The organism is Streptomyces rishiriensis, assembly GCF_030815485.1.
In the GTDB taxonomy this organism is placed as follows: Bacteria; Actinomycetota; Actinomycetes; order Streptomycetales; family Streptomycetaceae; genus Streptomyces; species Streptomyces rishiriensis_A.
This window is the reverse complement of record NZ_JAUSWV010000002.1, coordinates 1,887,270-2,114,772: the sequence shown is the minus strand read 5'-3', so window position 1 is coordinate 2,114,772 and position 227,503 is coordinate 1,887,270. Positions and strand designations below refer to the sequence as shown.

Genomic DNA, 227,503 nt, shown 5'->3' with positions numbered 1-227,503 from the left:
AGGCGTCGACATTCGTCTATCCCTGGGACGTCGTGGGCGATCCCGGGGCGGCGGCCCGGATCGCCGCGCTCGGCGTGGAACAGGTGACGCTCGCCGCCGCCTACCACTCCACCCGCGCCCTCACGCCGCGCCACCCCCGCCACCGCATCGTCACCGCCGAGCACGCGGCCGTGCTGTACCCGACGGATCCGGCCGGCGGCCGCTGGAAGGGCCGCGCCCTGCGCCCCTACCCGGCCGGTGACTGGGCCCCGGGCGACGCCTACGGCGAGGCCGCCGAAGCGCTCGCCGCGGCCGGGCTCGCCGTGCACACCTGGGTGGTCCTCGCGCACAACTCCCGCCTCGGCGCCGAGCACCCGGACACCTCGGTGGTCAACGCCTACGGCGACCGCTACCCGTGGGCCCCCTGCATCGCCCAGCCCGCCACGCGCGCGTACCTCGTCGACCTCGCCGCCGAGGCCGCCGTACGCCCCGGTGCGGACGGCACCGAACTGGAGTCCCTCGGCTGGTACGGGCTCCAGCACCTGCACGCCCACGACAAGACCGGCGGCGTCACCCTCGGGGACGCCGGCCAGTACCTGATGTCGCTCTGCTTCTGTCCCGCCTGCCGGGCCGGCTACGGCGAACGGGGCCTGGACGCCGACGTGCTCGCCGTCGCCGTACGGGAGGCGCTGGAGCCGCTGTGGCAGGGGGCGCCGGACGGCGGGGGAGGCTGGGCGGAGATCGAGAAGCTGCTCGGGGAGGAGACGGCGGCGGCCACGCGCGCGTGGCGCGACGGGACCGCCCGCACGCTCCAGGAGACGGCGGTGCGGGCGGTACGGGACGCCGCGTCCGACGGCTTCCAGGTCCTGCTGCACGCCGACCCCGTGGCGTACCACGTCGGCGCCAACCCGGGCGTCGATCCCGCGCACATCCTGTCCGTCGCGGACGGGGTGGTCGTGCCCTGCGCGGGCGGGCCCGGTCTGCTGGCCCCCTTCGCCGCACAGCGCCGCGAGGGCACGGTCGTCGCCGCCAACTTCGGCGTCGTCTCCGGCATGGGCGGCAGCCCGGGGACGCTCACCGCCGACCTGGCGCGGGCGCGCGAACTCGGGGCGACCGAACTCCGCCTCTATCACGCGGGATTGGCGTCGGACGAGGACCTGGCGGCGGTACGGGAGGCGCTGGCCGCCCGCTGAGCGCCGCGCAGCACCGGCAGGATCGCCAGCCGGGCCAGGGCCAGCAGCACCAGGAGCGGCTGGTACGGCACGAGTGCGACCAGGCCGGCGCCCGCCGCGAGACCGACGGCGGTCGGCGCGTACATCAGGGTGCCGGCCGTCGCGGTGACCCGGCCGAGCAGCGCGTCCGGCGTCTCACGCTGTACGGCGGTCAGCGCGGCGATCAGCGCACAGGGCAGCCCCACCCCGATCGCCGCGCTGCACACCAGGGCGACGGCGTCCGAGGCGACGGCCTGCGCGGCGACCGCGACGGCCGTCAGGACGATCCCGTACCCGGCGAACCGGCGTTCCCCCAGCCGCCGCAGCGCGGGCCCCGAGGCCAGCCCCACCAGGACCGAACCGGCGCCCTGGACGGCGTAGAGCGTGCCCGTGAAGGCGGGGGAGTGGCCGAGGCCCTCGACGACGGCGTAGACCAGCGGGCCGCCGAGGCCCGAGAGCAGCAGCGCCGCACCGCCCGCCACCACCAGCGGGCGCAGCCCGGGGTGGCCCCACAGGAAGCGGGCGCCCTCGGCGGTCCGCGCACGCCAGTGGGCGGTGGCCGGCTCCGGCCGCTCCTCGCGGACCCGCAAGCACGCGTACAGCCCCGCCGCGCACACGAAGGTGGCCGCGTCCAGGAGTGCCACGGCGGGGCCGCCGTAGGCCGCGTAGACGCCCGCGCCGGCCGGCGGGGCGACCAGTTTCATGCCCTCGGTGGCCGTCATGCGCAGCCCGTTGAAGTCGCCCAGCAACTCCGGGGCGACCGCGGCGGCGACGAGCGCGGACTCCGCCGCGTCGGCCACCACCGCGGCGGTGCCGTACAGGAACAGCACCGCCCACAGCAGCCACACCCGGTCGGGGGAGTCGACGGCGAGGACGGTGAGCAGCAGGGCCGCCGGGCCCAGGTTGAGCGCCACCAGCAGGCGGCGTCGGCGGGTGCGGTCGGCGAGGGAGCCCAGCGGCGGACCGAGCAGCGTGGGCACCCACAGGGCGAGCACGCACAGCGCCGCGAGCCCGTTCGAGCCGGTGAGGTCCTTGACCCACACACCGGACGCCAGCCAGAGCGCCGAGGTGCCGAAACCGGAGACCGACGACGCGGCCAGACAGAGCGCCGCGTCACGGTCCCGCAGGATCCGCGCCACGGACCAGTTCTTCGTCATACCTGGTCATCCTGGGTCTGAGGCGGCCGCCCGGGCATCGGGCAATCGCCCTAGGCGAGGCCTCCTGCCCGCGAGGGTCCACCGGAATCCCTGAGCGGCAGCCGCCGCCGGACCCGGCACCGATGAGTTCGCGGGCCGCCGCCGGTCCACCCCGTATGACCGACACGACAAGCACCTTCGACCTCGGCCCGCAGACCCTGATCGTGGCGCGCCTCGCGGAGGGCGTCCGCGACGAGCAGCTCGCGGACGGGACACCCTGCCCGGGGTGCGCCGTCCGCAACATGCTCGGACACCTCACCGGCCTGTCCGTCGCCTTCCGGGACGCCGCCCGCAAGGAGCTGGGCCCCACCACCGACACCGCTCCGGACGCCGCCGCACCGGACATCGGCCCCGGCTGGCGCGAGGAACTCGTCAAGGCGCTCGACGAGCTCGCCGACGCCTGGCGGGAGCCGGCCGCCTGGACCGGCCTGACCCGCGCGGGCGGCGTGGACCTGCCCGGCGCGGTCGCGGGGGCCGTCGTCGCCGACGAGCTGGTGATCCACGGCTGGGACCTGGCCCGCGCCACCGGGCAGGAGTACACGCCCGACCCGGCCGCGCTGTCGGCCGCGCACGCGTTCCTCGCCGCCGCGGCGGCCCAGGGGGAGCCCGGGAGCGGTGTGTTCGGACCCGTGGTCCCCGTCCCGGACGACGCCCCGCTGCTCGACCGGGCGGTCGGACTGAGCGGACGTGACCCGGGGTGGACACGCTAGCCGTCCCGGCGGCCGGGGCGTGACGGCCGCCACGGGGCGCCGTGGACGAACGTCGTCACGGCGCGTCCCGGGGGCCCGGGACGTACGCTCCCCACCATGCCCCTGAGCCTCACCGTCCTCGGCACCGCCTCTCCGCACCCGCGGCCGGGCCGCCCCTGCTCCGGCTATCTGCTGCGCGGCGCGGGGGCGGAGGTGTGGGTGGACGCGGGCCCCGGAACGTTCGCCGAGTTGCAACGGCACACGGATCCCGACCGGCTCACGGCGATCTGGATCTCCCACCTCCACGCCGACCACAGCGCGGACCTCCTCGCCGCCGCCTACGCCCTCGCCTACGGCGGGATGACCCCGCCGGCCCCGATCCCGGTCTACGCGCCGCTCGACTGCGCCCGGCGTCTCGCGGGCTTCTTCGGTCGGCCCGACGTCCGGTTCCTGAGCGGGGTCTTCGACTTCAGGGCGCTGTTCGACGGACACACCGTGCGGCACTGGAACCTGCGCCTCAGCTCGCGCGCGGTGGCGCACGACACCGAGGCGTACGGGCTGCGCGCCGAGTGCCAGGGAAGCGTCCTCGCGTACTCGGGCGACACCGGGCCGTGCGAGGCGCTCACCGAACTCGCCTCCGGCGCCGACCTGTTCCTGTGCGAGGCGGACATCGACAGTCATCGCGAAGGCGAACGGGAGCCACAGGTACATCTCACGCCCGAGGACGCCGGCGAGGCCGCCCGCAGGGCAGGGGTGCGCGAGCTGTACATCACGCACGTCGGGCCCACGCTGACCCGGGAGGCCGCGACCGCCCGGGCCGCCGTCGCCTTCGGGGGTCCCGCCCGCACCGCTCGCGAGGGCGAGACCCTCCCCTTCTGACCTCCTCGGGCCCTGTGGCCCCGGTGGCCTCGTTTCGGCAACCTCAACTTCCTTTGTCAGAAGCATTGACGAAACACGAGGGCGCTCCTACCTTCAACGCGTCGTACTTCGTACGTCATATATGAGACGCGATACGCGATCCGAGATCGGATACGCGACACCCGAGAGGCGCGCATGACCTCTGTGCCCACGCCGATCCCGTCCCGCACGCAGTACGTGCTGGAAGAGATCAAACGCCGCATCCTCACCGGCCGGCTGACGCCCGGCCAGGCTCTGGTCGAAACCGAGCTCGCCGCGCAGTTCGGGGTCTCCAAGACCCCGGTGCGCGAGGCGCTCAAGACCCTGGCCGGCACCGGACTGGTCGTCATGAGCCAGTACAAGGGCGTCACGGTGCGCATGGTGGACGCGGACATGGCGCGCGAGGTCTACGACGTACGCCTGCTCCTCGAGCCCGAGGCGCTCAGGCGGGCCGTGCGCCGGGGCGCCTCCCTGGACGCCGCCCGCGAGGCGCTGACCAGGGCCGACCAGGCGGCCGACACCGCCGAACGGTCGCTGGCCAACCGCGAGTTCCACCGGGCCCTGTACCTGCCGTGCGGCAACCCGCTGCTCGGCCGGATGCTGGACGAGGTGCGCGACCAGGCCGCCCTGGTCTCCGCCGTCGCCTGGGCCGCCTCGCCCTCCTGGGAAAGGGAGGCCGGCGAGCACCGCGAGATCCTGCGGCTCGCGCTGGCCGGTGACTGCGACGGAGCGGCCCGCGCCCTGCACGCCCACATCGCGTCGTTCGTGCACCGGGCGTTCCCCGAGACCGCCCAGGAGGCCCGTGAAGGGCACCGGTCAGAGAAAGGTCAGGAATGAGCAGCGTGGCGTTCGAGACCCAGCGTGCGGCCCTGGCCGACGTGGTGGCCATCCCGGTGACCCCGTTCGCCGAGGACGGCTCCGTCGACGGCGATGCCCACCGGGCCCTGCTGCGCCGGTTGCTCGACGGCGGGATCACCACCCTCACCCCGAACGGCAACACCGGCGAGTTCTACGCCCTGACCCCCGAAGAGCGCCGCCTGGTCACGGAGTCGACCATCGAGGTGGCCGGAGAGCGGGCGGTGATCCTGGTCGGCGTCGGACACGACGTACCGACCGCCGTCGCCTCCGCCCGGCACGCCCGCGCCCTGGGCGCGCAGATGGTGATGGTCCACCAGCCCGTCCACCCGTACGTGTCGCAGAGCGGCTGGGTCGACTACCACCGGGAGATCGCGGAGGCGGTGCCCGAGCTGGGCGTCGTCCCGTACATCCGCAACGCGCAGCTGCGCGGTGAACGGCTCGCCGAACTCGCCGACGCCTGCCCGAACGTCATCGGCGTCAAGTACGCCGTCCCGGACGCGTCCCGGTTCGCCGCCTTCGCGCGCGACGCCGGCCTGGAACGCTTCGTCTGGGTGGCCGGCCTGGCCGAGCCGTACGCCCCCTCCTACTTCTCCGCGGGTGCCACCGGATTCACCTCCGGGCTGGTGAACGTCGCCCCGGCCGTTTCGCTGAACATGATCGAAGCGCTTCGATCCGGGGACTATCCGGCCGCGATGAAGGTGTGGGAACAGATCAGGCGCTTCGAGGAGCTCCGCGCCGCCAACGGCTCCGCGAACAACGTCACCGTCGTCAAGGAAGCCCTCGCCTCCCTCGGACTGTGCCGCCGCGAGGTCCGCCCGCCGAGTCGGTCGCTGCCCGAGGACGAGCGCGCCGAAGTCGCCGCGATAGCCGCCGGATGGTCCATATGAAGCGCTTCGACGATCAAGCCCGCAAACGCCCGGAGGACCTCCGCAGCCACCAGTGGTACGGCGCCGAGGGCCTGCGCTCCTTCAGTCACCGCGCCCGCACCCGCCAGCTGGGCTACCTCCCCGAGGAGCACCTCGGCAAGCCGGTCATCGCGATCCTCAACACCTGGTCGGACATCAACCCCTGCCACGTCCACCTGCGCGAGCGCGCGCAGGCCGTGAAGCGGGGCGTGTGGCAGGCCGGCGGATTCCCGCTGGAGTTCCCGGTCTCCACACTCAGCGAGACCTTCCAGAAGCCGACCCCGATGCTCTACCGCAACCTGCTCGCGATGGAGACCGAGGAGCTGCTGCGCTCCTATCCCGTCGACGGGGCCGTGCTGATGGGCGGCTGCGACAAGACGACGCCCGCGCTGCTCATGGGCGCGGCCAGCGTCGACCTGCCGACGGTCTTCGTCCCGGCCGGGCCCATGCTGCCGGGGCACTGGCGCAACGAGGTCCTCGGCTCGGGCACCGACATGTGGAAGTACTGGGACGACAAGCGGGCCGGCCTCATCGGCGACTGCGAGCTGGCCGAACTGGAGAGCGGTCTCGCGCGCTCGCCCGGCCACTGCATGACGATGGGTACGGCCTCCACGCTGACGGCCGCCGCGGAGGCGCTGGGCGTGACGGTTCCGGGCGCGTCGAGCATCCCGGCCGTGGACTCCGGGCACGACCGGATGGCGGCCGCCGCGGGGCTGCGCATCGTCGAACTGGTCCACCGGGACCGCAGGCTGAGCGAGATCCTCACCGCGGACGCGTTCGAGGACGCCGTGACGACCGTGCTCGGCCTCGGTGGTTCGACGAACGCCGTGATCCACCTCATCGCCATGGCCGGCCGCGCGGGCGTCAAGCTGACCCTCGACGACTTCGACCGCGTGGCCCGGACCGTGCCCGTGCTCGCCAACGTGCGGCCGGGCGGCGAGAAGTACCTCATGGAGGACTTCCACTTCGCGGGCGGACTCCCCGGCTTCCTCTCCCGGATCCCGGACCTGCTCCATCTGGACCGCCCGACCGTCTCGTACGACACGCTGCGCGAGCAACTCGCCGACGCCCGGGTGCACGACGACGACGTGATCCGCCGCCGTGACGACCCGGTCGCGAGCGAGGGCGGGGTCGCCGTCCTGCGCGGCAACCTCTGCCCGGACGGCGCCGTCATCAAGCACATCTCCGCCGAGCGTCACCTGCTCCGGCACACCGGTCCCGCGGTCGTCTTCGACGACTACCGGACGATGCAGCGCACCATCAACGACCCCGGACTCGGAATCACCGCCGACACCGTCCTGGTGCTGCGGGGCTCCGGTCCCAAGGGCGGTCCGGGCATGCCCGAGTACGGCATGCTGCCCATCCCCGACCACCTGCTCAAGCAGGGGGTGCGGGACATGGTGCGGATCTCCGACGCCCGGATGAGCGGGACGAGTTACGGCGCGTGCGTTCTCCATGTGGCGCCCGAGTCGCACGTCGGAGGGCCGCTCGCCCTGGTGCGCACCGGGGACTCGATCACTCTCGACGTCGAGGCCCGCTCCCTCCGGCTCAACGTGGACGACGAGGAGCTGGAGCGGCGCCGGGCGCAGTGGACGCCGCCGCCCGTCCGGTACGAGCGCGGCTACGGCGCGCTCTACAACGAGCAGATCACCCAGGCCGACACCGGCTGCGACTTCGAGTTCCTGGCCCGCCCGGGCAAGGTCGCGGACCCGTACGCGGGCTGAACCACAGCAGCACGACCGGGCCCACCCCTGCGCAGGGAGAAAGCGCTTAACCCGGACGAAGCGCACGAAGTGCGACGCACGCGAAGCGCACGGAGCGCGACGCACACGAAACACACGAACGCACGACGCACCGAGAGACGTACTGAGAACGGAGAACAGTCATGGCCCAAGCCGCAGCCGTGGCGAAGCCGCCCGCGCCACCCCGGCGGCGCCGTGCCTCCGCCACGCCCCGCAGACTGCCGTACCTGCTGATCGCGCCGGCGGCCCTGCTGATGCTGGGCTTCATCGCCTACCCGGTCATCAGCGTCTTCTACTACAGCCTTCAGAACTACAACCCCACCAAACCGTGGCGCAACGGCTACGCGGGCTTCGACAACTTCGTCCACGCCTTCACGGACGACCCGCAGTTCTGGGACACGCTGACCTTCAGCGCCCAGTGGGTCTTCGTCGAGGTCGGACTCCAGCTGCTGTTCGGTCTGGCGCTCGCGCTGATCGTCAACCAGACCTTCGTCGGGCGCTCGCTCGGCCGGGCGCTGGTCTTCTCCCCGTGGGCCGTCTCCGGAGTGCTGACCTCCGCGATCTGGGTGCTGCTCTACAACTCCCAGACCGGCATCACCCGTTACCTCGCGGACATGGGGGTCGGCGAGTACGGCACCAGCTGGCTGTCGGACACCTCCACCGTCTTCCCGGCGGCGATCGTCGCCGACCTGTGGCGCGGTGTCCCCTTCTTCGCCATCCTCATCCTCGCCGACCTCCAGTCCGTCTCCAAGGACCTCTACGAGGCCGCCGAGGTCGACGGCGCGAGCCGGATCAAGCAGTTCTGGCACATCACCCTGCCCCACCTGAAGGACGCCATCGTCCTGTCCACGCTGCTGCGCGCGGTGTGGGAGTTCAACAACGTCGACCTGCTCTACACGCTCACCGGCGGCGGCCCGGCGGGGGAGACCACCACGCTCCCGCTCTACATCGCCAACACCAGTGTCGACGCACACAACTTCGGCTACGCGTCCGCCCTCACCACGGTCGCGTTCGTGATTCTGCTCTTCTGCTCGATGGTCTATCTGCGGCTGAGCAAGTTCGGAGGAGGCGACAAGTGATCACCAAGGAGGCCACCGAGGTCACACCCGTCCCCGTGCCCGTGCCCGGCGCGCCCGACCGCCGCCCGTCCCGGCAGAAGCGTGCCTGGGACGAGGCCCCCCGCTGGCAGATCTACCTCCCGCTGGGGATCTACCTGGTCTTCACCCTGGTCCCCTTCTACTGGATCCTCCTCTTCGCGCTGCGCCCGGCCGGCTCGACCTCGCTCGTGCCCTGGCCGATGACCTTCGAGCACTTCGAGAAGGTCTGGAACGAGCGGGACTTCGCCGTCTACTTCCAGAACAGCGTGCTCACCGGCGTGGCGACCCTGCTGCTCACCACCGGCGTCGCGCTGGCCGGCGGCTACGCCCTCGCCCGCTTCGACTTCAGGATCAAACGCGGCTTCATGCTCGCCCTGCTGTGCACCCAGTTCGTGCCGGGCGCGCTGCTCCTCGTGCCGCTCTTCCAGATCTTCGCCGAGCTCAAGATGATCAACTCGCTCGGCAGTGTCATCATCGCGGAGACGGTCTTCCAGCTGCCCCTGTCGATGATCCTGATCAGCGGCTTCATCCGGAACGTGCCGTACTCCCTGGAGGAGGCCGCCTGGGTCGACGGGTGCAACCGGCTGACCGCCTTCCGGATCGTCGTCCTTCCCCTGCTGCGGCCCGGGCTGATCGCGGTGGGTTCCTTCGCCTTCGTGCACGCCTGGAACCACTTCCTGTTCGCCCTGATGTTCCTGTCCGACCAGACCAAGCAGACGATTCCCGTCGGCCTCAACACCCTGATGAGCGCCGACAGCGTCGACCTGGGCGCGCTGGCCGCGGGCGGCATCATCGCCGCCGTCCCCGTGGTGCTCGTCTTCGCCTTCATCCAGAAGTGGCTGATCACCGGCTTCAGCGCGGGGGCGGTGAAGGGATGAGGCTCCGTCGGATCACCGTGATGACGGCCGCGTTCGGGCTGCTGTGCGTGCCCGCGCGGGCCGAGGCCCGGGACATCTCCCGTGACACCGTCGCCGCCGACGACGGCTGGGCGGCCTACGGCGCCGGCACCACCGGAGGCGCCGCCGCCGACGACGCCCACGTCTTCACGGTCACCGACCGCGCCGGGCTCGTCCGCGCCCTCGACGGCGGCAGCGACACCCCGAAGATCATCAGGATCGCCGGGACGATCGACGCCGACACCGACGACGACGGCGACCACCTGGACTGCGCCGACTACGCCACCGACGGCTACCGCCTGAAGAAGTACCTGGCCGCGTACGACCCGCGCACCTGGGGTCCGGCCAGGCCGAGCGGCGCCCAGGAGGAGGCCCGGCAGGCGTCGGCGGCCCGCCAGGCCGAGCGGATCGTGCTGCCCGTCGGCTCGAACACCACCATCGTCGGCCTGGACCGGGCGGTCCTCAAGGGCGCGAGCCTTCAGGTCAGGAACGCGGACAACGTCATCGTCCGCAACCTCGACCTGCGCGACGCCTACGACTGCTTCCCCGTCTGGCAGCCCAACACCGGCGGCCTCGGCGACTGGAAGACGGCGTACGACAACATCTGGCTGACCGGCGCGACCCACGTCTGGGTCGACCACGTCACCGCCTCCGACGAGGGCCACCCCGACTCCGCCGAGCCCACCTGTTTCGGCCGCAACTACCTCCGCCACGACGGGCTGCTGGACATCACCAACGGCTCCGACCTGGTCACCGTCTCCTGGAGCCGGTTCGCAGGCCACGACAAGGCGATGCTCATCGGCAGCGGCGACACGGCCACCGGCGACCGCGGAAAGCTCCGGGTCACCCTGCACCACAACCAGTTCGAGTCCGTCGTCCAGCGCGCGCCGCGCGTCCGCTTCGGACAGGTGCACGTCTACGACAACCGGTACGTCGTCCCCGAGGGCGCCGCAGTACCGCTACTCGCTCGGCGTGTCGACCGAGTCGGCCGTCCACGCCGAGAACAACGCCTTCCACACCCCCGGCCACGTCGAGGTCGCCGACCTCGTCAAGAGCTGGAACGGCACCGCCCTGCACCAGAGCGGCACCCTCTTCAACGGCTGGCCCGTGGACCTCCTCGCCGTCTACAACGCCTACAACAGCGGCAGCGAGCGCGATCTCACGGCGGACGTGGGCTGGACGCCTACCCTGCACGGAAAGATCGACAGCGCCGCGGTGGCCGACCGCGAGGTGGCACGCGGCGCGGGCGCAGGGAGGATCCCATGAGCACCGCCGAACCGATGAGCAGCCCGGTCCCGATCGTCCTCGCGGGTGCGCGCGGTCACGGCCGCTGGCACCTGGACAACATCCGCCGGCTCCAGGACAAGGGCATCGTCCGCCTGGCGGGCGTCTGCGAGCTGACCCCGCTGACCGCGGCGGAGATCCCCGAGGGCCTCGGCACGCCCGAGCAGTCCGCCGACTTCGGCGCGCTGCTGGACACGACCGGCGCCCGGATCGCCGTCATCTGCACCCCGATCCCCACCCACACCGACCTGGCCCTGATCGCGGCGCGCAACGGCGTGCACCTCCTGCTGGAGAAGCCGCCCGCGCCGTCCTACGCCGAGTTCCGCCGGATGGCGGACGGGGTCGCCGAGGCGGGCGTGGTCTGCCAGATCGGCTTCCAGTCGCTCGGCTCGCACGCCGTGCCCGCGATCCGCGCGATGATCGGCGACGGGGTGATCGGCGAGGTCGCCGGGGTCGGCGGCGCCGGGGCCTGGGCCCGGCCCGAGGCCTACTACCGGCGGGCGCCGTGGGCGGGCAGGCGACGGCTGAACGGCGTCGACGTGATCGACGGGGCCCTCACCAACCCGCTGGCGCACGCCGTCGCCACCGCCCTCGCACTGGCCGGCGCCCCCCGTGCCACCGACGTCACCGGCATCGAGACGGAGCTGGCGCACGCCAACGCCATCGAGTCCGACGACACCTCCTGCGTCCGCGTCCGCACGGCCGACGGCCGCGAGATCGTCGTCGCGGCCACGCTGTGCGCCGAGGACCCCGACGACCCGTACGTCGTCGTGCACGGCAGCCGCGGCCGGATCACGTACTGGTACAAGCAGGACCGCGTCCTGCTCCAGCGGGCCGGCCACGGCCCCGAGGAGTTCGAGTACGGCCGCACCGACCTGCTGGAGAACCTCGTCGAGCACCTCGCCGACGGAAGCGCGCTGCTGGTCCCGCCCGCCGTGACCGAGTCGTTCATGCGGGTCGTCGAGGCGATCAGGGTCGCCCCCGACCCGGTGCGGGTGCCCGACGACGCCTGGCGCCTGCTGCCCGACGAGGAGCGGCGGGTCGTCCCCGGCATCGACGGCCTCGTCGCGGCCGCCGCCGACACCCTCTCCCTCTACTCCGAACTGGGCGCCTCCTGGGCGTTCACGACCGCGCATCCGAAAGAGGTGAGCCCCTGATGACCGCCACCGCACCCGACGCACCGGTCGTCCTGCGTGTCGCCGGCCGCCCGGTCGCCCGCTACGTGACCCGCCCCGAGCTGTCCGCCCGGCTCTCCCCGCGCCCCTTCCTGCACCCCGTCACCACCCTGGCCGGCACGGCGGTCACCGAACTGAGCCCGGCCGACCACGCACACCACCTCGGCGTCGGTGTAGCCGTACCCGACGTCGAGGGGCACAACTTCTGGGGCGGACGCACCTACGTCCGTGACCAGGGCCCGACCGAGCTCGACAACCACGGCGCCCAGCGGCACGGTTCCTTCCAGCTGCGTGACCCGGACGGCTTCGTGGAGGAGTTGCGCTGGGTCGCCTCGGGAACGGAGCTGCTGCGCGAGCGCCGTACGGTCGCGGCGACCGGACTCACCGACACCGCGTGGGCGCTGGACTTCACGTTCTCCCTGACCAACGTCACCTCAGGGCCGCTGTCGATCGGCAGCCCGGCGACGAACGGGCGCCCCGGAGCGGCCTACGGCGGCTTCTTCTGGCGGGCCCGGAAGGAGGAGGCGGCCCCCGAGGTCTTCACCGCCGGCACGGAGGGCGAAGCATCCGTCCACGGCGCCCGCGCCGACTGGCTCGCCCTGGCCGGCGCCCACTGGACCCTGGTCTTCGCCGGTGCCACCGGCGCCACCCGCCGCGATCCCTGGTTCGTCCGCACCGCCGAGTACCCGGGCGTCGGCTCCTCGCTGGCCGCTCAGGAGAGGCTGCCGGTTCCGCCCGGCGAGACGGCCGTACGCCGGATCGTCACGGTCGTCGCCGACGGCCGCCTGGACCGGGACCAGGCGGCGGCCCTGGTGCGGAAGGCGGTCAGCCAGTGACGCACGAGACGTACACCAACCCCGTCCTGAACGCCGACTGGTCCGACCCGGACGTCGTGCGGGTCGGCGACGACTTCTACCTGACCGCCTCCAGCTTCGGCCGCGCCCCCGGCCTGCCCCTGCTGCACTCGCGCGACCTGGTCAGCTGGACGCTGATCGGCCACGCCCTCGAACGCCTGGAGCCGGCGGACGAGTTCAGGTCCCCGCGGCACGACTGCGGGGTGTGGGCACCGTCCCTGAGACACCACGACGACCGCTTCTGGATCTTCTGGGGCGACCCGGACCAGGGCATCTTCCAGGTCAACGCGCCCGAGATCAGGGGGCCCTGGTCCCGCCCGCACCTGGTGAAGGAGGGCCGGGGACTCATCGACCCCTGTCCCCTCTGGGACGACGAGACGGGCGAGGCCTATCTGGTCCACGCCTGGGCCAAGTCCCGGGCGGGCGTCAAGAACCGGCTCACGGGTCACCGGATGCATCCGGAGGGCACGGCCGTCCTCGACGAGGGCAAGGTGATCGTGGACGGGGACCGGATCCCCGGCTGGTTCACGCTCGAAGGGCCGAAGCTCTACCGGCACGACGGCTGGTACTGGATCCTCGCGCCCGCCGGGGGAGTGGAGACGGGCTGGCAGGGCGCCTTCCGGTCCCGGGACTTCTTCGGTCCGTACGAGGAGCGGATCGTCCTGGAGCAGAAGGACACCCAGGTCAACGGCCCCCACCAGGGCGGCTGGGTGCGCACCAGGTCCGGCGAGGACTGGTTCCTGCACTTCCAGCAGCGCGGCGCGTACGGCCGGGTCCTCCACCTCCAGCCGATGCGCTGGGGGCACGGGGGAAGCTGGCCGGTGATCGGCGACGAGGGCGCCCCCGTGCGCGAGCACCGGCGGCCCGACCTGCCCGCCGGACCGCCGGCCGCACCCGCCACCGACGACGACTTCCCCGGCGGACGCTTCGGCCGCCAGTGGTCGTGGACGGCCAACCCGCAGGACGGTTTCGCCACCCGGCACTCGGCCGACGGACTGCGGCTGACCTGCGTGCGGACGTCCGACGCGCACGATCTGCGCACCCTGCCCAACGTCCTCACCCAACGGCTGCCCGGCCTCCCGTCCGCCGTCGAGGTGGAGCTGGAGCTGCACAGCGAGGAGCCGGGCGCCCGCGCCGGACTCACGGTCCTCGGGGACGCCTTCGGCTGGATCGGGCTCCAGCGGGGTGCCGACGGGGCCGTCCACCTCGTGCACCGGTTCGCCGAACCGGTCGCCGAAAGGGAACGGGACGCCGCCCACCCGCGGCTCGCCCCCGGGGGACGGGCGCGCCTGCGCATCGAGATCGGCACCGGAGCGCGCTGCCGTTTCGCCTACGACGTCGGCGACGGCCTGCGCCCTTCCGGCCCCGTTTTCGCCGCCACCCCGTGGCGCTGGGTCGGTGCCCTGCTCGGCCTCTTCGCCCTCGCGCCGGCCGGGACGGGCCACGCGGGGGCGGCCACGTTCAGCCAGTTCCGGATCAGCCCGCTCTGACCCTCTTGTTCCGTACGCCTCTTGGGAGCCGCAATGACGCACTTCCCTAGCAAGCGCTTGCCGAGACCGGCCGCGGTCCTGGCGGCCGTCGCCCCGGCCACTTCGGCGGGCCCGTGGACCGACCGGGCCCACGGCTTCGCCTCGCTCGCGGGCGGCACCGTCGCAGGCGCAGGCGCAGGCGCAGGCGACCAGGTCGTGACCGTCGCCGACCGGGCTTCGCTCGCGAGGTACGCGGCGGCCGAGGAGCCGTACGTCATCCGGGTCGAGGGCGCGGTGGCGGTCGAGCCCTTCGGCTCCGGCATCGTCGTGACCTCGAACAGGACGATCGTCGGCGTCGGCGACAGCGGCGAGATCGGGCACGGGGAGCCGCACCTGAACCCCGGTACGCACAACGTGATCATCCGCAATCCGACGATCCGGGACGCGTACGTCGAGGGCGACCGGGACGGCAGGAAGACCGATGTCGACGCGATCCGGAGCGGGCGGACCGACGCGTGGGGCACGGCCTCCGAGCCGCGGGAGTTCTACGCCTACCGGCTGGATCCCGCGGCCGCCGTCCCCGCGCCGGCCACCCGGTTCTCCGGGCCGCAGAAGCGGCTCGGCGCCCCGCCGCGCCTCCGCACCATCCACTGACCCCCCACAACTTCATACCTCTGTTGGGATCCAGAAGAAGAGAGCCGACCACATGAAGAGCAGCATCCGCAGAAGCAGGCGTGCCGCCCTGGCCGTCGCCCTGGGCTCCGTGCTCGCGCTGACCGCCACCGCCTGCGGCGACGACGGCAGCGGCGGTGCGGGGGACAAGGGAGGCGAGGGCTCCGGCAAGGGGGAGATCACCTTCTGGGACAACAACGGCGGTGTGCGCACCGACGTCTGGAAGGAGATCATCGCCGACTTCGAGAAGGCGAACCCCGACATCAAGGTCAACTACGTCGGCGTGCCGGCCGACAGCGTCCAGTCCAAGTACGACACGGCCATCCAGGGCGGCGGTCTGCCCGACGTCGGCGGTGTGGGCACCGCGATGCTCGCCGAGGTCGCGGCGCAGGGCGCCCTCGAACCGCTGGACAGCCGCATCTCCGGGAGCGCGCTGAACGGCAAGCTCAACCAGAAGTTCCTGGACGGCGTCAAGGCGGCGGGCATCGACGGCAAGACGTACTCGGTGCCGACCTCCGCGAACAACGGCACGCTCTGGTACCGGACCGACCTGTTCCAGCAGGCCGGCCTCGACGCGCCGACGACCTGGACGAAGTTCTACGAGGCCGCCGACAAGCTCACGAACAAGGACAAGAACGCCTTCGGGTACACCATCCGCGGCGGCGCGGGGTCCATCGCCCAGGCGCTGGACGCCACCTACGGGCAGAGCGGCATCACCGAGTTCTGGAACGGCGACAAGACCACGGTCAACGACCCGAAGAACGTGGCCGCGCTGGAGAAGTACGTCGGCCTGTTCAAGAAGAACACTCCGTCCGCCGACGTCAACAACGACTTCACCAAGATGGTCGCCCAGTGGGACTCCGGCACCATCGGCATGCTGAGCCACAATCTGGGCTCGTACGGCGACCACCAGAAGGCGCTGGCCGGCAAGTTCAAGGGCATCCCGGCGCCCACGCAGGACGACGGCACACGGGTGCAGGTGTCCAACCCCGTCGACGGGCTCGGGCTGTTCAAGGCGAGCAAGAACAAGACCGCCGCCTGGAAGTTCATCGAGTTCGCCGCGTCGCACGAGTCCAACAGCAAGTGGAACGAGACGGCGGGCCAGGTGCCGGCGAACTCCGAGGCCGCGCAGGACGACTGGGTGCAGTCGTCGGAGCCGACGAAGCTGGCGGCCGAGGCGCTGGCGGGCAGCAGCACCAAGATCGTGCAGCTGCCCTACTACCTGCCCGACTGGAACACCATCTCCAAGGCCGACAACGAGCCGAACTTCCAGAAGGTGCTGCTCGGGAAGATGAGCCCGAAGGACTTCCTGAACACGCTGGCCGAGCAGTTGAACACGGCGCAGGCCGACTGGAAGCAGAACCACGGATAACCGGGGCGGATGCGTTCCGTGGGGAACTGCGGGCCCGCCCGTGGCCGGTCGCGCAGTTCCCCGCGCCCCCGAAAGACATTCACTCGCCCCTGTTGAGAGGTGCACCTCGTGTCCCTTACCCGCAGACAGGTCACTTCGGCGGCGCTCGCCGCCGTTCCGCTCGGCGCGGTGGCGGCCGGACCGGCTCAGGCCGGGACCCGCCGGCCCCGCACGCTCTTCATCGCCGGTGATTCCACCGCCGCCCAGAAGTACTCCGACGCCGCTCCCGAGACCGGGTGGGGAATGGCGCTCCCCTTCTTCCTGCACAAGGACCGGCCGGTCGCCAACCACGCGGTGAACGGCCGCAGTTCGAAGAGCTTCGTGGACGAGGGCCGGCTCGACGCCGTCCTCGCCGCGATCCGGCCGGGGGACCTGCTCCTCGTCCAGTTCGCGCACAACGACGAGAAGACCACCGATCCGGCCCGCTACACCGAACCCTGGACCACCTACCAGGACCACCTGCGGATGTACGTGGACGGCGCCCGCGCGAAGGGCGCGCGGCCGGTGTTGGCCACGCCCGTCGAGCGCCGCAGGTTCGACGCCGAGGGGAACGCCCTGCCGACGCACGGCGAGTACCCGGCCGCCATGCGGGCGCTCGCGGAGGCGGAGCGGGTGGCGCTGCTCGACGTCCAGGCGCTGTCGCTCGCGCTGTGGCAGCGGCTCGGCGTCGAGGAGACGAAGACGTACTTCAACTGGACCGCGTCCGAGCAGGACAACACGCACTTCAATCCGCCGGGGGCGATCGCCGTGGCGCGGCTCGTGGTGCGGGAACTGCTGCGCACGCGGGTGCTCGGGCCGCGTGACGTGGTCCGGCTGCACGACGAGATCCCGACGTCCTGGATCACCTGGCCCGCACCGCTCGCGTAGGACCCGCACCGCCCTCGCAGGACCCGCACGCCTTTCGTCACCAGAGGAGACCTGTACAGTGCGTACACAGACATGTCATGGACGCGTCATAGCTGCCCTGGTGGGGTGCACCGCGCTGGTGCTCTCCGTCACCGGTACGGCGTCCGCCCAGGCCGATGCCCACGCCCGCTCCTCGTCGCGCGACCTCGGCCGGCAGGTCCTGGGCGCGAACGACGGCTGGGCCTCGTACGGGACGGGGACCACCGGCGGGTCCGCCGCCGACGCCGCCCATGTGTACACCGTCACCGACTGGGCGCAGTTCAAGGCCGCCCTCGCGGCCGGCGGCAGCGCGCCGAAGATCATCAAGGTGAAGGGCGTCATCGACGCCGTCGCCGAGGGATGTGACGCCTTCGCCGCGCCCGGCTACGACTTCGACGCCTATCTCGCCGCCTACGCGCCCGAGACCTGGGGGCTGGACACCGACCTGAGCGCCGAGCCCGACGACAGCCCGGAGGGGTTGCGACGCGCCTCCGCCGCCGCCCAGGACACGGCCATCAAGGCCAACGTCCCCGCCAACACCACCATCGTCGGCATCGGGAAGAACGCCGGCCTCAAGGGCGTCAGCCTGCAGATCAAGGCCGTCGACAACGTGATCATCCGGAACCTGTCCTTCGAGTCGCCCATCGACTGCTTCCCGCAGTGGGACCCGACCGACGGCACGAAGGGCAACTGGAACTCCGAGTACGACACGGCCGTCGTCTACGGCTCGACGCACGTGTGGCTGGACCACAACACGTTCACCGACGGCTCGCACCCGGACAGCGCCGCGCCGACCTACTTCGGCATGCTGTACCAGCAGCACGACGGCGAGCTGGACATCGTCCGGGGGGCGGACTACGTCACCGCCTCCTGGAACGTCTTCACCGACCACGACAAGACGATCCTCATCGGCAACAGCGACAGCGAGTCGACGGCCGTCGGCGACCGGGGCCACCTGAAGGTGACCTTCCACCACAACCGGTTCTCGAACCTGGTCGAGCGCGCCCCCCGGGTCCGCTTCGGGCAGGTCGACTCCTACAACAACCACTTCGTCGCCGACGACTCCTTCGCCTACAGCTTCGGGATCGGCAAGGAGTCCCGGCTCGTCGCCCAGCACAACGCGTTCACGCTGCCGGAGGGGGTCAGCGCGGCCAAGGTGCTGAAGCGCTGGAACGTCTCACCGCTCACCGCCGACGACAACTACGTCAACGGCAGGCTCACGGACCTGATCGCCGTGCACAACGCGGAGATCCCGGCCGAGGTCCTGGCATCCGGCGCAGGCTGGACGCCGACCCTGCGCACCAAGGTCGACCCCGCGAAGGCGGTCCCGCGGATCGTCGACTGCGGCGCGGGCGCCGGACGCCTGGGCTGACCCCTCCTCCGACGGCCGGGGCGGCGCCCGTCGTCGCCCCGGCCCCCTCAGCAGAGCCGCACTGCCAAGGAGCACCCGCATGTCCTCGCCCCGACACCCCCGTCGTCACAACGGACTCCCGCTCTCCCGACTTCCGCTCTCCCGACGAGGATTCCTGACGGCGACCGCCGGTACGGTCGCCGCCCTCGGCCTCGCCGCCGCACCCGCGCGGGCCGCCGCCGCGCGACGCGCCCCGTTCGGCCGGCACGGCTCCCCGGCCGCCCGCCTCACCCCGCGCACCCTGTACGTCGACCCGCGGGGCCGGGGCGACTTCACCGGCGTCCGGGACGCCGTCGCCGCCACCACCGGCAGCGGCTGGACCCTGGTCCTCGCCCCCGGCACCTACCGGGAGACCGTCGCCCTCGACGTCACCCGCACCGAGGCCACCTGGATCGGCGCCTCCGAGGACCCCCGTGACGTCGTGATCGTCTACGACAACGCGGCCGGGACCGCCAAGCCCGGCGGCGGCACCTACGGCACCACCGGGTCGGCCACCACCACCGTGCAGGCCGACGGCTTCACCGCCCGCTGGATCACCTTCGCCAACGACTGGCTGCGCGCCGACCACCCCGGCATCACCGGAACGCAGGCCGTCGCCATCAAGGTCCAGGGCGACCGCTCCGCCTTCCACCACTGCCGGTTCCTCGGCCACCAGGACACCCTGTACGCCGACTCCCTCGCGCTCGGCACCTTCGCCCGGCAGTACTACGCGCACTGCTACGTCGAGGGAGACGTGGACTTCGTCTTCGGCCGGGCGACGGCCGTCTACGAGCAGTGCCACTTCCGCACCCTGACCCGCACCGACCTGGCCTCCGCCCCCTACGGCTTCGTCTTCGCCCCCTCGACGGCGGGCGCCAACCCGCTCGGCTACCTGGTCGTCCGGGGCCGGATCAGCAGCGAGGCGCCGGACGCGTTCTACAAGCTGGCCCGCCCCTGGGTGCCCAGCTCGGACACCACCGCCCGCCCGAGCCTCACCGTCCGCGACACCCGGCTGGACGCCGGGATCGACGCGGTCGCGCCCTACACCGACATGTCCGCCTCCTTCCCCTGGCAGAACCAGCGGTTCGCCGAGTACCGCAACACCGGGCCGGGAGCACGGATCACCGTCCCCGAGAACCGCCCCCAACTCACCGCCGAGCAGGCGCGGTCCGCGACCCGTGCGGCCTACCTGGGCGACTGGGAGCCCTGGAAGGGGGAGTGCTGAGATGCTGCGCCGACGCACCCTCCTCGCGGGCATCACGGGGACCGCCCTGATCACCGCGACCCCGGCCCGGGCACGGTCCCGCCGCATCCTGCACGTCCGCCCCGGCGACTCCGTCCAGGCCGCCGTGGACGCCGTCGACGGACCCGGCGCGACGATCGTCGTACACCCGGGGACCTACCGGGAAGTCGTCGACGTGCCCGCCGAAAAGGGCGAGTTGACCATCCGCGGCCTCTCCCGCGACCCGCGTGCCGCCGTCCTCGTCTTCGACAACGCCAACGGCACGCAGAAGCCCGACGGATCCGGTACCCACGGCACCGCGGGCTCCGCCACCTTCACCTCCGCCGCCCCCGGCCTCACCGTCCGCGACCTCACCCTCGCCAACGACTGGTTGCGCGCCGACCACCCGGAGATCACCGGCACCCAGGCGGTGGCCGCCTACGTCACCGGCGACCGCACGCACTTCGACAACGTGCGCCTCCTGGCCCACCAGGACACCCTGTTCGCCGACACCACCGCGCTGGACGCCTTCGACCGGCAGTACTTCCACCGCTGCTACATCGAGGGCGACGTCGACTTCGTCTTCGGGCGGGGCCGGGCCGTCTTCGACGCCTGCCACTTCCACACCCTCCAGCGGGACGTGGCCTTCACCCCCAAGGGCATGGTCTTCGCCCCCGCCACCGCCCGGGCCAACCCCTACGGCTTCCTGGCCCTGCGCGGCCGGATCACCTCCGGCGCCGAGGACGCGGCGTACAAGATCGCCCGGCCCTGGGTGCCGTCGTACGAGACGACCGCCTGGCCCTCGCTGGTCGTACGGGACACCTGGATCGGCCCCGGCATCGACGCGGTGACCCCGTACACCAACATGCGCGACGCCTACCCCTGGCAGACCATGCGCTTCCGCGAACACCACAACTCCGGCCCGGGCGCGGCGATCGCGGCGCCGGAGAACCGGCCGCAGCTGACCGACGAGGAGGCGGCCATCCACACCCGGCGGACGTACCTCGGGGACTGGAGGCCGTATGGGCGCCCATGACCCGGCGGTGGGACGACGGGCGTTCGTGGCCGGCACCGGGGCCGCGCTCCTGACCGGGGCATCCGCCACCACCGACGCACAGGCAGCCGCTGCCGACGCACAGGCGGCCGTCGCCGACGGACAGGCGGCCGTCGCCGACGGACAGGCGGCCGTCGCCGACGGACCGGCGGTCACCGTCGACGGACCGGCGGCCGTCGTGGAGGGGCCGCTGCCCGGCTTCCACCCCGCTCTCAAAGCCGAGCTGACCTTCCCGCTCGCCTGGGGAAGGTCCCCGATCCGCGACTTCCGCGCCTGGCGCCGGGCCGCCCGCGCCAAGGTCGAGGAGCTGCTGCTCGTCGGACCGCAGGACCGCACCCCCTACGCCCCCGAGTTCACCGACCGGAGCCCGGAACGCGGTTACACCCGCGAACTGGTGACGCTCTCCCTCACCCGCCACGAACGCGTCCGCGCCGCGCTCCTCACCCCGGACGGTCCCGGCCCCTTCCCGGCGGTGCTCCTCCTGCACGACCACGGGGCGAAGTTCGACATCGGGAAGGAGAAACTGGTCCGGCCCTGGTACGACGACACCCGGCTCGCCTCCGCGCAGAGCTGGTCCGAGCGGTACTTCAGCGGACGGTTCGTCGGCGACGAGCTGGCCCGGCGGGGGTATGTCGTGCTGTGCGCGGACGCCCTCGGCTGGGGCGACCGCGGACCACTCGCCTACGACCAGCAGCAGGCCCTCGCCTCCAACTTCTACCACCTCGGCTCCTCGCTCGCCGGACTCACGGCCCGCGAGGACGCCCGGGCCGCCGGGTTCCTGGCCTGTCTGGACCGGGTCGACCGGGGCCGCGTGGCGGCCGTCGGGTTCTCCATGGGCGCCTTCCGCGCCTGGCAGGCGGCCGCGCTCAGCGACGACCTCGCCGCCGCGGCGGCCGTCTGCTGGATGACCGGCCTCAAGGAAATGATGGTGCCCGGCAACAACACCCTGCGCGGGCAATCGTCGTACTACATGCTCCACCCCGGGCTTCCCCGGTTCCTCGACTTCCCCGACGTGGCGAGCATCGCCGCACCCAGGCCGATGCTGTTCTTCGACGGCGGGCTCGACCCGCTCTTCCCCGCCGACGGCGTCCGCGCGGCCCACGACCGGCTGCGCACCGTCTGGCGCTCCCGTCACGCCGAGGAACGGTTGCGTCTGAAGAGCTGGCCCGACCTGGGCCATGTCTTCGTCGACCGCATGCAGGACGAGGTCTTCGACTGGCTCGACACCGTCCTGTGAACCGCTCTCCCCGACCCGCTCCCTCCCTTCGACCCCTCCACCTGCCCCGTCCCCCCATCCCCCTGCCCCCTCCCCGCAACGACGGAAAGGACCCGCACTCCATGTCTCGTCGTACCGCTCTCACGGCCGTCGCCGCCCTCACCCTGGGCGCCGGACTCGCCGTCCTCCCCACCCAGGCGCAGGCCGCCACGGTGGTGGTCAGCAACTCCACGGACCTGTCCAACGCCATCAAGAACGCCACCGCCGGCACGGTCATCCAGGTCCGCGCCGGCACCTACTACCCGACGGCCACCCTCCAGTCCACGGCCAACGGCACCTCCTCGTCGCCCGTCACCCTCACCGCGTACGGTTCGGAGACCGTGAAGATCGACGGCTCGTCGCTGCCCGACGGGGACTGGATCTTCAAGCTGACCGCCGACTACTGGAACGTCTCCGACATCACCTTCCAGAACTCCCCGGACAGCGCGGTCGTCTGCCAGTCCTGCACCGGCACCAACTGGAACAACATCAAGACCATCAACGGCGGTGACTCCGGTTTCACCCTCACCGGGGACGGGACCGTCAACAACACGGTCAAGAACATCGACTCCTACGGTCACTACGACGCCGCCAACCACGGCGAGAACGCCGACGGGGTCGCCGTCAAGTTCGGCTCCGGCACCGGCAACCTCATCACCGGCGCGCGCCTCTACAACAACTCGGACGACGGCATCGACTTCTGGTCCTTCTCCTCGCCCGTCACCATCGAGCACACCTGGTCCTTCGGCAACGGCGTCAACCGCTGGTCAGACTCGGCCTTCGCGGGCGACGGCAACGGCTACAAGCTGGGCGGGGACGGCGAGGTGGTCGCGCACGTCGTCAACAACTCGGCCGCCTGGGGCAACGCCGGAAACGGTTTCACCGAGAACTCCAACAAGGGTGCGATCGTCATCAACCGCACCACCGCCTACGCCAACAGCAAGTGGGGCTACTACTTCGCCACCGGCGCCGCCAAGCTCGGCAAGAACCTGGCCGTGAGCAACGGCGGTGGCGCGGTCAGCAAGGGCTCGTCGGTCACCTCGTCCGGCAACAACTGGGACTCGGGCGTCTCCACACCCGCCTTCCGGTCCACCGACGCGAGCTCCGCGTACAACGCCCGCGGCTCGAGCGGCACCCTGCCCACGACCACGTTCCTGACGACGGGTTCGACGACCGTCGGAGCGACCATGGACTGACCGGCCGGGCACCCGGTGCACCGCCCGGGCGCCCGACCGGTCGTCGTCCCCGATCGCTTGACCCGATTTTTGCCCGTGAACGGGTATCGATCGGGCAACGGGCCTCGCGTTCGGCCGCGTGACGCGCGTAGAAAACGTGTCATGCATAAGCCACTGCGCATCGCGGCCGTCGCCGCGGCCTGCGCCGTCGCCGGCGCCGCTCTCTACGGCGCCGGCGCGGCCACGGCCGGCCAGTCCACGGCCAACTCCACCCACGAGCCCTACAACATCGGGCTCCTGGTGAAGGACATCGACACCTACTACGGCACCGCGCCGGACGCGAACGGCGTGTACCAGGCGTCGCCGTCCGGCCCGTACGCCAAGGACCTCGCGAGCATCGACAAGGCCGCGAGGAAGTACATCGACCAGGCCGCCCGCAAGGCGGTCCGCAAGGGCGAGAAGCCCGCGGTCGTCTTCGACATCGACGACACGCTGCTGCTCAGCCTCGACTACGAGAAGCGGTACAATTACACGTACAACAGCGCCACTTGGGCGGCGTACGTGAACAAGGCGGACCGTCCGGCGGTGTTCGGCAGCCCCGAACTCGTGCAGTACGCCGAGCAGAAGGGCGTCGAGGTCTTCTACAACTCGGGCCTCGCCGAGGCGCAGCGCTCCGCCGCCGTGGAGAACCTGAAGAAGGTCGGCGCCGACGTCAACCTCGACGCCGACCACGTGTTCCTCAAGAACGCCGCCGCGCCGCCGTCCTACCTGAGCGGCTGCGCCACCCGGGGCACCTGGACCTGCACGACCGTGCAGTACAAGTCCGGCACCCGCAGGCACATCGAACGCGACCTCGGTTACGAGATCATCGCGAACTTCGGCGACCAGTACTCCGACCTCGAGGGCGGCTACGCCGACCGGACGTACAAGCTGCCGAACCCGACGTACTACGTCGGCTGACGCGACTTCCTCGATCCCTTTCGAAGGAGAGCCGAACCGGGTGAGGCCCCTGGGCGCGCTGTCCGGGGCCCTGCGGTCAGGAGTCGCCTTCGCCGTCCTCGGCGGAGGCGAAGTCGCCGCCCACCGCGCCTCGTCGCCCGTCCGACCGGCCGGTGACCGCGTAGGTGTCGTCCTTGGCGTCACGGCCGCCGCGGTCGTGGTCGTACTGCCCGGCGAACACCCATTCGCCCTTGGCGACCGTACGGCCCTCCTTGAGCACCCAGGTGTAGACCAGGAAGCCGTCCCGCTCGCTCACCGAGAACGTGAAGTCGTCCTCGGGCAGTGAGCGCCAGGCGCCCGCCGACGACACCCCGCCGGTCTGCGCGACCTTCAGCTGCACGGTCAGTTCGGTGAGTGCCTCGGACGTCTTGACCGTGACGTTGCTCTGCGCCCAGAAGTCGTTGCTGTGCGGGTCGACCGAACCGTCCGACCACAGCGGGCCGTCCTCGTCGTCGGTCGTGGCGGGCAGCAGCGTGGCAGCGGGCGCGGAGGGCGTGGCCGCGGAGTTCCCCGACGGGCCGGCGCTCGGCTTCGCCGGGTCCTTCGCGCCGCCGCCGGAACTCGGCGTGGGCGAGACCGGCGGCCGGCTCGTCGCGTCCGGGGACTCGACCGGCGGCGGGGAGACGGAGACGGTCTGCTGCGCGGGGGGGTCGTCCTTCACGGCGGACGCCACCGCGTAGCCGCCGACCGCGAGCATGCCCGCGACCGCCGCCGTGGCGCCCACGATCCGCGCCCAGCCCCACAGGACCGGGCGGCTCGCCCGGTGATCGGAGCGCCGTGGTCCCTGGGCCTGTCCCGCCATGCCGCGCTCGACGCGGGCCAGGATGTACGCCCGGTCGGGTTCGTGTGCCTCGGCCGCCCCCTGCAGCCGGGCGCGCAGTTCGTCGTGCACGTCCCGCCGCATCGTCATCGGTCCCTTCCTGAGGCCGAGGCCTCACCGGTGCGCACCATGGCGGGCACCTTGAGCGGAGCTCCGTCGCCGCCGAGCAGCTTCTGGAGCTCGGCCATCCCCTTGGAGGTCTGGCTCTTCACCGTACCCACCGAGACCCCCAGGGCGAGCGCCGTGTCCTTCTCCGAGAGGTCGAAGGCGTGACGCAGCACCACACAGGCCCGTTTGCGGAACGGGAGTCTACGCAGCGCCGACCGGACGTCCACCACGCCCGCGATGTCGGGGTTCTCCGTCTTCTCCTCGCGCTGCGACCAGAAGAGCGCGATCCTGCGTCGCTCCCGGACGGCGCTGCGGATGCGGGTGCGGGCGAGGTTGGCGACGACACCGCGGGCGTACGCCACCGGGTGGTCGGCCGCGCGCACCCGGTCCCAGCGGTTCCACAGCGCGAGCAGCGCGTCCGCCGCGAGATCGTCGGCGGCGTCCGCCTCACCGGTCAGCAGGTGGGCCAGACGCGACAGTTCGGCGTAGTGGCGGTCGAAGAAGGCATGGAACTCCACCGAGGCGGCGTCGTCGACGACTGTGCCCACGGGTGACCTCTTCTCGGAACGACTGCTGTGCCTGTGTGTGTCATGTGTATGACATGGGGAGGCCCCGAGGAGGCGGCCGGGGCGAGACCGGGAAGCGTAGCAGTGGCCGACCACCCGGTCCGGTACGGGGGTTCGAACACCGGGTGGCCGGCCGAACGGCTCCGGAGTCCGATTCCGTAACACGACGAAAACCTGAAGACGGTTCAACGAGGGAACAATCCAGCCAGCATCCGCACCCAGTTCGTTCAGGCACCTAGGAGCACCAGCCATGTCCGAGACGCAGCAGACGGCCGCCCGGCCAGGTACCGCGCCACCCGCGGCGAACAGCGTCGACCGGTACTTCAGGATCTCCGAACGGGGGTCCACCTTCGGCCGGGAGATACGCGGCGGCTTCGCCACGTTCTTCACCATGGCCTACATCCTTGTCCTGAATCCCATCATCCTGGGCAGCGCCGAGGACAAGTTCGGGCACCATCTCGACGCCGTCCAACTCACCACCGCCACCGCCCTGGTGGCCGCGGTGATGACCATCGTGATGGGCGTCGGCGGCAACCTCCCCCTGGCCCTGGCCGCGGGCCTCGGCCTGAACGCGGTCGTCGCCTTCCAGATCGCCCCGCTGATGAGCTGGGACGACGCGATGGGCCTCATCGTGCTCGAAGGCCTGCTCATCTGCGTGCTGGTGGTGACCGGTCTGCGCGAGGCCGTCATGCACGCCGTCCCGCAGCCGCTGAAGCAGGCGATCAGTGTCGGCATCGGCCTGTTCATCGCCTTCATCGGCTTCGTGGACGCCGGCTTCGTCAGCCGCATTCCCGACGCCGCGAACACGACCGTCCCCGTACAGCTCGGCGCCACCGGCACCCTCGGCGGCTGGCCGGTGCTCGTCTTCTGCCTCGGCGTGCTGCTGACGATCGGTCTGCTGGCCCGCAGGGTCAAGGGCGCGATCCTGATCAGCATCGTGACGATGACCGCCCTCGCGATCGTCATCAACTCGCTCGCGGACGTCAAGTCCTGGGGTCTGACCACGCCCTCGTGGCCCGACCGGATCGTCGACACCCCCGACTTCGGGCTGATCGGTCACTTCAGCCTGTTCGGCGCCTTCGGCCAGACCGGCGTCATCACGGTCGTCCTGCTGGTCTTCACCCTGGTCCTGTCCGACTTCTTCGACACCATGGGCACCGTCGTCGGCATCAGCGCGGAGGCCGGGCTGCTGGACGACAAGGGCGATGTGCCGGGCCTCGGCCGGGTGCTGCTCATCGACGGGGCGGCGGCGGTCGCGGGCGGTGCGGCCTCGTCGTCCTCCGCGACCTCCTACATCGAGTCGGCCGCCGGCGTCGGCGAGGGATCACGCACCGGCTTCTCCAACCTGGTCACCGGCGGACTGTTCGCGCTCGCGCTGTTCCTGACGCCGCTCCTCACCATCGTCCCGCTCCAGGCCGCCGCCCCCGCTCTCGTGGCCGTCGGCTTCCTGATGATGACCCAGGTCAAGACCATCGACTGGGACAAGTACGAGATCGCGATCCCGGCGTTCCTCACCATCGCCGTGATGCCGTTCACCTACTCGATCACCAACGGCATCGGCGCGGGCTTCGTCGCGTACGTCGTCATCAAGACGGTGCTCGGCAAGGCGAAGGAGGTCCACTGGCTGCTGTGGGGGGCCTCGGCGCTGTTCGTGGTGTACTTCGCGATCGACCCCCTCGAGCAGCTCCTGGGTGTGAAGTAGCCGCCTTGCAGGGGCGCGGTGAACCGCGCGGCCGGCCACAGCGGATGCGCGGGCCGGTCGCGCGGCCACCTCAGTTCTTCAGCGCCGCCTGCATCATCGCCTTCGCGACCGGGGCTGCCAGCCCGTTACCGCTGACCTCGGAGCGCGCGGCGTCGGACTGCTCGACCACGACGGCCACGGCGACCTCCTTGCCGGAGGAGTCGGACGTGCCGTACGACGTGAACCAGGCGTACGGCGCCTTGCTGTTGTTCTCGCCGTTCTGGGCCGTACCCGTCTTGCCGCCGACGGTGACGCCGTCGATGAGCGCGTTGGTGCCGGTGCCCTTCTCGACGACCGTCTGCATCGCCGACCGCAACTGCTCGGCCGTGGAGGAGCTGACGATCTGCGTGGTCGACGCCTCGTCGTCGTAGTCCTCGAGAACGTCGCCGCCGCCGTCGGTGATCTGCGAGACCATGTGCGGAGAGACGAGCTTGCCGCCGTTGGCCAGGGCGGCCGACACCATGGCCATCTGCAACGGCGTCGCGGTCACGTCGAACTGGCCGATGCCGGTCAGGGCGGTGGACGACTCGTCCATGTCGGACGGGTACACACTCGGGTACGCCCGCACCGGCACGTCCTGGCTCTCGTCGTCGAAACCGAACTTCTCGGCCGTCGCCCTCAGCTTGTCCTGCCCGAGCTCGACGGCCATGTGCGCGAAGACGTTGTTGCAGGAGTACTGCAACGCGACCCGGATCGTGGCGTTCTCGCAGGGGGCGGACGTGTTCTCGTTCTTCAGGACCGTGCGCGTGCCCGGCAGGGTGTACGGGTCCTCGCTGTCGGTCTTCTCGTCCACCGACGAGTACAGCCCGTCCTCCAGCGCGGCCGCCGCCACGACCAGCTTGAACGTCGAGCCCGGTGCCAGCGGCTGCCGCAACGCCCGGTTGGTGAGCGGCTTGTCGGAGTCCGCGTTGAGCGTCTTCCAGGCCGTCCCGGCGGTGTTGGCGTCGGTCAGCGTCGACGGGTCGTACGACGGGGTCGACACCACCGCGAGGATCTGGCCGGTCGTCGGGTCGAGCGCGACGGCCGCGCCCTTCTTGTCGCCGAGCGCGTCGTACGCCGCCTTCTGCACGGCCGGGTCGATCGTGGTGATCACGTTGCCCGGCTCCGCCCGTTCGTCCGTGACCGTGTCCAGCGCGGTCTTCAGGCGGGTGTCCGTGCCGTTGAGCAGGTCGGCGTAGATGCCCTCCAGCTGTGTGGGGGCGTAGCTCTGCGAGGCGTAGCCCGTCACCGCCGCGTACAGCTCGCCGTCCGTGTACGTGCGCTTGTATCTGAGGTCGCCCCCCGTGGTGACGGCCGAGCCGGTGATCGCCTTTCCGGCCACGATGATGTTCCCGAGCGGCTCCGCGTACGTCTCGATCGCGTTGCGCCGGTTGTCCTTGTCGTCCGCGAGTGCCCGGCCCTCGTAGAACTGCACCCAGGTCGCCCGGAGCAGCAGGGCGAACACCAGCAGCAGCGCGAAGACCGAGGCGCGCCTGATCGTCTTGTTCATTGCGAACAGAGAGACGAACGGAACGGCGCGGATCGTTCCCTTGCGCCCGGTTTCTCATCGACCGTTCATCTGAGGCCGGTTCGGGTCAGGCCTCCAGCCGCAGCACGATCTCCTCGATCTCCCCGCCCCGCGCGTTCGCGAAGCCGGTGGCCCGGGCGGTGGGCCGGAAGCCGCACTTCTCCAGGACGCGCAGGGAACCGGCGTTGTCGGCCGCCGCCCGCGCGAACAGCGGACGCTCCCGCACCTCGGACAGCAGCGCCCGCAACGCCTGCGTGGCGATGCCCCGGCCCCAGTGGGTGCGATCCACCCAGTACGTCACCTCGCGCTCGCCCGGCTCCCCGTACACCGCCGCGCTGCCGACCACGTCCCCGTCGGCCAGGATCGTGCGCGGCACGGCGGACGAGGCGCGGATCCTCGACCAGTGGGCGTCGAACGCGTCCCGGTCGGCCGGATCCTTCGCGGTGAACGCGGCCATCCGCACCGACTCCGGATCGTTCTGCTGCCGGAAGAACACCGGCAGATCGCTGTCGTGGACCTGGCGCAGGGAGATCAGCATGTCTCAGAGCCTACGGGTGGCCAGCGTGAGCCGGTCGCGTGCGTCGAACAGCGCGTCCTTCACCAGCTGCTCGTGCGCGGGGGTGAGTCTCGCCACCGGCACCGAGCAGCTGATCGCGTCCCGGGCGGGCGTGCGGTACGGGATCGCCACGCCGAAGCAGCGCAGGCCCAGCGTGTTCTCCTCGCGGTCCACCGAGAAGCCCTGCTCGCGGATCTGGTGCAGCTCCTCGATGAGCTTCTCGCGGTCCGTGATCGTGTGCTCGGTCAGCGCCGGCAGCGTCTCCGGCAGCAGCTTGCGGACCTGCTCGTCGGTGTAGGTGCTGAGCAGCGCCTTGCCCAGGGAGGTGGAGTGGGCCGGGAGCCGGCGCCCGACCCGGGTGAAGGGGCGCAGGTAGTGCTGCGACTGTCGGGTGGCGAGATACACGACGTTCGTGCCGTCGAGCCGGGCCAGGTGGATGGTCTCGGTGGTGTCGTCCGAGAGCCGGTCCAGGGTGGGGCGGGCGGCCGCGACCACCTCGTCGCCGTCGATGTAGGACGTGCCGACGAGCAGCGCCCGTACCCCGATGCCGTACCGCGTGCCCGTCGCGTCGGTCTCCACCCAGCCCAGCTCCACGAGCGTGCGCAACAACATGTAGAGACTGGACTTGGGATATCCGACGGCCTCCTGGACCGACGCCAGGGAGTGCATTCCGGGGCGCCCGGCGAAGTATTCCAGCAGCTCAACCGTCCGCACCGCGGACTTGACCTGCGCCCCGCCCCCCGTCTCGCCAGCCGACATCGCCCTTGACCCCTTCGTTCGACGGGAAATACGCTCCGACAGCATATTCATCATCAGAGACAGCGTTCAGTATATCGAACGACCCTGGTGAACGAGCCAGTACCAAACGTGGTCAGAACCAAGCGTGGAGGGACCCGCGGTGGCAGCAGCACCAGTCTGGAGTGTCGACCCCCGAACCGGGAAGCAGCGTGAACAGGTTGCGGTGGAGGCCACGGCCCAGGAGGTCGACGCCGTCGTCCGCGCCGCGCACGAGGCGCGCGGCTTCCTCGCCGACCGTACCGTCCGCGCCGCCTTCCTGCGTTCCGCCGCCGACCGGCTCCAGGCGGCCAAGGACACACTCGTGGAGGTGGCCGACGCGGAGACCGCGCTCGGCCCGGTCCGGCTGACCGGCGAGCTCGCCCGCACCTGCTACCAGTTGCGCGCGTTCGCCGACATCGTCGACGAGGGCGCCTTCCTCGACGTCGTCATCAGCCACCCCGACGACACCGCCACCCCGCCCATTCCCGACCTGCGCCGCTACAAGGTGCCGCTCGGGGTGGTGGCCGTGTACTCGGCGTCCAACTTCCCCTTCGCGTTCTCCGTCGCCGGTGGTGACACCGCGAGCGCGCTCGCGGCGGGCAACCCGGTCGTCGTCAAGTCCCACCCCGACCACCCCGGCCTGTCCGAGCTGGTCGCCAAGGTGGTGCGCAACGCCGCCGCCGACCACGGCATCCCGGCGGGCGTACTGGGCCTGGTGCACGGCTTCGAGGCCGGCGTCGAGCTGATCAAGCACCCGCTGGTCGCCGCGGCCGGTTTCACCGGGTCGATCCGGGGCGGGCGCGCGCTGTTCGACGCGGCGGCGGCCCGTCCGGTACCGATCCCGTTCCACGGCGAGCTGGGATCGCTGAACCCGGTCGTGGTGACCGAGGCCGCCGCCGTCGAGCGGGCCGAGGCCATCGGTCTCGGTCTCGCCGGGTCCATGACGATGGGGGTCGGTCAGTTCTGTGTGAAGCCGGGGCTGGTGCTGGTGCCGTCCGGCGCGGCCGGCGACGGGCTGGTCAAGTCGCTCACGGACGCGGTGAGCGACACCGACGCGGGCGTGCTGCTCGACCACCGGATGCGCGACAACTTCATCGCCGGGGTCGCCGAGCGGGCCGAGCTGCCCGACGTGGAGTCCCCGGTGACGCCCGGCGCGGGCGGGGAGCACACCGTCAGCCCGGGCTTCCTGACCGTGCCGGCCTCCCGGCTGGCCGCCGAGGGCGCGCACGACCTGCTGCTCGAGGAGTGCTTCGGACCGGTCACCGTCGTGGTCCGCTACGACGACGAGGACGAGGTCAAGGGGGTGCTGTCGCGCCTGCCCGGAAACCTGACGGCGACCGTCCAGCTGTCGGAGGGGGAGGCCGCGGGCGAGGGCCGGGGCGGGGAGATCCTCGCCGAGCTGACCCCGCTGGCCGGACGCGTGCTGGTGAACGGCTGGCCCACGGGTGTCGCCGTCGCGCCGGCCCAGCATCACGGCGGGCCGTACCCGGCCACCACCTCCACCTCCACCTCGGTCGGCGGGACCGCCATCGAGCGGTGGCTGCGGCCGGTCGCCTACCAGAACGCTCCCGCGGCGCTGCTGCCCGTGGAACTGCGGGACGAGAACGAGCTGGGGCTGCCGCGCCGGTTCAACGGGCGTCTGGAGCGGTAGCGCGCGGCGCTCCGCGGTGTTCGTCGCCGAGGGGTGCGTCGTCGAGGGGCGCGGTGGACCGCCGCGTGCGGGTCCGTCGTGACCTGTCGCGCGGTTCCCCGCGCCCCTGCGTTTCCCTGCTCCCCTGAGATGATGAGGCCATGGACGTCTCCCTCCCCGAACTGCCCTTTCCGCTGCGTACCTACGGGCCCGACGGGCACTGGTCCCACGAGCACGGGGTGCTCACCGGGTGGGCCGGGGCCCGGCAGGACCGGTTCGTGCCGCCCACCGGGGACGGGGTGGAACCCGCCGCCGACGCGCCCCGGCTGCTGGGAGCGCCGGAAGGGGACTTCCAGCTCGTCGCACGCGTCACCGTCGGGTTCAACTGGGCCTTCGACGCGGGGGCGTTGTACGTCCAGGTCGGCGAGCGGGCCTGGGCCAAACTGTGTCTGGAGTACTCCCCGGACGTGGCCACCGTCTGCACGGTGGTCACCCGGGGACACTCCGACGACGCCAACTCCTTCACCGTGGAGGGGAGTACGGTCTGGCTGAGGGTGAGCCGGACCGGGCGCGCCTTCGCCTTCCACGCCTCCCGGGACGGCAGACGGTGGACGTTCGTCCGCCTGTTCACGCTCGGCGAGGAGAAGGAGACCGGCGCGGCCCTGGTCGGCTTCATGACGCAGTCGCCGATGGGCGAGGGGTGCGTCGTGACGTACGACCATCTCGAGTTCAGGACCGAGTGGCCGCGCGACCTGCGGGACGGAAGCTAGGACCTGCCCGGCCGGAACCGGGAGGAGGGCCTTCTCGTCCTCTCCTGCATGATCGGACATCGCGTCATGGGACACCGGGTGATCCGCACCGCCGTCCCCGCCGAGGCGGAGAGCGTCGTCGCGCTGCACGCCCGCGCCCGGGCCACGTACTACCCCGACGGGGCCCCGCGGGACGGTACCGACTGGCTCGCCGCCTGGCGCACCGCCATCGGGCGGCCCGACGGCCATGTGCTGTGCGTCGTCGAGCAGGGGCGGCTCGTCGGCCTCGCCTCCTTCCGTACGCCGGAGGGCGCGCCCGTGCACACGGTGAAGCTGTTCCAGTTCCATGTCGACCCCGACCACTGGCGTTCGGGGATCGGTACGGCCCTGCACACGGCCTGTGTCGAGCAGTGGCGGGCGGACGGGCGGCGCACGGCCGTGCTCGACGTGCACGTCGACAACCGGCGGGCCCAGGCCTTCTACGCCCGGCAGGGCTGGCGCCCCGACCCGGAGAACCCGCCCGGCGAGGGCGAGCACCACCTGTGGCTGAGGTACGCGGTGAGCGGGGAACGACCGGGGATCGACCAGGAATGAAACGCCCTGCTTGAACGTTCATGCACTCGGCGGAGGGAACCTCCGTGCGGACCTCCCCCGGGGAGCGCCGTACACCGCACGACCTGGAGAGAGCCGAGACATGCGCGTCGAGATCTGGAGCGACATCGCCTGCCCCTGGTGCTACGTGGGCAAGGCCCGCTTCGAGAAGGCGCTCGAGGCCTTCCCGCACCGTGACCAGGTCGAGGTGGTGCACCGTTCCTTCGAGCTGGACCCGGGCCGCCCCAAGGGGGACGTCCAGCCGGTGCTGGCCATGCTCACCAAGAAGTACGGGATGAGCGAGGCACAGGCGCGGACCGGCGAGGAGAACCTGGGCGCGCAGGCCGCCGCCGAGGGCCTCGACTACCGCACCCGGGACCGCGACCACGGCAACACCTTCGACATGCACCGCCTGCTGCACTTCGCCAAGGAGCACGGCCGGCAGGACGAGCTGATCCAGCTCCTCTACCGGGCGAACTTCGCCGAGGAGCGGTCCGTCTTCTCCGAGGGCGACGAACGGCTCGTGGAACTGGCCGCCGAGGCCGGTCTCGACGCCGAGGCCGCCCGCGAGGTCCTCGCCGACCCCGCCCGCTACGCCGACGAGGTCCGCGCCGACGAGCGCGAGGCCGCACAGCTCGGTGCGAACGGCGTGCCCTTCTTCGTCCTCGACCGCGCCTACGGCGTCTCCGGGGCCCAGCCCGCCGAGGTCTTCACCCAGGCCCTCACCCAGGCCTGGCAGGCCCGCTCGCCGCTGAAGCTGATCGACGACGGCGGTGCGCAGGCCTGCGGCCCGGACGGATGCGCGGTGCCGCAGCACTGAAACCCGCAGGTGAGAGCCCATCCATAAGCTGTCCTTAGCGGAATCACGTAAAAATCGGCAATGGACGAGGGGTTGCCGGGGTCCCACAGTGGACCCATGGAGACCTTCGAGAGCCTCGTCCGCGCCGAGTTCACCCCGAAGACCACTTACCTGAACACGGCGAGCAACGGCCTGCTGCCTGCCCGGACCGTCGCCGCCCTGCACGAGGCGGCGGTGCTGCGCGCCGAGGGCAGGCCGCTGACCCCGCTGCACGAGGACGTGGAGGCCTGCCGGGCCGCGTACGCCCGGCTGGCCGGCGTCCCGGTCACCCGGGTGGCGCTGGGCGCCTCGGTCGCCGCGCACACCGGTGTGATCGCCGCCTCGCTCCCCGCGGGCGCCGAAGTGCTCACCGCCGAGGACGACTTCACCTCCGTCCTCAACCCGTTCCACGTCCGCGGGGACCTCAAGGTCCGCGCCGTCCCGCTGGAGCGGATCGCTGAGTCCGTCCGCCCCGGCACGGCACTGGTCGCCGTGAGCGCCGCCCAGTCGGCCGACGGCCGGATCGCGGACCTGCCCGCCTTGCGCGAGGCGGCCCGGACGCACGGCGCACGCACCTATGTCGACTTCTCGCAGTCCGCCGGCTGGCTCCCGACGGACGCCGACGCCCACGACTTCTCCGCCGCCGTCTCCTTCAAGTGGCTGCTCGGCCCGCACGGTGCGGCCTTCCTGGTGGTCCCGGAGGACTTCGGCGGACTGTCGCCGGTCCTCGCGGGATGGGTGGCCGGCGAGGAACCCTGGGACAGCTGTTACGGTCCGGTGGCCGAACTCGCGCACTCCGCACGGCGGTTCGACCTGACCCATGCCCTGTTCACCTACGCCGGGCTGCGCCGCTCCCTCGAACTGGTGGAGGAACTCGGCGTGGCGGCGATCGGCGCCCACGACCTCTCGCTCGCCGACCGCTTCCGCGCCGGACTCGCCGGGCTCGGTCACCGCCCCGTCGCCGCGCCCGGCTCCGCGATCGTCTCGGTGCCCGGACTCGGCTTCCGGCAGCCCGCGTTGGCCGCCGACGGCATCCAGGTCTCCGACCGTTCCGGCAACCTGCGCACCTCCTTCCACCTGTTCAACACGCCCGCCGACGTCGACCGGCTGCTCGACGCCCTGTCGGCCTGAGGCCCCGGCGTCCGGCCACCGGGCCGGGCCCGACAGGCCAGGACGCCCTCGCCCGGACCGGGGGAGGACGTCCTGGCCCGTCGCCACGGGCAACGGGAGGAAAGGCGGTTCAGCGCACCGGCGTGAAGTCCCGCGCGCCGATGTACTCCGGCCTGCGGACCGGCGCCGCGAACGGCTCCACGGCCGTGTTCTCCACGCTGTTGAACACGATGAACACGTTGCTGCGCGGGAACGGCGTGATGTTGTCGCCGGAGCCGTGCATGCAGTTGCAGTCGAACCAGGTCGCCGAACCGGCCCTGCCGGTGAACAGCTTGATGCCGTAGTCCCCGGCCATCGCGGTCAGCGCCTCGTCCGACGGTGTGCCCGCGTCCTGCATCTGGAGCGACTTCTTGTAGTTGTCCTCGGGCGTCGCCCCGGCACAGCCGAGGAACGTGCGGTGCGAGCCCGGCATGATCATGAGCCCGCCGTTGGTGTCGAGGTTCTCGGTCAGCGCGATCGACACGGACACCGTCCGCATGTTCGGCAGACCGTCCTCGGCGTGCCATGTCTCGAAGTCGGAGTGCCAGTAGAAGCCCCCGGCCCCGAAGCCCGGCTTGACGTTGATCCGCGACTGGTGGACGTACACGTCCGAACCCAGGATCTGCCGGGCCCGCCCGACGACCCGCTCGTCGCGGACGAGCGCGGCGAACACGGGACTGAGCTTGTGCACCTCGAAGACGGAGCGGATCGCCTTGGACTTCGGCTCGACGATCGACCGTGCGTCGGCCCGGATCTCCGGGTCGGCGACCAGCCGCTCCAGCTCCCGCCGGTAGACGGCGACCTCGTCGTCGCCGATCAGCCGGTCGACGGCGAGGAAGCCGTCACGTTCGTACTCCTGGAGGCCGGCCGCCGGGATCGGCCCCGGCGCGTCGGGGGAGCCCCAGACGACGGGGTCCTGGCGGGGTACGGACACCTCGGTGGTGCCACGGGTGGGGTAGAGATCGGTGACGGTGGTCACGATGTTCACACCTCCTCGGGCTCGGTCAGCAGGGGGTAGACGCCGTTCTCGTCGTGGTCCTCCCGCCCCGTGACGGGCGGGTTGAACACGCAGATGCAGCGGAAGTCCTCCTTGACGCGCAGCGTGTGCCGCTCGTGCCCGTCGAGGAGGTACATGGTGCCGGGCGTGATGCTGTGCGTCCGCCCGGTCTCGTGGTCGGTCAGCTCGGCCGCGCCCTCGACGCAGACGACGGCCTCGATGTGGTTCGCGTACCACATCGACGTCTCGGTACCCGCGTACAGAATCGTTTCGTGCAGCGAGAACCCGACGCGTTCCTGGGCGAGCACGATGCGCTTGCTCTCCCAGGTGCCGGACGCCGCCCGCACATGCCGGTCGGTGCCTTCGATGTCCTTGAACGAACGGACGATCACGGTGGAGCGATGCCTCCTGGATAGGGGATGGCGGACAGCGGGGTGAGGGCGTCAGACGGTTTCCCGTACGGCACGGGCGATGACGCTGAGGCCCTCGTCCAGTTCCTCGGGGGTGATGGTCAGGGCCGGCAGCAGTTTGACGACCTCGCTCTCGGGGCCGGACGTCTCGATGAGCAGACCGAGTTCGAAGGCCCGCGCGGCGACCCGCCCGGCCCGCGCCTTCTCGTGGAACTCCAGGCCCCACACCAGACCGCGGCCCCGGTACTCCTTGACGTCGGCGAGGTTCTCCTCGGTGATCGAGATGAGCCCCTGCTCGATCTGCTCGCCACGGGCCCGGGTCTGCTTCTCCATCGCGGCCCCGTCCGCCCAGTACGTCTCCAGGGCGGCGGTGGCGGTGACGAAGGCCGGGTTGTTGCCGCGGAAGGTGCCGTTGTGCTCACCCGGCTCCCACACGTCCAGCTCGGGCCTGAACAGGCAGAGCGACATGGGCAGTCCGTAACCGCTGATCGACTTGGACACGGTCACGATGTCCGGGACGATCCCGGCCTCCTCGAAGGAGAAGAAGGCCCCGGTGCGCCCGCATCCCATCTGGATGTCGTCGACGATCAGCAGCATGTCCTGCCGCTCGCACAGGGCCTTGAGCGCCCGCAGCCACTCCGGACGCGCGACGTTGATGCCGCCCTCGCCCTGCACGGTCTCGACGATCACGGCGGCGGGCTTGTTGAGGCCGGACCCCTGGTCCTCGAGCAGCCGCTCGAACCACAGGAAGTCGGGGATCTGGCCCTCGAAGTAGTTGTCGAACGGCATGGGCGTGCCGTGCACCAGCGGGATCCCGGCCCCGGCCCGCTTGAAGGCGTTGCCGGTCACGGCGAGCGACCCGAGGGACATCCCGTGGAAGGCGTTGGTGAACGACACGATGGCCTCGCGTCCCTTCACCTTGCGCGCCAGCTTCAGGGCCGCCTCCACGGCGTTGGTGCCGGTCGGGCCCGGGAACATCACCTTGTAGGGCAGGTCACGCGGCCGCAGCACCAGGTCCTGGAAGGTCTGGAGGAAGGTCCGCTTGGCCACGGTGGACATGTCGAGGCCGTGCGTGACGCCGTCCCGCATCAGGTAGTCGACCAACGCCCGTTTCAGCACGGGGTTGTTGTGACCGTAGTTGAGGGACCCTGCGCCGGCGAAGAAGTCCAGGTAGCGGTGCCCGTCCTCGTCGTACATACGGCTGCCCTGCGCGCGGTCGAAGACGGCGGGCCAGCCGCGGCAGTAACTGCGCACCTCGGACTCGAGAGTCTCGAACACGCTGAGGTCGGGCTGGGTGATGGTCACGACGAAAACGCTCCTCGGGGTGGGGGTCGTCAGGAGAGGCGGGCAGAGGCGGGGCGGGGCGGTCAGAAGACGAGCGGGCCGATGCGGTACAGGACCTCGGGGTCGTGCGGGCCGTCGGGGAACAGCCCGGCATCGAACAGCACCTCACGGGTGACGGTCGCCCCGTGCCGGTCGGCGTACGAGGTGAACAACCGCTCGGAGGCGGTGTTGCCCGGGGTGATCGTGGTCTCCACGGCGGTCAGCGGGCGTTCGGCCGCGATCCGTGCGGTCAGCCCGTCCAGCAGTGCGGCGGCGAGGCCGCGACCACGGTGCGCGGCGTCGACGGCCACCTGCCAGACCAGCAGGGTGTGCGGGTCCTCCGGCCGTACGTATCCGGTGACGAACCCGACCGGCTCACCGCTCTCCGCGCGGGCCACCGCCGAGGTGGCGGCGAAGTCGCGACACCAGAGCAGATAGGAGTAGGAGGAGTTCAGGTCGAGCGTTCCCGATTCCTTCGCGAGACGCCAGAGCGCTGCGCCGTCCTCCACCGACGGGCGGTCGATACGTAGGTCTGCTTGTGCGGCAGTCATGCGGATTGAACTTACCCAGGGAAATTCAAAAACGCATGGAGAGGCCGTGGTGATTCCGTGATGCCGACGAGACGCGTTACCGTTTCATCCCTTTTTGCACCGCGCAAAAGGGGCGTATCGCCCCGCTTGTGCAATGCGTCACGCATTCGGAACCTGCCCGGGATTCTCGACGTTTGGAAGCGGGGAATCCGGGCAGAAGAACCCAGGAACGCTAGCGCGCGGAAATAGGTGGAGAAGTAAGCCGAGAAAAGAGTCGCGGGGAATTCGGGAATGGCCTGGAATTCAGGTTCCGGTCACCCCGTCGATACGCTCCCGCAGAATGTCCGCGTGGCCGTTGTGCCGGGCGTACTCCTCGATCATGTGGATCAGCACCCAGCGCAGAGCGACCTCGAGCCCGGCCATCGGCCCGTCGGCGATCCGGCCGGTGGCGTCGAGCGGGCGCCCGGCGATCAGCTCGCGCCCACGCGCGATCTCCCGCCGCCAGACGGCCAGCGCCGCGTCGAGGCCCCGCCCGGCGTCGAGGGCGTACCCGGTGCCTTCCTCGAAGACGGGCGGCACGTCGAGCCCGGCGAACACCCGCTGGAACCAGTTGCGCTCGACCTCGGCGAGATGCTGGACGAGACCGAGCAGGGTCAACTCGGACGGTTCGGCCGCCGGTTGCCGCACCTGCTGGTCGTCCAGCCCCGCGCACTTCAGCTCGAGCGTAGCCCGATGGAACGCCAACCAGCTCTCCAGCATGGGAAGTTCGTCACCGGTCAGCAGAGGAACGGGGCGGCCGTCGGGGAGGGTGAGGGGAGCGTCGATGGTCATGCGAGGCAGCATGACAGGCGACACCGACAGGGGGACTCGGTCAGTCCGACCGACCGCGAACCGGCCGTCCGTCCGGCAGTGACCGAATCCGGTCCTGAACCGTCGTGAACCGGTCGTCAATCGGCCGTCCGTCTGGCGCCGAACGGGCCGCGGACCGGGCGAACGGGCCCCGAGCCGACCCCGAGCCGACCCCGAGCGGGCCGTGTTGCTGCGGTGTGCCGGCCGGGATCGGCAACCCCTACCGCCAGGCGTTCTCGACGGCTCGCCGGGCCCCTTCCAGATCCACGGCGAGCCCCTTCTCCGCCAGTGCGGCGCCCAGTGCCGCCAGACACGCCTGCACCACGCCGACGGTCGCGTCGCCCCCGTAGTGGTTGACCCGGATCATCCTCCCGGCCAGCGCGCCCCCGCCCGCGGCCAGCGGCAGGGTGGCATCGCTCGCCAGCGCCCGGGCGACCAGCTCGGACGCCAGCACGCCCGGCGGCGTCCGCAGCGTCGTGGCGACAGGGGCCGCCTCCGCCGCGTCACGCACGTACGGCTCCAGCCCGCCGCCCAACGCGACCGCACCCGCGCGCGTCGCGGCGGCGGCGGACGCGTGCCGGGCCATGACCGTCTCCGCTCCCGCCGCCTCGATCCGCTCGACGCACGCCTCCAGCGCGAGCATCTCCAGCTGCGCCGGCGCGTGCAGCAGCGCCTTGCGACCGCCGTCGACCCAGCGCTCCTTCCAGTCCAGCAGGGACAGGTACGACCGGCGCGGCGCCTTCGGGTTCGCGGCCATCCGCGCCCACGCCCGCTCGCTCACCGACACCGCCGACACCCCCGCCGGACCGCCCATCGCCTTCTGCGCGCCGATCACACACAGGTCCACGCCCCACGCGTCCGGCAGCACCGGCTCCGCGCCGATCGAGGCCACCGCGTCCAGGTAGAACAGCGCGCCGTGTTCCCGCACCACCTCGCCGATCTCCGCGACCGGGTTGGTGTTGCCGGTCGCCGCCTCCGCGTGCACCAGCGACACGAAGTCGATCCCGGGGTGCTCGGCGAACGCCTCCCGGATCTGCGCGGCCGTCACCGCCGTGTGGAAGGGCACCGCCAGATCGATCACCGTGGCACCGCAGTCCCGCAGCCAGTCGCCGAAGGTCTGCCCGTACGGACCGGTGATCACGTTCAGCGCGGTCGTGCCCGGACCGGCCGTACCGCGGATCGCGCCCTCCAGCGGCAGCAGCGCCTCGCCCTGCATGATCACGACGTCCTGCCGGGTGTCCAGCAGCCGCGCTACCCGGTCCTCGATCGAGGCGAAGCGTGCGGCACTCAGCGGGGCGAGGTCCAGGAACGGGTGTGTCACGGCGGTGCTCTCTTCACTGACGGGGTAGAGGTGACGAAAGACTAACCGGCACGCATCCCACCTTTCCCGCCCGTCCCATCGTTGACTTCGTAGGTCGCACGGCCCTGTAACCATCAGTTTGATTTGAGAGCCTCAAACTTCTCCTTATAATCAGAACTCATAGTTCCCTTACAGGAAGGCCCGCCGTGAACACCCACCCCGGCCGACGGACCCGCGTTCTGGCCGCCACCACCATGACGGCCGGGCTGATGCTCGTCGCCGCCTGCACCTCCACCGATGACGGCGGCAGCGGCTCCAAGACCGCCGCCGGCGGGGTCGAGCTCGTCAAGGCGGGCCAGCTCACCACCTGCACCCACCTGCCCTACCCGCCCTTCCAGTCGGAGATCGACGGCAAGGTCCAGGGCTTCGACGTGTCCCTGATCGACCTGGTCGCCGACGACCTGGGAGTGAAGCAGGTGATCAACGACACGCCCTTCGAGAACTTCAAGACCGGCGCCTTCCTGAACTCCGACCAGTGCGACCTGGCCGCGGCCGGCATGACCATCACCGACGAGCGCAAGAAGAACGTCGACTTCTCCGACCCCTACTTCGAGGCCACCCAGGCCGTCCTGGTCGACAAGGGGGCGGGCGTCACCTCGCTCGCCGACGTGAAGTCCAAGAACGTCAAGCTCGGCGCCCAGGCGCAGACCACCGGCGAGGACTACGCCAAGAAGGAGGGCTTCGACCCGGTCTCCTTCGAGTCCTCCGACGCCGTCCTCAACGGTCTGCGCACCGGCCAGGTCAAGGCCGTCGTCATCGACTACCCGGTGGTCCAGGGCTGGCTGAAGGACAAGGCCAACGCCGACGCCTTCAAGGTCGTCGACAATCTCAACACCGGTGAGCAGTACGGCTTCACGGTGAAGAAGGGCAACGCGAAGCTGGTCGCCGCGATCAACAAGGCACTGGCGGACGCGAAGGCCGACGGCACCTACAAGAAGCTGTACGAGAAGTGGATCGGCCCGTACGACGAGTCGGCCGCCTCCCCGTCGGCCGCCGCCTCGGCCTCCTGACCCATGGCCGATACCGACGTACGACTCCAACCGAAGAAGAAGGGCCTGACCCGCCGGCAGAAGCGCAGCCTCTCGCGCGGCGCGCAGTACGTCGTCTTCGTCGCCGCCGTGATCGTCTTCGCGGTCACGGCGGACTGGGGCCGGCTGAAGAACCAGTTCGCCCAGTGGGACATCGCGAAGCAGATGTTCCCTGAGGTCATCACGCTGGCGCTGAAGAACACCGTGCTCTACACGGTGTCCGGGTTCGTCCTCGGCCTGGTGCTCGGTCTGGTCGTCGCCCTGATGCGGCTGTCCTCCGTGGGCCCGTACCGCTGGCTGGCCGGTGTCTACATCGAGATCTTCCGCGGTCTGCCCGCCCTGCTGATCTTCGTCTTCATCGGCGTCGCCGTGCCGCTGGCCTTCCCCGGCACGGAGATCGTCGGCGGCACCTACGGCAAGGCGGCCCTCGGGCTCGGCCTCATCGGGGCCGCGTACATGGCGGAGACGTTCCGCGCGGGCATCCAGGCCGTGCCCAAGGGGCAGCTGGAGGCGGCCCGGTCGCTGGGCTTCTCGCCCGCCCGCGCGATGGTCTCGGTCATCATCCCGCAGGCGTTCCGGATCATCCTCCCGCCGCTCACCAACGAACTGATCATGCTCTTCAAGGACTCCTCCCTCGTGCTGCTCCTCGGGGTGACGCTGGAGGAGCGCGAACTGTCCAAGTACGGCCGTGACCTGGCCAGCACGACCGCCAACTCCACGCCGATCCTGGTCGCCGGTCTGTGCTACCTGCTGGTGACCATCCCGCTCGGCTTCGTCGTGCGGCGCATGGAGGCGAAGGCCCAGGAGGCCGTGAAATGAGCCGACCGGAGATCGACGTCCGCGACCTGCACAAGTCGTTCGGGACCAACGAGGTGCTGCGCGGCATCGACCTGGAGATCGGCCAGGGTGAGGTCGTCTGTGTGATCGGCCCTTCCGGCTCCGGCAAGTCGACGCTGCTGCGCTGTGTGAACCTGCTCGAGGAGCCCACCAAGGGCCAGGTCTTCGTGGGCGGCACCGAACTCACCGACCCCGACGTCGACATCGATGCCGTACGCCGCCGGATCGGGATGGTCTTCCAGCAGTTCAACCTCTTCCCGCACCTGTCGGTGACCGAGAACCTCACACTGCCGCAGCGCCGGGTGCTCGGACGGGGCAAGGCGGAGGCGGCGAGGGTGGCCGCCGAGAACCTGGAGCGGGTGGGCCTGTCGGAGAAGGCGGCCGCCTACCCCGCCTCCCTGTCCGGCGGTCAGCAGCAGCGCGTCGCCATCGCCCGCGCGCTGGCCATGGGCCCCGAGGTGATGCTGTTCGACGAGCCGACCTCGGCGCTCGACCCGGAGCTGGTCGGGGATGTCCTCGCGGTCATGCGGATGCTCGCCGACGAGGGCATGACGATGATGGTCGTCACCCACGAGATGACCTTCGCCCGCGAGGTCGCCGACCGGGTGGTCTTCATGGACGGCGGCGTGATCGTGGAGGACGGCGCCCCGGCCGAGGTCATCGGGAACCCCAGCCACGAGCGCACCCGGCACTTCCTCTCCCGCCTCCTCGACCCCGCGATGGCCCAGGTCGAGGAGGAGACCTCCGACCGGCTGGGCAAGGGCGACTAGGCGGTCACTAAGGTGCGGTGCATGAGCGATCGCGCGGTGCTGCACGTGAAGGGGCGGATCCTGACCGGATCCGACGAGGTCCGCGACGGGCTGTGGGTCGTCGACGGCCGGATCTCCTACGACCGCCCCGCCGGCGCGCGCGATGTGCGGACCGTCGAGGGCTGGGCGCTGCCCGGCCTGGTCGACGCCCACTGCCATGTGGGCCTGGGCGCGCACGGTCCCGTCGGGGCCGACGTCGCCGAGAAGCAGGCGCTGACCGACCGCGAGGCGGGCACCCTGCTGCTCCGCGACGCCGGCTCGCCCTCGGACACCCGCTGGGTCGACGACCGCGAAGACCTCCCGAAGATCATCCGGGCGGGCCGGCACATCGCCCGCACCCGCCGCTACATCCGCGGCTACGCGCACGAGATCGAGCCCGGGGACCTCGTCGCGTACGTCGCGCGGGAGGCCGGGCGCGGCGACGGCTGGGTCAAGCTGGTCGGCGACTGGATCGACCGCGAGGTGGGCGACCTCGCCCCCAGCTGGCCGCGGGAGGCGGCCGAGGCGGCCATCGCCGAGGCCCACCGCCTGGGCGCGCGGGTCACGGCGCACTGCTTCGCCGAGAACTCGCTCCGCGACCTCGTCGAGTCGGGCATCGACTGCGTCGAACACGCGACGGGCCTCACCGACGAGCTGATCCCGTTGTTCGCGTCGCGCGGCGTGGCGATCGTGCCGACCCTCGTCAACATCGCCACCTTCCCCGACCTGGCCGCCGGCGGCGAGTCCAAGTTCCCGCGATGGTCGGCCCATATGCGCCGGCTCCACGAACGCCGCTACGACACCGTGCGCTCCGCCTACGACGCAGGCATCCCGGTCTTCGTCGGCACGGACGCCGGCGGCACGCTGCCGCACGGTCTGGTGGCCGCGGAGGTCGCGGAACTGGTGACGGCGGGCATCCCGCCGCTCGCGGCGCTCTCGGCGACCACCTGGGGCGCACGCGAATGGCTCGGCCGCCCCGGTCTGGTCGAGGGCGCTCCCGCGGACCTCGTGGTCTACGAGAGCGACCCGCGCGCCGACGTACGGGTGCTGGCGGCTCCGCGCCGGGTGGTACTGAACGGCGCGGTGGTGAGCTGAGAGCGCGGCGCCGCGGGCGGTGGGGGGGAACGCGCGTGCCGATGGAATCGAAGGCATGCGCGAAAAACTCACGTTGGAGTGAATCCACGGCACCCTGCTGACCGTTCACCCCTCGTACGCAATTCTTGCGGGGTCCCGAGGCATTCCTCTTCTGGGGGTCCCACCCTTGAACGGCAACCACTTTCCGCTGCCCGCGCGCGCCCGTCGCGCCGCCACCGTCGTCGCGGTCACGGTCCTGGCCGCTGGTCCCGCGGCCCTGGCCGGCGCGGGCACCGCCCACGCGACCTCCGGCCAGGGCCGGGCGAGCGCGTCCGTCCTGCGCACCGGCCTCGACGTGTCCCTGCTCGACAAGACCGTCGACGTCCCGCTCGCCGTGTCCCTCAACGAGGTGCAGGCCCCGCACAGCGCCGAGAAGAGCGCGCTGTCCGCCGAGTTGGACGGCGTCGCCGGCGGCAAGCCCTTCAGTGTCCTGCGCGCGGACGTCGCCGAGGCGAAGGCGGCCGTCGACGGCACCGGAGCCGAGGCCTCCACCCGTCTCGCCCACGCGAAGCTGCATGTCCCCGGCCTTCCCCTGCTCTCCCTCATCGAGGTCGGCACGGTCACCTCCAGGGCGACCTGCGAGGCCGGCAGCACGCCGGTCGCCGTCTCCAGCGTGCTCGGCTCGGTGACGGTCCTGGGCAAGAAGGTGTCGGTCAGCGCCGGCGGCCCGACGCACGTGAAGGTGCCGGGCGTGGGCGAAGTCCGCCTGGACCTGTCGAAGCGCGAGACCACCACCCGCACGGCCGCCGCCACCGCCCTCGAACTCACCGTCTCCGTCAACCCGTTGAGCCTCAACGTGGCCGAGGTGACGGGCACCGTGACCCTCGCGAAGGCCACCTGCGAAGCCCCGGCCGAGCAAGAGCGGGGCGAGGAGCAGGACGGGGACCAGGGACAGGGCGAGGCCCAGGACCGGGCCGAGGGCCAGGAGCAGGCCGCCGGGCCGAGCGCCGCCCCGGCCGGTGACGTCAGGGCGCAGGGCGGGCCCGCCCGGGCGGACCTGGCCCGGACCGGCGGCAGCTCGACGACCCCGTACCTCGCGGGCGGCGCGGTGGCGCTGCTGGCGGCGGGCGGGGGAGCGGTGGCCCTGGCCCGACGTCGCGGCTGACCGGACGGAACGCTGGAGCACGGTGCACGGGGGGTACGGATCCGGGGCGTCCCGCCCGGGTCCGTACCCCCCGTACCCACCCCCCCGTACCCCGCCGTCATCCCCGGGTCAGGGCCAGTGCCTGGTCCAGCGCCTGGAGGAAACGGTTCACCGTCGCCCGGTCCCGTACCGCCAGCCGCAGCCACTCCTCGTCCAGCCCCGGGAAGGTGTCACCGCGCCGGACCGCGAACCCCAGGGTGCGCAGCTGTCGGCGGACGGCGTCGGCCCCGGGCAGCCGCATCAGGACGAACGGCCCCTCCGCGGGCCCCACCACCCGCACCCCGTCGACGCCGAACTCCTCGAGACCGGCCACCAGATGGGCCCGGTCCGCGGCGACGCGACGGGCGGCGTGGGCGGCCTCCGCCAGCGCCTCGGCACCCATGCACGCCTCCGCCGCCGCCAGCGCCGGCGTGGACACCGGCCACAGCGGCTGTGCCCGCTCCAGGTCGGCGACGGTCTCCGGCGCGGCGAGCACATAGCCGATCCGCAGCCCCGCCAGCCCCCAGGTCTTGGTCAGACTGCGCAGCACCACCAGACCGGGCACGTCCGTGATCCCGGCGAGGGCCTCCCGCTCGCCCGGCACCGCGTCCATGAACGCCTCGTCGACCACCAGCGTCCGTCCGGGCCGGGCCAGCCGCCGGATCGTCAGCGCCGGGTGCAGCACCGACGTGGGGTTCGTCGGGTTGCCGACGACCACCAGGTCGGCCGTCTCCGGAACGGCCGCCGGATCCAGCCGGAAGCCGTCCTCGGCGCGCAGCACCACCCGGTCCACGCTGTGCCCGGCGTCCCGCAGCGCCGCCTCGGGCTCCGTGAACTGCGGGTGCACGACGACGGGCCGCCGGACCTTCAGGGCGCGCGCCAGCAGCACGAACGCCTCCGCCGCGCCCGACGTCAGCAGCACCCGTTCGACGGGCAGCCCGTGCCGCGCCGCGACAGCCGCCCGCGCTGCCCGCCCGTCCGGGTAGGCCGCCAGGCCGTTCAGGGACGCGGCGACCCGCTCCCGCAGCCAGCGCGGAGGGGTGTCCGCGCGGACGTTCACCGCGAGGTCGACGAGCGTCGAGCCGTCGTCGCGCACCTCGGCGTCCCCGTGGTGGCGCAGGTCGTGGCCGTCGGAGTGCCCCGCGGCGGGTCCCTCAGTGGGCATGGGAGTGCGCGGGCCCGTGATGGTGGTGGCCGTCGTGATGGTGGCCCTCGTCGTCCGGGTGGAAGTGCGGCTGCTGCGGCGCCCCCACCTTGTCCTCGAAGCCCGGCAGCGCGATCCGGTACACGCACGAGTCGCAGTTCATCCGCAGATCGCCCTTGACCGCCTCCTCGTACCGCTCCATCACCAGGTCCAGCAGCTCCGGCTCGGGACCGATGACGTCCGCCGAGCGCACCTCGGCCTCCGGGTGAGCGGCCGCCCAGTCCTCGGTCTGCTGCCGTACCCGCTCCGGCAGGATGCCGGTGAACAGGAAGTAGGGGAGCACGACGATCCGCTTCGCCCCGAGCTTCACGCACCGGTCGAGCCCGCTCGGCACGTCCGGCGCGGCGAGCGACACGAACGCGGTCTCCACGCCCGCGTACCCGCGTCCCTCCCACAGCAGCCGCGCCGCCTTGTACACCTCGGCGTTGGCGTCCGGGTCCGTCGACCCGCGTCCGACCAGCAGCACGGTCACGTCGGCCAGGTCATCGGCAGCGCGCCCCACGGTGCCCAGCGCCTCGTCGAGGCGTCGCTCCAGCACGTTCAGCAGCGCCGGGTGCGGGCCCAGCGGACGCCCGTACGTGTAGGAGATCCCCGGATGCCGCTCCTTCTCGCGGGACAGGGCCGCCGGGATGTCGCCCTTGGCGTGCCCGGCGGACACCAGCATCAGCGGAACGGCGGCGAACCGTCGTACGCCACGCTCCACCAGCTCCGTCACCGCGTCGCCCAGCGGCGGCGGGGACAGCTCGATGAAGCCGCCGGCGACGGGCAGTTCGGGGTGGCGGCGGCCCAGCTCCCGTACGAAGTCACGGAAGGCCTCGGCTCCGGCCTCGTCCCGGGTGCCATGGCCGGCGATGAGCAGAGCGGGCGGCGGGGTGATCACTTTTTCTCCTCGGAGGGCGAAAGGGGGGTGTACAGCAGGGCGTTGAGCGCGGCGGCGGCGACCGCCGACCCGCCCTTCTCGGACACGTTGCTCACTGCGGGCAGCCCGCTCTCGCGGAGCGCGGCCTTCGACTCGGCCGCACCGACGAACCCGACGGGCAGTCCGATGACCAGCGCGGGGGAGGCGTCGAGCGTCAGCAGTTCCTCCAGGGCGGTCGGCGCGCAGCCGATCACCCAGAGGGCGCCGGGCCCGACCTCCTCGTACGCCAGCCGGATCGCGTGGGCGGACCGGGTCAGCCCGGGTCCGGAGCGGGCGTCCCTGAGACGGCAGACGGTCTCCCGCCGGGTGATCCCCGCGGCCACCATCTCCACGTCGACGACGACGGGCGCCCCGGCGTGCAGCGCGACGTGCGCCTTCGCCAACTCGCCCTCGTCCAGCACGAGATCGCTCGCGTACTCCAGGTCGGCGGCGGAGTGGATGACCCGCTCCACCACCGCCCGGCTCAGCGGCGCGAAGCGCGAGGTGTCCAGGCGGGCCCGCAGCCGCCGGAAGGACTCCTGCTCGATCGGATGGACCACACGGTTCACAGGGCGCCCTCCCGGGAGCTCTCCGGGCTTTCCGGGGAGTTCTCCTGCCAGCGGTAGCCGCGGGGCGTCACCATGCGCCCCGCGATGTTCCGGGTCGCCGTGTTGCCCACGGTCACGACCGTCATCATGTCGACCCACGCCGGGTCGAGTTCCGTCAGCGTCGTCAGCCGTGCCGTGCCGTCCGGGCGCGAGGCGTTGCGCACGACACCCACCGGCGTCGTCGGCTCCCGGTGCTCCGCGAGGATCGAGAGCGCCTTCGGGAGCTGCCAGTCGCGGCCCCGGGAACGGGGGTTGTAGAAGGTGACGACGATGTCCGCCTCGGCCGCCGCCCGCACCCGCCGCTCGATGACCTCCCACGGCGTGTGCAGATCGGACAGGCTGATCGACACGTGGTCGTGGCCCAGCGGCGCACCGAGGATCGCACCGGCCGCGAGCGCGGCGGTCACCCCCGGCACCCCGACCACGTCGATGTCGTCGGACGCCTCGGCGAGCGCCGGGGAGGCCATCGCGTACACGCCCGCGTCCCCGCTGCCGATCAGCGCGACGGCCTGCCCGCGCCGGGCCTCCGCCACGGCGGTCCGGGCCCGCTCCTCCTCGGCGCCGAGCCCCGACTCCAGGATCCGGGTGCCGGGCCGCAGCAGGTCGCGGATCTGATCGACGTACTGGTCGAGTCCGACGAGTACCGAGGCCCGCTCCAGCTCCGCCCGGGCGCGCGGCGTCAGCAGGTCCCGCGCGCCGGGCCCGAGCCCGACGACCGCGAGCCGTCCGCGCCCCGGCCGCCGTACGACCGCGCAGGTCGCCGTCGCGGGGACCCCCGCCGACTTCCGCTTGGGGACCAGCAGTTCGCCGCCGCCGATCAGCGCCGCCGCCTCCGCCACGGACGGCGTGCCGACGGCGGCGAGCGGGGCGTCGGACGGGTTCGGCACCTCGACGCCCGCCAGCTCCTCGGCGGAGTACGTCACCACGGGCACACCGAGCCGTCGGGCGGCCTCGACGATGCCCGGCTCGTCGGCCTTGGCGTCCACGGTGGCGAGCTCGGCGAGACTCCGCACGGACAGTCCCGCCTCCCGCAGCACGCCCTCGACCAGGCCGAGCACCTCGTCGACCGGGGCGCCCCTGGACGCGCCGACCCCGACGACGAGGGACGGCGGACGCAACAGCACCTCCCCGGACGACGGCTCGACCGCACGGTCCGTCAGCCGCACGGTGTACGACCCCCGCCCGGCGAACGGCACCGGCGGCAGCGGCCACGCCACCTCGGCGGCCAGCGCGACCGGCTCACCGTCCAGCAGGGCCCGCGTCACGCCGGCCACATCGCCTTCCACGGGAAGACCGAGCGTGTCGAGGCCGGGGATGCCGACGGCGTCCGTGGCCGTGGTCAGCACGGGCTGCGCGCCCAGCAACCCGCCCACGGCCAGAGCGAGTTCGTTGGCCCCGCCGGCGTGCCCGCCGACCACCGGGACGGCGAACCGGCCGGCCTCGTCGACGCACACCACACCCGGGTCGGACGTCTTGTCGGACAGCAGGGGCGCGACCAGCCGGACGACCGCCCCGGTCGCCAGGAAGCACACGAGCTGCTCGCACTCCGCGAACGCCCGCCGGACGGCGTCCCCGACCGGGCCGTCGTACACGCGCGTGCGGTCCGGCCAGGCCGCGGCCAGCCGGTCGCGCGCCGCCGCCCCCGCCGCGGTGGCGGAAATGAGGCCGATCACAGGGCTACTCCTTCTCGATGGACAGGGTGCGCGCCGACGGCGTCTCTGACACCCCACAGCAGGAAAACGGGATTGGTCGCGGCCAGCCGGGTCACGTCACCCGGCAGCGGCGCGAGCCGTGAGGAGTGCAGCAGCACACCGTCGCAGTCGAACCCGGCGTCGCCGAGCGCGCCGCGCACCGCCGGCACCCGGTCCAGCGCGGCCATCGCGACGACCACCGTCCGCCGGGCCCGCCGCGCGCACGCGCCGACGATGCCGGGCAGCTCGCGCCCGCCACCGCCGACGAACACGGCGTCGGGATCGTCGAGTCCGGCCAGAGCGTCGGGGGCGCTGCCGTGCACGACGTGCACGTCGACACCGTGCGCCCCGGCGTTGGCACGGATCCGGGCGACCCCGTCCGCCGCCTTCTCGACGGCGCTGACCGCGGCGCCGAGGCGCGCGCACTCCACGGCCACGGACCCCGACCCCGAGCCCACGTCCCAGACCAGGTCGCCGGAGCGCGGCCCCAGCCGGGCCAGGGCCAGCGCCCGGACCTCGAACTTGGTGATCATCGAATCGCGGTGGGCGAAGTCGCCCTCGTCCAGCGCCCACCCGGCGGCCCGGACCGCGGGTCCGGCGAGCGTGCGTACCGGACCGGGCGTCCGCGCCTCGTCCAGGCACAGCACGACACTCACCGCCGTGCCCCAGTCCCGTCCGGCGGCCTCGCCGGGGGAGACGCGCTCCACCCGTTCGCCCGCGGGGTCGCCCAGCGCCGAGGCCACGACGAGCACCCGCCCGGGCGCGCTGCGCGCGAGCGCGGCACCCAGCTCGGCGGGCCCGGCGCCCGGCCCGGTCAGGACCGCCACCTTCGGGTGCGCCCGGCAGACGTTGACGGCCGTCCGCGGATCACGCCCGTGCGCGCTCACGACGACGGCGTCGTCCCAGGTCAGTCCGAGCCGGGCGAAGGCGGTGGCCACGGAGGAGACACCGGGCCGGACGTCCAGGCGGTGCGACCCGAACCGTTCGGCCAGCGCCCGCACGATCCCGAAGAACCCGGGGTCGCCGGAGGCCAGCACGACCACACGCCGGTCCTCGCCGACGTACTCGGCGATGGCGTCCAGGGCCGGCGCGAGCGGACCGAGGACGATCCGCTCGACGGACGCGGGCAGTCCCGCGGCGTCCAGGTGGCGCCGCCCGCCCACGACGAGCCGGGCGCCGGCGAAGACCTCCCCGCCGGGCGCCGTGCCCGTCCCCGTACCGACGACGGTGATCAGGCCTCTCACGTACTGGCACCCCGTGTCCGCAGCGCCCGGCGGGCCTCCGGGTCGGCCTTGCGATAGCCGTGGAAGTGACCGGGGTGGTACAGGTGCGAGCGGGTGCCGTGCGCGTCGAGGGCCGGACCGACCAGGAAGAGGGTGTGCTTCCAGAGCTTGTGCTCCTTGACGGTCTCCTCCAGCGTCTCGATGGTGCATTTCACGACCAGCTCCTCCGGCCAGGTCGCCTGGTAGGCGATGACCACCGGGGTGGCGGTCGGGTAGCCCCCCTCCAGCAGCTCCCGCACCAGCTGACCGCTGCGCGCGGCCGACAGGAAGATCGCCATGGTCGTGCCGTGCTTCGCGAACTCCCGCACCTCCTCGCCGGGCGGCATCGGCGTCTTGCCGCCGCCGAGCCGGGTGAGGACCACCGACTGCGCCACCTCGGGGATCGTCAGCTCGCGCCGGGCGAGCGCGGCGACGGCCGAGAAGGAGGACACCCCGGGCACGATCTCGGTCTCGACGCCGATCTCCTCGCACCGGTCGAGCTGCTCCTGCGTACCGCCCCAGAGCGCGGGGTCGCCGGAGTGGATGCGGGCCACCTTCAGCCCCTCCCGGCGGGCCCGCTCGTACACGGCGACGACGTCCTCCAGGGACATGGTCGCCGAGTCGAGAATCTCCGCGCCCTCGCGCGCGTGCTCGAGAACCTCCGCCTGGACCAGGCTCGCGGCCCAGATCACGACGTCGGCGTCGGCGATCGCACGCGCGGCACGGAACGTCAGCAGGTCGGCGGCGCCGGGGCCGGCACCGACGAAGGTCACCTTGCCGGCGGGGGCATCGGCCATGGGTTCTGGTCCTCTCATAACGGGCTTTGTCCGTGTTTTCCGGCGTCAGCGATCGGCGCGGATGTGCGCGACCTGGGGTTGATCGGATAGCAAGGGCCTATGGCGGTCTTCGTCGCGCTCGGCGCGTTCCTCATGACGCTGGCCGGCGGCTGGACGGCACAGCGTGTGACCGACCGCCGCCACCTGGTGCTGGGCCTGGCCGGCGGCCTGATGCTGGGCGTCGTCGGCCTGGATCTGCTGCCGGAGGCCCTGGAGGCGGCCGGCACGGAGGTCTTCGGCGTCCCGGCCGCGCTGCTGCTCTTCGTGGCGGGCTTCCTGCTGGCCCATCTGGTGGAACGGCTGCTGGCGGTGCGGCAGGCCGCGCACGGAGCCGAGGAGCACGACGGCCGGGCTCCCGAGGTCGGACTGACGGCGGCCGCGGCGATGGTGGGCCACAGCGCCATGGACGGCGTGGCGATCGGCGCGGCCTTCCAGGTGGGCGGCGGCATGGGGATCGCCGTCGCCCTCGCGGTCATCGCCCACGACTTCGCGGACGGCTTCAACACCTACACGATCACGAGCCTGTACGGGAACGACCGCCGCAAGGCCCTGGCCATGCTGTTCGCGGACGCGGCGGCGCCTGTCGTCGGCGCGGCCTCCACGTCCTTCGTCACCATCCCCGAGCAGCTCCTGGGCGCCTACCTGGGCTTCTTCGGCGGCGCGCTGCTCTACCTGGCGGCAGCCGAGATCCTCCCCGAGGCGCACCACGAACACCCCGCCCGCTCGACCGTGCTGTGCACGATCGCGGGCGCGGCCTTCATCTGGCTGGTGGTGGGCCTGGCCTCCTGACCCGGCGGCGGACGGACTCACAGCTTGCCGCCCCGGCCGCCCGCGCGCCGCGCGGGCGCGATGAGCGTGGACAGGTAGGGAAGCGGTTCGCCGTCCAGCTCCTCGGCGCTGCGGATGGACTCCTCGGCCAGACCCAGCGCCGACCCCCATACGGCGTCCCCGAGCCGCCCGGTCTCCCGCAGCGCCTCGGCGACCTCGGCGGCCTGCCGTCCGAACTTGTAGGCCACGACGGTCCCCGGCCCGGCGAGCGCGTCCTTCAGCACGGCCGAACCCGCGGTGACCGGCACCAGCGTCAACGGCTCGGTGCCCTCGGTCAGCACGGCGCCCGACCGCGCCGCGAGATCCTGCATGGCGGTGATCCCCGGGACGGTCTCGATCACCACGCCCGGCACCGACGCCACGACGGTCTGCGCGAGATAGGTGAAGGTGGAGTACACGTTGGGATCGCCGATGGTCGCGAAGGCGACGGCGCCGTGCTGCCGCAGCAACGCGGCGACCCGCTCGCCGGCGACGTCCCAGGCGGCCTCCCGGCGCGCCCGGTCGGTCCGCTCGTTCAGCGCGAAGACGACCCGGACGACCTTCTCCGCCGGCACGTAGTGCAGCACGGTGGCCTCGGCCCGCCCGCGTTCCCCGCTGTCCATCACGGGCACGACGACGACCTCGGCGGCCCGCAGCGCGTTGACCCCCTTGACGGTCACCAGCTCCGGATCCCCGGGACCCACCCCGACCCCGACCAGCCTGCTGCTCATGACGTCCGGCACCTCTCCACGAACCGACGGGCCACACCGGGCTCGGACGCCCAGTGCGTGTGCAGATAACTCGCGTGCACACCGCGCTCCACAAAACCCTCGACCCGCCGTGGGGCCAGTACTCCCCAGGCGGGGGCCGCCCCCGAGCCGGGCTCGACGACGGTCCGGTGGAACTCGTGTCCCCGCATCCGCGTCCCGGCCACGGCCAGCACGCTGTCGCTCACGGCCACGGCGTCCCGATACCCGAGCGTGAGCCGCTCGCTCATCCGCGCGGTGGCGTCGAGCACCCCGCACATGGGCTGCCCGTCCAGCTCCCGGCACAGGTACAGCAGCCCGGCACACTCCGCGGCGACCGGGGCACCGGACTCGGCGAGCGCGGCGACCTCCTTGCGCAGCGCCTCGTTCCCGGACAGCTCGGCGGCGTACACCTCGGGAAACCCGCCCCCGACGACCAGCCCCCGGGTCCCTTCCGGAAGCCCCTCGTCCCGAAGCGGATCGAAGACGACGACCTCGGCCCCGGCGGCGCTGAGCAACTCCGTGTGCTCGGCATAGGAGAAGGTGAACGCGGGCCCACCCGCGACGGCGACCCGCACTCGCCCGTTCAGGCCGTCCGGCGTTCCGGGACGAGACCGTTCAGGCCGGGAGCGGGGGTCCGGGGTCGGTACGGGAAGGGGCGGCGGGGGCGAGGAGGCCAGCGCCGCGGCCGCATCCCAGGCCGGACCCGGCAACACTCCCGCACCACGCGCCAGCGCGACCAGCGCCTCGAGATCGCACCCCTGCGAAACCTGCGCGGCCATGGCCGCCACCGCGTCCACCGCGGCAGCCCGGCGCTCGGCGACCGGCACCAACCCGAGATGCCGCGACGGCGTATCCACCTGAGCCACCCGCCGCAGCACCCCCAGCACCGGTACCCCGGCCGACTCGAGCGCTTCCCGCAGCAACTCCTCATGCCGGTCGGAGGCGACCTTGTTGAGGATCACGCCCCCGATCCGGACCTCCGGATCCCAGGAGGCGAACCCGTGCACGAGCGCGGCCACCGACCGCGACTGCGACGACGCGTCGACGACGAGCACGACCGGCGCCCGCAGCAGCTTCGCCACCTGGGCGGTGGACGCCAGCTCACCCTCCCCGGCGGCGCCGTCGAACATCCCCATGACCCCCTCGACCACGGCGATGTCGCATCCGTTCGCACCGTGCGCGAACAGCGGCCCCACCAGGTCGGGCCCGCACAGATAGGCGTCGAGGTTGCGTCCCGTCCGCCCGGTCGCGAGCGAGTGGTACCCGGGGTCGATGTAGTCCGGCCCGACCTTGTGCGGGGACACGGCGAGCCCCCGCGCGGTGAGCGCGGCCATCAGCCCGGTGGCGACGGTGGTCTTGCCGCTGCCCGAGGAGGGCGCGGCGACGACCAGCCGGGGGACGGAGGACGGGGAGGTCAGCACGGCGTCACCACTCGATACCCCGCTGACCCTTCTGACCCGCGTCCATCGGGTGCTTCACCTTGGACATGTCGGTGACGAGGTCGGCGAAGCCGACGAGCTTCTTCGGCGCGTTCCGCCCGGTGATCACGACATGCTGGGTGCCCGGCCGATGGCGCAGCACGTCGACGACCTCGTCCGTGTCGACCCATCCCCAGTGCATCGGATACGCGAACTCGTCGAGCACGTACAGCTTGTACGTCTCGGCGGCGAGGTCCCGCTTGACCTGCTCCCAGCCCTCGCGGGCCTTCTCCTCGTTGTCCATCTGGGAGTCCCGCTGGACCCAGGACCACCCCTCGCCCATCTTGTGCCAGTCGACGGAACCGCCCTCCCCGGACGCCCCGAGCACCCGCAGCGCGTTCTCCTCGCCGACCTTCCACTTCGCCGACTTGACGAACTGGAACACCCCGATGGGCCACCCCTGGTTCCAGGCCCGCAGCGCGAGCCCGAAGGCGGCGGTGGACTTGCCCTTGCCGACTCCCGTGTGCACGACGACCAGCGGCCGGTTGCGTCGCTGACGTGTGGTCAGCCCGTCGTCCGGCACCACACTCGGCTGTCCCTGAGGCATTACGCGGCCCTCCTCGAAGTCCCCTGCACGTCCCTGACCAGCCCGGCGATGGAGTCCGCCCGCAACTCGTCCAGCGTCACGGCGCTGCCGCCCAGCTCACCGGCGAGCTGCCCCGCGAGCCCGAGCCGCACGGGCCCCGACTCGCAGTCGACGACCACGGACGCGGTCCCCTCGGCGGCGAACAACCGCGCAGCCCGCCCGGCGAGGGCGACCGGCTCGGGTCCACCGGTGGCCCGGCCGTCCGTCACGACGACGACCAGCGCCCGCCGTGCCGGATCCCGCAGCCGCTCGACCCGCAGCACGTCGTGCGCCTTGAGCAGCCCGGCGGCGAGCGGGGTCCGCCCACCGGTGGGCAACGACTCCAGGCGTACGGCGGCGGCGTCCACCGACGAGGTGGGCGGCAGCGCGACGTCCGCGGTCGTCCCCCGGAAGCTGACGAGCCCCACCTTGTCGCGCCGCTGATAGGCGTCGAGCAGCAGCGACAGCACGGCGCCCTTCACCGCGCTCATCCGCTGCCGGGCCGCCATCGACCCGGACGCGTCCACGACGAACAGCACGAGGTTGCCCTCACGCCCCTCCCGGGTCGCCTGCCGCAGATCGTCCCGGCGCACGACGAGCCCGCGCCCGGACCGCCCGCGCTCGCGCTGGTGCGGGGCGGCGGCCATCACCGTGGCGGCCAGGTGCAGCTTGGTCAGCGTGCCCCGGGGCCGTCGCGCCCCCGTCGTCCGCCCGTGCTCGGTCCGCGCCCGTGAGCGCCGTCCGGCGGCGCCCTCACCGATCCCGGGCACGCTCAGCACCTTCGTGCGGAACGGCTCGGCGGCCCGCACGGCGGACTGCTCCCCGGCCCCGGCACCGGCGGGCTGCGGTTCCCCGCCCTCGCCGCTCTGCGGGCTCGCCGTGCTGTCGTCTGCCTCGGGCCGGGCGGCGGTGTCGTCGTCCGCCGGGCCCTCACCGTCGGACTGCGGCGGCTCGCCGCCGTCCCCGCCGCCGTCCCCGCCGCCCGGCCCGTCGGGGTCGGGCTCGGGGTCCTCGTCGTCCGAGCCGCCGAACTCCTCCAGCGTCTCGTCGAGCTTGTCCTCGTCGATCCCCGGCGCGTCGAAGGGGTTGCGGCGCCGGCGGTGCGGCAGCGCCAGCAGCGCGGCCTGCCGGACGTCCTCCGCGAGCACGTCCGTGCGCCCGGCCCAGGCGGCCAGGGCGGTGGCCGTCCGCGCCATCACGATGTCGGCCCGCATGCCGTCCACCTCGAAGGCGGCGCAGGTCGCCGCGATCTGCCGCAGCGCCCCGTCGCCCAGCCGCACCGACGGCAGCAGCTTGCGCGCCGCCACGATCCGCCCGCGTACGGCGCTCTCCTCGTCCGCCCACCGCTCGGCGAAACCCGCGGGATCGTCGTCGTACGCGAGCCTGCGCCGTACGACCTCCACCCGCTGGTCGGGCTCGCGCGAGGCGGCGACCTCCACCGTCAGCCCGAACCGGTCGAGCAGCTGCGGCCGCAGCTCGCCCTCCTCGGGGTTCATCGTCCCGACGAGCAGGAACCGTGCGGCGTGGCGCACGGAGACGCCCTCGCGCTCCACGTACGAGGCGCCCATCGCGGCCGCGTCGAGCAGCAGGTCGACCAGGTGGTCGTGCAGGAGGTTGACCTCGTCGACGTACAGGATCCCGCGGTGCGCGTCCGCGAGGAGCCCCGGCTCGAAGGCCTTGACGCCCTCGGCGAGCGCCCGCTCGATGTCGAGGGCGCCGACCAGCCGGTCCTCGGAGGCGCCGACGGGCAGTTCGACCATCCGGGCCGGCCGGGTCTCGAACGCCCCCGGCTCGTGCGGTCCGTCCGGGCAGGCGGGGTCGGGGGAGTCGGGGTCACAGGAGAACCGGCAGCCGGAGACCACGTCCAGGGCGGGCATGAGCGCCGCGAGGGCGCGCACCGCCGTGGACTTGGCGGTGCCCTTCTCACCACGGACCAGCACCCCGCCCACCGCGGGCGAGACGGCGTTCAGCAGCAGCGCGAGCCGCAGGTCGTCCTGGCCGACGACGGCCGTGAACGGGAAAGGAGTACTCACTTCTCGTCGCCCTCCAGGTCGCCTTCGAGCTCCAGGTAGGTGGCGCGCAGCCGCTCGATCGTGTCGGCGTCCGGCTCGGCCCACAGCCCGCGGTCGGCGGCTTCGAGGAGCCGCTCGGTGATGCCCCGCAGGGCCCACGGGTTGGACTTCTTCATGAAGTCCCGGTTCTCCGCGTCGAAGACGTACTCGGCGCTGAGTTTCTCGTACATCCAGTCGTCGACGACCCCGGCGGTGGCGTCGTAGCCGAAGAGGTAGTCGACGGTCGCCGCCATCTCGAAGGCGCCCTTGTAGCCGTGCCGGCGCATCGCCGCCATCCAACGCGGATTGACCACCCGGGCCCGGAACACGCGGTGCGTCTCCTCGCCGAGGGTCCGGGTCCTCACCTGGTCCGGGACGGCCGAATCACCCACGTACGCCTCGGGGTTGGCGCCCGTCAGATGCCGCACCATGGCGACCATGCCGCCGTGGTACTGGAAGTAGTCGTCGGCGTCGACGAGGTCGTGCTCGCGCGTGTCCACGTTCTTGGCCGCCACGGCGATCCGCTTGAACGCCGTCTCCATGTCCCCGCGCGCCGCCCGCCCGTCGAGCCCGCGCCCGTAGGCGTAACCGCCCCAGACGGCGTACACCTCGGCGAGATCCGCGTCCGAACGCCAGTTGCGGGCGTCGATCAGCGGCAGCAGCCCCGCCCCGTAGGCCCCCGGCTTGGAGCCGAAGATACGGGCCGTCGCCCGCCGCCGGTCGCCGTGCCCGGCGGCGTCCTCGTCCACGTGGGCCCGCACGAAGTTGGACTCCGCGGGCTCGGCCAGCTCGGCCACCGCCCGCACCGCGTCGTCGATCAGCCCCACCACGTGGGGGAACGCGTCCCGGAAGAACCCGGAGATGCGCACGGTCACGTCGATGCGCGGCCGGCCCAGCTCGTCCAGGGGCACGACCTCGAAGCCCGTCACCCGGCGCGAGGCGTCGTCCCACACCGGACGGCAGCCGAGCAGCGCCAGGATCTCGGCGATGTCGTCGCCCTGGGTGCGCATCGCGGAGGTGCCCCAGACCGTGAGGCCGACCGACTTCGGGTACTCGCCCGTGTCCTGGAGGTACCGCTGCACGAGGGAGTCGGCGAGCGACTGCCCGACCTCCCAGCTCAGCCTGGAGGGAATGGCCTTGGGGTCGACCGAGTAGAAGTTGCGGCCGGTCGGCAGGACGTTGACCAGCCCCCGCGTCGGCGAGCCGGACGGCCCGGCCGGGACGTAACCGCCGTCCAGCGCCTTGAGGATGTGCCCGATCTCGTCGGTGGTCCTCGCGAGCCGCGGTACGACCTCGGCGCACGCGAACTCCAGCACCGCCACGGCCTCCGGGAGTTCGGTGCCGAGCACCTCACGCACCAGGGCACGGCTCTCGGAGACCGCCCACGCGCGCTCCTCCGCGCCCTCCGCGATCCGCCGGCACAGCTGCTCCAGCAGGTCGACGGCGTCGGCGCCGGTACGGGCGGGGCCCTCGACGAGGTCCGTCAGCTCGACCGGCACCTTCACCGGCGCACCCGGCTCGGCGAGCAACTCCTTCTCGACCAGCCCGAAATGGGCGGCCAGCGCGGCCCGCAGACCCGGCAGCGCGTTCGCCTGCCCGCCCCACACCTGCGAGGCGCGCAGCACGGCCAGCACCAGGTTCACCCGCGCCTCGCCGACCGGACCGCCGCCGAGGATGTGCAGCCCGTCCCTGATCTGCACGTCCTTGATCTCGCACAGATAGCCGTCGATGTGCATGACGAACGAGTCGAAGTCGTCGTCGCCCGGCTGCTCGTCCACGTGCAGGTCGTTGTGCAGCTCCGCCGCCTTGACCAGCGTCCAGATCTGCGCCCGCACGGCCGGCGCCTTCGTCGGGTCCAGGTCGGAGACGAGCGCGTACTCGTCGAGGAGCTGTTCCAGCTTGGCCAGGTCGCCGTAGGTGTCGGCACGCGCCATCGGCGGCACGAGATGGTCGACGACGGTGGCGTGTCCGCGCCGCTTGGCCTGGGTCCCCTCACCGGGGTCGTTGACGATGAAGGGGTAGACGAGCGGCAGGTCGCCCAGGACGGCGTCCGGGGCACAGCCCCCGCTCAGCCCGAGCCCCTTGCCCGGCAGCCACTCCATCGTGCCGTGCTTGCCCATGTGGACGATCGCGTCGGCGCCGAAACTGTTCTCCAGCCACCGGTAGGCCGCCATGTAGTGGTGCGAAGGCGGCATGTCGGGGTCGTGGTAGATCGCGATCGGGTTCTCGCCGAAGCCGCGCGGCGGCTGGATCATCACGACGACGTTCCCGAACTCGAGGGAGGCCAGCACGATGTCGTCCCCGTCGACGTACAGCGAGCCCGGCGGCTCGCCCCACGCCTCCAGCATGGCGTCGCGCAACTTGCGGTCGAGCTTGTCGAACCATGCCCGGTAGTCGGCCAGCGGGACCCGGGCCGGCGCGGCGGCCAGCTGCTCCTCGGTGAGCCATTCGACGTCGTGGCCACCGGCGTTGATGAGCCGGTGGATCAGCTCGTCGCCGTTGTCCGGATGTCCCTGGACGCCGTACCCGGCGTCCCGCAGCGCGTCGAGGACGCGGACGGCCGAGGCGGGGGTGTCGAGACCGACCGCGTTGCCGACCCGCGAGTGCTTGGTCGGGTAGGCGGTGAAGACGAGCGCGAGCTTCTTCTCGCTGTTCGGCTTGTGCCGCAACCGGGCGTGCCGCACGGCGATTCCGGCGACGCGTCCGGCCCGCTCGGGGTCGGCGATGTACACGGGCACGTCGTCCGGGCCCTGCTCCTTGAAGGAGAAGGGGACGGTGATGATCCGCCCGTCGAACTCCGGGATGGCGACCTGCATCGCCGCGTCCATGGGGGAGAGCGCGGCGTCGGACTCCTCCCAGGCGCTCTTCGACGAGGTGAGGCAGAGTCCTTGCAGCACGGGGACGTCGAGGTCGGCGAGCGCGCCGATGTCCCAGGCCTCCTCGTCCCCGCCCGCCGAGGCCTCGGAGGCGTGCGTACCGCCGGCGGCGAGGACGGTGGCGACGAGGGTGTCGGCCCGGCCGAGGATCTCGTACAGCCCCGGGTCCGCCCCGCGCAGCGAACCGCAGTACACGGGCAGGGCGTTGGCGCCGCGTGCCTCGACGGCGTCGCACAGCGTGTCCACGAAGGCGGTGTTCCCGCTCAGTTCGTGCGCCCGGTAGAAGAGCACCCCGACGGTCGGCCGCCCCTCGACGAGGGCGCGCTCGCCGTGGACGCCGAACTCGGGCATCTTCTGCGGCTCCACGAACCCCTCACCGGTCAGCAGCACCGTGTCGGAGAGGAACCGGGCCAGCTCGGTCAGGTTGGCCGGCCCGCCCTCGACGAGGTAGCGCAGCGCCTCCGCCACCACACCGGCGGGCGCCGACGACTCGGCCATCAGCTCCGCGTCGGGCACGGCCTCGCCGCCCAGCAGCACGGTCGGCACCCCCGACGCCGCGAGCGCGGCGAGCCCGTCCTCCCAGGCCCGCTTGCCGCCGAGCAGGCGTACGACGGCGATGTCCGCGCCGTCCAGCAGCCCGGGAAGCTCCTGCTCGACATCCACCCGGGTCGGGTTGCCGATCCGGTACGAGACGCCGGCGGCGGCCCGGGCCGCCAGCAGATCGGTGTCGGCGGTCGACAACAACAACACTGTGCTCATGCGGGCGCTCCCGGTGGAATGAAAGGCAGTCCTTGCGGCGCGCCCGACTCGATGAGCCGCCAGAGCGCGTCGGTGTCCGCGTGCTGTTCGATCAGGTCGCCGAGCCGGTCGAGCTGCTCCTCGCGCAGCCCGGCGAACGAGGTGTCGGCGGCGGGCACGAAGCGACGGCCCGCGGCGGCCGCCACCTCGCGCAGGAAGGCCCGCCGGAATCCGTCCGACTCCAGCGAGCCGTGCCAGTGGGTGCCCCAGACGCCGCCGACCCGGCATCCGTCCAGAAAGGCCTCCCCGCCCAGGACTTCGGCGACCCCGTGATGGATCTCGTACCCCTCGACCCGCTCGCCGAGGGCTTCGCCGACGGGCCGGGTGAGGGTCTTCTCGCGGGCGAACCGCACCCGCACGGGCAGGATCCCGAGCCCTTCGACCCGCCCGCGCCGGCTCTCGACCTTGTCCTCGATGTGCTCGCCGAGGATCTGGAAGCCGCCGCAGATGCCGAGGACGGGCCGCTGTTCGGCGGCCCTGCGCAGGATCGCCTCGGCCAGCCCCCGCTCGCGGAGCCACTCCAGGGCGCGCACGGTCCCCCGGGTCCCGGGGATCACCACCAGGTCGGCGTCGGCCAGTTCCTCGGGGCGGTCCACGAACCGCACGACGACTCCGGGTTCGGCGGCCAGCGCGTCCACGTCCGTGAAGTTGGACATGAGCGGGATCGCGCAGACGGCGACGCGCAGCACGTCCTCGCCGACGGGCGGGGCGGTGTTCGACTCCCGCACGGTCCCGCGCAGCGAGACCCTCAGCCCGTCCTCCTCGTCGATCCCCAGCCCGTGCCGGAACGGCAGCACGCCGTAACTCCGCCGCCCGGTGAGCCCGTGCAGCATCTCCAGGCCCGGCTCCAGCAGGGAGACGTCCCCCCGGAACTTGTTGACCAGGAACCCGGCGACCAGTTCCTGGTCCTCGGGCGAGAGCAGGGCGACGGTGCCGAAGAAGGAGGCGAAGACGCCCCCGCGGTCGATGTCGCCGACGACGAGCACGGGCAGCCGCGCGCCCCGCGCGATCCCCATGTTCACGATGTCGGTCCGCCGCAGATTGATCTCGGCCGGACTGCCCGCCCCCTCACAGATCACCGCGTCATACGTGCCCCGCAACTCGGCGAGGCAGTCGAGAACGGTTCCGAGGAGTTTCTGCTGCCGCCCCCCGTGATAGCCACGGGCGGTCATCTCGCCCACCGGCTTGCCGAGCAGCACGACCTGGCTGCTCTGCTCGCCGCCCGGCTTGAGCAGCACCGGATTCATCAGCGCGGTCGGCTCCACCCGGCAGGCCTGGGCCTGCATGGCCTGCGCCCGCCCGATCTCGGCGCCCTCGGTCGTCACGAACGAGTTGAGGGACATGTTCTGCGCCTTGAAGGGCGCGACCTTCACCCCCTGGCGCACCAGCCACCGGCAGATCCCGGCGGTGACGACGCTCTTGCCGGCGTCGGAGGTGGTGCCGGCGACGAGGAGACCCCCGCTCATGTCGTACGCCCCTTCGGCTGGTTCCTCGCGACGACGCGCGTGGCGGCGATGCGCGCGGCGACGGTCACGCCGAGCGCGAGCAGACCGACGCGGCGGGAGAGCCGCGCGGCACGTTCGATGTCCCGGACGGCGACGGGCCGCCCGGCCGCGCCGTTCAGCACGGGGCGGTGCTCGACCCGTCCGCCGTACGACAGGGTCCCGCCCAGCCGCACCCCGAGCGCGCCCGCGAAAGAGGCTTCCACCGGACCGGCGTTGGGGCTCGGATGGCGGCGGGCGTCGGCCCGCCAGGCGCGCACGGCGCCCCGCGGATCGTCCCCCGCGACGGCGGCGAGCACGGCGGTCAGCCGGGCTCCCGGCCATCCGGCGACGTCGTCGAGGCGGGCGGCGGCCCAGCCGTAGCGCAGATACCTCGGCGACCGGTGACCGACCATGGCGTCCAGGGTGTTGACGGCCCGGAACCCGACCAGGCCCGGCACCCCGCCCACCGCCCCCCACACCAGCGCGCCCACGACGGCGTCGGAGGTGTTCTCGGCGACCGACTCCACGACGGCCCGGGCGATCCCGTCGGCGTCCAGCGCCTGCGGGTCCCGCCCGCACAGATGCGGCAGCCGCTCCCGGGCGGCCTCGACGTCCCCCGCTTCGAGGGCCCGCCCGACGGCCCGGGCCTCCCGGACCAGCGAACTGCCCCCGACAACGGCCCAGGTGGCGGCGGAGACCAACGCGACGGTGGCCGCGGGTGAACGGCGTACGGCCTGTTCGGCGGCGGCTCCCAGGGCCACGGCCCCGCCGGCGCACACGACGGCGTGGAGGGCGCCGCGTCCCCGGTGGTCCCGCCACAGCAGCCGCTCGACGGCACCGGCGGCGCGTCCGAACGCGGCGACCGGATGCCCTCGGCGCGGATCGCCGAGCAGCAGGTCGCCCAGAAGGCCGGTGGCGGCGCCGTACGCGTAGAGGCGATCGGCACGCATCGGCTCAGCCGGCCGTGGGGCCGGGCAGTGAACCGGTGCGGTACCTCAACGGCCGAGCGAGCATGGCGATATGTCCTCACTCAGGGTGTCCACGCCCTGGTTCGACGAGACCGGCGGCGAGAGTTCCTGGCTCCCGGGGGTTACTACCCCGGTGACAGTGGCGGGACCGCGCCGGATTCACACCGGCTTCCTCTTCTGCCGTCGTACATGGCTCGGGCAGTCCACCACGACCCGCTGGAGCCGTCAACTTGCTGTTGACCTGCGAGGCTGGAGTGTGCAGAACCCCACACAGGGACCGACGGCGGAGCCACCGACACCCCTGGGGTGCGGGACGGCGATCCGTCCCGCACCCCAGGGGCGTTCGGGTGGTGCGTGTGTGGATGGTGCGTCAGGCGACGATCAGTGAGATGCCGTACGCCACCGCTGCCGCGCAGGCCGCGAAGCACGCGTACGCGCCGGTCACCGCGAGGGTGGCCGAGCCGCCCTGCGCCGACGCGCGCTCCTGCCGCGACAGGCCCATGATGCCGAGGGTGAACAGGGCGACGAGGCCCACGGTGACCACGAGGCTGACGCCGAAGACGGAACCCAGGGCTGCCCAGTCGATCTTCATGCTGCTTCTCTTCCTTCGTACCGGGTGCGCGGGCTCAGACGGCCGCGGCCGGAGGAGCGGCGGGGGTCGCGGGCTCCGCGGCCGGGGCGGGGATCGTGGCCGTCAGGTCCGTGGTGAGACCGGCGGTGAGGTTGTCGGCCAGGGCGACCGTGGGCGGCGGGGTGACCGCGGCGATCGCCGTCGTGACGACGCCCGCGGGCTCCTCGGACGCGTTGACGTTCGAGGCGTCGACGACCTCGCGCCGGGAGACCTTCCAGATGGCCGCGCTGGAGGCGATCAGGAAGACCGCGACGAGGGCCGTACCCCAGTCGCCCAGGCCGGTGACCGACTCGGCGAGCGCGCCCACCAGGGCCGCGGCCGGGAGCGTCAGGCCCCATGCGACGAACATCCGGGTCGCCGTCGACCAGCGGACCACACCGCCCTTGCGGCCCAGTCCGGCGCCCATCACCGCACCCGAGACCGAGTGGGTGGTGGAGAGGGAGAAGCCGAGGTGCGAGGAGGCCAGGATGACCGTGGCCGCGCTGGTCTGGGCGGCGAAGCCCTGCTGCGGCTGGAGGTCGGTCAGGCCCTTGCCCATGGTGCGGATGATGCGCCAGCCGCCGAGGTAGGTGCCGAGCGCGATGGCCAGGCCGGCGGAGAGGATGACCCAGGTGGGCGGGTCGGAGTCGGGGGCCACGGCACCGCCGGCCACCAGGGCCAGGGTGATGATGCCCATCGTCTTCTGCGCGTCGTTGGTGCCGTGGGCGAGGGAGACCAGGCCGGCCGAGGCGATCTGGCCCGCGCGGTAGCCCTTGGCCGCAGCCTTGCCGTCGGCCTTCTTGCCGAGGGTGTAGGAGAGGCGGGTCGCGAGCATCGCCGCGACGCCGGCGACGATCGGCGCGGCGATCGCCGGGATCAGCACCTTGGTCACCAGGGCGTCACCGTGCACCGCGCCCATGCCGGCCGAGGCGATGGTGGCGCCGATCAGGCCGCCCATCAGGGCGTGCGAGGAACTGGACGGCAGGCCCACCAGCCAGGTCAGGAGGTTCCAGAGGATCGCGCCGACCAGGGCGGCGAAGATGACCTCGGGACGGATGCCGGTCTCGTCGACGAGACCCTTGGAGATCGTGTTGGCGACCTCCACCGAGAGGAAAGCGCCCACAAGGTTGAGCGCGGCGGACATGGCCACCGCGACCTTGGGCTTGAGCGCACCGGTCGAGATGGTGGTGGCCATCGCGTTGGCGGTGTCGTGAAAACCGTTCGTGAAATCGAACGCGAGTGCGGTTACTACCACAATCGCGAGGATCAGCGAGAAGTTTTCCATTTACCCAGGCAATCGTTCGAAGTCATTGGCGCGTTGACCGTAAGCAATCCGGGTGAACGGAAGATGAACTGAGAAGGGCTTCCGGGTGTCTGTCCACGCGAGTCGGGGCGGTGACCCGTCGAGGCGTCGGGGCGGGGGGCGGGCGCCGTACGGCCGCCCGTCCTCGGCGGGCCCCGGCAACCGCGTCCCGGAGCCGTGAAAGAGATCTTCGTCACCCGGCGGGCCGCCGCGGGCCGCGCCCTGCCGGAGGGCTCCGGTGGGCCGTCCGGACCGCAGTCGCCGACGCTCCACGGCCGGTAGCGGGCAGTCCACGGGGCGTGACCGGCGGCGCAATCCGGCCGCCGCCGCGACGGCCGATGAGGTGGGTGCCCCGCGTCGCCGAAGCCCTGCTTCAGCGACGCGTCCGGATCCCCATCGGGCCTGAGCACCGAGGCCCCGGTCGTGGGAGTCGTACGCGACGTCGAGGGCGGGCGGCACGGTCCGGCCGTCGGCGCCCGGCCGCCGCGATCGTGTACGAAACACGCGGCCCGCCCGGGCCGCGCTCCCTGTTCCCGTCGACGACGGCGGGCGCGAAGCCGTCCGGAGGTCAGCCGTCCGCAGGCCGGGGGAGGCGCGGCTTCCGGCCACAGTGCCCGCGCCCGGCGGCGGCCCGCGATGCCTGCTGGCAGGATCGCGGCATGGCTGAGCAGCGACGCGAGCAGGGAGACGCCCGGGGGCGCCGGAGCGGCGTGCGGGACGTGACACAGGGGCGGGGGAGGCACGCGGTCCTCGAGGAGGCGCGGGCCTGGGAGGCGCTCGTGACGGCGGCCCGCCGCACCGTGACCGACGGACTGGTCGTCGGCACCTCCGGCAACGTCTCCGTACGCGTCGGCGACACCGTGCTCGTCACACCGTCGGGCGTACCCTACGAGCGGCTCACCCCGGACGACGTGACGGGCGTCGACCTCACCGGCCGGCAGGTGCTCGGCACCCTGCGCCCGACGAGCGAGCTGCCCATGCACCTCGCCGTCTACCGCACCACGGACGCCGGGGCGGTCGTCCACACCCACGCCGTGCACGCGACCGCCGTCTCGACCCTCGTCACCGAGCTTCCCCACGTCCACTACATGGCGGGCGCGCTCGGCGGACCCGTCCGGGTCGCCCCCTACGCGACGTACGGCACCGAGGAGTTGGCCGAGAACATGCTCCGCGCCCTCGTAGACCGCAGTGGCTGCCTCCTCGGGAACCACGGCACCCTCACCTACGGCGCCACCCTCGACCAGGCCTACGACCGTACGGCCCAACTGGAGTGGATGTGCCGCCTGTGGCTGACCGCCTCGTCCGTACCCGGCCTGGAACCCACGCTCCTGACGGAGGAACAGGTCACGGAGGCGGGCGAGCGGCTGCGCGGATACGGCCAGCGGGACTGACCCGCCGTCCCCTCCTCCGCCGCACGGCCGGTGAGCGGCCCTCACCTCGCCGCGCCCGCCCCGGGTTTCCTCCCGGCCGGCTCCACCACTGGCCGGGAGGGGGGCGGGAAAGGACACTGGACGGGTGCGCACTGTCAAAGCGACGGCCGCCGCCGTCACCGCAGCCCTGGCCGCCGGCGCCGCCAGTGTCGTCGCAGGCCGACTGGCCAGCGACGCCGCGCTGAAGGCGCCGCCCGGCCGGCCCCTGCCCACCGAACCCCGGCTCACCGTGCACGGCACGGCCCCCGGCCGGATCACCCTGACCCGTGACCTGGCCGCCCTGCGCCCCGGCACCTACGGCCTCTCCGGCAACGGCTCCCACGCGGTCGTGGGCCCCGTCCTGGCCACCGCCCCGCACTCCGCCGACACCGTCGTGCGCAGCCTGGAGCGGGTCACCCACGGCACCCTGAGCGCCGGCGACGCGGTCTGGCTCACCCCCAACCTCCATGTCGGCAACCCCGGCAGCGCCCTCGGTCTCGACCACGCCGACATCGACGTCCCCGGCGAACTGGGCAACCTGCCCGCCTGGTTCGTGCCCGGCGCGCGCCGCACCTGGGTGATCGCCGCGCACGGCCTGGGCACCACCCGGGAGCACGCCCTGAACGTCATGGGCTTCCTGCACCGCCGCCGCTTCCCCGTCCTCGCCCTCGCCCATCGCGGTGACCTCGGCGCGCCCCGCTCCCCGGACGGTCTGAACCACCTCGGCGAGACCGAGTGGCGCGACCTGGACGCGGCGATGCGGTACGCCGTGCGCTACGGCGCCGAACGCGTCGTCCTGTTCGGCTGGTCCACCGGCGCGACCATGGCCCTGCGGGCCGCCGCCGACTCGGGGCTGCGGGACCTCGTCTCCGGGCTGGTGCTGGACTCCCCGGTCCTGGACTGGCGGACGACCGTGCGCGCGCTCGCCGCCGCCCGGCGCACCCCGGGCGTGCTGCTGCCGCTCGCCGTCCGCGCCGCCGAGGGCCGCACCGGCCTGCACGCCGGCCCCGGCCGCCGAGCGGACGCGGTCGCCGATCCTGACCGGCTGCGGGTCCCGACCCTCGTGCTGCACGGCCCCGACGACACCGTCGCCCCCTGGAGCGCCTCCCGCCGCCTCGCCGGCCTCCGCCCCGAGCTGGTCACCCTGCACACGGTCCCGCACGCCCCGCACGGCGCCATGTGGAACGCCGACCCCGAGGCCTACGAGGAGGCCCTGCGCCGCTTCCTGACCCCGCTGATGTGACCGACCCCTGCGGCCGACCCCTGTGACCGACGGACACGGCCGACCCCTGCGGCCGACGGACGCGGCCGACCCCTGCGGCCGACCCCTGCGGCCGACGGACGCGGCCGACGGACGCGGCCGACCCCTGCGGCCGACCTCTGTGGTCGACGGATGCGGCCGACAGTTGTGGCCCATGGCTGTGGGCCGCTGCGGCGACGCACGGGAGGAGCGCTGCCGCGAGCCGCCCGGGTGGGCCCCGGCAGGGCGGCCGGACCGGTGCCGCTGGTTCCGTTTAAGCCCGTACCACTGGCCTGAAGACGTCTCCCCGCCCCTCACGGACCCGTGCGCCTTGGCCAGTCCCGTAGCCCGCCGTGACATTCCGTTTGGGTTTTCGGACCGTCAACCGGAAGACTGCACCCGTGACGTCCCGTATCCCGCGCGACTCCAGGCTTCGACTCGTCCGCCCGCGACCCCTGGCCGCCGCCCCCTCAGCTGTGAACGAGCGGCGCCCGCGCCGCCCCGCACCCCGCCCGCCGGAGGGCACTCCGGCGCCCGCGGAGCTGGCCAGAATGGCGCGCTCCGGGCTGGCCGCGGCGGCCCGGGTCGCCCGCTGGGCGGACAACGCCCTCGGGCCCGGCCGAGACGCCGCCACCACCGACGGCAAGGCCACCCTCTCCGACGCCACCGCCGAACGGGCCGCCAGTGATCTGGGCCTGACCACGGACCGGATCCGCGCCGACTGGGACACCGCCCGCCTCGCCGGTCTCGTCGAGGTGCACGGCGACAGCGCCCGTCCCGGCTGGCGGCTGCGTGCCTGGAACCGTGACGACAGCGCAGTGCTGCGCGGCTGGGTCGCCCTGTTCGACGCCTGGTCGCTCGCCTCGCCGGAACCCGCGGACCAGGAGCCCGGCGCCGTCGCCGAGGTCGTCTCGGCCATGCCCCAGGTGCTGTCCTTCCTCCAGCTCTCCGCCGGGCCCGTCCCCGTGGAGCAGCTCCTGGACCTGCTGCGCCAGCGGGTCACCGAACTGCGCACCGAGCGCTGCGAGGTGCCCTACGGCGCCGGCTCGGAACCCGCGACCCCCCTCGCCCCGGTCCTCTCCGCCGACGCCGACCCGGCGGAGCCGGCCCAGGACGCCGAACTCGCCCCCCTCCTCGACTGGGCCCTGCACGCCCTCGCCGCGGTGGGCGCCCTGACCTACGGCGCCGGACAGGCCACGCTCACGCCGCTGGGCAGCTGGGCGGTCTGGGTCAAGCTGGAGCAGATCTGCGTCGCCGCGCAGAGCCCCGCCGGCAACATCGAGCAGTCGGCCGAGGCCATGCTCCGAGGCTGCGCCCAGCTGCGCCCGAACGCGGCCCGCGCCGAGTACCGCGCCTGGCTCGCCGCCCGGACCGTCGGCAGCGCCGTCGCCGAGCTGCTGCTGGCCGCCCGCGGCGACGACGCGCTGCTGCGCGGGCTCGCCTTCGAGGCGCTGCGCGTCGTCGGCGCCCCGGCCGAGCCCGACGTCCGCGCGGTCGTCGACGAGCCCGCGCTGCGGCCCTATGCGCTGCTGTGGCTCGCCGAGCACGACGGCGTCGACCCCGAGGACGCCCACGAGGTGCTCACCCGGCAGGAAGCGACGTGGCTGTGGGTCGACACCGCCGCGGCCGTCGCCGACCACGGGGAGGCGCCGATGCTCGTACGCCACCTGGAGTCCGCGCTGCAGCCGACCGTCCCCGCCCTGCTGACCGAGGTGCGGGCCGTCGGACATCCGCGCACCGTGCAGGTGCTGGTGGCGCTCGCCGCCGCGCACCCCGACCCGGCGCTGGCCAAGGCCGTCCGCCGGGCGGCCTTCCAGGTGCACACCGGAGGCAGCTGAACGGGCCTCGTGGCGGGCCTCGCAACGGGCTCCGCACGGACGGCGCGGTCCCGCACGGGCTCCGCGTACGCCCCGGCGCGGCTCTCAGCCCTGTATGTCGGGCGCGTAGGTCCCGAAGCTCCAGAGGTTGCCCTCGAGGTCGCGGGCCATGTAGTCCCGGGAGCCGTAGTCCTGGTCCGTCGGGGGCATCAGGATCTCCGCGCCGTGCTCCACGGCCCGCCGGTGGTGTGCGTCGACGTCGTCCACCGCGACGTACACGCCGGCCGGGCCCGCGTCCTTCATCGCCGTGTCGAAGACCCCGCCGCGGCCCTTCGAGCCGAGCATCACCGCGCCGTTGCCCTGCACCAGCTCGGCGTGCACGACCGAGCCGTCCTCGCCCTCGTAGACCGACAACTCCGTGAACCCCAGGGCCTCGGTGAGCTGCCGGATCGCCGCCTTCGCGTCGGTGTACAGCACCGTCGGAAAGACGCTGGGCCGCCCGCTGTTCGTGCCTGCCATGCCGATCACTCCCTTGTGATCCACGCCGGATTCCTCATCCGCCGCCCAGTCTGGCACCCGCCACCGACAGCGCCCCCGGCGCGGAGGATCCGGCGCGAGCGCGGAAGATCGAACACCCGGACGCAGAAAAAGTGCTTGCACGGTCCCGTTAGACTGGCCCCCATGGCCATTCTCCTCGCGCATTAGACGGCGGGAACGTCCTCGGCCGTCCATCCCGCCAACGACCCCCGCTCTGGAGTCTGTCCGTGATCTCCGCCTCCGGCATCGAGCTGCGCGCCGGTGCCCGCATCCTCATCGAGAACGCCTCCTTCCGTGTGGCCAAGGGCGACCGCATCGGCCTGGTCGGGCGCAACGGCGCCGGCAAGACCACGCTGACCAAGGTCCTGGCCGGCGAGGGCATCCCGGCCGCCGGCCAGGTCACCCGCTCCGGCGAGGTCGGTTACCTTCCGCAGGACCCCCGCACCGGCGACCTCGACGTCCTCGCCCGGGACCGCATCCTCTCCGCGCGCGGCCTGGACGTCCTGATCCGCAAGATGCGCGAGAACGAACAGCGGATCGCGAACGGCTCGGGCGCCACCCGCGACAAGGCGATGCGCCAGTACGAGCGCCAGGAGACGGAGTTCCTCACCAAGGGCGGATACTCCGCCGAGGCCGAGGCCGCCACCATCGCCGCCGCGCTCAACCTGCCCGACCGGGTGCTCGGCCAGCCCCTGCACACCCTCTCCGGCGGTCAGCGGCGCCGGGTCGAGCTGGCCCGGATCCTGTTCTCCGACGCGGACACGCTGCTGCTCGACGAGCCGACGAACCACCTCGACGCCGACTCCATCGTCTGGCTGCGTGACTACCTCAAGACCTATCGCGGCGGCTTCATCGTCATCAGCCACGACGTCGACCTGGTCGAGACGGTCGTCAACAAGGTCTTCTACCTGGACGCCAACCGCTCCCAGATCGACGTCTACAACATGGGCTGGCGGCTCTACCAGCAGCAGCGCGAGTCCGACGAGAAGCGCCGCAAGCGCGAGCGCCAGAACGCCGAGAAGAAGGCCGCCGCGCTGCATTCGCAGGCCGACAAGATGCGCGCCAAGGCCACCAAGACGGTCGCCGCGCAGAACATGGCCCGCCGCGCCGACAAGCTGCTCTCCGGCCTGGAGGCGGTCCGCCAGTCCGACAAGGTGGCCAAGCTCCGCTTCCCCGAGCCCGCGCCCTGCGGCAAGACGCCCCTGATGGCCGAGGGCCTGTCGAAGTCCTACGGCTCGCTGGAGATCTTCACCGACGTCGACCTGGCCATCGACAAGGGCTCGCGCGTCGTCATCCTCGGTCTGAACGGCGCAGGCAAGACGACCCTGCTGCGTCTGCTCGGCGGGGCGGAGAAGCCCGACACCGGCGAGGTCGTCGCGGGCCACGGCCTCAAGCTGGGCTACTACGCCCAGGAGCACGAGACCCTCGACCCGGAGCGCACGGTCCTGGAGAACATGCGCTCCGCCGCCCCCGACCTGGATCTGGTCGAGGTCCGCAAGACGCTCGGCTCGTTCCTGTTCTCCGGCGACGACGTCGACAAGCCCGCCGGGGTCCTCTCCGGCGGCGAGAAGACCCGGCTGGCCCTCGCCACCCTCGTGGTCTCCTCGGCCAACGTGCTGCTGCTCGACGAGCCCACCAACAACCTCGACCCGGCCAGCCGCCAGGAGATCCTCGGCGCGCTGCGTACCTACAAGGGCGCGGTCGTCCTCGTCACCCACGACGAGGGCGCGGTGGAGGCGCTCCAGCCCGAGCGGATCATCCTGCTGCCCGACGGCGTCGAGGACCTGTGGGGTGCCGACTACGCGGATCTGGTCGCGCTGGCCTGATCGAGCGTGCGCTCCACGGCCTGATCGACGGTGTGGTCGACGAGGTGATCCACGGTGTGATCCACGACTTGGATCATTCGTCTGGATCATTCGGCCTACCGGTGATCCATCATCTGTGTGAGATCTCCTCGTATCGAGGTGTGTCCTACATCGATTTCACGGCCGATCCCTTTGTCGACAAGGGATCGGCCGTCGCGCGTCTCTGACCTGCCACTTCACACGGCAACCCGTTCGGCCCCACGAACGCCATCGGGTGGAATCACATATTCCACTTGTGGGGACGCGCTCCTGTCGTCAAAACCCTGTCGCACGGACCTTGCCGAATGGGTGGCCATCGCGCGCCGGAGGGGTGATCATGATGATGACCAGAGCGCACTTCCCATGAGGAGGCACGGGTGGCCGAGACTCTGAAGAAGGGCAGCCGGGTGACCGGCGCCGCGCGCGACAAGCTCGCGGCAGACCTGAAGAAGAAGTACGACTCCGGTGCGAGCATCCGGGCGCTGGCCGAGGAAACCGGTCGCTCGTATGGCTTTGTCCACCGGATGCTCAGCGAGTCGGGCGTCACGCTCCGTGGGCGTGGCGGGGCGACCCGAGGCAAGAAGGCCGCCTCGTCCTGACCCCGGGCGGCCCACCGCTTTCGATGGTGGCCACCCGGTCGATTTTTCCCGCGGGTCCTTGAGGGGCCCGGGGGATCCCCAGATCGGCCGGGTGGTTACTGTGCAGTCACTTAGCTGACCGCTAGCTGACCGCACTCATCGGAGGCGCCTCATGGCCACACCCGACCAGGAACTCGTTCCCCTGCTCGACAAGGACGGCGTACGGCTCACCGTCGACGACGCGCTCGCCACGGTGACGCTGGCCAACCCGGCCAAGCGCAATGCGCAGAGCCCCGCGATGTGGCGGGCGCTCGCCGAGGCCGGGCGGCTGGTGCCGGGCTCCGTCCGTGTGGTCGTGCTGCGTGGCGAGGGCAAGTCCTTCTCCGCGGGGCTCGACCGGCAGATGTTCACGCCCGAGGGGATCGAGGGCGAGCCGTCCTTCATCGATCTCGCGCGCAGTGGTGACGCCGAACTCGACGCCGCCATCGCCGGGTTCCAGGAGGGCTTCACCTGGTGGCGGCGCAACGACCTCGTGTCCATCGCCGCTGTCCAGGGCCACGCCATCGGTGCGGGCTTCCAGCTGGCTCTCGCCTGTGACCTGCGCGTCGTCGCCGACGACGTGCAGTTCGCCATGCGGGAGACCGGCCTCGGCCTCGTTCCGGACCTGACGGGCACCCACCCGCTGGTGTCGCTCGTCGGTTACGGCCGCGCGGCCGAGATCTGCCTCACCGGCCGGTTCGTGCACGCCGAGGAGGCCGTGAGCTGCGGGCTGGCCAACATCGCCGTCCCCGCGCAGGACCTCGACACCGCGGCGCGTGAGCTGGCCGCGGCGATCCTGGCCGCGCCCCGGGAGGCCGTCATCGAGACCAAGGCGCTGCTGCGGGGCGCCGGAGACCGTACGTACGACGAGCAGCGCGCCGCCGAGCGCGCCGCCCAGGGCCGCCGTCTGCGGGACCTGGCCGGCATGGGCGAATGAGCCGGGTGCCGGTCCCCGCGGGTCGGGTCCCGGTCACTCCACCGCCGTGACCAGGACGCTCACCGTCGGGTGATCCCGTAGCGCTTCCGACACCACCCCACGCACCCGTGCGGCCACCTCCAGGGCCTGGTGACTCGCCTTCACCGCGATCTCCACACGTGCGTGGCGGTTCGGCAGAGCGGTCGTGTGCTGCCGTTCCTCGATGCGTACCGCCCTGTCGACGACGTCGGTCAGGCGGGTCACCCCCGGTACGGACAGGGCGGCGACCGTGGCGCGTGCCTCGTCGCCGTGCTGTGCCGCCCCGACGTGCTGCGGTCCGGGAACGGGCCGTACCGGCTCCGGTTCCGGGTCCTCGTCCAGCAAGGCCGTCACCCGCACGTCCACCTCCGCGACCACCAGGCCGAGGCGGTCCGTCGCGGCCGCCGCCAGCGCCGTGCGCAGGCGGGACGCGGCCGTCGGCAGCGGTTCGGACGAGGACGCGGCGATGTCCGCCGTCACGCGCAGCGGACCCGGTGGCAAGGCGCTCGGCGGAGGGGGTACCGCGGGCTCGTGAACCCCCGCCGGATCGGCCAACGCGATCCGCAGCGCGCCCATGCGCAGGCCCGTCAGATCCCGTACGGCCTCCCGCAGCACCGCTTCTGCCGCCGCCTCCGTGATCCACGCGCCGTCCCGCGGCCCGCCCAGCGGCAGCAGCCTGCCGAGGCCCAGTTGGTGCCGTACCGCGCTCGTCCATCCGTCCGCAGTCATTGCTCCAGCCTGCCGCATCCCCGGCGCGCTACCGGGCAACCGCGCTTACCGTGGTGGAAGGGGACGAGGAACGAACCGGACGTAAGGACGTACGGCGATGACCGAGGCAGCAGCGGAGCAGCACCGGACGCAGGTCCCCGACGGCGGCAACGAGCCCCTGGGGACCCGCAGGACGACCAGGCGCGGCGGCGGTGATCCGGGCACCCGAGGGCGGACCACCATCGCCGACGGGGTCGTGGAGAAGATCGCAGGCCTCGCGGCACGGGACGTCCTGGGCGTCCACGCGATGGGCAGCGGACTCAGCCGCACCTTCGGTGCCGTACGGGACCGGGTGCCCGGCGGCTCGAAGTCGGTGACCAGAGGTGTGAAGGCCGAGGTCGGCGAGGTGCAGACCGCGCTCGACCTGGAGATCGTCGTCGACTACGGCGTGGCCATCGCCGACGTGGCGCAGGCCGTGCGGGAGAACGTGATCGCGGCCGTGGAGCGGATGACCGGACTGGAGGTCGTCGAGGTCAACATCGCGGTGAGCGACGTCAAGCTGCCCGACGAAGAGGACGAGGAACCGGAGCCCCGGATCCAGTGACACACGGACGAGCGGGTGACCGCACCCCCGAGGGGAGAGCACGTTGAACATGGCCGTGGTCGGCATGATCGCCGGCATGGCGCTGGGCTTCGCCGGATACTTCGGCGGGTTCGGGGCCTTCGTCCTGGTGGCGGCACTGGGCGCCATCGGGTTCGTCGTCGGCCGGTTCCTCGAGGGGGACCTGGACCTCGGCGACTTCTTCCGCACCCGCGACGACCGGCGCCGGTGACCCCCGCGGACGACCGGGGCGCCGCCGTCGGCGGGGGGCGCCCGTCCGTCGTGCCCCCGGCCGCGCGCGGCGCGACCCGCATCGCCGACCGGGTGGTGGCGAAGATCGCCGCCCGGGCCGCGCGGGAGGCGGTCGGCCCCCTGCCGCCCGACGCCGCCGGTCCGCACGCGACCGTCGTCGTCCACCACGAGGCCGCGCACGTACGGGTCCATCTCGAACTCGACTACCCGACCGATATCGGCGGACGCTGTCACCGTGTGCGTCGGCATGTCACCGAGCGGGTAGGCGCGTTGGTGGGAATGGACGTTCCGGAGGTCGCCGTCCAGGTGGAACGGCTGCACCTGACAACGACCCCCGGTGTGGCGCACGGGAGGACGCGATGAGCGAGCCCGGAGGCTTGCAGGGCAGCACGCTGCCCGTTCTGGAGAAACCCACGCAAGAAACCGGCCCCGGCCCGGCCGGACCCGCCGACCACCGCTTCTGGTCGGCGCGCCGTGTCCCGGCCGGGGTCGTCGCGGCGCTGCTGCTGGTCGTCTCGGCAGCCTTCCTCTACGACGTGGCCGCCGTCCGGACCCACCGGTCCGCCATGGCCTGGCGGCGCGGACTCGCCCGGCAGCTCGCCGAGCGTCCGCTCGACGACATCTGGGTGCTGGTCGGCGCCGGGGTCGCGGCGGCCCTCGGCCTGTGGCTGATCGTCCTGGCCGTCACCCCGGGCCTCAGGGCCGTCCTGCCGATGAGCCGCACCCATCCGGACGTCCGGGCGGGGCTCCACCGGGACGCGGCCGCGCTGGTGCTGCGCGACCGGGCCATGGAGGTCGCCGGCGTGCAGTCGGTACGGGTGCGCACGAGCCGCCGGAAGGCCGACGTCCGCGCGCTGTCCCACTTCCGCGACCTGGACGACGTACACGCCGACCTGGACGCCGTCCTCACCGACGCCATCCGTGGCCTCGGCCTGGTCCGGCCGCTCGGCCTGTCACTCCATGTGCGGCGACCCGGGAAGAAGGGGTGAGGACGATGCCCGCCACCGTCAACCGCGTGCTCATCGCCGTCGTCGGACTGGTGCTCCTCGCCGTCGGCGGCGCGGTGCTGGCCGTGGGCCTGGGCGCCTCCGCACCCTCGTGGTGGCTCCACGACGGCCCGCACGACGTCCTTCTCACCACCGCCGAGCGCACCCGCTGGCGCGGCGACGGCTGGTGGTGGCCGGCGGTGATCGCGGTCCTCGCGCTTCTCGTCCTGCTGACCCTGTGGTGGCTGACGGCGGTCCTGCGCCGCCGCCGGCTCGGCGAACTCCTCGTCGACACGGGCGACGGCGCGGGAGCGCTGCTGCGGGGCCGCGCGCTGGAGGCCGTGCTCGCCGGCGAGGCGGAGCGGCTGGACGGCGTCGCCCACGCCCATGTGGCGCTGAAGGGCAGGAGGGAGGCGCCCGAGGCACGGGTCCGCCTGGTGCTGGAGCCCCATGTGGACCCGGCGACGGCGCTGGACCACCTGACGGCGCAGGCCCTGGCGCACGCGCGGGATTCGGCGGCGCTCGAGGCGCTGCCCGCCGAGGTGCGGATGAAAGGCCTCAAACACAAGGCGGAAAGGGTGGGTTGAGCTGCCCGGGAGGCCGGGGGCGGTGACGGTCCGCGGCGGTGCCGCGTGGCCGTGACCGGTCCCCGCGCCCGGCGCCGGACCGGTCAGAACCCGTGCCGCATCCCGCCGTCGACCGGCACCATGACACCCGTCAGATAAGAGGCCGCCGGCGACAGCAGGAACGCGGCCGTCCGGCCGAACTCCGCCGGCGTCCCGTACCGCCGCAGCGGGATCCGGGACTCGTTCGCGGCCCGGGTGGCCTCGGGGTCGGCCGACAGCCCGTCGAGCTCCCGCACCCGATCGGTGTCGATACGAGCCGGCAGCAGTCCCACGACCCGGATCCCCCGGGGCCCCAACTCGTCGGAGAGGGACTTCGCGAACCCGGCCAGTCCCGGCCGCAGGCCGTTGGAGATGGTCAGCCCGGGAATCGGCTCGTGCACCGACCCCGACAGAACGAATCCGATGACGCCGCCCGCCTCCAGCTCGGCGGCGGCCGCCCGCGCCAGCCGGACCGCGCCCAGGAACACCGACTCGAAGGCGGTCTGCCACTGCTCGTCCGTGTTGTCCGCGACGAACCCGGGCGGCGGACCGCCCACGCTCACCAGCACCCCGTCGAACCCGCCGAAGGCCTCGCGTGCCGCCGCGATCAGCCGCGCCGCGGCCCCGGGGTCGGCGTTGTCCACGGCGAGTCCGACGGCGTTCGGGCCCAGCTCGGCCGCGGCGTCGGCGACGCGCTTCTCGTCCCGCCCGGTGAGCACCACCTTCGCGCCGTCCGCGACGAGCTCGCGCGCGGTGGCGTTGCCGAGGCCGCGCGTCGCCCCGGTGACCACGTACACCCGGTCCTTCAGTCCAAGATCCATGACCCCTATCCTGCCTCCTGCGTGCCGAACAGGGCGAGGGCGGTGTTGACCAGGCCGATGTGACTGAAGGCCTGCGGGAAGTTGCCGAGGTGCCGGCCGGTCGACGGGTCGTACTCCTCCGCGAGCAGCCCCACGTCGTTGGCCAGGCCCACGAGCCGCTCGAACAGCTCCCGCGCCTCCTCCGCGCGGCCCGTCATGTGCAGTGCGTCCGCGAGCCAGAACGAGCAGGCCAGGAAGGTGCCCTCGTCGCCCGGCAGGCCGTCGACGCTCCTGCCGTCCGTGCTGTAGCGGCGCAGCAGACCGCCGTGCCCGAGTTCCTCGCGGACCGCGTCCACGGTCCCGACCACGCGCGGGTCGTCCGGCGGCAGGAAACCGACGCGGGGAATGAGCAGCAGGGAGGCGTCCAGGTCGCGCGAGCCGTAGGACTGGGTGAACGTGTTCCGCTCCGGGTCGTACCCCTTCTCGCACACCTCGCGGTGCACCTCGTCGCGCAGCGCCCGCCAGCCCGCCAGGTCACCGCTCAGACCGGGGTGATCCTCCAGCGTGCGCACGGCCCGGTCGGCGGCCACCCACACCATCACCTTGGAGTGCACGAACTGCCGCCGGCCGCCGCGCACCTCCCACAGCCCCTCGTCCGGCCGCCGCCAGTTCTCGCCGAGCCACTTCATCAGCGCGCACTGCAACGACCATACGTGCGGCCGGGGAGACATACCGGAGGACCGGGCCAGCGACAGCGAGTCCATGACCTCGCCGTAGACGTCCAGTTGCAGCTGGTCCACGGCCCCGTTGCCGATGCGCACCGGCGTGGAGTCCTCGTAGCCGGACAGCCAGGGCAGCTCGCACTCGGGCAGCCGGCGCTCGCCCGCCAGCCCGTACATGATCTGGAGGTCCGCCGGATCGCCCGCGACGGCGCGCAGCAGCCAGTTGCGCCAGGCCTCGGCCTCGTCCTGGTAGCCGGCCGCCAGCAGGGCGCCGAGGGTGAGCGTCGAGTCGCGCAGCCAGCAGTAGCGGTAGTCCCAGTTGCGGATCCCGCCCACCTCCTCGGGCAGGGAGGTGGTGAGCGCGGCGACGATACCGCCGGTGGGGACGTACGTGAGGGCCTTGAGGGTGATCAGGGAGCGGACGACGGCGTCCCGGTGGGGACCGTCGTAGCGGCAGCGGGCGGCCCACGCCCGCCAGTCGTCGACGCTGACCCGCAGCGCCTCCCACGGGTCGACGAGCGGCGGGCGCGACTCGTGCGAGGGGTGCCAGGTCAGCACGAAGGCCACCGACTCGCCCTCCCCGACGGAGAACTCCGAGTAGGTGGTGAAGTCCTCGCCCCAGGTGCGCACCTCCGGCTCGCTGCGGAACCAGACCGCGTCGGGACCGCCGACCGCCACCCGATGGCCGTCGGCCCGGCGCATCCACGGGACGACCCAGCCGTAGTCGAAGCGCAGCCGCAGCGCGCTGCGGACGGTGACCCGGCCGCGCAGTCCCTGGACGATGCGGACGACGTCGGGGGCCCTGTCGCGTTGGGGCATCAGGTCGGTGACCCGGATCGCCCCCTCGTCCGTTTCCCACTCGGTGTCCAGGACGAGGGTGTCGGGCCGGTAGGCGCGCCGCGTGCAGGCTCCCCGCGCGCCCTGCGGGGCGATGCGCCAGTGGCCGTTCTCCTCCTCGCCGAGAAGGCGCGCGAAGCAGGCTCCGGAGTCGAAGCGGGGCAGACAGAGCCAGTCGACGGAACCGTCCGTGCCGACCAGGGCGGCGGTCTGTTCGTCGCCGATGAGTGCGTAGTCCTCGATGCGGGGGTGCACGCAGGTGCGGGTTCCCGGTGGGCCCCCGGGGCAATCAGGGCTGCGGCCGGGCGAGTGACGACGGGACCGTCGGGGCCGGCGTCCCCGAGGACGACTCCCGGTCCCGTCCGCGGCCGACCCGACGCCCGCGGGCCGGTCGGCGTGACCGGGGCGAAGACGACGGCGATCAGGCCACCGCCTGCGATCACGCCGCCACCTGCGGTCCGTGCCCGCGTGCGCCTGTGCGTCCGTGCCCGCGTCCGTGCCGTGTGCGGGTGCGTGCCGTGCCCGCGTCCGCGCGTGCCCGCGTCCGTCAGACCGTCGCCGGCTCGGTCCGCTCCGCCTCTCGCGCGGCGGCCTGGGCCCGGTCGCGGGTCTCGCGGCGGACCAGGATGACCCAGCCGACGGGGACGCCCACGGAGAACAGCCACCACTGGATCGCGTACGCGTAGTTCAGGGCCGCGTCCTCACTGCCGGGCCGCCCGACCAGCTGCGGGCTGTCACCCTTCGGCTCGGGCGCCGTCTGCGCGATGTAGCCGCCGAGCACCTGCGTGCCGAGCCGCCGGGCCTCCTGCTCGCTGTTGATCAGCATGACCTGCCGGTCCGGCAGTCCCTTGAGGTCCTTGATGCCGCTCGCGGCGGTCGTCTCGTCGGGCATCAGCCGCCCGGTGACGGTGATCCGGCCGGCGGGCGGCGCGGGGACCTCGGGGAACGAGGTCTGACTCGGGGCGTCCGCGGGGATCCAGCCCCGGTCGACCAGCAGCACCTTCCCGTCCGTCAGGACGAACGGCGTGAGGACGTGGAAGCCGACCGTCTCGTCGGCGTTGACGCGGCGCCTGACGACGACCTCGCGCGCGGGGTCGAAGGAACCGGTGGCGGTGACGCTTCGGTACCGCTCGCTGCGGGTGACGGCGTGTCCCGGGGTGGTCAGCTTCTCCACGGGCACCGCCTCGGCCGTCAGCGCGTCGGAGACCAGCTGGTTGCGCGCGGTGCGCTCGTCGTAGCGATGCATCTGCCAGAAGCCCAGCCTGATCATCGTGGGGATGAGGAGGAGGGAGACCAGCGTGAGGATCACCCACTGCCGGGACAACAGGAAGCGGTACACCCCACGACCGTACAACTCGGTCGCGGGGTGCATTCGGGCGGGTACCGCAAGAAGATGTCGTCACCTCACGTGCCCCCGCGGCCGGCGGGTCGGCTCACACCTTGTCGACGATGCCCGCCCTGCCCTCCGCGCGGGCGCAGTGCGCGCCGCAGTACCAGTGGCCCTCCACCTCGACGCCCTGGCCGATGATCTGCACCCGGCAGTGCTCGCAGATGGGGGCCATGCGATGGATCGCACAGGAGAAGCAGTCGAAGACATGGATCGCGCCCTGCGCGTGCACTTCGAAGGTCATTCCGTAGTCATTGCCGCAAACTTCGCATCTCGCCATGCGCCACAGGGTGAGCCGTCGTCCTCGCTCGGGCGAGCGGACGGCGGGCGAGTCGCGTGGCAATCACCCGTACGTACGGGTCACCCGTCGGCGGGCTCCACATCCCGCAGGAGTTGCCCGAAGGCGGCCTCGTCGACGACGGGCGTCCCGAACTGCCGCGCCTTCACCACCTTCGAGGTGCCCGAGTCGGGGTCGTTGGTGACGAGCAGGCTGGTCAGCCGGGACAGGCTCGTGGCGACGTGCAGTCCCGCTTCGGCGGCGCGGTCCTCCAGCAGGTCCCGCTCGACCGAGGTGTCGCCCGAGAAGGCGACCCGCATGCCCTGCTTGAGTCTTTTGCCGTCTTCGTACCGACCGGGATTGGGATGGGGGCATGCGGGCCTTTTGCGGGACGGCCGCCAAGTGCCGGGCCGGTAGCCGCCGTAGCCGCCACCGCCCGGACCGCTCGCCTGCCGGCCGATGAGGGGCGCGGGCCGGTCGGCCCACTCGGTGAGCGGCCGGCACTCGAGCAGCGGGAGCCGGACACCGCCCGCCGCCGCGGCCCGCAGACTCGGCCGGAACGCCTCGGCGAGCACGCGCGCGTCGTCCAGCGCGTGGTGCGCGCGCTGCTGCACCACCCCGAAGTGGGCCGCGAGCGACTCCAGCTTGTGGTTGGGCAGCGGCAGAGCCAGCTCCTTGGAGAGCGCGATGGTGCACAGCCGCTGTCGTACCGGCGCCTCGCACTCCGCGCGCGCGTACTCCCGCGCGATCATCTGCCAGTCGAAGACCGCGTTGTGCGCGACGAGCACCCGCCCGTCGAGCCGGGCGGCGAACTCCGCGGCCACTTCCCGGAAGAGGGGCGCACCCTCGAGTACGTCGCTCGTCAGACCGTGGATCCACACGGGCCCCGGGTCGCGCTCCGGATTGACCAGCGTGTACCAGTGGTCCTCCACCTCGCCGCGCGCGTCCAGCCGGTAGACGGCGGCGGAGATGATCCGGTCGTCCCGGGCCAGGCCGGTGGTCTCCACGTCAACGACCGCGTACCCCTGGGGATACGCGGTCGGCCACTCCGTGGGGGAGGACGCTGTCGTCGTGTGGTCTTCGAGCATGGTCACTGAGGATACGGGCCCCCACTGACACCTCGGCGCACCCGCCCCGAAGAGGGCCGACCGAAGCCCTCCGGACCGTACGGGAGTTCGCGCGACGCACGCACGCGTGCCCGCGCCCGACGGCTGACGCCCGGCCAACTCCCCTCATCGGAACCACGCTTCACGCCCGTCCGCCCCCGTCCGCCCCGGTCCGCCCGTTCCCGTCCGTCCGCCCGCCCCCGTCCGCCGGCCGCGTCCGCACCCGGACCAGCCACCGGGCCCGTCCGCACCCGGACCGGCCGGTCCGCACCCGGCCTGCCCGCCCGGCCGCCCGGCCGGTCTGCGTCCTGCCTGCCCGACAGTCCGTCCGGCCGGCCGGTCCGCATGTGGCCCTGCCCGTCCGCATCGGGCGTGCCTGCCCGTCCGCCCTGCCCGTCCGCACCCGCCCTGCCCGCCCGGCCGCCCGGCCGGCGAGCAGCGTCGGTACGGGGCACGCGCCTCACGGGGTGCCATCCTCCGTGCTGTGACGGAACCCACCCACGCCGAGGCCCACCGAGGCTCGCTCGGATCCCGGCTGAACTGGCTGCGCGCCGCGGTCCTCGGCGCCAACGACGGCATCGTCTCCATTGCCGGTCTCGTCGTCGGCGTGGCCGGCGCGACGGACGACCGCTCGGCTCTGCTGACGGCGGGTCTCGCCGGTCTGCTCGCCGGGTCGATGTCCATGGCGGCGGGGGAGTACGTCTCCGTGTCGACCCAACGGGACTCCGAGAAGGCGGCGCTCGCGCTGGAGCGCCGGGAACTGCGCGAGCAGCCGGAGGCCGAGCTGGCGGAGCTGGCCGAACTGCTGGCCGAACGGGGGCTGTCCCAGGAGGTGGCCCGGGAGGCCGCCGTCCAGCTCACGGAACGGGACGCCCTGAGGGCCCACGCGCGCGTGGAGCTCGGTATCGACCCCGACGACCTCACCAATCCCTGGCACGCGGCCTGGGCCAGCTTCCTCGCCTTCACGGCCGGGGCCCTGCTCCCCCTCCTGGCCATCGTGCTGCCCCCGGCGGACTGGCGTCTCCCCGTGACCGTCGCATCGGTCCTGGCCGCCCTTGCGGGCACAGGCTGGAGCAGCGCCCGCCTGGGAGCAGCGGCACCGGGACGCGCGGTACTGCGCAATGTGGGGGGCGGTGCGCTGGCGATGGGCGTGACGTATCTCGTCGGATCACTGCTGGGGGCGGCGGGGGTGTGAGGGGCAGGGCCGGCCGAGACAGCACCGGATACCAGGAGGGTCTGACGGCGTATCGGCCTGCCGGGGAGGCCGCCCTCCCCGGCCCGACTGCCGAACGATCCTTCGGTGTGGCCGTGCCCGCCGAGGGCGGCGCGAGGGCCGCCGGCGAACATCAGGGCGCGAAGTAGCGCCCGGCCTCGCCGATTGGCGGAGATCGCCAACAAGCAAGCGCGTACCGTCGGTAATACTTGTCGGTAACAACGTCTAGCCGCAGCCCATCAGGCGTTCTACGGTGCCCCCATGCCGAACCTGCCCGATGTCGTGCTGTGGTCGATACCCGCCTTCGTGCTGCTCACCGTGGTCGAGGTGATCAGCGTCCGGCTCCATCCCGACGAGGATGCGGCCGGATACGAGACGAAGGACGCCGCGACGAGCGTCGGCATGGGGCTCGGGAGTCTCGTGTTCGACTTCGTCTGGAAGATCCCGATCGTCGCGCTCTACACGGCGATCTACGAGCTGACCCCGCTCCGTGTCCCGGTCCTGTGGTGGACGCTCCCCCTGATGCTGCTCGCGCAGGACTTCTTCTACTACTGGTCCCACCGTGGCCACCACGTCATCCGCGTGCTGTGGGCCTGTCACGTGGTCCATCACTCCAGCGAGAAGTTCAACCTCACCACCGCCCTGCGCCAGCCGTGGACCACGCTGACCGTCTGGCCGTTCTACGTCCCGCTCATCGCCCTCGGTGTCCACCCGGCCGCGCTCGCGTTCTGCTCCTCGGCCAACCTCGTCTACCAGTTCTGGATCCACACCGAGCGGATCGACAGGATGCCCCGGTGGTTCGAGTTCGTGTTCAACACGCCGTCCCACCACCGCGTCCACCACGCCTCCCAGGGCGGCTACCTGGACCGCAACTTCGGCGGCATCCTCATCGTCTGGGACCGGCTCTTCGGGTCGTTCGTGCCCGAGGTCGACCGGCCCGTCTACGGGTTGACCAAGAACATCAACACGTTCAACCCGATCAAGGTGGCCACCCACGAGTACGTGGCGATCGTCAAGGACGTCAAGGCGGCGAGCAGTTGGCGCGAGCGGACGGGACGCGTGTTCCGTGGACCGGGCTGGCAGCCCGCGCCCGCGCCGACACCCTCGACCCCCGCCAACACGGTCGGGGAGACCACGGCCGCGTGACCCGCTCCCGCGTCCTCCTCGGCCTGTTCGCCCTCTTCGCGGTCATCGACCTGCTCAGTCTCGCGGTCGACGCCGACGCCGGGCACGTGGTGGCGAAACCCCTCCTGATGCCCCTCCTGGCGGCCTGGGCGGCCCTGCGCGGCGCACCCCGGCTCCTGGTCGCCGCCCTCCTGTGCGGCTGGGGCGGCGATACCCTGCTGCTGTTCGACGCCGACGCCGCCTTCCTCGCCGGCATGGCGTCCTTCGCCGCCGGCCACGTCTGCTACCTGGTGCTGTTCGCGCGCGTCGGCCGACCCCACGCCCGTGGCGCCCTTCTCGCCCCCTGCTACGCCATCGCCCTGATCGCCACCGTCGCCCTGCTGTGGCCGGATCTCCCGGCGGACCTGCGCCTTCCCGTGGCCGTCTACAGCACCCTGCTCACGGCCATGGCGTTCTCGGCGACCACCCGGCTCGGCCCGGTCGCTGGCGCGGGCGGCGCGCTGTTCCTGCTCTCCGACACCCTCATCGCCACCGGTGTGGCCGACTGGGCCCAGCCCCCGCGTCCCGATCTGTGGATCATGCTCACCTACATCGCCGCACAGGTCCTGCTGGTCCTCGGCGCGACGAGCCGCCGTCAACCGACAGCCGACCCCCGGTCCTTGATCCTCAACCCTTGATCCCCGACCCTCGTTCCTCGCTCCCTCGCTCCACCATTGATCGTCACGTCGTGGTCCTCAACCCTTGATCGGCAGCGGCAACGCCGTCAACAGCCCCGACACCGCGACCACCACCCCCAGTGCGACGATCTCCACGCGCGCGGGGGAGCAGGCGGCCAGCGGGTCGGGAGCCCGGCGCAGCCGGGTCCGCGCCCACAGGGCGAGCAGCGCGACCGCGCCCACGATCAGCACCTTGGCGAGGAGCACGCGTCCGTACGCCGACGTCGTCAACTGGTCGAGCACCGTCTCCGAGGGCATCCGGCGCAGTGAGCTGCACAGCCCGGTCATGGTGACCCCGGCGAACAGGACGGCCGCCACGCGCGCGTAGAGCCCGAGCAGCGCGGCGCACGCCTCGGCCCCCTCCCAACCCCGCAGCGTACGGAGCACGTTCAGCAGCCCGCCGGCCCACAGCGCCGAGCACGTCAGATGCAGCACCGTCAGTCCGGAGCCGATCAGCGGCGTGGACTCGGTGGGCGGATGGGCGCGCAGGGCCTCCGCCAGGATCACCGCCGCGAGGGGCCACACCTGGCGGTTGGGCCGACGGGTGAGCGCGCACAGCCCCGCCACGGCGAACGCGATCGCCTCCAGCAGCGCGAGAACGCCGCTGCGCGAGCCATGGCCGTGCGGCGCCAGTTCGCCGACGGTCGCGGCGGCCGCGAACCCCACGACCGCCGCGTACGGCGCCCAGCTGACCGGTCGGCCGGGCGGGGTGTCGGGCACCCATCGGGTGAGGCCGGCCGTGAACAGCTCGCCCACCTGCACGCACAGCGCCGCGAACAGCAGCGTCCGCAGCAGCGCGACCATGCCGGAGTCCGTGGGTGTGGCCTCCCCGGTGCCGTGCGCGGCGACGGAGGGCCCGAGCAGCGGGATCAGGGCCGCGAGCCCCACCAGGACGAGCAGTGCCACCGCCCGGCCCGAGCCGGTTCGGCGCAGGGATCGGGTTGCTTCGGTCGGTCGTATGAGGGCCATGCCAGGATCTTCACCATCACTGACAAATCAGGGCAACTCATTCCGAGTCGGTCGGCTGGGTGAGATGGCGGTACGGCGGTGGGGCGTCCGTGGACCGGAGCCAGCGCGCCGGATCGGCTCCCCAGGGCCCCGGCGGCCGCGACCAGTCGCCCGGCCCGCCCTCGAACGACACCGGTGAAAGGGCATGGCGCAGCCGCCCGAGAGGACTGTCGGTCTCCGCGAGCCAGGAGCCGGAGTCGACGCTCCCGCCCCCGCTCACCTGGCGGTCCTGCGCCTTGGTCATCCCTTTGCCCTCCCCTTCGTCCATCCGGACGCCCGCGACGGAGCCGTCCTCGCTCCGGCCGCGCTCACTCCGGCCGTCCCCGCGCCGGACTCTCGCGTCCCGGTCGTCCCCGCTCCGGCCGTCCCCGCCCTCGCCCGCCCGGGTTCCCTCGGTGAGCCACGCCGCGGTGCGGGCCAGGGCCAGCCGTACGAACCGGCTGCCACCGTCGTACGACTGCTCGGTCAGCGCCCGCAGCACGGCCGCCGCCAGCAGATAGCCGGTGCCGTGGTCGAGGGCCTGTGCGGGGAGCGCGCCCGGCCGCCCGGTGGAGCCCTCGACGGTGGCGATGCCGGTGGCCACCTGGACCAGGCTGTCGAAGCCGCGGCGCCCGCCCCACGGCCCGTACGCGCCCCACGCCGACACCTGGGCCACGACCAGCCCGGGCCGCCGTTCGGCCAGCGCCTCGGGGGAGAGGCCGAACCGGTCCAGCGCGCCCGGCCGGTAGCCGGTGACCACGACGTCGGCCGTCGCGAGCAGGTCCTCGAAGGTGCGCCGGTCGGATGCCAGGTCCAGCAGCGCCGAGCGCTTGCCGAAGCCCGTGTCGGCGTGCTGGTCGGGCAGCTCGGGCAGACGCGGCGCGTCGACCCGCAGGACGTCCGCGCCCAGCAGGGCCAGGGTGCGGGTGGCCACCGGGCCGGCCAGGACCCGGGTGAGGTCCAGGACGCGCACGCCGGACGCGGGCAGCAGCGGGCCCTCCTCCAGTGGTGCGAACGTCCGCGCGCGTGCCTCGTCCGACCGGTCCCGCTCCACCAGGGGGCGAGCGGCGATCAGGGCCGCCTGCTCCTGTGCCGCCCACTCCTCGGGCGTGCGCGACGCGACGGCCAGGCCCCCGGCCGCGTACACCGCGTCCTCGACGTCCAGGGCGCGGCGCTCCGCGAGCGACGCCTCGACATCGGCCGGGTCGGCGCTCTCCGGCAGGGCCAGCGCCCTGAGCAACCGCTCGCGGTGGTGCGGGTAGTTGGCGTGGGTGCGCACCCATCCGTCGGCCGTGCGCCAGAACCGTGACAGCGGGGCGAAGGAGACCGGCGCCCGTCCGTCGACGAGCAGCCGGCGCTCGCTGACGAACGCGGTGGCCACCGCCGCGTCGTGCACCCGCACCGCGGGCGCCTCCGGGAGACCGGCCCGTCGTGCTCCCAGTTCGGCGCCGGCCAGCGCGCACGCGCCCACACAGGCGCGCGCCAGTTCCCGTACGGGAAGGCGTGCCGGCAGGACGTCCTCGCGGACGACGGTCGACACGCGCGTGAGGAGGCCGGGATCGCCGCCCAGCTCCGACCAGGCGAACTTGATTTCAGGCATGACTGCACTATGCATCATTGATTCAATCAATATGAACGCGCCCGCCGACGGGCCCCGGTACGTATGACCCTGCTCATCGCGTGACCGTCACGGCAGTCATCACCGGACGCGCCGAGGACCGCACGCACGAAGGGCCGGGCGGATGTCCGCCCGGCCCTCGTACCGCCCTTCGGGCGGCTACTTCACGGCACGCAGCGCGTTCACGACGCCGAAGCCGAAGAAGCCGTTGAGGCGCTTGCCGCCCACGCAGGTCGCGTCCACGACCCCGTTGCCGTCGCCGTCGTACGGCTCGGTCGGGCACGCCGTGCTGTCGGCCTGGAGCTTGAGCAGCGCCTGGAGCTGGGCCGGGCTCGCGTGCGGGTGGGTCGACTTGAGCAGCGCGGCCACGCCGGCGACGTGCGGGGACGCCATCGAGGTGCCCTGCAGGAAGCCGTACGTGTTGTTCGGCAGCGTGGACAGGATGCGGCCGTTGGCCGACGGGGTGTCCGGGATCTGGTACTTGTCGCCACCCGGAGCCGCGACGTCGATGGCGCCCAGACCGTAGGTGGAGTAGTACGACTTGGTGCCCTTGACGCCGGTCGCGCTCACGGTGACGACACCCGGCAGCTGGGTCGGCACGTCGAAGCACTCGTGCGGGTCGACGGTCCGCTCGACCGGCGTGGAGTCGTCCGGGCTGGAGGCGTCGACCAGGGAGTCGGAGTCCAGGTCGTGGTTGGAGTTGCCCGCCGAGGCGACGTTGATCGTGCCCTTCTTCTGGGCGTACAGCTGGGCCCTGTTGACCGCGTCGACGATCGCCTTCTGGTCGGGGTCGTCCATGCAGTTGTACAGCCACGGGTCGACGTAGTAGCTGTTGTTCGTGACCTCGACGCCGTGGTCGGCGGCGAACACGAAGGCGCAGACGACGTTCTCCGGGTAGAAGAGGCCGTCCTTGGGGTCGCTCACCTTGATGCCGGCGACCTTCACGCCGGGCGCTACGCCCGCCACGCCGATGCCGTTGCGGGCCGCTGCGATCTCACCGGCGACATGGGTGCCGTGGTAGTCGTCCGCGGTGTACGGGCGCCAGGCGCCCTCACTGGTGTCCGCGACGCCGCCGACGCAGTTCGCCGACTGGGAGGCGGAGAAGTTCGGCGCGAGGTCCGGGTGGGTGTCGTCGACGCCGGTGTCGATCACGGCGACCGTCACCTTCTTGCTGCCCGGGTCGATCTCGGCGGCCTTGTCGGCGCCGATCGCGCGCAGGTCCCACTGGTCGGCCTCGAGCGGCTCGCTCTGGCCCGCCGCGTCGGACGCCTTCTCGATCTTCGCGGCCTCCGCCTTGGAGAGGACCTGCGCCGCCCCCTCGTCGGTGGTCCCCGCGGCGCTCAGCGGCGCGGTACGGGTCGCACCCGCCGACTGCACGCCGCGCACCGCGCGTATCTGTGGGCCGAAGTCGGGGTTCGCCGAATGGACGACGAGCACGCCGATCTTCTCGTACGCCGCGACGACGGTGCCGCCGGCCGCGGCGATCGCCTTCTTCACCGACCCGATCGTGCGGTGGTCCACCTTCGTGTTGACGACGTACGCCAGGGTTCCGGCATCGGCCGCCTGGGTGGCGGAAGTCGTGACGGGCGCCGCGGAGGCCGCCGTCGGCAGGAAGCCGAGGGAGGCGGTCAGCGACAGCACGACGGGCACCGCGAGCGCGAGGCGGCGTCTGGAAGGCAGATGAGCCATGGGGTCTCCACATCATCCGGAAACGGGACCTGTCCCAAGCGCAGGTGCTGCTTGAACAGGTACATGACGGGTGGTGCTCGCCCGAAGCTATCTCCCGGACTCACCGCCCAGCAATGACTTCCAGACGGCGAGTTTGCCGACCCATGACCTGACGCCGCTCACGCTCGTTGGGCATGACCTGCCGAAGGCCACTTCGACAAACCCGCCCGACGCGTTGAACCCGTCCTTGTGCGGCGCCGTGACCTTGGGCAGGGAGCGAGAGGACACTCGCCTCCTTTCGCCGTCCGACCAGCACCCGCAACGAGGAGACTTCGTGGCCACCGAGACACCGCCCCCCTCGAAATCCCCATCCCGGCTCCCCTCCAGCGAGGAGTTCGTCGCGGTGCACGAGAGCGCGGAGTTCGGTGAACTGCGCAGCTCCTACCGCGGTTTCGCCTTCCCGCTGACGGTCGCCTTCATCGCCTGGTACCTGCTGTACGTCCTGCTGTCCAACTACGCGGGCGACTTCATGGGCACCAAGCTCTTCGGCAACTTCAACGTGGCCATGGCCCTCGGCCTCGCCCAGTTCCTCACCACCTTCCTCATCGCCTGGTGGTACGCACGGACCGCCGCAGCGCGGTTCGACCCCAAGGCCGAGGCCATCAAGTCCCGGATGGAGGGCGGAGCATGAGCCCCGCACAGCACACCCTGCTCGCCGCGGGCGAGGCCAGCGAGCACCGCACGCTGATCATCATCCTGTTCTCGGTGTTCGTCGCCGCGACCCTGGTCATCACCGTCTGGGCCGGCCGCCAGACCAAGGACGCCGCCGACTTCTACGCCGGCGGCCGCCAGTTCACCGGCTTCCAGAACGGTCTCGCCGTCTCCGGCGACTACATGTCCGCCGCGTCCTTCCTCGGCATCGCGGGCGCCATCGCCCTCTTCGGCTACGACGGTTTCCTGTACTCCATCGGCTTCCTGGTCGCCTGGCTGGTCGCCCTGCTCCTGGTCGCCGAGCCGCTGCGCAACTCCGGCCGTTACACGATGGGCGACGTCCTGGCGTACCGCATGCGCCAGCGGCCCGTCCGCACGGCCGCCGGTACCTCCACCATCGTGGTGTCGATCTTCTACCTGCTGGCCCAGATGGCGGGCGCGGGCGTCCTGGTCTCCCTGCTGCTGGGCATCACCAGTGACAGCGGCAAGATCGGCATCGTCGCGCTGGTCGGCGTACTGATGATCGTCTACGTGACGATCGGCGGCATGAAGGGCACCACCTGGGTGCAGATGGTCAAGGCGGTCCTGCTCATCGCCGGCGCCCTTCTGCTCACCTTCCTGGTCCTGCTGAAGTTCGACTTCAACCTCTCCGACCTGCTGGGCTCGGCCGCCGACAACAGCGGAAAGGGCGCGGCCTTCCTGGAGCCCGGCCTGAAGTACGGCGCCACGGGCACCACCAAGCTGGACTTCATCTCGCTCGGCATCGCCCTGGTCCTGGGCACCGCGGGCCTGCCGCACATCCTGATCCGCTTCTACACCGTGCCCACCGCGAAGGCCGCCCGTAAGTCGGTCCTCTGGGCCATCGGCCTCATCGGCGCCTTCTATCTGATGACCCTCGCCCTCGGCTTCGGCGCCGCCGCGCTGATCGAACCGGACGAGATCACCGCCTCCAACAAGGCAGGCAACACCGCGGCGCCCCTGCTCGCCCTCCATCTCGGCGGCGTCGACTCCAACTGGGGCGCGATCCTGCTGGCCACCATCTCGGCGGTCGCCTTCGCCACCATCCTCGCGGTCGTCGCGGGACTGACCCTGGCGTCCTCGTCGTCCTTCGCCCACGACATCTACGCCAACGTCATCAAGAAGGGCACCGCCACCGAGAAGCAGGAGATCAACGCGGCCCGCTACGCCACCGTGGGCATCGGCGCCGTCTCCATCCTGCTGGGCGCCCTCGCACGGGACCTGAACGTCGCGGGCCTGGTCGCCCTCGCCTTCGCGGTCGCCGCCTCGGCCAACCTCCCGACGATCCTCTACAGCCTCTTCTGGAAGCGGTTCACCACCTCCGGAGCGCTGTGGTCGATCTACGGCGGCCTGGTCACCGCGGTCGGCCTGGTGCTGTTCTCGCCGGTCGTCTCGGGCAAGCCCAGCTCGATGTTCCCGGACGTGGACTTCCACTGGTTCCCGCTGGAGAACCCCGGCATCATCTCGATCCCGGTCGGATTCCTGCTGGGCGTCGTAGGGACCCTGCTGTCCAAGGAAGAGCCGGACAAGGAGAAGTACGCCGAGCTGGAGGTCCGCTCCCTGACCGGCACCGGAGCCCACTGAACAACCGCTGACCACGCCCCCCTCCCGCGGCCGCGTCGTAGATCCCTACGACGCGGCCGCCTCCTGTCGCCCGGGATCTGGTGTGATCGGGCTCTGTTCTTGTCACCGCTGTCACGTAGGCTCGCAAGTGACGGAGAAGAACACGCGATCGCTACGAGGGAGGGGGCCCACGTGCTCATCGACACCTACGGCCGCGTGGCCACCGACCTGAGGGTCTCGCTGACCGACCGCTGCAACCTGCGCTGTACGTACTGCATGCCCGAGGAGGGCTTGCAGTGGCTGGCCAAGCCCGACCTGCTCGACGACGACGAGATCGTCCGCCTGATCGGCATAGCGGTCTCCACGCTCGGCATCGAGGAGGTCCGCTTCACCGGCGGTGAGCCCCTGCTGCGCCCGGGCCTGGTCGGCATCGTCGAGCGGGTCGCAGCGCTGGAGCCGCGCCCCCAGATGTCGTTGACGACGAACGGCATCGGCCTGCGCCGCACCGCCACCGCCCTCAAGGCGGCGGGCCTGGACCGGGTCAACGTCTCCCTCGACACCCTGCGGCCCGACGTGTTCAAGACCCTCACCCGCCGGGACCGTCACAAGGACGTCCTCGAGGGCCTCGAAGCCGCCCGCGAGGCCGGCCTGACGCCGGTGAAGGTCAACTCGGTCCTGATGCCCGGCCTGAACGAGGACGAGGCCCCGGACCTCCTGGCCTGGGCCGTCGAGCACGACTACGAGCTGCGCTTCATCGAGCAGATGCCCCTGGACGCCCAGCACGGCTGGAAGCGCGAGGGCATGGTCACGGCCGGCGACATCCTGGCCTCCCTGCGCACCCGGTTCGACCTCACCGCCGAGGGAGAGGGAGAGCGCGGCTCCGCCCCCGCCGAACGCTGGCTGGTGAACGGCGGTCCGCATCGGGTGGGCGTCATCGCCTCCGTCACCCGCCCGTTCTGCGCCGCCTGCGACCGCACCCGCCTCACGGCCGACGGCCAGGTCCGCACCTGCCTCTTCGCCCGCGAGGAGACGGACCTGCGAGCGGCCCTGCGCTCCGGCGCCCCCGACGAGGAGATAGCCCGTATCTGGCGGCTGGCGATGTGGGGCAAGAAGGCGGGCTCGGGCCTGGACGACCCGACCTTCCTCCAGCCGGACCGGCCGATGTCGGCGATCGGCGGCTAGGTCCGGTTCTGCGCGGTCTCCGGGGACTCCCACTCGGTCAGCGGCACGACGTCCTTGAGGAAGCCCCGGAGTCCGAGGAACTGCGACAGATGCTCCCGGTGCTCCTCGCACGCGAGCCATGTCTTGCGGCGCTCGGGCGTATGCAGCTTCGGGTTGTTCCATGCCAGTACCCAGACCGCGTCGACACGGCAGCCCTTGGCAGAACAGATCGGGGTCTCGTCACTCACAGGCTTGTCTCACCACACGCACACAAAGGCGACGCCGAGCAGCCACGGGGGGAGCTGCCCGGCGTCGGTCCGTCGCTCCGACGGGGGATGCGGAGCGCGTACGAAGTATGTCACGGCTCACGGTCGCCACGGCACTGGAACAACATGATTGATCTGAGCTTTTCCTGAGCTTGGAGCACAGCCTGCTCATGGCCTGTTCACGGCTGACGCTCAGCCGGATCGGGCGCCGGCTCCTTCCGGAGGCGTTCCGCGAAGCCCTCCTCTTCCGGGACGGAACCCACGGATTCATCCTCGGCGCGCGGCGGAGCGATCATGGTGCGCACCGGCGCCGTCAGGAAGGTGGACGGAAGGGAAGGCACGTTCTCCCGCCCCGCGTTGGCGATCACCACCGAGATGTAGGGGAGCACCACCCCCAGGACCAACGCCACGAGAGCCACGTGCCGTTCCACGTTCCACAGCGTCGCCGCGAGGATCACCGACACCGTACGGATGGACATCGAGATGATGTACCGACGCTGCCGGCCCCGCACGTCGTCCTGGAGTCCCTGGCGCGCACCGGTGATCCGGAACACCTGGACGTTGCCGCCGCCACCTTGCTTCCGCATCACATTCCACCGTCCGCCCGCATCGGCCTCGTCCCGGACCCTGTCTCCGGCCCGCACCCGATCGGGGAGCCGGGCCCGGACACCATCCACGGTACGCCGCGACTGCGCCGCCTTCGAGACCGGGTCGCCTGCCGTCCGGGCGAAGGTTCTGCGCCGTGCCGCGTATGGCCCTACCCGACATGCGCCGTACGGCGGGCGGACCGAGACTTGGGTCCAACGCTCACGCAGAGCCGTACAAGGAGGCAGACATGGGCTGGTTGTGGGCCATCATCGTGGGATTCGTGCTGGGTCTGATCGCGAAGGCGATCATCCCGGGCAAGCAGCACAGCCCGCTCTGGCTGACCACCATTTTCGGCATGCTGGGCGCCATCGTGGGGAACTCGATCGCCCGCGCGGCAGGGGTCGAGTCCACCCCCGGCATCGACTGGAGCCGCCACGCGTTCCAGCTGATCGCCGCGATCATCATCGTCGCCCTGGGCGACATGCTCTACATGGCGACGCTGGGCAAGCGCAGGCAGAGGACGTGATCCCCGCGCTCCACAGGGGCGCGGGGAACTGCGCGACACGCCACGGCGAACGCCGCGGACGGCAGCGCACCCGCACCCCTCGGCGCACGCCTCACGGCACGGCCCGCGGAGCGTCCCTCAGCCTTCGGTGACCTCGACGGCGGCCAGGTTCTTCTTCCCGCGCCGCAGCACCAGCCACCGCCCGTGGATGAGTTCCTCCTGCGCCGGGACGGCGTCCTCCGCGGTGACCTTGACGTTGTTCACGTAGGCCCCGCCCTCCTTCACGGTCCGGCGCGCGGCGGACTTGCTGGCCACCAGACCGACCTCGGCGAACAGGTCCACGACCGGTCCCAGCTCGGCGACCCGGATGTGCGGCACCTCGGAGAGGGCCGCTGCCAGCGTCCGGTCGTCGAGCTCGCCGAGCTCGCCCTGGCCGAAGAGGGCCTTGGACGCGGCGACCACGGCGGCCGTCTGGTCGGCGCCGTGCACCAGCGTCGTCAGCTCCTCGGCCAGCGCGCGCTGAGCGGCCCGGGCCTGCGGACGCTCCTCGGTCTGCCGCTCCAGCTCCTCGATCTCGGCGTGGGTCCTGAAGCTGAAGATGCGCAGGAACTTCGACACGTCCCGGTCGTCCGCGTTCAGCCAGAACTGGTAGAAGGCGTACGGCGTGGTCATCTCGGGGTCGAGCCAGACCGTGCCGGACTCCGTCTTGCCGAACTTGGTGCCGTCCGCCTTGGTGATCAGCGGGGTGGCCAGCGCGTGCACGACGGCGTCGGGCTCCACCTTGTGGATGAGGTCGGTGCCCGAGGTGAGGTTGCCCCACTGGTCGCTGCCGCCGGTCTGGAGCGTGCAGCCGTGCCGCCGGTACAGCTCCAGGAAGTCCATGCCCTGCAGGATCTGGTAGCTGAACTCGGTGTAGCCGATCCCCGCGTCGGAGTTGAGCCGCCGCGAGACGGCCTCCTTGGCGATCATCTTGTTGACGCGGAAGTGCTTGCCGACGTCCCGCAGGAACTCGATGGCCGACATGCCCTGCGTCCAGTCAAGGTTGTTGACCATGACCGCCGCGTTCGGGCCCTCGAAGTCGAGCAGCGGCGCGATCTGCGCGCGCAGCCGCTCGACCCACTGGGCGACGACCTCGGGCGAGTTCAGCGTCCGCTCCGCGGTGGGCTTCGGGTCGCCGATCAGCCCGGTGGCCCCTCCGACCAGACCCAGCGGACGGTTGCCCGCCTGCTGGATCCTGCGCATCGTCAGGATCTGCACCAGGTTGCCGAGGTGCAGACTGGGCGCGGTCGGGTCGAAGCCGCAATAGAACGTGACGGGACCGTCCGCGAACGCCTTGCGCAATGCGTCCTCGTCAGTGGAGAGGGCGATCAGCCCGCGCCACTGCAGTTCGTCGACGATGTCCGTCACGGTTCTCGTATCTCCTTGATGATCTTCGAGCAGCCGAGCGACTACCGGCTACGAGGTTATACGCCCTGACTGACAGAGCTCATATTGAAGTCCGGCACCCGCAGCGCGGGCATCGCAGCCCTAGTGAACCAGTCGCTCCACTCCCGGGGCAGCGTCTTTTCCGTGCGCCCCGCCTCCGTCGCCCGGCCCAGCAGCCCGACCGGCGACTCGTTGAACCGGAAGTTGTTCACCTCGCCGACGACCTCGCCGTTCTCCACCAGGTAGACGCCGTCCCGGGTCAGGCCGGTGAGGAGCAGGGTGGCCGGGTCGACCTCGCGGATGTACCACAGGCAGGTCAGCAGCAGTCCGCGTCCGGTGTTCGCGACCATCTCCTCCAGGGAGCGGTCCTCGCCGCCGTCCAGGATCAGGTTGTCGGCCCCGGGCGCCACCGGCAGGCCGGTCAGGGCCGCGCTGTGCCGGGTGGTCGTCAGATGCTTCAGTTCGCCCGCCGCGACCCATTCGGTGGGCCGCACCGGCAGGCCGTTGTCGAAGACCGACTGGTCGCCGCCGGAGGAGTGCGCGATGACGAACGGGGACGACTCCAGGCCCGGCTCGTTCGGGTCGCTGCGCAGGGTCAGCGGCAGCTCGGAGAGCTTCTCCCCGAGCCGGGTGCCGCCGCCGGGCTGGGAGAACACCGTCCGGCCCTCGGTCGCGTCACGGCCGGAGGCCGACCACAGCTGGTAGATCATCAGGTCCGCCACCGCGGTCGGCGGCAGCAGCGTCTCGTACCGCCCGGCGGGCAGCTCGATCCGCCGCTCCGCCCAGCCCAGCCGCACGGCCAGCTCGGCGTCGAGCGCCGCCGGATCGACGTCCTTGAAGTCCCGGGTCGAGCGCCCGGCCCACGCCGAGCGCGTCCGGTCCGGGGACTTGGCGTTGAGCTCCAGCGTCCCGTTCGGCTGGTCGTGCCGCAGCCGCAGCCCGGTCGACGTGCCCAGGTACGTGGAGACGAGCTCGTGGTTGGCGAACCCGTAGAGCTCGCGACCGCCCCCGCGCGCGCGTGCGAACGCCTCGCCCAGGGCGGGCGCGAAGTCCGCGAACACCGCCGACGAGGTCTCCGCGGGCGCCTCGGTGAACTCCGGGGACCGGGCCACGCCGCCGACCAGCGGCTGCGCGTCCTCGGCGGGACCGGCGCCACGCGCGGCGGCCTCGGCGGCCCGTACGAGGGACTCCAGCTCGTCCGCGGTGACGGCGGCCCGCGAGACGACGCCGGAGGCGGTGCCCTCTTTGCCGTCGACCGTGGCGATCACCGTGAGCGTGCGCCCGCGCGTGACGCCGTTGGTCGTCAGCGCGTTGCCGGCCCAGCGCAGGTTCGCCGTCGACTGTTCGTCGGCGATCACGACACAGCCGTCGGCCCGCGACAGCTCGAGGGCTCGCTCGACGATCTCGTGCGGCTGCTGCGCCTTGTTGGTGCCCGCGCTCATCGACCGGCCTCCTGCGTGGTGTTCAGAATGTTGACGCCCTTGAAGAGGGCCGACGGGCAGCCGTGCGACACCGCCGCGACCTGGCCCGGCTGGGCCTTGCCGCAGTTGAAGGCGCCGCCGAGGACGTACGTCTGCGGCCCGCCGACCGCCGCCATCGACCCCCAGAAGTCGGTGGTCGTCGCCTGGTAGGCCACGTCCCGCAGCTGTCCGGTGATCCGCCCGTTCTCGATCCGGAAGAACCGCTGCCCGGTGAACTGGAAGTTGTAGCGCTGCATGTCGATGGACCAGGACCGGTCGCCGACGACGTAGATGCCGCGGTCGACGCTGCCGATCAGACCCTCGGTCGGCATCCCGGCCGGATCCGGCCGCAACGACACGTTCGCCATGCGCTGCACCGGGACATGGCCGGGAGAATCGGCGAAGGCGCACCCGTTGGACCGCTCGAACCCGGTCAGCTTCGCGATCCGCCGGTCCAACTGGTAGCCGACGAGCGTGCCGTCCTTCACGAGGTCCCAGGACTGGCCCTCGACGCCCTCGTCGTCGTAGCCGACCGTCGCCAGCCCGTGCTCGGCGGTGCGGTCACCCGTGACGTTCATCAGGTCCGAGCCGTAGCGCAACGTGTTGAGCTGGTCGAAGGTGGCGAAGGAGGTACCGGCGTAGGCGGCCTCGTAGCCCAGGGCCCGGTCCAGCTCGGTGGCGTGTCCGATGGACTCGTGGATGGTCAGCCACAGGTTCGACGGGTCGACGACCAGGTCGTACAGCCCCGGCTCGACGCTCGGCGCCCGCATCTTCTCGGCGAGCAGCTCCGGCATCCGGTCGAGCTCCTCGTCCCAGTCCCAGCCGGTGCCCGTGAGGTACTCCCAGCCGCGTCCGACGGGCGGCGCGATCGTACGCATCGAGTCGAACTCGCCGCTCGACTCGTCGACCGAGACCGCGGTGAGCGCCGGGTGCAGCCGCACCCGCTGCTGAGTGGTCACGGTGCCGGCCGTGTCGGCGTAGAACTTGTTCTCGTGGACGGTGAGCAGCGACGCGTCCACGTGGTTGATCCCGTTAGCCGCCAGCAGCCGCGCGCTCCAGTCCGCGAGCAGGGCCGCCTTCTCCTCGTCCGCGACGGTGAACGGGTCGATCTCGTAGGACGAGATCCACGTCCTGTCGGCGTGCACCGGCTCATCGGCGAGTTCCACCCGCTCGTCCGAACCGGCGGCCTTGATCACCTGAGCGGACAGCTTGGCCATCGCCACGGCCTGCGAGGCGACCCTGGCCGCGGCGTCCATCGTGAGATCCACGCCGGACGCGAATCCCCACGTGCCGCCGTGCACCACCCGCACCGCGTACCCGAGGTCGGTCGTGTCGGACGACCCGGAGGGCTTGGCGTCCCGCAACCGCCAGGACGCGCTGCGCACCCGCTCGAACCGGAAGTCCGCGTGCTCCGCCCCCAGGGCACGCGCGCGTGCGAGAGCGGCGTCGGCGAGGGCGCGTAGGGGTAGGGCCGTGAAACTTTCATCGATGCTGTGGGGCACCTACGTCTCTCCCTGGTGTCGTCACGTATGAGGGCTCGATCATGTCGCGCCCGGCAGCCCCGGACCACACCTTTCCGCCCCGCTTCCGCAAACTTTCTGTAGAGACCCCACAGCCAGCCCGGTGAGCCACTGTCGGTGCCCGAATGCCCGTCGGACGAGGCAGACCGATAGATTTCGAGGGAAGCCACCTGCCCCCCAGCGTTCGGGCGGGTGCGTCAGATCCCTATCGAAAGGGTGATCCGTTGAGCCGCTCGGTTCTCGTCACCGGAGGAAACCGGGGCATCGGCCTCGCCATCGCCCGCGCGTTCGCCGATGCCGGCGACAAGGTCGCCATCACCTACCGCTCCGGCGAGCCACCGGCCGCCCTGGCGGAACTGGGTTGCCTGGCGGTCAAGTGCGACATCACCGACTCCGAGCAGGTGGAGCAGGCCTACAAGGAGATCGAGGCCGAGCACGGCCCCGTGGAGATTCTGATCGCCAACGCCGGCGTCACCAAGGACCAGCTGCTGATGCGCATGTCCGAGGAGGATTTCACCTCGGTCGTCGACACCAACCTCACCGGCACCTTCCGCGTGGTCAAGCGCGCCAACCGCGCCATGCTGCGGGCCAAGAAGGGCCGTGTCGTCCTGATCTCGTCGGTCGTGGGACTGCTCGGCTCCGCCGGCCAGTCGAACTACGCCGCCTCCAAGGCCGCCCTGGTCGGCTTCGCGCGTTCCCTCGCCCGTGAGCTGGGGTCGCGCAACATCACCTTCAACGTCGTCGCGCCCGGCTTCGTCGACACCGACATGACCAAGGTGCTCACCGACGAGCAGCGCGCGGGCATCGTCTCGCAGGTCCCGCTCGGCCGGTACGCGCAGCCGGAGGAGATCGCCGCGACGGTGCGGTTCCTCGCCTCGGACGACGCCTCGTACATCACTGGAGCCGTCATTCCCGTTGACGGCGGACTGGGAATGGGTCACTGATCACCATGAGCGGAATTCTCGAGGGCAAGCGCGTCCTGATCACCGGCGTGCTGCTGGAGTCCTCCATCGCCTTCCACACCGCCAAGCTGGCCCAGGAGCAGGGCGCCGAGATCATCCTGACCGCGTTCCCGCGGCCCACGCTGACCGAGCGCATCGCCAAGAAGCTGCCGAAGCCCACCAAGGTCATCGAGCTCGACGTGACGAACGACGAGCACCTCGGCCGGCTGGCCGACATCGTCGGCGAGGAGCTCGGCGGTCTCGACGGCGTCGTGCACTCCATCGGCTTCGCGCCGCAGGACGCCATGGGCGGCAACTTCCTCAACACGCCGTTCGAGTCGGTCGCCACGGCGATGCACGTCTCGGCGTTCTCCCTGAAGTCGCTCACGATGGCCTGTCTGCCGCTGATGCAGAACGGCGGCTCGGTCGTCGGCCTCACCTTCGACGCCTCGTTCGCCTGGCCGCAGTACGACTGGATGGGCCCCGCCAAGGCGGCGCTGGAGGCCACCAGCCGCTACATGGCGCGTGACCTGGGCAAGCAGAACATCCGCTGCAACCTGGTCTCCGCCGGCCCCATCGGTTCCATGGCGGCCAAGTCCATCCCGGGCTTCTCCGAGCTGGCCTCCGTGTGGGACGACCGTGCCCCGCTGGAGTGGGACCTCAACGACCCCGGTCCGGCCGGCCGCGGTGTGGTCGCCCTGCTGAGCGACTGGTTCCCGAAGACGACGGGCGAGATCGTCCACGTCGACGGCGGCCTGCACGCCATCGGAGCCTGATCACCGACCCGCTGCCGACGCCCCGTTCCCCCGCCCGCGCGGGGGAACGGGGCGTCACCCGTTCGGCTCACCCGGCCAGGCGGGGGAGTGCCCCGGCAAGGCACTCTGAAGTGCGGGTTCCTTACCGCGCTTTCCTCCCCAGCACGGCCGAGGAGGTCCCCTTGTGCGCCTGTCTCGCAGCCTGGCCCCAGTGACCGTCGCCGTCTGTCTCGTCCTGTCGCTGCCGTACGACGCGATGCCGCACGCACGCGTGACCGACCGGCAGGACACCGCCGCACCCGAGGAACCGTTCGGCGCGGAGTGCCGCACCGAGGTCCGCGGCTCCCGCGTCGTCGCCCACTGCCACAACCCCTACGCCGACACCGACCGTGTCCGTCTGCACATCGAGTGCGACCGCTGGTGGGATCTCGACACCGACGGCACCCCCGCCGACGTGGGCCCCGCCCGGACCGTGCGGCTCACCGGCCGCTGCTGGAAGGAGGTCCGCTCGGCCTGGGTCAGCCACCAGAAGCGGTGAACCGTCCGGGCCGGCACAGCAAGGGATAGCCGGCCGCCTCGACGGCGGCGGCCTCCGCGTCGCCCGCGCGGATCGCGTCCACCAGCCGTGCGTGGTCCATGTACGTCTCCGGCGTCAGCTCCTCGCCGACGTCCTCGCGCAGCCAGTCCCGCAGCACCTCGCCGAGGTCCGCGTACATCGCGGTCATGACGTCGTTGTGGGAGGCCGCCACCACCGCCAGGTGGAAGGTCGCGTCCGCCGCCACGAACGTCTCCTTGTCGCCCGACTCCCAGGCCTCCTCGCGCCGCAGGATGAGCGTGTCCAACTGCTTGAGGTCCTTCTCCGTGCGCCGTCCGGCCGCCAGCCTCGCCGCGCTCGACTCCAGCGTGGCGCGCAGCTCGGCGATGTGGCCGGGGTCGGCGTCGGCGAAGCGGCGGTGCATCACGCCCGCGAGCTCGCTGGTCGCCACGACGTACGTGCCCGACCCCTGCCGGATGTCCAGCAGTCCGTTGTGCGCGAGCGCCCGGACGGCCTCTCGGACCGTGTTGCGGGCGACGCCCAGCTGTTCGACCAGCTCGGGCTCGGTGGGGATGCGTGCGCCGACCGGCCACTCGCCCGAGGTGATCTGGGTGCGCAGCGCGGCGATGACCTGCTCGGACAGCGCCGAGCGGCGGGGATGGCTCAGGGGCATGGCACACCTTCGCACGGCCGGGGCGGTCGAGGGGAGCCCGGGCATGGACAACCAATCATCCCATGATTCTATGATGGTCGGCATGGCTGGCGAACAGACCCGGACGACGACACCCCCACCCGTGAGCGCCTCGGCGGAGGGCGAGCCCCCGCGCACGGCCACCCGCGCGTGGGACTGGAGCACACGGCTGCTCGTCGTCGGCATCGTGCTGGCCGCCCTCAACCTCAGGCCCGCCATCACCAGCCTCGGCTCCCTCCTCGAAGAGGTGCGCGACGGGCTCGGCATGAGCGGCAGCGTGGCCGGGCTCCTCACCTCCGTGCCCCCGCTCTGCTTCGCCGTCTTCGGCGTCATGGCACCCCGTCTCGCCCGCCGCTTCGGACCGGGCGCGGTGGTGTGCGCCGGCATGGCAGCCATCACCGCGGGACTGCTCCTGCGCCCCTACGCGGGCGGCACGGCGGGGTTCCTCGCCGCCAGTGCCCTCGCTCTCATGGGCATCGCCGTCAGCAACGTCCTGATGCCGGTCATCGTCAAGCGCCACTTCCCCGACCGCGTCGGCACCATGACCGGTCTGTACTCGATGGCCCTCGCCCTCGGCACCTCCACCGCCGCCGCGGTCACCGTGCCCATGACCGAGGCGCTGGGCGGCAGTTGGCAGACCGGCCTCGCGCTGTGGGCGGGCCTGGCGGCGGCGGCCGTCCTGCCCTGGCTGCCGCTCGCACGGAACGGCGGGACGGCACCGCGCGGCGCCCTTCCGGCGGGGGAGCGGCAGGAGGGAAGCCCGGAGGCCGCCCCCCGGGTCCACGCGCGCGTGCCGCGACCGCCGGCCGCCCCGCTGCGCATCACCCGCAGCCGTACCGCCTGGGCGCTCGCCGTCTTCTTCGGCCTCCAGGCCACCGCCGCGTACATCACCATGGGCTGGATGCCGCAGATCTTCCGGGACGCCGGGGTGCCCGCGGGCACGGCCGGACTGCTGCTCGCCGTGACGATGGCGATGGGCGTGCCGTTGGCCTTCGTCATCCCGCGCGTGGCCACCCGGCTGCCCCACCAGGGGCCGATCGTGCTCGCGCTCGGCGGCTGCGGCCTCGTCGGCTACGCCGGCCTGTACCTCGCGCCGGCCGGCGGTGCCTGGGCCTGGGCCCTGCTGCTCGGCATCGCCAACTGCGCCTTCCCGCTCGCCCTCACCATGGTCGGGATGCGTGCCAGGACCGGCGCGGGTGTGGCGCAGCTGTCGGCGTTCGCGCAGAGCACCGGCTATCTGATCTCCATCCCCGGCCCGCTCCTGGTGGGCGTGCTCTACCAGCACAGCGGCGGCTGGGGCCTGCCCCTCGCGCTGATGGCGGGCCTGATGGTCCCGCAGACGGTCGTGGGCGTCCTGGCCGGCCGGGACCGCACGGTGGAGGAGGAAGCCGCCCGCTGACCCACCGGCCGACCCGTCCCCTGACCGACCGGCCGACCCGCCCGCTGACCCACCGGCCGACCCGTCCCCTGGCCCGTCCCCTGGCCCGCCCGCCGGCCCGCCCGCCGACCCGTCCCCAGGCCCTCGGCCGACCCACTCCCTGGCCCGCCCGCGGACCCCGCCCGCCGACCCCGGGGACATCGCCGGGGGCGGGAGGTGCGAGACTTGCCGTATGCCAGTGCTCGACCCGAACCCCCAGAACGGTCAGAAGAAGATGCTGATCGTCTTCGGCTCGTTCCTCGCCATCTTCGTCGTCATCGCCGTCATCGCGACCATCGCCTCGCCCTGACGGCCCGGCCGAACCTCGCCCTGCCGCGATCCCGTCCGAGTGACCGGGGTGGGGTTAACCCCCCTTTCCCCTAGGGGGTGAGGGTCAGGGTCAAGTGGGTGGGTCACCGGATGGGTCGAGGGCCGCCGATTCCGTAACTTCGAGATGTGACCGCGGGACGCGGATCACCTGCCGAGGTCCCCGGACCACTCGAAGACAGCGGAGGCACCCATGTCGGCCCCTACGCACACCCGGCCCCACCCGGCCGCCTCGGGCGGCGTCGGCACCTGGCTGCCCTGGTGGGCCCTCGCCCTCCCGACGCTCGCCTTCTTCACCCTGCTGGTGCTGATACTGAATCCCGCCGACGCTCAGGCGGCCACCGGCGACCCGGCGATCACCCACCTCGTCGAGCGTGTGCAACAGCTGATCACCCGCTAGGGCGGAGCTCGGCACCGCTGGTGAACCCGCATGTCAACTCCCTGCGCCCCATGGCCTGTTTCATGCGAAGCTGGGACTCATGAGCGTCGCAGAACCCCGCAGGATCGTCCTCTTCCGCCATGCGAAAGCCGACTGGCCGCAGGTGACCGACCATGAGCGTCCGCTCGCTGAGCGGGGCCGAAAGGACGCCGCCGTCGCCGGACGCAAGCTGGTCGACACCGGCATCCCCATCGACCTGGCCGTCTGCTCCACCGCGGTCCGCACCCGCGAGACGTGGAAGCTCGCCGTTCACGAGTTCCCGCATCGGCCGAAAACCGTCTACGAGGAGCGGATCTACGAGGCCTCACCGGGTGAGCTGATCGCCCTGCTCAACGAGACACCCGACGATGTGCGTGACGTCGTCCTGATCGGCCACAACCCCGGCATCCAGGGCCTCGCCGACATCCTGGCCGCCCGGGCCGACGGGGACGCGGGCGAGCGGATGCGCAGCCGTGGCTTCCCGGCCGCCGCCTTCGCCGTCGTCTCCTTCGACGGCCCCTGGAAGTCCCTGGAACCGGGCGCGGCCACACTGCTCGACTACTGGGCGCCCTCCGAGTGACCCACCCGGCACGCGCGAGGGCCCGGCACCGTGACGGCGCCGGGCCCTTTCCGTCCACCGGGCGCCGCGTGCACCGGTGCCCCGCTACCGCCGCCGTGCCCTCGCGGGGCTACTGCTCGTCGTGCGTCTCCGCGGCCTCGACCTCTTCACGGGTGATCCCGAGCAGATAGAGGACCGTGTCCAGGAACGGCACGTTCACCGCCGTGTGCGCCGCCTCGCGCACCACCGGCTTGGCGTTGAAGGCGACCCCGAGACCGGCCGCGTTGAGCATGTCGAGGTCGTTGGCGCCGTCGCCGATCGCCACGGTCTGGGAGAGCGGCACACCGGCCTCGGCGGCGAACCGGCGCAGCAGCCGCGCCTTGCCCGCACGGTCCACGATCTCGCCGGTGACCCGGCCCGTCAGCCTGCCGTCGACGATCTCCAGCGTGTTGGCCTGGGCGAAATCCAGCCCGAGCCGGTCCTGGAGATCGTCGGTGACCTGGGTGAAGCCGCCGGAGACGACCCCCACCTGATAGCCGAGCCGCTTCAGCGTCCGGATCAAGGTGCGCGCGCCCGGCGTCAGCCGGACCTCGGCGCGCACCTTGTCCACGACCGAGGCGTCCAGTCCCGCCAGCAGCGCCACGCGCGCGTGCAGTGACTGCTCGAAGTCGAGCTCACCGCGCATCGCGGCCGCCGTCACCTCGGCGACCTCGTCCTCGCAGCCGGCGTGCGCGGCGAAGAGCTCGATCACCTCGTCCTGGATCAGGGTGGAGTCGACGTCCATGACGACGAGCCGCTGGGCCCGCCGGTACAGGCCCGCGCCCACCACCGCGACGTCCACCCCCAGCGCTGCCGCGTCCATGACCAGGGCGGTGCGCAGGGACGCGGTCTCCACACCGGAGACGGCGAACTCGACGGCGGTGACGGGGTACTTGGCGAGCCGGAAGATACGGTCGATGTTGCCGCCGGCCTTGGTGATCTTCGCGGCCACCGCCGCCGTGGCCTCCGCGGTGAGCGGATGTCCGAGCACGGTGACCAGCGACCGGCCGACGCCGCGCGGCCGGTTGTCACCGATGCCGGAGATGATCTCGGCCTGCATCTTCATCGACTCGGCCCAGCTGTGGACCGTCGACCGCAGTTCGCCCTCGTGGCCGGCCGGCGGCTCGGTCACGAGCGCGCACAGCACCATCCGGCCTCGCGTGACGACCTGCTCGATGTCGACCACGTCGACGGAGAAGGCGGCCAGGGTGTCGAAAAGGCCGGCCGTGATGCCCGGCCTGTCCTTGCCGAAGATCTTGACAAGGAGCGTGGGGACGTCGGAGGACGAAGTCTGCAGAGCGCTCATGGTGTACCCACCGTATCCGGCACCCAGTGCCGCGCGCCGCCAAGGTCCGCCTGACGGACGGGTAACCCTGGATGTCGGCGAGATGGCGCACTCCTCGACAGCCGACTGCGGGCGTTTCGGGGCGCCGGGGCCCTCCGGCCCTCACCGAGGTCCGTCAGGCGCCCTGGGCCCCCTGGGAGGGCCGGGAGGAGGCGGTGGCGGAGGCGGCGGGCCCTCCTCCCGCCCGGGCGGCGGCCGCTCACCGGGCCGTGGACCGGCAGGCCGACGCGGTGTGCGGGTCCACGGCGGCCCCATCGGCCGGACCACCGTCGGAGCGCCGTAGACGTCGTCCGCCCCCGGGGGCGCGGCAGGCGGCCGCCCGTCGCCCGAGGGAGGCTCGGAACGCCGGGAACTCTCGTACGCCCTCGGCCACCCGCTCCGGTCCGCCCCGTCCGGTCCGGACCGCTCGGGCCGAGCCCGCTCCGGCTCCGCGTCCCGCGGCCCCCGCACCTCCTCCGGAACCCTCAGGTAGGGGTTGGTCGCCGGATTCGGCGGCCGGTACGACGGCGCACCCGGCGCGTACGGCCCGGCCCGGTCGCCCGGGTACCCCGAAGGCCCACGGCCCTCGCCGGAGCCCGCCGCGCCGCTCGGGTCACTCCGTGCCAGTGGCGCGGCCCGCCGTCCCGCGGCGCCCGCGGCCCACGCCAGCAGCGCACCGGCGGCCCCCGCCCCCGCGCCCCACCCGGCACCCAGCAGCGACGCCGCCCCGAGGTGCCCGTGCAACTCGATCCCGGCCCCGAAGGCGTCGAACCCCAGCACGGACAGCGAGGCGTCCACCGACACGTTCGTCAACCAGGCGATCAACGGCAACGCCACGGCGGTCGCCACCCCCAGCCGCACGGCACAGCGCCCGGCGAACCCGACCGCACCGGCCCCGCGCCCGCCCCGGCTCCCGGACCCCGCCCCGGAACCCCACCCGGCCTTCTGGTCCGGTGGGAGATCCGCCGGCCCCACAGGGGTCCGCACCGCCGCCAGCACCCCCGCCAGCAGCATCATCAGCGCCGCCGCCGCGCCCAGCAGCCACACCCGTCCGTCCAGCTCCGCGAGGCGGCCCAGCGTCACCGACTGCTCCGTGCCGGCGCCCAGGAGATCGTCCAGCGGGTCCGGGAGGACGCTGGTCAGCACGCCCGTCGCCCGTCCGTCCCAGGGGACGAACAGGCCGATCGGGATGCCCAGCCAGACGCCGTTCGGCGCACCGAGCAGCGCCGCCCCCGCGATCCGCTGGGGGTGGTCGTCGCCGATCGCCGCGTAGGCCGCCGCGGCGAATCCGGCCGCCACGGCCACCAGCAGCACCGACACCACGGCGGACACCGCCGGCCGCACCACACGGTGCACCGCCTCCCAGCCACCCGGCAGCGGCGTACGGCGCGAGGCCAGCAGGGCGATCAGCAGGATGCCGAGGGACCAGCCGAGGCCGCCGAGCAGCGTGGGCGCCGTGTCGACGGTGAAGCCGACCGCGGCCTTCGCGTCGACGAGATCGCCGAGCCGGTCGGGCAGCAGTCCGCCGATGTCCCCGAGCCCGGGGATCTCCAGGCCGCCGCCACCGCCCCCTCCGCCTCCGCCTCCGCCGGGCAGGTCGTCAAGGCCCAGCGCGCCCCCGTCGAGCGTGATGACGTCGTGCCCCGCCCAGACCAGTCCGCCGAGCATCGCCACGTACAGCGCCACCACCGCGCCGACGCGGGCGAGGAGTTCGGCCGGGGCGACCACAACTCCCGCCGTCCGCAGGGATCGCAGGAAGAACCACGACAGCAGCAGCGCGCCCACCAGGCTCACCCCCAATGGCGTGATCTCGATGGCGGTGTTCGCCTCCGCGCCCGTCAGGCCGAAAGCGGACACATCACCCGACGGAGTCACCGATCCGCCGGCGGCCAGGGCCACCACCGCGGCCGTCATCGGGCCCAAGGAGCCCGCGGAGTCCGCCTCCAGGAGATGCAGCCCCAGCGCCGCCGTCCCCGCCATCCCGATCAACGCCCAGCTCACGGCCGCGACGGCGGCCAGCAGCACGTCGATCCACGGCACGCACCTTCCGCGCGCCCCGCTCCCACTGCCTCCGACATCCGTACCGGCACTCATGCAGACCCCCCGATCCGCGGCGCGCGGCGGCGAAGATCGCCGCTTCCGTCCCCCTCGCGTGCCTTTACCACTCTCCGGGCCGGTTTCAACCCCGTCAACGGGAACGGCCGATACGCTCGCGCACGCTCTTCACAAGGCCCGACTTTCGGTCAGGGGGCCGCTACTGAAATAGTTCCCCCCGATGTTCGACATCCCTAGACTCCCCGTTGATGGGGCTAACTCGGGGGACAACTCAGTGGGGCTGGAGTGCCGGAACTCGTACTGGAATTGAACGGACGCACCTGGACGTTGGATCCGTCCAGGCCATACACCCTCGGACGTGATCCGCAGGGCGACATCGTCCTCGACGACGCCAGGGTCTCCTGGCGTCACGCCACGGTCAGCTTCAACGGGCGCGGTTGGGTCGTCGAGGACCACGGGAGCACCAACGGCACGTTCGCGCAGGGGCACCGGATCCATCAGCTGGAGATCGGTCCCGGCTCGGTGCTGCACCTGGGCAACGCGACCGACGGGCCGCGCGTGAACCTTTCGGGAGCGCAGGCGCCCGCCGCGCAGCCCCAGCAGCCGTACGCCGCGCAGGCCGCCAACCCGGGCTGGGCCCAGCAGGCCCCGCCGCAGCAGGCGCCGCAGGCGGGATGGCAGCAGCCGCAGCAGGGCGCGCCGCACGTCCCGCAGCAACAGGGGCCGAACCAGCCGTATGTGCAGCAGGTGCCCGGTGGAGGCGCGGGGGCGCCGCCGGTCTACGGCGATCGCAGCCCGACCACGTTCCACCAGTTCTCGCTCGGCCGTGTGATGCGCATCGGCCGTGCCCTGGAGAACGAGCTGGTCGTCTCCGACCTCCAGGTCTCGCGGAACCACGCCGAGTTCCACTCGACGCCCGACGGCCGTATGGAGATCCGCGACCTCGGCTCGCACAACGGCACGTACGTCAACGGCCAGCCGATCCCCAAGGGCGGCTCGGTCCAGCTCGGCCCGACGGACATCGTCGGCGTCGGCCACTCGACGTTCCGGATCGTCGGCGACCGGCTCGAGGAGTTCGTCGACACCGGTGAGGTCTCGTTCTCGGCCCGCCACCTGACCGTCACGGTCGACGGCGGCAAGCAGATCCTCAAGGACGTCTCCTTCGGCGTCCCGGAGAAGTCCCTGATCGCGGTCATCGGACCGTCCGGTTCCGGCAAGTCGACGCTGCTCAAGGCGCTGACGGGCTACCGACCGGCCAACCAGGGCGACGTCCTCTACGACAACCGGAACCTGTACAAGCAGTTCGCCGAGCTGCGCCAGCGCATCGGTCTGGTCCCGCAGGACGACATCCTGCACAAGGAACTGACCGTCAAGAGGGCCCTGAAGTACGCGGCCAAGCTCCGCTTCCCCGCCGACACCACGGGCGCCGAGCGTGACGCCCGCATCGACGAGGTGCTGCGCGAGCTCAAGCTGGACATCCACAAAGAGAAGAAGATCACCTCCCTCTCCGGCGGCCAGCGCAAGCGCGTCTCGGTCGCACTGGAGCTGCTCACCAAGCCGTCGCTGATCTTCCTGGACGAGCCGACCTCCGGCCTCGACCCGGGCATGGACCGCGACGTCATGCAGCTGCTGCGCGGCCTCGCCGACGACGGCCGCACGGTCCTGGTCGTCACGCACTCGGTGGCCGAGCTCGCGATCTGCGACAAGCTGCTCGTGATGGCGCCGGGCGGTGCCGTCGCGTACTTCGGTCCGCCCGAGGAGGCGCTGAACTTCTTCGGCTACGACACCTGGGCCGATGTCTTCTCCGCCTTCGAGAACTACCGCGACTACGACTGGGCGGGCCGCTGGAGGGGCTCGCAGCACTACCAGATGTACGCCGCGGACATCGACGCCATCGCACCGCAGTCCGTACAGATGCCGCCGATGCAGGCGATGAAGCCGCCCAAGCCGCAGGGCTGGATGTCCCAGTTCGTCACCCTGGTGCGCCGCTATGCCTCGGTGATCGCCTCCGACAAGGGCTTCCTGGCCCTGACGGTGATCCTGCCGGCCGTCCTCGGCGCGGTGAGTCTGCTCATCGACTCCGGCAACAGCCTGCTGCCCAACCCGGTCAATCCGAAGACCGGCCGGATCATCCCGAACGGCACGGCCACCACCGTTCTGCTGATCCTCGCGGTCGGGGCCTGCTTCGCGGGCGCGGCCAACTCGGTCCGCGAGCTCATCAAGGAACGGGTCATCTACGAGCGGGAACGCGCCACCGGCCTGTCCCGCTCCGCGTACCTGATGTCGAAGGTGTTCGTGCTCGGCGTGGTCACCCTGCTCCAGGGGCTGATGGTGGGTGTGATCGGCTTCGCCAGCCGTGAGATCCCCAAGGAGGGTTTGATTCTCGGCACCGCCACCATGTTCGAGCTCTCCATCCCGATCATGGCGCTGGGCTTCACCTCGATGATGTTCGGCCTCGTCATCTCGTCGCTGGTGAAGACGGCCGAGAAGACCATGCCGCTGCTGGTCATGTTCGCGATCATCCAGGTCGTCTTCACCGGCTGCCTGTTCACTCTGAACGGCGCGGTCGGCGTCAACGAGTTCTCGTACCTGATGCCCTCGCGCTGGGCGGTCGCCGCCGCGGGCGCCACGCTGGACTTCAACAAGATCAGCCCGCCCAAGGACGGCGGCGAGACGGATCCGCTGTGGGAGCACACCGTCGGCGCCTGGGGTCTCGACATGGCCGCGCTGATCGTCCTCGGGGTGATCTGCGGCTTCTTCGTGGCGCGCTTCCTGCGCCGCCACGAGCCCGAGGTCATGCGCAAGTAGTCGCTGCCGTGAGACGCCGATGGGCGGCACCCCGTAGCGGGGGTGCCGCCCATCGGGCGTGCTGCGGTCGCTCAGTACGCGCTGTCGACGTTGTCGATCGTGCCGTACTTGTCGGCCGCGTAGTTCGCGGCGGCGGTGATGTTGGCGACCGGGTCGTAGATGTTCCAGGACGTTCCGGCGACGTGGTACGCGGTGAACGTCGGCGGGATCACCTGGAGCAGACCCTTGGACGGGATGCCGTTGATGGCGTTGATGTCCCAGTTGTTGATCGCGTTCGGGTTGCCCGAGGACTCCCGGATGATGTTGCGGTGCAGACCGCTGTAGGAGCCCGGGATGCCCTTGGACTTCATGATGTCCAGGGAGTGCCTGATCCAGCCGTCGAGGTTGTTCGCGTAGCTCTTGGTGGCGACCTTCTTGACCGCGACACGCTTGGCGGACCGGCTCGCGGCCTCCTTGGCCTTGCGAGCGGCGGCGGCCTTCTTGGCGGCGGCCGCGGCGGCCGCCTTCTTCTTCGCGGCGGCTGCCTTCGCGGCGGCGTCGGCGGCCGCCTTCTTCTTCGCCGCGGCGGCCGCGGCCGCCTTCTTCTTGGCCTCGATCGCGTCGACCTTCACGCTCGTCGTGGCCAGCTGGTCGGTCACGCTGGCCTTGACGTTCTGCATCGGCGTCGAGCTGTAGGCGACCCGGGCCGAGGAGACGGCGTCCGTCGTGGTCGTCTGCGCGTCGGCCGGCACCACGGAGAAGGCGAGGGCGGCGGCGCCGAGCGTGGCGGCACCGGCGATCGCGATCTTGCGAGTGTTCTTGGGCATGCGGAAGGACCTCTTCGAATAGCGCGGAGGTCGCTCTCTTCGTCCGACGGCGGACAGCGGGTGCTTTCGGCACGGGCGCCGCCGGGGGAGAACCCACGGCGCTGAGCGACGAGAGCCATTGTTAGCGGCCGCAAAAAGGGCAGGCAAAGGTGTGACGTACGATCCCCGATAGTGGATCAGGGAGGGGCAAATCGGGACAGATAGAAGCATCTGCCCCGTTCACCGCGTCCCCTTTGACTCCTATTGCCCGTAGTACGTGATCCGCGCCCTATGCGCGGGCTCACACGGGCCCCGCCCCGTTCTCACTGCCGGTCGCCCGAGCGATGCTCTGCGTCAGTGCTCCGGGTGGCGAGGACGAGGTGCACGTCGCCGAACTCGTGCCACAGGTAGCGCCCGTCCAGCGCCGCGTCGTAACCACGGCTGATCGCCGCCCGCCCCGCCACCGCCTCCAGCATCAGCAGATGCGACGCCTCCGGCTCGTGCAGCCCGGTCAGCAGCCCGTCCACCACCCGCACCCCGCGCGCGGGGGTGACGACCAGGTCCGTCCAACCCGCACGCGCGCGTACGACCCCGTCCGCCCCGGCCGCCGACTCCACGGCCCGCACGGCGGTCGTCCCGACGGCGATCACCCGCCCGTTCCCGGCCCGCGCGGCGTTGATCAGCCGCGCCGACGCCTCGGGCACCGCGAACCGCTCCGGGTACGGCGGCTCGTGCGCCTCCGCCGAGGCGACCCCGGTGTGCAGGGTGACCGGCGCGAACTGCACCCCCCGGCTCACCAGCTCCGCCACCAGCCCGACGGTGAAGGGCCGCGCCGCACTCGGCATCTCCGCGCTGCCCGACCCGTCGGCGGACGGCAGTGCGAACACCGTCTGGTAGACGGACAGCGGCTGATCCCGCTCCGTATAGGAGTAACGGATGGGCCGCCCGTGCTCCCGCAGCAGCCCGGGCACCGCCTCGCCGGGGGACACCCGGGCCCACCACAGCCGCCCGCTCCCCGGGCTCAGCGGCTCCTCCAGCGTCAGCCGCACACCCCCGGCCAGCCGCACCCCGGTCCCCGCCGGCCCGCCCGTACGCGCGCGGGTGGTGCCCCTTCCCGTCCGGGTGACGCAGCTCGACGGCCCACCGTCCGTCGTCACCGCGCGTGGAGAAATGCACCACCACGCGTGCGTGCCCGACCCGTCCGTCCACGGCCGCCGCCAGCGTCGGCGAGGTGTTCACCACCAGCAGGTCCCCGGCTCGCAGCAGACCCGGCAGCTCCCGGAACGCGTGATGCGCCACCTCCGTCCCCCGCGACACCAGCAGCCGTACGTCGTCCCGGTCCCCTCCCGGCCGACGCTGTTCGGCGGGCGCCCGCGCCGACAGCTCCTCCGGCACCTTCCCGAAACCGAAGCCCCGACCGCGCTCGTGCGGAACTCCCGGCGCCAGTGTCATCGCCGTCCCTCCAGCAGAGCCGGGGCCCCGTACCGCCCGCTCGCCGGGCGCTCGTCCAGCAGCCGCAGGAAGGCCGGCGCGACACCCGCGGGATCCGGCCGCGGATCGCCGTCGTCCGGCACGGCCGCCGCGTACAGGTCCGTGGCCATGTCCCCGGGGTCGACCGCCCACACCCGCAGCCCCGGCTCCTCCGCGCCGAGCACCGCCGCGAGATGGTCCAAGGCCGCCTTGGACGCCCCGTAGCCGCCCCAGGTCTCGTAGGCCTCGGCTGCCGCGTCCGAGCTGACGGTGATCACCGCGCCCGCCCGCGCGGCGTGCAGCAGCGGCAGCGCCTCCTGGACCAGCCCCAGCGCCGCCACGACGTTCACCTCCAGCGCCCGCCGCAGCCCGTCCAGGGGCAGCTCGGACAACCGCACCAGCGGCTCGGCGCCCAGCGCGCTCGCGTTGTTCACCAGCAGGTCGCAGCCCCCGAGCCGCCAGGCGGCGGCCACCAGCTCGGCCCGGTGCGCCGCATCCGTGACGTCCCCCGCACGGGCCTCGACCCGGGTCCCGTGCACCGCCACGGCCGCCGCCGTCCGCTCCAGCACCTCCGGCGTTCTGGCGTCGAGCACCAGATCCCAGCCCCGAGCGGCCAGCGCCTCCGCCAGCGCCCGCCCCAGCCCCTTCGACGCACCCGTGACCATCGCAACCGGCATGACAATCCGTCCCCTCGTCCGACCGCCTCCGTCCGGCGGTGATCCCAACGTAGGAACCGGCCCCCCGCCGCCGCCTCGGACGCGGGACGCAGGCCGAGGGGGCCCTTCGTCGTACGCCCGCGCACCCGGTCCCCGCGCCCTGGGCCGCGGTACCCGGGACCTCGGGCCTAGGGCCTGTTGCGAAAGTGGATCTTGTTCGTCGATGATCAGCTGTCGTGGGACGTGGGGATCTGACGAACGGCCAGTGGGCCCGGCTTGAGCCGCTGCTGCCGCAGGGCATTAAGCCAGGCCGTCCGCAGGTGTGGACGCGGCGGCAGCTGGTAGACGGCATACGGTGGCGGACCCGGACAGGTGCCCCCTGGCGTGACGTGCCGGAACGTTACGGGCCGTGGGACCGGGTCTACGACCTGTTCCGGCGCTGGCAGCGGGACGGCACCTGGGCGAGGATCCTCACCCAACTCCAGGCCGAGGCCGATGCCAAAGGCCTGATCACCTGGGACGTCAACGTCGACTCCACCATCTGCCGGGCCCATCAGCACGCCGCCGGAGCGGCGAAAAGGGGGACCTGCAGAAGGAACCGCCCGGCGGCGTCTTCGTCGAGCCGGCCGACCACGGCCTCGGACGCTCCCGCGGCGGACTGACCAGCAAGATCCACCTCGCGGTCGAGCAAGGCCAGAAGCCCTTGTCCGTCGTGATCACGGCCGGGCAGCGGGGCGATTCCCCGCAGTTCGAAGCGGTCCTGGAAGCCATCCGGGTGCCGAGGTTGGGCCTTGGCAGGCCGCGCAGACGCCCGGAACGGGTGCGCGCCGACAAGGCGTACGACTCTCGCAGTAACCGCTCTTACCTGCGCAGACGCGGGATCAAGGCCACGATCCCAGTCCCGGCAGACCGTGTCCGCAACCGGCTCAAGCGCGGATCGCGTGGCGGGCGACCGCCGACGTTCGACAAGGACGACTACAAGCAGCGGCACGCGGTCGAGTGCGGGATCAATCGCCTCAAGCGCCACCGGGCCGTCGCCACGCGGTACGACAAACTTGCCGTCCGCTACGAGGCAACCGTGCTGGTCGCAGCCATCAACGAGTGGCTGTGACCAGCACTTTCACAACACGCCCTAGGTCCTCCGCCCCAGCCCGAGGCCGTCACAGGTCCGATCCGCGCTGTCACACCCCGCCGGTACCGTGAAGGCATGAGTCAAGGCCCCCGGTCCGGCCTCGCCGCGGTGAGCTCCGCGCTGCTGGCCATGAGCAGGCACCTCGAGGTCCGTGACGTCCTCAAGACGATCGTCGCCTCCGCCCGCGAACTGCTGGACGCGCAGTACGCCGCCCTCGGCGTCCCCGACGACCACGGCGGCTTCGCCCAGTTCGTCGTCGACGGCGTCGGGGAGGAGCAGTGGAAGGCCATCGGCCCGCTGCCCCGGCAGCACGGCATCCTGGCGGCGATGCTCCAGGAGGCCCGGCCCGAGCGCCTCGCCGACGTCCGCGAGGACCCCCGCTTCGAGGGCTGGCCGTCCGCCCACCCCGAGATGTCCGACTTCCTGGGCCTGCCCGTCCGGGACGGCGACGAGGTCCTCGGCGCGCTGTTCCTGGCCAACAAGAACTGCGGCAGGCCCCAGGGCGGCTGCGGCTTCACCGAGGACGACGAGGAACTGCTCTCGATCCTCGCCCAGCACGCCGCGATAGCCCTCACCAACGCCCGCCTGTACGAACGCAGCCGTGAACTGACGATCGCCGAGGAACGCTCCCGGCTGGCCCACGAGCTGCACGACGCGGTCAGCCAGAAGCTCTTCTCCCTGCGCCTGACGGCCCAGGCCGCCACCGCCCTCGTCGACCGCGACCCCGCGCGGGCCAAGGGCGAACTCCAGCAGGTCGCCGCGCTCGCCGCGGAAGCCGCCGACGAACTGCGCGCCGCAGTCGTGGAGTTGCGCCCCGCCGCTCTCGACGAGGACGGCCTCGTCGCCACCCTCCGCACCCACATCCAGGTCCTCGACCGCGCCCACACCGCGCGCGTGACCTTCACCAGTCAGGGTGTCCGCGCGCTGCCCGCCGCGCAGGAGGAGGCCCTGCTGCGGGTCGCCCAGGAGGCCCTGCACAACGCGCTGCGCCACTCCGGGGCACAGCGCGTCGAGGTGAGCCTCGTCAAGCGGGGCCCGGGCACGGTCCTGCGCGTCACGGACGACGGCGGCGGCTTCGACCCGACGACGGTCCGCCGGGCCGGCCGCCACCTCGGACTGGTGTCGATGCGGGACCGGGCGGGCGGGGTCGGTGGCAGGCTCACGGTGGAATCGGCGCCCGGCAAGGGCACCACGATCGAGATGGAGGCTCCCGGTGGCTGACGCAATCAAGGTGCTGCTCGTCGACGACCACCAGGTCGTCCGCCGGGGCCTGCGCACCTTCCTGGAGGTGCAGGACGACATCGAGGTCGTCGGCGAGGCCGCCGACGGCGCCGAAGGGGTCGCCCTCGCCGAGGAGCTGAAGCCCGACGTCGTCCTGATGGACGTCAAGATGCCCGGCATGGACGGCGTCGAGGCCCTCCGCAGACTCCGCGACCTGGCCAACCCCGCGCGCGTGCTGATCGTCACCAGCTTCACCGAACAGCGCACGGTGGTGCCGGCCCTGCGCGCGGGCGCCGCCGGGTACGTGTACAAGGACGTGGACCCCGACGCCCTGGCCGGCGCCATCCGCTCGGTCCACGCCGGCCACATCCTGCTCCAGCCGGAGGTCGCCGGCGCGCTCCTCTCCCAGGACGAGGGCGGATCGGGCCAGGGCAGAGGGGGCGCGCTCACGGAACGCGAGCGGGAGGTGCTCGGCCTGATAGCGGACGGCCGCTCCAACCGCGAGATCGCCCGGGCCCTGGTCCTCTCCGAGAAGACCGTCAAGACGCACGTCTCGAACATCCTGATGAAGCTCGACCTCGCGGACCGCACCCAGGCGGCGCTGTGGGCGGTACGCCATGGCGTGACCCGCTGAGACACGCTCCGGCGCACCACCCGGAGCGTCCCCCAGCGCTCCGGTGAGGCGCCCCGGAAGGTTAACTTCCGATCCGAGATTCATACCGTCGTGGGAATGTCCCCCGGATGGCGCATCCTTCGTGGCGCACGGCCGTTCTCCAGTGCGTGCCGCGGCGACTGCCGCGGCAATCGCTAGGAGGGGTCAGAAGTGAAGAACCTGAAGAAGGCAGCGGCCGTGACGATGGTGGCCGGCGGGCTGATGGCCGCGGGTGCCGGCATGGCCTCCGCCGCCGACGGCGCCACGGCCCTCGGCGAGGCCAAGGGCTCGCCGGGCGTCGTCTCGGGCAACCTCGTCCAGGCCCCGGTGCACGTCCCGGTCAACGTGGTCGGCAACAGCGTGAACGTCATCGGCGTGCTGAACCCGGCCTTCGGCAACCTGGGTCTCAACCACTGAGGTCCCACCCGCACCCGCGGTGACCTCCGGCCTCCCCCCGCCCCCACCGGGGGAGGCCGGTCCGGTTGTAGCTCCAGTGATCTTGTCGCATCAATGATCCGAACGAGGTGTCTTCCCGGCGGACCCCGCATCGTCGCCCGACACCGACGCGTTGGGCAGCTCACGACCCGCGGCCGGGTCGGACACGCAAACGCAGGAGGAACACTTCTCATGAACATCGCCAAGAAGGCTGCCGTGGCCCTCACCGTCGCGGGCATCGCCGCGGGCGCCTCGGCCGGTGCCGCCGTCGCCGACGCGGGTGCCGAAGGCGCGGCCGTGAAGTCGCCGGGCGTCATCTCGGGCAACCTCGTCCAGGTGCCCGTGCACATCCCCGTCAACGTCTGCGGCAACACGATCAACGTGATCGGCGTGCTGAACCCCGCGTTCGGCAACACCTGCTTGAACGACTGAGTCCATACCGCACCACGGAGGGGCCCACGCGTCAGCGACGACGCGTGGGCCCCTCCGCATGCAACGACTGTCCGGGCCAGGGCCGGGTCCAGGTCCGGGCCAGGGCCGGGTCCAGGTCCGGGCCAGGGCCGGGTCCAGGTCCCGTGCCTCGACCCATGCAACGACCCATGCCGTGACCTTGCAACACCGTCCGAAGACCCCGCGCGTCCGGCGCTCGATATCGCAAGACCCTTGAGGGCCGACAGAGGCCTGGGCGTGCGGCCGCCAGAGGTTCGCGCCGGCCCGGGGCGCCGGATCAGCCGACGCTCATCGAGCCCCCCGCTCCCGCTCCTCCACGACGGAGTTGTACGCGGCGACCTGAGCCCGTCGCCCCGTCCGCTCCACCGGCCGCAACGCCTCCGCGCGCACCGCCATCTCCGCGGAGCTGACCGCGCCCCCGGGTCCGTTCTCGTAGGCGAGGGACACCAGCAGCCCCACCCGCTGCGCCAGCTCCAGTACTCGCACCGCCCGGGGCGGATACCCCGGGGCCAGGACCTCCCGGCCCTGTTCGGCCCGAGCCCGGTACGCGTCGATCGCCGCCTCCGCCACCGGACCCGATCCCGCCAGGTCCAGCCGCGCCAGCACCGCCGTGGCGTCCCGCAAGGCCTCCGCCAGCTCCCGCTCCGCCTCGCCCAGCGACGGCACATCGGCCGGCGGGGCCTCCCGCACCGGCAGACAGTGCCACACGACCTCGACATGCCGGTCACCGTCGGGCCCGGCCTCGTACACCTCCGGCACCAGTCCGTACCCGGCGCCGTGACAGACCACCGCCTCCTCCGCCTCGAGCGCCCGCGTGTTGAACTCCGGCGGTCCGCTCAGCCCCAGCGGATGCCCCGGCGCGGGCAGCGCCACCCGCAGACCGCTCACCCCGAGCGCCCGCAGCCGCCCCAGCGCGAGCGTGAGTCCGACGGGCGCCGACTCACCAGGCAGCCCCTCCACCCGGTGCACGGCGTCCTCGCCGACGATGGCGAGTACGGCGTCGTCCGGTGAGACAATTCCGGCCAACAGGGCATTTCCCCAAGCGGCAAGGCGACCAGAGCGCGGTTCCGAGAGCATGCCCCCACCCTAAGGACCGGACCGATGGAACGGGCCGCCCGACCGGTGGCGTAGATTTTCCCGCAGAGGCCGCGCCCACCCATGCGCGGTCGTCCGAGGCACAGGCGCCCGCGACAACCGACCGGTCACACTGCAAGGGGAGACAACGCGCTCATGAGCGATGTTCTGGAGCTTCAGGACGTATCCGTGGTCCGTGAGGGCCGGGCTCTGGTGGACCAGGTCTCCTGGTCGGTCAAGGAAGGCGAGCGCTGGGTCATCCTCGGTCCCAACGGGGCCGGCAAGACGACCCTCCTGAACATCGCCTCCACCTACCTCTTCCCGAGCGCCGGCACCGTCTCGATCCTCGGCGAGACCCTCGGCAGCCCCGGCACCGACGTCTTCGAGCTGCGCCCCCGCGTCGGCATGGCCGGCATCGCCCTCGCCGACAAGCTCCCCAAGCGCCAGACCGTCCTCCAGACGGTGCTGACCGCCGCGTACGGCATGACCGCCGGCTGGCAGGAGGAGTACGAGGACGTCGACGAGCAGCGCGCCCGCGCCTTCCTGGACCGCCTCGGCATGAGCGACTACCTGGACCGCAAGTTCGGCACGCTCTCCGAGGGCGAGCGCAAGCGCACCCTCATCGCCCGCGCCCTGATGACCGACCCCGAGCTGCTGCTTCTCGACGAGCCCGCCGCCGGCCTGGACCTCGGCGGCCGCGAGGACCTCGTACGCCGCCTCGGCCGCCTCGCGCGCGACCCCATCGCCCCCTCGATGATCATGGTCACCCACCACGTCGAGGAGATCGCCCCCGGCTTCACCCACGTCCTCATGATCCGCCAGGGCAAGGTCCTCGCCGCGGGCCCGGTCGAGCTGGAACTCACCTCCCGCAACCTCTCCCTCTGCTTCGGCCTCCCGCTCGTCGTGGAACAGGTCGGCGACCGCTGGACGGCACAGGGCCTGCCGATGTCCTGACCGCTCCCCGTGCGCCCTGTCCCCGGCGGGACACGCGGCCCTACCATGACGGTGTGAACGACATCGACGCGTGGGTGTGGTGGCTCGTCGGCGCGGCAGCGCTCGGAATCCCTCTCGTGGTGACCGCCATGCCCGAGTTCGGCATGCTCGCGGTCGGAGCGGTGGCCGCCGCCGTCGTGGCAGGCCTCGGCCTCGGAGCCGTCGCCCAGGTGCTCGTCTTCATCGTCGTCTCCGTCGCCCTGATCGCCGTCGTACGCCCGATCGCGACCCGGCACGCCAGACAGCGTCCTCATCTCGCCACCGGCATCGACGCGTTGAAGGGCAAACAGGCCGTCGTGCTGGAGCGCGTCGACGGCTCGGGCGGCCGCGTCAAACTCGCCGGAGAGATCTGGTCGGCACGCGCCCTCGACACCGGTCGCGCCTACGAGGTGGGGCAGGAGGTCGACGTCGTGGACATCGAGGGGGCCACGGCGATCGTCCTCTGAGCGTGCGCAACTCCCGTACGACGTAAGTGAACAGAACACCTCACGAGCCGTACGACGGTCTGTCACACTCGTCCAGCAAGATCTTCAACAGGCATAAGATCTTCCGAAAGCGCCGAGGCGGAGAAAGGTACGGGGAGCCGCGATGGAACCGGTCATCATCGTCCTGGTCATTCTGGTGGTGTTGGTCTTCATCGCCCTGATCAAGACGATCCAGGTCATCCCGCAGGCGAGTGCCGCCATCGTGGAGCGGTTCGGCCGCTACACGCGGACACTCAACGCGGGCCTCAACATCGTCGTCCCGTTCATAGACACCATCCGCAACCGCATCGACCTGCGCGAACAGGTCGTGCCGTTCCCGCCGCAGCCGGTGATCACCCAGGACAACCTGGTCGTGAACATCGACACCGTCATCTACTACCAGGTGACCGACGCCCGGGCGGCGACCTACGAAGTCGCCAGCTACATCCAGGCGATCGAGCAGCTCACCGTCACCACGCTCCGCAACATCATCGGTGGCATGGACCTCGAGCGGACCCTGACCTCCCGCGAGGAGATCAACGCGGCGCTGCGCGGAGTCCTCGACGAGGCGACCGGCAAGTGGGGCATCCGCGTCAACCGTGTGGAACTGAAGGCCATCGAGCCCCCGACCTCCATCCAGGACTCGATGGAGAAGCAGATGCGCGCCGACCGTGACAAGCGCGCCGCGATCCTCACCGCCGAAGGCACGCGCCAGGCCGCGATCCTCACCGCCGAGGGCGAGAAGCAGTCGCAGATCCTGCGCGCCGAGGGTGAGGCCAAGGCCGCCGCCCTGCGCGCCGAGGGCGAGGCCCAGGCGGTGCGCACGGTCTTCGAGGCCATCCACGCCGGTGACCCGGACCAGAAGCTCCTGTCCTACCAGTACCTCCAGATGCTCCCGAAGCTCGCCGAAGGCGACGCCAACAAGCTCTGGATCGTCCCCAGTGAAATCGGCGACGCCCTCAAGGGGTTGTCCGGCGCCATGGGCAACTTCGGTAACTTCGGCGGCAGTTCGGGCGGCAACAACTCCGGCAACGGCGGTGGCTCGGAACGCCGCGAGAAGCCGTCGATCGACTGACCCGCGGACACGACGCGCAGACACGACCGGGGCCCGCCTTCCGAGCGAAGGCGGGCCCCGGTCACCTCCGCATACGTGCTCCGCCCACGGGCGCTAAGCCGCGTCCACGTTCAGCCACTCCGGCAGCGCGGCCAGGTCGTCCTGCCCCAGTGCCAGCAGCATCGCGTCCGCCGGCGTCGGCTCGAACGGCTGCCGCAGCAACGGCATGTCCGCCTGCTCCGGGGTACGGTTCGCTTTGCGGTGATTGTCCTCCGCGCACGAGGCGACGGTGTTCAGCCACCCGTCCTGTCCCCCCTGCGCCCGCGGCACCACGTGGTCCACGGTCGTCGCCCGGCGACCGCAGTACGCGCACCGGTGCCGGTCCCTTATCAGCACACCGCGCCTCGACCACGGAGCTTGTCTTCGGAACGGCACCCGTACATACCTGCACAGCCTGATCACCCGAGGCGCCGGGATGTCGACCTCGGCCCCTCGCATCCGCAGTTCGGGGTGGGCCTGCTCGACGACGGCCTTGTCCTGAAGCACCAGAACGACGGCTCGGTTCAACGTCACCGTCGACAGCGGCTCGAAGCTCGCGTTCAGTACCAGCGTGTCACGCATACCAGCCCACCTCCTGTGTGCACCGGCCCACCCCCTGGCGGGCTGGAACCAACTCTGGCCGGGCACGCCGAGATGGACAACGCAATATCTGCTGCTCCACGGGAGGTGACCCCCGCGACCCCCGGCAACAAAAATGCCCGCCTCTGATCACTTCCAAGACCAGAGGCGGGCAAACGTTCAATGAACGATGAGCTGACTCATCCCACCGGGGGAACCTCGTACTCACCGATCAGCTGAGCGCGGGCGATCGCGTGGAACCGCAGATTGAACCCCACGACGGCGGGCGAGGCGTCGGCATCCGCACCGAGCTTCTCCTGATCCACCGCGTACACCGTGAAGACATACCGGTGCGGCCCGTCCCCCGGCGGCGGAGCGGCTCCGCCGAACTCCTTGCCGCCGTAGTCGTTGCGCGCGTGCACGGCGCCCTCGGGCAGCCCCTCGAACTTGCCGCCGCCCGCACCCGCAGGCAGCTCGGTCACCGAGGCCGGGATGTCGAACAGGACCCAGTGCCAGAACCCGCTGCCCGTCGGAGCGTCGGGGTCGTAGCAGGTCACGGCGAAACTCTTGGTCTCGGACGGGAAGCCCTCCCAGCGCAGCTGGGGCGAGGTGTTCCCGGCCGCCTGGACCTGGGCGTCCTTGAGCGTCGCCCCCTCCCGAACATCCTCGCTCGTGACCGTGAACGACGGAACCGGCGGATGGAAATCGTGGGGCAGTGGCCGCCTCTTCGGCTCGGTCACTTCGACACACCTCCTGATCGATCGGCAAGGCACTCCCTTCGGAGCCTACGACCTCCGCGTCCCGCGCGAGACGCACGGAGGGCCCGGAACGCCGTACGGCACTCCGGGCCCTCCCGGTGTCTCAGAACCAGTTGCGCTTGCTGCCTACCTCGGACAGCCACTGGTTGAGGTACGCCGCCCAGTCGGTTGCCTGGTAGTCGTGCAGCCCCACCTGGAAGGAGCGGAAGGTGTCGCTGCCCTCGCTGAACAGCCCCGGCTTCTTGTCCATCTCGAGCACGACGTCCATCGTGTGCTCGTCGGCCACGAAGCTCAGCTCGACCTGGTTCAGACCCCGGTACTGCGACGGCGGGAAGAACTCGATCTCCTGGTAGAACGGCAGCTTCTGCCGCGTACCGCGGATGTGCCCGCGCTCCAGGTCCGCGTTCTTGAACCGGAAGCCCAGCTGGAGGAAGGCGTCCAGGATCGCCTTCTGCGCCGGCAGCGGGTGCACGTTGATCGGGTCCAGGTCGCCGGAGTCCACGGCGCGGGCGATCTCCAGCTCGGTGGTGACCCCGATGTTCATGCCGCGCAGCGTCTGGCCGTCGATCGTCGTGACCGGCGTCTCCCACGGGATCTCGAGCCCGAAGGGCACCGCGTGCACGGCACCGGCCTGGAGCTCGAAGGCACCCCCGAGCCGCAGCTTCGTGAACTCGATGTCCTGCTTGTACTCCTGGTCGCCGCTCTCGACCTCGACCTTGGCCTGAAGCCCGACGGAGAGCCCCTCGATCCGCTGGTTGACGGACCCGCCCTGGATCCGCACCTCGCCCTGCACGACACCGCCCGGAACGACGTTGACCTCGGTCAGCACCGTCTCGACCGAAGCCCCACCGGCCCCCAGACTCGCGAGCAGCTTCTTGAACGCCATGTCTCTCCCTCTACACCATCTTCTTACGGGATCCCTCGACCCCTACATACGCGATCCCGGCGCGGCCGGTTCCGTGCCCCACACCCTGGCAAGACGGATGCCCGCTGACCACCCCGACGCACCCACGGGTCTGCACTACGCTCGGAGGGCATGATCGCGACCTCCGACCGTACGCCCCTCCCCAGGACCTTCTTCGACCGCCCTGTCCTGGAGGTGGCCCAGGATCTGCTCGGCCGTCTCCTCGTCCGCACGACCCCCGACGGTCCGATCACCCTGCGCATCACGGAGGTCGAGGCCTACGACGGTCCCAACGACCCAGGCTCCCACGCCTATCGCGGCCCCACGGCCCGCAACGGCGTGATGTTCGGTCCGCCCGGACATGTGTACGTCTACTTCACCTACGGCATGTGGCACTGCATGAACCTGGTCTGCGGCCCGGACGGTACGGCGAGCGCCGTCCTCCTCCGCGCCGGCGAGATCGTCGAGGGCGCCGAGTCGGCCCGCAAACGTCGGCTCTCGGCCCGAAGTGACAAGGAACTGGCCAAAGGCCCCGCCCGACTGGCCACCGCACTGGGCGTGGACCGAGCCCTCGACGGCACCGACGCCTGCGCGACGGGCGACACCCCCCTGAGGGTCCTGTCCGGCACCCCGGTCCCCTCCGACCAGGTACGCAACGGCCCGCGCACCGGAGTCTCCGGCGACGGAGCGGTCCACCCCTGGCGCTACTGGGTCGCCGACGACCCGACGGTGAGCCCCTACCGGGCCCATGTCCCCAGGCGCCGCCGAAGTTGACTCGCTGTCCGCCGGCGCGTAACGTAGCCCGAGCCGCTTGAACCGGGTACGGCATTCGCCGGCAGTCCGAAGCGGCCAACCCACTCACTACAACGCCCCTCAGCGGGAGTGAATCAGGCATGCCCGCATGTCTAATTCAAACCGCGCGGAACTCGATTATGAGTTGCGGAGGGAATCGGCTAACGTAGTGAATGTCGAAAGGACGACAGGCGAAAGCCCAAAGCCCACGACAATCCCGCCGACAGGGAATCGGATCAGGAAAAGGATCTGATAGAGTCGGAAACGCAAGACCGAAGGGAAGCGCCCGGAGGAAAGCCTGAGAGAGTCTCTCGGGTGAGTACAAAGGAAGCGTCCGTTCCTTGAGAACTCAACAGCGTGCCAAAAATCAACGCCAGATATGTTGATACCCCGTCCCCGGCAGTGATAGCCGAGGATGAGGTTCCTTTGAAACAAAACACAGCGAGGACGCTGTGAACGGCCGGGCTTATTCCGCCTGGCTGTTCCGCTCTCGTGGTGTCGACCGGATTACCGGTAAACATTCACGGAGAGTTTGATCCTGGCTCAGGACGAACGCTGGCGGCGTGCTTAACACATGCAAGTCGAACGATGAACCACTTCGGTGGGGATTAGTGGCGAACGGGTGAGTAACACGTGGGCAATCTGCCCTTCACTCTGGGACAAGCCCTGGAAACGGGGTCTAATACCGGATAACACTTCCACTCGCATGGGTGGAGGTTAAAAGCTCCGGCGGTGAAGGATGAGCCCGCGGCCTATCAGCTTGTTGGTGAGGTAATGGCTCACCAAGGCGACGACGGGTAGCCGGCCTGAGAGGGCGACCGGCCACACTGGGACTGAGACACGGCCCAGACTCCTACGGGAGGCAGCAGTGGGGAATATTGCACAATGGGCGAAAGCCTGATGCAGCGACGCCGCGTGAGGGATGACGGCCTTCGGGTTGTAAACCTCTTTCAGCAGGGAAGAAGCGAAAGTGACGGTACCTGCAGAAGAAGCGCCGGCTAACTACGTGCCAGCAGCCGCGGTAATACGTAGGGCGCAAGCGTTGTCCGGAATTATTGGGCGTAAAGAGCTCGTAGGCGGTCTGTCACGTCGGATGTGAAAGCCCGGGGCTTAACCCCGGGTCTGCATTCGATACGGGCAGACTAGAGTGTGGTAGGGGAGATCGGAATTCCTGGTGTAGCGGTGAAATGCGCAGATATCAGGAGGAACACCGGTGGCGAAGGCGGATCTCTGGGCCATTACTGACGCTGAGGAGCGAAAGCGTGGGGAGCGAACAGGATTAGATACCCTGGTAGTCCACGCCGTAAACGGTGGGAACTAGGTGTTGGCGACATTCCACGTCGTCGGTGCCGCAGCTAACGCATTAAGTTCCCCGCCTGGGGAGTACGGCCGCAAGGCTAAAACTCAAAGGAATTGACGGGGGCCCGCACAAGCAGCGGAGCATGTGGCTTAATTCGACGCAACGCGAAGAACCTTACCAAGGCTTGACATACACCGGAAAGCATTAGAGATAGTGCCCCCCCTGTGGTCGGTGTACAGGTGGTGCATGGCTGTCGTCAGCTCGTGTCGTGAGATGTTGGGTTAAGTCCCGCAACGAGCGCAACCCTTGTTCTGTGTTGCCAGCATGCCCTTCGGGGTGATGGGGACTCACAGGAGACTGCCGGGGTCAACTCGGAGGAAGGTGGGGACGACGTCAAGTCATCATGCCCCTTATGTCTTGGGCTGCACACGTGCTACAATGGCCGGTACAAAGAGCTGCGAAACCGTGAGGTGGAGCGAATCTCAAAAAGCCGGTCTCAGTTCGGATTGGGGTCTGCAACTCGACCCCATGAAGTCGGAGTTGCTAGTAATCGCAGATCAGCATTGCTGCGGTGAATACGTTCCCGGGCCTTGTACACACCGCCCGTCACGTCACGAAAGTCGGTAACACCCGAAGCCGGTGGCCCAACCCCTTGTGGGAGGGAGCTGTCGAAGGTGGGACTGGCGATTGGGACGAAGTCGTAACAAGGTAGCCGTACCGGAAGGTGCGGCTGGATCACCTCCTTTCTAAGGAGCACTTCTTACCGAGTTCGCTCGGTCAGAGGCCAGTACATCGGCGTACGTCCGGTGCTGGTTGCTCATGGGTGGAACGTTGATTATTCGGCATTCTCAGTCATCTCGGGCTGCAAGTACTGCTCTTCGGAGCGTGGAAAGCTGATCACGAGTGGCTGGGGTGCCGGGCACGCTGTTGGGTATCTGAGGGTGCGAGCGTTGCTCGTCCTTCTGATGCCGGCCCCAGTGAACTCCAGCTCAGGTTGGGGGTGATGGGTGGCTGGTCGTTGTTTGAGAACTGCACAGTGGACGCGAGCATCTGTGGCCAAGTTTTTAAGGGCGCACGGTGGATGCCTTGGCACCAGGAACCGATGAAGGACGTGGGAGGCCACGATAGTCCCCGGGGAGCCGTCAACCAGGCTTTGATCCGGGGGTTTCCGAATGGGGAAACCCGGCAGTCGTCATGGGCTGTCACCCATACCTGAACACATAGGGTATGTGGAGGGAACGCGGGGAAGTGAAACATCTCAGTACCCGCAGGAAGAGAAAACAACCGTGATTCCGGGAGTAGTGGCGAGCGAAACCGGATGAGGCCAAACCGTATACGTGTGAGACCCGGCAGGGGTTGCGTGTACGGGGTTGTGGGATCTCTCTTTCACAGTCTGCCGGCTGTGAGACGAGTCAGAAACCGTTGATGTAGGCGAAGGACATGCGAAAGGTCCGGCGTAGAGGGTAAGACCCCCGTAGTCGAAACATCAACGGCTCGTTTGAGAGACACCCAAGTAGCACGGGGCCCGAGAAATCCCGTGTGAATCTGGCGGGACCACCCGCTAAGCCTAAATATTCCCTGGTGACCGATAGCGGATAGTACCGTGAGGGAATGGTGAAAAGTACCGCGGGAGCGGAGTGAAATAGTACCTGAAACCGTGTGCCTACAAGCCGTGGGAGCGTCGCGCATCGAGTTTACTCGGTGCGTCGTGACTGCGTGCCTTTTGAAGAATGAGCCTGCGAGTTTGCGGTGTGTTGCGAGGTTAACCCGAGTGGGGCAGCCGTAGCGAAAGCGAGTCCGAATAGGGCGTTTCAGTAGCACGCTCAAGACCCGAAGCGGAGTGATCTAGCCATGGGCAGGTTGAAGCGGAGGTAAGACTTCGTGGAGGACCGAACCCACCAGGGTTGAAAACCTGGGGGATGACCTGTGGTTAGGGGTGAAAGGCCAATCAAACTCCGTGATAGCTGGTTCTCCCCGAAATGCATTTAGGTGCAGCGTCGTGTGTTTCTTGCCGGAGGTAGAGCACTGGATAGGCGATGGGCCCTACCGGGTTACTGACCTTAGCCAAACTCCGAATGCCGGTAAGTGAGAGCGCGGCAGTGAGACTGTGGGGGATAAGCTCCATGGTCGAGAGGGAAACAGCCCAGAGCATCGACTAAGGCCCCTAAGCGTACGCTAAGTGGGAAAGGATGTGGAGTCGCACAGACAACCAGGAGGTTGGCTTAGAAGCAGCCACCCTTGAAAGAGTGCGTAATAGCTCACTGGTCTAGTGATTCCGCGCCGACAATGTAGCGGGGCTCAAGCGTACCGCCGAAGTCGTGTCATTGCAGCAATAGGGCCAACGCCCGCTGTGATGGGTAGGGGAGCGTCGTGTGCCGGGTGAAGCAGCACCGGAAGGTAGTTGTGGACGGTTCACGAGTGAGAATGCAGGCATGAGTAGCGATACACACGTGAGAAACGTGTGCGCCGATTGACTAAGGGTTCCTGGGTCAAGCTGATCTGCCCAGGGTAAGTCGGGACCTAAGGCGAGGCCGACAGGCGTAGTCGATGGATAACCGGTTGATATTCCGGTACCCGCTGTGAAGCGTCAAACATTGAACCAGGCGATGCTAAGTCCGTGAAGCCGTTCCGGACCCTTCGGGGAATGGAAAGTGGTGGAGCCGACGGACCAGACTTGCAGTAGGTGAGTGATGGGGTGACGCAGGAAGGTAGTCCATCCCGGGCGGTGGTTGTCCCGGGGTAAGGGTGTAGGACGAACGGTAGGCAAATCCGCCGTTCACATAGTCTGAGACCTGATGCCGAGCCGATTGTGGCGAAGTGGATGATCCTATGCTGTCGAGAAAAGCCTCTAGCGAGTTTCATGGCGGCCCGTACCCTAAACCGACTCAGGTGGTCAGGTAGAGAATACCGAGGCGTTCGGGTGAACTATGGTTAAGGAACTCGGCAAAATGCCCCCGTAACTTCGGGAGAAGGGGGGCCATCACTGGTGAGAGGACTTGCTCCTCGAGCTGGGGGTGGCCGCAGAGACCAGCGAGAAGCGACTGTTTACTAAAAACACAGGTCCGTGCGAAGCCGTAAGGCGATGTATACGGACTGACGCCTGCCCGGTGCTGGAACGTTAAGGGGACCGGTTAGTCACTCTTCGGGGTGGCGAAGCTGAGAACTTAAGCGCCAGTAAACGGCGGTGGTAACTATAACCATCCTAAGGTAGCGAAATTCCTTGTCGGGTAAGTTCCGACCTGCACGAATGGCGTAACGACTTCTCGACTGTCTCAACCATAGGCCCGGTGAAATTGCACTACGAGTAAAGATGCTCGTTTCGCGCAGCAGGACGGAAAGACCCCGGGACCTTTACTACAGTTTGATATTGGTGTTCGGTTCGGCTTGTGTAGGATAGGTGGGAGACTTTGAAACGTGGACGCCAGTTCACGGTGAGTCGCCGTTGAAATACCACTCTGGTCGTGCTGGATGTCTAACCTGGGTCCGTGATCCGGATCAGGGACAGTGTCTGATGGGTAGTTTAACTGGGGCGGTTGCCTCCTAAAGAGTAACGGAGGCGCCCAAAGGTTCCCTCAGCCTGGTTGGCAATCAGGTGTTGAGTGTAAGTGCACAAGGGAGCTTGACTGTGAGACCGACGGGTCGAGCAGGGACGAAAGTCGGGACTAGTGATCCGGCGGTGGCTTGTGGAAGCGCCGTCGCTCAACGGATAAAAGGTACCCCGGGGATAACAGGCTGATCTTCCCCAAGAGTCCATATCGACGGGATGGTTTGGCACCTCGATGTCGGCTCGTCGCATCCTGGGGCTGGAGTCGGTCCCAAGGGTTGGGCTGTTCGCCCATTAAAGCGGTACGCGAGCTGGGTTTAGAACGTCGTGAGACAGTTCGGTCCCTATCCGCTGCGCGCGCAGGAATATTGAGAAGGGCTGTCCCTAGTACGAGAGGACCGGGACGGACGAACCTCTGGTGTGCCAGTTGTCCTGCCAAGGGCATGGCTGGTTGGCTACGTTCGGGAGGGATAACCGCTGAAAGCATCTAAGCGGGAAGCCTGCTTCGAGATGAGTATTCCCACCCCCTTGAGGGGTTAAGGCTCCCAGTAGACGACTGGGTTGATAGGCCGGATGTGGAAGCCCAGTAATGGGTGAAGCTGACTGGTACTAATAGGCCGAGGGCTTGTCCTCAGTTGCTCGCGTCCACTGTGTTAGTTCTGAGGCAACGACTGTTGCCGGCTAGAGCTGAAAACAAGTAAAAAGTGTGCTTGTTCGCTCGAAACCATTAGGGTTTCGGTGGTCATAGCGTAAGGGAAACGCCCGGTTACATTTCGAACCCGGAAGCTAAGCCTTACAGCGCCGATGGTACTGCAGGGGGGACCCTGTGGGAGAGTAGGACACCGCCGAACAATCTTTGGAAGGACCCCTGGTCCCAGCGTTCAGCTGGGACCAGGGGTCCTTTTTGTTTTTCTGGAGCGCGCCGGGTACCCGGGTGCGCGAGAATGTTTGCGGTACCGAAGACAGGAGTCACCGATGTCCACCAACTCTCCCGACGATCGACCGGAGCGCGACCAGCGGCGACGGGACAGTAGTGGGGACCGTGACAATCGTGACGGTAACCGCGGGGACCGTGGCGGCTTCCGGCGTGATGACAACCGCGGTGGGTCCGGCCGGCGCGATGACCGTCGCGACGACCGGGGCCGTGATGACCGTGCTGATCGCGGTGGTTTCCGTGGTCCCCGTGACGACCGGCGTGATGACCGGCGTGATGACAACCGTGGTGGCTTCCGTCGTGATGACAACCGCGGTGGGTCCGGTGGGTCCGGTGGGTCCGGTGGGGACCGTGGTGGCTTCGGCCGCCGTGATGACCGTCGTGAGGGTGACCGCGGTTCTCGTCCGGCGTTCCAGCGCGACGACCGGGGCGACCGTGGGCCGCGCCGTGACGACCGGGGCGAGCGTCCTCCCTTCCGCCGTGACGACCGGGGCGAGCGTCCCGCGTTCCGCCGTGACGACCGCCGTGATGACCGGCGTGACGACCGCGGTGAGCGTCCCGCGTTCCGCCGTGATGACCGGCGTGACGACCGCGGTGAGCGTCCCCCCTTCCGGCGGGACGACAACCGGGGTGGAGGGTTTGTTCGTCGAGACGACCGGCGTGATGACAACCGCAGTGGGTCCGGTGGGGACCGTGGTGGCTTCGGCCGCCGTGACGATCGTCGTGAGGGTGACCGCGGTTCTCGTCCGGCGTTCCAGCGCGACGACCGGGGCGACCGTGGGCCGCGCCGTGACGACCGGGGCGAGCGTCCTCCCTTCCGCCGTGACGATCGCGGTGAGCGTCCCGCGTTCCGTCGCGATGACCGCCGTGATGACCGGCGTGACGACCGCGGTGAGCGTCCCGCGTTCCGTCGCGATGACCGTCGCGATGACCGGCGTGACGACCGGGGCGAGCGTCCCGCGTTCCGTCGTGATGATCGCCGTGACGACCGCCGTGACGACCGGGGCGAGCGTCCCCCGTTCCGTCGTGATGATCGCCGTGACGATCGGCGTGACGACCGCGGTGAGCGTCCCCCGTTCCGCCGTGACGACCGTCGCGATGACCGCCGTGACGACCGGGGCGAGCGTCCCCCCTTCCGGCGGGATGATCGCCGCGATGACCGTCGGGGGGACGACCGTGGTGGTTTCGGCCGGCGTGATGACAGCCGGGGTGAGCGCGGTGGCTTCGGTGGTCCCCGGGACGACCGGGGCGCCCGTGGCCCCCGTCGGGACGACCGTGGTGGACGGCCTGGTGGGTCCGGTGGGTTCCGCGGCCGTGACGGGCGTGACGACCGTCGGGACGACCGACGTGGTGGCGGGCCTCGTTTCCGCGATGAGCGGGACCGTGACCGGGAGCCGATCAAGCGGCTGCCGATCCCGGAGGACGTCACCGGTGACGAGATCGACAAGGACGTACGGCAGGAGCTCCAGAGCCTGCCCAAGACGCTCGCCGAGGACGTCGCCAAGAACCTGGTGATGGTCGCCCGGCTGATCGACGAGGACCCCGAGGGCGCCTACGCGTACTCCAAGATCGCTCTGCGGCTCGCCTCGCGTGTCGCCGCCGTGCGGGAGGCGGGCGGGTTCGCCGCGTACGCCACCCAGCGGTACAGCGAGGCGCTCGCCGAGTTCCGGGCCGCGCGGCGGATGACCGGCGGTGTCGAGCTGTGGCCCGTCATGGCCGACTGCGAGCGTGGGCTCGGGAGGCCGGAGAAGGCGCTCGACATGGCCGGCGCCCCCGAGGTCAACAAGCTCGACAAGGCCGGCCAGGTGGAGATGCGGCTCGTCGCGGCGGGTGCCCGGCGCGACATGGGGCAACTGGACGCGGCCATCGTGACGCTGCAGAGCCCCGAGCTCGCTGCCGGCTCCGTCCAGCCGTGGACCGCGCGGCTGAGGTACGCGTACGCCGACGCGCTGCTCGCCGCCGGTCGTGAGGGCGAGGCACGGGAGTGGTTCGCGAAGGCCATCGAGGCCGACCGGGACGGCAGCACGGACGCCTCCGACCGGCTCGCCGAGCTGGACGGGGTGGACTTCGTCGACGCCCTGGACGAGAACGAGAACGACATCGAGGGCGAGAGCGAAGGCGAGAGCGAGTCCGGCGGGGCCGTCGTCGAGAACGCGACGGAAACGGAAGCGGTCGAGGACTCGGCCGAGCGCGGTGTGGTCGACCGTGACGAGGACTGACGTGCGCCGGTGACAGCGGCGAGGGGCGGGACCCGGTGTCGAACCGGGTCCCGCCCCTTCGTGCGTCCGGGCGGGCGGGGGTTCAGAGGTCGAGGGCGCGCAGGACCAGGCCCGATGCCGGCTTCGGGCCGAACGACGTCGACTTGCGGGGCATCGTGACGCCCTGCCGGGCGAGATCGCGCACGACCTCCTCGCGGACGGGGTGCAGGAGGACCGCCGTTCCGCCGTCGCGTTCCGCCTTGCGCACCGTCGCGGCGGTGTCGTGGATGTAGGCGATGCGGGCGGGGTCGTCCTCGGGGATGTGCCAGATGTGGTCGAGGAGCGTGGCGTGCAGGACGGTCGCGTCCAGGGTGCGCCAGGCCTCGGGGAAGTCGGCGGGGATCGTGCGGTCGAGAAGCGCCGGGTCCGGTCGGTCGACGAGGTGGAAGGCGCCGTCGCCGGCGAGGAGGAAGCCGTTGCCGGCGCAGGCGGCGTTCGAGAGGGCGTCGAGGGCCTCCGCGAGGGGGACGTCCAGGCGCCGGACGCGGAACCGGCCGTCGAGCGCGGCGAGGGCGTCGGCGACCGGGAAGCCGTGCAGCAGGCGGTGGATGGCGCGGACGCGCAGGGGATAGCGGGCGGTGTCGACCAGGAGGACCAGGCCGTGCTCCCACGGGCTGGGGGAGGGGTGCTCCGCGCGCAGCCGCAGGTAGGTCGCCCAGCGATGATGACCGTCGGCGATCAGGGCCTGGTGGCGGGCGAGGTCCGTGCGGACGCGGGCCGTCTCGGCGGGGTCGGTGATCGCCCAGAGGCGGTGGCTGTAGCCGTCCTCGGTGGTGGTGGACAGGAGCGGGGGGCGCTCTGCCGCGCTGTCCACGATCTCGGCCGCGGTGCCGTTGCCGCGATAGGTGAGGAGGAGGGGTTCGAGGTTCGCGTGGGTGGCCCGCATCAGGGCGGCGCGGTCCTCCACGATGTGCGGCATGACGTCCTCGTGGGGCAGGACGATTCCCTCCGACGGCTCCGAGACGCGCAGGGTGCCGATCAGGCCGCGCTGGAGCATGCCGTCCGCGTGCCGCTGCTCGTAGACGTACAGGGCGGGCTCGGGGTCGGCGGTCAGCACGCCCTCGGACAGCCAGCCGCGCAGGGTGGCGGCGGCCTGTTCGTTGCGGGCGGCGGGAGTGGTGGCCTGGGGCAGGATCAGGCGGACGATGTTGTACGGGTCCGCGTCCTGGAGGTGGTGCAGGCCGTCGGGGCGGACCACGACGTCGTAGGGCGGCGAGGTGACGGCGGCGAGACTGCCGACCCGGTCGGGGTCGTAGCGCAGGCCTCGGAACGGGGTGAGTTCCAGGCCTCGGGGCGCCGTTGCTTCCGAGTGACCTGCTGAGTTCATCCCGGCATCGTACGTCTGTCGGTGGCATGCGGGATGATCGGGGGAAAGCGGAGCGAACGAGGAGCGATGTGGAATGAGCCGGAGCGTCAGGACGAGGCCCGAGGGCAGTGGGCAGGCCCTGAGCGAGGCGTACGACACGGCGCTGCTCGACCTGGACGGGGTGGTGTACGCGGGGGGTGACGCGATCGCGTACGCCGTCGAGTCGCTGGCCACCGCGCGTGCGGGCGGGATGCGTCTCGCGTACGTCACCAACAACGCGCTGCGGACGCCGGACGCGGTGGCCGGGCATCTGACGGAGCTGGGGATACCGACGGGCGCCGACGAGGTCATCACCTCGGCGCAGGCGGTCGCGCGGCTGATCAGTGAGCAGGTTCCGGCGGGGGCGCGGGTGCTGGTGATCGGCGGGGAGGGGCTGCGGGTCGCGCTGCGCGAGCGCGGGCTCGAGCCGGTGGAGTCGGCGGACGACGAACCGGCGGCCGTCGTGCAGGGATTCGGCGGGCCCGACCTGCCGTGGGGGCGGTTCGCGGAGGCCTCGTACGCCGTCGCGCGCGGGGTGCCGTGGTTCGCGTCCAACACGGACCTGACGATTCCGAGCGGGCGGGGCATCGCGCCGGGCAACGGCGCGGCGGTGGAGGTCGTGCGGATCGCGACCGGTGCCGAACCGCAGGTCGCGGGCAAGCCGTTGCCTCCCATGCACCGGGAGACGATCCTGCGGACCGGCGCCGAGCGGCCGTTGGTCGTCGGGGACCGGCTGGACACCGACATCGAGGGGGCGTTCAACGGCGAGGTCGACTCGCTGCTCGTCCTCACGGGCGTCACCGACGGGGCGCAGTTGCTGGCCGCGCCGCCGCAGCACCGGCCGACGTATGTCGACGGCGATCTGCGGGGGATGCTCACCGGCCAGCCCGAGGTCGTCGTGGACGGTGGTGGCTTCCGGTGCGGTGGCTGGACGGCGAGCGCGGGCGCCGGAAGCCTGGAGCTGGCCGGGGAGGGCGAAGCCCTGGACGGGCTGCGGGCGTTGTGCGCGGCGGCCTGGACGGCGGCCGGTGAGGGGACGTGCGAGCTGGACGGCGGGAAGGCGCTGGCGCGGTTGGGGTGGTGAACCGACGGGCCCGGGGAGCGGCGGGCGGTGAGACCGCGGAGCGGTGATGTGGTGAACGCCGGCAGGGGACATGACCAAGGATCGAAGCTTGTTCGCAGGGTAGGCTAACCTAACTGCGTGTTGGTCGACAGTGTTCCCGAACAGCGCGCGGAGATCGCCCCCGCGCCTCCAAAACGCCGCGCGATACGTGCCGTCGGGCTGCTCGCCGCCGTGGCGGTACTGCTGCTGGTGGCGGCGGCGAGCATCGCCGTCGGCGCCAAGGAGCTGTCCGTCGCTCAGGTCCTGCACGGGTTGTTCGAGGACTCGGGGACCTACGCGGACGTCGTGGTCGCCGAGCGCTTGTCGCGGACCGTGCTGGGGCTGCTCGTCGGGGCCGCGCTCGGGCTGTCCGGCGCCGTGCTCCAGGCGCTGACGCGCAATCCGCTCGCCGACCCCGGGCTGCTCGGTATCAACGCGGGCGCCTCGGCCGCCGTCGTCACCGCCATCACCTACTTCGGTGTCACGAGCCTGACCGGCTATGTGTGGTTCGCCTTCTTCGGGGCGGCCGCCGTCGGCGCGCTGGTCTGGTTCCTCGGCGGGAGCCGGGGAGCCACGCCGGTGCGGCTCGCGCTCGCCGGCACGGCGATCAGTGCCGCGCTCTACGGCTATCTGCAGGCCGTGATGATCATGGATGACGCGGCGCTCGCCAGAATGCGGTTCTGGACGGTCGGTTCGCTGTCCACGGCGACCGACGAGACCATCCGGCAGGTGCTGCCCTTCCTGGTCGTCGGCACCCTCCTCGCTTTCGTCCTGGCCCGGCCGCTGAACGCCGTGGCCATGGGCGACGACACCGCCAAGGCGCTCGGCGCCGACCTGAACCGCACCCGGGCGCTGTCGATGCTCGCCGCGACCGTACTGAGCGGTGCCGCGACCGCGGCCTGCGGGCCCATCGTGTTCGTCGGGCTGATGGTCCCGCACATCGTCCGCTCGTTCACCGGCCCCGACCTGCGCTGGATCATGCCCTACGCGGCCGTTCTGTCGCCGGTGCTGCTGCTGGGTTCCGATGTCGTCGGCCGCGTCGTCGCCCGGCCTTCGGAGGTCCAGGTCGGCGTCATCACCGCGATCATCGGCGGCCCGGTCTTCATCTTTCTCGTACGACGGCGGAGGACGGCCCAGCTGTGAAGACCGCGCAGAAGATCCCCCACGGCCGCCCTCGGGCGCTGCGCACCCCGGGCGGGTTCTCCGTCCGGCTGGAGCCGCGGGCGCTGATCGTCGTCGCCGCGCTGGTGGTGGCCGCGCTCGCCGCGAGCGTGGTGCTGATCGGCACCGGCGACTTCCCGATCCCGGCCCGGGACGTCGTGAAGACACTGCTCGGCGAGGGCGACGCCGGCCAGGAGTTCATCGTCAACGAGCTGCGGCTGCCGCGGGTCCTCGTGGGCCTGCTCGTCGGGGCCTCGCTGGGGATCGGCGGCGCGCTCTTCCAGGCCGTGTCGCGCAACCCGCTGGGCAGCCCGGACGTGCTGGGGCTCGGACAGGGCGCGACGGCCGGCGCGCTCGTGATGATCGTGCTGTACTCCGGGAGCGCCGCCCAGGTGACCCTCGGCGCGCTGGTGGGCGGCCTGGTGACCGGGGCCCTCATCTACGTGCTGGCGTGGAAGCGGGGCGTCCACGGGTATCGGCTGGTGCTCGTCGGCATCGGCATCTCGGCGATCGCGACGGCGGTCAACGGTTATCTGATGACCAAGGCCGACTTCGTCGACGCGGCCCGAGCGGTCGTGTGGATGACCGGCACCCTCGACGGCCGTGACTGGAAGCAGGTCTGGCCGCTGCTCGCGCTGGTCTGTGTGCTCGTGCCGCTGGTGCTCGCCAACGCGCGCGGGCTGCGGATGATGGAGATGGGCGACGACGTCTCCCACGCGCTGGGGGTGCGTGTGGAGCGCGTCCGTCTGGTGCTGATGGTCTCCGCCGTGCTGCTCACCGCGGCCGCCACCGCCGCCGCGGGGCCCGTCAGCTTCGTGGCGCTGACCGCGCCGCAGCTCGCCCGGCGCCTGACCCGCTCGCCCGGGCCCAACCTCGTGCCGTCCCTGTGCATGGGCGCCGCCCTGCTGGTCACCGCCGACTGGGCCTCGCAGCGGCTCTTCGGCGACGGACAGCTGCCCGTGGGGGTGGTCACCGCCGTGCTGGGCGGGGTCTACCTGCTGTGGCTTCTCGTCACCGAGCGCAAAGCGGGCCGGATATGACCGGCGCAGACGGCGACACCGGCCGCTCGGCCGACCGGAACAACCGAAGGAGCACCGTGAACCGCCTGTCCGCCGAGAACGTCACCCTCGCCTATGACCAGCGGGTCATCGCCGAACAGCTGTCGGTGGAGATACCTGACAACTCCTTCACGGTGATCGTCGGCCCGAACGCCTGCGGCAAGTCGACGCTGCTGCGCGCGCTGTCGCGGATGCTGAAGCCGAGTCGGGGCCGGGTGCTGCTCGACGGGCAGGTCATCCAGTCCATGCCCGCCAAGAAGGTCGCGCGGACGCTGGGGCTGCTGCCGCAGTCGTCGATCGCGCCCGACGGAATCACCGTCGCCGACCTCGTGGGCCGCGGCCGCTACCCGCACCAGGGCATCCTGCGCCAGTGGTCGGCCGAGGACGAGCGGGTCGTACGGGAGTCCATGGCGCAGACCGGGGTCGCCGAACTCGCCGACCGCTTTGTCGACGAGCTGTCCGGCGGTCAGCGCCAGCGCGTGTGGATCGCGATGGCCCTCGCCCAGCAGACACCGCTGCTGCTGCTGGACGAGCCGACGACCTATCTCGACATCCAGCACCAGATCGACGTCCTGGACCTGTGCGCGGAGCTGCACGAGGAGCAGGGGCGCACGCTCGTCGCCGTGCTGCACGATCTCAACCACGCGGCCCGGTACGCCACCCACCTGATCGCGCTGAAGGGCGGCGAGGTCATCGCGCAGGGCGCGCCGAACGACATCGTCACGGCCGGGCTGGTGGAGGAGGTCTTCGGGCTGCGCTGCCAGGTCATCGACGACCCGGAGACGGGGACCCCGCTGGTGGTTCCGGCGGCCCGGAAGGCACGGGTGCGGGTCGAGCAGGCGGTCGCTACAGAAGTTTCCTGAGCTGGAACAGGTCGCGCAGGCCCGCCTCCAGCTTCACCCGCCCCGAGGCCCACGCCTTCGCGAAGTTCAGCTCGCCGGCGACGAGTGCGACGAGATCGTCGCCGGTCATGGTCAGCCTGATCTCGGCCTTCTCCACAGGAGGCCCCTGAAGTGTGTCCTGCACGACGATCCGGCCGTCCGTCATCCGGCCGACGAACGTCACGTCCAGGTCGGTGATCCGGCAGCTCACCGAACGGTCCAGGGCGGCGGCCGTCCGGACGTCCCCTTCGGCGCCGCGCATGCTGTCGGAGAGCTTCTCGAGTGCGGCGTGGCACTCCTCGATCGTGGCCATCGCGATCGACCGTACCCCAGGCGTTCGAGGTAGCGTCTTCGCATGAGCGACACAGCGCCGGAGCCGGGGAAGCGGACCGCCCCGGGGACCGTGCCCGAGGAGCAGGAGCAGGAGCAGGAGCGGCAGCGGGACCGGGAGCAGGACCCCGCGGCTCCCGCTCCGCTGGGCGTCCCGCGGGCCCCCACCGGCAACGTGGAGGTGGACGCCCTGCTGGACCGGCTGGCCGACGCCGACCACCTCGCCACCGACGGACACGTCGAGGTGTACGAGGATGTACACCGGGGGCTGCGTGACGCGCTCACCGCGCTCGACGCGCGCCCGGGACCTCCGGGTCACCCCGCTCGACCGTCACCTCAACACAGGAGCTGAACCGAACGTGGCAGGAGTCGCACGACGCCGTCTGGACGCGGAGCTGGTCCGCCGCAAGCTCGCGCGCTCGCGTGAGCATGCCGGCCAGCTGATCGCCGCCGGGCGGGTCACCGTCGGCAGGACCGTCGCGACCAAGTCCGCCACCCAGGTCGAGACGGCGGCCGCGATCGTCGTCTCCGTCGACGGCGACGACCCCGACTACGTGTCCCGGGGCGGCCACAAGCTCGCCGGCGCGCTGGCCGCGTTCGTGCCGCGCGGGCTCGTGGTGGAGGGGCGCCGGGCGCTGGACGCCGGCGCGTCGACCGGCGGATTCACCGATGTGCTGCTGCGGGCGGGGGCCGCGCACGTGGTCGCCGTCGACGTCGGATACGGACAACTCGCGTGGTCTCTTCGCAGCGATGAACGCGTCACCGTCAAGGACCGTACGAACGTACGCGAGTTGACGCTCGAAGCGATCGATGGGGAGCCTGTGGATCTTGTCGTGGGGGACTTGTCCTTCATCCCGCTGGGGCTGGTGCTGCCCGCCCTGGCCCGGTGCACCGGGCCGGACGCGGACCTGGTGATGATGGTCAAGCCGCAGTTCGAGGTGGGGAAGGAACGGCTCGGCAGCGGGGGTGTCGTACGCAGTCCGCAGCTGCGGGCGGAAGCGGTGCGGGGCGTGGCCGGGAAGGCGTGGGACCTGGGGCTCGGGGTGAACGGTGTCACCGCCAGCCCGCTGCCCGGGCCTTCGGGCAATGTCGAGTACTTTCTGTGGCTCAGGGCCGGGGCGCCTGCCCTCGACCCGGCCGACGTTGACCGTGCAGTTGCGGAGGGGCCGCGTTGACTCAGAACCGAGCTCGTACTGTTTTCCTGCTCGCCCACACCGGGCGGCCCGCGGCCATCCGCAGCGCCGAGCTGGTAGTCAAGGGTTTGCTGCGTGAGGGCATCGGGGTGCGCGTCCTGGAGTACGAGGCCGCCGATCTCCCCCTTCCGGAGGAGGTGGAGCTGGTCTCCGAGGCCACCCCGCAGTGCCTGGAGGGGTGTGAGCTGCTCATCGTCCTCGGCGGTGACGGCACGCTGCTGCGCGGCGCGGAGTTCGCCCGGGCGTCCGGGGTGCCGATGCTCGGCGTCAACCTCGGCAGCGTCGGCTTCCTCGCCGAGGCCGAACGCGACGACCTCGACAAGGTCGTCGACCGGGTGGTGACGAAGGCGTACGAGGTCGAGGAGCGGATGACCGTCGATGTCGTCGTGCACCGCAACGGGGACATCGTGCACACCGACTGGGCGCTGAACGAGGCGGCCGTGCAGAAGGCCGGCGCGGAGAAGCTGCTCGAGGTCGTGCTGGAGATCGACGGGCGGCCGGTCACCGGGTTCGGGTGCGACGGGATCGTGCTGTCCACGCCGACCGGGTCGACCGCCTACGCGTTCTCGGCGGGCGGCCCCGTGGTGTGGCCCGAGGTCGAGGCGCTGCTGATGGTGCCGATCAGTGCGCACGCGCTGTTCGCCAAGCCGTTGGTGACCTCGCCCGACTCCGTGCTCGCGGTGGAGGTGCTGCCGCACATTCCGCCGGGCGTGCTGTGGTGCGACGGGCGGCGTACCGTCGAGCTGCCCCCGGGGGCCCGGGTCGAGGTGCGGCGGGGGGCGGTGCCGGTTCGGCTCGCCCGGCTGCACCACGCTTCGTTCACGGACCGGCTGGTGGCGAAGTTCGCGCTCCCCGTCTCCGGGTGGCGAGGGGCCCGGCAGTAGCGGTCCGTACGTTCCCGCGCCCAGGTGCGACTGCACTCACCCGGGTGACATGGCGTCGTCGATACACATTCTTCACCTGCGGGTTCCCCTTCCGGGGCCGGGGGGCGTCGCACTTCCCTCCTCCGACCTCGTAAGGTCTTGTCCGTGTTGGAGGAGATGCGGATACGGTCGCTCGGAGTCATCGACGACGCGGTCGTCGAGCTGTCGCCAGGCTTCACCGCTGTCACGGGTGAGACGGGCGCGGGCAAGACGATGGTGGTGACGAGCCTCGGGCTGCTGCTGGGCGGGCGTGCGGATCCGGCGCTCGTGCGGATCGGCGCCGAGAAGGCGGTCGTGGAGGGGCGGATCGCCCTGCCCCGGGACGCCGCGGTGGTGGTGCGGGCGGAGGAGGCGGGAGCTGAGCTCGACGACGGGGCGTTGCTCATCAGCCGTACCGTTTCCGCCGAGGGGGCGGTCGCGGGCGCACGTGGGCGGGCGGAGCGTGCCCATGGGCGTGCTCGCCGAGCTCGCCGACGAGCTGGTCGCCGTCCACGGGCAGACCGACCAGCAGGGGCTCCTGAAGCTGTCCCGGCAACGGCAGGCGCTCGACCGGTACGCGGGCGACGCGGTCACCGTGCCGCTCGCCAAGTACACCGAGGCCTACCGGCGGCTGCGGGCCGTCGCCGTCGAGCTGGAGGAGATCGTCACGCGCGCGCGTGAGCGGGCTCAGGAGGCCGACATGCTGCGCTTCGGGCTCGACGAGATCGCCGGCGTCGAACCGCGCGCCGGGGAGGACGTGGAGCTGGCGGAGGAGGCCGAGCGGCTCGGACACGCGGAGGCGCTGGCGTCCGCCGCCACGGTCGCCCACGCCGCCCTCGCCGGCAATCCGGAGGACCCCGAGGGCATCGAGGCCACCACGCTCGTCGCGGGCGCGCAGCGCGCCCTGGAGGCCGTCAGGTCGCACGATCCGGCGCTGGCCGCGCTCGCCGACCGGATCGGGGAGATCGGGATCCTGCTGGGCGACGTGGCGGGCGAGCTCGCGGGGTACGCCGACGACCTCGACGCCGATCCGCTGCGGCTGTCGGCCGTCGAGGAGCGGCGGGCCGCGCTCACCGCGCTCACCCGCAAGTACGGGCAGGACGTCGACTCCGTGCTCGCCTGGGCCGAGCGGAGCGCCGCCCGGCTCACCGAACTGGACGGTGACGACGAGCGCATCGGCGAGCTGACCGCCGAACGGGACGCCCTGCGCGCCGAACTCGGCGGGCTGGCGCAGGCGCTGACGGACGCGCGCACGGAGGCCGCCGAGCGGTTCGCCGCCGCCGTGACGGCCGAGCTGGCCTCCCTCGCCATGCCGCACGCGCGCGTGTCGTTCGACATCCGGCAGACCGAGGACGCGGAGGGCGTCGAGGTCGACGGGCGTCCGGTCGCCTACGGGCCGGCCGGTGCGGACGAGGTGGAACTGCTGCTCGCCCCGCACCCGGGCGCGCCGGCGCGGCCCATCGCCAAGGGCGCGTCCGGCGGTGAGCTCTCGCGCGTGATGCTGGCCGTCGAGGTCGTGTTCGCGGGCACGGATCCGGTGCCGACGTATCTCTTCGACGAGGTCGACGCGGGTGTGGGCGGCAAGGCGGCGGTCGAGATCGGGCGGCGCCTCGCGCGGCTCGCCAAGACCGCTCAGGTCGTGGTGGTCACCCACCTTCCGCAGGTCGCGGCCTTCGCCGACCGGCAGCTGCTGGTCGAGAAGACCAACGACGGGTCGGTGACCCGGTCCGGCGTGAAGGTCCTGGAGGGCGAGGACCGCATCCGGGAACTGTCCCGCATGCTGGCCGGCCAGGAGGACTCCGAGACGGCCCGGGCGCACGCCGAGGAACTGCTGGCCACGGCCCGCGCGGACGGCTAGCCACGGTCGGCGGCAGCCGGGGACGGCCGCGCGGGACACGGACGGGGCGGGCGGTGGGAGGTGTCTCGCAGGGCCCGCCCCGTCGGTTTGCCGCGTCGGTCCGCCCGGACCGCGCGTCGGGTGGCGCCGGGGGTTCCCCAGGGGGAGGGCATGTTCACACTGAGGGGACGGGGCCCGGCGTTCGCGGCGGCGGCCGGGCTGACCTGGGGGACGGCGGCGGCTCTGCGCGCCGCGGCCCCCGGCGGGCGGGCGCGCTGGGAGCGAGAGAACCACGCGGGTCGGACGGTCGGGCTGTACTCCGGGCCCGCCGCCGCCCTGGCCGGCGCGCTCGCGGCAGGGCGGACGGCGCCGGCCGCCGCGCTCGCCGTGGCCGCGGCCGGCGCCTGCGGGGCGTACGACGATGTCGTGGGTGCCGATGACCCGCGGCGGGGATTCCGGGCCCACCTGGGAGCGTTGCGGGAGGGCGAGGTGACGAGCGGGGCCGTGAAACTGTTCGGCGTCTCGGCGGCCGGGCTGGTGGCGGGGGCGCTGCTGAAGGAACGGCCCCTGGACAAGGTGCTGGCGGGGATCGTGATCGCCGGGGCCGCGCACTTCGTCAACCTCGTGGACGTGCGGCCCGGCCGGGCCGCCGGTGTCGTGCTCGCCCTGGGCGCGCCGGGGTTGCTGCGCGCGGGGGAGGCGGCCGAGCTGTCCGCCGTGGCGGTCGGAGCCGCCGCGGCCGTTCTGCCCGACGATCTGGGCGGGCGGGAGATGCTCGGCGACAGCGGGGCGCACGCGCTCGGCGCGCTGATCGGGGCGGCGGTGGTGGCCGGCAACGGCCGTGCGGGCCTGATCGCGCACGCCGGCGCCGTGGTGGCCGCGGCGGTGTTCGGGGAGCAGGTGAGCGAGGCGGCGAGATCGACCCTCGGGTAATCGAACGGAACCCCGACTTCTCTCACTCGTGTGGGTGATGCGGGGGACCTTGTGGCCGGATGTCAGGGCGGTCGACGGCACGGAACACCCGTACGTGCTGGCATCCTTGGGGCGTAGTACGTGGAGGAACGCCAGCGGTCCACCCCTCCGCCCGGTCCTTCTGTACGTTTCTTCGTGACCGTCCGACGCCGAACCAGGAGCCCCGGCCACGTGAGCAGCCACTCACCGCACGGCCACTCGTCGCTGCGCACCGTGCAGGTGCTGGGCGGCGGCAACGCCGGCAGCAGCGCGCACGTGCGTTCCCTGGCCGCGGGGCTCGTCGCGCGGGGCGTGCGGGTGACGGTGTGCGCCCCCGGCGAGGCGGATGACACCTACGACTTCACCGGCGTGGGCGCCGAACACGTGCACGTGCCGCGCAGCAGCGATCCGGGGTCCGTGGCGACGCTCAGGGCGGCCTGCACGGACGCCGACCTCGTCCACGCGCACGGACTGCACGCCTCGTTCCGGGCCGTCCTCGCGCTCAGCGGCCGACGCACCCCGCTCATCGTCACCTGGCACGACCGCGCCCACGCCGAGGGAGCCCGCGCCCATCTGCTGCGGCTGCTGGAACGCCGGGTCGCGCGGACCGCCACCGTGGTCCTCGGCACCACCTCCGACCTCGTCGACCGGGCCCGCAGGACGGGCGCGCGCGACGCGCGGCTCGCCGCCGTGGCGCTGCCCCGGCGGAGCCGGACCGGGGAGAACGAGGAGTGCGAGCCGCCGCCCTCGAAGCTGCGGGCCGAGCTCGGCGCCATGGGGCGCCCGCTGTTCATGACCGCCGGTCCCCTGGACGGCCGCCGCGGTCACGACCTGCTGCTGGACGCCGCGCGGGCCTGGCGCGGTCTGGACCCGGTGCCGCTGGTCGTGGTGGCGGGGGAGGGGCCGCGGCGGGCCGAGCTCCAGCGCCGCATCGAGGACGAGGAGCTGCCGGTCCGGCTGCTCGGTGGACGCGACGACGTGGGCGAACTGCTCGCCGCCGCCGACCTCGCGCTGCTGCCCGGCGGCGGGGAGTCCCGGTCGGTCCTGGCGCAGCAGGCCCTGCACGCGCGCGTACCGCTCGTCGCCGCGCTGACCGGGGGTGTCCGCGAACTCGTGGGCGACGCGGCCGAACTGGTGCCGCCGCACGACCCGGAGGCCTTCGCCGCCGCTGTCGTACGGCTGCTCGACGATCCCGAACGGGCCGCCCTCCTGCGGGATCTGGGCACGCGGCAGGCGGCCGACTGGCCCAGCGAGGACGAGACCGTCGCCCAGGTCCTCAGCGTCTACGACGAGCTGACGCGGCTCCGGCCGATGATCTGAGCCCGGCCCAAGCCCTACGCCACGTGCCGCCGTGCGCGCAGCGCCAGGCTCAACGCCAGGACCGTCTGCGGGTCGTCGAGGTCGGTGCCGAGCAACTCGCCGATGCGGGCGAGGCGGTTGTACAGCGTCTGGCGGTTCAGATGCAGCTCGCGGGCCGTTTCCGCCTTGCGGCCGGCGTGCGCCAGGTAGGTCTCCAGAGTGGGCAGCAGGGGCGGCTTGGAGCGGTGGTCGTGGTCGCGGACCGGGCCGATCGCACGGTCCACGAAGGCCGCCAGGTCGGGATGGTCGCGCAGCCGCCACAGCAGGAGGTCGATGTCCAGACGGCGTGCGTCGTACCAGGGGCGGTCCGGCAGGCCCTGCGCGGCGGTCGCCGTCTCCGCCGCGTGCCGCAGACCCGCCGAGGCGGCCGCCCAGCCGCCCGCCACCCCGACCACCACCACCGGCGGCTGGGCCCCCGGCCGCTGCATCCCGGCCCGCTCCACGCCGGCCCGCAGCGCCGCCGCCACCCGGTCCGCGACCGCGGACCGCTCCGACTCCGACCGCAGGCCCAGCAGCAGCGGCACCCGGCCCTCCACCGGCCGCACCCCCAGCAGCACGGGCACGCCCACCGACGCCAGTTCCTCGGCGACCGCGCGCGCCAGCACCGCCCAGCCCCCGCCGGGGGAGAGGCCGTCGCCGAGCCGCATCACGACCGGGAGCAGAGGACTGCCGCCGGGCTTGAAACCGAGGACGCGCGCCTGCGCCGGGGCGTCCTCGGCGGCGATCCGGCCCTCGGCGAGGTCGGTGAGGAAGTCGCCCCGGCCGCGTGCCGCGAGCTCCTCCTCCTGACGGGCCTGCATCAGCACCACGGCCAGGATCCCGGCCGCCCGTTCGGCGGCGATCCGGTGCACCGGTGCGAGGGGGGCGCGCACGGGCAGCAGTACGAGCCGGGCGCGCACCGAACCCGCCCCCGGCCCGCCCCCGGGCACGTCCACCAGCACCGAACCGGCGGGCGGCGGCGCGTCCTTGTGCGGCCCGCGCAGGCCCTCCCACACCTGGAGCGGATCGGCGCCCTCGGGGCCGGCTCCGGCGGCGTACAGGAGCTGACCCTCGGTCGTCTCCAGGAAGACCGGGTTGCCGCTGAAGTCCGCCAGGATGCCCAGGACCTGCGGTATCCCGCCCCCGCCGAGCAGGGCTTGCGTGCAGCGCCGGTGTACTTCCTCGGCCTGCTGGAGCAGTGCGTAGTGTCCGTTGACGATCTCGGTGTGGATCTCCTCCGTGACCGCCACGAACGGCACCTCGCGGTGCAGTTGGACCAGGGGGAGCCCGGTCGCGCGCGCCGTCTCGACCAGGGCCGCCGGCAGCCGGGTGAAGCGCGGGCCCAGCTCGATCACCAGGGCCGCGATGCCCCGCTCGGCCAGGGTGCGCACGAACGCCCGCTGCTCCGCCGGACGGGTGCCGAGGCCGTAGCCCGTGGTCAGCAGCAGCTCGCCGCCCTTGAGCAGCGAGGCGATGTTCGGGACCTCGCCCGCGTGCACCCAGCGCACCGTGCGGCCCAGCCGCTCGGCGCCCGCGAGGATCTCGGGGAGGCCGCTGCGCAGGCCGGGCAGCTCCAGCGCGCGCCGCACGGTGATGCCGGCGCTCTGGCTGTCGAATCGGGGGTCCGTGCGGCTGTCCATGCAGCGGACGCTACCTGCGCGGACCTTCCGGTGACAGCTCCGTCCGGTATGGGAGGCGGCGGCAGCCGCGGCCACCGTCGGTCCGGTCGGCGGCCTCGAAACCGTGCGTGCCCGGATCGACGCCTGTGCCGAGGCGGGGCTCGACGAGATCGCGCTCGTCCCGGCGACGGCGGCCGATCCGGCGGGTGAGCGGACGCGGACGGCGCCGGCGGCGCTCGGACAGGGCTGACGGCGCTCAGGCCGGCTCGATGTTGTGGTTGAAGCGGAAGACGTTGTCCGGGTCGTAGCGCCGTTTCACGTCCGCGAGCCGCCGCGCGTTCGCCTCGCCGACGCCCGCCACGACCCGGTCGGCACCCTCGTCGCCGATGAAGTTGAGGTAGACCGCGCCCGTGCTCCACGGCTGCACGGCGGCCCGGACGTCGCGGACCCACTGGACGCACCGCTCGTCGTCCGCCGGGTCCGCCCACAGCCCGAACGGATGCACGCCCCAGGGCGCGTCGCGGTACGGCACGGGGTACTCGTGCGGGCCGGCGGCGATCGCGCCGCCCTGCGGGAACAGGGCGTGCATGGTGCCCGTCGGCACGGGCACGGCCCGGCCACGGGCGCAGAACACGTCCACGAAGTCGTCCGGGGCGCCGGTCAGGTACTCCGCCGACCAGTAGTTCCGCATCCCGGGCGGATCGTCGATCATGCACTGGACGTCGGCGTACGGCATCGCCCCGACGACTTCGCTCTCGTGCGGCATCGCCAGCAGCGGTTCGGCGAGCTTGCGCAGGTCCTCCTCGGAGCCGGCGTACGTCAGCAGCACCCCGCAGAGCAGCGTGCCGACCAGGTGCGGCGGGACGAACTCCTCGGGCGGGCCGGTGAGGTAGATGACCGCGCCGGACGCCTCGTCCGGGCCGGCCGTGATCAGGTCCCGGTAGGTGCGGGTGACCTCGGCGCCGAACTCGGGCAGGTAGAGCAGCAGCGCGATGGAGAACTGGGGCAGCTCGTGCAGCTTCAGGGTGAGCGCGGTGGCGATGCCGAAGTTGCCGCCGCCGCCGTGCAGGGCCCAGAACAGCTCCGGGTTCTCGTCGGCGCTCGCGTGGACCTGCCGGCCCTCGGCGGTGACCAGCTCGACGCCGAGCAGGTTGTCCACGGCCAGCCCGCACGAGCGGTCCAGCCAGCCGGTGCCGCCGCCGAGGACGAAGCCGCCGACGCCGGTGGTGGAGGCACGTCCGCCGGTCGTGGCCAGCCCGTGGGGCAGGCAGGCGCGGTCCAGGTCGCTCATCGTGGCCCCGCCCGCGATCCGTACCGCCTCGGCGGCGGGGTCGACGGTGACCGCGCGCATGTGACGCAGGTCCACCACCAGGGCCCCGTCGCCCAGTGCCATGCCCGCGACGCTGTGCCCGCCGCCGCGTACCGCGATGTGCAGGTCCAGGTCACGGGCGAAGCGCACCGACCGTACGACGTCGGACTCGTCCACGCACTGGGCGATCACCGCCGGACGGCGGTCGATCATCGCGTTGAAGACCGTCCGGGTCTCGTCGTAACCCGGGTCCTCCGGGGCGAACACGTCGCCGACCAGTTCCTCGCGCAGCGCGGACAGCGCCGCGCCCGCCTTCGATGGGGAGGCCATGGGGCGCCCCCTTCCGGAAAGGGGCTGTGGGCTCCCAGCTTAGGCGGGCGGGCCGTGCCGGTCCTGTTCAGCCGCCGTAGGCTCCCGACGCCGTCAGACGCAGGGCCGTGTCGATCAGCGGGACGTGGCTGAAGGCCTGCGGGAAGTTGCCGACCTGGCGCTGGAGACGGGGGTCCCACTCCTCGGCGAGCAGACCGAGGTCGTTGCGCAGGGAGAGCAGCTTCTCGAACAGCTTGCGGGCCTCGTCCACCCGGCCGATCATCGCGAGGTCGTCCGCCATCCAGAACGAGCAGGCCAGGAAGGCGCCTTCGTCACCGGGCAGGCCGTCGACGCCCTCGTCGCCGCCCGAGGTGGGGTAGCGCAGGATGAAGCCGTCCGGGGTGGACAGCTCGCGCTGGATCGCCTCGATGGTGCCGATCACGCGCTTGTCGTCCGGGGGCAGGAAGCCCATCTGCGGGATGAGCAGCAGGGACGCGTCCAGCTCCTTGGAGCCGTACGACTGCGTGAAGGTGTTGCGTTCCTTGTCGTAACCCTTCTCGCACACGTCCCGGTGGATGTCGTCGCGCAGCTCGCGCCACTTCTCCAGCGGGCCGTCGGCGTCGCCCGACTCGATCAGCTTGATCGTGCGGTCGACGGCGACCCAGGCCATGACCTTGGAGTGCACGAAGTGCCGGCGCGGACCGCGCACCTCCCAGATGCCCTCGTCCGGCTCGTCCCAGTGCTGCTCCAGGTAGCGGATGAGCTTGAGCTGGAGCAGCGAGGCGTAGTCGTTGCGGGCCAGGCCCGTCATGTGGCCCAGGTGCAGGGCCTCGGTGACCTCGCCGTAGACGTCCAGCTGGAGCTGGTGCGCGGCGCCGTTGCCGACCCGGACCGGGCCGGAGTTCTCGTAGCCGGGCAGCCAGTCCAGCTCGGCCTCGCCCAGCTCGCGCTCGCCCGCGATGCCGTACATGATCTGCAGGTTCTCGGGGTCGCCCGCGACGGCCCGCAGCAGCCACTCGCGCCAGGCGCGGGCCTCCTCGCGGTAGCCGGTGCGCAGCAGCGAGGACAGCGTGATGGCCGCGTCGCGCAGCCAGGTGTAGCGGTAGTCCCAGTTGCGGACGCCGCCGATGTCCTCGGGCAGGGAGGTGGTGGGCGCGGCCACGATGCCGCCGGTCGGGCCGTAGGTCAGCGCCTTGAGCGTGATCAGCGAGCGGATCACGGCCTCCCGGTAGGGGCCGTGGTACGTGCAGTGCTCGACCCACTCGCGCCAGAAGTCCTCGGTCGCCTGGAGCGACTGCTCGGGCTCGGGCAGCGGGGGTGGCTGTTTGTGCGAGGGCTCCCACGAGATCGTGAACGCGATCCGGTCACCCGGCGCGACCGTGAAGTCGGCGTACGTGGTCAGTGATTTTCCGTAGGTCTCGCACTCGGTGTCGAACCAGACGGAGTCCGGGCCCGCGACGGCCACCGTGCGGCCCTCGTGCTTGTGCACCCACGGCACGACCCGGCCGTAGGAGAACCGCATCCGCAGCGCGGAACGCATCGGCACGCGGCCCGAGACGCCCTCGACGATGCGGATCAGCTGGGGCGCGCCGTCCCGGGGAGGCATGAAATCGGTCACCCGGACCGTGCCGCGCGGGGTGTCCCACTCGGACTCCAGGATGAGCGAGTCGCCCCGGTAGGTGCGCCGGGCCGCGCGCGGTGGCGCCGCGTCGGAGGCATGCGCGGGCCCGAGGCGCCAGAACCCGTGTTCCTCGGTGCCGAGCAGACCTGCGAAGATCGCGTGCGAGTCGAAGCGGGGCAGGCACAGCCAGTCGACTGTGCCGTCCCGGCAGACCAGTGCGGCGGTCTGCATGTCTCCGATGAGTGCGTAGTCTTCGATGCGCCCGGCCACGTGCAACTCCAGTCGAACGGCCACGTCACCCCCATCTGGAACGGGGGCTGTCGCTAGTGCGGTCAAGGGGTCGTTTGTAATGCGTCGTTGAGCGCTGAAGCAAAGCAGCCGCTCAGCCATATAGGCAAAACGCCGATTCCTGCTCAACGAACTGACGAGCTCTCGTTGTTCCGGCGGGGATACGGACTGGGGTGTGCCGTCTTGCCGACCGGGCTCGGCAGTGAGTGTCCGAGCAGGATACGACGCACGTAGATGATCTGCGTGCCGCTCCCGACAACGCGGGTGGGCCGAACGGGTGAGCAGCGGGTGAGAAACCGGTGCTCGGGGGCGCCCTGTGCCGACCTGTGCGCGGAGCGTGGCCGGAAGTCATCTCTCTGAGGCGCTGATACCCTGGTAGCCCGTGGACCGGTGGTCTCGAAGCCCCCGAACCGCACCTCCGAATCGCGACCACGGGAGCCCCCTCTTGGCCATGACGCCCAAATCCACGACGACCAAGCACATCTTCGTCACCGGGGGTGTCGCCTCCTCGCTCGGCAAGGGTCTGACCGCCTCCAGCCTCGGCATGCTGCTGAAGGCGCGGGGTCTGCGCGTCGTGATGCAGAAGCTCGACCCATACCTGAATGTCGACCCGGGCACGATGAACCCCTTCCAGCACGGTGAGGTGTTCGTCACCAACGACGGCGCGGAAACCGACCTGGACATCGGACACTACGAGCGCTTCCTCGATCGTGACTTGGACGGCTCCGCCAATGTCACTACAGGCCAGATCTACTCGACGGTGATCGCCAAGGAGCGGCGCGGCGAGTACCTGGGCGACACCGTGCAGGTCATCCCGCACATCACCAACGAGATCAAGCACCGCATCCGCCGTATGGCGACGGACGAGGTCGACGTCGTGATCACCGAGGTCGGCGGCACGGTCGGCGACATCGAGTCGCTGCCGTTCCTGGAGACGGTCCGCCAGGTCCGTCACGAGGTCGGCCGGGACAACGTCTTCGTGGTGCACATCTCGCTCCTGCCCTACATCGGTCCCTCGGGTGAGCTGAAGACCAAGCCGACCCAGCACTCGGTCGCGGCGCTCCGGAACATCGGCATCCAGCCCGACGCGATCGTGCTGCGCTGCGACCGCGAGGTGCCGACCGCGATCAAGCGCAAGATCTCGCTGATGTGCGACGTCGACGAGGACGCGGTGGTGGCCTGCCCGGACGCCCGCTCGATCTACGACATCCCGAAGACCGTGCACGGCGAGGGCCTGGACGCCTACGTCGTCCGCAAGCTGGACCTGCCGTTCCGCGATGTGGACTGGACGACCTGGGACGACCTGCTCGACCGCGTCCACAACCCCGACCACGAGATCACCCTCGCCCTGGTCGGGAAGTACATCGACCTGCCCGACGCCTATCTCTCGGTCACCGAGGCGCTGCGCGCCGGCGGCTTCGCCAACAAGGCCCGCGTGAAGATCAAGTGGGTCACGTCGGACGACTGCAAGACCCCGGCGGGCGCCAAGGCGCAGCTCGAGGACGTCGACGGCATCTGCATCCCGGGCGGCTTCGGCGACCGCGGGGTGCTCGGCAAGGTCGGCGCGATCCGCTACGCCCGCGAGAACCGGATCCCGCTGCTCGGTCTGTGCCTGGGCCTCCAGTGCATCGTGATCGAGGCCGCGCGCAACCTCGCCGACATCGGCGACGCCAACTCCACCGAGTTCGACCCGGCCACCGGCCACCCTGTCATCTCCACCATGGCCGAGCAGCTCGACATCGTGGCCGGCGAGGGCGACATGGGCGGAACGATGCGTCTGGGCATGTACCCGGCCAAGCTGGCCGAGGGCTCCATCGTCCGTGAGGTGTACGACGGCAAGGAGTACGTCGAGGAGCGGCACCGGCACCGCTACGAGGTGAACAACGCCTACCGCGCCGAGCTCGAGAAGAAGGCGGGCATCCTGTTCTCCGGCACCTCGCCGGACGGCAAGCTCGTCGAGTACGTGGAGTACCCGCGCGACGTCCACCCGTACCTGGTCGCCACGCAGGCCCACCCCGAGCTGCGCTCGCGGCCCACGCGTCCGCACCCGCTGTTCGCCGGCCTCGTGAAGGCCGCGGTCCAGCGGACCGTCGAGGCGGAGAAGGCTTCGAAGTAACACACCGGTTGTACGGTGGCCGGGGTGCAAACCTTCAAGGGTGGGCACCCCGGTTTTCGTTTGCGCACGTGGCACGTGGAAGGACGCATGGCATGACGATCAAGGACACCCCCGAGGCGTGGGAGGTCCGGTCGAGCGAGACCCCCTTCGTCGGCAACAAGACCTCCGTCCGCACGGACGAGGTGGTCATGCCCGACGGTTCGGTGGTCCGCCGGGACTTCCAGGTCCACCCGGGTTCCGTGGCCGTCCTCGCCCTCGACGAGGAGGACCGTGTCCTGCTCATCAAGCAGTACCGCCACCCCGTGGGTCAGAAGCTGTGGGAGGTCCCGGCCGGTCTGCTCGACGTGCCCGGTGAGAACCCGCTGCACGCCGCCCAGCGCGAGCTGTACGAGGAGGCGCACGTCAAGGCCGAGGACTGGCGGGTACTGACGGACGTCTACCCCACCGCGGGCGGCTGTGACGAGTCGGTGCGCATCTTCCTGGCCCGCGACCTGTCCGAGGCCGACGGGGAGCGCTTCGCGGTGGAGGACGAGGAGGCCGACATGGAGCACGCGCGGGTGCCGGTCGACGAGCTCGTCCGCGGCGTGCTCGCGGGCGACCTGCACAGCAACTGCCTCGTCGTGGGCGTCCTCTCCCTGGTCGCCGCACGCACCGGCGACGGGCTCGACGCGCTGCGTCCGGCCGAGGCGCCCTGGCCGGCCCGCCCGTTCGAGGCGTGACGCCCTCCGTCGCCCACTTGCCCCTCCCGGTCCTCCCCGGTTCGTCCGCGGCCGTCCCGCCCGAGGCGGCCGCACCCCCGTCCGGTGTGACGATCGGCTGATCCGATCGGGGGACGTCTCGGCGGTGCCCGCCGTACTCCACCCGGAACGTCGCAGAGCGTGAACTAGGCTCGGGAATCGCCCGGTCCGGAGTCCCGGCGGGCTTGCGCGTGCGGTGGGACGGGAGTGTGGCCCGTGACGGATCAGGCAGTGGACACAGGCGGCGTGCAGCTGTCGGGACACGCTGCGACAGAGGGCCATTTCCTGGGCAGAGTCCGGGAGTTGAAGGAACTGCGCGCCGACATCGAGCGCACGGGGCTGGACACCATCTCCGGGAAGAAGGCACCACGCGCGCGCGTGCTCCTGATCGCCGGGCGGCCCGGCTCCGGGCGTACGGCGCTCGCCGAGGAGCTCGTCCGGCAGGTCGCCGACCGCTACCCGGACGGCGTCCTGCGCGCCCGCCTCGCCGAACCCGACGGCACGCCCGTGCCGGTCGAGCGGGCCGCCCGTGAACTGCTCACCGCGCTGCACGTGCCGACCCCGCCGGGCGCCGACGAGGACGATCTCGCGGCCCTCCTGCGCGAGGCCCTGGCGAAGCGCCGCGTGCTGCTCCTGCTCGACGACGCGGCCGGCGCCGAACAGGTCGACGCGCTGCTCCCGGACACCCCTCAGTGCCTGCTCGTCGCCGTCTCCGCCGGACCGCTCACCGGCATCGCGGACGTCCGCCCCTGCACCCTGGGCGGCCTCGACACCAAGTCCGCCCTCGAACTGCTGAGCCGGTACACCGGCTCGGTCCGCATCACCGTCGACCCGCGCTCCGCCGAGAGCCTCGTGGAGGCCTGCCAGGGCCAGCCGGCCGCACTGACCCTGGCGGGCGGCTGGCTCGCCGCCCGCCCCCAGGCGGCCGTCGCCGACCTCGCCAAGCAACTCCACGCGGAGGGCGACGAGGGCTCCCCGCTCAGCCGGGTCTTCCGGCTCGTGCACGCCGCGCTGCCCGCCCCCGCCGCCCGGATACTGCGACTGCTCTGCCTGGCCCCGGCCGGCCTGGCGGACCCGCACACCGCCTCCGCGCTGGCCGGCTGCTCGGTGGGCGCCGCCCGCACCACCCTGGACGATCTCGCCGTCCTGGGGCTGCTGCGGCCCGTGGACTCCCCGCTGCCCCAGTACGAGGTGCCCGCCTGTCTGTACCCCCTGCTGCGCGCCGCCGCCGAGAGCCACGACCGCCCGGCCGAGCTCCAGCTGGCCCGCGCCCGCATGCTGGAGCGCACGGTGCGGCTGCTCCAGTCCTGCCGGGCCATCACCGAGACCGACAACCCCCAGGCCCGCGAGAAGCTCCAGGGCCTGCCCGGCGCCCTGCGCTTCCCCAGCCCGCGCGCGGCCTCCGACTGGCTGCGGGGCCGGCGACCCGCCCTGCTCGCCTCGGCCCGCCTCGCGGTCGCCGACGGCGAGCTGGACACCCTGGCCCGCCGGCTGATGTCCCAGCTGGTCAGGGCGATGGTCGCGCACTTCGGCACCCAGGCGGCGGCGCCCGATCTGTACGGCGTCCACCAGCTCGTCCTGGACGTGGCCGAGCGCCGCGGCCTGCCCCGTGAGAAGGCCGCCGCCCTGCTGAACCTCGCCGACGTCGACGCCAGGACCGGCCGCACGGCGGAGGCCCTCGGACGCTACCGGGCCGCTCTGGACGCCGGACGCGAGGCGAACGACCCGTATGCGATCGGTCGCGCGATGGAATCCGTAGGCGGCGCGCATCTCGAGCTCGGGGACTACGACCGGGCCGCCGACTGGTTCGGACGGGCCCTCGCCCAGCGGCTGGCCCGCGACGAGCGGGCGGACGCCGCCCGGCTCTACGGCCGTATCGCCACCGCGCACACCTACGCGGGCCGCTACGGCGAGGCGCAGCGGGCCTGGCGGGCAGCCGCCGCCAACCACCGCAAGAACGGCGACGTCGGCGCGCACGCGCGGGCCCTGAGCGAACTGGCCCGGGTCCAGGAGTACGCGGGGCGCCCCGAGGAGTCGCTGCGCACCTGCCAGGAGGCGGTGGAGTGGGCCCGAAGCGCCGAGGACACGCGTCTCCAGGCCGCCGTGCAGCTGCGGCTGGCTGACACCCTGGAGCGCCTCGGCGACCCGGTGGCGGCCGCCCTGCACCGGAGCGCTGCCGAGCGCATCCTGGGAGAGGAGCTCCCGGACCCCGAGCCGGAGCCGCAGCCGTCGGAGCCGGCATCGCCGGCCGGATCGCCGTCGGAAGCGGAACCGGAACCGGAAGCGGAACCGAAGGCAGAACCCCGAGCGGAGTCGGAACCCGGTCCAGGGCCGGAGCCGGAGCCGGGACCCGGATCGGGGCCCGAGTCGGGGCCGGAACGGCCCGATCTCCTGGAACACCGCGCTAACACCTACGAAATCCGCAGTGCACCCGCTGAAGATTGATGCAATGAAAGGCTAGACAGCGGGAACGCCTTCATTAGACTGGCTCTGCCGCACGTTCTCCTGCGGTGCATCCCGGTGTGCCCTGTATCTCCGGGTATGTCTTCGCTGTGCCCCCACATCTACTGAGCCAAGGACCGTGATCCACGTGAAGGTCGGCATCCCCCGCGAGGTCAAGAACAACGAGTTCCGGGTGGCCATCACCCCCGCCGGTGTGCACGAACTGGTGCGCCACGGCCACCAGGTGGTCGTCGAACGCAACGCCGGTGTCGGCTCGTCCATCACGGACGAGGAGTACGTGGCCGCCGGCGCGCGCATCCTCGAGACCGCCGACGAGGTGTGGGCCACGGCCGACCTGCTGCTGAAGGTCAAGGAGCCCGTCGCCGAGGAGTACCACCGCCTGCGCAAGGACCAGACGCTCTTCACCTACCTGCACCTGGCCGCGTCCAAGGAGTGCACGGACGCCCTCGTCGCGTCCGGCACCACGGCGATCGCCTACGAGACCGTCGAACTGCCGAGCCGCGCGCTGCCGCTGCTCGCCCCGATGTCCGAGGTCGCGGGCCGGCTGGCCCCCCAGGTCGGCGCCTACCACCTGATGCGGGCCAACGGCGGCCGCGGTGTGCTGCCCGGCGGCGTCCCGGGCGTGCTGGCCGCCAAGGCGGTCGTCATCGGCGGCGGTGTCTCCGGCTGGAACGCGGCGCAGATCGCCATCGGCATGGGCTTCCACGTGACGCTGCTCGACCGCGACATCAACAAGCTCAAGGAGGCCGACAAGATCTTCGGCACGAAGATCCAGACGGTCGTCTCCAACGCCTTCGAACTCGAGAAGGCCTGCCTCGAGGCCGACCTCGTCATCGGCGCCGTCCTCATCCCGGGCGCCAAGGCCCCCAAGCTGGTCACCAACGAGCTCGTGTCCCGGATGAAGCCGGGAAGTGTCCTTGTCGACATCGCGATCGATCAGGGCGGCTGCTTCGAGGACTCCCGTCCGACCACCCACGCCGAGCCGACCTTCCCGGTCCACGAGTCGGTCTTCTACTGCGTCGCCAACATGCCCGGCGCGGTCCCCAACACCTCCACCTACGCGCTCACCAACGCCACGCTGCCGTACATCGTCGAACTCGCCGACAAGGGCTGGGTGGAGGCGCTGCGCCGCGATGCCGCGCTGGCCAAGGGCCTCAACACCCATGACGGCAAGGTCGTTTACCGCGAGGTCGCGGAGGCGCACGGCCTGGAGCACGTGGAGCTCGACCAGCTGCTCGGCTGAGCCCCCGCGCCGAGCCGATCGGCCAAGTCGCCCCGGGGAAAAAGGCGATACGTCAACACAGGTCGTCAACCCCGCACACCCGGCCGGACCTTGCCCGACAAGGTCCGGCCGGATGTGTGTATGGTCACTTTGCGCCTCTCGGTCAACTCGCCTCGAACGTAACGCTTCGACCGATTCGTACACCGGCGAAACCTGCCGTGCGACGGCCGTACGCCCTTGACAGCGGGATGTTTCATTGCCGACACATCGGGCCGGGTACGGCGGATTGTGTTGCTGCGAACACCCGACACGCCATAGAGTCGCCGACTGTCGGCATGGTGCCACGCTGACCTTGTCTAGAAGTTTCCTGGTCACCAAGGAGGTAAGACGACTTGTGAATGAGTCGACATTTGCTCCCGGGGGTGGTCAACCAGGAATGCCGACGCGGGCCGAGGTCTCCGCGGGGCTCGAGGCTGTCGGCTCCGTCGCTGTCCGAACCTTCGCAGCCCACCAGAGCCAGCGCAGCCCCCATGTGGCTCTGTCAGCACACCAGAGCATGGATGGCCATTACGTGAACGCCATGGCCGGCGACGGAAGTGGCGCGCCCCGCAACCACTTCGCCGACTACGACGAACTGCCCGACGGGCATTTCTACGACCCCGATGCCGAGTACGAGCCGGATCCGGAGTACGCGGCCACGCTCGCGCCCGACGCGGCCCGACAGCGCCGTGAGCGCGTCGGTCCGACCGGACGCCCGCTGCCGTACTTCCCGATCCCGGGCCCGCTGACCCAGCACGGCCCCGCGACGATCATCGCGATGTGCAACCAGAAGGGCGGCGTGGGCAAGACGACGTCGACCATCAACCTGGGTGCCGCGCTCGCGGAGTACGGCCGGCGCGTGCTGCTCGTGGACTTCGACCCGCAGGGCGCGCTGTCGGTCGGTCTCGGCGTCAACCCGATGGAGCTCGACCTCACCGTCTACAACCTGCTCATGGAGCGGGGCATGGCGGCGGACGAGGTGCTCCTGAAGACGGCGGTCCCCAACATGGACCTGCTGCCCAGCAACATCGACCTGTCGGCCGCCGAGGTCCAGCTGGTCTCCGAGGTCGCGCGCGAGTCCACGCTCCAGCGTGCGCTCAAGCCGCTGATGGACGACTACGACTACATCGTCATCGACTGTCAGCCCTCGCTCGGTCTGCTCACCGTCAACGCCCTGACGGCCGCTCACAAGGTGATCGTGCCGCTGGAGTGCGAGTTCTTCGCCCTCCGGGGTGTGGCGCTGCTGACCGAGACCATCGAGAAGGTCCAGGAACGGCTCAACCCGGACCTGGAACTCGACGGGATCCTCGCCACGATGTACGACTCGCGCACCGTGCACAGCCGTGAGGTGCTGGCGCGGGTCGTCGAGGCCTTCGACGACCACGTCTACCACACGGTCATCGGGCGCACGGTCCGCTTCCCGGAGACCACGGTCGCCGGTGAGCCGATCACCACGTACGCCTCCAACTCCGTCGGCGCCGCCGCCTACCGTCAGCTCGCCAGGGAGGTGCTCGCCCGGTGTCACGCCGAGTGAGTCTGCCGGGGGCCGACGAACTCTTCCGTACGACAGGGGGAATGGCGCTTCAGCCGTCCGCGCCCCGGCGCCCCGCCAACGGCGAGGCCCGGGTGCCCGCGCCGGCCGGCGAGAGCGACGGGGTGGCGGCCGGCGGCGCGGAGGACGGGCCGCAGGCCGTACCCGCGCAGGGCGGTGACGGCGAGGGCGCCGAGCACGCGGCGGCCGACGCCGGACAGGGCGACGCCGGGGAGTCCCGCATCCGGGGCGTCTCCGGGGAGCGCTCCGAGCGGCGCCCGGGCCCGCAGGAAGGTTCTGCCTCCGCCGACAGCCAGTCGCGCAAGCGCGCCCGGCAGGCGGCCCGCAGGCCCAGCGGCCGGGAGCGGCACGACGAGAAGATCACCGTCTACGTCTCCGCCGAGGAGCTCATGGACCTGGAGCACGCCCGGCTGGTGCTCCGCGGTGAGCACGGGCTGGCCGTGGACCGGGGGCGCATCGTCCGCGAGGCGGTCGCCGTGGTCCTCGCCGACCTGGAGAGCCGCGGGGACGCCAGCATCCTCGTACGACGACTTCGCGGGCGGTAGCGGTAGCCTGCGGGGGCCATGACCTCGAACGACGTTCCCGTCCCCGGCCCCGGCGCAGCAGCCGGCCGTCGCCGTGCGCTGGGGCGGGGCCCAGGGACGGCACCGGAACCCCCCCTGCCCGAGGCGGCGCCGGAACCCGTCGTGCCGGAGCCGGATCCGGCACGCGTCGCGCCGGAGCCCGGGGCGGCCGTACCGGAACCGGAACCGGAGCCCGATCCTGACGTGCGGGAGCCGGCGGAAGCGGAATCCGTCGGGCCGGAATCGGAGGCTCCGGAACCCTCCGTGCCCGAGGCGGCGCCGGAACCCGTCGTGCCGGAGCCGGTCGTAACGGACAGCGTGCCGGAATCCGTCGTACCGGACACCGTTCAGCCGGGATCCGTGGCCCCCGAACCGGTTCCCGAGGCCCGGGATGCTCCCGACGGGGTGTTCAAGGTCCGTCTCGCCAACTTCGAGGGGCCCTTCGATCTGCTGCTCCAGTTGATCTCCAAGCACAAGCTGGACGTCACCGAGGTCGCGCTGTCGAAGGTCACCGACGAGTTCATGGCGCACATCCGGGCGATGGGTCCCGACTGGGACCTGGACCAGACGACCGAGTTCCTGGTCGTGGCCGCCACGCTGCTCGATCTCAAGGCCGCCCGGCTGCTGCCCGCCGCGGAGGTCGAGGACGAGGCCGACCTGGCCCTGCTGGAGGCCCGGGACCTGCTGTTCGCCCGGCTGCTCCAGTACCGGGCCTACAAGCGGGTCGCCGACATCTTCACGCACCGGCTGGAGCGCGAGGCCCGGCGCTATCCCCGTACCGTCGGCCTCGAGCCGCACCACGCGGAGCTGCTGCCCGAGGTCGTCATCAGCATCGGCCCCGAGGGGTTCGCGAGGCTCGCGGTCAAGGCGATGCAGCCCCGGGCGAAGCCGCAGGTGTACGTCGACCACATCCATGCGCCGCTGGTGAGCGTGCAGGAGCAGGCCGGGATCGTCGTCGCACGGCTCCGGGAGCTCGGCGAGGCCAGCTTCCGCACGCTGGTGGCGGACACCGAGGACACCCTCACCGTCGTGGCCCGCTTCCTGGCGCTGCTCGAGCTGTACCGGGAGAAGGCGGTCGCGCTCGACCAGGAGACCGCCCTCGGTGAGCTGCTGGTGCGCTGGACCGGCGGGGACGGCAACGCGCGGCCGATGGTCACGGACGAGTTCGACCGGCCGCCCGAGGAACCCGAGAAGGAGACGAGGACGTGACCGAGGAGACCGTCGCCGTACTCGACCTCAAGCCGGCCCTGGAGGCCGTGCTGATGGTCGTCGACGAGCCCGCCACCGAGGAACACCTCGCGAAGATCCTGCAGCGGCCCCGGCGCCTGATCGCGGACGCGCTGCGCGAGCTGGCCGACGAGTACACCGTGCAGGGGCGCGGCTTCGAGCTCCGGCTCATCGCGGGCGGCTGGCGGTTCTACACCCGCCCCGAGTACGCGGCGGCCGTCGAGGGGTTCGTGCTGGACGGCCAGCAGGCCCGCCTCACCCAGGCGGCGCTGGAGACCCTGGCGGTCGTCGCGTACCGCCAGCCGGTCAGCCGCAGCAGGGTCTCCGCGGTGCGCGGAGTGAACTGCGACGGCGTGATGCGCACCCTCCTCCAGCGCGGTCTGGTCGAGGAGGCGGGCGCGGAACCCGAAACAGGTGCGATCCTGTACGTGACGACGAACTACTTTCTGGAGCGGATGGGCCTGCGCGGTCTGGACGAGCTCCCGGAGCTCGCGCCCTTTCTCCCCGAGGCGGAGGCGATCGAGGCCGAGATGCTGGAAGGGGTCCCGTCGTTCGATCCGGACGCACCGGACGCAGATGCAGACGACACGACGACGACGGAACTTTGATGCGAAGCAGTGGCAGCGGCAGTGGCAGGAACAACGGGCGCGGCAAGCCCCGGGGGACCGGCGGGGGCGGTTCCCAGCCGAGGGGCGGCTCGGGAGGCCGTGACGAGCGGTCGCGAGGCGGCTCGGGAGGCCGTGACGAGCGGTCGCGAGGCGGCTCGGGAGGCCGTGACGAGCGGTCGCGAGGCGGCTCGGCAGGCCGTGACGAGCGGTCGCGAGGCGGCTCGGCAGGCCGTGACGAGCGGTCGAGGGGCGGCGCCGGAGGCCGTGACGACAGGACGACGGGCGCGGGCCGCGACGACAGGCCGAAGCGTCCGGGCAATCCCCGTCCCGAGGAGCGCCGCTATGACGTAGGCCCCGGCGCCACCCACGAGGGCCCGAAGGCCGGACGCGGCGGCGCGGCCCGCGGCGGCGCCAAGGGCGGCCCCAGGCAGGGCCAGCAGCGCGGCGGACGCACCGAGCCGGCGCGCTCCCGCGAGTACGAGACGCGGGCCGAGGAGCGCAACCGGGACCGGTACGCCGGCAAGGAGGACGTCAAGCTGCCCAAGACCTTCCCGGGCGCCGAGCAGGAGGGCGAGCGGCTCCAGAAGGTCCTCGCACGGGCGGGCTACGGCTCCCGGCGTGCCTGCGAGGAGCTGATCGAGCAGGCGCGGGTCGAGGTCAACGGCGAGATCGTCCTGGAGCAGGGCAAGCGGGTCGACCCGGAGAACGACGAGGTCAAGGTCGACGGCCTCACGGTCGCCACCCAGTCCTACCAGTTCTTCTCGCTGAACAAGCCGGCCGGCGTCGTCTCCACGATGGAGGACACCGAGGGCCGCCAGTGCCTCGGCGACTACGTGACCAACCGCGAGACGCGGCTGTTCCACGTGGGGCGGCTCGACACCGAGACCGAGGGCGTCATCCTGCTCACCAACCACGGTGAGCTGGCGCACCGGCTGACCCACCCCAAGTACGGCGTGAAGAAGGTCTACCTCGCGCACATCGTGGGCCCCATCCCGCGTGACCTGGGCAAGCGTCTGAAGGACGGCATCCAGCTGGAGGACGGGTACGCGAAGGCGGACCACTTCCGGGTCGTCGAGCAGACCGGCAAGAACTACCTGGTCGAGGTGACTCTGCACGAGGGCCGCAAGCACATCGTGCGCCGGATGCTGGCGGAGGCCGGCTTCCCGGTCGACAAGCTGGTCCGCGTCGCCTTCGGCCCGATCACCCTGGGCGACCAGAAGTCCGGCTGGCTGCGTCGGCTGTCCAACACCGAGGTGGGCATGCTGATGAAGGAAGTCGAGCTCTAGGCATTCCTGGGGCTCCCAGGGCTTGTGTGCGACCGCACCCCCTTTTTATAGTCGTGGTGACTATTAAAAGGGGGTGTTCGTCGTGCGGGGTTACGACAAGTACGCCCACGAACCCTTCGCCGTCACCGTCGATCTCGCCGTTCTCACGCTGCGCGGGGGCGGCCTGCACGTCCTGCTCGTGGAGCGCGGCCAGGAGCCGTACGCCGGACGGTGGGCACTGCCGGGGGGCTTCGTACTGCCGGACGAGTCCGCGGAGACGGCCGCCCGGCGCGAACTCGCCGAGGAGACCGGCCTGAAGGACGTCTCCGGGCTGCACCTCGAGCAGCTGCGCACCTACAGCGAACCCGGCCGCGACCCCCGTATGCGGGTGGTGTCCGTCGCCTTCGCCGCGCTGCTGCCCGACGCCCCCGAGCCGACGGGCGGCGGCGACGCGGCCCAGGCGCGCTGGCTGCCGTACGACGCCGTGGAGCCGCTCGCCTTCGATCACGACCGGATCCTCGCCGACGCCCACGACCGGGTCGGCGCCGACCTCGAGTCCACCTGCCTCGCCACGGCCTTCTGCCCGCCCGAGTTCACCCTCGGCGAGCTCCAGCAGGTCTACGAGACGGTGTGGGGGACCGGCCTCGACCGGCCCAACTTCCGTCGCAAGGTGCTCGCCACCCCGGGCTTCGTCGAGCCCGTGCCCGGCGGCGCGCGCCTCACCGGCGGCCGTGGCAAGCCTGCCGCCCTCTACCGTGCGGGCGCCGCCACCGCGCTCCGTCCGCCGCTGCTGCGACCGCCCCGGGAAGGACGATCCGCATGACCATCTCGACCACCGTCAGGAAGCACGCCACCGGGTCCCTGCTGGGACTCGCACTGGGGGACGCGCTCGGTTTTCCGACCGAGTTCAACGACGTTCCCTCGATCGTCGCCAAGTGCGGGCCCTGGCGGGGGATGGAGCTGCCGAAGCGCGCGTTCGTCTCCGACGACACCCAGATGACCCTCGCCGTGGGACGAGCCCTGCGGACCGCCATGGACCGGGGGCTGCTCGTGCCGACGTCCCTGGCGCGCCCGCTGCGCGAGGAGTTCGTGGACTGGTACCAGTCGCCGGACAACAACCGCGCCCCCGGGCGGACCTGCCTCATCGCGTGCAATCTCCTCAAGGACGAGAAGCGCGGCTGGCGGGACGCGAGTCAGATCGGTTCCAAGGGCTGTGGGGCCAACATGCGGGTGGCCCCGGTCGGCCTCGTTCCCGGGCTCAGCGAAGAGCAGCGGGCCGGGGCCGCCCAGCTCCAGTCCGCCCTCACCCACGGGCACCCCACCGCGCTCGCCGCCTCCGACCTCACCGCCCACGCCGTACGGCTGCTCACCCAGGGCGCCGAACCGACGGCACTGGTCGGGCTGCTGAGGGCCTACGCCGTCGACAACCGCTCCCGCTATCACCACCGCTGGCTCGGCGACCTGTGGACCCGTAGCCAGGACCCCACGCCGGAGCACTTCATCGAGCGCGGTTGGGACGAGTGCCTCGGGGCGCTGGAGCGTCTCCGGGAGGCGCTGCGCGACCCCGCGCCCGAGACCGACCCGTGCCTGGCCACCGGGGAGGGATGGATCGCCGAGGAAGCGATGGCGACCGGTCTGCTGTGCTTCCTGCTCTTCCCGGACGAGCCGGTGACCGCGCTGCGCCGGGCGGCCTGCTCCTCCGGGGACTCCGACTCCATCGCCTGTCTGACGGGCGCGTTCGCGGGCGCGTACGCCGGGGCCGACGCCTGGCCGACGGCGTGGGCGGACCGGATCGAGTACCAGAGTGAGCTCGTGACGCTCGGTGCGCTCTGGGACCAGTGACCCGCGCTCGGGCCCAGTGACCCGCCCCGGGGTCAGGTCAGCTTGATCGAGCCGCCCTCGACCGTGATCTGCTCCGCGGGCAGCGGCTGCGTCGCCGGGCCGCCGGCCACCGAGCCGTCGGCGACGCGGAACTCGCTTCTGTGACAGGGGCAGTGGATGATGCCGTCGGCGACGCTGCCGACGGTGCAGCCCTGATGCGTGCAGATCGCCGAGAAGGCCTTGAAGGCCCCCTTCGTCGGCTGGGTGACGACGACCTTCTCCTCCGCGAAGATCTTGCCGCCGCCGACGGGGATGTCGGTGGTCTTCGCCAGCTCCTGGCCGGCGGAGGCGTTCGGGGACTGCTCGGACGAGGAGTCGTCCTCGCCGCCGTACTCTCCGCAGCCCGTGGCCAGCGCGGCTGCCGCGCCGCCCGTCGCCAGGAGGACCGTGCGTCGTGTCGCGGGGAGGGTCATGTCGTCACTCCGAAAGTGCGGAAGAACCAGAGGGCCGAGGTCAGCCAGATGATCGTCAGTACGGCGAGGACGAGCCCGCCGACGATCGGCAGCAGCCATCCCGGGAGTCGCTCCGAACGGAGCAGCAGCATCTTGGCACTGAATGCGCCGAAGAAGAAGCAACCCAGGAGGGAGTGCCACACCACGCGCGTTTCGTATGTCTGATACCCCAGCGCGTACAGGCAGTGCACCGCCACCGGGACCGCGGTCAGAAAGGCCGCGCGGCCCGACCAGCGGTGCAGCGTGCCGGACCAGGCGGGCCCCGGCAGCCTGCCGTAGAGCATCGCCGCCGAGACGAGCTGGACCAGCGCGAAGAGCATCGCGGCCGTCGCCAGCCAGGACTTGACCGCGCCCGTGCTGCTGAAGCCGGCCAGGTTGAAGGCCGTCCCGGCCGGGTCGTGGACCTTGCCGTACGCGCCCAGGGCGACCGCCACGGCGGCGGCGACCAGCGCCGGGACCAGATAGCGGGCCGGGCCAGGGCCGTGCCGGACGGGCTCCGGGCCGGGGAAGTTCTGTGTCGCGGCGTTCGGGTCGACGGTCATGGTGGCTCCCTGCTCGGAGGGGTCAGGGGGTGGCGGGGCGGGCCGTGAGCTGCTGTCCGTCGACCGTCACCGTGCCGGTCGACGGGTCGATGCGGGGCGCGGGGGAGGCCTTGCCGTCGCGGGTGAGGATGCCGACCTGGGTGCCGTCCCGGAGCACGATCCAGCCGCCGTCGATCTTCGCGGAGCGCACGGTGGCGGTGGCCCGCCACAGCCCGGACGGCTTCTTCGCCCGGTCCGCCGAGAAGGCGTGCCGCCCGCCGCCCACGGTGACCGTGCCTTCGACCCGCCTGCCGTCGTCGAGCGTGCCGTCCAGCCGCGCGCCGTGCTCGCCGGTGAGCCGCAGCGTGCCGTCGTCCTCGACGTCGCCCTTGAGCCAGGACTCCTCGGTGCGGCCGTCGCAGTAGTACGCGACGGCCCTGCCGTCCTGGACGGAGACGGCGATCGCCGCCGCGTCGTCGTCCGTGCGGCCGGCGTAGTCGGCGTCGGCGGCCGGGACAGGGGAGGGGGAGGCGGAACGGGAGGGTGCGGCCTCCGAGGCGGTGCTCCGGACGGGGGCCGGGCTCGGTGACTCCTCGTACGAGGACGACGCGGTCCTCGTCCCCGTGGTCGCGTTGAGCGTCAGCAGGAACAGGCCGAGCACCAGTCCCGCGAGAAGGGTGAGCAGGGGTCCTGGACGCTTCATGTCGGGCCTTCCCCGATGTGGGTGTCCTGCCGTCAGAGTGTCATGAGAGCGCAGGCCGCACCCGGCGTAAAGGGCGTACGGAGGCGTTCCCGTCTCGGCACGCGGGCGGCGCGCACCCGACCGGCGCGGGCTGACTAGGCTGGCTGCGTCAGGAGCCGTAGTCGGCAGTCGGTACGTCAGCAAGGAGCAGCGCCGTGGCGGTACGAGCGGTCCGGGGAGCCGTCCAACTCGAGCGGGACGAGGCCGGCCACATGGACGAGCAGGTCGGAGCCCTGCTCACCGCCGTTCTGGAGCGGAACTCGCTCGGCGCCGACGACCTGATCAGCATCTGGTTCACGGCCACACCCGACCTGCACAGCGACTTCCCGGCCGCCGCGGCCCGCAAGCTCGGCATCGTCGACGTGCCGCTGATCTGCGCCCAGGAACTCGACATCGCGGGCGCCATGCCGCGGGTCGTGCGCATCCTCGCGCACGTCGAGTCCGACAAGGCGCGCGCCGACATCAACCACGTCTACCTCGGGGCCGCGGCCGCCCTGCGCAGGGACATCGCCCAGTGAGGACCGCGCTCGTCATCGGAACCGGGCTGATCGGCACGTCCGCCGCGCTGGCCCTCGCCCAGCGGGGCGTCGTCGTCCACCTCGCCGACCACGACCCGGAACAGGCGCGTACGGCGGCGGCGCTCGGCGCCGGCTCCGACACGGAACCCGACGGCCGGGTCGACCTCGCGATCGTCGCCGCTCCGCCCGCGCACGTGGCCACGGTGCTCGCCGACGCGATGCGCCGCGGGGTGGCCCGCGGCTACCTCGACGTGGCCAGTGTGAAGGGCGGGCCGCGCCGTGAGCTTCAGGCCCTCGGTCTCGACCTGTCGGCGTACATCGGTACGCACCCCATGTCCGGCCGGGAGAAGTCGGGCCCGCTGGCGGCGACCGGCGACCTCTTCGAGGGGCGTCCCTGGGTGCTGACGCCGACCCGGGACACCGACACCGAGGTGCTGAACCTCGCCCTGGAACTGGTCTCGCACTGCCGTGCCGTCCCGGTGGTCATGGACGCGGACGCCCACGACCGCGCGGTGGCGCTGGTCTCCCACATGCCGCACCTGCTCTCCAGCATGGTCGCGGCGCGTCTGGAGCACGCCGAGGAGGCCGCCGTACGGCTGTGCGGGCAGGGCATCCGGGACGTCACCCGGATCGCCGCCTCCGACCCCGGCATGTGGATCGACATCCTGTCCGCGAACCCGGGGCCGGTCGCCGACCTGCTCACCGACGTCGCCGCCGACCTGGAGGGGACAGTCCGCTCCCTGCGCGCCCTGCAGTCCTCCGACGACGCCAAGCGCCGTGAGGGCGCCGACGGCGTCCAGGACGTGCTGCGTCGCGGCAACGCGGGCCGGGTCCGCGTCCCCGGCAAGCACGGGGCCGCTCCGCGGGCGTACGAGGTGGTGGCGGTGCTCATCGACGACCAGCCGGGTCAGCTGGCCCGCATCTTCGCCGACGCCGGACAGGCGGGCGTCAACATCGAGGACGTACGCATCGAGCACGCGACCGGACAGCAGGCGGGTCTGGTGCAGCTGATGGTCGAGCCGAAGTCCGCGGTGGTGCTCTCCTCGGCGCTGCGCGAGAGGGGCTGGGCGATCCGGCAGTAGGGCGTCCCACGGGCCCGGGCGCCCGGTGCGGACCGGGTACCGGCCGGACGAGTGACGCGCGGCCGGTAACCTTGTGCGGGGCGCGGTCGCGTCCCGCACCCACCGCCTCGTACCAGGAAGGTGTCCCCCCGTGGAAAACGGCGCCGCCCAGCCCGTGATTGTCGCCATCGACGGCCCCTCGGGCACCGGCAAGTCGAGCACGTCCAGGGCCGTGGCCGCCCAGCTGGGACTGAGCTACCTGGACACCGGCGCCCAGTACCGGGCGATCACGTGGTGGATGGTGACCAACGGGATCGACATCGAGGACCCCACGGCGATCGCCGCCGTCGCCGGCAAGCCGGAGATCCTCTCCGGCACCGACCCGGCCGCCCCGACGATCACCGTCGACGGCACCGACGTGGCCGGTCCGATCCGCACCCAGGAGGTCACCGCCAAGGTCAGCGCGGTGAGCGCGGTGCCCGAGGTGCGGGCCCGGATCACCGAGCTCCAGCGCACGCTGGCGGCCTCCACGGAGCAGGGGATCGTCGTCGAGGGCCGGGACATCGGTACGACCGTGCTGCCCGACGCCGACCTGAAGATCTTCCTCACCGCCTCTCCGGAGGCCCGTGCCGCCCGGCGCAGCGGCGAGCTCAAGGGCGCCGACGTCCGGAGCACCCGTGAGGCGCTGATCAAGCGGGACGCGGCAGACTCCTCCCGCAAGACCTCCCCGCTCGCCAAGGCGGACGACGCCGTCGAGGTGGACACCACCGAGCTGACGCTGGCCCAGGTCATCGAGTGTGTCGTCACCCTCGTCGAGGAGAAGCGGGCCGCGAAGTGACGGCCGCTTCCCTGCCTTCGGAGAAGGGCGCCGAGGTCGGGCGGCGCATCGGCGTCGGCCTGATGTACGGGCTGTTCAGGCCGCGGGTGCTGGGCGCCTGGAAGGTGCCGGCGAGCGGCCCGCTGATCTTCGCGATCAACCACTCGCACAACGTCGACGGCCCGATGGTGATGGGCGTGGCGCCCCGGCCGACGCACTTCCTGATCAAGAAGGAAGCGTTCATCGGCCCGCTCGACCCGTTCCTGACCGCCATCGGCCAGCTCAAGGTCGACCGTGACACCACCGACCGGACGGCGATCACCCGCGCGCTGGGCGTGCTGGAGAGCGGCGGGGTCCTCGGGATCTTCCCGGAGGGCACCCGGGGCGAGGGCGACTTCGCCGCCCTGCGTGCCGGGCTCGCCTACTTCGCGGTGCGCGGCGGGGCCCCGATCGTGCCCGTCGCTGTACTGGGAAGTTCCGAACGGCGCGGACGGTTGATAAAGGCACTGCCGCCGCTGCGCTCCCGTGTCGACGTCGTCTTCGGCGAGCCGTTCGACGCGGGCGACGGCAGCGGACTGCGGACCCGCAAGGCGCTGGACGCGGCCACCGAGCGCATCCAGAAACAACTGGCCGCACACCTGGAAAACGCCAGGCGCCTGACCGGGCGCTGAGCGACACTGAATACCGAGTAGTGGATCAACCCGAACAAAACGGCTGCTCCACCGATCACCACGAATGAACGACGAGGTACGGACTTCATGAACGACCACATCCAGCCCGACGGCTCGGACGCCTTCGAGCACGATCACGGGGCGCTCGGCGACGCCGAGTACGCGGAGTTCATGGAGCTCGCCGCCGTCGAGGGCTTCGACGTCGACGACGTCGAGGGGGCGATCGAGGCCGCCGGTCACGGGCCGCTGCCCGTACTCGCCGTCATCGGGCGCCCGAACGTCGGCAAGTCGACGCTCGTGAACCGGATCATCGGCCGCCGCGAGGCCGTCGTCGAGGACAAGCCGGGCGTCACCCGCGACCGCGTCACCTACGAGGCCGAGTGGGCGGGCCGCCGCTTCAAGCTCGTCGACACCGGCGGCTGGGAGCAGGACGTCCTCGGCATCGACGCCTCCGTGGCCGCGCAGGCCGAGTACGCGATCGAGGCGGCCGACGCCGTCGTCTTCGTCGTCGACGCCAAGGTCGGCGCCACCGACACCGACGAGGCGGTCGTACGGCTGCTGCGCAAGGCGGGCAAGCCCGTCGTGCTGGCCGCCAACAAGGTCGACGGTCTGAGCGGCGAGGCCGACGCGGCCGCCCTGTGGTCCCTGGGCCTCGGCGAGCCGCACCCGATCTCCGCTCTGCACGGCCGCGGCACCGGCGACATGCTGGACGCCGTCCTGGAGGCGCTGCCGGAGGCCCCCGCGCAGACCTTCGGCACCGCGGTCGGCGGCCCGCGCCGCATCGCGCTCATCGGCCGCCCGAACGTCGGCAAGTCCTCGCTGCTGAACAAGGTCGCCGACGAGGACCGCGTCGTCGTCAACGAGATCGCGGGCACCACCCGCGACCCGGTCGACGAGCTCATCGAACTCGGCGGCGTGACCTGGAAGTTCGTCGACACGGCGGGCATCCGCAAGCGCGTCCACCTCCAGCAGGGCGCCGACTACTACGCCTCGCTGCGTACCGCGGCCGCCGTCGAGAAGGCCGAGGTGGCGGTCATCCTGATCGACGCCTCCGAGTCCATCTCGGTCCAGGACCAGCGCATCGTCACCATGGCCGTCGACGCGGGCCGCGCCCTCGTCATCGCCTACAACAAGTGGGACACCCTCGACGAGGAGCGCCGCTACTACCTGGAGCGGGAGATCGAGACCGAGTTCGCCCAGGTCGCCTGGGCGCCCCGGGTGAACGTCTCGGCGCGCACCGGCCGGCACATGGAGAAGCTGGTCCCGGCGATCGAGGCCGCCCTGGCCGGCTGGGAGACCCGTGTCCCGACGGGCCGTCTCAACGCCTTCCTGGGCGAGCTGGTCGCCGCCCACCCGCACCCGGTCCGGGGCGGCAAGCAGCCGCGCATCCTCTTCGGCACCCAGGCCGGGACCAAGCCCCCGAGGTTCGTCCTCTTCGCCTCGGGCTTCATCGAGGCGGGCTACCGGCGCTTCATCGAGCGCCGGCTGCGCGAGGAGTTCGGCTTCGAGGGCACCCCGATCCACATCTCGGTGCGGGTGCGCGAGAAGCGCGGCGCGAACAAGAAGAAGTAACGGCGACACGGCTGGAGGGCGGCACCCGCACGGGTGCCGCCCTCCAGCCGTGATCAGTGATCAGAAGGTTCTGCGGGGGGCCGGCGGGAGCGCCGCCGGGATGTGGTGCATCGCGGTCGGCGCGGGCTGCTGGCCGAGCTGCCCGACCCGCTGCCACTGGGACTGCTGCTGTCCGACCCGCGCGCTCTGCGCTCCCGCGCTGTAGGCGCTGTAGGAGCTGCTGAACGATCCCGGGCGGGGCGCCGGGTAGGAGCTCGTGTGGTGCGGGATGTTCCCGAAGGCGGTGAACCCCAGTTCGTCCTCGCCGCTGCGGTCGCCCGGCAGCGAACGGAACGTCTTGACGTACTCGGCGTAGAGCGCGTCGTAGATCGGCGTGGCCGATGGGCCGACGGACGCGTCCTGGGCCGGTCGTGCGGACGGGATCGACTGGAAGGACGGGCGGCGGGGAACGTCGTAGGTGTGCACGTATGTCCAAACGACGCGGCACGGGAAGAGATGCGGCCGGTCGGGCGTCCTCGGGCGCGCGCGGGGCTGCGCCCGAGGACGGCCGTCCAGCCGCCGTACGACCGCAGTCCCCGCCCGGTGGACGGGCTCAGGTGCCGGCCAGGGGCAGTGCCGCCCCGACCAGCTGCCCGTTGCCCGCGGCCTTGTCCAGGGCGTCCCGCAGCAGGTCCTCCCGCGGCTGACGCCCGATGGAGCCCACCGGCGCCGCGAACATCAGCACCTGCTGGTGCTTGTTGGCGGCGGCCCGCCAGCCCTCCGTCACCTGCAACGGCTGGTGGGCCTGCCACCAGGCGACCGGCTGCCCGCCGTTGGCCGAGGGCTGGAGCACCGCGTGCAGCTGGCCCATCGCCAGCAGCACCGACCAGCCGTGCTGCACCGGAGGCACCTCGGTCAGCTCGGACAGCGGCATGAAGCCCTGCTCGATGAGCAGCGGCAGGAAGTCGTCGCCGGCGCCGGTCGTGCCGGGCCGCACGATGGGCGCGGTCGGCTCGACGACCAGGGCCGGGTGCAACTCCCCGGCGATCAGGACGAGCCCGCTGGTGACGCCGAGCACCGCCTGCTCCGGTGCGACCTTGTCGGGGTCCAGGTCGACGGTGTCGCCGCTGATGGAGCGGACCGCGCCCTGGAGCTGCTCCTCGGTGACCTGGACGATCTGCGAGGGCAGACAGGTGGAGTGGGCGAAGGCGAGGACGGCGGTCTCGTCCCCGATGAACAGGACGGTGCTGGTGCGCTCGTTCTCGGAGTCCCCCGGGGTGCGGCAGGACGTGCAGTCGTAACTGCCCGGGGCGTTGTCTCCGGCGAGCAGCCGGTCGGCTTCTTCGTCGCCGATCTCGGCGCGTACCTCGTCGCTGACGTCGAGCATGCGCGGCACGGGTGACTCCCTCGGATGCGGTGCGTGGGCGAGGCGGGTGGCTCCCGGCTCGTGGTCCGGGTGGGTCCCCGGCTCATGAAGAAGACAACGGGCGATCTGTGGCCGGGGTCACGCTGGAAGGCGAACGGAATCGAACCATCCTGCGCGCGCGGTCACGCTGGGTGCGGAATATGCCACTCCATGTCAAGTAACGGAGAGGTCACGGAAGTTGATCCGGTGAGCTGACTCACAGTCCGCTCCCGAACCTGGTCGACAAATCAGGCAATGAGGGAGCGAAGTGGGCGGCCGGATGAGCCCGCTACCGTCGGTAACAGCGAACTGGCCTGCGACAACGACGAGTTGGTTGATTACGACCCGTCAGCTGCCTAGATTGCTCCGCCGTGTGCAACGAGCACCGCTCGGGTACGTCCGCCGGCCGCGCAGAGCCAGAACATCGCGCAGCACCACCGCCGGCGGACGGGGCCAGGCGTGACGACCGCGTTCCTGCGCGGCCGCACAGCCGGGCCAGGGGGAGCCCGGGTCCGTAGAGAGGGATCTACATGTCCGAATGTGCCGATATCCACACCCGCACCTCGTCGCGCAAGACGGCGGTCCTCGCCGGGGCCATCCTGCTCGCCCCCCTCGGACTCCTGTCCGCGACCGGCAGCGCGGCGGCGGCCGGCAGCGGGGTGTGGGACCGCATCGCCCAGTGCGAGAGCGGCGGCAACTGGTCGATCAACACCGGCAACGGCTACTACGGCGGGCTCCAGTTCTCCGCCGGTACCTGGCGCGCGTACGGCGGCACCGCCTATGCGTCGACCGCCGACAAGGCCAGCAAGGCACAGCAGATCTCCGTCGCCACCAAGGTGCAGAACGCCCAGGGGTGGGGTGCGTGGCCGACCTGCTCGGCGCGCGCCGGAGCGTCCGGCAGCGCACCGGATTCCGGATCGTCCTCGGCCGGGTCGGGCTCCGCCGAGTCGAACTCCTCGAAGTCCGGTTCGTCGAAGTCGGGTTCGCCGAGGTCGGGCAGCTCGAACTCCGGCAGCCCGAACTCCGTGCAGCCGGATTCCCCGAATGCGCCGGAGCGCTCGACGGGCCGGACCTCGCGCGGTACGAGCCGTGGCGACTACACCGTCCGCGCGGGCGACACCCTCAGCACCGTCGCGTCCCGCCACGGGCTGACCTGGCAGCGGGTCTACGCCGCCAACAAGGCCGTCGTCGGCGGCGACCCCGACCTGATCGTGCCCGGACAGCGCCTCACGCTCTGAGCCGTTCCCGCTCGCGGGAGACGGTGACCCCATCCGGCGGGACGGCCGGGTGGGGCCCGCCCACCTCGTGAGACAGACTGGGCGCATGCTGGAGACCTCCGCCCGACTGCTGCGCCTGCTGTCCCTTCTCCAGGCCCACCGCGAGTGGTCCGGCGCCCAGCTCGCCGACCGGTTGGGCGTCACCGCGCGCACGGTGCGCCGGGACGTGGACCGGCTGCGGGAGCTGGGCTACCCGGTCAACGCCAGCCCCGGCACCGGCGGCGGCTACCAGTTGGGCGCCGGCGCCGAGCTGCCGCCGCTGCTGCTGGACGACGACGAGGCCGTCGCCGTCGCGGTGGGGCTGCGGACGGCCGCCGGGCAGGGCATCGAGGGCATCGGCGAGACCTCCGTACGGGCCCTGGCGAAGCTGGAGCAGGTATTGCCGCACCGGCTGCGGCGCCGGGTGGGCGCCCTGAACGCCTACACCGTCCCGATGCTGCGCGGCCCGCGGGCCTCCGCCGTCGACCCGGCCGTCCTCACCGAGCTGGCCCACCTCTGCCGGGACGCCGAACGCCTGCGCTTCGACTACCGGGGGCACGACGACACGGCGACCCGCCGCACCGTCGAACCGCACCGCCTGGTGTGCACCGAGCGACGCTGGTACCTGGTGGCCTGGGACCTCGACCGGGCCGGCTGGCGCACGTTCCGCGTGGACCGTCTCACGCCGAGGCCGCCGCACGGGCCGCACTTCGCGCCGCGCGAGCCGCCCGCGGAGGACCTCGCCGCGTACGTCTCGCAGGGCGTCTCCACGCGCGCGTACGCCACCCGCGCCACCGTCCGGCTGTTCGTGCCCCTGGCCGAGGCCGCCGAACGCGTCTCGCCCTCGGCCGGGACGCTGGAGCCCGACGGCGACCGGGCCTGTGTGCTGCGCACCGGGGCCGCGAGCCTCGACGTGATGGTGATCCATGTGATGATGGCGGGCTTCGAGTTCGAGGTGCTGGAGCCCGTGGAGCTGATCGAGGCGATCAGGACGGCCCGTGACCGGCTTGACGGCGCTCTGGCTCGGGCTGCGGGATCTCGGCCGCGCACTCCTGACGACGCAGGTCGAACGCCGGGGACTCCGGGCGGATCCCCGGCAGCGCCGTGAGGTCGTGCGGGGCGGCGGGCGGGAGGTCGCCCACTCCGAAGATCGGCTTGCGGCTGAGGGCCGGGACGATCTCGGTGACGATCCCCTGGTGTCCCCGGTCGTGCCGCCGCCCCGGTCCGCGTCCCCGTCGCTCGCCCGCCCCGTCGCTCGCCCGCCCCTTCGCTCGCCCTGTCCCGGGCCCGCCGACGTCCCGGGCGCGTACGGAGGATGTGTGGGGGAGCCGTGTATTTCCTATGAGCGGCCAGCTCCCGCATCCCGCCCGGAACGGTAATGCGATGGGGTCCCGGGACGGTGCCCCAGGGGCTTTCCGACGGCTTATTCCGGGCGGCCGGGCGACACGCGGGAATTACGTTCGAATTCGCGCGGAAGGCGCACGGAACCGCTCGTACGTATGGGGGACCGCTGTGCGGAAGCCGATGTGACGGCGGCCGAAACGCCTGTCGTGATCCTGTGACAGAAGTGTGACCGGAGTGATCCGTATCGCCCGTCCGGGGTTCCCGGCGCGGGGCTCGCCGCCTAGCGTGGCGGTATGGCACCGAATCCCACTCCGCCAGCGGAGCCCCAGGACAATCCGGACGGATACGTCGGCCTCGACGCGGCACGGGCCGAGCGGCTCGCGCGTGACCGGGGGTGGTCGACGGTGCGTGCGCTGGCCCCCGGGACGATCGTCACCATGGAGTACCGCTTCGGGCGGTTGAACCTCGAGATCAGCGACGGCGTCGTGGCGCGCGCCTGGAAGGGCTGAGGAACCCGAAGGGGCCGGACGAGCACGACGAAGGCCCCGGTTCCCGTCCTCGGGAACCGGGGCCTTCGGGTGCGGGACCGGGTCGTGCGTACCGGGGTCCCGCCGTCCGGGCAGGTCAGCCGCCTGGGAGGGGGCGGGCCGCGGAGGCCGCCGTACCGCGCGGGAGGCGGTCGGAGTGCGGTGGCCGGCGACTGCCGACCGGGGTGACCGGGGTGCGCTCCGAGCGGGTCGTGTGCGGGCCCGGCGTGAGATAGACCGGCGCGCGCGGCGAACGGGCCGGTGCGGCCGGCTCGCGGGCCGCGGAGGCCTCCTCCTGGGCCGGCGCGCCCGAGGCGAGAGACACGGGTACGGCGACGGGGCCGGCCGGCGCCGGCGCCGGAACAGGGGCCGTACCGGCGCGGCGGTCGCGCCAGCGGTCACGCAGGTCGAAGATCGCGACCTCGGCGCGGGCGATCAGCGGCTCGCACCAGGGCAGCGCCAGCAGGATCAGCAGACCCGCGGCCCAGCCGAGCACCACGTCGCTGAGCCAGTGCGTGCCGAGGTAGACCGTGGCCAGGCCGACGCCGAGCGAGGTCACCGCGGAGAGCGCGGACAGCCAGCGGCGGGCCCTCGGGGTGGAGGCCAGATACGCCAGGATTCCCCAGGTCACGACCGCGTTGGCGGTATGGCCGCTGGGAAATATATCGCCGCCCAGGCCCATCTCGTTGGAGCCGATGGTGGTCGCGTAGTGCGGTCCGAGCCGGCCCATGCCGAGCTTTGCGGCGCCGACGGTGAGGTTCAGCAGCAGCAGCGAGGCGCCGAGCGTGAGCAGCGGGCGCAGGGTGTGCTGGCGCCAGGATCTCCAGCCGAGCCAGGCGGCGACCATCACGGCGGTCGGACCACGCTGGCCGAGGACCACGTAGTAGTCGACGAACCAGTGGATGTGGGACCACTGCTGGTACGGCCGGAAGAACATGACCAGCCAGTCGAGGCGGACCAGCCACGAGGTGATCACCACGAGCCACACGATCGCCAGATAGAAGGCCAGGGTCGCCAGGAACAGCGCGACCCGGTGCCTGCTCATCTTCGGCACATCGATGTGGGCCGGTCGTTCCGGCTCCCGGTCGAGCCTGGCGAACACCCGGTCCAGACGGGTGAGGTTTTGTTCGGTACGCACCTAAACGACGTTACAGCGAGTGAGCTCGAGACCCGGCCGATTCCGCTGGTTTGTGATGACGATGTGATGTGGGATTGCTCTCAGAAGGGCATTAATTCCTGTGGAATCGCTAATCGTCGAACAGTGTTCCCTTCAATTCCTTTGATCATTCCAGGAGATAGTTTTAGGGAACGTATGAAAGGGTTCACCGAAAAGCCGGATTCTCCTACGGAGGACCGCTGCCGTTCAGCCACCACGCCCCGTAGGCGGCCGACGCCACCGCGAGGCACCCCACCACCAGCGCCGACCGGGACGTCCGCAGCCGGGCCAGCGCGAGGGCGAGCGGCAGCAGCAACGGGAAGGCGGGCAGCAGCAGGCGCGGCTTGGAGCCGAAGTAGCTCGAGGCGCACAGGGCGAGTGCGACGACCACACCCGCGTACACCAGCAGCGGAAGCGGCTGGCGCTGCCGCACACAGACGACGTACAGCCACAGCAGCAGGCCGACGCCGAGGATCAGGGCGAGGCCGGCGAGGGCCGACGGAAATGACGTGAACTTGTCGGCGACGAAGCGGGCGAAGGCGTAGCCGCCGTCGAAGCCGTTGCGCCAGCCCGCCTGGACGTCGAGGTAGCCGAGCGGGCCCCCGCCGGTGTGGTGGCCGGCCCACAGGACGTATCCGGCGGCGCCGAGGGGGGCGAGGAGCATGCCGAGGGCGGCGCGTGGCGCGACGCCGCCGCCGGCCACCCCGGTTCCGCGACCGAGAGGGGCGTCGGCGGCCGGGACTCCCGGGGCACGGACGAAGGACGCCACGGCGGCCGCCCACACCGCCGCTGCCACCGCGAGCCCCACCGGGCGGGTCAGACCGGCCAGCGAGGCGAGGACCCCCGCGGTCACCCACCGGCCGCTGAGCACCGCGTACAGCGACCAGGCGGCCAGCGCGGTGAACAGCGACTCGCTGTACGCCATCGACTGCACGATCCCGACGGGCAGGACGGCCCACACCAGCACCGCGCACACCCCGGCCCGGCGCCCGTACACGTGGTCGGCGACCGCGAAGACGCCCCAGGCGGCCGCGAGCGAGGCGAGCAGCGCCACGACGAAACCGGCGTCCGCGTACGACAGCGGCGACACCGCGTGCAGGAGCCTTTCCAGCCAGGGCAGCAGCGGGAAGAAGGCGAGGTTGGAGTGGACGTCGCCGTTCGGCAGACGGACCTCGTAGCCGTATCCCAGCTCGGCGACCCTGGTGTACCAGAGAGCGTCCCAGCGAGCGGTCAGCAGCGTGTACGCGCTCTTGTCGCGGGCGGCGCTCCACAGGACCAGGGCGAGCAGACCCAGGGCGCGCACGGCCGCGTACCCCAGAAGGGCGGGGGCCGCCCGGCGCAGGGGCGCGGAGCCGGCAGGCGTCACGCGGGTCTCGAGATCGGTCACGGGCCCGATTATCGACGGCCCGGTCGGCGGCGGGGTCCGCCGGGGCGGTCGGGAGGGCCCGGGAGACGTCACGGCGAGGGGTACGGCAAGGGGTACGGGGAGCGGCCCGGAGGTGGCGCGGGAGTGGCGTACGCCACAGGAGTCGCCCAGAGCGGTGAGAGTTCCGCCACGTGGCCCCGGCGCGAACTCGCGTACGCTGCGTTCCACTCGTGTTCGTCTGCGCGGGCCGGAGACACCGCTCCTCTCCGGCCGAGCCGCGGGGAGTCCCCACCCCGTGAGCCCGCCGAACCGGGGGATCACCTGGGAGGTACGTACATGTCCGGGACGACCACGGCCGCCGCTGGGCTGCGCCGTCGGGCGGCCGGGGCCGGTGCCAACCGCTGGGTCGTCCTGGTGGTGCTGTGCGTCAGCCTGCTGCTCGTCGCCGTCGACGCGACCGTGCTGCATGTGGCGGTGCCCGCCGTCACCGAGGACCTGCGGCCCGGCGCGATCGAACTGCTCTGGATCGTCGACACCTATCCGCTGGTCTGCGCCTCGCTGCTGATCCTGTTCGGCACGCTCGGCGACAAGGTGGGCCGCAGACGGATCCTGCTGCTGGGCTACGCCCTGTTCGGCGTCGCCTCGGCGCTGGCGGCGTTCGCCGGGAGTGCGCAGAGCCTGATCGTGGCGCGGGCGCTGCTGGGCGTGGGCGGCGCGATGATCATGCCCGCGACGCTCTCGATCCTGCGCCAGGTGTTCCCGGACCGGCGTGAGCGGGCGCTCGCGATCGGCATCTGGAGTGCCGTGGCCGCGGTGGGCGCCGCGGTCGGCCCGCTCCTCGGCGGCTTTCTGCTCGAGCACTTCTGGTGGGGCTCGGTCTTCCTCGTCAACATTCCGCTGATGCTGGTCAGCCCCCCCGTGGGGCGGCTTCTGCTGCCCGAGTCGCGGGGCTCGGCGGACGGGCCCTGGGACGTGGTCGGCGCGCTGACGGCGGCGGCCGGCCTGTTCGCTGTCGTGCTCGGCGTGAAGCGGCTGGGCGGCGGGGAGCTCGGACCGTTCACCGTGGTGCCGCTGATGGTGGGCGCGGTGCTGATCGTGCTGTTCGTCCGCCGTCAGCGGCGTCGCGTGCATCCACTGGTGGACCTGCGGATGTTCGGGCGGCCGACGTTCAGTACGTCGGTCGGGTGCATCGTGCTGGCGATGCTGGCGCTGGTGGGTCTCGAGCTGATCGCGGCGCAGTACCTGCAGCTGGTGCTGGGGCTGTCTCCGCTGGAGACGGGCCTGCGACTGCTGCCCCTGACCTTCGCCGCGATGGCGGCCGGGCTGGCCGGGGCGCGGCTGCTGCGGCGGTTCGGGCCGCGCCGGATGGTGTGCGGGGGGTTCGTCCTCACGGCAGTGGCGGTGCTGACGCTCACCGCGATGAGCGGGTCGGACAACACGGGGCTGCTGCTGTTCGGGTTCCTGCTGCTGGGCTTCGGGCTGGAGACGACCTTGTTCGCGGCGTACGAGTCGATGCTGAGCGAGGCTCCCGCGGAACAGGCGGGCGGGGCGGCGGCGATCGGTGAGACGTCGTACCAGCTGGGGGCGGGGATCGGGATCGCGCTGCTCGGCAGCGTGATGAACGCCGCGTACGCGCCCGGCCTGAAGTCCGTGCCGGGGGTGCCGGCGGCGGCGTCGGACGCGGCGGGGCATTCGCTCGGCGAGGCGTACGAGGTCGCCGGGCAGTTGGGCGGACCGGTCGGGGTCGCGCTGCGGCGGGTCGCGAGGGACAGCTTCGTGCACGGGTTGCATGTCACGCTGTTGGTGAGTGCCGGACTGTTGCTGCTGGGAGCGGTGATGGCGTTGCGGTTGCCGCGGGTCATGCAGTGCGAGGCGCCTCCGGCCGGAGTGGAGCTTCCGTCGCCCAGGGAAGTCGTGGAGTCCCGCGTCTCCGCCTGATGTCCCCCGGCACCACCCCTGCGCGGCGTGACTGGACGTGCGGGACGGCGCGTCGTAACGTCTCGGGCGATGGTGTGACTAGCGGTGCTAGTTTTCGGAGGCTCTCTCATGTCCGCGTCCTCGACGTTGCCGCCCTTCGACCCCGCCGATCCCCTGGGGATCGACGATCTGCTGGAGCCGGAGGATCTCGCGATCCGTGACACCGTGCGGAGCTGGGCCGCGGACCGGGTGCTGCCCCGGATCGCCGACTGGTACGAGCGCGGGGAGCTGCCGGGCATCCGGGAGCTCGCGCGCGAGCTCGGCGCCGTCGGGGCGCTCGGGATGTCGCTCAGCGGATACGGATGCGCCGGCGCCAGTGCCGTGCAGTACGGCCTCGCCTGTCTCGAACTCGAAGCCGCCGACTCCGGCATCCGGTCCCTCGTCTCCGTGCAGGGCTCCCTCGCCATGTACGCCCTGCACCGCTTCGGCAGCGAGGAGCAGAAGCAGACCTGGCTGCCGGGGATGGCCGCGGGCGAGATCATCGGGTGCTTCGGGCTCACCGAACCCGATCACGGCTCGGACCCGGCCGGCATGCGGACGCACGCCAAGCGGGACGGCTCCGACTGGGTGCTCAACGGCCGCAAGATGTGGATCACCAACGGATCCGTCGCCGGGGTGGCCGTCGTCTGGGCGCAGAGCGACGAGGGGATCCGCGGGTTCGTCGTGCCCACCGACGCTCCGGGGTTCTCCGCACCGGAGATCAAGCACAAGTGGTCCCTGCGGGCGAGCGTGACCAGCGAACTCGTGCTCGACGACGTGCGGCTGCCCGCGGACGCCGTCCTGCCGGAGGTCACCGGGCTGCGCGGACCGCTCAGCTGTCTGTCCCACGCGCGCTACGGCATCGTGTGGGGCGCGATGGGAGCGGCGCGCTCCTGCTTCGAGACCGCCGTCGCGTACGCGAAGACGCGTGAGCAGTTCGGGCGGCCCATCGGGGGGTTCCAGCTCACCCAGGCCAAGCTCGCCGACATGGCGGTCGAGCTGCACAAGGGGATTCTGCTCGCCCATCACCTGGGGCGGCGCATGGACGCCGGCCGGCTGCGTCCCGAGCAGGTCAGCTTCGGCAAGCTCAACAACGTACGGGAAGCGATCGAGATCTGCCGGACCGCACGGACGATCCTCGGCGCCAACGGGATCTCGCTCGAGTACCCGGTCATGCGGCACGCCACCAACCTCGAGTCGGTGCTCACCTACGAGGGCACCGTCGAGATGCACCAGCTCGTGCTGGGCAAGGCGCTCACCGGACTCGACGCCTTCCGCTGACCCGGCCCGGGGGCCGAGGCAGGGCCGGTGAGCGGCCCTGCCTCAGCTCTGGTTGAAGAAACCGTCCGTCCGATGCGCGGACGGGTCTCCGTTCACGATCTCCGTGTTGGCGGGGGACAGCAGGAACACCCGGGTGGACACCCGCTCGATCGAACCCCGCAGGCCGAAGATCAGCCCGGCCGCGAAGTCGACGACGCGCTTGGCGTCGCCGGGCTCCATGGCCGTGAGGTTCATGATGACCGGCACACCCTCGCGGAACAGTTCGCCGATCGCCCGCGCGTCCCGGAAGCTGTCCGGGGTGACGGTGCCGATGCGGCGGCCCTTCTCCTCGGCCGTGTCCGTCGCCACCTTCACGCGGGGGTCGGTGACCCAGGCGTCCCCGGAGTCGGTCCCCTCGGAATAGTCGTCGTCGTAGTAACGCTCGTCATCGTTGTCGTCGACGAGGCCAAGCCAGGCACTCGCCTTGCGCACCGATCCCATGGACGCCTCCTCTCACAGCGGTCTTTCTGCTTTCCGCATTCCCCATGGTCGTCCATGATGCGGATGTCGCGCCAAGTGGATAGACGCCGCGCGGGGGGTTTGTGACGGTACTGGTGCACAGCGCATCCGTCGAGAGCCCGCGTCTCCCAAGGGTCGTACCGCATACGGCTGCTGACTGTGAGTGAAATATGATTCTTCGTGGCGAACGAGTGACGCACGGTGCGTCCGGGTGAACCGAGTGCCCCCGATCCGGCATGACAATCGGCCGATAGCATGCCGCAGCTCAATGTCCCAAGGACGCAAGGACGACGGGGGTTGTCGTGTTCGGAATCGTCAGGCCGTGCAGTCACCGGCTCGGAGAAGGTCTCAGGACCCAGTGGATGGCCCACCTGTGCGGGCTGTGTCTCGCGCTGCGCGGTGACCACGGGCAGTTCGCGCGGGTCGTCACCAATTACGACGGGCTGCTCATATCGGTGCTGACGGAGGCTCAGGCCCCCCGGGTCACGGCCGACGGACGGCGGCGGAAGGCGGGACCGTGCCCGCTGCGCGGGATGCGCACCGCGTCCGTCGCCCAGGGCGAGGGCGCCCGGCTCGCGGCCGCCGTCTCACTGGTGCTCGCCTCGGCCAAGGTGCGCGACCACGTCGCCGACGGGGACGGGCTGCTGGCGCGGCGGCCCGTCGCCGTCGCCGCGCGCAGGGTCGCCGAGAGCTGGGGGCGGGCCGGGGAACGCGGCGGGGCCGCCGTCGGGTTCGACACCGCCGTCCTCGTCGACGCCGTGGACCGGCAGGTCGGCATCGAGGCGCTCGCCGGGCTCGGCACCCCGCTGCGCGCCGTCACCGAGCCGACCGAGACCGCCACCGCCGCCGCCTTCGCGCACACCGCGGTCCTGGCGGGCCGGCCGGGCAACGCCGCCCCGCTGGCCGAGGCCGGCCGCCTCTTCGGACGGCTGGCACATCTGCTGGACGCGGTCGAGGACCGGGAGTCCGACGCGGCGGCCGGCGCCTGGAACCCGCTGACGGCCACCGGCACCCCGCTCACCGAGGCCCGCCGGCTCGCCGACGACGCCCTGCACGGCATCCGGCTCGCGCTGCGCGACGTCGAGTTCGAGGACGGCAGGCTCGCGCATCTGCTGCTGGCGCACGAACTGGAACGGTCGGTGGACCGGGCGTTCGGGACGGAGTCGTGCGGGCACGCGCACGCGCCGCAGGGCTCCTTCGGGCCGCCGACCGGCCCCTACGCCCCCCGGGGTCCGGTGGACCCGCACGCGCCCGGCAACCCTTACGGGGGCAATCCCTTCGGCGGCGAGCCGCCGCGGCCGGGGAAGCGGGGCTTCTGGGCCGGGTGCGCGGTGGCGATCGGGCTGTGCTGTACGTGCAAGGCGTGCTGCGCCGACGAGTTCGAGGGACCCTGGTCGCGGAAGAAGCGGGAGGGCTGGTGCCGCGACGGCTGCGACTGCTGCGACGGCTGTGAGTGCTGTGAGTGCTGCGAGTGCTGCTCCTGCGACTGTTCCTGCTGACGCGACCTCACCTTCGGTGTGTCCGGCGCCCCGTGCGGGGCGCCGCGGTGAGCGAGGATCACGCTCGGCCCGTCCATCGCGCTGCACCTGTTCGGCACGCCCGGACAGGACCGGTGCTCCTTCCCGTGGGACGAACTGGTGGAGGGCGCGCTCGGAGCGGTGGTCCTCGCGGACACCCGGCGGATCGAGGAGTGCTCCCCGGCCGTCGGCTGCTTCGAGGCGCAGGGCGTGCCGTTCGTCCAACCGGGCGTGGCGGGGACGGCGTCGGGGCTGAACGCCGAGGTGCCCGTGCTGGAGTGCGACGCGCGTGAGCGCGACTCCGTGCGGGACGTGCTGGGGGTGTTGGCGGATCGGGTGGTGGCCTTCCGCGCCGTTCCGGGGCGGAAGGTGGTCGTGGTGCGCTGATCGCCGTGAGGACAGGCGTGAGGTGCGGCGAAAACGGTGGAAAAGGCGCGTGTCGAGGGGGGGCGCGCGTGTGAAGGCGGAGCTGGGGGAGGGGAGAAACGCGAGAGGGGCGCCCCGGGAGCGGGGGCCGCAGTGGGTCAGCTCAACAGGAACAGGACCACACGCGACCGAAGTCGATGTGGGAGCGGGTGACCAGCCACTGCTGCGGATGCATGGGCCAAGTGGAACAGGTCTCCGGTTACGCGTCAACCGACTTGAGACGTACCGCTCACAGTGTGGACGGCCTTGACAGTGAGCGGAAACCCCCACGTACTCTCGCTGCACGGCCCTGCTGAGGGGCTCGGCCGTATCTGCGCCGCGCGGCGCGCCCCATCCGGTGTGTGAAGGCACCTACCCGTGTTCCATCCCAGCTGTCACGGAGCCTTCGCATGCCTTCCGAAACCCTCGACCCCGAAGCGCCCGCCACCCTTGTGATCGTCGGGGCCGGGCCGCGGGGAACCGGCCTCATCGAGCGGATCGCCGCCAACGCGCCCGAGCTGTACGGCGGTTCGCGGCTCGACATCCATCTCGTCGACCCGCATCCGCCCGGCGCCGGACGCATATGGCGCGCCGCCCAGTCGCCGCTGCTGTGGATGAACTCGCACGCCGAGGACGTCACCATGTTCACCGACGAGACGGTGGAGATGGCCGGGCCGGTGCGACCCGGCCCGACGCTGCACGAATGGGCCGGCATCGACGGGCGTACCTTCGCCGACCGGCAGCTCCAGGGCTCCTATCTGCGCTGGGTGCACGAGCAGGCGGTCGCCGCCCTGCCTCCCGAGATCACCGTCCATCACCACCCGAGGCGCGCTCTGCGGGTGAGCGGCCCCCGCGCGGGACGCCAGCGGGTCTGGCTGGAAGGCCGCGCCCAGCCCCTGCCCGCCGACCTCGTCGTCCTGGCCCTCGGCCACCTGGACGCCGAACTCGACGAGGAGCAGAACGGCTTGGCGGCCTACGCGAGGGAGCACGGGCTCGTCCATCTGCCGCCCGACTTCACGGCCGACAGCGACCTGTCCGCCCTGCCGGCCGGCGAACCCGTGCTGGTGCGTGGCTTCGGGCTCGCCTTCGTCGACCTCATGGTGCTGCTCACCGAGGGCCGCGGCGGTCGGTACGAGGGGGACGCCTATGTGCCTTCGGGGCGGGAACCGGTGCTGTACGTCGGCTCGCGGCGCGGAGTGCCGTACCACTCGAAGATCGGCTACGACTGGACCGGTGAGCGGCCGCCGCTGCCCCGGTTCCTGGGGCCCGCCGAGATCGACGGGCTGCTCGCGCGGCCCGGGGGCTTCGACTTCCGGCGGGATGTCTGGCCGCTGGTGGAGAAGGAGCTGGGGTTCGCCCACTACCACCGGCTGTTCACGGTCCACGCCGAGCGGACCGCGATCGCCTGGACCGACTTCGAGGAGAAGTACGAGGCCGCGTCCGAGGGCGCCGAACGGGAGGCCCTGGTGGCGTCCGCCGTGCCCGATCCGCGGGACCGGCTCGACCTGGCCGCGCTGGACCGGCCGTTGGACGCGGTGACGTACGGGTCCTTCGAGGAGTTCCAGGAAGGGCTGCGCGGCTATGTGGAGAGCGACCTGAGCCGCCGCCACGACGCGGCGCACAGCACGGACCTGGCCGTCTTCCTGGGACTGCTGTCCGTCTACGGACAGCTGGTCCGGCTCGGCGACATCGGCTCCTGGTGGCACGGGTTCTTCAGCTACCTCGCCTCGGGGCCGCCGGGCCCCCGGCTGAGACAGCTGCTCGCGCTGTCCCGGGCGGGCGTGCTGAAGTTCGTCGGCGCCGACATGGCCGTACGCGCGCGGGACGGGGTGTTCCAGGCGTCGAGCGCCACCGTGCCGGGGTTCTCGGTCGAGGCGCGGGCGCTGGTGGAGGCCCGGCTGCCGGAGCCGACGCTCCGGCGCGCCCTCGACCCGCTGGTGCGGCGGCTGCACGCCGACGGCGCCGGCGAGACCCCGGACGGGCTGCTGCGGGTGGACCGGGTCGACGGGCGGGTGCTGGACCGGGACGGCCGGCCGCACCCACGGCGTTTCGCGCTCGGGCCGCACACCGACGGCCGTGCCTCGGGCGCGTTCACCCGGCCGCGCACCGGCGGCCCCGCGTTCCGGCAGAACGACGCCACCGCCCGGGCCGCCCTGGTGTTCCTGCGGGATCTGGGCGCCGATGCCGTCGGATGAACCGCTCCCTGTCGAAGCGTCACGGAAGAAAGGGTTCTCCCCCATGACCTCATCGCACGGCCGGGGCCCGCTGCATCTGGCGGCCGCCGTCGACCGGCCGGGGGTGTACGACGCCGGCCCCTACGTCGAGCTGGCGCGGCTCGCCGAACGGGGCGGGCTCGACTTCGTGACGCTGGACGACACCTTCGCCCGTCCAGGGCCCGACGCGTCGGCCGTGCTGTCCCGGGTGGCGCCCGCCACGCGGCGCGTCGGACTGGTGCCCACCCTCACCACCACCCACACCGAGCCCTTCCACGTCCAGGCCACGGTCGCCACCCTCGACTGGGTCAGCCGGGGCCGGGCCGGCTGGCGGATCGACGTCTCCGGCACGGAGGGGGAGGCCCGGCTCTTCGGCCGCCGGCACTCCGCACCGCCGGACGCGCTGTGGCGGGAGGCCGGTGAAGTCGCCGACGTGGCGGCGAGGTTGTGGGACAGCTGGGAGGACGGCGCCGCGACACGGGATGCGCCGACCGGCCGTTTCCTCGACCGCGACAGGCTGCACCACGTTGACTTCAGCGGCGCGGACTTCTCGGTCCGGGGCCCCTCGCTCCTGCCCAGACCTCCGCAGGGCCACCCCGTGCGCGTGGTCGACGCCACCGAGGAGCCCGCCCGGTCCGCCGCCGCCCGTCACGCCGACGTGGCCCTGATCCGGGCGGTGAGCCCCGCCCGGGCCCGCACCCTGCGCGACGGACTGCGGGCCGACGCGGCCGGGGCCGGGCGCGACCCGAACTCCCTGCTCGTCCTGGTGAGTCTGCTGATCGACCTCGGAGACGGCGAGCACGCCGCCGAACCCGGCCACGGCGGAGGCGGCCCCCGGCAGACCGCGCAGGGCCCGCTCTACCGGGGCGGCCCCGTCGACCTCGCCGACCTGATCGCCTCCTGGTACAAGGACGGCACCGCCGACGGCTTCCACCTCGTCCCCGTCGAACCGCGCCGCGATCTGGAGCGGCTGGTCAACGGCACGGTGGCGCTGCTCCAGCACCGCGGGCTGTTCCGCACCTTCTACCCGGGCAGCACGCTCCGCGAGCACCTGGGGCTGGCCCGGCCCGCCAACCGGTACCAAGGGGGAGCGGCATGAGCGGACGGAGACCACGAGGCCCGAGGCCGCCCGGCGCGCACTGCCACCTGGCCGCCTGCTTCCCCGACGCCGACACCACCACCGTCTGGACCGGCCCCGCCGCCGGGTCGCCGATCGAGTTCTCCTCCTTCGAGCACCTCGCCCGGACCGCCGAGCGCGGTCTGTTCGACTTCCTGCTGCTCGCCGAGGGGCCGCGGCCGCGCGAACAGCAGGGCCCCGTCCACGACCGGGACGTGGCCGGCCGCCCCGAGCCGCTCACCGTCCTCAACGCGCTCGCCGCCGTGACCGAACGCCTGGGGCTGGCCGCCACGGCCGACACCACTTTCCACGAGCCGTTCGAACTCGCCCGCCGACTGGCCACCCTGGACCATCTCAGCGGCGGCCGGGCGGCCTGGCGGGTGGCGGCCTCCGCGCACGCCTCCACCGGCGAGAACTTCCGCCGGGGGGACTACCTCGAGCGCGCCGAGCGGTACCCGCGGGCCGCCGAGTTCATCGCCACCGCGAGAAGGCTGTGGGACTCCTGGACACCGGACGGGGCGTCCCAGCCGTTCGCGCACCAGGGCCGGCACTTCGACATCGCCGGGGAGTTCACGGTGCCGCGCCCGCCGCAGGGGCACCCGGTGGTGATCCGAACAGGACGCTCCGGGGAGGCCCGGGAGTGCGCGGCCGCCACCGCGGACGTCGTCCTCGCGCCGCACGGCACGCTGGAGGCCGGGCGCGCCTTCTACGCCGACGTCAAGGGACGGCTGGCCAAGTACGGCCGTACCGCCGCCGATCTGAAGATCATGCCCGGCGTCACCGTCGTCCTCGGGGACACCGCCGCCGAGGCGCAGGAGCGGGCCGCCACGATCAGACGGCGGCTGATCTCCCCCCAGCGCGCCGTCCTCGTCCTGGAGCGGCTCTGGGGCGTCGACCTGTCGGCGTACGACCCCGACGGGCCGCTGCCCGAGTTCGACCCGGTGGCCGACCCGAGGCTCACGCGGGACCTCGCCCGGCACGGCGACGCCGTCGCGACGGCCGGGAAGCTGCGTGCGCTGTCGAAGGAGAAGGGACTCTCCATCCGGCAGACCGTGATCGAGACGAGCGCCCGGCAGTCCTTCATCGGCACGCCCGAGGCGGTCGCCGCCGAGCTGGCGGAGTTCGTGCGCGAGGGCGCCGCCGACGGCTTCGTCCTCGTCCCGCAACTCACACCCGACGGGCTCGACGAGTTCGTCGACCGGGTGGTGCCGCTGCTTCAGGAGCGCGGCGTGTTCCGTACGGAATACGAGGGACACACCTTGCGCTCCCACCTCGGTCTGCCCGTCCCGGCGGGGGACGGGCGGACCACACCTTCCCCCGGCACCTGAAGCGGCCCGGGGGCCCCGGCCCCAGGACTATCCGGAGGGTCGACTTCCGGACACCTCCGGGACCCGGGGGACCGAAGAGGCCGCCGTGGCACTCGCGACGGCCGGCTCCGGTGGGCTGACCGGGCACGGAAAGCCGTACTCCGGCGCACCCGGCGGGGACGGACGCGCGACGGGCGGCTCCGATCGGGCCGTACTGCCTCCGTGCGCCTTGTGGATGCTTTCCCCCGCCCCTGCCCGCCACCGGGGAACACATAGGACGTGGCGGTCGAGGCAGGGGAGCGCAACCTGGTCTGAGCTGGGGCAAGAGGCTGCAAGAGGGCTCAACTCACGCAGTTCGTTGAAGGTCTGACGGCCGAAAGGCGCCCTTGCGCCGACCGGCCGTTCGGCCGAATACTCCCCCTCAGCGCTTGTCAGGGTCACGGCGTGTTCGGAATCCGGACGAACGTCGGTCCCTGGCTGCGCCTCACGGGCCCCGACCCCACACCACGGGCCCCCGACTTCCCCTGGGAGGGAACGAAACGTGAGGATCAAGCGCACCACCCCCACCACCCCCACGAGCGGCATCTCGAGACGGACCCGGCTGACCGCCGTCGCCACCGGACTCGTGGCCGCCGCCGCCATCGCCATCCCCCACGCGAGCGCGGCCGACACCGCCACCTTCAGCACCGCCGAACTGAAGAGCGCCGGCGACTCGGTGCTCCAGGCGGACATCCCGGGCACCGCCTGGGCGGTCGACAGCAAGACCAACCGCCTCCTGGTCACCGTCGACAGCACGGTCTCGGACGCCGAGATCGCGCAGATCAAGGAGCAGGCGGGCAGCAACGCCGGCGCGCTCACGATCAAGCACACCCCGGGCAAGTTCAACAAGCTGATCGGCGGGGGCGACGCCATCTACGGCGGCGGCTACCGCTGCTCGCTCGGCTTCAACGTCGTCAGCGGGAGCACCTACTACTTCCTGACCGCCGGGCACTGCGGCGAGGTCGCCTCGACCTGGTACTCCAACTCCGGTCAGACCACCGTGCTGGGCACGAACAGCGGCTACAGCTTCCCGACCAACGACTACGCGCTGGTCCGCTACACCAACACCTCGGTCGCCAAGGCGGGCACCGCGGGCAACACCGACATCACCAGCGCAGGCAACGCCACCGTCGGCCAGTCGGTCATCCGGGACGGCTCCACGACCGGTATCCACACCGGCCGCGTGACCGCTCTCAACGCCACGGTCAACTACGGCAGCGGCGACGTGGTCTACCAGATGATCCAGACCAACGTCTGCGCCGAGGGCGGTGACTCCGGCGGAGCGCTCTACACCTCCGGCGGTGTGGCGCTCGGTCTGACCTCCGGCGGCAGCGGCAACTGCACCTCGGGCGGTACGACCTTCTTCCAGCCCGTGACCGAGGCCCTGAGCCGCTACGGCGTCAGCGTCTTCTGACCCTCACGCGGAGAACCTGACGCGGGAGCCCCCCCACAGAAGCCCTCGCGCGGGACCGCTCCACCTGGCCTGTGGCCGATCGCAGGCGAGCCCCCGTACGCAACCGGCGTGCGGGGGCTCGCCCTTGCCCCGAGGACGGGGTTACCGTCGAGGTACAGGCAGTGATGCGCGGGCAGTGCTCTGGACCCCTGGGGGCCGGCAATGGTCGAGGAGCTGATGGTGGCGGGCGTCGCGCTGGTGTCCGCCGGAGCGGTGTACGTGGCGGCTGCGGCGCGGGTGGTCAAGCAGTACGAGCGGGGCGTGGTCCTCCGGCTCGGGAAGCTCCGGCCCGAGGTGCGCGGTCCGGGGCTCACCCTGATCCTCCCGGGCATCGACCGGCTCCGGAAGGTCAACATGCAGATCGTCACGATGCCGGTGCCCGGGCAGGAGGGCATCACCCGGGACAACGTCACGGTGCGCGTGGACGCCGTCGTCTACTTCAAGGTGACCTCGCCGGCCGAGGCGGTCATACGGGTGGAGGACTACCGGTTCGCCGTCTCGCAGATGGCGCAGACCTCCCTGCGGTCCATCATCGGCAAGAGCGATCTGGACGATCTGCTGTCCGACCGCGAAAAGCTCAACCAGGGACTGGAGTTGATGATCGACAGTCCGGCCGTGGAGTGGGGCGTCACCATCGACCGGGTGGAGATCAAGGACGTGTCCCTGCCCGAGACGATGAAGCGCTCGATGGCCCGGCAGGCCGAGGCCGACCGTGAGCGGCGGGCCCGGATCATCAACGCCGACGCCGAGCTCCAGGCCTCGAAGAAGCTCGCCGAGGCCGCGAAGGAGATGTCCGAGCAGCCCGCCGCGCTCCAGCTGCGGCTGCTCCAGACGGTGGTGGCGGTCGCCGCCGAGAAGAACTCCACCCTCGTGCTGCCGTTCCCGGTGGAACTGCTGAGGTTCCTGGAGCGGGCCCAGCAGCAACCGCTTCCCCCGACGTCCTCCACACCCCCGACGACATCCCCACCTCCGCCGCCCGCAGCGGGGGCGGGTTCCGGTCAGGTATAGACCTCACCCCCGTGTAAGGGGTTACTCACCCGTAGCGTTTGCAGTGCGAATTCTCCTGTGGTGGCCGGGGGGCGGCCCGGGGTGGTGAAGGCGCAGCGGGCGCGCGGTGTTCACCCTGTGCGCGTCCTGAAGTCGACCTTGTGTGCTCCCTGTGCGGTTCGGAAGAGTGGGCGCCCGTCAACCAGCCTTCCGGCCCGGAGCCGTCCCCCATGACCGCCCGGGCCGACCCCCCACAGGAGGACGCGAGTTGAAGCACCGACGCATACCCGGGCGGCGGATGGTCATGGCGGGCGCGGGTATCGCCGCGCTCGTCGCAGCCGGAGTCACCTTCCAGACTGCGAACGCCAGTGAGCCTGCGAAGACCTCGCAGCCCGCCCCCCTCTCGGCCCTCGCGGCCGGAAAGCTCGCCTCGACGCTCGGTCGGGACCTCGGCGCCGACGCGGCGGGCACGTACTACGACGCGAAGAGCAAGAGCCTCGTGGTGAACGTCCTCGACGCGGTCGCCGCGAAGACCGTCGAGGCGGCCGGCGCCAAGGCCAGAATCGTCGAGAACTCCCTCGCCGAACTGGCCGGCGCCCGGACGACGCTCAAGACGGACGCGTCCGTCCCGGGCACCGCCTGGGTGACCGATCCGACCACCAACAAGGTCGTCGTCACCGCCGACCGCACCGTCTCCGACGCCGCTTGGGCCAAGCTCGCCAAGGTCGTCGACGGGCTCGGTCAGGTGGCCGAACTGCAGCGCATCAAGGGGGAGTTCAAGCCCTTCATCGCCGGCGGCGACGCCATCACCGGCGGCACCGGGCGCTGCTCCCTCGGCTTCAACGTGGTCAAGGGGGGCGAGCCGTACTTCCTGACCGCCGGGCACTGCACCGACGCGATCTCCACCTGGTCGGACCCCTCCGGCGCCGAGATCGGCGCCAACGAGGTGTCCAGCTTCCCGGACAACGACTACGGCCTGGTCAAGTACACCGCCGAGGTCGCCCACCCGAGCGAGGTCGACCTCTACGACGGCTCGGCCCAGCAGATCACCGGCGCCGCCGAGGCCACCGTCGGCATGAAGGTCACCCGCAGCGGCTCGACCACCCAGGTGCACTCCGGCACGGTCACCGGTCTGGACGCCACGGTGAACTACGGCAACGGTGACATCGTCAACGGCCTCATCCAGACCGACGTCTGCGCCGAGCCCGGCGACAGCGGCGGCTCCCTCTTCTCGGGGAGCAGTGCGGTAGGTCTGACCTCGGGCGGCAGCGGCGACTGCACCTCCGGCGGGGAGACGTTCTTCCAGCCGGTGACGGAGGCGCTGTCGGCGACGGGAACGCAGATCGGCTGACGGGCTCCCGCAGCACTCCCGTAGCCACCCTCCGAGCAACCGAAAGTCCCGCCCCGCGCGCGAGGGGCCGGGACTTTACGCGTTCCTGACACGTGTTTCACGGGGTCGGTGTCATGTCCCCGCAGGCCGGGGTGCGGGGTGTTTCCGCAGGTGGGGAGCGCCCGAACGGTTGTCGTACAGATGTTCGGGAATTGGTCTATGGTGGGGGTGGGAAAGCTGGGAACTTATGTTCGATTTAGGAGGTGCGGATGCCGGGATTCACGCATCTGCACACCGCCTCCGGGTTCTCCCTGCGCTACGGCGCCTCGCACCCGGAGCGACTGGCCGAGCGCGCCTCGGAGCGGGGGATGGACGTCCTCGCCCTCACCGACCGCGACACCCTCGCCGGCTCGGTGCGCTTCGCCAAGGCCTGCGCGAAGGCGGGCGTGCGCCCGCTGTTCGGAGTGGACCTGGCGGTGGCGCCCCCCGAGCGGCCGCAGGGCGACGCGTCCGTACGACGGGACAGGCGCCGCACCCCGGTGCGCGGCGGCGCCTTCATCGACGAGTCGGCGCCCCGCGTCACCTTCCTCGCCCGTGACGGCGCCCGGGGCTGGGGCGACCTGTGCCGGATCGTCACGGCCGCGCACGGGGGCGGGGGCACCCCGTCGCTGCCCTGGGCCGAGAACCACGGCGCGGGCCTGACCGTTCTGCTCGGCCCCGGCTCCGACGTCGGCCGCGCGCTCGCCGCGGGCCGGCCGGACCGTGCGGCGAGGCTCCTCACCTCCTGGCGGGAGGTGTACGGCGACGCCCTGCGCCTGGAGGCCGTCTGGCACGGGCGCACCGGTACCGGCCCCGGTTCCCTGCGGCTGGCCGCCCGCACCGTCGGTTTCGCCGCCGAACAGCGGATCCGGCCCGTCCTCAGCAATGCCGTCCGGTACGCCGACCCCGGTCAGGGACCGGTCGCGGACGTCCTGGACGCCGCCCGGCGGCTGGTCCCGGTCGACCCGGCGAAGGGGCTGGACTCCGGGGAGGCCTGGCTCAAGGACGCCGATGCGATGCTGCGCGTGGCCGAGCGGATCGTCGAGGCCGCGGGATACCGGCGCGACACCGCGCACCACCTGCTGGAACAGACGCGGGCGGTGGCCGCCGAGTGCCTGGTCGACCCCGAGGACGACCTCGGCATGGGCGCCGTCCACTTCCCCGAGCCGCATCTCGTCGGCGCGGGCCGTCGCACCGCCCAGCGGACGCTGGCCTCCCGGGCGGCGGCCGGGATGGTGCTGCGCGGCCACTCCGGGAAGCGCGCCTACTGGGAGCGGATGCACCGGGAGCTGGACATCATCGCCCACCACGGCTTCGCCTCGTACTTCCTGACGGTCGCCCAGGTCGTGGACGACGTGCGGGGGATGGGTGTCCGGGTCGCGGCCCGCGGCTCCGGCGCGGGGTCGCTGGTGAACCACCTGCTCGGCATCGCCAACGCCGACCCGGTCGAGCACGGGCTGCTGATGGAGCGCTTCCTGTCCAAGGAGCGGGTCGTGCTGCCCGACATCGACATCGACGTGGAGTCCGCGCGCCGGCTGGAGGTCTACCGGGCGATCATGGGCCGGTTCGGCACCGAGCGGGTCGCGACGGTCGCGATGCCGGAGACGTACCGGGTCCGCCACGCCATCCGGGACGTCGGCGCGGCGCTGTCCATGGACCCGGCCGACATCGACCGCATCGCCAAGTCCTTCCCGCACATCCGGGCGCGCGACGCCCGGGCGGCGCTGGAGGAACTGCCCGAACTCCGGTCGCTGGCGGGCGAGAAGGAGCGGTACGGGCGGCTCTGGGAGCTGGTCGAGGCCCTCGACGCCCTGCCCCGCGGAGTCGCCATGCATCCGTGCGGGGTGCTCCTCTCCGACGCCTCCCTGCTCTCCCGTACGCCGGTCATGCCGACCAGCGGCGAGGGGTTCCCCATGGCCCAGTTCGACAAGGACGACGTCGAGGACCTCGGGCTGCTCAAGCTGGACGTGCTGGGCGTGCGGATGCAGTCGGCGATGGCGCACGCAGTGGGCGAGGTGGAGCGGGCGACGGGGGAGCGGATCGACCTGGACACGTTGGAGGGCGGCGACCCGGCGACGTATCGGCTCATCCGGTCCACCGAGACGCTGGGGTGCTTCCAGATCGAGTCGCCGGGCCAGCGTGACCTGGTGGGGCGCCTGCAGCCGGCCACCTTCCACGATCTCGTCGTCGACATCTCCCTCTTCCGGCCCGGGCCGGTCGCCGCCGACATGGTGCGGCCGTTCATCGAGGCGCGGCACGGGCGGGCGCCGGTCCGGTATCCGCACCCGGACCTGGAGGAGCCGCTGCGGGACACCTACGGGGTCGTCGTCTTCCACGAGCAGATCATCGACATCGTCGCCGTCATGACCGGCTGCGGGCGCGGTGAGGCGGACCGGATCAGGCGCGGGTTGTCGGACGCGGAGTCGCAGGGGCGGATCAAGGTGTGGTTCGCACAGCACGCGGCAGCCCGTGGATACGACGCGGAAACGATTCAGCGGACCTGGGAGATCGTCGAGGCCTTCGGCTCGTACGGCTTCTGCAAGGCGCACGCGGTCGCCTTCGCCGTGCCGACGTACCAGTCGGCGTGGCTGAAGGCGCACCACCCGGCCGCCTTCTACGCCGGGCTGCTCACCCACGACCCCGGGATGTACCCGAAGCGGCTGCTGCTGGCGGACGCGCGGCGACGGGGCGTGCCGGTGCTGCCGCTGGACGTGAACAGGTCGGCGGTCGCCCACCGGATCGAACTGGTGTCTGATTCTGGGCCTGGTCCGTCCGGCGGCTCAGGGCCTGGTCCGTCCGGCCCAGGGCCCGGCCCGGGGGTCTGGGGACTGCGGCTCGCCCTCTCCGACGTGCACGGCATCACCGAGGCCGAGGCGGCACGGATCGCGGACGGGCAGCCGTACGCCTCGCTGCTGGACTTCTGGGAACGGGCACGGCCGAGCCGTCCGCTCGCCGCGCGGCTCGCGCAGGTCGGCGCGCTGGACGCGTTCGGCGCCAACCGGCGTGATCTGCAGCTGCACCTGACCGAACTGCACCGGGGCGCCCGGGGCGCGGGCGGCGGCCAGCTCCCGCTGGCCGGCGGGCGGAAGACCACCCCGGCCGGGCTGCCGGACCTGTCCTCGGCCGAGAAGCTCAGCGCCGAACTGGGCGTGCTGTCCATGGACGCCTCGCGCCATCTGATGGACGACCACCGGAGCTTCCTCGACGAGCTGGGCGTGGTGTCGGCGCGCCGGCTGCGCGAGACCCGGCACGGTGAGACGGTCCTCGTGGCGGGCGCCAAGGCGGCCACCCAGACCCCGCCGATCCGGTCCGGCAAGCGGGTCATCTTCACCACCCTGGACGACGGCACCGGCCTGGTCGACCTCGCCTTCTTCGACGACTCCCACGACGCCTGCGCGCACACCGTCTTCCACTCCTGGCTGCTGCTGGTGCGCGGGGTGGTGCAGCGGCGCGGCTCGCGCAGCTTCAGCGTGGTGGGCGCCGCCACCTGGAACCTCGCCGAACTGCTCGAGGTGCGCCGGGACGAGGGACTGGAAGGGGTCGCGGCCCGGCTGGCCGGCCCCGGCGGCGCCCCTGATGCGGCCGCCCCCGACGCGGACGCCGACGGCCCGGCGCGCAGCCGGCTCGCCGGTTCGGACGGGCTGCCCGCACCGGCGGGCTCGGCCGCCCAGGACGCGATGGAGCGGCGTCGCATCCGCATGTCCACGGGGTACGAGATGCATCCCTGGGCCGATCTGCGCCCCGCGGGTGAAGGAGCCGCGGTGGGAAGGAAGTTGTGGCACCAGAGTCCGGGGAGTGCGGGATGACCATCCTCTGCGTACGTTTCCAGCTGCCTTCGACGGACGAGGCGGCCCTGCCGGCGCTGCTCGGACTGCTGGAGGAGTTCACTCCGGTCGTCCAGGCGCTGCCGCCGGACGGGGCGCTGGCGGATCTGCGCGGCGCCGAACGGTACTTCGGGCGCAGCGCGGTCGAGCTGGCGTCGGTGATCAGAGTGCGCGCGCTCGCGCTGCACGGGGTCGACTGTGTGATCGGCGCGGGTCCCGGCCCGATGGCGGCCCGCGTGGCGCTGCGGGGCGCCCGGCCCGGAGTGACGTGCGAGGTCCCCGGGGGCGGGGTGCGGGAGTTCCTCGCAGAGAAGCCCGTCGTCGCGCTGCCCGGTGTCGGTACGGCGACCGCCCGCACCCTGTGCGAGTACGGCCTCGACACCCTCGGCCGGGTCGCCGCCGCACCCCTGTCCACGCTCCAGCGTCTGGTCGGTGCGAAGGCGGGCCGGGAACTGCACGAGAAGGCGAACGGCGTCGACCGCGGCCGGGTCGTACCGAACGCCGTGTCCCGGTCACTGGCCACCGAACGCCCCTTCGGACGAGACGAGCTGGACCCCGACCGGCATCGCCGCGCGCTCCTCTCGGCCGCCGGGGAACTGGGCGCCCGGCTGCGTGCCGTGGAGAAGGTCTGCCGCACCCTGACTCTCACCGTGCGCTACGCCGACCGCTCGTCCACCACTCGCAGCCGCACCCTCGAGGAGCCGACCGCGCACTCGGCGGTCCTGACGAGAACGGCGTACGGCCTGTACGAGGCCTTCGGTCTCCAGCGTGCCCGGGTCCGGGCGATCGCCCTGCGCGCCGAGGCCCTCGGCCCCGCCGACCAGGCCTCCCACCAGCTCACCTTCGATCCCGTGGACGAGAAGGTCCGCCGGATCGAGGAGGTGGCCGACCGGGTGCGGGCGAAGTTCGGGCCGGGAGCGGTGAAACCCGGGACACTGGCGGCGTGAGGGAACGGCGGCCGGATCGGATCAGTTGGCCCACGGGGGAGTGATCCGGGTCCCGTCGGCCAGCTCCGCCTCCAGGCCGATGGACGTGGTGACCCAGGAGAGCGCGGTGTGATCGGTCGGGTTCTCGACGGCCAGGGTCGCCCCCGGATTGACGATCACCGTGTCGCCGGCCCTGATCCGCTCGGCGCGGCCGTCGAGCGTGAGGATCAGCTCGCCGACGAGCAGATGGAAGATCTCTTCCCGGCTGACGGTGTGCGCGGGCGCCTTCGTCCCGGCGGGGATCTCGCCCCGCCAGGCGCACAGTTCCTTGCTGCCGGTGCGGGGAGAGGCGTACGAGACGAAGCGGGCCCCGTGGATCTCGTGGGTGACGGCGTCGGACGAACGGATGACGGGCATGGGTGTCTCCTGTCGGTTTCGGCTTCGGAGGGCGCTGCTGCTGGTGTGCCGTCGGCGGACGCGGATCCGCATATGGTCAAGCAGCTTGACTATCTGGCTCTATGGTCAAGCTGCTTGACCAATCTGTCAAGGATGTTTCAATGCAGAGGTGCACAACTCCGAAGCCCTCGCCCTGAGCGCCGCCCTGCTCGCCGCCGCGGGTGAACTCACCCGGCGCATCAACGACGGCGTCGTCGCCCGCGGGTTCGAGGCGCGGCCCGCCTACGGCTTCGCCTTCACCCGGCTCGCCCCGGACGGCGCCACGGTCACCGAACTGGGCGCCCACCTGGGAGTCACCAAGCAGGCGGCGAGTCAGCTCGTCGAGGAACTCGTGCGGAAGGGGTACGTCGAGCGCCGGCCGCACCCCGAGGACGCGCGGGCGCGGCTGGTCGTGCTCACCGAGCGCGGCTGGGAGTGCACCAGGGCGGCGGAGGAAGCGGCCGCCGAGGCGGTGCGGGCGTGGGTCGCCGTGCTCGGCGAGGGCGAAGTGCGCGTTCTGTGCGACCGATTGTCGCGCATCGCCCCCGATGGACCCATCCGTCCCACTTGGTGACGGCGTATCAGTGATCCCGGTCGAGCGTGGCTATCGCCGGAAGTTTTTTACCGACGCGTAACTTCACAGCTCAGCTACTCGCCCGTAACTTGACGAGTGAACAGCATCCTCGTGATCCGGGTCACAGGGCGTAAGGCCATCGCACCTCCCTTGAGCCGCAAGGAGATCACCCGATGCTGCCCTGGAAACGCGCGCTCAGACCACTCGCCGCCCTGCTGCTGGCCGCCGCGGCCGTCACCGTCCCCGCCGCCGCGGCACACGCAGACTCCACCGCCACGGCCTCGTCGAGCGGCTGGAACGACTACCGCTGCAAGCCCTCAGCCGCCCACCCACGCCCCGTCGTCCTCGTGCACGGCACCTTCGGCAACTCGATCGACAACTGGCTGGCCCTCGCCCCCTATCTCACGGTCCGCGGATACTGCGTCTTCTCCGTCGACTACGGCCAACTGCCGGGCGTCCCGCTCTTCAACGGCCTCGGGCCCATCGACAAGTCGGCGGCGCAGCTGTCCACCTTCGTCGACAAGGTGCTCGCCGCGACCGGCGCCGCCGAGGCCGACCTCGTCGGCCACTCGCAGGGCGGCATGATGCCGCGCTACTACCTGAAGTTCCTCGGCGGCGCCGCCAAGGTCAACGCACTCGTCGGCATCGCCCCCGACAACCACGGCACCACGCTGGGCGGACTCGCCAACCTGCTGCCCTACTTCCCCGGCGCCGAGGACCTGCTCTCGGCCGCCACCCCCGGTCTCGCCGACCAGGTCGCCGGATCGGCCTTCCTCACCAAGCTCAACGCGGGGGGCGACACCGTCGCCGGCGTCCGCTACACGGTCATCGCCACCCAGTTCGACGAAGTGGTCACGCCGTGGCGCACCCAGTACCTCAGCGGATCCGACGTGCACAACGTCCTGCTCCAGGACCTGTGTCCGGTGGACCTCTCCGAGCACGTGGCGATCGGTCTGCTCGACCGGATCGCCTTCCACGAGGTGGCCAACGCGCTCGACCCGGCCCGCGCCACCGCCACCACCTGCGCGTCCGTCTTCAGCTGACGAGCTGACGAGCTGACGCGCAGGGGTTCCGCCGGGGCCTGTCCGACCTGAGCCGCCGGTCAGGCCCCGGAGTTCCGAAGGGTCCCGAGGGGGACGGCGGCTCAGCGGCCGTGCCGTCCGCCGCTCATCGCCCGCCTGCGCACCGACCCGAACAGCAGCGCCGCGCCCAGCGCCAGGACGGCCGCGCCACCCACCGCGAGATACGGGGCGCCGCCGTCTCCGCCGGTCTCGGCGAGGCTCCTGCCCGGACCCGATCCGGCACCGGCCGCCCTCGGCTCGTTCGCCGTGACGGGCGAACCGGCCGCGGCGGACGGCCCGGCCGTCGCACCGGTCGTCGGGTCCGTCGTCGTGGCGGCGTCGTCGTCTCCGTGACCGTGGTGCTCGATCGTCGACTTGTCGGCACCGTCCTCGATCTGCTCCTCGGAGGGTGCGGAGGCGGACGGCGCGGTACCGGTACCGGTCCCTGTCCCCGCTTCCGTGCCGGTGCCCGCGCCGGTGCCCGGGAAGGTGACGTCCGAGCAGGAGTAGAACGCCTCCGGGCTGTCCGAGCGCTGCCAGACCGCGTACAGCAGCTGCTTGCCGGAACGCTCGGGCAGGGTCCCGGAGAAGGTGTAGAAGCCGCCCGACGCGACCGGGTCGGTGGCCGTCGCCACCGGGTGTTCCAGATCGAGGTCGGACCAGGCCAGCGGCTCGGCGGGGTCGTAACCGGCCTGGGTGAGATAGACCTTGAAGGTGCCCTTGTGCGGGGCGGTCACGCGGTACTTGAAGGTGTACGAGCCGCTGCCGACGCTCGTCGCCGGCCAGTCGGTGCGGGCCAGGTCCAGGCCCCTGAACTCCTCATTGTTCGCGCTGCACAGCCTGCCGTCCGGGATCAGCTCCTGGTGGCGGCCGTTCGCGTCGCCGATGCGGATGCCGTTCCAGTCGTACAGCGCCTGCGTCCCGCCCGCCGCGACCGCGGCCCCGCACGCGGCCGACTCCGGGCTCTCCGGACCTTCCGCGTAGCACTGGGCGACCCGGCTGACCGGATCGCCCATCGACCCGTGCGCCGCCGCGGGCGCGGCGGACAGCAGGGTCAGGGCCGCCGGGATCAGCCCGACGGAGGCGACGGCGGCGACGGCGGCAGCCTTGCGGCGTGCGGGCATGGGGGGACTCCTCGGAACCGGAACAGGTGGTGGCCTGATGTGCGCCGGAACCAAGAAACCGCGAAATCGCCCGCTCGGGGCGGTCCGCGGCGATCTTTAGGGTCGCCTTAAGGAAGCGCTGAGACGGGGATCAGGTAGGTAGCGTTCAGGGCATGACGAACCAGGGGATCCGGCCTGCCACGGCGGCCGACGTACCGGCCGTGAAGGCAGTGACGGACGCGGCGTACACGCCGTACATCGAGCGCATCGGTCAGGCGCCGCAGCCCATGGCGGCGGACCACGCGGCCGATGTGGCCGCGGGGAAGGTGTTCGTGACCGACGAGCCGCCCGGGGGCGGCGGGGTGGCCGGCCTGGTGGTGGTCGAGGCGTTCACCGACCACCTGTTCCTCGACAGCCTCGCCGTCCGTCCCGACGCCCGCGGCAAGGGCGTCGGGCGGCGGCTGCTGCACTTCGTGGACGCGCACGCGCGGGCGCTGGGCCTGCCCGAGGTCAGGCTCTACACCAACGCGATGATGTGGGAGAACCAGAAGATCTACCCGAAGTACGGTTACGTGGTCGTGGAGCGGCGGGTGGACGGGCCGTACGACCGCGTCCACTACCGCAAGCGGCTCGACTGAAAGCGGCTGTGCCGAGAGCGGCGCTGCTCAGCCGTCCGGCCACCAGGTGCGTGCGATGTCCTTGCGCACCTCGGGTCGACCGGCGGGCCGTTCGTCCACCTCGTCGCGGATCCGGCGGGAGTCCGTCTTCTTCAGGGGCTTCTGCACGGTCGTACGGCGCATGGCTGCCTCCTTCAGGAGCTACCGGGTTCCGCGTTCGCACGGAGGTAGACCCTTTCGGGGAGACTTCCTCATCGGCCCCCCTTCTGTCAGTGGCGGCTGTCACGATTCGATGGTCAGTGGTGGGTGTCACTCTTGGGCACATGAGGGAAAACAGTGACGAAGCGATCGCGCCGGGTGTCGACTGGGACGCGGCGGCGACCGCCTTCGACGAGGAGCCGGACCACGGTCTGCGCGAACCCCAGGTGCGCGCCGCCTGGGCCCGGCGGCTGTGCGACTGGCTGCCCGAGCGCGGCTGTGACCTCCTCGACCTGGGCTGCGGCACCGGGAGCCTGTCGCTCCTCGCGGCCGAGCAGGGACACCGGGTGACGGGCGTCGACCTGTCCCCGGCCATGATCGACCTGGCCCGCGCCGAGCTCGCCGGGCGTGACGCGGTGTCCCTCCTCGGTGACCCGGGGGCGCCGCCGGTCGGTGAGCAGCGCTTCGACACCCTGCTCGTACGGCATGTGCTGTGGACCCTGCCCGACCCGGCCCGGGCCCTGCGGCACTGGCGTGGCCTGGTGCGGCCCGGTGGGCGGCTCGTGCTGGTCGAGGGCGTGTGGGGGAGTGTCGCCCCGGTCGGCATACCGGCGGACCGGCTCACCGCTCTGCCGGCCCCGCTGACCGACGACACGCGCGTCGAGCGGCTGTCGGAGGACGCGCAGCTGTGGGGCGGGGCCGTGGCGGACGAGCGGTACGCGGTGGTGGCGACGGTGTGAGGCGGCGGGCCGTCGGCTCGCGCGGGGTACGTCCGGTGTCCGCCGGCCACCCGGCCGCGCGCGCCGCGCGCCCCCTCACTCCAGCAGCGACTCCAGGCCGCCCTCGGCGGTGGCGAGCGCCTCCAGCTCGTCGAGGGCGGTCACCGCGGCGGCCGCGGCCGCCGGGTCCCGCTCCGCCAGCCCGCTCTCCTCGAACTCGTCCTCGTCCAGCCGGCGTACGTCCGTCCCGTCGGCGGAGCGCCACAGGTCCAGGTCGAGGTCCTCGACGACCAGTTCGCCGCCCGACAAGGTGGCCGGGCGGGTGATGTCGCAGTACCAGCCCTTCAGGGCGCCCGTCGCGTCGCGGACCTCCTTCACCGCGTACCAGCGGTCCCGCCAGTAGTACTCGGTGAAGACGTCACCCGCCTCGAAGCGGACGAAGCCGAAGTCGCGTACGGCGTCACCGGCCCAGGGGGCGCGCACGGTGATCCGGGTGCCGTCGTCGGCCAGCAGCCCGGCCGTGTAACGGATCTTCGTCCGGCCGCCCTTGACGAGGACGACGTCCACCGGGCGCACCGGCTCAGCCGGTTTCACGGACATGCCGCACCTCCGTCGCGCAGATCTCGTACCCGAACCACTCGTTGATCGCGAGCATCGGCCCGTTGTCCGCGTCGTTGCCCGTGTACGCCTCCGTGTACCCCGCGCCGCGGGCCCGGTGCAGAGAGTCGTTCTTGACGAGCTTCGCCAGGCCCCGGCCTCGGTGGTCGCGGGCGGTGCCGGTCATGCCCGTGGTGTAGAGGCCGTCGTGGGTGTGGGCCACGCTGAAGGCGACGGGGCGGCCGTCGGCCACCGCGACCGAGGTCAGCTCCCGGTCGAGATGGGGATGCTCCCAGTACTCGTCGACCCAGGCCGCGTAGTCCGTGAACTCGGCGGCGATGTCGCCGGGTTCGTCCGACCCCGCCTCCGCGTCCAGGGCGAACAGCGGACGCGGGTCGTCGGCGAAGGCGGCGGCCGTGCGCAGCTCGACGCCGGGCGGCGGGTCCTGGAGAGGCGGCAGCGAGGCGTGGGCCAGGTCCAGCCGGAGGAAGTGCGCGGAGCGGCTCGACCGGTAGCCGTGCCGTTCGGCGAAGGCGCGATGGGCCGGCTCGTCCAGGACCCAGGCGTACAGCTTCACCGCCCCGTGGGCGGCCAGATGCTCCTCGGCGGTGCGGACCAGCAGGGTGCCCGCGCCGCGCCCGCTGCGGGCCGGGTCCACGTACACGTTGAGGGACCCCTGGCCGGGCTCCGGGCTGTCCCGGGCGAGACCCACCTGGGCCGTGCCGATGATCTCGCCGTCCTCCACGGCGACCAGTTTGCGGGCGTGGGCGTCGGGGCGGGACAGCGAGAGGCCGTGCAGCACGGAGGCCGGGCTGAAGCGCACATAGGGCAGGGCGCGGTGCCGGACCCGGATGAAGCCCTCGATGTCGGCGGGCGTCCCGGGGCGCAGGTCGCGCACGATGACGGTCATGTGAGCGCACGCTACGGCCGCGCGGCGCCCGGCTGCCTCCCCTTTTCGGCTCCGCCCCGCTCTCCCGTCCCCGGCGGGTGCGGGACAATCGGCCCGTGACCTTGAAGATCCACATCGATGAGAGCGCCGCGCCCTACGAGCAGGTGCGGGCGCAGATCGCCGAGCAGGCGCGCTCGGGAGCGCTGCCGGTCGGTTACCGGCTGCCGACGGTGCGGGGGCTGGCCGAGTCGCTCGGCCTCGCCGCGAACACCGTCGCCAAGGCGTACCGGGCGCTGGAGGGGGACGGGGTGATCGAGACCCGGGGGCGCAACGGCACGTTCGTCGCGGCGGCCGGACCGGCGGCGGAGCGGGAGGCGGCCGGTGCCGCACAGGCCTACGCCGAGCGGGTGCTGCGGCTGGGACTCAGCGAGGAGCAGGCGTCGGCCGCCGTACGGGACGCCCTGCGCGCGGCCTACGAACGCTGACGAGCGGGTGCGGCGCGGGATGGACAGGGGCGAGCGGATCACAGGCAGCGCCGATCAGCGGTGTGCGGTGAGCGCGCCCGGTGTACGGGTGACGCTCAGCCCCGCCCGCTGTGCCGTCCGCCCGAACAGCGCCGCGTTCTCCACCGCCGCGCCGCCGGGGTCGTTGTTGAAGTAGGCGTAGACGTCGTTCCCGTCCCCGGCCGCCCAGGTCGTCGCGATGCGGTCCAGCCAGGTCTCCAGGGCCCGGCGGCCGTAATGCGGCCAGGGCTGGGCACGGCCCTGGTGGAAGCGGACGTACCCCCAGTCCGCGGTGCGCCACAGCGGGGTGACCGGGCGGGAGAGGACGTCCGCCCAGCACAGCGCCGCGCCCCGGGCCCGCAGGACCTCCCGCACATCGGGCGTCCACCACGACTCGTGCCGCGGTTCGACCGCCACGCGCGTGCCCGACGGGAAGCAGGACAGACAGGCGTCCAGGAGCCCGGCGTCGGCCCGCAGGGTCGGCGGCAGCTGGAGCAGCACCGGGCCGAGGCGGTCGCCGAGACCGGCCGCGTGGGTCATCAGGCGATGGACCGGCTCCTCGGGGTCCTTCAGCCGCTTGATGTGGGTCAGATAGCGGCTGGCCTTCACCGCGACCACGAAGTCCGGCGGGACGCGCTCGGCCCAGGAGGCGAAGGTCTCGCGCGACGGCAGCCGGTAGAAGGCGTTGTTGATCTCGACGGTGGCGAAGTGCCCGGTGTACTCCTCCAGCCACCGCCGCACGGGGACGCCGGCCGGGTACAGGACGCCCTTCCAGTCCTTGTACTGCCAGCCGGACGTGCCGACGTACAGCGTCATACCTCTATCAGAACACCTAGAGGTACAGTCCCGCGTCCGATCGCCCCCGGGGTTCCGGCAGCGAGGTCGGGGAGGTGCCCCGGCGCAGTGCGTACAGCTCTGCCAGTGTCGAGCCCTCGCGGCCGACCCCCTCCTCCGTACCGAGCCAGTCCACGGCCTCCCGGCGGGTCAGCGGACCGACCTCGATACGCGCCAGACAGCGGCCGGGGCGGACGACGGCGGGATGCAGACGCTCCAGGTCCTCGTTGGTCGTGACCCCGACCAGGACGTTGCGGCCCTGGCCGAGGAGGCCGTCGGTGAGGTTCAGCAGCCGGGACAGTGCCTGGCCCGCCGTGTGTTTGGCCTCGCCGCGGATCAGTTCGTCGCAGTCCTCCAGGAGGAGCAGCCGCCAGCGCCCCTTGCCGGTGCCGTCCTCCTCGCCGATCGCGATGTCCATCAGATAGCCGACGTCGGAGAAGAGCCGCTCGGGGTCCAGGACACAGTCCACCTGGCACCAGTCCCGCCAGGAGCGGGCCAGGGTGCGCAGCGCCGAGGTCTTGCCGGTGCCGGGCGGGCCGTGCAGCAGGAGCAGCCGGCCGGCGATGTCCTGCGGAGTCGTCCCCATCACCTGGTCCATGGCCTCGGCGACGGGCGTCGTGTAGTTGGCGCGGACCTCGTCCCATGTGCCGGCCGAGATCTGCCGGGTGGTGCGGTGCGGGCCGCGCCGCGGGGAGACGTACCAGAAGCCCATGGTCACGTTCTCCGGTTGCGGCTCCGGTTCGTCCGCCGCCCCGTCGGTGGCCTGGTCGAGCACCTGCGCGGCCAGTTCGGCGGTGGTCGCGGTGACCGTGACGTCCGCCCCGCGGTTCCAGCGGGAGACCAGCAGCGTCCAGCCGTCGCCCTCGGCCAGGGTGGCGCTGCGGTCCTCGTCGCGGGCGACGCGCAGCACCCGGGCGTGCGGAGGCAGCAGGGTCGCGCCGGAGCGGACCCGCTCGATGTTCACCGCGTGCGAGTACGGCTGCTCGCCCGTCGCGAAGCGGCCGAGGAACAGCGCGTCGACGACATCGGACGGGGAGTCGGAGTCGTCGACGTTGAGCCGGATCGGCAGTGCGTCGTGCGGGGGTACGGACATGCCGCCATGATCCGGCACAAGAGCGTCGTCCGCACCCGGTTTCCGCAGGGCGCGAGGTACGCCCGGTGTGTCGGGTCCGCCGGATGCCGGGAACCCGTCGCGTTGTGCGCGAGTGGCCCCCGACCGGCTCGGCCGGGGGCCACTCCTCACACCGTTCGCCGCAGTCGCCGGGTCCGCCGCACCACCGCGTATCCCTTGGTGAGGGCCCGGTCCCTCGCGAACGTCCGGCCGATCTCCCGGCCGTCCACGAGACGTTCGAACTCCTCGGCGCCGGTGGTACGCCGTACCGTCACCCGCCGCAGGGCGTACGGCCCCTGGGCGCGGCGGGCCAGCGCGTTGCCCACGGCGAGCGCCTGGGCGAACCCCTGTCCGCGTACCGCCGTGCGCACCCGGCGGCTGGAGTAGCCGTACGGATAGGCGAACGACTCGGGCGGGGCGCCCAGTTCGCCGGCGACGACGTCCCGGCAGCGGGTCAGCTCGGCGCGCAGCCGGGCGTCGTCGAGCTGGTCGAGCTGCGGATGGGTATGGCTGTGGCCGCCGATCTCCACGCCGTTGTCCGCCAGTCCGCGCACCTGCCGCCAGTCCAGCATGGTGTCCGGGGCGCCCCCGGTGTCGTGGGCGCCCCGGACCCAGCCGGTGGTGACGAACAGCGTGGCCGGGAAGCCGTGCCCGGCCAGCGCCGGGAGGGCGTGCCGGTGCACGCCCTCGTACCCGTCGTCGAAGGTGATCAGGACCGGGCGGACCGGCAGCGGCCGGCCGGTCCGCCAACGGGCCGCCAGTTCGGCGGTGGTGAGCGGGGTGCGGCCCCCGTCCGCGAGCACCGCCATCTGCTCGGCGAACGCCTCGGGCGTGACCGAGAGGGTGCGGGTGGCGTCGTCCGGGTCGGCGGCCACCGCGTGGTACATGAGGATCGGCACGCGCGCCCCTGTCATACGGCCCGTCCCACCTGGTCCACCGGGATCGGTACCACGGCGAACGTCACCCCCGCCCGCCGCGCCCGCATGCTGCCGACCAGGTACCCGCCGGCCGCGGTCAGCACCCCGGCGACGATCGCGGCCGCCCGCCGGGCCCCGCCGGGCCGGGCGAGCAGTTGGTCACGCAGCCCGCGGACCACACCGGCCGGCAACACCCGGGTGGCGTACCGGCGTTCGGACTCCAGCCCCTTGTCGGCGCCGACGCTGCGGGCGACGAGCGCCTTGGACAGGCCCTCGGCGTAGGTGCGCGTGCGGAAGTACCCGAAGTGCTCGCGCGCCTCGGGCACCTTGTGGTGGATCACCGCGCGGTCGTCCATCAGCAGGATCGCGTCGGGTCTCGCCCGGCTGAGCCGGATGCACAGGTCGGTCTCCTCGCCGCCCATCGGGCGTTTGCCGCCGTCCCGTCCGATACCGGTGGCGAAGCCGCCCACGAAGTCGAACGCGGTGCGCCGGAAGGAGGCGTTGCCGCCGAGGACGTTGCGCACCCGGACCCGGCCGGGCGGCAGGCCCCGGTAGGAGCAGCCCACCACCCAGTCGAACTCCTCGGGGAACCAGTCGGGCCGCCGCCCGGAGGACCAGACGGGCACCGCCCGGCCGCCCACGGCCAGGACCCGGGGGTCGGAGTACGGGTCGGCGAACCGGCGCAGCCAGTCCCGTTCGGCGACGGCGTCGTCGTCGAGGAAGGCCACGACCTCGCCCCGGGAGGCGGCGATGCCGGTGTTGCGGCCTGCCGACAGACCGCGCGGGCCCGCGTTGGGCAGCACCCGCACCTCGTCGGTCTCCTTGTACTCGCTCTCCAGCCGGTCCGAGAGCGTCGGGTTGTGGTCGACGACGAGCAGCGTCTCCAGGGCCGGGTGGGTCTGCGCCCGTACCGAGGCGACCGCCGCGAGAATGTCCTCCCAGCGGTCCTCGGTGTACACACAGATGACGACGGAGACGTCGATCGTGCTCAAGAGGCCTCTCCCCGGCCCGCGTCGAGCGTCGGCGAGCGGCGGGCCGTCCGGCGCAGCTCGCGCCGGTTGGACCGCTCCTGGAGGATCACCCGCAGCACGCGCAGCCCGTCGCGGACGGCGCGCAGATTGCTGACGCCGTGGATGCGCAGATACTCGTGGCTGGGGATCTCCTGCACCTTCAGACCGGCCTTGACGACCCGGATGTTCATCAGCGTCTCGACCTCGAAGCCGGTGCAGTCCAGCTCGATCTTGTCCAGGCAGTGCCGCCAGAACGCGTTGTAGCCGTAGCACAGGTCGGTGTAGCGGGCGCCGAACTTGCGGTTGACGATGGCGCACAGGACCCGGTTGCCTAGCCGGCGGACGAAGGTCATGTCGTCGGTGCCGCCGCCGTTGGCGAAGCGGGAGCCCTTGGCGAAGTCCGCGCCGGAGACGAGGGCGCTGACGTACGACACGATCTCCTCGCCGTCGGCCGAGCCGTCCGCGTCGACCATCACGATGATGTCGCCGCTGCACGCCTCGAAACCGGTGATCAGGGCGTCGCCCTTGCCCCGGCCCTGCTGTCCGACGACTTTGACGCCGGGCCACAGTTCCCGCGCGACCCGCACGGTGTCGTCGGTGGAGTTGCCGTCGACCAGGACCACCTCGTGGATCCAGTCCGGCAGGGTCTTGAACACGTACGGAAGGTTCTCGGCCTCGTTCATCGCGGGGATGACCACGCTCACCGGTGGCGTGATGGCCAGGTGAGAGGAGATGGGCCGGTAGGTGCCGACGGTCGACGGGCTTTCGAGGTCCTGGCCCGATGCGGCCGGCTGAAGAACGGAACTCATGGTCTGGTCCCTCTCGTCCGGTGGGCCGCCCGCCCCTGGGCGGCCCGGAATCCACGTCCGGTTCGAAAGGGGGGTTTCTCACCCATGGCGGAGTGATCTCCGCGCAGACACGGGTGAGCTGGCAGAACTGACCGGCCACCGTCGAAGGACGGCAGCCGACCGCGCGGCACGGCCCGGTCACCAGTGCGGTCACCGAGCACGGCACCCCCCTACCGCGCTCCCGCCCCGATACCGCCGCGGTCCCTGAGCCCTCCCCTGGAGCCGTTGCCGACGGTCCGATGCGAGTGAGATGTATGACGGTATTGATGATTAAGCCCGGATGGCAACCCCTTGAGGGCTCACTCACCTTTTTGTTCGTTTGACCGTTACACAATGATGCGTCCCCTCGAAAGAAACCGGCACAGGAACGGTCACGGGAGCGAACAAAAGTGTTCCCCGGAGGCCGCGGAGGCTTCCGGGGAACGGTGGTTCAGATCAGTGCCGCACGTTCCGCAGGGGTCACGGGACGAGCTTGAGGAGCTTGTTCGGTGAGCCGGTGCCCGGGCTGGTGACCACGCTCGAGGTCGCGCCGTTCACCAGGGCCGTGGCCACCTGGGCGGGAGTGGCGGAGGTGTGGCCCGCCAGGTAGACCGCGGCCGCGCCCGCGACGTGCGGGGTCGCCATCGACGTCCCGGAGATGGTGTTCGTGGCGGTGTCGCTGGTGTACCAGCCCGCGGTGATGGAGGAGCCGGGGGCGAAGATGTCCAGCACCGAGCCGTAGTTGGAGTAGCTGGCCCTGGCGTCGGTGCTGGTGGTGGCGCCGACGGTGATGGCCTGGGTGACGCGGGCCGGGGAGTACGAGGAGGCGTTGGCGCTGCTGTTGCCCGCCGCCACCGCATACGTGACACCGCTGGCGATGGAGTTGCGCACCGCGGTGTCCAGCGTGGTGGACGCGCCGCCGCCGAGCGAGAGGTTGGCGACGGAGGGACCGGAGTGGTTGTTCGTGACCCAGTCGATGCCCGCGATGACGCCCGCGGTGGTGCCGGAACCGGCGTTGTCGAGCACCCGCACCGCCACGATCTTCGCCTTCTTGGCGACACCGTAGGTGGAGCCCGCGATCGTCGTGGCCACGTGGGTGCCGTGACCGTTGCCGTCGGAGGCGGTGGTGTCGCCGTCGACGGCGTCGTAGCCGTAGGAGGCCCGGCCGCTGATCTGGGAGTGGGTGATGCGGACGCCGGTGTCGATGACGTACGCGGTGACACCGCTGCCGGCGGTGTCCGGGTAGGTGTACGTGCCGGAGAGCGGGAGCGAGGTCTGGTCGACGCGGTCCAGGCCCCAGGGGGCGCTCGACTGGGTCGTGTCGCTCACCCGGACGGTCTGGTTCTGCTCGACCGTGGCGACCGCCGGGTCCGCGGCCAGTCTCCTCGCCTCGGTGGCGGAGAGGGTGGCGGTGTAGCCGTTCAGCGCCGAGCCGAACGTCTTCCCGACGGTGCCGCCGTAGCCCTTGACGAGGTTCCTGCCGGTGGCCGAGGACGCCTTGAAGCCCGCCTGCGACTTCAGGGTGACGATGTAGCTGTCCTTGACGGCGGTGGGGGAGCCGCTCGCCAGGACCTTGCCCTCGGCCGGTGCGGCCTGGGCGGGGAGCGCGGTGAGCCCGCCGACGAGGGCGGCGGCGGCCACGGTGGCGGCGGCGGTTATGCGGGCCTTGTTGCTACGCAGTTGTGCCATTACGAGGGAGTCCTCCTCTAGGCAGCCCGCGCCTGGGTCGGGCGCACGGCTGTGGGGGAGTGCGCGCGGTCGCGCACACGGCCCCGAACGTCGCGTTCCGTTCGTGGCTGAGGTAAAGCCTCGGCCGTCTACATGCGTAGAACAAGGGAGTTGAGGGGTTGTCAACAAGCTTGACATGAGCACGCAACGTCACCCTCATGTACGGGCTGTGAATGATCCCGTTCGGGGGCGAAAAGTCTTGGCATGGACACTTCCGGTCAACACGCGTAGTTGCTACGAATGTTGTGGCAGAGAACCTGCTAAAGGAGGTTCCATGAGACGTTCCCGACTTGTCGTATTCGTCAGCTCAATCCTCCTCGCCTTCGGCACCGCCCTCACCGGGGCGGCCTCGGCGCAGGCATCCCAACTCGCCGCCACCGGCGGCTATGTGGCGCTGGGGGACTCCTACTCCTCCGGGGTCGGCGCGGGCAGCTACATCAGCTCCAGCGGCGACTGCAAGCGCAGCACCAAGGCGTTTCCGTACCTCTGGAACGCCGCCCACGCCCCCTCGTCGTTCACCTTCGCCGCTTGCTCGGGCGCCCGAACGGATGAAGTTCTGGCGGGCCAGCTCGGCGGTCTGAACTCCTCGACCGGCCTGGTCTCCGTCACGGTCGGCGGCAACGACGCGGGCTTCGCCGACGTCATGACGACCTGCGTCACCGGCTCCGACAGCACGTGTCTGTCCCGCATCAACACGGCCAGGGCCTACGTCGCCTCGACGCTCCCCGGCAGGCTCGACACCGTCTACTCCGCGATCCGCGCCAAGGCGCCCAACGCGCGCGTCGTCGTCATCGGCTACCCCCGCTTCTACCAGCTCGGCACGGTCTGCCTGGGACTGTCCGAGGCCAAGCGCTCCGCCATCAACAACGCGGCCGACTACCTCGACACCAAGACCGCCGAGCGCGCCGCCGCCCACGGCTTCGTCTTCGGTGACGTGCGCACCCCGTACACCGGCCACGAGATCTGCTCCGGCAGCTCCTGGCTGCACAGCCTCAACTGGCTGAACATCGGTGAGTCGTACCACCCGACCGCATCCGGCCAGTCGGGTGGCTACCTGCCGGTCCTGAACAGCGCCGCCTGAGCCGTCACTCCGAGGCGGAAGGCGAGGGGGAGGCCCCGTCCGACGGGGTCTCCGTCTCGCAGGTGACCGAGAAGGGCACCGAGTCGGACGTCGTCCTCACCGGATCCCGGACCTCGACGGCGATCGAGTTCTGGTACGTCCCGCTCTCGGCGTACGTCGACACGATCACCTTGTCCTGCTTGGACTTCCCACCGCCCGAGGGGAACTCGAGCGACTTCCAGGTCTGCCCGGAGAGTTCGCCGTCCTTCGACACCCAGCGGTACGAGACCGTCGCCGGCAGCCGCCCCACCGTGATCGTCGCGGTGAAGGCGGGCGCGTCGGCGTCCGGCGGCGGACAACCGCCCGAGTAGTCCGTGTGCGCGCCGGCGACGGAGACCGAGACGGTCTGCGCCGGGGCCTCGGAGCTCTCGCTCTCGCTCGGGCTCGGGCTCGGCGACTCGTCGGTCTCCTCGCTCGTCTCGGGCTGCGTCGGAGGCGAACTCAGGATCTCCGTCGGGCTGTCGGTGACCCCGCCGCCCGCGTCGTCACCGCCGCCGTCGCGGTTCAGCAGCCCGTACGTCAGCCCGGCGACGGCCAGTGCCAGCACCACCACACCGGCGACGAGCACCCCGCCGGCGCGCCGGCTCCGGCCCGGCTGCGCCGAGCGGGCCGTGGTCGCCGGGGCGGCCGACCAGGACTGGGGCGGGGTCGAGGCCGTCGGCTCCTGGCGGAACGGCTCGGCCGGGGTCGGGGCCGACGCCGGATACGGTGCGAACGGCGCCGGTGGCGTGGCACGCAGGGTGTCGCCGCGAGGGGCGCCGCCCGCGGCGACGAGCCGCAGGTCCTGCTCGGCCCGGTCGGCCGGCAGCCGCTCGGCCGGATCCTTGCGCAGCAGGCCCTCGATCACGGGCGCGAGCGGCCCCGCCCGGCGCGGCGGCGGCAGCTCCTCGTCCACGATCGCGCGCAGGGTGCTCAGCGGAGTGTCGTGGCGGAAGGGGGAGTTGCCCTCCACCGCCGCGTACAGCAGCACGCCCAGCGACCACAGGTCCGACTCGGGCCCAGGCGTGCGCCCCAGCGCCCGCTCCGGCGCGAGGAACTCGGGGGAGCCGATGACCTCGCCGGTCATCGTCAGCGCGGAGGTGCCCTCGACGGTCGCGATACCGAAGTCGGTGAGCACGACCCGGCCGTCGTTCGACATCAGCACGTTCGCCGGCTTCACGTCCCGGTGCAGCACTCCGGCCTCGTGCGCGGCCCGCAGCGCGGACAGCACCTCGGCGCCGATGTGCGCGGCCCGCGCCGGTTCCAGCGGTCCCTCGGCGTCCAGCAGTTCGGCGAGGGAGATCCCGCGCACGATCTCCATGACGATCCACGGCCGCCCGTCCTGCGTGGCCACGTCGTACACCGTCACGACGTTCCGGTTCGCGACCCGGGCGGCGGCCCAGGCCTCGCGCTCCAGCCGCGCGTACATCCGCTCGACGTCCGAGGCCGCCAGTCCGTGCGGCGCACGCACCTCCTTGACGGCGACCTCGCGGTGCAGCACCTCGTCACGGGCCCGCCACACCGTGCCCATGCCGCCCTCGCCCAGCGGGGTCAGCAGGCGGTAGCGGCCCGCGATCAGACGTTCACTGCCCGGTTCTTCGGACACCGCGCCCCCATTCCGCTCTTCTTGTCCGGGCGAAAACCTCCGCAACCCCACAAACGTAGCTCAGCCGAGTACGGATGCGGCCCCCTTGAGCACCAGTCCGGCGCCGAGGGCGACGACGAGGAACGCGGACCACAGGGGCAGGTTGCGGCGGACCAGCGTCACGACCGGGTGCGTCGTCCACCGCGGCTGCCGGTCCAGCAGGCGCGTGGCGCCCGCGCCCAGCCTGACGACGGCGAACCCGGCGGCGGTCAGGGTCAGCGCGAGTCCGACGCCGTACGCGACGACGAGCAGCAGCCCGAACCAGGCCTGGCCGAGCGCCGCCGCGCCGACCAGCACGACCACGGCGGAGGGGCTGGGGACCATGCCGCCGGCGAAGCCGAGGAGCAGCGTGCCGCGGAGCGTGGGGGCGACGGCATGGGTGTGCGTGTGGCCGCCGTGGGTGTGCGTGTGGGCGTGGCCGTGGTCGTGACGGTGCCCGTGGTCGTGCCCGTCCTCGTGCCCCGCGTCGTGATGGGCATGGGTGTGCGGAGTGGAAGCGCCGACGAGGGCGAGTTGACGGTCGGGGGCCGCCGCGGGCTCGTGGGCGCGCGGGTGGCCGCCGTGCGGGTGGGGGTGCGGGTGCCCGTGGGAGGTGCCGGGGCCCCGGCCGCGCCACGCCTTTCGGGCGAGGGTCGCGCCCGCGAAGAGCACCAGCGCGCCGCTCGCCAGCCCCAGCCAGGCGATCACCGAGGGCGCCGCCGCCGATCCGGCGGTGACGAGGAGGCCGAGGGCGACGACGCCCAGGGTGTGCGTGACGGTGACGGACGCGGCCAGGGGAAGGACGTCCTTCATCCGGGCCCGGCCGCCGCGCGCGGCGGCCGTCGCGGCCATGATGGTCTTGCCGTGGCCCGGCGCGACCGCGTGCATCGCGCCGAGTCCGACGGCGATCACCAGGGCCAGCGCGGCGAAGCCGACGGTGAGGTCCTGCCGGGCGACCAGAGAGTCCAGGGCCCGCGTCCAGCGGTCGGCGCCACGCGGCAGGACGGACGCGGCGGGCGCGTCCCGGCCCGCCTCGACGAGAGCCGCGCCACCGGGCCGCACCCGCACGGACGCGGTCGAGGTGTCGGCGGGCGAGGAGAGCAGCTCCGCTGGGTAGCGGGTCAGTTGCGACGAGACCGACTTCGTCGGCACGTCGGATTCGGTCAGCGTCATCCGGTCTCCGCGCGCGGTGATCTCGCGCCAGCCGGGCCCGGAGGAGGCGCCCTCGCTGTGGAAGGTGAGGGAGACGGTGTCCTGGCCGGACACGGCGGGCAGCGGAGCCGTCAGCCTGCACTCCACACGCAGGGTGTCGAGCCCCGCCTGACCGGGCCGTACGACGACCCGGCCGGCGCCGGCCGTGAGACCGACGGCCCGGCCGTCCACGGTCAGCCTGCTGCCGGTCGCGGCCGTCGCGCAGCGCTGCCGGGCCCACTCGGTCGTCCCGAGCCGTTCGATGTCCGGCTTCGCCTGGGTCGCCGGGATCTCGGCGAGGTCCTCGACGTGATCGACCCGGAGTTGTCCGGGGGCGGCGACGAGACCGTCGTAGCGGTTGACGGTGAAGTTGCCGAGGGGGTGCGCGCTCGCGTCGGCGGAAGGGACCAGCGCGAGCGCGCAGCCGGCCGTGAACACGGCCGCGCAGGAGGCCAGCAGACGACGGGAGATCACTTGCCCGCCTCCAGCGTCTGGAGAGCCGTACGGGCCTCGCGGGCGCCCAGCGGGGAGAAGCCGGGGTTCAGCTTCAGGGCGGCGGCGAGGTGGGTACGGGCGTCGGCGAGGTGCCCCGTGGCCTTCTCGATCACCCCGCGGTGGTAGAGGAAGGACGCGTTCCGGTAGCCGGTGGCCGTGGCCTGCCGGGCGTAGGGGAGGGCCTCGGCGTCCTTTCCGTCGACGTGCAGGGCCCAGGCGAGGGCGTCCGCCGTGTGCACGGTGTGCCGGCGGGACCAGTCGTCGCGGGCCGCACGCAGGGCCGTCGCCCGGTCGCCGTGATCGGCGGCGGCGAGCGCGGTGTCGAGGTCGGCGTTGACGCCGTTGGCGCGGGCGATCGCCGTCCAGGCGTCCACCAGGGCGTACTGGTCCTCGGCCTTCGCCGTGTCGCCCGCACCGCCCCGTGCCTCGTACAGTTCGCCGAGCTCCACCAGCGGGCCGGGGAGCGGATACCGGGCGACGATGAACTCCAACCCCTCGACGGCCTCCGCCTGTTGTCCGCTCGCCGCCTGGGCCCGGGCGCGGCCCTCCAGTGCGGGGAGGTAGTCCTCGTCGGCGGCGAGCGCGCGGGCGTAGTAGGTGAGTGCCGTGGCGTAGTCACCCTGGTTCCAGGCGAGTTGACCCAGCTGGGCGGCGACGTAGGCGATGTCGCCGGGCGAGGTCGACGCGGCCAGCGCCCGCTCCAGGACCCGGCGGGCGGTGGTGACGTCGCCGCGCAGTTCGTGCACATACGCGTAGCGGGTGAACACCGGTACGCCCGGACGCCGTTCGTCGGCCGTCCTCGCGGCCTCCTCGGCGTCGTCGTAGCGGCCGAGTTCGACGAGGGCGTCGATGCGGGAGCACAGGGCGCGCTCGCTGTAGGGGTTCTGCTCCAGCGCCCGGTCGGCGAGGTCGAGGGCGTTCGCGAAGTCGTGCCGGGCGGCGGCGAGAGCGGCCCGGCCGGCGAGCGCCTGGTCGTTGTCGGGGCGCAGCGAGAGAGAGCGCTTCAGGGCCTGCTCGGCCTGCGGGTAGCGGGACGGGTCGCCCTTGGTGCGGGCCTGCTCGACGTAGGCGAGCCCGAGGGTGGCCCAGCCGCCGAAGTCCCGTGGTTGCGACCGGAGATGGGCCTGGAGCGCGGTGATGCTCGAGTCGAGGTCGCCGCCGGCGAGCAGGCCGGGGGAGACCGCCGCGGCGGTGGACACGGGCACGTCCTGGCCGTCACGCACCGCCCCGAGGGCGATCGCCCCGGCGGTGAGCGCCACGGCGAGCATGGCGGCGCAGGCGCCCAGTCCGGCACTCCGCCGGAGCCGGCCCGCGGCGCCCACCCGGCGCACGGCGGCGACCCGCTCGTCCCCGGCGACGACCGGATCACCCGCGCCCCGGGCCCCGACGCCCTCGGTAGGGGCGGGTTCCGTCGGCTCCGGTTGCGCCGGGTCGCCTGCGGCGGCCGGTTCCGTCGGCTCGCGTTCCGCATCGTGCGCGGCGGGCGGCCGGCCGGACTCCGGCTCGGGCTGGGACTCGGCCGGGGCGTGCGTGGTCGTGGTGACCGCGGGTCCCGTCCTCGGTGCGTCGTGCTCGTCGCCGTCGGCGGCGGCCGTGGGGTCCGTCCTGAGGTGGTCGTCCCCGGTGGTGGACTTCCCCGGCGTCGCCTCGGGCACGCTCTCCTGGACGGAGGCTTCCTCGGGTTCCGGCCCGGGTCCGGGCGCCGGCCGGCCGGTCTCGGGGGCCGGTCGGCCCGATTCCGGTACCGGCCGGACGGAGGCCGACTGCTGGGGCTCCGGTTCGCCGTCGTTCGTCCGCGGGGACATGCCCTCTCCTAGGTCGCCTGGGTCGTTCAGCCTGCTCGCGTGAGGGTGGCGCGGCCCGCGCCGTGGGGGATGAGTACGCGGGCCGCGCCGGTTCGTGGGACGGGCCGGGGAGCGCAGGATTCTCCCCGGCCCGTCCGCGAGGGGGCCCGGGGGCCCCGCTCGGGAGGAGGGCCTAGTAGGCCCGCCGCCGGCCGCGCCACCACATCAGCCCGCCGCCGATCAGCAGGATTCCGGCGGCGCCGGCGCCCGCGGAGGAGGCGATGAGGGTGGTGTCGCCGGTCGAGCCGGAGAGGGCGTCACCGAGCTGGCTGCGGGTGGCGGCGTCGGTCTTCGCGGTCGCGCCGCGCGAGCCCTCGGTGGGCAGGGCCACGTAGGGGAAGTACTTCTCGAAGGACTTGTCGTTCTTGTCGACCGCGTCGCCCAGGTCGTTCTTGGCACCGACCAGCTCACCCTCGACGACCTGGAGCGAGGCGTCGATCACGTCGTCGGTGAGACGGCGGCCGTTCGGGAAGCCCGCGTTGTCGCCGTCGAGGACACCGAGCCGCTTGGGGCTGGCGGTCGGCTTGATCGAGGTGTTGAGGCGCAGCTCCTCCGACGGCGTCACGTACGGAGGCTGGTTGAGGCCCTTGACGCCCTTCAGGAACACGTCGACGAGGTCGTTGCGCGGCTCGGCCGGCGCCTTGATCTTGTAGATCGCCTCTATGAGCTTCGGCAGCTCGGGGTTGGTGACGTTCTTCAGGAACTGGCCGTCGTCCTTGGGCTCGGACGCGTTGAACTTGTCCTTGTCCTTGATCGGGTTGACGACCTCGTTGACCAGCGGCATGCCGAGACGCGAGACCTGCGAGTAGTGGCCCTGGGCGTTCTCGCGCTGGGTGGTCGACCAGATGCCGACGATCGGCTGGTGCTCCGACTCGGCGATCATGTCGCTCGGGACCTGCAGCGCGATCGAGTTGACGTTGTAGCCCTTGAGCGTGTCGTTGCCGACCTCGGAGAGGTCACCGCCGTACAGCAGGTCGAAGACGCGCAGATCGAGGAAGAACGGGTCGTCGGCCTGGCCCGCGAAGGTCTTGGCACCGCTGGAGAGCTTGTAGACCGCCTCGTCGCGCAGCTTCGAGTAGTGCGGCATCGAGGCCTTGCCCACGTTCGACGGCGCCACCGGCACGTCGTCCGCGATCTTCGTCTCGTGCTCGACCTTCCCCTTCTTCGACTTGATGAGCTCGAGGTCGTACGTCTGCGTGATGTTCAGGTCGGGGTCGTCGAGGCTCTCGACGACCCCGGTGTTGTAGAGGAACGTCTTCTTGTTCTTCGTGTGCGTCTTGAAGGTGTAGCGGAAGGTCAGGTCCTCCTTCGCGTCACCGTTGTTGTCGATGTGCAGGTCGTACTGGGCGTCCTCGGCGAACGGGAAGAAGTTGGGACCGCCGGCCGGCTCCTCGAAGGGGATCCAGTTGGCCACGATCGTCGTCGTGTCCGGGTGGTCCGGGCTGACGAAGGCGTACACGTCGGTGTTGTCGTACTGCGGGGTGCCCGAGATGAGGGGGGCCTCACGGTGGCTGGAGGCGTAGGCGGCCCCCGGCACCAGCGTGGCCACGCCGGCGGCTGCGAGCCCCCCGGCGGCCAACGCACCGCAGACGAGGGTCGCGACGCTCCTGCGTCCGTTGCCGCTCCTGGAGAAAGCTGTCATGCCGTCCGTCCTCTGTGCCAAGTTGCCTGACGGACAGTGATACGGAGCGAAGGGCGGGATCGGATTGGTCGAATCCCAAAAACTTTTTCTTTCCTGCTCACCCGCGTTTTCGGCGCTTCGATACGTACCCCCCATCCGGAGGTGTGTTCGTTGCGAATGCCTGGTGTGACGGGGCGGCCCGGGTGCGGCGGCCGCAGGGAGGGGGACCGCATGGAGGCGGACGAGCTGATGGTGCTCGTGGCTGGGGGCGACCAGCGGGCGTTCGAGCAGCTCTACGGACTGGTGTCGGGACCGGTGTTCGGGCTCGTGCGACGGGTCGTCAGGGATCCCGCGCAGTCGGAGGAGGTCGCCCAGGAGGTGCTCCTGGAAACCTGGCGCTCGGCCGGCCGCTTCGATCCGAGCCGTGGCAGCGCCCTCTCCTGGATCCTCACCCTCGCGCACCGCCGCGCCGTCGACCGGGTGCGCAGCGCCCGCGCGGCGGTGGACCGTGAGCAGCGTGAGGCGTCCCGCTACCACGATCCCGCTTTCGACCAGGTCGCCGAGGAGGTCGAGGCGGGCCTGGAGCGCCAGTTGGTCCGCCGCTGCCTCGACCGGCTGACCGCGCTCCAGCGCCAGTCCGTCACCCTCGCCTACTACGACGGCTACACGTACCGTGAGGTGGCCGACCGGCTGTCGCTGCCGCTGGGCACGGTGAAGACCCGCATGCGTGACGGACTCACGCGGCTGCGCGACTGCCTGGGAGGTGCCGCATGAGTGTGCTCGGCCTGTTCCGCCGCGAGGATCTGCACTCGCTGGCCGCCCCCTACGCGCTCGACGCCCTCGAACCCGACGAACGCCGCCGCTTCGAGAAGCATCTGACGGGCTGCGACCGCTGCTCCGCCGAGGTGCGGGCGCTCACCGAGGACGCCGTCCGGCTCGCGTGGTCCCAGGCCGCGCAGCCACCGGCCGCCCTGCGCAGCCGGGTGCTGGCGGCCGTGCAGAGGACCGCGCAGGAGTCCCCCCGCGCGACGGCGAGGGGCCGCGCGCCCCAACTGCCGCCGCACGTGTGGGGAGCCCAGCCACCGCCCGGGCGCTCCGGGGGCACCTCCCACGCCTTCGGCCGTGCGGGAGCCCCCCGCGCGCGCCGCCCGCTGTTCGTGCCGTTCGCCACGGCCACCGCCGCGGCGGCCCTCGTCGTCGCCTCGCTCTTCGCCGTCCAGGCGGGCCGCGCCCAGGACGAACTCGGCGCCGAGCGCGACCGGGCGCGTGAGATCGCCCACGTTCTCGCGGCTCCCGACGCGCGGGCGAGCACCGGTAAGGACGCGCAGGGCCGCAGTATCGGAGTGGTCGCCTCCGCCGCGGAGGGACAGGCGGTGGTCACCCTGAGCGGATACGGCGCGCTGCCCACCGGACAGGTGCATCAGCTGTGGCTCATGCGCCCCGACGCGCAACCGCGCTCCCTCGGGCTCTTCGACGCCGACACGCCCTTGGTCGCCACCGGTCTCGAGAAGGCCGCGACGTCACTCGCTGTGACCGTCGAACCCGACGGCGGGTCACCTCAGCCCACTACTCAGCCGGTTGTCCAACTCACCCTGAAATCGGTTGGATTCGGAGAGTGATCGGCGAGGAGTCGCCAACCCCCTTACGGGGAAGGTGAATCCCGTGAGCTCGATACATGTGTGCCTCGACGGGGCGATAGGGTTACCCTGCCCGGGCCGGGTGGACTCGTACGGGTGGGGAGTGACATGGAACAGATAACGATGCACAGCAGGGCGAGGGTTCCTGCGATCACCTGCGGGAGCAGTGCGACCAGTTCGCGCCTCGACCGCCATCTCTCGGTGCTGGCGGGCCCCGCCATACCGCAGCGCGAGACGCTCGAGGCGACCTCGCTCATGCGGGAGCTGACCGCGCGTGAGCCCGCGCGTGATCACGGGCCCAAGACGACGCGGGCCCGGGTGAGCCGCGTCTCGCTCTTCGCGCCGCTGCGCCGACTGCGGCGTTCGCTGTTCGGAGGCAACAAGCACTGACCGGCCGGCGCGTCTTCACGTACTGAGTCCCGCGCTCAGGCGGCCACACCGTCCCGGCGCAGCGCTGCGATCTCCTCGTCCGTCATCCCCACGGCACGCAGCAGCGCTTCGGTGTGCTCCCCGAGCGCGGGCACGTCTCCCATCCGTGCCTCCGCCCCGCCCGGCAGCGTGATCGGGGGCAGCAGCGCCCGCAGCGGTCCGACCGGCGTCCCCACCTCCCGCCACCGCTCACGGGCCGCCAGCTGCGGATGCTCCGCCAGCTCGTGCAGATCCCTCAGGCGTGCGCACGCGATGCCCGCGCCCTCCAGCCGCGCGAGTGCCTCGTCGGTGTCCAAGGCGCCCAGCGCCGCTGCCACCAGCGCGTCCGTGCGCTCCCGGTTCGCCACCCTTGCCGCGTTCGTGGCGTACGCCGGATCCGTCCCCAGGCCCGGCCGGCCGACGACCTGTCCGGCCAGCCGCCGCCACTCCCGGTCGTTCTGCACGGAGAGCAGCACCCGCCCGCCGTCCGCGGTGGCGTAGGCGTCGTAGGGCGCGATCACCGCGTGCGCGAGGCCGGTGCGGGCCGGGGCGGTGCCGCCGTGCATCGCGTGGTGCAGCGGATGCCCCATCCACTCCGCGAGCGCCTCCAGCATCGACACCTCCACCGGGCCGCCCCGTCCGGTCGTGCCCCGCCGCACCAGCGCCGCCAGCACGCCCGAGAAGGCGTACATGGCCGCCGCGATGTCCGCCGCAGGGATCCCCGCCTTCACCGGCTGCTCGGGCGTCCCGGTCACCGACACCAGCCCCGCCTCGCACTGCACGAGCATGTCGTAGGCCCGCTTGTCCGCGTACGGCCCGCTCGCCCCGTACCCGGAGATGTCGACGGCGACCAGCCGCGGATGCGCCGCGCACAGGGTGGCCGCGTCCAGACCCAGCCGGGCCGCCGCTCCCTGCGCGAGGTTCTGCACGAACACGTCCGCGTCGGCGGTCAGCCGCCGTACGACGTCCAGGCCCCGCGGGTCCTTGAGGTCCAGCGCGATGGACTCCTTGCCCCGGTTGCACCACACGAAGTGCGAGGCGAGGCCGGCGGCGGCCGTGTCGTAGCCGCGGGCGAAGTCACCGCCGTCGATCCGCTCGACCTTGATCACCCGGGCGCCCAGGTCGGCGAGCTGCCGGGTGGCGAACGGGGCCGCGACCGCCTGCTCGACGGCGACGACGGTGAGGCCCTCCAGGGGCGCGGGCGACGGCGGGGGGCTCTGATCCATGGGGTGGATGCTAGATCAGGGCGAACTGGCCCTCCGGGCCCTCCTCGTGGTGGTCGAGGACCGTCGCCGGGTGCCGGGCCGGGTCGGGGACCGGCAGGACGCCCGCCGCGCGCAGCTCCTTCGCCGTGATCGTGTCCGGCACCGTCAACGCCTCCTGCTGGGCGCGCGCTTGCGCGAAGAGCGCCGAGACCGTGATCAGTTCGAGGAGTTCGGAGGTCCAGGCCTGCGGCCAGGTCGTCGGGCGGATCGCGGCCAGGGTGCCCGGCTCCGGCTCCGCGGTCCGGGTCGCGAACCACTGCTCCAGGACGCGGACGCCGCCCGCCGTGAAGTCCCAGGCGGCCGGCGGGACCGGGGACACCCGGCCGCCGTCGAGGTGCAGGGTCTCCTCGTCGCGGTCGTAGTGCAGCGTCAGGGGCCGGCTGGGCAGCGGGGCGCGGACGTAGGGGCGGCGGCCGCCGGGGAGCCGGGGCCGGTCGCCGTCGCGGCGCAGCAGCCACAGGACGCGGCGGCCCAGCTCCACGCCACGGGCCCACAGCTCGGGGTCCCGGGTGAGCGGGACGGTGAGGTCGGGGCGGACGGCGGTCAGGGTCCAGGCCAGGAAGTCCACCGGATCGGGGGAGTGGCCGAGGTGCGCCAGCAGGCCCGGCGCCAGGTTGGGTTCCGCGCCGCCGGGGCGCCGGTACAGCGGGCGGACCCGGCCGGGGCGCGCCAGCGGGATCAGGGAGGTCGCGAGCAGGGGCGGCCCCGGCGGGGACGGCGTCTCCACCACGAAGACCTGGCGCTCGTCCGCCACCCGCCACAGCTCCGGGCGGGCCGCGTCGATCAGCCGGTGGTCGGGGATGAGCCAGTGCTCGTCGAAGGGCGCGGCCAGCACCCGCACCGGCTCGGGGCAGGGGCCCGAGGCGCGGACGAGCTTCTCCGTGCCGCCGGGGTGCCCGGGCAGTTGCCCGACCGCCGTGTGCAGGGTGCGTGAGCGCGTCGGCTCGAACAGGGCCTCGCGGTGCGGGCCCTCGGCCCTCACCAGGGCGTCCCAGCGGGCTTTCAGGGAAGCCGCGTCGGGGTCCGTCGGCCACCCCCGGCCGAGCCGCGGCGGTGCGACGGACCACGGCATGAGGTCGGCCAGCGGCGGAGCGTCGTCGGGCGTCACGCTGGGCATCGTACGACGGGTCGCCCGTCGCCGGTCACGTCGCGTCGAGCGTGACGGAGAAGGAGAAACGGTCGCCCCGGTAGTGGATGACGGCCACGTCGAGGACCTGCCCGCCGGTGTCGTGGATGACACCCGTGTAGCGCAGGATCGGGCTGAGCAGCGGGACGAGGAGCAGCTGGGCCGTCTCCGGGTCCGCGAGCCGGGCCTCGACCGTGTCCGTGATCCGGCTGATCCGCACGCCCGCGAGATCCCGCAGCACCTTCGTCATGGGCCGGCGGACCAGGTCCTCGGGATCGAACCGGGCGGCCAGTTCGGGCCGGACGTAGTTGCGGGCGTGGTTGGTCGGCTCACCCGTGTTCTCGTCGCTCCTCAGCCGGTGGTACGTCGCGACCTCGGCCAGGTCCGGGAAGTGCTCGGCGACTTCCGCCGGGACCGGCCTGCGGCCGTGGTCGAGGAGCTCCGTGGTCATGGCGGACTGCTGGGCGACGATCGCGTCGACCGAGCCGAGGAGCCGGACCGGGGTGCCCCGCCGCGCGCTCGGCTCGATGAACGTGCCCCGTCGGCGGTGCCGGGTGATCAGCCCCTCCTCCTCCAGCTCCTTCAGCGCCTGTCGCATGGTCAGCACGCTCACCCCGTAGTGACCCGCCAGCTGCTCCTCGGTCGGCAACCGGAGCGGGTCGTGCGGCGAGCGCCCGAGTATCGAGGCGCGCAGCGACTGCGACACCTGGTACCAGAGCGGCAGCTTGCGGGTGAGGACGATCGAGTCCGGAGCGAAGGAGGTCACGGGCTATCCGTACCGGTCGGCACCGTTCAGTGCAATGTTCCGTCGGACGTTCCGCCGGACGGACGGAAGTGTCGTTCGAGGCCCTGCCAGACATCGTCGTAGCGCTGCTGGAGGTGGTCCGCCCGGGCCGCGTGCGGGGTGAGGGTGAGCGGCCAGCGGGTCTCGAACATGAACGCCAGCCCGTCGTCGATCTTCTGCGGGCCGAGCTCGGCGGCGCTCGCGCGGTCGAAGGTCTCCCGGTCCGGGCCGTGCGCCGACATCATGTTGTGCAGCGAACCGCCGCCCGGCACGAAGCCCCCCTTTCCGGCCGTCTTGGCGTCGTAGGCGCCCTCGATCAGGCCCATGTACTCGCTCATCACGTTCCGGTGGAAGTACGGCGGCCGGAAGGTGTCCTCGCCGACCAGCCAGCGCGGGGCGAAGACCACGAAGTCGACGCCGGCCAGACCGGGGGTGTCGGACGGTGCGGTCAGCACCGTGAAGATCGACGGGTCCGGGTGGTCGTAGGAGATGGTGCCGATGACGTTGAACCGGCGCAGGTCGTAGACGTACGGCAGATGGTTGCCGTGCCAGGCGACCACGTCGAGGGGGGAGTGGTCGTACGTCGCGCTCCAGAGGTGGCCGCAGTACTTGCTGACCACCTCCACCGGGCCCTCGACGTCCTCGTACGCGGCGACCGGTGCGCGGAAGTCACGGGGGTTGGCCAGGCCGTTGGCGCCGATCGGGCCGAGGTCGGGGAGGCGGAAGGGGGCGCCGTAGTTCTCGCAGACGTAGCCGCGGGCCGAGGCGTCCAGCAGCTCGACGCGGAAGCGGACCCCGCGCGGGATCAGCGCCACCTCACCGGGCTCGGCGTGCAGCCGGCCGAACTCCGTGCACAGCAGCAGCCCGCCATGCTCGGGGACGATCAGCAGCTCGCCGTCGGCGTCGCTGAACACGCGGTCCATGGTGGCGTTCGCGTGGTACAGGTGCACGGCCATGCCGGTGCGCTGGGTGACATCGCCGTTGCCGCCGAGGGTCCACAGGCCGGAGAGGAAATCCGTGCCCGCCGACGGCTCGGGCAGCGGATCCCAGCGCAGCCGGTTCGGGTCGGGGACCGTCTCCGTGAAGGGGCCGGTGCGCAGGGCGCCGTCGCCGACGCGGGCGAACGCCGGGTGTGCGGCGGACGGACGGATCCGGTAGAGCCACGAGCGGCGGTTGTGGGCGCGCGGCTCGGTGAACGCCGTGCCGCTGAGTTGTTCCGCGTACAGGCCGAGAGGCGCGCGCTGCGGGGAGTTGCGGCCGTCGGGCAGGGCCCCGGGCACGGCCTCGGAGGCGTGCTCGTTGCCGAACCCCGAGAGATAGGTCAGGCCCTCGGCCCTCTTGCGTGCGTCCCCGCTGCTCATGATCGCTCCCTCCGGCGCCCCGCGGGTGCGCCTGCTGATTCCTATGCATCACCGTAGGATTGCGATTTCCCCGGCGCAAGAGGTGCGCCGGTCCTCCTCCTGGAGGACGATCAAGACGGCCGGAACCAGACCCCAGGGGGATCCGCGTGTCGGTCCGTTGTTCTACGCTCCCCCGCATGTCGTGGACGCGCGGAAGCCTCGCCGTGCCCGCGGTCTGTGTCCTGCTGCTGACCGGATCCGCTGGGTGCGGTACCGGTGACGCCCGGGAACGGGGAGACGCGACGACCGCGGCGTCGGTCTCGCCCTCGCCCTCGCCCGTGGGCAAGGTACTGGAGGACACGGACGGCGAAGGGCGGCACTACCGCGAGGTGGAGAAGAAGGGGGCTCCCGAGGTCGGTGTCGAGGTGGAGCCCGAGGCCGACGGGAGCTGGGACGTCCGCCTGAAGGTGGAGAACTTCCGGTTCACGCCGACGCCGACGCCGGCGAAGGCGGGGGCGGCGCACGGCCGCGGCGCCGCCCGGCTGTACGTGGACGACCAGCCCGTCGCCGACCTGCGCACCCCGTCCTACCGCATCCCGGCCGGCTACCTCCCGCACGGCACCCACCAGGTCACCGCCCGGCTGTACGCGGACGACGGCACGGTGTGGGCGGTGGACGGCAAGCCGGTGGAGAGCACGGCCTACATCACGGTGTCGGAGCCCTCCCCCTGAGCGGTTCACCCCGAGCCGCCTCCCCGGGCGGCCCCTGGGCGACTCCCCGAAGACCCCTGCGTCGAGTGCATCAGGCATCTTTCTCCGTATCGAGGGGTGAGGTTCACCCCGCTGCGACGGAAAGGCATCATGAGCTCCGTGCCCCAAGCGACATCGCTCCGTCGCGCGCCCGTGCAGCGGCGCAGCGCCGAACGGCTGACCAGAATCCTCGACGCCTGCGCCGACCTGCTGGACGAGGTCGGCTACGACGGCCTGAGCACCCGGGCCGTCGCCGAACGGGCCGGCGTGCCCATCGGCTCCGTCTACCGCTTCTTCGGCAACAAGCGGCAGATGGCCGACGCGCTGGCGCAGCGCAACCTCGAGCGCTACTCCGAGCGCGTCACCGAGCGGCTGAAGGGGGCGCTCCGGGGGGACTGGCGGACCGCCATGGACGCCGTTCTCGACGAGTACCTGGCCATGAAGTACACCGCACCCGGGTTCTCCCTCGTCGACTTCGGCAACCAGATCCCGGTCGGCGCCCGGCACGCGGAACCCAATCACCGGGTCGCCGACCGCCTCACCGACCTGCTCTCCGACTATCTCGTCCGCGAGCCCGACGACGACCTGCGCCGTGTCTTCCTGATCGCCGTGGAGACCGCGGACACCCTCGTCCAGCTGGCCTTCCGAGTGGACCCGGAAGGCGATCCGAAGGTGATCGCCGAGGCGCGGGAGCTGCTGCGGGCGTATCTGGCACGGGTGCTGGACTGAGCCGACCGGTCCGTCCGCCCGTCCGCCCGTCCGTCCCGCCCGTCCGCCCGTCCGCCCGTCCGTCCCGCCCGGCCGCCCGGCCGCCCGGCCGCCCGGCCGCCCGTCCGTCCGTCCCGTCCGTCCGGCCGGCCGGCCGGCCGCTCCATCCATCCACCCGTCCGTCCGGGCCGTCCGGTGGCCGGGGCGCCTGACCGGCCCGCTCGCGAGTTCCCGCCGTGACCCGCGCGCGACCCCTCCCCTCCGTTCATACCGGTCGGTATGCTCGGCGGCAGTCCGCGCGTCACCGCCGCCGCCACGCCCCCAGGAGGACCCGTGTCCCGCACCGCCCTGCGAATCTGCCCGTTGTGCGAGGCCACCTGCGGGCTGACGCTCACCATCGAGGGGACGAGGGTCACCGGCGCCCGCGGCGACCGGGAGGACGTGTTCAGCAAGGGCTTCATCTGCCCCAAGGGCGCCTCCTTCGGCGCCGTCGACGGCGACCCCGACCGGCTGCGGACGCCCCTGGTGCGCCGGGACGGCGAGCTGCGCGAGGCCACCTGGGAGGAGGCCTTCGACGCCGTGGCCGCCGGGATCCGGCCGGTCGTCGAGCGGTACGGGGCGCACTCCGTGGGAGTCGTCCTCGGCAACCCCAACGTGCACACCATGGCCGGCGCGCTCTATCCGACCGTCCTGATCGCCGGCCTCGGCACCCGCAGCCTCTTCACCGCCTCCACGGTCGACCAGATGCCCAAACACGTCTCCAGCGGACTGCTGTACGGCGACGCCAACGCGATACCGGTGCCGGACCTGGACCACACCGACCACCTTCTGCTCATCGGCGCCAACCCCCTGGAGTCCAACGGCAGTCTGTGCACCGCCGCCGACTTCCCCGGCAAGCTCAAGGCGCTGAAGGCCCGCGGTGGCACCCTCACGGTCATCGACCCGCGCCGCACCCGTACCGCGAAGCTCGCCGACCGGCACATCGCGATCCGGCCGGGCGCCGACGCGCTGCTTCTCGCCGCCATGGCCCAGGTGCTCTTCGAGGAACTCCTCGTCGACCCGGGCGAGGCCGCCCCGCACCTCGAAGGTCTCGAGGAACTCGCGGAAGCGGTGAGGGACTTCACGCCCGAGGCGGTGAGCGCCGCCTGTGACGTGGACGCCTCGCTCATCCGCACGCTGGCCCGCGAACTCGCCGCCGCCCCCACCGCCGCCGTCTACGGCCGCATCGGCAGCTGCACGGTCCCCCACGGCACCCTCGCCAGCTGGCTCGTGGACGTCCTCAACATCCTCACCGGCAACCTCGACCGGCCCGGCGGCGCGCTCTTCCCGCAGGCCGCCACCGACCGCACGCCCCGGCCGGCCGGTCCCGGCCACGGGTTCCGGCTCGCGCGCTGGCACTCCCGGGTGAGCCGGCACCCGGAGGCCAAGGGCGAACTGCCGCTGTCGGCGCTCGCCGAGGAGATCGACACCGCGACGGCGGAGGGGGAGCCGATCCGCGCGCTGGTCGTCGTGGCCGCCAACCCCGTCCTCTCCGCCCCGGACGGCGACCGGCTCGACAAGGCGCTCGGCTCCCTCGGCTTCATGGTCAGCGTCGACCCCTACCTGAACGAGACCTCCCGCCACGCCGACGTGGTGCTGCCCCCGCCGCCGCCCTCGCAGAGTCCCCACCACGACTTCGCCTTCAACACCCTCGCGGTGCGCAACCAGGTCCGCTACAGCCGCCCGGCCGTCCCGCTCGAGCCCGGCCGGATGGCCGAGACCGAGATCCTCGCCCGGCTGATCCTGGCCGCCACCGGGATGCACGGCGCCGACCCGTCCGCGGTGGACGACCTGGTCGTCGGCCAGACCCTCGGCAAGGCCGTGACGGAGCCGCACTCGCCCGTGCACGGCCGTGACCCGCGCGAACTCGCCGCACAGCTCACCGGCGAGACCGGCCCCGAGCGCCGCCTCGACATGATGCTGCGCCTAGGCCCCTACGGCGACGGCTTCGGCACCCGCCCGGACGGACTCTCCCTCGCCCGGCTGCTCGCCCATCCGCACGGCATCGACCTCGGGCCGCTGCGTCCGCGTCTGCCGCAGCCGCTGAAGACGCGCAGCGGGCGGATCGAGCTGCTGCCGCAGCCGATCGTCGACGATCTCCCGCGGCTGCGGGAGGCACTGCGGCGCCGGCCCGACGAGTTCGTCCTGGTCGGGCGGCGTCATCTGCGGTCCAACAACAGCTGGATGCACAACGTCCCCGCGCTCACCGGCGGCACCAACCGCTGCACCCTGCACATCCACCCCGAGGACGCCGAACGGCTCGGTGTGCGGGACGGCGCGCCGGTCCGGGTGAAGGGCGCCGGGGGAGAGGTGACCGCACCGGCCGAGGTCACCGACGGCGTGCGCCGGGGCGTGGTCAGTCTGCCGCACGGCTGGGGTCACGACCGCCCCGGCACCCGCCTCAGCCATGCCGCCGCCGACCCCGGCGTCAACGTCAACCAGCTCCTCGACGGCAGCCTGCTGGACCCGCTGTCGGGCAACGCGGTGCTCAACGGTGTGCCGGTCGACATTGCCCCCATAGCGACCCACTGACCTGAGCAAAGCTGTGACCTGGAGTTTTGCGCTTATTGCTCGCACGTCAACGTCTTGTTAACACCGTTTGAACGGACCTAACGTCAACCCACCGCCGACCCCCAGGTGGGATGTTCAAGGGCGAACGTTAGGTATCCACTCATGCTGACCATCCTCGGCTTCGCCATGATCGCGACCTTCCTGGTCCTGATCATGCTGAAG

Annotated in this window: 203 protein-coding genes, 3 rRNA genes, 6 pseudogenes and 1 riboswitch (2 of these 213 only partly in view); of the genes and pseudogenes, 128 read left to right on the top strand and 84 right to left on the bottom strand. The window is 71.9% G+C overall.

Features of this window, described 5'->3' with window-relative positions; all coding sequences use genetic code 11:
* Positions 1-1,172, top strand: the 3' portion of a protein-coding gene (locus tag QF030_RS11890) for a hypothetical protein (protein ID WP_307162626.1). It extends 4 nt beyond the left edge of the window; only the last 1,172 of its 1,176 coding nucleotides appear in the window; the start codon falls outside the window, past its left edge; the stop codon is at positions 1,170-1,172.
* Here the strand turns inward: QF030_RS11890 and QF030_RS11885 are convergent.
* Positions 1,109-2,347, bottom strand: a complete 1,239-nt coding sequence (locus tag QF030_RS11885; RefSeq protein ID WP_307162625.1) for an MFS transporter — start codon at positions 2,345-2,347, stop codon at positions 1,109-1,111. The two genes, QF030_RS11890 and QF030_RS11885, sit on opposite strands and share 64 nt — an antisense overlap.
* A 155-nt stretch (positions 2,348-2,502) precedes the next feature.
* On the opposite strand from QF030_RS11885, the gene QF030_RS11880 reads away from it, so the two are divergent.
* The 20 genes and pseudogenes from QF030_RS11880 (at position 2,503) to QF030_RS11785 (ending at position 24,276) form a co-directional block, all read left to right on the top strand.
* The gene (locus tag QF030_RS11880; RefSeq protein ID WP_307162624.1) at positions 2,503-3,096 is read left to right on the top strand and encodes a TIGR03086 family metal-binding protein; all 594 of its coding nucleotides are present in this window, start codon (positions 2,503-2,505) and stop codon (positions 3,094-3,096) included.
* A 96-nt stretch (positions 3,097-3,192) separates the two neighbouring features.
* Complete coding sequence (locus QF030_RS11875; protein ID WP_307162623.1) at positions 3,193-3,954, top strand: MBL fold metallo-hydrolase; 762 nt, start codon at positions 3,193-3,195, stop codon at positions 3,952-3,954.
* A gap of 174 nt (positions 3,955-4,128) precedes the next feature.
* On the top strand, positions 4,129-4,809 hold the full coding sequence (locus QF030_RS11870; RefSeq protein WP_307162622.1) for a GntR family transcriptional regulator: 681 nt from the start codon (positions 4,129-4,131) through the stop codon (positions 4,807-4,809).
* Positions 4,806-5,717 (top strand): dihydrodipicolinate synthase family protein, encoded by a 912-nt coding sequence (locus QF030_RS11865; protein WP_307162620.1) that lies wholly within the window; start codon positions 4,806-4,808, stop codon positions 5,715-5,717. Before QF030_RS11870 ends, QF030_RS11865 begins: the two co-directional genes overlap by 4 nt.
* Positions 5,714-7,459 (top strand): L-arabinonate dehydratase, encoded by a 1,746-nt coding sequence (gene araD / locus QF030_RS11860; RefSeq protein ID WP_307162619.1) that lies wholly within the window; start codon positions 5,714-5,716, stop codon positions 7,457-7,459. The genes QF030_RS11865 and araD overlap by 4 nt, the downstream gene beginning before the upstream one ends.
* A gap of 161 nt (positions 7,460-7,620) precedes the next feature.
* Complete coding sequence (locus QF030_RS11855; protein ID WP_307162618.1) at positions 7,621-8,556, top strand: carbohydrate ABC transporter permease; 936 nt, start codon at positions 7,621-7,623, stop codon at positions 8,554-8,556.
* Entirely contained in the window at positions 8,553-9,452 is a 900-nt protein-coding gene (locus QF030_RS11850) for a carbohydrate ABC transporter permease (protein ID WP_307162617.1), read from the top strand. The genes QF030_RS11855 and QF030_RS11850 overlap by 4 nt, the downstream gene beginning before the upstream one ends.
* Positions 9,449-10,736 (top strand): annotated as a pseudogene (locus QF030_RS11845) (pectate lyase family protein). The gene QF030_RS11850 and the pseudogene QF030_RS11845 overlap by 4 nt, the downstream one beginning before the upstream one ends.
* Positions 10,733-11,911, top strand: a complete 1,179-nt coding sequence (locus tag QF030_RS11840) for a Gfo/Idh/MocA family protein (RefSeq protein ID WP_307162616.1) — start codon at positions 10,733-10,735, stop codon at positions 11,909-11,911. Before QF030_RS11845 ends, QF030_RS11840 begins: the two are co-directional and overlap by 4 nt.
* Entirely contained in the window at positions 11,911-12,765 is an 855-nt protein-coding gene (locus QF030_RS11835) for a DUF6807 domain-containing protein (protein ID WP_307162615.1), read from the top strand. Before QF030_RS11840 ends, QF030_RS11835 begins: the two co-directional genes overlap by 1 nt.
* Entirely contained in the window at positions 12,762-14,273 is a 1,512-nt protein-coding gene (locus tag QF030_RS11830) for a glycoside hydrolase family 43 protein (protein WP_307162614.1), read from the top strand. Before QF030_RS11835 ends, QF030_RS11830 begins: the two co-directional genes overlap by 4 nt.
* Positions 14,274-14,306: 33 nt before the next feature.
* Positions 14,307-14,765 (top strand): annotated as a pseudogene (locus QF030_RS11825) (pectinesterase family protein); the annotation flags it as partial.
* 193 nt (positions 14,766-14,958) lie between these two features.
* Positions 14,959-16,296 (top strand): ABC transporter substrate-binding protein, encoded by a 1,338-nt coding sequence (locus tag QF030_RS11820; protein ID WP_307162612.1) that lies wholly within the window; start codon positions 14,959-14,961, stop codon positions 16,294-16,296.
* Between the two features lie 108 nt (positions 16,297-16,404).
* Positions 16,405-17,202 carry a rhamnogalacturonan acetylesterase gene (locus QF030_RS11815; RefSeq protein WP_307162611.1) on the top strand — a complete coding sequence of 266 codons (798 nt, stop codon included), beginning with the start codon at positions 16,405-16,407 and terminating at the stop codon, positions 17,200-17,202.
* Between the two features lie 58 nt (positions 17,203-17,260).
* A complete protein-coding gene (locus QF030_RS11810) occupies positions 17,261-18,592 on the top strand; it encodes a pectate lyase family protein (RefSeq protein WP_307162610.1) in 1,332 nt (443 codons plus the stop codon).
* Positions 18,593-18,671: 79 nt separating this feature from the next.
* Positions 18,672-19,835 carry a pectinesterase family protein gene (locus QF030_RS11805; protein ID WP_307162609.1) on the top strand — a complete coding sequence of 388 codons (1,164 nt, stop codon included), beginning with the start codon at positions 18,672-18,674 and terminating at the stop codon, positions 19,833-19,835.
* Positions 19,836-19,839: 4 nt separating this feature from the next.
* Positions 19,840-20,868 (top strand): pectinesterase family protein, encoded by a 1,029-nt coding sequence (locus tag QF030_RS11800; RefSeq protein ID WP_307167541.1) that lies wholly within the window; start codon positions 19,840-19,842, stop codon positions 20,866-20,868.
* Positions 20,855-22,123, top strand: coding sequence for a dienelactone hydrolase family protein (locus QF030_RS11795; RefSeq protein ID WP_307162608.1), 1,269 nt, complete (start codon positions 20,855-20,857; stop codon positions 22,121-22,123). Before QF030_RS11800 ends, QF030_RS11795 begins: the two co-directional genes overlap by 14 nt.
* A gap of 101 nt (positions 22,124-22,224) precedes the next feature.
* Positions 22,225-23,337 carry a right-handed parallel beta-helix repeat-containing protein gene (locus QF030_RS11790; RefSeq protein WP_307162607.1) on the top strand — a complete coding sequence of 371 codons (1,113 nt, stop codon included), beginning with the start codon at positions 22,225-22,227 and terminating at the stop codon, positions 23,335-23,337.
* 141 nt (positions 23,338-23,478) lie between these two features.
* Positions 23,479-24,276: an HAD family acid phosphatase gene (locus tag QF030_RS11785; RefSeq protein WP_307162606.1), complete on the top strand. Its 798-nt coding sequence runs from the start codon at positions 23,479-23,481 to the stop codon at positions 24,274-24,276.
* A gap of 76 nt (positions 24,277-24,352) precedes the next feature.
* Here the strand turns inward: QF030_RS11785 and QF030_RS11780 are convergent, their stop codons facing one another.
* Positions 24,353-25,225, bottom strand: coding sequence for a hypothetical protein (locus QF030_RS11780; RefSeq protein WP_307162605.1), 873 nt, complete (start codon positions 25,223-25,225; stop codon positions 24,353-24,355).
* A complete protein-coding gene (locus QF030_RS11775) occupies positions 25,222-25,791 on the bottom strand; it encodes a SigE family RNA polymerase sigma factor (protein WP_307162604.1) in 570 nt (189 codons plus the stop codon). Before QF030_RS11775 ends, QF030_RS11780 begins: the two co-directional genes overlap by 4 nt.
* 268 nt (positions 25,792-26,059) lie before the next feature.
* Between QF030_RS11775 and QF030_RS11770 the strand changes: the two genes are divergently transcribed.
* Entirely contained in the window at positions 26,060-27,511 is a 1,452-nt protein-coding gene (locus tag QF030_RS11770; RefSeq protein WP_307162603.1) for an NCS2 family permease, read from the top strand.
* Positions 27,512-27,581: 70 nt separating this feature from the next.
* Here QF030_RS11770 and QF030_RS11765 read toward each other — a convergent pair whose 3' ends face one another.
* The 3 genes from QF030_RS11765 to QF030_RS11755 form a co-directional block, all read right to left on the bottom strand.
* Positions 27,582-29,039 carry a peptidoglycan D,D-transpeptidase FtsI family protein gene (locus QF030_RS11765; RefSeq protein ID WP_307162602.1) on the bottom strand — a complete coding sequence of 486 codons (1,458 nt, stop codon included), beginning with the start codon at positions 29,037-29,039 and terminating at the stop codon, positions 27,582-27,584.
* Between the two features lie 85 nt (positions 29,040-29,124).
* Positions 29,125-29,595 (bottom strand): GNAT family N-acetyltransferase, encoded by a 471-nt coding sequence (locus QF030_RS11760; protein ID WP_307162601.1) that lies wholly within the window; start codon positions 29,593-29,595, stop codon positions 29,125-29,127.
* Positions 29,596-29,598: 3 nt separating this feature from the next.
* On the bottom strand, positions 29,599-30,372 hold the full coding sequence (locus QF030_RS11755) for an IclR family transcriptional regulator (protein WP_020130471.1): 774 nt from the start codon (positions 30,370-30,372) through the stop codon (positions 29,599-29,601).
* Positions 30,373-30,511: 139 nt separating this feature from the next.
* Between QF030_RS11755 and QF030_RS11750 the strand changes: the two genes are divergently transcribed.
* From QF030_RS11750 to QF030_RS11730, 5 genes are all read left to right on the top strand, one after another.
* On the top strand, positions 30,512-32,041 hold the full coding sequence (locus QF030_RS11750) for an aldehyde dehydrogenase (NADP(+)) (RefSeq protein WP_307162600.1): 1,530 nt from the start codon (positions 30,512-30,514) through the stop codon (positions 32,039-32,041).
* A gap of 140 nt (positions 32,042-32,181) precedes the next feature.
* Positions 32,182-32,790 carry a DUF1349 domain-containing protein gene (locus QF030_RS11745; protein ID WP_307162599.1) on the top strand — a complete coding sequence of 203 codons (609 nt, stop codon included), beginning with the start codon at positions 32,182-32,184 and terminating at the stop codon, positions 32,788-32,790.
* A 48-nt stretch (positions 32,791-32,838) separates the two neighbouring features.
* Entirely contained in the window at positions 32,839-33,363 is a 525-nt protein-coding gene (locus QF030_RS11740) for a GNAT family N-acetyltransferase (RefSeq protein ID WP_307162598.1), read from the top strand.
* Between the two features lie 100 nt (positions 33,364-33,463).
* Complete coding sequence (locus tag QF030_RS11735; RefSeq protein WP_307162597.1) at positions 33,464-34,180, top strand: DsbA family oxidoreductase; 717 nt, start codon at positions 33,464-33,466, stop codon at positions 34,178-34,180.
* Positions 34,181-34,276: 96 nt separating this feature from the next.
* The gene (locus QF030_RS11730) at positions 34,277-35,329 is read left to right on the top strand and encodes an aminotransferase class V-fold PLP-dependent enzyme (protein ID WP_307162596.1); all 1,053 of its coding nucleotides are present in this window, start codon (positions 34,277-34,279) and stop codon (positions 35,327-35,329) included.
* Between the two features lie 109 nt (positions 35,330-35,438).
* Here the strand turns inward: QF030_RS11730 and thpD are convergent, their stop codons facing one another.
* The 6 genes from thpD to QF030_RS11700 all read right to left on the bottom strand — a co-directional run bounded on the left by thpD (position 35,439) and on the right by QF030_RS11700 (position 40,777).
* Positions 35,439-36,326, bottom strand: a complete 888-nt coding sequence (thpD, locus tag QF030_RS11725; protein WP_307162595.1) for an ectoine hydroxylase — start codon at positions 36,324-36,326, stop codon at positions 35,439-35,441.
* 5 nt (positions 36,327-36,331) lie between these two features.
* A complete protein-coding gene (locus tag QF030_RS11720) occupies positions 36,332-36,736 on the bottom strand; it encodes an ectoine synthase (protein ID WP_057599305.1) in 405 nt (134 codons plus the stop codon).
* Positions 36,737-36,787: 51 nt separating this feature from the next.
* Positions 36,788-38,059 carry a diaminobutyrate--2-oxoglutarate transaminase gene (gene ectB, locus QF030_RS11715; RefSeq protein ID WP_307162594.1) on the bottom strand — a complete coding sequence of 424 codons (1,272 nt, stop codon included), beginning with the start codon at positions 38,057-38,059 and terminating at the stop codon, positions 36,788-36,790.
* A gap of 62 nt (positions 38,060-38,121) precedes the next feature.
* Complete coding sequence (ectA, locus tag QF030_RS11710) at positions 38,122-38,628, bottom strand: diaminobutyrate acetyltransferase (protein WP_307162593.1); 507 nt, start codon at positions 38,626-38,628, stop codon at positions 38,122-38,124.
* A 282-nt stretch (positions 38,629-38,910) separates the two neighbouring features.
* Positions 38,911-39,438, bottom strand: coding sequence for a DinB family protein (locus tag QF030_RS11705; RefSeq protein WP_307162592.1), 528 nt, complete (start codon positions 39,436-39,438; stop codon positions 38,911-38,913).
* A gap of 238 nt (positions 39,439-39,676) precedes the next feature.
* The gene (locus QF030_RS11700; protein ID WP_307162591.1) at positions 39,677-40,777 is read right to left on the bottom strand and encodes a pyridoxal-phosphate-dependent aminotransferase family protein; all 1,101 of its coding nucleotides are present in this window, start codon (positions 40,775-40,777) and stop codon (positions 39,677-39,679) included.
* 185 nt (positions 40,778-40,962) lie between these two features.
* Here QF030_RS11700 and QF030_RS11695 point away from each other — a divergent pair, with 185 nt between their 5' ends.
* From QF030_RS11695 to QF030_RS11675, 5 genes are all read left to right on the top strand, one after another.
* Positions 40,963-41,826: a transporter substrate-binding domain-containing protein gene (locus QF030_RS11695; protein WP_307162590.1), complete on the top strand. Its 864-nt coding sequence runs from the start codon at positions 40,963-40,965 to the stop codon at positions 41,824-41,826.
* Between the two features lie 3 nt (positions 41,827-41,829).
* On the top strand, positions 41,830-42,663 hold the full coding sequence (locus QF030_RS11690) for an amino acid ABC transporter permease (RefSeq protein ID WP_307162589.1): 834 nt from the start codon (positions 41,830-41,832) through the stop codon (positions 42,661-42,663).
* Positions 42,660-43,451: an amino acid ABC transporter ATP-binding protein gene (locus QF030_RS11685; protein ID WP_307162588.1), complete on the top strand. Its 792-nt coding sequence runs from the start codon at positions 42,660-42,662 to the stop codon at positions 43,449-43,451. Before QF030_RS11690 ends, QF030_RS11685 begins: the two co-directional genes overlap by 4 nt.
* 21 nt (positions 43,452-43,472) lie before the next feature.
* Complete coding sequence (locus tag QF030_RS11680; RefSeq protein WP_307162587.1) at positions 43,473-44,564, top strand: amidohydrolase family protein; 1,092 nt, start codon at positions 43,473-43,475, stop codon at positions 44,562-44,564.
* 166 nt (positions 44,565-44,730) lie between these two features.
* Complete coding sequence (locus QF030_RS11675) at positions 44,731-45,708, top strand: SCO1860 family LAETG-anchored protein (protein ID WP_307162586.1); 978 nt, start codon at positions 44,731-44,733, stop codon at positions 45,706-45,708.
* A gap of 97 nt (positions 45,709-45,805) precedes the next feature.
* Here QF030_RS11675 and cobC read toward each other — a convergent pair whose 3' ends face one another.
* The 6 genes from cobC to cobM are packed head-to-tail and all read right to left on the bottom strand — an operon-like array spanning position 45,806 to position 52,186.
* Positions 45,806-46,891, bottom strand: coding sequence for an Rv2231c family pyridoxal phosphate-dependent protein CobC (cobC, locus tag QF030_RS11670; RefSeq protein ID WP_307162585.1), 1,086 nt, complete (start codon positions 46,889-46,891; stop codon positions 45,806-45,808).
* The gene (locus QF030_RS11665) at positions 46,881-47,810 is read right to left on the bottom strand and encodes a sirohydrochlorin chelatase (protein ID WP_307162584.1); all 930 of its coding nucleotides are present in this window, start codon (positions 47,808-47,810) and stop codon (positions 46,881-46,883) included. Before QF030_RS11665 ends, cobC begins: the two co-directional genes overlap by 11 nt.
* Entirely contained in the window at positions 47,807-48,397 is a 591-nt protein-coding gene (locus QF030_RS11660) for a precorrin-8X methylmutase (protein ID WP_307162583.1), read from the bottom strand. Before QF030_RS11660 ends, QF030_RS11665 begins: the two co-directional genes overlap by 4 nt.
* Positions 48,394-50,109, bottom strand: a complete 1,716-nt coding sequence (gene cobJ, locus QF030_RS11655) for a precorrin-3B C(17)-methyltransferase (RefSeq protein WP_307162582.1) — start codon at positions 50,107-50,109, stop codon at positions 48,394-48,396. The genes QF030_RS11660 and cobJ overlap by 4 nt, the downstream gene beginning before the upstream one ends.
* Positions 50,106-51,362 (bottom strand): precorrin-6y C5,15-methyltransferase (decarboxylating) subunit CbiE, encoded by a 1,257-nt coding sequence (gene cbiE, locus QF030_RS11650; RefSeq protein WP_307167540.1) that lies wholly within the window; start codon positions 51,360-51,362, stop codon positions 50,106-50,108. The genes cobJ and cbiE overlap by 4 nt, the downstream gene beginning before the upstream one ends.
* Before the next feature lie 5 nt (positions 51,363-51,367).
* Positions 51,368-52,186, bottom strand: coding sequence for a precorrin-4 C(11)-methyltransferase (cobM, locus tag QF030_RS11645; protein WP_307162581.1), 819 nt, complete (start codon positions 52,184-52,186; stop codon positions 51,368-51,370).
* Positions 52,187-52,285: 99 nt separating this feature from the next.
* On the opposite strand from cobM, the gene QF030_RS11640 reads away from it, so the two are divergent.
* Positions 52,286-53,014, top strand: a complete 729-nt coding sequence (locus QF030_RS11640; RefSeq protein ID WP_020130448.1) for a ZIP family metal transporter — start codon at positions 52,286-52,288, stop codon at positions 53,012-53,014.
* Between the two features lie 17 nt (positions 53,015-53,031).
* Here the strand turns inward: QF030_RS11640 and cobI are convergent, their stop codons facing one another.
* From cobI to QF030_RS11595, 9 genes are all read right to left on the bottom strand, one after another.
* The gene (cobI, locus tag QF030_RS11635) at positions 53,032-53,763 is read right to left on the bottom strand and encodes a precorrin-2 C(20)-methyltransferase (protein ID WP_307162580.1); all 732 of its coding nucleotides are present in this window, start codon (positions 53,761-53,763) and stop codon (positions 53,032-53,034) included.
* Positions 53,760-55,202: a cobyrinate a,c-diamide synthase gene (locus tag QF030_RS11630; RefSeq protein ID WP_307162579.1), complete on the bottom strand. Its 1,443-nt coding sequence runs from the start codon at positions 55,200-55,202 to the stop codon at positions 53,760-53,762. Before QF030_RS11630 ends, cobI begins: the two co-directional genes overlap by 4 nt.
* A gap of 4 nt (positions 55,203-55,206) precedes the next feature.
* Positions 55,207-55,806 carry a cob(I)yrinic acid a,c-diamide adenosyltransferase gene (cobO, locus tag QF030_RS11625; protein WP_307162578.1) on the bottom strand — a complete coding sequence of 200 codons (600 nt, stop codon included), beginning with the start codon at positions 55,804-55,806 and terminating at the stop codon, positions 55,207-55,209.
* The gene (locus tag QF030_RS11620) at positions 55,806-57,857 is read right to left on the bottom strand and encodes a putative cobaltochelatase (protein WP_307162577.1); all 2,052 of its coding nucleotides are present in this window, start codon (positions 57,855-57,857) and stop codon (positions 55,806-55,808) included. Before QF030_RS11620 ends, cobO begins: the two co-directional genes overlap by 1 nt.
* A complete protein-coding gene (gene cobN / locus QF030_RS11615; RefSeq protein WP_307162576.1) occupies positions 57,854-61,510 on the bottom strand; it encodes a cobaltochelatase subunit CobN in 3,657 nt (1,218 codons plus the stop codon). The genes QF030_RS11620 and cobN overlap by 4 nt, the downstream gene beginning before the upstream one ends.
* On the bottom strand, positions 61,507-63,015 hold the full coding sequence (locus QF030_RS11610; protein ID WP_307162575.1) for a cobyric acid synthase: 1,509 nt from the start codon (positions 63,013-63,015) through the stop codon (positions 61,507-61,509). Before QF030_RS11610 ends, cobN begins: the two co-directional genes overlap by 4 nt.
* Positions 63,012-63,983 (bottom strand): cobalamin biosynthesis protein, encoded by a 972-nt coding sequence (locus QF030_RS11605; RefSeq protein WP_307162574.1) that lies wholly within the window; start codon positions 63,981-63,983, stop codon positions 63,012-63,014. Before QF030_RS11605 ends, QF030_RS11610 begins: the two co-directional genes overlap by 4 nt.
* 98 nt (positions 63,984-64,081) lie before the next feature.
* Positions 64,082-64,234: riboswitch (cobalamin riboswitch) on the bottom strand.
* Between the two features lie 137 nt (positions 64,235-64,371).
* Positions 64,372-64,593: a hypothetical protein gene (locus QF030_RS11600; RefSeq protein WP_057599283.1), complete on the bottom strand. Its 222-nt coding sequence runs from the start codon at positions 64,591-64,593 to the stop codon at positions 64,372-64,374.
* A 34-nt stretch (positions 64,594-64,627) separates the two neighbouring features.
* The gene (locus QF030_RS11595) at positions 64,628-65,896 is read right to left on the bottom strand and encodes an inorganic phosphate transporter (protein WP_307162573.1); all 1,269 of its coding nucleotides are present in this window, start codon (positions 65,894-65,896) and stop codon (positions 64,628-64,630) included.
* Between the two features lie 677 nt (positions 65,897-66,573).
* Here QF030_RS11595 and QF030_RS11590 point away from each other — a divergent pair.
* From QF030_RS11590 to QF030_RS11580, 3 genes are all read left to right on the top strand, one after another.
* Positions 66,574-67,305 carry a class II aldolase/adducin family protein gene (locus tag QF030_RS11590; protein ID WP_307162572.1) on the top strand — a complete coding sequence of 244 codons (732 nt, stop codon included), beginning with the start codon at positions 66,574-66,576 and terminating at the stop codon, positions 67,303-67,305.
* A gap of 124 nt (positions 67,306-67,429) precedes the next feature.
* A complete protein-coding gene (locus tag QF030_RS11585; protein WP_307162571.1) occupies positions 67,430-68,566 on the top strand; it encodes an alpha/beta hydrolase in 1,137 nt (378 codons plus the stop codon).
* 398 nt (positions 68,567-68,964) lie between these two features.
* Positions 68,965-70,401: a hypothetical protein gene (locus QF030_RS11580; protein ID WP_307162570.1), complete on the top strand. Its 1,437-nt coding sequence runs from the start codon at positions 68,965-68,967 to the stop codon at positions 70,399-70,401.
* Between the two features lie 84 nt (positions 70,402-70,485).
* Here the strand turns inward: QF030_RS11580 and QF030_RS11575 are convergent, their stop codons facing one another.
* Complete coding sequence (locus tag QF030_RS11575; protein ID WP_307162569.1) at positions 70,486-70,899, bottom strand: VOC family protein; 414 nt, start codon at positions 70,897-70,899, stop codon at positions 70,486-70,488.
* 245 nt (positions 70,900-71,144) lie between these two features.
* On the opposite strand from QF030_RS11575, the gene abc-f reads away from it, so the two are divergent.
* The 3 genes from abc-f (at position 71,145) to QF030_RS11560 (ending at position 74,315) form a co-directional block, all read left to right on the top strand.
* Positions 71,145-72,743, top strand: a complete 1,599-nt coding sequence (abc-f, locus tag QF030_RS11570) for a ribosomal protection-like ABC-F family protein (protein ID WP_307162568.1) — start codon at positions 71,145-71,147, stop codon at positions 72,741-72,743.
* A gap of 395 nt (positions 72,744-73,138) precedes the next feature.
* Positions 73,139-73,360, top strand: a complete 222-nt coding sequence (locus QF030_RS11565; protein ID WP_004002281.1) for a helix-turn-helix domain-containing protein — start codon at positions 73,139-73,141, stop codon at positions 73,358-73,360.
* A gap of 151 nt (positions 73,361-73,511) precedes the next feature.
* Positions 73,512-74,315 carry an enoyl-CoA hydratase/isomerase family protein gene (locus QF030_RS11560; protein WP_307162567.1) on the top strand — a complete coding sequence of 268 codons (804 nt, stop codon included), beginning with the start codon at positions 73,512-73,514 and terminating at the stop codon, positions 74,313-74,315.
* Positions 74,316-74,348: 33 nt separating this feature from the next.
* Here QF030_RS11560 and QF030_RS11555 read toward each other — a convergent pair whose 3' ends face one another.
* The gene (locus tag QF030_RS11555) at positions 74,349-75,062 is read right to left on the bottom strand and encodes a nucleopolyhedrovirus P10 family protein (protein ID WP_307162566.1); all 714 of its coding nucleotides are present in this window, start codon (positions 75,060-75,062) and stop codon (positions 74,349-74,351) included.
* Between the two features lie 97 nt (positions 75,063-75,159).
* On the opposite strand from QF030_RS11555, the gene QF030_RS11550 reads away from it, so the two are divergent.
* Genes QF030_RS11550 through amaP form a run of 5 tightly spaced genes read left to right on the top strand, consistent with a single transcriptional unit; the run spans position 75,160 to position 77,467 of the window.
* Entirely contained in the window at positions 75,160-75,645 is a 486-nt protein-coding gene (locus QF030_RS11550) for an Asp23/Gls24 family envelope stress response protein (RefSeq protein WP_307162565.1), read from the top strand.
* 43 nt (positions 75,646-75,688) lie between these two features.
* Positions 75,689-75,874 (top strand): hypothetical protein, encoded by a 186-nt coding sequence (locus QF030_RS11545; RefSeq protein WP_307162564.1) that lies wholly within the window; start codon positions 75,689-75,691, stop codon positions 75,872-75,874.
* Positions 75,871-76,257 (top strand): Asp23/Gls24 family envelope stress response protein, encoded by a 387-nt coding sequence (locus tag QF030_RS11540; RefSeq protein WP_307162563.1) that lies wholly within the window; start codon positions 75,871-75,873, stop codon positions 76,255-76,257. Before QF030_RS11545 ends, QF030_RS11540 begins: the two co-directional genes overlap by 4 nt.
* Positions 76,254-76,883, top strand: coding sequence for a DUF6286 domain-containing protein (locus tag QF030_RS11535; RefSeq protein ID WP_307162562.1), 630 nt, complete (start codon positions 76,254-76,256; stop codon positions 76,881-76,883). Before QF030_RS11540 ends, QF030_RS11535 begins: the two co-directional genes overlap by 4 nt.
* Before the next feature lie 5 nt (positions 76,884-76,888).
* Positions 76,889-77,467 carry an alkaline shock response membrane anchor protein AmaP gene (gene amaP / locus QF030_RS11530; RefSeq protein ID WP_307162561.1) on the top strand — a complete coding sequence of 193 codons (579 nt, stop codon included), beginning with the start codon at positions 76,889-76,891 and terminating at the stop codon, positions 77,465-77,467.
* Between the two features lie 83 nt (positions 77,468-77,550).
* Here amaP and QF030_RS11525 read toward each other — a convergent pair whose 3' ends face one another.
* The 5 genes from QF030_RS11525 to QF030_RS11505 form a co-directional block, all read right to left on the bottom strand.
* A complete protein-coding gene (locus QF030_RS11525; protein WP_307162560.1) occupies positions 77,551-78,306 on the bottom strand; it encodes an SDR family oxidoreductase in 756 nt (251 codons plus the stop codon).
* Between the two features lie 5 nt (positions 78,307-78,311).
* Positions 78,312-80,099: a glycoside hydrolase family 15 protein gene (locus QF030_RS11520; RefSeq protein WP_307162559.1), complete on the bottom strand. Its 1,788-nt coding sequence runs from the start codon at positions 80,097-80,099 to the stop codon at positions 78,312-78,314.
* Positions 80,100-80,391: 292 nt separating this feature from the next.
* Positions 80,392-81,183 carry an SURF1 family cytochrome oxidase biogenesis protein gene (locus QF030_RS11515; RefSeq protein ID WP_307162557.1) on the bottom strand — a complete coding sequence of 264 codons (792 nt, stop codon included), beginning with the start codon at positions 81,181-81,183 and terminating at the stop codon, positions 80,392-80,394.
* Positions 81,184-81,277: 94 nt separating this feature from the next.
* Positions 81,278-81,511 carry a hypothetical protein gene (locus QF030_RS11510; RefSeq protein WP_078615750.1) on the bottom strand — a complete coding sequence of 78 codons (234 nt, stop codon included), beginning with the start codon at positions 81,509-81,511 and terminating at the stop codon, positions 81,278-81,280.
* An 80-nt stretch (positions 81,512-81,591) separates the two neighbouring features.
* Entirely contained in the window at positions 81,592-82,596 is a 1,005-nt protein-coding gene (locus QF030_RS11505) for a DEDDh family exonuclease (RefSeq protein WP_307162555.1), read from the bottom strand.
* A 502-nt stretch (positions 82,597-83,098) separates the two neighbouring features.
* Here QF030_RS11505 and QF030_RS11500 point away from each other — a divergent pair.
* The 3 genes from QF030_RS11500 to QF030_RS11490 all read left to right on the top strand — a co-directional run bounded on the left by QF030_RS11500 (position 83,099) and on the right by QF030_RS11490 (position 85,629).
* A complete protein-coding gene (locus QF030_RS11500; protein WP_307162554.1) occupies positions 83,099-83,809 on the top strand; it encodes a VIT1/CCC1 transporter family protein in 711 nt (236 codons plus the stop codon).
* A 279-nt stretch (positions 83,810-84,088) separates the two neighbouring features.
* On the top strand, positions 84,089-84,973 hold the full coding sequence (locus tag QF030_RS11495) for a sterol desaturase family protein (RefSeq protein ID WP_307162553.1): 885 nt from the start codon (positions 84,089-84,091) through the stop codon (positions 84,971-84,973).
* On the top strand, positions 84,970-85,629 hold the full coding sequence (locus QF030_RS11490) for a lysoplasmalogenase (protein WP_307162552.1): 660 nt from the start codon (positions 84,970-84,972) through the stop codon (positions 85,627-85,629). The genes QF030_RS11495 and QF030_RS11490 overlap by 4 nt, the downstream gene beginning before the upstream one ends.
* Before the next feature lie 57 nt (positions 85,630-85,686).
* On the opposite strand, the gene QF030_RS11485 is transcribed toward QF030_RS11490, so the two are convergent.
* The 3 genes from QF030_RS11485 to QF030_RS11475 form a co-directional block, all read right to left on the bottom strand.
* On the bottom strand, positions 85,687-86,637 hold the full coding sequence (locus QF030_RS11485; protein WP_307162551.1) for a copper resistance D family protein: 951 nt from the start codon (positions 86,635-86,637) through the stop codon (positions 85,687-85,689).
* Positions 86,638-86,674: 37 nt separating this feature from the next.
* The gene (locus tag QF030_RS11480; protein WP_307162550.1) at positions 86,675-88,255 is read right to left on the bottom strand and encodes a CoA transferase; all 1,581 of its coding nucleotides are present in this window, start codon (positions 88,253-88,255) and stop codon (positions 86,675-86,677) included.
* A 177-nt stretch (positions 88,256-88,432) separates the two neighbouring features.
* Positions 88,433-89,962, bottom strand: coding sequence for a S8 family serine peptidase (locus QF030_RS11475; protein WP_307162549.1), 1,530 nt, complete (start codon positions 89,960-89,962; stop codon positions 88,433-88,435).
* Positions 89,963-90,275: 313 nt separating this feature from the next.
* Between QF030_RS11475 and QF030_RS11470 the strand changes: the two genes are divergently transcribed.
* From QF030_RS11470 to moaA, 3 genes are all read left to right on the top strand, one after another.
* Positions 90,276-90,632 (top strand): DUF485 domain-containing protein, encoded by a 357-nt coding sequence (locus QF030_RS11470; RefSeq protein ID WP_307162548.1) that lies wholly within the window; start codon positions 90,276-90,278, stop codon positions 90,630-90,632.
* Positions 90,629-92,254 carry a solute symporter family protein gene (locus QF030_RS11465; RefSeq protein ID WP_307162547.1) on the top strand — a complete coding sequence of 542 codons (1,626 nt, stop codon included), beginning with the start codon at positions 90,629-90,631 and terminating at the stop codon, positions 92,252-92,254. Before QF030_RS11470 ends, QF030_RS11465 begins: the two co-directional genes overlap by 4 nt.
* Positions 92,255-92,425: 171 nt before the next feature.
* On the top strand, positions 92,426-93,415 hold the full coding sequence (moaA, locus tag QF030_RS11460; RefSeq protein WP_307162546.1) for a GTP 3',8-cyclase MoaA: 990 nt from the start codon (positions 92,426-92,428) through the stop codon (positions 93,413-93,415).
* Here moaA and QF030_RS11455 read toward each other — a convergent pair.
* Positions 93,412-93,642, bottom strand: coding sequence for a hypothetical protein (locus QF030_RS11455; protein ID WP_307162545.1), 231 nt, complete (start codon positions 93,640-93,642; stop codon positions 93,412-93,414). The genes moaA and QF030_RS11455 overlap by 4 nt on opposite strands.
* A gap of 197 nt (positions 93,643-93,839) precedes the next feature.
* The gene (locus QF030_RS11450) at positions 93,840-94,247 is read right to left on the bottom strand and encodes a DUF3099 domain-containing protein (protein WP_307162544.1); all 408 of its coding nucleotides are present in this window, start codon (positions 94,245-94,247) and stop codon (positions 93,840-93,842) included.
* A gap of 248 nt (positions 94,248-94,495) precedes the next feature.
* Here QF030_RS11450 and QF030_RS11445 point away from each other — a divergent pair, with 248 nt between their 5' ends.
* The gene (locus QF030_RS11445) at positions 94,496-94,774 is read left to right on the top strand and encodes a GlsB/YeaQ/YmgE family stress response membrane protein (RefSeq protein ID WP_307162543.1); all 279 of its coding nucleotides are present in this window, start codon (positions 94,496-94,498) and stop codon (positions 94,772-94,774) included.
* Positions 94,775-94,891: 117 nt separating this feature from the next.
* Here the strand turns inward: QF030_RS11445 and tyrS are convergent, their stop codons facing one another.
* From tyrS to QF030_RS11430, 3 genes are read right to left on the bottom strand one after another with little or no spacing between them, the layout of a single operon-like run.
* Positions 94,892-96,160 (bottom strand): tyrosine--tRNA ligase, encoded by a 1,269-nt coding sequence (tyrS, locus tag QF030_RS11440; RefSeq protein ID WP_307162542.1) that lies wholly within the window; start codon positions 96,158-96,160, stop codon positions 94,892-94,894.
* 56 nt (positions 96,161-96,216) lie between these two features.
* Positions 96,217-97,620, bottom strand: coding sequence for a metallopeptidase TldD-related protein (locus tag QF030_RS11435; RefSeq protein WP_307162541.1), 1,404 nt, complete (start codon positions 97,618-97,620; stop codon positions 96,217-96,219).
* Positions 97,617-99,140, bottom strand: coding sequence for a TldD/PmbA family protein (locus QF030_RS11430; protein WP_307162540.1), 1,524 nt, complete (start codon positions 99,138-99,140; stop codon positions 97,617-97,619). Before QF030_RS11430 ends, QF030_RS11435 begins: the two co-directional genes overlap by 4 nt.
* Positions 99,141-99,382: 242 nt before the next feature.
* Between QF030_RS11430 and fabG the strand changes: the two genes are divergently transcribed.
* From fabG to QF030_RS11415, 3 genes are all read left to right on the top strand, one after another.
* Positions 99,383-100,102: a 3-oxoacyl-[acyl-carrier-protein] reductase gene (gene fabG / locus QF030_RS11425; protein ID WP_307162539.1), complete on the top strand. Its 720-nt coding sequence runs from the start codon at positions 99,383-99,385 to the stop codon at positions 100,100-100,102.
* Between the two features lie 5 nt (positions 100,103-100,107).
* The gene (fabI, locus tag QF030_RS11420; protein WP_142269636.1) at positions 100,108-100,875 is read left to right on the top strand and encodes an enoyl-ACP reductase FabI; all 768 of its coding nucleotides are present in this window, start codon (positions 100,108-100,110) and stop codon (positions 100,873-100,875) included.
* Between the two features lie 163 nt (positions 100,876-101,038).
* Entirely contained in the window at positions 101,039-101,392 is a 354-nt protein-coding gene (locus QF030_RS11415) for a hypothetical protein (protein ID WP_307162538.1), read from the top strand.
* Here QF030_RS11415 and QF030_RS11410 read toward each other — a convergent pair.
* Complete coding sequence (locus tag QF030_RS11410) at positions 101,373-102,062, bottom strand: FadR/GntR family transcriptional regulator (RefSeq protein WP_307162537.1); 690 nt, start codon at positions 102,060-102,062, stop codon at positions 101,373-101,375. The genes QF030_RS11415 and QF030_RS11410 overlap by 20 nt on opposite strands.
* Before the next feature lie 70 nt (positions 102,063-102,132).
* On the opposite strand from QF030_RS11410, the gene QF030_RS11405 reads away from it, so the two are divergent.
* The 4 genes from QF030_RS11405 to QF030_RS11390 all read left to right on the top strand — a co-directional run bounded on the left by QF030_RS11405 (position 102,133) and on the right by QF030_RS11390 (position 104,822).
* Positions 102,133-103,479 carry a CynX/NimT family MFS transporter gene (locus QF030_RS11405; protein WP_307162536.1) on the top strand — a complete coding sequence of 449 codons (1,347 nt, stop codon included), beginning with the start codon at positions 102,133-102,135 and terminating at the stop codon, positions 103,477-103,479.
* Positions 103,480-103,690: 211 nt separating this feature from the next.
* Positions 103,691-103,807: an SGM_5486 family transporter-associated protein gene (locus QF030_RS11400; protein ID WP_107104192.1), complete on the top strand. Its 117-nt coding sequence runs from the start codon at positions 103,691-103,693 to the stop codon at positions 103,805-103,807.
* A 210-nt stretch (positions 103,808-104,017) separates the two neighbouring features.
* Positions 104,018-104,224: a hypothetical protein gene (locus QF030_RS11395; protein WP_307162535.1), complete on the top strand. Its 207-nt coding sequence runs from the start codon at positions 104,018-104,020 to the stop codon at positions 104,222-104,224.
* A gap of 79 nt (positions 104,225-104,303) precedes the next feature.
* Positions 104,304-104,822, top strand: coding sequence for a SixA phosphatase family protein (locus QF030_RS11390; protein WP_307162534.1), 519 nt, complete (start codon positions 104,304-104,306; stop codon positions 104,820-104,822).
* A gap of 109 nt (positions 104,823-104,931) precedes the next feature.
* Here QF030_RS11390 and serB read toward each other — a convergent pair whose 3' ends face one another.
* Positions 104,932-106,146: a phosphoserine phosphatase SerB gene (gene serB, locus QF030_RS11385; protein ID WP_307162533.1), complete on the bottom strand. Its 1,215-nt coding sequence runs from the start codon at positions 106,144-106,146 to the stop codon at positions 104,932-104,934.
* Positions 106,147-106,287: 141 nt separating this feature from the next.
* On the bottom strand, positions 106,288-108,258 hold the full coding sequence (locus tag QF030_RS11380; RefSeq protein WP_307162532.1) for a streptophobe family protein: 1,971 nt from the start codon (positions 108,256-108,258) through the stop codon (positions 106,288-106,290).
* 246 nt (positions 108,259-108,504) lie between these two features.
* Between QF030_RS11380 and QF030_RS11375 the strand changes: the two genes are divergently transcribed.
* Positions 108,505-111,027, top strand: a complete 2,523-nt coding sequence (locus QF030_RS11375) for an ABC transporter ATP-binding protein/permease (RefSeq protein ID WP_307162531.1) — start codon at positions 108,505-108,507, stop codon at positions 111,025-111,027.
* Between the two features lie 71 nt (positions 111,028-111,098).
* Here QF030_RS11375 and QF030_RS11370 read toward each other — a convergent pair whose 3' ends face one another.
* From QF030_RS11370 to QF030_RS11360, 3 genes and pseudogenes are all read right to left on the bottom strand, one after another.
* Positions 111,099-111,833: a transglycosylase SLT domain-containing protein gene (locus QF030_RS11370; RefSeq protein WP_307162530.1), complete on the bottom strand. Its 735-nt coding sequence runs from the start codon at positions 111,831-111,833 to the stop codon at positions 111,099-111,101.
* Positions 111,834-112,135: 302 nt separating this feature from the next.
* Positions 112,136-113,264, bottom strand: a pseudogene (locus tag QF030_RS11365) (S-adenosylmethionine:tRNA ribosyltransferase-isomerase).
* Positions 113,261-113,959, bottom strand: coding sequence for an SDR family NAD(P)-dependent oxidoreductase (locus QF030_RS11360; protein ID WP_307162529.1), 699 nt, complete (start codon positions 113,957-113,959; stop codon positions 113,261-113,263). The pseudogene QF030_RS11365 and the gene QF030_RS11360 overlap by 4 nt, the downstream one beginning before the upstream one ends.
* A 215-nt stretch (positions 113,960-114,174) precedes the next feature.
* Between QF030_RS11360 and QF030_RS11355 the strand changes: the two genes are divergently transcribed.
* The 5 genes from QF030_RS11355 (at position 114,175) to QF030_RS11335 (ending at position 117,810) form a co-directional block, all read left to right on the top strand.
* Positions 114,175-115,049, top strand: a protein-coding gene (locus QF030_RS11355; RefSeq protein ID WP_373428703.1) for an IS5 family transposase whose coding sequence is annotated in 2 segments (ribosomal slippage) — positions 114,175-114,568 and positions 114,568-115,049 — 876 coding nt in all. Because the reading frame shifts where the segments join, the coding sequence is not laid out codon by codon here.
* Positions 115,050-115,145: 96 nt separating this feature from the next.
* On the top strand, positions 115,146-116,291 hold the full coding sequence (locus QF030_RS11350) for a GAF domain-containing sensor histidine kinase (RefSeq protein ID WP_307162528.1): 1,146 nt from the start codon (positions 115,146-115,148) through the stop codon (positions 116,289-116,291).
* Positions 116,284-116,925, top strand: a complete 642-nt coding sequence (locus QF030_RS11345; protein WP_307162527.1) for a response regulator — start codon at positions 116,284-116,286, stop codon at positions 116,923-116,925. The genes QF030_RS11350 and QF030_RS11345 overlap by 8 nt, the downstream gene beginning before the upstream one ends.
* A 189-nt stretch (positions 116,926-117,114) precedes the next feature.
* Positions 117,115-117,360 (top strand): chaplin ChpE, encoded by a 246-nt coding sequence (gene chpE, locus QF030_RS11340; protein ID WP_020130386.1) that lies wholly within the window; start codon positions 117,115-117,117, stop codon positions 117,358-117,360.
* Positions 117,361-117,570: 210 nt separating this feature from the next.
* Positions 117,571-117,810 carry a chaplin gene (locus QF030_RS11335; protein ID WP_307162526.1) on the top strand — a complete coding sequence of 80 codons (240 nt, stop codon included), beginning with the start codon at positions 117,571-117,573 and terminating at the stop codon, positions 117,808-117,810.
* Positions 117,811-118,116: 306 nt separating this feature from the next.
* On the opposite strand, the gene QF030_RS11330 is transcribed toward QF030_RS11335, so the two are convergent.
* Positions 118,117-118,905: a hypothetical protein gene (locus tag QF030_RS11330; RefSeq protein ID WP_307162525.1), complete on the bottom strand. Its 789-nt coding sequence runs from the start codon at positions 118,903-118,905 to the stop codon at positions 118,117-118,119.
* Between the two features lie 81 nt (positions 118,906-118,986).
* On the opposite strand from QF030_RS11330, the pseudogene QF030_RS11325 reads away from it, so the two are divergent.
* The 3 genes and pseudogenes from QF030_RS11325 to QF030_RS11315 form a co-directional block, all read left to right on the top strand.
* Positions 118,987-119,589 (top strand): annotated as a pseudogene (locus QF030_RS11325) (ABC transporter ATP-binding protein); the annotation flags it as partial.
* Between the two features lie 320 nt (positions 119,590-119,909).
* Positions 119,910-120,341, top strand: coding sequence for an NfeD family protein (locus QF030_RS11320; RefSeq protein WP_307162524.1), 432 nt, complete (start codon positions 119,910-119,912; stop codon positions 120,339-120,341).
* A 142-nt stretch (positions 120,342-120,483) separates the two neighbouring features.
* Positions 120,484-121,434 carry an SPFH domain-containing protein gene (locus QF030_RS11315; RefSeq protein ID WP_307162523.1) on the top strand — a complete coding sequence of 317 codons (951 nt, stop codon included), beginning with the start codon at positions 120,484-120,486 and terminating at the stop codon, positions 121,432-121,434.
* 93 nt (positions 121,435-121,527) lie between these two features.
* Here QF030_RS11315 and QF030_RS11310 read toward each other — a convergent pair whose 3' ends face one another.
* The 3 genes from QF030_RS11310 to QF030_RS11300 form a co-directional block, all read right to left on the bottom strand.
* Complete coding sequence (locus QF030_RS11310) at positions 121,528-122,034, bottom strand: HNH endonuclease (RefSeq protein WP_307162522.1); 507 nt, start codon at positions 122,032-122,034, stop codon at positions 121,528-121,530.
* A gap of 197 nt (positions 122,035-122,231) precedes the next feature.
* Positions 122,232-122,771: a YbhB/YbcL family Raf kinase inhibitor-like protein gene (locus QF030_RS11305; RefSeq protein ID WP_307162521.1), complete on the bottom strand. Its 540-nt coding sequence runs from the start codon at positions 122,769-122,771 to the stop codon at positions 122,232-122,234.
* A gap of 121 nt (positions 122,772-122,892) precedes the next feature.
* On the bottom strand, positions 122,893-123,675 hold the full coding sequence (locus QF030_RS11300; RefSeq protein ID WP_307162520.1) for a sporulation protein: 783 nt from the start codon (positions 123,673-123,675) through the stop codon (positions 122,893-122,895).
* Between the two features lie 150 nt (positions 123,676-123,825).
* On the opposite strand from QF030_RS11300, the gene QF030_RS11295 reads away from it, so the two are divergent.
* The 6 genes and pseudogenes from QF030_RS11295 (at position 123,826) to QF030_RS11275 (ending at position 132,482) form a co-directional block, all read left to right on the top strand.
* A complete protein-coding gene (locus tag QF030_RS11295) occupies positions 123,826-124,467 on the top strand; it encodes a DNA-3-methyladenine glycosylase (protein WP_307162519.1) in 642 nt (213 codons plus the stop codon).
* A 538-nt stretch (positions 124,468-125,005) separates the two neighbouring features.
* Positions 125,006-126,531, top strand: a 16S ribosomal RNA gene (locus tag QF030_RS11290).
* A gap of 308 nt (positions 126,532-126,839) precedes the next feature.
* A 23S ribosomal RNA gene (locus QF030_RS11285) occupies positions 126,840-129,962 on the top strand.
* A 101-nt stretch (positions 129,963-130,063) separates the two neighbouring features.
* Positions 130,064-130,180: ribosomal RNA gene (rrf, locus tag QF030_RS11280) — 5S ribosomal RNA — on the top strand.
* The 16S, 23S and 5S rRNA genes sit together here, the layout of an rRNA operon.
* Positions 130,181-130,724: 544 nt before the next feature.
* A pseudogene (locus QF030_RS40765) lies at positions 130,725-131,621 on the top strand (hypothetical protein); the annotation flags it as partial.
* A 48-nt stretch (positions 131,622-131,669) separates the two neighbouring features.
* Entirely contained in the window at positions 131,670-132,482 is an 813-nt protein-coding gene (locus QF030_RS11275; RefSeq protein ID WP_307167539.1) for a tetratricopeptide repeat protein, read from the top strand.
* Positions 132,483-132,564: 82 nt separating this feature from the next.
* On the opposite strand, the gene QF030_RS11270 is transcribed toward QF030_RS11275, so the two are convergent.
* Complete coding sequence (locus tag QF030_RS11270) at positions 132,565-133,848, bottom strand: DUF1015 domain-containing protein (protein WP_307162518.1); 1,284 nt, start codon at positions 133,846-133,848, stop codon at positions 132,565-132,567.
* Between the two features lie 73 nt (positions 133,849-133,921).
* On the opposite strand from QF030_RS11270, the gene QF030_RS11265 reads away from it, so the two are divergent.
* The 4 genes from QF030_RS11265 to QF030_RS11250 all read left to right on the top strand — a co-directional run bounded on the left by QF030_RS11265 (position 133,922) and on the right by QF030_RS11250 (position 138,050).
* The gene (locus QF030_RS11265; RefSeq protein ID WP_307162517.1) at positions 133,922-134,950 is read left to right on the top strand and encodes an HAD hydrolase-like protein; all 1,029 of its coding nucleotides are present in this window, start codon (positions 133,922-133,924) and stop codon (positions 134,948-134,950) included.
* 117 nt (positions 134,951-135,067) lie between these two features.
* Positions 135,068-136,111 carry a FecCD family ABC transporter permease gene (locus tag QF030_RS11260; RefSeq protein WP_307162516.1) on the top strand — a complete coding sequence of 348 codons (1,044 nt, stop codon included), beginning with the start codon at positions 135,068-135,070 and terminating at the stop codon, positions 136,109-136,111.
* On the top strand, positions 136,108-137,169 hold the full coding sequence (locus tag QF030_RS11255) for a FecCD family ABC transporter permease (protein ID WP_307162515.1): 1,062 nt from the start codon (positions 136,108-136,110) through the stop codon (positions 137,167-137,169). Before QF030_RS11260 ends, QF030_RS11255 begins: the two co-directional genes overlap by 4 nt.
* Positions 137,166-138,050, top strand: coding sequence for an ABC transporter ATP-binding protein (locus QF030_RS11250; protein ID WP_307162514.1), 885 nt, complete (start codon positions 137,166-137,168; stop codon positions 138,048-138,050). The genes QF030_RS11255 and QF030_RS11250 overlap by 4 nt, the downstream gene beginning before the upstream one ends.
* Here QF030_RS11250 and QF030_RS11245 read toward each other — a convergent pair.
* Positions 138,034-138,381, bottom strand: coding sequence for an alkyl sulfatase C-terminal domain-containing protein (locus QF030_RS11245; RefSeq protein ID WP_307162513.1), 348 nt, complete (start codon positions 138,379-138,381; stop codon positions 138,034-138,036). The genes QF030_RS11250 and QF030_RS11245 overlap by 17 nt on opposite strands.
* 42 nt (positions 138,382-138,423) lie before the next feature.
* Between QF030_RS11245 and QF030_RS11240 the strand changes: the two genes are divergently transcribed.
* From QF030_RS11240 to QF030_RS11215, 6 genes and pseudogenes are all read left to right on the top strand, one after another.
* On the top strand, positions 138,424-138,750 hold the full coding sequence (locus tag QF030_RS11240) for a hypothetical protein (protein WP_307162512.1): 327 nt from the start codon (positions 138,424-138,426) through the stop codon (positions 138,748-138,750).
* Positions 138,751-138,757: 7 nt separating this feature from the next.
* Positions 138,758-139,573 carry a TlyA family RNA methyltransferase gene (locus QF030_RS11235; RefSeq protein WP_307162511.1) on the top strand — a complete coding sequence of 272 codons (816 nt, stop codon included), beginning with the start codon at positions 138,758-138,760 and terminating at the stop codon, positions 139,571-139,573.
* Positions 139,570-140,475, top strand: coding sequence for an NAD kinase (locus QF030_RS11230; protein ID WP_307162510.1), 906 nt, complete (start codon positions 139,570-139,572; stop codon positions 140,473-140,475). Before QF030_RS11235 ends, QF030_RS11230 begins: the two co-directional genes overlap by 4 nt.
* A gap of 156 nt (positions 140,476-140,631) precedes the next feature.
* A pseudogene (recN, locus tag QF030_RS11225) lies at positions 140,632-142,351 on the top strand (DNA repair protein RecN).
* Between the two features lie 150 nt (positions 142,352-142,501).
* Positions 142,502-143,263 (top strand): hypothetical protein, encoded by a 762-nt coding sequence (locus QF030_RS11220; protein WP_307162509.1) that lies wholly within the window; start codon positions 142,502-142,504, stop codon positions 143,261-143,263.
* Between the two features lie 210 nt (positions 143,264-143,473).
* Entirely contained in the window at positions 143,474-144,601 is a 1,128-nt protein-coding gene (locus tag QF030_RS11215) for a glycosyltransferase family 4 protein (protein ID WP_307162508.1), read from the top strand.
* 14 nt (positions 144,602-144,615) lie between these two features.
* Here the strand turns inward: QF030_RS11215 and QF030_RS11210 are convergent, their stop codons facing one another.
* Positions 144,616-146,259 carry a PucR family transcriptional regulator gene (locus tag QF030_RS11210; RefSeq protein WP_307162507.1) on the bottom strand — a complete coding sequence of 548 codons (1,644 nt, stop codon included), beginning with the start codon at positions 146,257-146,259 and terminating at the stop codon, positions 144,616-144,618.
* Positions 146,260-146,362: 103 nt separating this feature from the next.
* Here QF030_RS11210 and QF030_RS11205 point away from each other — a divergent pair, with 103 nt between their 5' ends.
* Entirely contained in the window at positions 146,363-146,488 is a 126-nt protein-coding gene (locus QF030_RS11205) for a hypothetical protein (protein WP_307162506.1), read from the top strand.
* Positions 146,489-146,494: 6 nt separating this feature from the next.
* Here the strand turns inward: QF030_RS11205 and QF030_RS11200 are convergent, their stop codons facing one another.
* Both QF030_RS11200 and QF030_RS11195 read right to left on the bottom strand, forming a co-directional pair.
* Positions 146,495-147,877, bottom strand: coding sequence for an FAD-binding oxidoreductase (locus tag QF030_RS11200; protein WP_307162505.1), 1,383 nt, complete (start codon positions 147,875-147,877; stop codon positions 146,495-146,497).
* A gap of 67 nt (positions 147,878-147,944) precedes the next feature.
* A complete protein-coding gene (locus QF030_RS11195; protein WP_307167538.1) occupies positions 147,945-149,747 on the bottom strand; it encodes a glycoside hydrolase family 15 protein in 1,803 nt (600 codons plus the stop codon).
* Positions 149,748-150,216: 469 nt separating this feature from the next.
* Between QF030_RS11195 and QF030_RS11190 the strand changes: the two genes are divergently transcribed.
* From QF030_RS11190 to QF030_RS11140, 11 genes are all read left to right on the top strand, one after another.
* Positions 150,217-151,881 carry a CTP synthase gene (locus QF030_RS11190; protein ID WP_307162504.1) on the top strand — a complete coding sequence of 555 codons (1,665 nt, stop codon included), beginning with the start codon at positions 150,217-150,219 and terminating at the stop codon, positions 151,879-151,881.
* A gap of 92 nt (positions 151,882-151,973) precedes the next feature.
* Positions 151,974-152,600 carry an NUDIX domain-containing protein gene (locus QF030_RS11185; RefSeq protein WP_307162503.1) on the top strand — a complete coding sequence of 209 codons (627 nt, stop codon included), beginning with the start codon at positions 151,974-151,976 and terminating at the stop codon, positions 152,598-152,600.
* 234 nt (positions 152,601-152,834) lie between these two features.
* Positions 152,835-155,063: a tetratricopeptide repeat protein gene (locus QF030_RS11180; protein WP_307162502.1), complete on the top strand. Its 2,229-nt coding sequence runs from the start codon at positions 152,835-152,837 to the stop codon at positions 155,061-155,063.
* A gap of 136 nt (positions 155,064-155,199) precedes the next feature.
* The gene (ald, locus tag QF030_RS11175) at positions 155,200-156,324 is read left to right on the top strand and encodes an alanine dehydrogenase (protein ID WP_307162501.1); all 1,125 of its coding nucleotides are present in this window, start codon (positions 155,200-155,202) and stop codon (positions 156,322-156,324) included.
* Between the two features lie 415 nt (positions 156,325-156,739).
* Positions 156,740-157,876 (top strand): ParA family protein, encoded by a 1,137-nt coding sequence (locus QF030_RS11170; RefSeq protein WP_307162500.1) that lies wholly within the window; start codon positions 156,740-156,742, stop codon positions 157,874-157,876.
* A complete protein-coding gene (locus QF030_RS11165) occupies positions 157,861-158,439 on the top strand; it encodes a hypothetical protein (RefSeq protein WP_307162499.1) in 579 nt (192 codons plus the stop codon). Before QF030_RS11170 ends, QF030_RS11165 begins: the two co-directional genes overlap by 16 nt.
* 18 nt (positions 158,440-158,457) lie before the next feature.
* Positions 158,458-159,666, top strand: coding sequence for a segregation and condensation protein A (locus QF030_RS11160; protein WP_307162498.1), 1,209 nt, complete (start codon positions 158,458-158,460; stop codon positions 159,664-159,666).
* 53 nt (positions 159,667-159,719) lie between these two features.
* Positions 159,720-160,292 carry an SMC-Scp complex subunit ScpB gene (gene scpB, locus QF030_RS11155; RefSeq protein ID WP_373428888.1) on the top strand — a complete coding sequence of 191 codons (573 nt, stop codon included), beginning with the start codon at positions 159,720-159,722 and terminating at the stop codon, positions 160,290-160,292.
* Positions 160,292-161,578, top strand: a complete 1,287-nt coding sequence (locus QF030_RS11150) for a pseudouridine synthase (RefSeq protein WP_307162496.1) — start codon at positions 160,292-160,294, stop codon at positions 161,576-161,578. Before scpB ends, QF030_RS11150 begins: the two co-directional genes overlap by 1 nt.
* An 82-nt stretch (positions 161,579-161,660) precedes the next feature.
* Complete coding sequence (locus QF030_RS11145; protein WP_307167537.1) at positions 161,661-162,380, top strand: NUDIX hydrolase; 720 nt, start codon at positions 161,661-161,663, stop codon at positions 162,378-162,380.
* Positions 162,377-163,399: an ADP-ribosylglycohydrolase family protein gene (locus QF030_RS11140; RefSeq protein ID WP_307162495.1), complete on the top strand. Its 1,023-nt coding sequence runs from the start codon at positions 162,377-162,379 to the stop codon at positions 163,397-163,399. Before QF030_RS11145 ends, QF030_RS11140 begins: the two co-directional genes overlap by 4 nt.
* Positions 163,400-163,431: 32 nt before the next feature.
* On the opposite strand, the gene QF030_RS11135 is transcribed toward QF030_RS11140, so the two are convergent.
* From QF030_RS11135 to QF030_RS11125, 3 genes are read right to left on the bottom strand one after another with little or no spacing between them, the layout of a single operon-like run.
* Entirely contained in the window at positions 163,432-163,851 is a 420-nt protein-coding gene (locus tag QF030_RS11135; RefSeq protein WP_307162494.1) for a Rieske (2Fe-2S) protein, read from the bottom strand.
* Positions 163,848-164,432 carry a DUF6529 family protein gene (locus QF030_RS11130; RefSeq protein ID WP_307162493.1) on the bottom strand — a complete coding sequence of 195 codons (585 nt, stop codon included), beginning with the start codon at positions 164,430-164,432 and terminating at the stop codon, positions 163,848-163,850. Before QF030_RS11130 ends, QF030_RS11135 begins: the two co-directional genes overlap by 4 nt.
* A gap of 22 nt (positions 164,433-164,454) precedes the next feature.
* The gene (locus QF030_RS11125; protein ID WP_307162492.1) at positions 164,455-165,114 is read right to left on the bottom strand and encodes a hypothetical protein; all 660 of its coding nucleotides are present in this window, start codon (positions 165,112-165,114) and stop codon (positions 164,455-164,457) included.
* Positions 165,115-165,308: 194 nt separating this feature from the next.
* On the opposite strand from QF030_RS11125, the gene aroH reads away from it, so the two are divergent.
* The 5 genes from aroH to der all read left to right on the top strand — a co-directional run bounded on the left by aroH (position 165,309) and on the right by der (position 169,792).
* Positions 165,309-165,671 (top strand): chorismate mutase, encoded by a 363-nt coding sequence (gene aroH / locus QF030_RS11120; RefSeq protein WP_020128171.1) that lies wholly within the window; start codon positions 165,309-165,311, stop codon positions 165,669-165,671.
* The gene (locus tag QF030_RS11115; protein ID WP_307162491.1) at positions 165,668-166,753 is read left to right on the top strand and encodes a prephenate dehydrogenase; all 1,086 of its coding nucleotides are present in this window, start codon (positions 165,668-165,670) and stop codon (positions 166,751-166,753) included. The genes aroH and QF030_RS11115 overlap by 4 nt, the downstream gene beginning before the upstream one ends.
* 130 nt (positions 166,754-166,883) lie before the next feature.
* A complete protein-coding gene (gene cmk / locus QF030_RS11110) occupies positions 166,884-167,570 on the top strand; it encodes a (d)CMP kinase (RefSeq protein ID WP_307162490.1) in 687 nt (228 codons plus the stop codon).
* On the top strand, positions 167,567-168,220 hold the full coding sequence (locus QF030_RS11105) for a lysophospholipid acyltransferase family protein (RefSeq protein ID WP_307162489.1): 654 nt from the start codon (positions 167,567-167,569) through the stop codon (positions 168,218-168,220). Before cmk ends, QF030_RS11105 begins: the two co-directional genes overlap by 4 nt.
* 87 nt (positions 168,221-168,307) lie before the next feature.
* Positions 168,308-169,792 (top strand): ribosome biogenesis GTPase Der, encoded by a 1,485-nt coding sequence (gene der / locus QF030_RS11100; protein ID WP_307162488.1) that lies wholly within the window; start codon positions 168,308-168,310, stop codon positions 169,790-169,792.
* Between the two features lie 60 nt (positions 169,793-169,852).
* On the opposite strand, the gene QF030_RS11095 is transcribed toward der, so the two are convergent.
* Entirely contained in the window at positions 169,853-170,257 is a 405-nt protein-coding gene (locus QF030_RS11095) for a hypothetical protein (protein WP_307162487.1), read from the bottom strand.
* Between the two features lie 127 nt (positions 170,258-170,384).
* Positions 170,385-171,167: a hypothetical protein gene (locus tag QF030_RS11090; RefSeq protein WP_307162486.1), complete on the bottom strand. Its 783-nt coding sequence runs from the start codon at positions 171,165-171,167 to the stop codon at positions 170,385-170,387.
* Positions 171,168-171,706: 539 nt separating this feature from the next.
* Here QF030_RS11090 and QF030_RS11085 point away from each other — a divergent pair.
* From QF030_RS11085 to QF030_RS11075, 3 genes are all read left to right on the top strand, one after another.
* Positions 171,707-172,414 (top strand): LysM peptidoglycan-binding domain-containing protein, encoded by a 708-nt coding sequence (locus tag QF030_RS11085; protein ID WP_307162485.1) that lies wholly within the window; start codon positions 171,707-171,709, stop codon positions 172,412-172,414.
* An 85-nt stretch (positions 172,415-172,499) separates the two neighbouring features.
* The gene (locus QF030_RS11080; protein WP_307162484.1) at positions 172,500-173,540 is read left to right on the top strand and encodes a helix-turn-helix transcriptional regulator; all 1,041 of its coding nucleotides are present in this window, start codon (positions 172,500-172,502) and stop codon (positions 173,538-173,540) included.
* 529 nt (positions 173,541-174,069) lie between these two features.
* Positions 174,070-174,285 carry an I78 family peptidase inhibitor gene (locus QF030_RS11075; protein WP_307162483.1) on the top strand — a complete coding sequence of 72 codons (216 nt, stop codon included), beginning with the start codon at positions 174,070-174,072 and terminating at the stop codon, positions 174,283-174,285.
* Positions 174,286-174,400: 115 nt separating this feature from the next.
* On the opposite strand, the gene QF030_RS11070 is transcribed toward QF030_RS11075, so the two are convergent.
* On the bottom strand, positions 174,401-175,441 hold the full coding sequence (locus QF030_RS11070) for a phosphatase PAP2 family protein (protein WP_307162482.1): 1,041 nt from the start codon (positions 175,439-175,441) through the stop codon (positions 174,401-174,403).
* 205 nt (positions 175,442-175,646) lie between these two features.
* On the bottom strand, positions 175,647-176,846 hold the full coding sequence (locus tag QF030_RS11065) for a hypothetical protein (RefSeq protein WP_307162481.1): 1,200 nt from the start codon (positions 176,844-176,846) through the stop codon (positions 175,647-175,649).
* 315 nt (positions 176,847-177,161) lie between these two features.
* Between QF030_RS11065 and QF030_RS11060 the strand changes: the two genes are divergently transcribed.
* Together QF030_RS11060 and QF030_RS11055 are read left to right on the top strand one after the other, a co-directional pair.
* Complete coding sequence (locus QF030_RS11060; protein ID WP_307162480.1) at positions 177,162-178,763, top strand: MFS transporter; 1,602 nt, start codon at positions 177,162-177,164, stop codon at positions 178,761-178,763.
* 108 nt (positions 178,764-178,871) lie between these two features.
* Positions 178,872-180,062 carry an acyl-CoA dehydrogenase family protein gene (locus tag QF030_RS11055; RefSeq protein ID WP_307162479.1) on the top strand — a complete coding sequence of 397 codons (1,191 nt, stop codon included), beginning with the start codon at positions 178,872-178,874 and terminating at the stop codon, positions 180,060-180,062.
* A gap of 42 nt (positions 180,063-180,104) precedes the next feature.
* On the opposite strand, the gene QF030_RS11050 is transcribed toward QF030_RS11055, so the two are convergent.
* Positions 180,105-180,542, bottom strand: coding sequence for a cell division protein SepF (locus tag QF030_RS11050; protein WP_307162478.1), 438 nt, complete (start codon positions 180,540-180,542; stop codon positions 180,105-180,107).
* A 320-nt stretch (positions 180,543-180,862) separates the two neighbouring features.
* Between QF030_RS11050 and QF030_RS11045 the strand changes: the two genes are divergently transcribed.
* The 10 genes from QF030_RS11045 (at position 180,863) to QF030_RS11000 (ending at position 195,738) form a co-directional block, all read left to right on the top strand.
* The gene (locus tag QF030_RS11045) at positions 180,863-182,059 is read left to right on the top strand and encodes a DUF5685 family protein (RefSeq protein ID WP_307162477.1); all 1,197 of its coding nucleotides are present in this window, start codon (positions 180,863-180,865) and stop codon (positions 182,057-182,059) included.
* 57 nt (positions 182,060-182,116) lie between these two features.
* Positions 182,117-182,464 carry an ATP/GTP-binding protein gene (locus QF030_RS11040; RefSeq protein ID WP_373428887.1) on the top strand — a complete coding sequence of 116 codons (348 nt, stop codon included), beginning with the start codon at positions 182,117-182,119 and terminating at the stop codon, positions 182,462-182,464.
* A gap of 428 nt (positions 182,465-182,892) precedes the next feature.
* The gene (locus QF030_RS11035) at positions 182,893-184,677 is read left to right on the top strand and encodes an FAD/NAD(P)-binding protein (protein WP_307162476.1); all 1,785 of its coding nucleotides are present in this window, start codon (positions 182,893-182,895) and stop codon (positions 184,675-184,677) included.
* 43 nt (positions 184,678-184,720) lie between these two features.
* Positions 184,721-185,794 carry an LLM class flavin-dependent oxidoreductase gene (locus tag QF030_RS11030; RefSeq protein WP_307162475.1) on the top strand — a complete coding sequence of 358 codons (1,074 nt, stop codon included), beginning with the start codon at positions 184,721-184,723 and terminating at the stop codon, positions 185,792-185,794.
* On the top strand, positions 185,791-187,140 hold the full coding sequence (locus tag QF030_RS11025) for an NtaA/DmoA family FMN-dependent monooxygenase (protein WP_307162474.1): 1,350 nt from the start codon (positions 185,791-185,793) through the stop codon (positions 187,138-187,140). Before QF030_RS11030 ends, QF030_RS11025 begins: the two co-directional genes overlap by 4 nt.
* 520 nt (positions 187,141-187,660) lie before the next feature.
* A complete protein-coding gene (locus tag QF030_RS11020) occupies positions 187,661-188,572 on the top strand; it encodes a S1 family peptidase (protein ID WP_307162473.1) in 912 nt (303 codons plus the stop codon).
* 201 nt (positions 188,573-188,773) lie between these two features.
* Positions 188,774-189,619, top strand: coding sequence for a slipin family protein (locus QF030_RS11015; RefSeq protein ID WP_307162472.1), 846 nt, complete (start codon positions 188,774-188,776; stop codon positions 189,617-189,619).
* Between the two features lie 247 nt (positions 189,620-189,866).
* Positions 189,867-190,949, top strand: coding sequence for a S1 family peptidase (locus QF030_RS11010; RefSeq protein ID WP_307162471.1), 1,083 nt, complete (start codon positions 189,867-189,869; stop codon positions 190,947-190,949).
* A gap of 248 nt (positions 190,950-191,197) precedes the next feature.
* Positions 191,198-194,773, top strand: a complete 3,576-nt coding sequence (locus QF030_RS11005; RefSeq protein WP_307162470.1) for a DNA polymerase III subunit alpha — start codon at positions 191,198-191,200, stop codon at positions 194,771-194,773.
* Positions 194,770-195,738: a DNA polymerase Y family protein gene (locus tag QF030_RS11000; protein ID WP_307162469.1), complete on the top strand. Its 969-nt coding sequence runs from the start codon at positions 194,770-194,772 to the stop codon at positions 195,736-195,738. The genes QF030_RS11005 and QF030_RS11000 overlap by 4 nt, the downstream gene beginning before the upstream one ends.
* A gap of 21 nt (positions 195,739-195,759) precedes the next feature.
* On the opposite strand, the gene QF030_RS10995 is transcribed toward QF030_RS11000, so the two are convergent.
* Positions 195,760-196,134 (bottom strand): cupin domain-containing protein, encoded by a 375-nt coding sequence (locus QF030_RS10995; RefSeq protein ID WP_307162468.1) that lies wholly within the window; start codon positions 196,132-196,134, stop codon positions 195,760-195,762.
* Between the two features lie 148 nt (positions 196,135-196,282).
* Between QF030_RS10995 and QF030_RS10990 the strand changes: the two genes are divergently transcribed.
* Both QF030_RS10990 and QF030_RS10985 read left to right on the top strand, forming a co-directional pair.
* Entirely contained in the window at positions 196,283-196,726 is a 444-nt protein-coding gene (locus QF030_RS10990; RefSeq protein WP_307162467.1) for a MarR family winged helix-turn-helix transcriptional regulator, read from the top strand.
* 173 nt (positions 196,727-196,899) lie between these two features.
* Positions 196,900-197,769 carry a lipase family alpha/beta hydrolase gene (locus tag QF030_RS10985; protein ID WP_307162466.1) on the top strand — a complete coding sequence of 290 codons (870 nt, stop codon included), beginning with the start codon at positions 196,900-196,902 and terminating at the stop codon, positions 197,767-197,769.
* A 101-nt stretch (positions 197,770-197,870) separates the two neighbouring features.
* Here QF030_RS10985 and QF030_RS10980 read toward each other — a convergent pair whose 3' ends face one another.
* On the bottom strand, positions 197,871-198,911 hold the full coding sequence (locus tag QF030_RS10980; protein ID WP_307162465.1) for a lytic polysaccharide monooxygenase auxiliary activity family 9 protein: 1,041 nt from the start codon (positions 198,909-198,911) through the stop codon (positions 197,871-197,873).
* 152 nt (positions 198,912-199,063) lie between these two features.
* Here QF030_RS10980 and QF030_RS10975 point away from each other — a divergent pair, with 152 nt between their 5' ends.
* A complete protein-coding gene (locus QF030_RS10975) occupies positions 199,064-199,528 on the top strand; it encodes a GNAT family N-acetyltransferase (RefSeq protein ID WP_307162464.1) in 465 nt (154 codons plus the stop codon).
* A 27-nt stretch (positions 199,529-199,555) separates the two neighbouring features.
* Here the strand turns inward: QF030_RS10975 and QF030_RS10970 are convergent, their stop codons facing one another.
* Positions 199,556-199,690, bottom strand: coding sequence for a hypothetical protein (locus QF030_RS10970; protein ID WP_020128204.1), 135 nt, complete (start codon positions 199,688-199,690; stop codon positions 199,556-199,558).
* A gap of 140 nt (positions 199,691-199,830) precedes the next feature.
* On the opposite strand from QF030_RS10970, the gene QF030_RS10965 reads away from it, so the two are divergent.
* A complete protein-coding gene (locus QF030_RS10965) occupies positions 199,831-200,445 on the top strand; it encodes a class I SAM-dependent methyltransferase (RefSeq protein WP_307162463.1) in 615 nt (204 codons plus the stop codon).
* A 75-nt stretch (positions 200,446-200,520) separates the two neighbouring features.
* Here QF030_RS10965 and QF030_RS10960 read toward each other — a convergent pair whose 3' ends face one another.
* Both QF030_RS10960 and QF030_RS10955 read right to left on the bottom strand, forming a co-directional pair.
* The gene (locus QF030_RS10960; protein WP_307162462.1) at positions 200,521-201,024 is read right to left on the bottom strand and encodes a DUF402 domain-containing protein; all 504 of its coding nucleotides are present in this window, start codon (positions 201,022-201,024) and stop codon (positions 200,521-200,523) included.
* Positions 201,005-201,931, bottom strand: coding sequence for a GNAT family N-acetyltransferase (locus QF030_RS10955; RefSeq protein WP_307162461.1), 927 nt, complete (start codon positions 201,929-201,931; stop codon positions 201,005-201,007). Before QF030_RS10955 ends, QF030_RS10960 begins: the two co-directional genes overlap by 20 nt.
* Positions 201,932-202,026: 95 nt before the next feature.
* On the opposite strand from QF030_RS10955, the gene QF030_RS10950 reads away from it, so the two are divergent.
* Positions 202,027-202,395: a GntR family transcriptional regulator gene (locus tag QF030_RS10950; protein ID WP_307162460.1), complete on the top strand. Its 369-nt coding sequence runs from the start codon at positions 202,027-202,029 to the stop codon at positions 202,393-202,395.
* Positions 202,396-202,449: 54 nt separating this feature from the next.
* Here QF030_RS10950 and QF030_RS10945 read toward each other — a convergent pair whose 3' ends face one another.
* The 6 genes from QF030_RS10945 to QF030_RS10920 all read right to left on the bottom strand — a co-directional run bounded on the left by QF030_RS10945 (position 202,450) and on the right by QF030_RS10920 (position 208,801).
* The gene (locus QF030_RS10945) at positions 202,450-203,229 is read right to left on the bottom strand and encodes a DUF72 domain-containing protein (protein ID WP_307162459.1); all 780 of its coding nucleotides are present in this window, start codon (positions 203,227-203,229) and stop codon (positions 202,450-202,452) included.
* A gap of 16 nt (positions 203,230-203,245) precedes the next feature.
* A complete protein-coding gene (locus tag QF030_RS10940; protein ID WP_307162458.1) occupies positions 203,246-204,340 on the bottom strand; it encodes a DUF5925 domain-containing protein in 1,095 nt (364 codons plus the stop codon).
* Positions 204,341-204,486: 146 nt separating this feature from the next.
* Positions 204,487-205,272 carry a polysaccharide deacetylase family protein gene (locus QF030_RS10935; RefSeq protein ID WP_307162457.1) on the bottom strand — a complete coding sequence of 262 codons (786 nt, stop codon included), beginning with the start codon at positions 205,270-205,272 and terminating at the stop codon, positions 204,487-204,489.
* Positions 205,269-206,267, bottom strand: a complete 999-nt coding sequence (locus QF030_RS10930; protein ID WP_307162456.1) for a glycosyltransferase family 2 protein — start codon at positions 206,265-206,267, stop codon at positions 205,269-205,271. Before QF030_RS10930 ends, QF030_RS10935 begins: the two co-directional genes overlap by 4 nt.
* A complete protein-coding gene (locus QF030_RS10925) occupies positions 206,264-207,094 on the bottom strand; it encodes a glycosyltransferase family 2 protein (RefSeq protein ID WP_307162455.1) in 831 nt (276 codons plus the stop codon). Before QF030_RS10925 ends, QF030_RS10930 begins: the two co-directional genes overlap by 4 nt.
* Positions 207,095-207,592: 498 nt before the next feature.
* Entirely contained in the window at positions 207,593-208,801 is a 1,209-nt protein-coding gene (locus QF030_RS10920; RefSeq protein WP_307162454.1) for a S8 family peptidase, read from the bottom strand.
* Positions 208,802-209,114: 313 nt separating this feature from the next.
* Here QF030_RS10920 and QF030_RS10915 point away from each other — a divergent pair, with 313 nt between their 5' ends.
* Positions 209,115-209,921, top strand: a complete 807-nt coding sequence (locus QF030_RS10915; RefSeq protein ID WP_307162452.1) for an SGNH/GDSL hydrolase family protein — start codon at positions 209,115-209,117, stop codon at positions 209,919-209,921.
* A 4-nt stretch (positions 209,922-209,925) separates the two neighbouring features.
* Here the strand turns inward: QF030_RS10915 and QF030_RS10910 are convergent, their stop codons facing one another.
* The 4 genes from QF030_RS10910 to QF030_RS10895 form a co-directional block, all read right to left on the bottom strand.
* Positions 209,926-211,545, bottom strand: coding sequence for a serine/threonine-protein kinase (locus tag QF030_RS10910; protein WP_307162450.1), 1,620 nt, complete (start codon positions 211,543-211,545; stop codon positions 209,926-209,928).
* Positions 211,546-211,605: 60 nt separating this feature from the next.
* Positions 211,606-213,228: a HoxN/HupN/NixA family nickel/cobalt transporter gene (locus tag QF030_RS10905; RefSeq protein ID WP_307162449.1), complete on the bottom strand. Its 1,623-nt coding sequence runs from the start codon at positions 213,226-213,228 to the stop codon at positions 211,606-211,608.
* Positions 213,225-215,054, bottom strand: a complete 1,830-nt coding sequence (locus QF030_RS10900; protein ID WP_307162448.1) for a tetratricopeptide repeat protein — start codon at positions 215,052-215,054, stop codon at positions 213,225-213,227. The genes QF030_RS10905 and QF030_RS10900 overlap by 4 nt, the downstream gene beginning before the upstream one ends.
* A 172-nt stretch (positions 215,055-215,226) precedes the next feature.
* Complete coding sequence (locus QF030_RS10895) at positions 215,227-216,735, bottom strand: DUF4331 domain-containing protein (protein WP_307162447.1); 1,509 nt, start codon at positions 216,733-216,735, stop codon at positions 215,227-215,229.
* A gap of 210 nt (positions 216,736-216,945) precedes the next feature.
* Here QF030_RS10895 and QF030_RS10890 point away from each other — a divergent pair, with 210 nt between their 5' ends.
* From QF030_RS10890 to QF030_RS10880, 3 genes are all read left to right on the top strand, one after another.
* Positions 216,946-217,488, top strand: coding sequence for a sigma-70 family RNA polymerase sigma factor (locus QF030_RS10890; RefSeq protein ID WP_062647091.1), 543 nt, complete (start codon positions 216,946-216,948; stop codon positions 217,486-217,488).
* A complete protein-coding gene (locus QF030_RS10885; protein ID WP_307162446.1) occupies positions 217,485-218,333 on the top strand; it encodes an anti-sigma factor in 849 nt (282 codons plus the stop codon). The genes QF030_RS10890 and QF030_RS10885 overlap by 4 nt, the downstream gene beginning before the upstream one ends.
* Before the next feature lie 126 nt (positions 218,334-218,459).
* Positions 218,460-218,741 carry a hypothetical protein gene (locus QF030_RS10880; RefSeq protein ID WP_171396336.1) on the top strand — a complete coding sequence of 94 codons (282 nt, stop codon included), beginning with the start codon at positions 218,460-218,462 and terminating at the stop codon, positions 218,739-218,741.
* A gap of 35 nt (positions 218,742-218,776) precedes the next feature.
* Here the strand turns inward: QF030_RS10880 and QF030_RS10875 are convergent, their stop codons facing one another.
* From QF030_RS10875 to hmgA, 4 genes are read right to left on the bottom strand one after another with little or no spacing between them, the layout of a single operon-like run.
* Positions 218,777-219,985, bottom strand: a complete 1,209-nt coding sequence (locus QF030_RS10875; protein WP_307162445.1) for a CaiB/BaiF CoA transferase family protein — start codon at positions 219,983-219,985, stop codon at positions 218,777-218,779.
* A 10-nt stretch (positions 219,986-219,995) separates the two neighbouring features.
* The gene (locus QF030_RS10870; protein WP_307162444.1) at positions 219,996-221,141 is read right to left on the bottom strand and encodes a type ISP restriction/modification enzyme; all 1,146 of its coding nucleotides are present in this window, start codon (positions 221,139-221,141) and stop codon (positions 219,996-219,998) included.
* 25 nt (positions 221,142-221,166) lie between these two features.
* A complete protein-coding gene (locus tag QF030_RS10865) occupies positions 221,167-221,916 on the bottom strand; it encodes a GntR family transcriptional regulator (RefSeq protein ID WP_307162443.1) in 750 nt (249 codons plus the stop codon).
* Positions 221,917-221,942: 26 nt separating this feature from the next.
* Positions 221,943-223,295: a homogentisate 1,2-dioxygenase gene (hmgA, locus tag QF030_RS10860; protein ID WP_307162442.1), complete on the bottom strand. Its 1,353-nt coding sequence runs from the start codon at positions 223,293-223,295 to the stop codon at positions 221,943-221,945.
* A gap of 176 nt (positions 223,296-223,471) precedes the next feature.
* Between hmgA and QF030_RS10855 the strand changes: the two genes are divergently transcribed.
* From QF030_RS10855 to QF030_RS10840, 4 genes are all read left to right on the top strand, one after another.
* The gene (locus tag QF030_RS10855) at positions 223,472-224,005 is read left to right on the top strand and encodes a hypothetical protein (protein ID WP_307162441.1); all 534 of its coding nucleotides are present in this window, start codon (positions 223,472-223,474) and stop codon (positions 224,003-224,005) included.
* A gap of 129 nt (positions 224,006-224,134) precedes the next feature.
* Positions 224,135-224,752, top strand: a complete 618-nt coding sequence (locus QF030_RS10850; RefSeq protein ID WP_307162440.1) for a TetR/AcrR family transcriptional regulator — start codon at positions 224,135-224,137, stop codon at positions 224,750-224,752.
* Positions 224,753-225,064: 312 nt separating this feature from the next.
* Positions 225,065-227,302, top strand: coding sequence for a molybdopterin oxidoreductase family protein (locus tag QF030_RS10845; RefSeq protein WP_307162439.1), 2,238 nt, complete (start codon positions 225,065-225,067; stop codon positions 227,300-227,302).
* A 141-nt stretch (positions 227,303-227,443) separates the two neighbouring features.
* Positions 227,444-227,503 carry the 5' end (the start) of a CitMHS family transporter gene (locus QF030_RS10840; protein ID WP_307162438.1) on the top strand. It continues 1,407 nt past the right edge of the window, so 60 of the gene's 1,467 nt are visible here — the first part of the coding sequence; it begins with the start codon at positions 227,444-227,446; its stop codon lies beyond the right edge, outside the window.

What these genes read in the sequence shown, in the direction of transcription:
- QF030_RS11885 (WP_307162625.1), bottom strand. Translation starts at nt 2,347, where the DNA reads ATGACGAAGAACTGGTCCGTGGCGCGGATCCTGCGGGACCGTGACGCG.
- QF030_RS11880 (WP_307162624.1), top strand. Translation starts at nt 2,503, where the DNA reads ATGACCGACACGACAAGCACCTTCGACCTCGGCCCGCAGACCCTGATC.
- QF030_RS11875 (WP_307162623.1), top strand. Translation starts at nt 3,193, where the DNA reads ATGCCCCTGAGCCTCACCGTCCTCGGCACCGCCTCTCCGCACCCGCGG.
- QF030_RS11870 (WP_307162622.1), top strand. Translation starts at nt 4,129, where the DNA reads ATGACCTCTGTGCCCACGCCGATCCCGTCCCGCACGCAGTACGTGCTG.
- QF030_RS11865 (WP_307162620.1), top strand. Translation starts at nt 4,806, where the DNA reads ATGAGCAGCGTGGCGTTCGAGACCCAGCGTGCGGCCCTGGCCGACGTG.
- araD (WP_307162619.1), top strand. Translation starts at nt 5,714, where the DNA reads ATGAAGCGCTTCGACGATCAAGCCCGCAAACGCCCGGAGGACCTCCGC.
- QF030_RS11855 (WP_307162618.1), top strand. Translation starts at nt 7,621, where the DNA reads ATGGCCCAAGCCGCAGCCGTGGCGAAGCCGCCCGCGCCACCCCGGCGG.
- QF030_RS11840 (WP_307162616.1), top strand. Translation starts at nt 10,733, where the DNA reads ATGAGCACCGCCGAACCGATGAGCAGCCCGGTCCCGATCGTCCTCGCG.
- QF030_RS11835 (WP_307162615.1), top strand. Translation starts at nt 11,911, where the DNA reads ATGACCGCCACCGCACCCGACGCACCGGTCGTCCTGCGTGTCGCCGGC.
- QF030_RS11820 (WP_307162612.1), top strand. Translation starts at nt 14,959, where the DNA reads ATGAAGAGCAGCATCCGCAGAAGCAGGCGTGCCGCCCTGGCCGTCGCC.
- QF030_RS11805 (WP_307162609.1), top strand. Translation starts at nt 18,672, where the DNA reads ATGTCCTCGCCCCGACACCCCCGTCGTCACAACGGACTCCCGCTCTCC.
- QF030_RS11795 (WP_307162608.1), top strand. Translation starts at nt 20,855, where the DNA reads ATGGGCGCCCATGACCCGGCGGTGGGACGACGGGCGTTCGTGGCCGGC.
- QF030_RS11790 (WP_307162607.1), top strand. Translation starts at nt 22,225, where the DNA reads ATGTCTCGTCGTACCGCTCTCACGGCCGTCGCCGCCCTCACCCTGGGC.
- QF030_RS11785 (WP_307162606.1), top strand. Translation starts at nt 23,479, where the DNA reads ATGCATAAGCCACTGCGCATCGCGGCCGTCGCCGCGGCCTGCGCCGTC.
- QF030_RS11780 (WP_307162605.1), bottom strand. Translation starts at nt 25,225, where the DNA reads ATGACGATGCGGCGGGACGTGCACGACGAACTGCGCGCCCGGCTGCAG.
- QF030_RS11770 (WP_307162603.1), top strand. Translation starts at nt 26,060, where the DNA reads ATGTCCGAGACGCAGCAGACGGCCGCCCGGCCAGGTACCGCGCCACCC.
- QF030_RS11765 (WP_307162602.1), bottom strand. Translation starts at nt 29,039, where the DNA reads ATGAACAAGACGATCAGGCGCGCCTCGGTCTTCGCGCTGCTGCTGGTG.
- QF030_RS11760 (WP_307162601.1), bottom strand. Translation starts at nt 29,595, where the DNA reads ATGCTGATCTCCCTGCGCCAGGTCCACGACAGCGATCTGCCGGTGTTC.
- QF030_RS11755 (WP_020130471.1), bottom strand. Translation starts at nt 30,372, where the DNA reads ATGTCGGCTGGCGAGACGGGGGGCGGGGCGCAGGTCAAGTCCGCGGTG.
- QF030_RS11745 (WP_307162599.1), top strand. Translation starts at nt 32,182, where the DNA reads ATGGACGTCTCCCTCCCCGAACTGCCCTTTCCGCTGCGTACCTACGGG.
- QF030_RS11740 (WP_307162598.1), top strand. Translation starts at nt 32,839, where the DNA reads ATGATCGGACATCGCGTCATGGGACACCGGGTGATCCGCACCGCCGTC.
- QF030_RS11735 (WP_307162597.1), top strand. Translation starts at nt 33,464, where the DNA reads ATGCGCGTCGAGATCTGGAGCGACATCGCCTGCCCCTGGTGCTACGTG.
- QF030_RS11730 (WP_307162596.1), top strand. Translation starts at nt 34,277, where the DNA reads ATGGAGACCTTCGAGAGCCTCGTCCGCGCCGAGTTCACCCCGAAGACC.
- ectA (WP_307162593.1), bottom strand. Translation starts at nt 38,628, where the DNA reads ATGACTGCCGCACAAGCAGACCTACGTATCGACCGCCCGTCGGTGGAG.
- QF030_RS11705 (WP_307162592.1), bottom strand. Translation starts at nt 39,438, where the DNA reads ATGACCATCGACGCTCCCCTCACCCTCCCCGACGGCCGCCCCGTTCCT.
- QF030_RS11690 (WP_307162589.1), top strand. Translation starts at nt 41,830, where the DNA reads ATGGCCGATACCGACGTACGACTCCAACCGAAGAAGAAGGGCCTGACC.
- QF030_RS11685 (WP_307162588.1), top strand. Translation starts at nt 42,660, where the DNA reads ATGAGCCGACCGGAGATCGACGTCCGCGACCTGCACAAGTCGTTCGGG.
- QF030_RS11680 (WP_307162587.1), top strand. Translation starts at nt 43,473, where the DNA reads ATGAGCGATCGCGCGGTGCTGCACGTGAAGGGGCGGATCCTGACCGGA.
- cobC (WP_307162585.1), bottom strand. Translation starts at nt 46,891, where the DNA reads ATGCCCACTGAGGGACCCGCCGCGGGGCACTCCGACGGCCACGACCTG.
- cobM (WP_307162581.1), bottom strand. Translation starts at nt 52,186, where the DNA reads ATGGCCGATGCCCCCGCCGGCAAGGTGACCTTCGTCGGTGCCGGCCCC.
- QF030_RS11640 (WP_020130448.1), top strand. Translation starts at nt 52,286, where the DNA reads ATGGCGGTCTTCGTCGCGCTCGGCGCGTTCCTCATGACGCTGGCCGGC.
- cobI (WP_307162580.1), bottom strand. Translation starts at nt 53,763, where the DNA reads ATGAGCAGCAGGCTGGTCGGGGTCGGGGTGGGTCCCGGGGATCCGGAG.
- cobO (WP_307162578.1), bottom strand. Translation starts at nt 55,806, where the DNA reads ATGCCTCAGGGACAGCCGAGTGTGGTGCCGGACGACGGGCTGACCACA.
- cobN (WP_307162576.1), bottom strand. Translation starts at nt 61,510, where the DNA reads ATGAGCACAGTGTTGTTGTTGTCGACCGCCGACACCGATCTGCTGGCG.
- QF030_RS11610 (WP_307162575.1), bottom strand. Translation starts at nt 63,015, where the DNA reads ATGAGCGGGGGTCTCCTCGTCGCCGGCACCACCTCCGACGCCGGCAAG.
- QF030_RS11605 (WP_307162574.1), bottom strand. Translation starts at nt 63,983, where the DNA reads ATGCGTGCCGATCGCCTCTACGCGTACGGCGCCGCCACCGGCCTTCTG.
- QF030_RS11600 (WP_057599283.1), bottom strand. Translation starts at nt 64,593, where the DNA reads ATGAAGATCGACTGGGCAGCCCTGGGTTCCGTCTTCGGCGTCAGCCTC.
- QF030_RS11595 (WP_307162573.1), bottom strand. Translation starts at nt 65,896, where the DNA reads ATGGAAAACTTCTCGCTGATCCTCGCGATTGTGGTAGTAACCGCACTC.
- QF030_RS11590 (WP_307162572.1), top strand. Translation starts at nt 66,574, where the DNA reads ATGGCTGAGCAGCGACGCGAGCAGGGAGACGCCCGGGGGCGCCGGAGC.
- QF030_RS11575 (WP_307162569.1), bottom strand. Translation starts at nt 70,899, where the DNA reads ATGGCAGGCACGAACAGCGGGCGGCCCAGCGTCTTTCCGACGGTGCTG.
- QF030_RS11560 (WP_307162567.1), top strand. Translation starts at nt 73,512, where the DNA reads ATGGCCACACCCGACCAGGAACTCGTTCCCCTGCTCGACAAGGACGGC.
- QF030_RS11555 (WP_307162566.1), bottom strand. Translation starts at nt 75,062, where the DNA reads ATGACTGCGGACGGATGGACGAGCGCGGTACGGCACCAACTGGGCCTC.
- QF030_RS11550 (WP_307162565.1), top strand. Translation starts at nt 75,160, where the DNA reads ATGACCGAGGCAGCAGCGGAGCAGCACCGGACGCAGGTCCCCGACGGC.
- QF030_RS11535 (WP_307162562.1), top strand. Translation starts at nt 76,254, where the DNA reads ATGAGCGAGCCCGGAGGCTTGCAGGGCAGCACGCTGCCCGTTCTGGAG.
- amaP (WP_307162561.1), top strand. Translation starts at nt 76,889, where the DNA reads ATGCCCGCCACCGTCAACCGCGTGCTCATCGCCGTCGTCGGACTGGTG.
- QF030_RS11525 (WP_307162560.1), bottom strand. Translation starts at nt 78,306, where the DNA reads ATGGATCTTGGACTGAAGGACCGGGTGTACGTGGTCACCGGGGCGACG.
- QF030_RS11510 (WP_078615750.1), bottom strand. Translation starts at nt 81,511, where the DNA reads ATGGCGAGATGCGAAGTTTGCGGCAATGACTACGGAATGACCTTCGAA.
- QF030_RS11505 (WP_307162555.1), bottom strand. Translation starts at nt 82,596, where the DNA reads ATGCTCGAAGACCACACGACGACAGCGTCCTCCCCCACGGAGTGGCCG.
- QF030_RS11495 (WP_307162553.1), top strand. Translation starts at nt 84,089, where the DNA reads ATGCCGAACCTGCCCGATGTCGTGCTGTGGTCGATACCCGCCTTCGTG.
- QF030_RS11485 (WP_307162551.1), bottom strand. Translation starts at nt 86,637, where the DNA reads ATGGCCCTCATACGACCGACCGAAGCAACCCGATCCCTGCGCCGAACC.
- QF030_RS11480 (WP_307162550.1), bottom strand. Translation starts at nt 88,255, where the DNA reads ATGCCTGAAATCAAGTTCGCCTGGTCGGAGCTGGGCGGCGATCCCGGC.
- QF030_RS11475 (WP_307162549.1), bottom strand. Translation starts at nt 89,962, where the DNA reads ATGGCTCATCTGCCTTCCAGACGCCGCCTCGCGCTCGCGGTGCCCGTC.
- QF030_RS11465 (WP_307162547.1), top strand. Translation starts at nt 90,629, where the DNA reads ATGAGCCCCGCACAGCACACCCTGCTCGCCGCGGGCGAGGCCAGCGAG.
- QF030_RS11450 (WP_307162544.1), bottom strand. Translation starts at nt 94,247, where the DNA reads ATGCGGAAGCAAGGTGGCGGCGGCAACGTCCAGGTGTTCCGGATCACC.
- QF030_RS11445 (WP_307162543.1), top strand. Translation starts at nt 94,496, where the DNA reads ATGGGCTGGTTGTGGGCCATCATCGTGGGATTCGTGCTGGGTCTGATC.
- QF030_RS11435 (WP_307162541.1), bottom strand. Translation starts at nt 97,620, where the DNA reads ATGAGCGCGGGCACCAACAAGGCGCAGCAGCCGCACGAGATCGTCGAG.
- fabI (WP_142269636.1), top strand. Translation starts at nt 100,108, where the DNA reads ATGAGCGGAATTCTCGAGGGCAAGCGCGTCCTGATCACCGGCGTGCTG.
- QF030_RS11410 (WP_307162537.1), bottom strand. Translation starts at nt 102,062, where the DNA reads ATGCCCCTGAGCCATCCCCGCCGCTCGGCGCTGTCCGAGCAGGTCATC.
- QF030_RS11405 (WP_307162536.1), top strand. Translation starts at nt 102,133, where the DNA reads ATGATGGTCGGCATGGCTGGCGAACAGACCCGGACGACGACACCCCCA.
- QF030_RS11400 (WP_107104192.1), top strand. Translation starts at nt 103,691, where the DNA reads ATGCCAGTGCTCGACCCGAACCCCCAGAACGGTCAGAAGAAGATGCTG.
- QF030_RS11395 (WP_307162535.1), top strand. Translation starts at nt 104,018, where the DNA reads ATGTCGGCCCCTACGCACACCCGGCCCCACCCGGCCGCCTCGGGCGGC.
- QF030_RS11390 (WP_307162534.1), top strand. Translation starts at nt 104,304, where the DNA reads ATGAGCGTCGCAGAACCCCGCAGGATCGTCCTCTTCCGCCATGCGAAA.
- serB (WP_307162533.1), bottom strand. Translation starts at nt 106,146, where the DNA reads ATGAGCGCTCTGCAGACTTCGTCCTCCGACGTCCCCACGCTCCTTGTC.
- QF030_RS11380 (WP_307162532.1), bottom strand. Translation starts at nt 108,258, where the DNA reads ATGAGTGCCGGTACGGATGTCGGAGGCAGTGGGAGCGGGGCGCGCGGA.
- QF030_RS11370 (WP_307162530.1), bottom strand. Translation starts at nt 111,833, where the DNA reads ATGCCCAAGAACACTCGCAAGATCGCGATCGCCGGTGCCGCCACGCTC.
- QF030_RS11360 (WP_307162529.1), bottom strand. Translation starts at nt 113,959, where the DNA reads ATGCCGGTTGCGATGGTCACGGGTGCGTCGAAGGGGCTGGGGCGGGCG.
- QF030_RS11350 (WP_307162528.1), top strand. Translation starts at nt 115,146, where the DNA reads ATGAGTCAAGGCCCCCGGTCCGGCCTCGCCGCGGTGAGCTCCGCGCTG.
- QF030_RS11335 (WP_307162526.1), top strand. Translation starts at nt 117,571, where the DNA reads ATGAACATCGCCAAGAAGGCTGCCGTGGCCCTCACCGTCGCGGGCATC.
- QF030_RS11330 (WP_307162525.1), bottom strand. Translation starts at nt 118,905, where the DNA reads ATGCTCTCGGAACCGCGCTCTGGTCGCCTTGCCGCTTGGGGAAATGCC.
- QF030_RS11315 (WP_307162523.1), top strand. Translation starts at nt 120,484, where the DNA reads ATGGAACCGGTCATCATCGTCCTGGTCATTCTGGTGGTGTTGGTCTTC.
- QF030_RS11310 (WP_307162522.1), bottom strand. Translation starts at nt 122,034, where the DNA reads ATGCGTGACACGCTGGTACTGAACGCGAGCTTCGAGCCGCTGTCGACG.
- QF030_RS11300 (WP_307162520.1), bottom strand. Translation starts at nt 123,675, where the DNA reads ATGGCGTTCAAGAAGCTGCTCGCGAGTCTGGGGGCCGGTGGGGCTTCG.
- QF030_RS11295 (WP_307162519.1), top strand. Translation starts at nt 123,826, where the DNA reads ATGATCGCGACCTCCGACCGTACGCCCCTCCCCAGGACCTTCTTCGAC.
- QF030_RS11270 (WP_307162518.1), bottom strand. Translation starts at nt 133,848, where the DNA reads ATGAACTCAGCAGGTCACTCGGAAGCAACGGCGCCCCGAGGCCTGGAA.
- QF030_RS11265 (WP_307162517.1), top strand. Translation starts at nt 133,922, where the DNA reads ATGAGCCGGAGCGTCAGGACGAGGCCCGAGGGCAGTGGGCAGGCCCTG.
- QF030_RS11250 (WP_307162514.1), top strand. Translation starts at nt 137,166, where the DNA reads ATGACCGGCGCAGACGGCGACACCGGCCGCTCGGCCGACCGGAACAAC.
- QF030_RS11245 (WP_307162513.1), bottom strand. Translation starts at nt 138,381, where the DNA reads ATGGCCACGATCGAGGAGTGCCACGCCGCACTCGAGAAGCTCTCCGAC.
- QF030_RS11240 (WP_307162512.1), top strand. Translation starts at nt 138,424, where the DNA reads ATGAGCGACACAGCGCCGGAGCCGGGGAAGCGGACCGCCCCGGGGACC.
- QF030_RS11220 (WP_307162509.1), top strand. Translation starts at nt 142,502, where the DNA reads ATGTTCACACTGAGGGGACGGGGCCCGGCGTTCGCGGCGGCGGCCGGG.
- QF030_RS11210 (WP_307162507.1), bottom strand. Translation starts at nt 146,259, where the DNA reads ATGGACAGCCGCACGGACCCCCGATTCGACAGCCAGAGCGCCGGCATC.
- QF030_RS11200 (WP_307162505.1), bottom strand. Translation starts at nt 147,877, where the DNA reads ATGGCCTCCCCATCGAAGGCGGGCGCGGCGCTGTCCGCGCTGCGCGAG.
- QF030_RS11190 (WP_307162504.1), top strand. Translation starts at nt 150,217, where the DNA reads ATGACGCCCAAATCCACGACGACCAAGCACATCTTCGTCACCGGGGGT.
- QF030_RS11185 (WP_307162503.1), top strand. Translation starts at nt 151,974, where the DNA reads ATGACGATCAAGGACACCCCCGAGGCGTGGGAGGTCCGGTCGAGCGAG.
- QF030_RS11170 (WP_307162500.1), top strand. Translation starts at nt 156,740, where the DNA reads ATGCCGACGCGGGCCGAGGTCTCCGCGGGGCTCGAGGCTGTCGGCTCC.
- QF030_RS11160 (WP_307162498.1), top strand. Translation starts at nt 158,458, where the DNA reads ATGACCTCGAACGACGTTCCCGTCCCCGGCCCCGGCGCAGCAGCCGGC.
- scpB (WP_373428888.1), top strand. Translation starts at nt 159,720, where the DNA reads ATGGTCGTCGACGAGCCCGCCACCGAGGAACACCTCGCGAAGATCCTG.
- QF030_RS11150 (WP_307162496.1), top strand. Translation starts at nt 160,292, where the DNA reads ATGCGAAGCAGTGGCAGCGGCAGTGGCAGGAACAACGGGCGCGGCAAG.
- QF030_RS11140 (WP_307162495.1), top strand. Translation starts at nt 162,377, where the DNA reads ATGACCATCTCGACCACCGTCAGGAAGCACGCCACCGGGTCCCTGCTG.
- QF030_RS11135 (WP_307162494.1), bottom strand. Translation starts at nt 163,851, where the DNA reads ATGACCCTCCCCGCGACACGACGCACGGTCCTCCTGGCGACGGGCGGC.
- QF030_RS11130 (WP_307162493.1), bottom strand. Translation starts at nt 164,432, where the DNA reads ATGACCGTCGACCCGAACGCCGCGACACAGAACTTCCCCGGCCCGGAG.
- QF030_RS11125 (WP_307162492.1), bottom strand. Translation starts at nt 165,114, where the DNA reads ATGAAGCGTCCAGGACCCCTGCTCACCCTTCTCGCGGGACTGGTGCTC.
- der (WP_307162488.1), top strand. Translation starts at nt 168,308, where the DNA reads ATGAACGACCACATCCAGCCCGACGGCTCGGACGCCTTCGAGCACGAT.
- QF030_RS11085 (WP_307162485.1), top strand. Translation starts at nt 171,707, where the DNA reads ATGTCCGAATGTGCCGATATCCACACCCGCACCTCGTCGCGCAAGACG.
- QF030_RS11080 (WP_307162484.1), top strand. Translation starts at nt 172,500, where the DNA reads ATGCTGGAGACCTCCGCCCGACTGCTGCGCCTGCTGTCCCTTCTCCAG.
- QF030_RS11075 (WP_307162483.1), top strand. Translation starts at nt 174,070, where the DNA reads ATGGCACCGAATCCCACTCCGCCAGCGGAGCCCCAGGACAATCCGGAC.
- QF030_RS11060 (WP_307162480.1), top strand. Translation starts at nt 177,162, where the DNA reads ATGTCCGGGACGACCACGGCCGCCGCTGGGCTGCGCCGTCGGGCGGCC.
- QF030_RS11055 (WP_307162479.1), top strand. Translation starts at nt 178,872, where the DNA reads ATGTCCGCGTCCTCGACGTTGCCGCCCTTCGACCCCGCCGATCCCCTG.
- QF030_RS11050 (WP_307162478.1), bottom strand. Translation starts at nt 180,542, where the DNA reads ATGGGATCGGTGCGCAAGGCGAGTGCCTGGCTTGGCCTCGTCGACGAC.
- QF030_RS11035 (WP_307162476.1), top strand. Translation starts at nt 182,893, where the DNA reads ATGCCTTCCGAAACCCTCGACCCCGAAGCGCCCGCCACCCTTGTGATC.
- QF030_RS11030 (WP_307162475.1), top strand. Translation starts at nt 184,721, where the DNA reads ATGACCTCATCGCACGGCCGGGGCCCGCTGCATCTGGCGGCCGCCGTC.
- QF030_RS11025 (WP_307162474.1), top strand. Translation starts at nt 185,791, where the DNA reads ATGAGCGGACGGAGACCACGAGGCCCGAGGCCGCCCGGCGCGCACTGC.
- QF030_RS11015 (WP_307162472.1), top strand. Translation starts at nt 188,774, where the DNA reads ATGGTCGAGGAGCTGATGGTGGCGGGCGTCGCGCTGGTGTCCGCCGGA.
- QF030_RS11005 (WP_307162470.1), top strand. Translation starts at nt 191,198, where the DNA reads ATGCCGGGATTCACGCATCTGCACACCGCCTCCGGGTTCTCCCTGCGC.
- QF030_RS11000 (WP_307162469.1), top strand. Translation starts at nt 194,770, where the DNA reads ATGACCATCCTCTGCGTACGTTTCCAGCTGCCTTCGACGGACGAGGCG.
- QF030_RS10995 (WP_307162468.1), bottom strand. Translation starts at nt 196,134, where the DNA reads ATGCCCGTCATCCGTTCGTCCGACGCCGTCACCCACGAGATCCACGGG.
- QF030_RS10985 (WP_307162466.1), top strand. Translation starts at nt 196,900, where the DNA reads ATGCTGCCCTGGAAACGCGCGCTCAGACCACTCGCCGCCCTGCTGCTG.
- QF030_RS10980 (WP_307162465.1), bottom strand. Translation starts at nt 198,911, where the DNA reads ATGCCCGCACGCCGCAAGGCTGCCGCCGTCGCCGCCGTCGCCTCCGTC.
- QF030_RS10975 (WP_307162464.1), top strand. Translation starts at nt 199,064, where the DNA reads ATGACGAACCAGGGGATCCGGCCTGCCACGGCGGCCGACGTACCGGCC.
- QF030_RS10970 (WP_020128204.1), bottom strand. Translation starts at nt 199,690, where the DNA reads ATGCGCCGTACGACCGTGCAGAAGCCCCTGAAGAAGACGGACTCCCGC.
- QF030_RS10965 (WP_307162463.1), top strand. Translation starts at nt 199,831, where the DNA reads ATGAGGGAAAACAGTGACGAAGCGATCGCGCCGGGTGTCGACTGGGAC.
- QF030_RS10960 (WP_307162462.1), bottom strand. Translation starts at nt 201,024, where the DNA reads ATGTCCGTGAAACCGGCTGAGCCGGTGCGCCCGGTGGACGTCGTCCTC.
- QF030_RS10955 (WP_307162461.1), bottom strand. Translation starts at nt 201,931, where the DNA reads ATGACCGTCATCGTGCGCGACCTGCGCCCCGGGACGCCCGCCGACATC.
- QF030_RS10945 (WP_307162459.1), bottom strand. Translation starts at nt 203,229, where the DNA reads ATGACGCTGTACGTCGGCACGTCCGGCTGGCAGTACAAGGACTGGAAG.
- QF030_RS10940 (WP_307162458.1), bottom strand. Translation starts at nt 204,340, where the DNA reads ATGTCCGTACCCCCGCACGACGCACTGCCGATCCGGCTCAACGTCGAC.
- QF030_RS10935 (WP_307162457.1), bottom strand. Translation starts at nt 205,272, where the DNA reads ATGACAGGGGCGCGCGTGCCGATCCTCATGTACCACGCGGTGGCCGCC.
- QF030_RS10925 (WP_307162455.1), bottom strand. Translation starts at nt 207,094, where the DNA reads ATGAGTTCCGTTCTTCAGCCGGCCGCATCGGGCCAGGACCTCGAAAGC.
- QF030_RS10920 (WP_307162454.1), bottom strand. Translation starts at nt 208,801, where the DNA reads ATGGCACAACTGCGTAGCAACAAGGCCCGCATAACCGCCGCCGCCACC.
- QF030_RS10915 (WP_307162452.1), top strand. Translation starts at nt 209,115, where the DNA reads ATGAGACGTTCCCGACTTGTCGTATTCGTCAGCTCAATCCTCCTCGCC.
- QF030_RS10900 (WP_307162448.1), bottom strand. Translation starts at nt 215,054, where the DNA reads ATGTCCCCGCGGACGAACGACGGCGAACCGGAGCCCCAGCAGTCGGCC.
- QF030_RS10895 (WP_307162447.1), bottom strand. Translation starts at nt 216,735, where the DNA reads ATGACAGCTTTCTCCAGGAGCGGCAACGGACGCAGGAGCGTCGCGACC.
- QF030_RS10890 (WP_062647091.1), top strand. Translation starts at nt 216,946, where the DNA reads ATGGAGGCGGACGAGCTGATGGTGCTCGTGGCTGGGGGCGACCAGCGG.
- QF030_RS10885 (WP_307162446.1), top strand. Translation starts at nt 217,485, where the DNA reads ATGAGTGTGCTCGGCCTGTTCCGCCGCGAGGATCTGCACTCGCTGGCC.
- QF030_RS10880 (WP_171396336.1), top strand. Translation starts at nt 218,460, where the DNA reads ATGGAACAGATAACGATGCACAGCAGGGCGAGGGTTCCTGCGATCACC.
- QF030_RS10875 (WP_307162445.1), bottom strand. Translation starts at nt 219,985, where the DNA reads ATGGATCAGAGCCCCCCGCCGTCGCCCGCGCCCCTGGAGGGCCTCACC.
- QF030_RS10870 (WP_307162444.1), bottom strand. Translation starts at nt 221,141, where the DNA reads ATGCCCAGCGTGACGCCCGACGACGCTCCGCCGCTGGCCGACCTCATG.
- hmgA (WP_307162442.1), bottom strand. Translation starts at nt 223,295, where the DNA reads ATGAGCAGCGGGGACGCACGCAAGAGGGCCGAGGGCCTGACCTATCTC.
- QF030_RS10855 (WP_307162441.1), top strand. Translation starts at nt 223,472, where the DNA reads ATGTCGTGGACGCGCGGAAGCCTCGCCGTGCCCGCGGTCTGTGTCCTG.
- QF030_RS10850 (WP_307162440.1), top strand. Translation starts at nt 224,135, where the DNA reads ATGAGCTCCGTGCCCCAAGCGACATCGCTCCGTCGCGCGCCCGTGCAG.